The 230,686-nt window shown below is 34.4% G+C and carries 207 protein-coding genes and 5 tRNA genes (2 of these 212 only partly in view); 126 read left to right on the plus strand and 86 right to left on the minus strand.

Annotated features, from left to right (window positions below; all coding sequences use genetic code 11):
- The 47 genes from G3A47_RS08215 to G3A47_RS08440 form a co-directional block, all read left to right on the plus strand.
- A protein-coding gene (locus tag G3A47_RS08215; protein ID WP_166921683.1) for a lipopolysaccharide biosynthesis protein crosses the window boundary here: on the plus strand, positions 1 to 742 show its 3' portion. 659 nt of this gene lie to the left of the window's left edge; 742 of the gene's 1,401 nt are visible here — the last part of the coding sequence; its start codon lies off the left edge, out of view; its stop codon occupies positions 740 to 742.
- On the plus strand, positions 739 to 1,317 hold the full coding sequence (locus G3A47_RS08220; protein WP_166921684.1) for an acyltransferase: 579 nt from the start codon (positions 739 to 741) through the stop codon (positions 1,315 to 1,317). The genes G3A47_RS08215 and G3A47_RS08220 overlap by 4 nt, the downstream gene beginning before the upstream one ends.
- A gap of 83 nt (positions 1,318 to 1,400) precedes the next feature.
- Complete coding sequence (locus G3A47_RS08225; protein ID WP_208328348.1) at positions 1,401 to 3,062, plus strand: FAD-dependent oxidoreductase; 1,662 nt, start codon at positions 1,401 to 1,403, stop codon at positions 3,060 to 3,062.
- A 9-nt stretch (positions 3,063 to 3,071) separates the two neighbouring features.
- Positions 3,072 to 4,151: a polysaccharide pyruvyl transferase family protein gene (locus tag G3A47_RS08230; protein ID WP_166921685.1), complete on the plus strand. Its 1,080-nt coding sequence runs from the start codon at positions 3,072 to 3,074 to the stop codon at positions 4,149 to 4,151.
- Between the two features lie 141 nt (positions 4,152 to 4,292).
- A complete protein-coding gene (locus G3A47_RS08235) occupies positions 4,293 to 5,324 on the plus strand; it encodes a glycosyltransferase family 4 protein (protein WP_166921686.1) in 1,032 nt (343 codons plus the stop codon).
- A gap of 42 nt (positions 5,325 to 5,366) precedes the next feature.
- The gene (locus G3A47_RS08240) at positions 5,367 to 6,215 is read left to right on the plus strand and encodes a glycosyltransferase family 2 protein (protein ID WP_166921687.1); all 849 of its coding nucleotides are present in this window, start codon (positions 5,367 to 5,369) and stop codon (positions 6,213 to 6,215) included.
- Positions 6,202 to 7,272 carry an EpsG family protein gene (locus G3A47_RS08245; RefSeq protein WP_166921688.1) on the plus strand — a complete coding sequence of 357 codons (1,071 nt, stop codon included), beginning with the start codon at positions 6,202 to 6,204 and terminating at the stop codon, positions 7,270 to 7,272. The genes G3A47_RS08240 and G3A47_RS08245 overlap by 14 nt, the downstream gene beginning before the upstream one ends.
- A gap of 10 nt (positions 7,273 to 7,282) precedes the next feature.
- Positions 7,283 to 8,368, plus strand: a complete 1,086-nt coding sequence (locus tag G3A47_RS08250) for a right-handed parallel beta-helix repeat-containing protein (protein WP_166921689.1) — start codon at positions 7,283 to 7,285, stop codon at positions 8,366 to 8,368.
- Positions 8,369 to 8,502: 134 nt separating this feature from the next.
- Positions 8,503 to 9,654 (plus strand): glycosyltransferase family 4 protein, encoded by a 1,152-nt coding sequence (locus G3A47_RS08255; protein ID WP_166921690.1) that lies wholly within the window; start codon positions 8,503 to 8,505, stop codon positions 9,652 to 9,654.
- A complete protein-coding gene (locus G3A47_RS08260) occupies positions 9,647 to 10,249 on the plus strand; it encodes a sugar transferase (RefSeq protein WP_166921691.1) in 603 nt (200 codons plus the stop codon). Before G3A47_RS08255 ends, G3A47_RS08260 begins: the two co-directional genes overlap by 8 nt.
- A 2-nt stretch (positions 10,250 to 10,251) precedes the next feature.
- Complete coding sequence (locus G3A47_RS08265; RefSeq protein WP_166921692.1) at positions 10,252 to 10,896, plus strand: acetyltransferase; 645 nt, start codon at positions 10,252 to 10,254, stop codon at positions 10,894 to 10,896.
- Positions 10,889 to 12,028: a DegT/DnrJ/EryC1/StrS family aminotransferase gene (locus tag G3A47_RS08270; protein ID WP_166921693.1), complete on the plus strand. Its 1,140-nt coding sequence runs from the start codon at positions 10,889 to 10,891 to the stop codon at positions 12,026 to 12,028. Before G3A47_RS08265 ends, G3A47_RS08270 begins: the two co-directional genes overlap by 8 nt.
- Before the next feature lie 43 nt (positions 12,029 to 12,071).
- Positions 12,072 to 12,620, plus strand: a complete 549-nt coding sequence (gene rfbC / locus G3A47_RS08275) for a dTDP-4-dehydrorhamnose 3,5-epimerase (RefSeq protein WP_166921694.1) — start codon at positions 12,072 to 12,074, stop codon at positions 12,618 to 12,620.
- On the plus strand, positions 12,620 to 13,465 hold the full coding sequence (gene rfbD / locus G3A47_RS08280; protein ID WP_166921695.1) for a dTDP-4-dehydrorhamnose reductase: 846 nt from the start codon (positions 12,620 to 12,622) through the stop codon (positions 13,463 to 13,465). The genes rfbC and rfbD overlap by 1 nt, the downstream gene beginning before the upstream one ends.
- Before the next feature lie 70 nt (positions 13,466 to 13,535).
- Positions 13,536 to 14,411 carry a glucose-1-phosphate thymidylyltransferase RfbA gene (rfbA, locus tag G3A47_RS08285; protein WP_166921696.1) on the plus strand — a complete coding sequence of 292 codons (876 nt, stop codon included), beginning with the start codon at positions 13,536 to 13,538 and terminating at the stop codon, positions 14,409 to 14,411.
- Positions 14,412 to 14,502: 91 nt separating this feature from the next.
- Entirely contained in the window at positions 14,503 to 16,470 is a 1,968-nt protein-coding gene (locus tag G3A47_RS08290; protein WP_166921697.1) for a polysaccharide biosynthesis protein, read from the plus strand.
- Between the two features lie 180 nt (positions 16,471 to 16,650).
- The gene (locus tag G3A47_RS08295; protein WP_166921698.1) at positions 16,651 to 17,517 is read left to right on the plus strand and encodes an ABC transporter permease; all 867 of its coding nucleotides are present in this window, start codon (positions 16,651 to 16,653) and stop codon (positions 17,515 to 17,517) included.
- 35 nt (positions 17,518 to 17,552) lie between these two features.
- A complete protein-coding gene (locus tag G3A47_RS08300) occupies positions 17,553 to 18,827 on the plus strand; it encodes an ABC transporter ATP-binding protein (RefSeq protein WP_166921699.1) in 1,275 nt (424 codons plus the stop codon).
- A 3-nt stretch (positions 18,828 to 18,830) separates the two neighbouring features.
- On the plus strand, positions 18,831 to 19,523 hold the full coding sequence (locus tag G3A47_RS08305; protein ID WP_166921700.1) for a WbqC family protein: 693 nt from the start codon (positions 18,831 to 18,833) through the stop codon (positions 19,521 to 19,523).
- Positions 19,520 to 20,179 (plus strand): formyltransferase family protein, encoded by a 660-nt coding sequence (locus tag G3A47_RS08310; protein ID WP_166921701.1) that lies wholly within the window; start codon positions 19,520 to 19,522, stop codon positions 20,177 to 20,179. Before G3A47_RS08305 ends, G3A47_RS08310 begins: the two co-directional genes overlap by 4 nt.
- Position 20,180: 1 nt before the next feature.
- Positions 20,181 to 21,326, plus strand: coding sequence for a dTDP-4-amino-4,6-dideoxygalactose transaminase (gene rffA, locus G3A47_RS08315; RefSeq protein ID WP_166921702.1), 1,146 nt, complete (start codon positions 20,181 to 20,183; stop codon positions 21,324 to 21,326).
- Complete coding sequence (locus tag G3A47_RS08320) at positions 21,319 to 22,473, plus strand: TDP-N-acetylfucosamine:lipid II N-acetylfucosaminyltransferase family protein (protein WP_166921703.1); 1,155 nt, start codon at positions 21,319 to 21,321, stop codon at positions 22,471 to 22,473. Before rffA ends, G3A47_RS08320 begins: the two co-directional genes overlap by 8 nt.
- On the plus strand, positions 22,466 to 22,615 hold the full coding sequence (locus tag G3A47_RS24005; protein WP_350339436.1) for a glycosyltransferase: 150 nt from the start codon (positions 22,466 to 22,468) through the stop codon (positions 22,613 to 22,615). Before G3A47_RS08320 ends, G3A47_RS24005 begins: the two co-directional genes overlap by 8 nt.
- A 1-nt stretch (position 22,616) precedes the next feature.
- Entirely contained in the window at positions 22,617 to 23,582 is a 966-nt protein-coding gene (locus tag G3A47_RS08325) for a glycosyltransferase family 2 protein (protein WP_166921704.1), read from the plus strand.
- A complete protein-coding gene (locus G3A47_RS08330; RefSeq protein ID WP_166921705.1) occupies positions 23,579 to 24,517 on the plus strand; it encodes a glycosyltransferase family 2 protein in 939 nt (312 codons plus the stop codon). The genes G3A47_RS08325 and G3A47_RS08330 overlap by 4 nt, the downstream gene beginning before the upstream one ends.
- 2 nt (positions 24,518 to 24,519) lie before the next feature.
- Complete coding sequence (locus G3A47_RS08335) at positions 24,520 to 25,329, plus strand: glycosyltransferase (protein ID WP_166921706.1); 810 nt, start codon at positions 24,520 to 24,522, stop codon at positions 25,327 to 25,329.
- 136 nt (positions 25,330 to 25,465) lie between these two features.
- Positions 25,466 to 26,620, plus strand: a complete 1,155-nt coding sequence (locus tag G3A47_RS08340; protein ID WP_208328349.1) for a glycosyltransferase family 4 protein — start codon at positions 25,466 to 25,468, stop codon at positions 26,618 to 26,620.
- Between the two features lie 17 nt (positions 26,621 to 26,637).
- Positions 26,638 to 27,558, plus strand: a complete 921-nt coding sequence (locus tag G3A47_RS08345) for a glycosyltransferase family 2 protein (RefSeq protein ID WP_166921708.1) — start codon at positions 26,638 to 26,640, stop codon at positions 27,556 to 27,558.
- 33 nt (positions 27,559 to 27,591) lie between these two features.
- The gene (locus G3A47_RS08350) at positions 27,592 to 28,452 is read left to right on the plus strand and encodes a glycosyltransferase (RefSeq protein ID WP_166921709.1); all 861 of its coding nucleotides are present in this window, start codon (positions 27,592 to 27,594) and stop codon (positions 28,450 to 28,452) included.
- Complete coding sequence (locus tag G3A47_RS08355; RefSeq protein ID WP_166921710.1) at positions 28,445 to 29,368, plus strand: glycosyltransferase family 2 protein; 924 nt, start codon at positions 28,445 to 28,447, stop codon at positions 29,366 to 29,368. The genes G3A47_RS08350 and G3A47_RS08355 overlap by 8 nt, the downstream gene beginning before the upstream one ends.
- Positions 29,365 to 30,234: a glycosyltransferase family 2 protein gene (locus tag G3A47_RS08360; protein ID WP_166921711.1), complete on the plus strand. Its 870-nt coding sequence runs from the start codon at positions 29,365 to 29,367 to the stop codon at positions 30,232 to 30,234. The genes G3A47_RS08355 and G3A47_RS08360 overlap by 4 nt, the downstream gene beginning before the upstream one ends.
- Complete coding sequence (locus tag G3A47_RS08365) at positions 30,225 to 31,259, plus strand: glycosyltransferase family A protein (protein WP_166921712.1); 1,035 nt, start codon at positions 30,225 to 30,227, stop codon at positions 31,257 to 31,259. Before G3A47_RS08360 ends, G3A47_RS08365 begins: the two co-directional genes overlap by 10 nt.
- Positions 31,252 to 32,370 (plus strand): glycosyltransferase family 4 protein, encoded by a 1,119-nt coding sequence (locus G3A47_RS08370; protein ID WP_166921713.1) that lies wholly within the window; start codon positions 31,252 to 31,254, stop codon positions 32,368 to 32,370. Before G3A47_RS08365 ends, G3A47_RS08370 begins: the two co-directional genes overlap by 8 nt.
- Entirely contained in the window at positions 32,367 to 33,434 is a 1,068-nt protein-coding gene (locus G3A47_RS08375; RefSeq protein ID WP_166921714.1) for an acyltransferase family protein, read from the plus strand. Before G3A47_RS08370 ends, G3A47_RS08375 begins: the two co-directional genes overlap by 4 nt.
- Positions 33,435 to 33,450: 16 nt before the next feature.
- On the plus strand, positions 33,451 to 34,119 hold the full coding sequence (locus G3A47_RS08380) for an acylneuraminate cytidylyltransferase family protein (RefSeq protein ID WP_166921715.1): 669 nt from the start codon (positions 33,451 to 33,453) through the stop codon (positions 34,117 to 34,119).
- A gap of 18 nt (positions 34,120 to 34,137) precedes the next feature.
- Complete coding sequence (locus G3A47_RS08385) at positions 34,138 to 35,178, plus strand: N-acetylneuraminate synthase family protein (RefSeq protein WP_166921716.1); 1,041 nt, start codon at positions 34,138 to 34,140, stop codon at positions 35,176 to 35,178.
- Positions 35,179 to 35,182: 4 nt separating this feature from the next.
- Positions 35,183 to 36,304 (plus strand): UDP-N-acetylglucosamine 2-epimerase, encoded by a 1,122-nt coding sequence (neuC, locus tag G3A47_RS08390; protein ID WP_166921717.1) that lies wholly within the window; start codon positions 35,183 to 35,185, stop codon positions 36,302 to 36,304.
- Positions 36,305 to 36,467: 163 nt separating this feature from the next.
- On the plus strand, positions 36,468 to 37,109 hold the full coding sequence (locus tag G3A47_RS23985) for a CatB-related O-acetyltransferase (RefSeq protein WP_166921718.1): 642 nt from the start codon (positions 36,468 to 36,470) through the stop codon (positions 37,107 to 37,109).
- A gap of 31 nt (positions 37,110 to 37,140) precedes the next feature.
- On the plus strand, positions 37,141 to 38,574 hold the full coding sequence (locus G3A47_RS08400; RefSeq protein ID WP_166921719.1) for an MBOAT family O-acyltransferase: 1,434 nt from the start codon (positions 37,141 to 37,143) through the stop codon (positions 38,572 to 38,574).
- Positions 38,574 to 39,476 (plus strand): hypothetical protein, encoded by a 903-nt coding sequence (locus G3A47_RS08405; protein ID WP_166921720.1) that lies wholly within the window; start codon positions 38,574 to 38,576, stop codon positions 39,474 to 39,476. The genes G3A47_RS08400 and G3A47_RS08405 overlap by 1 nt, the downstream gene beginning before the upstream one ends.
- A gap of 50 nt (positions 39,477 to 39,526) precedes the next feature.
- Entirely contained in the window at positions 39,527 to 40,906 is a 1,380-nt protein-coding gene (locus G3A47_RS08410; protein WP_166921721.1) for a UDP-glycosyltransferase, read from the plus strand.
- Between the two features lies 1 nt (position 40,907).
- Positions 40,908 to 42,062 carry a glycosyltransferase family 4 protein gene (locus G3A47_RS08415; protein WP_166921722.1) on the plus strand — a complete coding sequence of 385 codons (1,155 nt, stop codon included), beginning with the start codon at positions 40,908 to 40,910 and terminating at the stop codon, positions 42,060 to 42,062.
- Position 42,063: 1 nt separating this feature from the next.
- Entirely contained in the window at positions 42,064 to 43,167 is a 1,104-nt protein-coding gene (locus tag G3A47_RS08420; protein ID WP_166921723.1) for a glycosyltransferase family 4 protein, read from the plus strand.
- Between the two features lie 50 nt (positions 43,168 to 43,217).
- On the plus strand, positions 43,218 to 44,348 hold the full coding sequence (locus tag G3A47_RS08425; RefSeq protein WP_306783633.1) for a glycosyltransferase: 1,131 nt from the start codon (positions 43,218 to 43,220) through the stop codon (positions 44,346 to 44,348).
- A complete protein-coding gene (locus tag G3A47_RS08430; protein ID WP_166921724.1) occupies positions 44,345 to 45,415 on the plus strand; it encodes a glycosyltransferase in 1,071 nt (356 codons plus the stop codon). Before G3A47_RS08425 ends, G3A47_RS08430 begins: the two co-directional genes overlap by 4 nt.
- Positions 45,416 to 45,419: 4 nt before the next feature.
- On the plus strand, positions 45,420 to 46,769 hold the full coding sequence (locus G3A47_RS08435; RefSeq protein WP_166921725.1) for an O-antigen ligase family protein: 1,350 nt from the start codon (positions 45,420 to 45,422) through the stop codon (positions 46,767 to 46,769).
- A gap of 65 nt (positions 46,770 to 46,834) precedes the next feature.
- The gene (locus tag G3A47_RS08440) at positions 46,835 to 48,229 is read left to right on the plus strand and encodes an exopolysaccharide biosynthesis polyprenyl glycosylphosphotransferase (protein ID WP_166921726.1); all 1,395 of its coding nucleotides are present in this window, start codon (positions 46,835 to 46,837) and stop codon (positions 48,227 to 48,229) included.
- Between the two features lies 1 nt (position 48,230).
- Here the strand turns inward: G3A47_RS08440 and G3A47_RS08445 are convergent, their stop codons facing one another.
- Positions 48,231 to 49,367 carry a lipoprotein N-acyltransferase Lnb domain-containing protein gene (locus G3A47_RS08445; protein ID WP_166921727.1) on the minus strand — a complete coding sequence of 379 codons (1,137 nt, stop codon included), beginning with the start codon at positions 49,365 to 49,367 and terminating at the stop codon, positions 48,231 to 48,233.
- A gap of 37 nt (positions 49,368 to 49,404) precedes the next feature.
- Positions 49,405 to 50,472 (minus strand): putative type IX sorting system protein PorV2, encoded by a 1,068-nt coding sequence (locus tag G3A47_RS08450; RefSeq protein WP_458294224.1) that lies wholly within the window; start codon positions 50,470 to 50,472, stop codon positions 49,405 to 49,407.
- Between the two features lie 192 nt (positions 50,473 to 50,664).
- Between G3A47_RS08450 and G3A47_RS08455 the strand changes: the two genes are divergently transcribed.
- Positions 50,665 to 51,375, plus strand: coding sequence for a CDP-alcohol phosphatidyltransferase family protein (locus tag G3A47_RS08455; protein WP_166921728.1), 711 nt, complete (start codon positions 50,665 to 50,667; stop codon positions 51,373 to 51,375).
- 14 nt (positions 51,376 to 51,389) lie between these two features.
- Positions 51,390 to 52,244, plus strand: coding sequence for a glycoside hydrolase family 25 protein (locus tag G3A47_RS08460; protein WP_166921729.1), 855 nt, complete (start codon positions 51,390 to 51,392; stop codon positions 52,242 to 52,244).
- Between the two features lie 96 nt (positions 52,245 to 52,340).
- Here G3A47_RS08460 and lptB read toward each other — a convergent pair whose 3' ends face one another.
- The 4 genes from lptB to G3A47_RS08480 all read right to left on the minus strand — a co-directional run bounded on the left by lptB (position 52,341) and on the right by G3A47_RS08480 (position 55,381).
- Positions 52,341 to 53,081: an LPS export ABC transporter ATP-binding protein gene (lptB, locus tag G3A47_RS08465; RefSeq protein ID WP_026982881.1), complete on the minus strand. Its 741-nt coding sequence runs from the start codon at positions 53,079 to 53,081 to the stop codon at positions 52,341 to 52,343.
- Between the two features lie 173 nt (positions 53,082 to 53,254).
- A complete protein-coding gene (locus tag G3A47_RS08470) occupies positions 53,255 to 53,608 on the minus strand; it encodes a carboxymuconolactone decarboxylase family protein (protein ID WP_166921730.1) in 354 nt (117 codons plus the stop codon).
- On the minus strand, positions 53,601 to 54,416 hold the full coding sequence (gene tatC, locus G3A47_RS08475) for a twin-arginine translocase subunit TatC (protein WP_166921731.1): 816 nt from the start codon (positions 54,414 to 54,416) through the stop codon (positions 53,601 to 53,603). Before tatC ends, G3A47_RS08470 begins: the two co-directional genes overlap by 8 nt.
- Positions 54,416 to 55,381 (minus strand): KpsF/GutQ family sugar-phosphate isomerase, encoded by a 966-nt coding sequence (locus G3A47_RS08480; RefSeq protein ID WP_166921732.1) that lies wholly within the window; start codon positions 55,379 to 55,381, stop codon positions 54,416 to 54,418. The genes tatC and G3A47_RS08480 overlap by 1 nt, the downstream gene beginning before the upstream one ends.
- Positions 55,382 to 55,467: 86 nt before the next feature.
- Between G3A47_RS08480 and recQ the strand changes: the two genes are divergently transcribed.
- Positions 55,468 to 57,663 carry a DNA helicase RecQ gene (recQ, locus tag G3A47_RS08485; protein WP_166921733.1) on the plus strand — a complete coding sequence of 732 codons (2,196 nt, stop codon included), beginning with the start codon at positions 55,468 to 55,470 and terminating at the stop codon, positions 57,661 to 57,663.
- Between the two features lie 166 nt (positions 57,664 to 57,829).
- Here recQ and G3A47_RS08490 read toward each other — a convergent pair whose 3' ends face one another.
- Positions 57,830 to 58,069 (minus strand): hypothetical protein, encoded by a 240-nt coding sequence (locus tag G3A47_RS08490; protein WP_166921734.1) that lies wholly within the window; start codon positions 58,067 to 58,069, stop codon positions 57,830 to 57,832.
- Positions 58,070 to 58,467: 398 nt separating this feature from the next.
- Here G3A47_RS08490 and G3A47_RS08495 point away from each other — a divergent pair, with 398 nt between their 5' ends.
- Positions 58,468 to 60,027 carry an NAD(P)/FAD-dependent oxidoreductase gene (locus G3A47_RS08495; RefSeq protein WP_166921735.1) on the plus strand — a complete coding sequence of 520 codons (1,560 nt, stop codon included), beginning with the start codon at positions 58,468 to 58,470 and terminating at the stop codon, positions 60,025 to 60,027.
- A 139-nt stretch (positions 60,028 to 60,166) separates the two neighbouring features.
- Positions 60,167 to 61,246: a DUF6630 family protein gene (locus G3A47_RS08500; RefSeq protein WP_166921736.1), complete on the plus strand. Its 1,080-nt coding sequence runs from the start codon at positions 60,167 to 60,169 to the stop codon at positions 61,244 to 61,246.
- A gap of 92 nt (positions 61,247 to 61,338) precedes the next feature.
- On the opposite strand, the gene G3A47_RS08505 is transcribed toward G3A47_RS08500, so the two are convergent.
- The 4 genes from G3A47_RS08505 to msrB all read right to left on the minus strand — a co-directional run bounded on the left by G3A47_RS08505 (position 61,339) and on the right by msrB (position 65,188).
- Positions 61,339 to 62,298, minus strand: a complete 960-nt coding sequence (locus tag G3A47_RS08505) for a quinone oxidoreductase family protein (protein ID WP_166921737.1) — start codon at positions 62,296 to 62,298, stop codon at positions 61,339 to 61,341.
- Between the two features lie 131 nt (positions 62,299 to 62,429).
- On the minus strand, positions 62,430 to 63,845 hold the full coding sequence (locus tag G3A47_RS08510) for an aminopeptidase P N-terminal domain-containing protein (RefSeq protein WP_166921738.1): 1,416 nt from the start codon (positions 63,843 to 63,845) through the stop codon (positions 62,430 to 62,432).
- Positions 63,846 to 64,114: 269 nt separating this feature from the next.
- Entirely contained in the window at positions 64,115 to 64,732 is a 618-nt protein-coding gene (gene msrA / locus G3A47_RS08515) for a peptide-methionine (S)-S-oxide reductase MsrA (protein ID WP_166921739.1), read from the minus strand.
- A gap of 6 nt (positions 64,733 to 64,738) precedes the next feature.
- Positions 64,739 to 65,188 (minus strand): peptide-methionine (R)-S-oxide reductase MsrB, encoded by a 450-nt coding sequence (gene msrB / locus G3A47_RS08520; RefSeq protein WP_243860402.1) that lies wholly within the window; start codon positions 65,186 to 65,188, stop codon positions 64,739 to 64,741.
- Positions 65,189 to 65,589: 401 nt separating this feature from the next.
- Here msrB and idi point away from each other — a divergent pair, with 401 nt between their 5' ends.
- The 8 genes from idi (at position 65,590) to G3A47_RS08560 (ending at position 70,977) form a co-directional block, all read left to right on the plus strand.
- Positions 65,590 to 66,117, plus strand: coding sequence for an isopentenyl-diphosphate Delta-isomerase (idi, locus tag G3A47_RS08525; protein WP_166921741.1), 528 nt, complete (start codon positions 65,590 to 65,592; stop codon positions 66,115 to 66,117).
- A 22-nt stretch (positions 66,118 to 66,139) separates the two neighbouring features.
- Positions 66,140 to 66,553 carry a 6-carboxytetrahydropterin synthase gene (locus G3A47_RS08530; RefSeq protein WP_047774169.1) on the plus strand — a complete coding sequence of 138 codons (414 nt, stop codon included), beginning with the start codon at positions 66,140 to 66,142 and terminating at the stop codon, positions 66,551 to 66,553.
- A gap of 1 nt (position 66,554) precedes the next feature.
- Positions 66,555 to 67,013: a peroxiredoxin gene (locus tag G3A47_RS08535; protein WP_166921742.1), complete on the plus strand. Its 459-nt coding sequence runs from the start codon at positions 66,555 to 66,557 to the stop codon at positions 67,011 to 67,013.
- A gap of 44 nt (positions 67,014 to 67,057) precedes the next feature.
- Complete coding sequence (locus G3A47_RS08540) at positions 67,058 to 68,026, plus strand: type I phosphomannose isomerase catalytic subunit (protein ID WP_166921743.1); 969 nt, start codon at positions 67,058 to 67,060, stop codon at positions 68,024 to 68,026.
- Between the two features lie 56 nt (positions 68,027 to 68,082).
- Positions 68,083 to 68,349: a hypothetical protein gene (locus G3A47_RS08545; protein WP_166921744.1), complete on the plus strand. Its 267-nt coding sequence runs from the start codon at positions 68,083 to 68,085 to the stop codon at positions 68,347 to 68,349.
- A 76-nt stretch (positions 68,350 to 68,425) separates the two neighbouring features.
- Positions 68,426 to 68,499: transfer RNA gene (locus G3A47_RS08550), tRNA-Thr, on the plus strand.
- Between the two features lie 692 nt (positions 68,500 to 69,191).
- Positions 69,192 to 69,265 (plus strand) — tRNA-Thr (locus tag G3A47_RS08555).
- Between the two features lie 779 nt (positions 69,266 to 70,044).
- Entirely contained in the window at positions 70,045 to 70,977 is a 933-nt protein-coding gene (locus G3A47_RS08560) for an alpha/beta fold hydrolase (protein ID WP_166921745.1), read from the plus strand.
- Between the two features lie 212 nt (positions 70,978 to 71,189).
- On the opposite strand, the gene G3A47_RS08565 is transcribed toward G3A47_RS08560, so the two are convergent.
- The 3 genes from G3A47_RS08565 to htpG form a co-directional block, all read right to left on the minus strand.
- Entirely contained in the window at positions 71,190 to 71,906 is a 717-nt protein-coding gene (locus tag G3A47_RS08565; protein WP_166921746.1) for a DUF4369 domain-containing protein, read from the minus strand.
- Positions 71,907 to 72,040: 134 nt separating this feature from the next.
- Positions 72,041 to 72,862 (minus strand): hypothetical protein, encoded by an 822-nt coding sequence (locus tag G3A47_RS08570; RefSeq protein ID WP_166921747.1) that lies wholly within the window; start codon positions 72,860 to 72,862, stop codon positions 72,041 to 72,043.
- Between the two features lie 604 nt (positions 72,863 to 73,466).
- Complete coding sequence (gene htpG, locus G3A47_RS08575; RefSeq protein ID WP_166921748.1) at positions 73,467 to 75,350, minus strand: molecular chaperone HtpG; 1,884 nt, start codon at positions 75,348 to 75,350, stop codon at positions 73,467 to 73,469.
- A 204-nt stretch (positions 75,351 to 75,554) separates the two neighbouring features.
- Here htpG and G3A47_RS08580 point away from each other — a divergent pair, with 204 nt between their 5' ends.
- From G3A47_RS08580 to G3A47_RS08590, 3 genes are all read left to right on the plus strand, one after another.
- On the plus strand, positions 75,555 to 76,058 hold the full coding sequence (locus tag G3A47_RS08580; protein WP_166921749.1) for a lipocalin family protein: 504 nt from the start codon (positions 75,555 to 75,557) through the stop codon (positions 76,056 to 76,058).
- A 17-nt stretch (positions 76,059 to 76,075) separates the two neighbouring features.
- On the plus strand, positions 76,076 to 76,771 hold the full coding sequence (locus tag G3A47_RS08585; protein WP_166921750.1) for an OmpA family protein: 696 nt from the start codon (positions 76,076 to 76,078) through the stop codon (positions 76,769 to 76,771).
- Positions 76,772 to 76,873: 102 nt separating this feature from the next.
- A complete protein-coding gene (locus G3A47_RS08590; RefSeq protein ID WP_166921751.1) occupies positions 76,874 to 77,824 on the plus strand; it encodes an ABC transporter ATP-binding protein in 951 nt (316 codons plus the stop codon).
- Between the two features lie 316 nt (positions 77,825 to 78,140).
- On the opposite strand, the gene G3A47_RS08595 is transcribed toward G3A47_RS08590, so the two are convergent.
- Positions 78,141 to 80,552 (minus strand): alpha/beta hydrolase family protein, encoded by a 2,412-nt coding sequence (locus G3A47_RS08595; protein ID WP_166921752.1) that lies wholly within the window; start codon positions 80,550 to 80,552, stop codon positions 78,141 to 78,143.
- Positions 80,553 to 80,828: 276 nt separating this feature from the next.
- On the opposite strand from G3A47_RS08595, the gene G3A47_RS08600 reads away from it, so the two are divergent.
- Positions 80,829 to 81,836: a 3-oxoacyl-ACP synthase III family protein gene (locus G3A47_RS08600; RefSeq protein WP_166921753.1), complete on the plus strand. Its 1,008-nt coding sequence runs from the start codon at positions 80,829 to 80,831 to the stop codon at positions 81,834 to 81,836.
- Between the two features lie 200 nt (positions 81,837 to 82,036).
- A complete protein-coding gene (locus G3A47_RS08605; protein WP_166921754.1) occupies positions 82,037 to 82,723 on the plus strand; it encodes a copper homeostasis protein CutC in 687 nt (228 codons plus the stop codon).
- Positions 82,724 to 82,822: 99 nt separating this feature from the next.
- Here G3A47_RS08605 and G3A47_RS08610 read toward each other — a convergent pair whose 3' ends face one another.
- Positions 82,823 to 85,243 (minus strand): TonB-dependent receptor domain-containing protein, encoded by a 2,421-nt coding sequence (locus tag G3A47_RS08610; protein WP_166921937.1) that lies wholly within the window; start codon positions 85,241 to 85,243, stop codon positions 82,823 to 82,825.
- 424 nt (positions 85,244 to 85,667) lie between these two features.
- Here G3A47_RS08610 and argS point away from each other — a divergent pair, with 424 nt between their 5' ends.
- From argS to G3A47_RS08625, 3 genes are all read left to right on the plus strand, one after another.
- Positions 85,668 to 87,449 carry an arginine--tRNA ligase gene (gene argS, locus G3A47_RS08615; RefSeq protein WP_166921755.1) on the plus strand — a complete coding sequence of 594 codons (1,782 nt, stop codon included), beginning with the start codon at positions 85,668 to 85,670 and terminating at the stop codon, positions 87,447 to 87,449.
- A 321-nt stretch (positions 87,450 to 87,770) separates the two neighbouring features.
- Positions 87,771 to 90,968 carry a SusC/RagA family TonB-linked outer membrane protein gene (locus G3A47_RS08620; protein WP_166921756.1) on the plus strand — a complete coding sequence of 1,066 codons (3,198 nt, stop codon included), beginning with the start codon at positions 87,771 to 87,773 and terminating at the stop codon, positions 90,966 to 90,968.
- A gap of 11 nt (positions 90,969 to 90,979) precedes the next feature.
- The gene (locus G3A47_RS08625) at positions 90,980 to 92,434 is read left to right on the plus strand and encodes a SusD/RagB family nutrient-binding outer membrane lipoprotein (protein WP_166921757.1); all 1,455 of its coding nucleotides are present in this window, start codon (positions 90,980 to 90,982) and stop codon (positions 92,432 to 92,434) included.
- A gap of 405 nt (positions 92,435 to 92,839) precedes the next feature.
- On the opposite strand, the gene G3A47_RS08630 is transcribed toward G3A47_RS08625, so the two are convergent.
- On the minus strand, positions 92,840 to 93,745 hold the full coding sequence (locus tag G3A47_RS08630; protein ID WP_166921758.1) for a DUF6607 family protein: 906 nt from the start codon (positions 93,743 to 93,745) through the stop codon (positions 92,840 to 92,842).
- Positions 93,746 to 93,851: 106 nt separating this feature from the next.
- On the opposite strand from G3A47_RS08630, the gene G3A47_RS08635 reads away from it, so the two are divergent.
- The 15 genes from G3A47_RS08635 to G3A47_RS08705 all read left to right on the plus strand — a co-directional run bounded on the left by G3A47_RS08635 (position 93,852) and on the right by G3A47_RS08705 (position 113,044).
- Positions 93,852 to 95,972, plus strand: coding sequence for a TonB-dependent receptor plug domain-containing protein (locus tag G3A47_RS08635; protein WP_166921759.1), 2,121 nt, complete (start codon positions 93,852 to 93,854; stop codon positions 95,970 to 95,972).
- A 19-nt stretch (positions 95,973 to 95,991) separates the two neighbouring features.
- Positions 95,992 to 97,077 carry an HmuY family protein gene (locus G3A47_RS08640; protein WP_166921760.1) on the plus strand — a complete coding sequence of 362 codons (1,086 nt, stop codon included), beginning with the start codon at positions 95,992 to 95,994 and terminating at the stop codon, positions 97,075 to 97,077.
- 9 nt (positions 97,078 to 97,086) lie between these two features.
- A complete protein-coding gene (locus G3A47_RS08645; RefSeq protein WP_166921761.1) occupies positions 97,087 to 97,551 on the plus strand; it encodes a DoxX family membrane protein in 465 nt (154 codons plus the stop codon).
- 202 nt (positions 97,552 to 97,753) lie between these two features.
- Complete coding sequence (locus G3A47_RS08650) at positions 97,754 to 99,235, plus strand: SGNH/GDSL hydrolase family protein (protein WP_166921762.1); 1,482 nt, start codon at positions 97,754 to 97,756, stop codon at positions 99,233 to 99,235.
- Complete coding sequence (locus G3A47_RS08655) at positions 99,228 to 100,649, plus strand: GDSL-type esterase/lipase family protein (RefSeq protein ID WP_166921763.1); 1,422 nt, start codon at positions 99,228 to 99,230, stop codon at positions 100,647 to 100,649. The genes G3A47_RS08650 and G3A47_RS08655 overlap by 8 nt, the downstream gene beginning before the upstream one ends.
- A gap of 1 nt (position 100,650) precedes the next feature.
- Positions 100,651 to 102,333: an MBOAT family O-acyltransferase gene (locus G3A47_RS08660; protein WP_166921764.1), complete on the plus strand. Its 1,683-nt coding sequence runs from the start codon at positions 100,651 to 100,653 to the stop codon at positions 102,331 to 102,333.
- Positions 102,334 to 102,732: 399 nt separating this feature from the next.
- Positions 102,733 to 104,085 (plus strand): signal recognition particle protein, encoded by a 1,353-nt coding sequence (gene ffh, locus G3A47_RS08665; RefSeq protein ID WP_166921765.1) that lies wholly within the window; start codon positions 102,733 to 102,735, stop codon positions 104,083 to 104,085.
- A gap of 130 nt (positions 104,086 to 104,215) precedes the next feature.
- Complete coding sequence (locus tag G3A47_RS08670; RefSeq protein ID WP_166921766.1) at positions 104,216 to 105,097, plus strand: bifunctional 5,10-methylenetetrahydrofolate dehydrogenase/5,10-methenyltetrahydrofolate cyclohydrolase; 882 nt, start codon at positions 104,216 to 104,218, stop codon at positions 105,095 to 105,097.
- Between the two features lie 570 nt (positions 105,098 to 105,667).
- Positions 105,668 to 106,594, plus strand: a complete 927-nt coding sequence (locus tag G3A47_RS08675; protein WP_166921767.1) for a magnesium transporter CorA family protein — start codon at positions 105,668 to 105,670, stop codon at positions 106,592 to 106,594.
- A 529-nt stretch (positions 106,595 to 107,123) separates the two neighbouring features.
- On the plus strand, positions 107,124 to 107,738 hold the full coding sequence (locus G3A47_RS08680) for a hypothetical protein (RefSeq protein ID WP_166921768.1): 615 nt from the start codon (positions 107,124 to 107,126) through the stop codon (positions 107,736 to 107,738).
- Positions 107,739 to 107,742: 4 nt separating this feature from the next.
- Positions 107,743 to 108,033, plus strand: a complete 291-nt coding sequence (locus tag G3A47_RS08685; protein WP_166921769.1) for a winged helix-turn-helix domain-containing protein — start codon at positions 107,743 to 107,745, stop codon at positions 108,031 to 108,033.
- A gap of 59 nt (positions 108,034 to 108,092) precedes the next feature.
- On the plus strand, positions 108,093 to 109,481 hold the full coding sequence (locus G3A47_RS08690; RefSeq protein ID WP_166921770.1) for a DUF4153 domain-containing protein: 1,389 nt from the start codon (positions 108,093 to 108,095) through the stop codon (positions 109,479 to 109,481).
- A 490-nt stretch (positions 109,482 to 109,971) separates the two neighbouring features.
- Positions 109,972 to 110,442 carry a hypothetical protein gene (locus G3A47_RS08695; RefSeq protein WP_166921771.1) on the plus strand — a complete coding sequence of 157 codons (471 nt, stop codon included), beginning with the start codon at positions 109,972 to 109,974 and terminating at the stop codon, positions 110,440 to 110,442.
- A 120-nt stretch (positions 110,443 to 110,562) separates the two neighbouring features.
- Positions 110,563 to 112,305, plus strand: a complete 1,743-nt coding sequence (locus tag G3A47_RS08700) for a tetratricopeptide repeat-containing sensor histidine kinase (protein ID WP_166921772.1) — start codon at positions 110,563 to 110,565, stop codon at positions 112,303 to 112,305.
- Positions 112,298 to 113,044: a LytR/AlgR family response regulator transcription factor gene (locus tag G3A47_RS08705; RefSeq protein WP_166921773.1), complete on the plus strand. Its 747-nt coding sequence runs from the start codon at positions 112,298 to 112,300 to the stop codon at positions 113,042 to 113,044. Before G3A47_RS08700 ends, G3A47_RS08705 begins: the two co-directional genes overlap by 8 nt.
- A 345-nt stretch (positions 113,045 to 113,389) precedes the next feature.
- Here G3A47_RS08705 and rluF read toward each other — a convergent pair whose 3' ends face one another.
- The 3 genes from rluF to G3A47_RS08720 all read right to left on the minus strand — a co-directional run bounded on the left by rluF (position 113,390) and on the right by G3A47_RS08720 (position 115,785).
- Positions 113,390 to 114,202 (minus strand): 23S rRNA pseudouridine(2604) synthase RluF, encoded by an 813-nt coding sequence (gene rluF, locus G3A47_RS08710; RefSeq protein ID WP_166921774.1) that lies wholly within the window; start codon positions 114,200 to 114,202, stop codon positions 113,390 to 113,392.
- Positions 114,203 to 114,267: 65 nt separating this feature from the next.
- Positions 114,268 to 114,615 (minus strand): antibiotic biosynthesis monooxygenase family protein, encoded by a 348-nt coding sequence (locus tag G3A47_RS08715; RefSeq protein ID WP_166921775.1) that lies wholly within the window; start codon positions 114,613 to 114,615, stop codon positions 114,268 to 114,270.
- Positions 114,616 to 114,630: 15 nt separating this feature from the next.
- Complete coding sequence (locus tag G3A47_RS08720) at positions 114,631 to 115,785, minus strand: cytochrome P450 (RefSeq protein WP_166921776.1); 1,155 nt, start codon at positions 115,783 to 115,785, stop codon at positions 114,631 to 114,633.
- 77 nt (positions 115,786 to 115,862) lie between these two features.
- Here G3A47_RS08720 and G3A47_RS08725 point away from each other — a divergent pair, with 77 nt between their 5' ends.
- Entirely contained in the window at positions 115,863 to 116,540 is a 678-nt protein-coding gene (locus G3A47_RS08725; protein ID WP_166921777.1) for an ArsR/SmtB family transcription factor, read from the plus strand.
- A 102-nt stretch (positions 116,541 to 116,642) separates the two neighbouring features.
- Here the strand turns inward: G3A47_RS08725 and G3A47_RS08730 are convergent, their stop codons facing one another.
- From G3A47_RS08730 to G3A47_RS08740, 3 genes are all read right to left on the minus strand, one after another.
- A complete protein-coding gene (locus tag G3A47_RS08730) occupies positions 116,643 to 117,503 on the minus strand; it encodes an alpha/beta fold hydrolase (RefSeq protein ID WP_166921778.1) in 861 nt (286 codons plus the stop codon).
- Between the two features lie 282 nt (positions 117,504 to 117,785).
- Entirely contained in the window at positions 117,786 to 118,565 is a 780-nt protein-coding gene (locus G3A47_RS08735; RefSeq protein ID WP_166921779.1) for a zinc ribbon domain-containing protein, read from the minus strand.
- A 3-nt stretch (positions 118,566 to 118,568) separates the two neighbouring features.
- Entirely contained in the window at positions 118,569 to 119,663 is a 1,095-nt protein-coding gene (locus tag G3A47_RS08740) for a Nif3-like dinuclear metal center hexameric protein (RefSeq protein WP_166921780.1), read from the minus strand.
- Positions 119,664 to 119,855: 192 nt separating this feature from the next.
- On the opposite strand from G3A47_RS08740, the gene lpxK reads away from it, so the two are divergent.
- On the plus strand, positions 119,856 to 120,872 hold the full coding sequence (lpxK, locus tag G3A47_RS08745) for a tetraacyldisaccharide 4'-kinase (RefSeq protein WP_166921781.1): 1,017 nt from the start codon (positions 119,856 to 119,858) through the stop codon (positions 120,870 to 120,872).
- A 43-nt stretch (positions 120,873 to 120,915) separates the two neighbouring features.
- On the opposite strand, the gene G3A47_RS08750 is transcribed toward lpxK, so the two are convergent.
- The 3 genes from G3A47_RS08750 to lipA all read right to left on the minus strand — a co-directional run bounded on the left by G3A47_RS08750 (position 120,916) and on the right by lipA (position 125,045).
- Entirely contained in the window at positions 120,916 to 123,087 is a 2,172-nt protein-coding gene (locus G3A47_RS08750) for a tetratricopeptide repeat-containing hybrid sensor histidine kinase/response regulator (RefSeq protein ID WP_166921782.1), read from the minus strand.
- A 27-nt stretch (positions 123,088 to 123,114) separates the two neighbouring features.
- Positions 123,115 to 124,113 (minus strand): type I glyceraldehyde-3-phosphate dehydrogenase, encoded by a 999-nt coding sequence (gene gap, locus G3A47_RS08755; protein WP_166921783.1) that lies wholly within the window; start codon positions 124,111 to 124,113, stop codon positions 123,115 to 123,117.
- 65 nt (positions 124,114 to 124,178) lie between these two features.
- Positions 124,179 to 125,045 (minus strand): lipoyl synthase, encoded by an 867-nt coding sequence (lipA, locus tag G3A47_RS08760; protein ID WP_166921784.1) that lies wholly within the window; start codon positions 125,043 to 125,045, stop codon positions 124,179 to 124,181.
- Positions 125,046 to 125,375: 330 nt separating this feature from the next.
- On the opposite strand from lipA, the gene G3A47_RS08765 reads away from it, so the two are divergent.
- A complete protein-coding gene (locus tag G3A47_RS08765) occupies positions 125,376 to 126,236 on the plus strand; it encodes a M48 family metalloprotease (protein WP_166921785.1) in 861 nt (286 codons plus the stop codon).
- A 69-nt stretch (positions 126,237 to 126,305) separates the two neighbouring features.
- Here G3A47_RS08765 and G3A47_RS08770 read toward each other — a convergent pair whose 3' ends face one another.
- The 12 genes from G3A47_RS08770 to recF all read right to left on the minus strand — a co-directional run bounded on the left by G3A47_RS08770 (position 126,306) and on the right by recF (position 137,340).
- The gene (locus G3A47_RS08770; RefSeq protein ID WP_166921786.1) at positions 126,306 to 126,686 is read right to left on the minus strand and encodes a PH domain-containing protein; all 381 of its coding nucleotides are present in this window, start codon (positions 126,684 to 126,686) and stop codon (positions 126,306 to 126,308) included.
- Positions 126,687 to 127,135: 449 nt separating this feature from the next.
- A complete protein-coding gene (locus tag G3A47_RS08775) occupies positions 127,136 to 127,963 on the minus strand; it encodes an energy transducer TonB (protein ID WP_166921787.1) in 828 nt (275 codons plus the stop codon).
- A 163-nt stretch (positions 127,964 to 128,126) separates the two neighbouring features.
- On the minus strand, positions 128,127 to 128,678 hold the full coding sequence (locus G3A47_RS08780; RefSeq protein WP_166921788.1) for an RNA polymerase sigma factor: 552 nt from the start codon (positions 128,676 to 128,678) through the stop codon (positions 128,127 to 128,129).
- On the minus strand, positions 128,669 to 129,775 hold the full coding sequence (locus tag G3A47_RS08785; protein ID WP_166921789.1) for a glycosyltransferase: 1,107 nt from the start codon (positions 129,773 to 129,775) through the stop codon (positions 128,669 to 128,671). Before G3A47_RS08785 ends, G3A47_RS08780 begins: the two co-directional genes overlap by 10 nt.
- 83 nt (positions 129,776 to 129,858) lie before the next feature.
- Positions 129,859 to 130,473 carry an FMN-binding negative transcriptional regulator gene (locus G3A47_RS08790; protein WP_166921790.1) on the minus strand — a complete coding sequence of 205 codons (615 nt, stop codon included), beginning with the start codon at positions 130,471 to 130,473 and terminating at the stop codon, positions 129,859 to 129,861.
- Between the two features lie 320 nt (positions 130,474 to 130,793).
- Positions 130,794 to 131,303 carry a hypothetical protein gene (locus G3A47_RS08795; protein ID WP_166921791.1) on the minus strand — a complete coding sequence of 170 codons (510 nt, stop codon included), beginning with the start codon at positions 131,301 to 131,303 and terminating at the stop codon, positions 130,794 to 130,796.
- A 27-nt stretch (positions 131,304 to 131,330) separates the two neighbouring features.
- Positions 131,331 to 132,344: a UDP-N-acetylmuramate dehydrogenase gene (murB, locus tag G3A47_RS08800; protein ID WP_166921792.1), complete on the minus strand. Its 1,014-nt coding sequence runs from the start codon at positions 132,342 to 132,344 to the stop codon at positions 131,331 to 131,333.
- A 324-nt stretch (positions 132,345 to 132,668) separates the two neighbouring features.
- Positions 132,669 to 133,100, minus strand: a complete 432-nt coding sequence (locus tag G3A47_RS08805) for a hypothetical protein (protein ID WP_166921793.1) — start codon at positions 133,098 to 133,100, stop codon at positions 132,669 to 132,671.
- 2 nt (positions 133,101 to 133,102) lie between these two features.
- Positions 133,103 to 134,161, minus strand: coding sequence for a glycosyltransferase (locus tag G3A47_RS08810; RefSeq protein WP_166921794.1), 1,059 nt, complete (start codon positions 134,159 to 134,161; stop codon positions 133,103 to 133,105).
- A gap of 647 nt (positions 134,162 to 134,808) precedes the next feature.
- Positions 134,809 to 135,486: a DUF2461 domain-containing protein gene (locus tag G3A47_RS08815; RefSeq protein ID WP_166921795.1), complete on the minus strand. Its 678-nt coding sequence runs from the start codon at positions 135,484 to 135,486 to the stop codon at positions 134,809 to 134,811.
- Between the two features lie 10 nt (positions 135,487 to 135,496).
- Positions 135,497 to 136,195 (minus strand): thioredoxin domain-containing protein, encoded by a 699-nt coding sequence (locus tag G3A47_RS08820; protein ID WP_166921796.1) that lies wholly within the window; start codon positions 136,193 to 136,195, stop codon positions 135,497 to 135,499.
- Between the two features lie 65 nt (positions 136,196 to 136,260).
- A complete protein-coding gene (gene recF / locus G3A47_RS08825; protein ID WP_166921797.1) occupies positions 136,261 to 137,340 on the minus strand; it encodes a DNA replication/repair protein RecF in 1,080 nt (359 codons plus the stop codon).
- Positions 137,341 to 137,744: 404 nt separating this feature from the next.
- Here recF and G3A47_RS08830 point away from each other — a divergent pair, with 404 nt between their 5' ends.
- From G3A47_RS08830 to G3A47_RS08855, 6 genes are all read left to right on the plus strand, one after another.
- Positions 137,745 to 138,524, plus strand: coding sequence for a tetratricopeptide repeat protein (locus G3A47_RS08830; RefSeq protein WP_166921798.1), 780 nt, complete (start codon positions 137,745 to 137,747; stop codon positions 138,522 to 138,524).
- Between the two features lie 95 nt (positions 138,525 to 138,619).
- Positions 138,620 to 139,192: a 6,7-dimethyl-8-ribityllumazine synthase gene (gene ribH / locus G3A47_RS08835; RefSeq protein ID WP_166921799.1), complete on the plus strand. Its 573-nt coding sequence runs from the start codon at positions 138,620 to 138,622 to the stop codon at positions 139,190 to 139,192.
- 211 nt (positions 139,193 to 139,403) lie between these two features.
- Positions 139,404 to 141,356: a DNA mismatch repair endonuclease MutL gene (gene mutL, locus G3A47_RS08840; protein WP_166921800.1), complete on the plus strand. Its 1,953-nt coding sequence runs from the start codon at positions 139,404 to 139,406 to the stop codon at positions 141,354 to 141,356.
- Positions 141,353 to 142,165, plus strand: a complete 813-nt coding sequence (locus tag G3A47_RS08845) for a rhomboid family intramembrane serine protease (protein WP_166921801.1) — start codon at positions 141,353 to 141,355, stop codon at positions 142,163 to 142,165. Before mutL ends, G3A47_RS08845 begins: the two co-directional genes overlap by 4 nt.
- A gap of 46 nt (positions 142,166 to 142,211) precedes the next feature.
- Complete coding sequence (locus G3A47_RS08850; RefSeq protein ID WP_166921802.1) at positions 142,212 to 143,075, plus strand: rhomboid family intramembrane serine protease; 864 nt, start codon at positions 142,212 to 142,214, stop codon at positions 143,073 to 143,075.
- A 49-nt stretch (positions 143,076 to 143,124) separates the two neighbouring features.
- Positions 143,125 to 144,138: an endonuclease/exonuclease/phosphatase family protein gene (locus tag G3A47_RS08855; protein ID WP_243860409.1), complete on the plus strand. Its 1,014-nt coding sequence runs from the start codon at positions 143,125 to 143,127 to the stop codon at positions 144,136 to 144,138.
- A 5-nt stretch (positions 144,139 to 144,143) separates the two neighbouring features.
- Here the strand turns inward: G3A47_RS08855 and G3A47_RS08860 are convergent, their stop codons facing one another.
- From G3A47_RS08860 to G3A47_RS08885, 6 genes are all read right to left on the minus strand, one after another.
- On the minus strand, positions 144,144 to 144,758 hold the full coding sequence (locus G3A47_RS08860) for a WbqC family protein (RefSeq protein ID WP_166921804.1): 615 nt from the start codon (positions 144,756 to 144,758) through the stop codon (positions 144,144 to 144,146).
- A gap of 107 nt (positions 144,759 to 144,865) precedes the next feature.
- Positions 144,866 to 146,419, minus strand: a complete 1,554-nt coding sequence (lepB, locus tag G3A47_RS08865) for a signal peptidase I (RefSeq protein WP_166921805.1) — start codon at positions 146,417 to 146,419, stop codon at positions 144,866 to 144,868.
- A gap of 68 nt (positions 146,420 to 146,487) precedes the next feature.
- A complete protein-coding gene (gene dapB, locus G3A47_RS08870) occupies positions 146,488 to 147,189 on the minus strand; it encodes a 4-hydroxy-tetrahydrodipicolinate reductase (RefSeq protein WP_166921806.1) in 702 nt (233 codons plus the stop codon).
- Positions 147,190 to 147,227: 38 nt separating this feature from the next.
- Positions 147,228 to 147,785: a DUF5683 domain-containing protein gene (locus G3A47_RS08875; protein WP_166921807.1), complete on the minus strand. Its 558-nt coding sequence runs from the start codon at positions 147,783 to 147,785 to the stop codon at positions 147,228 to 147,230.
- Positions 147,785 to 148,687 carry a ParB/RepB/Spo0J family partition protein gene (locus G3A47_RS08880; protein ID WP_166921808.1) on the minus strand — a complete coding sequence of 301 codons (903 nt, stop codon included), beginning with the start codon at positions 148,685 to 148,687 and terminating at the stop codon, positions 147,785 to 147,787. Before G3A47_RS08880 ends, G3A47_RS08875 begins: the two co-directional genes overlap by 1 nt.
- A gap of 5 nt (positions 148,688 to 148,692) precedes the next feature.
- Positions 148,693 to 149,460, minus strand: a complete 768-nt coding sequence (locus G3A47_RS08885) for a ParA family protein (protein WP_166921809.1) — start codon at positions 149,458 to 149,460, stop codon at positions 148,693 to 148,695.
- Between the two features lie 753 nt (positions 149,461 to 150,213).
- Between G3A47_RS08885 and G3A47_RS08890 the strand changes: the two genes are divergently transcribed.
- On the plus strand, positions 150,214 to 150,621 hold the full coding sequence (locus tag G3A47_RS08890) for a hypothetical protein (protein WP_166921810.1): 408 nt from the start codon (positions 150,214 to 150,216) through the stop codon (positions 150,619 to 150,621).
- A gap of 199 nt (positions 150,622 to 150,820) precedes the next feature.
- Here the strand turns inward: G3A47_RS08890 and G3A47_RS08895 are convergent.
- Positions 150,821 to 150,895 (minus strand) — tRNA-Pro (locus G3A47_RS08895).
- Between the two features lie 781 nt (positions 150,896 to 151,676).
- On the opposite strand from G3A47_RS08895, the gene G3A47_RS08900 reads away from it, so the two are divergent.
- Genes G3A47_RS08900 through G3A47_RS08935 form a run of 8 tightly spaced genes read left to right on the plus strand, consistent with a single transcriptional unit; the run spans position 151,677 to position 169,432 of the window.
- On the plus strand, positions 151,677 to 158,645 hold the full coding sequence (locus tag G3A47_RS08900) for a type I polyketide synthase (RefSeq protein ID WP_166921811.1): 6,969 nt from the start codon (positions 151,677 to 151,679) through the stop codon (positions 158,643 to 158,645).
- Positions 158,646 to 158,666: 21 nt separating this feature from the next.
- On the plus strand, positions 158,667 to 162,905 hold the full coding sequence (locus G3A47_RS08905) for a type I polyketide synthase (RefSeq protein ID WP_166921812.1): 4,239 nt from the start codon (positions 158,667 to 158,669) through the stop codon (positions 162,903 to 162,905).
- Positions 162,893 to 163,192: an acyl carrier protein gene (locus G3A47_RS08910; protein WP_166921813.1), complete on the plus strand. Its 300-nt coding sequence runs from the start codon at positions 162,893 to 162,895 to the stop codon at positions 163,190 to 163,192. Before G3A47_RS08905 ends, G3A47_RS08910 begins: the two co-directional genes overlap by 13 nt.
- Positions 163,183 to 163,965, plus strand: coding sequence for an alpha/beta fold hydrolase (locus G3A47_RS08915; RefSeq protein ID WP_166921814.1), 783 nt, complete (start codon positions 163,183 to 163,185; stop codon positions 163,963 to 163,965). Before G3A47_RS08910 ends, G3A47_RS08915 begins: the two co-directional genes overlap by 10 nt.
- A complete protein-coding gene (locus G3A47_RS08920) occupies positions 163,958 to 166,363 on the plus strand; it encodes a glycosyltransferase (protein WP_166921815.1) in 2,406 nt (801 codons plus the stop codon). Before G3A47_RS08915 ends, G3A47_RS08920 begins: the two co-directional genes overlap by 8 nt.
- Positions 166,364 to 166,366: 3 nt before the next feature.
- Positions 166,367 to 167,638: a condensation domain-containing protein gene (locus G3A47_RS08925; RefSeq protein WP_166921816.1), complete on the plus strand. Its 1,272-nt coding sequence runs from the start codon at positions 166,367 to 166,369 to the stop codon at positions 167,636 to 167,638.
- On the plus strand, positions 167,635 to 168,888 hold the full coding sequence (locus tag G3A47_RS08930; protein ID WP_166921817.1) for a condensation domain-containing protein: 1,254 nt from the start codon (positions 167,635 to 167,637) through the stop codon (positions 168,886 to 168,888). The genes G3A47_RS08925 and G3A47_RS08930 overlap by 4 nt, the downstream gene beginning before the upstream one ends.
- A 7-nt stretch (positions 168,889 to 168,895) precedes the next feature.
- Positions 168,896 to 169,432: a hypothetical protein gene (locus G3A47_RS08935; protein WP_166921818.1), complete on the plus strand. Its 537-nt coding sequence runs from the start codon at positions 168,896 to 168,898 to the stop codon at positions 169,430 to 169,432.
- Positions 169,433 to 170,064: 632 nt separating this feature from the next.
- Here G3A47_RS08935 and G3A47_RS08940 read toward each other — a convergent pair.
- Together G3A47_RS08940 and G3A47_RS08945 are read right to left on the minus strand one after the other, a co-directional pair.
- Positions 170,065 to 170,139: transfer RNA gene (locus G3A47_RS08940), tRNA-Pro, on the minus strand.
- A 276-nt stretch (positions 170,140 to 170,415) separates the two neighbouring features.
- Complete coding sequence (locus G3A47_RS08945) at positions 170,416 to 171,330, minus strand: DUF6694 family lipoprotein (protein WP_166921819.1); 915 nt, start codon at positions 171,328 to 171,330, stop codon at positions 170,416 to 170,418.
- Between the two features lie 280 nt (positions 171,331 to 171,610).
- On the opposite strand from G3A47_RS08945, the gene G3A47_RS08950 reads away from it, so the two are divergent.
- The 10 genes from G3A47_RS08950 (at position 171,611) to trxB (ending at position 182,414) form a co-directional block, all read left to right on the plus strand.
- The gene (locus G3A47_RS08950) at positions 171,611 to 172,060 is read left to right on the plus strand and encodes a hypothetical protein (protein WP_166921820.1); all 450 of its coding nucleotides are present in this window, start codon (positions 171,611 to 171,613) and stop codon (positions 172,058 to 172,060) included.
- Between the two features lie 47 nt (positions 172,061 to 172,107).
- The gene (locus tag G3A47_RS08955) at positions 172,108 to 172,857 is read left to right on the plus strand and encodes a LytR/AlgR family response regulator transcription factor (protein WP_166921821.1); all 750 of its coding nucleotides are present in this window, start codon (positions 172,108 to 172,110) and stop codon (positions 172,855 to 172,857) included.
- On the plus strand, positions 172,857 to 174,779 hold the full coding sequence (locus G3A47_RS08960) for a histidine kinase (RefSeq protein ID WP_166921822.1): 1,923 nt from the start codon (positions 172,857 to 172,859) through the stop codon (positions 174,777 to 174,779). The genes G3A47_RS08955 and G3A47_RS08960 overlap by 1 nt, the downstream gene beginning before the upstream one ends.
- A 254-nt stretch (positions 174,780 to 175,033) precedes the next feature.
- Positions 175,034 to 175,645 carry a WG repeat-containing protein gene (locus tag G3A47_RS08965; protein ID WP_166921823.1) on the plus strand — a complete coding sequence of 204 codons (612 nt, stop codon included), beginning with the start codon at positions 175,034 to 175,036 and terminating at the stop codon, positions 175,643 to 175,645.
- Between the two features lie 10 nt (positions 175,646 to 175,655).
- Positions 175,656 to 176,918, plus strand: coding sequence for a hypothetical protein (locus G3A47_RS08970; protein WP_243860403.1), 1,263 nt, complete (start codon positions 175,656 to 175,658; stop codon positions 176,916 to 176,918).
- Positions 176,919 to 176,974: 56 nt separating this feature from the next.
- Complete coding sequence (locus tag G3A47_RS08975; protein ID WP_166921825.1) at positions 176,975 to 178,414, plus strand: tetratricopeptide repeat protein; 1,440 nt, start codon at positions 176,975 to 176,977, stop codon at positions 178,412 to 178,414.
- A gap of 34 nt (positions 178,415 to 178,448) precedes the next feature.
- Positions 178,449 to 178,964, plus strand: a complete 516-nt coding sequence (locus tag G3A47_RS08980; RefSeq protein ID WP_208328350.1) for a hypothetical protein — start codon at positions 178,449 to 178,451, stop codon at positions 178,962 to 178,964.
- A gap of 297 nt (positions 178,965 to 179,261) precedes the next feature.
- Positions 179,262 to 180,074 (plus strand): hypothetical protein, encoded by an 813-nt coding sequence (locus G3A47_RS08985; protein WP_166921827.1) that lies wholly within the window; start codon positions 179,262 to 179,264, stop codon positions 180,072 to 180,074.
- 60 nt (positions 180,075 to 180,134) lie between these two features.
- Positions 180,135 to 181,301, plus strand: coding sequence for a hypothetical protein (locus G3A47_RS08990; RefSeq protein ID WP_166921828.1), 1,167 nt, complete (start codon positions 180,135 to 180,137; stop codon positions 181,299 to 181,301).
- Positions 181,302 to 181,466: 165 nt separating this feature from the next.
- The gene (gene trxB / locus G3A47_RS08995; RefSeq protein WP_166921829.1) at positions 181,467 to 182,414 is read left to right on the plus strand and encodes a thioredoxin-disulfide reductase; all 948 of its coding nucleotides are present in this window, start codon (positions 181,467 to 181,469) and stop codon (positions 182,412 to 182,414) included.
- 129 nt (positions 182,415 to 182,543) lie between these two features.
- On the opposite strand, the gene G3A47_RS09000 is transcribed toward trxB, so the two are convergent.
- From G3A47_RS09000 to G3A47_RS09020, 5 genes are all read right to left on the minus strand, one after another.
- Positions 182,544 to 183,377 (minus strand): GIN domain-containing protein, encoded by an 834-nt coding sequence (locus tag G3A47_RS09000; RefSeq protein WP_166921830.1) that lies wholly within the window; start codon positions 183,375 to 183,377, stop codon positions 182,544 to 182,546.
- An 88-nt stretch (positions 183,378 to 183,465) separates the two neighbouring features.
- Positions 183,466 to 184,197, minus strand: coding sequence for a head GIN domain-containing protein (locus tag G3A47_RS09005; protein WP_166921831.1), 732 nt, complete (start codon positions 184,195 to 184,197; stop codon positions 183,466 to 183,468).
- A 3-nt stretch (positions 184,198 to 184,200) separates the two neighbouring features.
- On the minus strand, positions 184,201 to 185,925 hold the full coding sequence (locus G3A47_RS09010) for a PspC domain-containing protein (protein WP_166921832.1): 1,725 nt from the start codon (positions 185,923 to 185,925) through the stop codon (positions 184,201 to 184,203).
- A gap of 2 nt (positions 185,926 to 185,927) precedes the next feature.
- Entirely contained in the window at positions 185,928 to 186,260 is a 333-nt protein-coding gene (locus G3A47_RS09015; protein WP_047774036.1) for a PadR family transcriptional regulator, read from the minus strand.
- 128 nt (positions 186,261 to 186,388) lie between these two features.
- On the minus strand, positions 186,389 to 186,868 hold the full coding sequence (locus G3A47_RS09020; RefSeq protein ID WP_243860404.1) for a DUF4870 domain-containing protein: 480 nt from the start codon (positions 186,866 to 186,868) through the stop codon (positions 186,389 to 186,391).
- Between the two features lie 231 nt (positions 186,869 to 187,099).
- On the opposite strand from G3A47_RS09020, the gene G3A47_RS09025 reads away from it, so the two are divergent.
- Positions 187,100 to 187,552 carry a DUF4442 domain-containing protein gene (locus G3A47_RS09025; RefSeq protein WP_166921834.1) on the plus strand — a complete coding sequence of 151 codons (453 nt, stop codon included), beginning with the start codon at positions 187,100 to 187,102 and terminating at the stop codon, positions 187,550 to 187,552.
- 457 nt (positions 187,553 to 188,009) lie between these two features.
- Here the strand turns inward: G3A47_RS09025 and G3A47_RS09030 are convergent, their stop codons facing one another.
- The 8 genes from G3A47_RS09030 to G3A47_RS09065 all read right to left on the minus strand — a co-directional run bounded on the left by G3A47_RS09030 (position 188,010) and on the right by G3A47_RS09065 (position 194,168).
- Complete coding sequence (locus tag G3A47_RS09030) at positions 188,010 to 188,198, minus strand: hypothetical protein (protein ID WP_166921835.1); 189 nt, start codon at positions 188,196 to 188,198, stop codon at positions 188,010 to 188,012.
- 158 nt (positions 188,199 to 188,356) lie between these two features.
- Positions 188,357 to 188,668: a hypothetical protein gene (locus G3A47_RS09035; protein WP_166921836.1), complete on the minus strand. Its 312-nt coding sequence runs from the start codon at positions 188,666 to 188,668 to the stop codon at positions 188,357 to 188,359.
- A 183-nt stretch (positions 188,669 to 188,851) separates the two neighbouring features.
- Entirely contained in the window at positions 188,852 to 191,086 is a 2,235-nt protein-coding gene (locus G3A47_RS09040) for a multicopper oxidase family protein (RefSeq protein ID WP_166921837.1), read from the minus strand.
- A 79-nt stretch (positions 191,087 to 191,165) separates the two neighbouring features.
- A complete protein-coding gene (locus G3A47_RS09045) occupies positions 191,166 to 191,336 on the minus strand; it encodes a hypothetical protein (protein WP_166921838.1) in 171 nt (56 codons plus the stop codon).
- A gap of 85 nt (positions 191,337 to 191,421) precedes the next feature.
- A complete protein-coding gene (locus G3A47_RS09050; protein WP_166921839.1) occupies positions 191,422 to 191,982 on the minus strand; it encodes a helix-turn-helix domain-containing protein in 561 nt (186 codons plus the stop codon).
- Positions 191,983 to 191,984: 2 nt separating this feature from the next.
- A complete protein-coding gene (locus G3A47_RS09055) occupies positions 191,985 to 192,515 on the minus strand; it encodes a DUF3347 domain-containing protein (protein WP_166921840.1) in 531 nt (176 codons plus the stop codon).
- Positions 192,516 to 192,878: 363 nt separating this feature from the next.
- Entirely contained in the window at positions 192,879 to 193,265 is a 387-nt protein-coding gene (locus G3A47_RS09060) for a hypothetical protein (RefSeq protein ID WP_166921841.1), read from the minus strand.
- Between the two features lie 69 nt (positions 193,266 to 193,334).
- Complete coding sequence (locus G3A47_RS09065) at positions 193,335 to 194,168, minus strand: AraC family transcriptional regulator (protein ID WP_166921842.1); 834 nt, start codon at positions 194,166 to 194,168, stop codon at positions 193,335 to 193,337.
- Positions 194,169 to 194,270: 102 nt separating this feature from the next.
- On the opposite strand from G3A47_RS09065, the gene G3A47_RS09070 reads away from it, so the two are divergent.
- Positions 194,271 to 195,446, plus strand: a complete 1,176-nt coding sequence (locus G3A47_RS09070) for an MFS transporter (RefSeq protein ID WP_166921843.1) — start codon at positions 194,271 to 194,273, stop codon at positions 195,444 to 195,446.
- Between the two features lie 339 nt (positions 195,447 to 195,785).
- Here the strand turns inward: G3A47_RS09070 and metQ are convergent, their stop codons facing one another.
- The 4 genes from metQ to G3A47_RS09090 form a co-directional block, all read right to left on the minus strand.
- A complete protein-coding gene (gene metQ / locus G3A47_RS09075; RefSeq protein WP_166921844.1) occupies positions 195,786 to 196,604 on the minus strand; it encodes a methionine ABC transporter substrate-binding lipoprotein MetQ in 819 nt (272 codons plus the stop codon).
- A 29-nt stretch (positions 196,605 to 196,633) separates the two neighbouring features.
- A complete protein-coding gene (gene metI, locus G3A47_RS09080; RefSeq protein WP_166921845.1) occupies positions 196,634 to 197,287 on the minus strand; it encodes a methionine ABC transporter permease MetI in 654 nt (217 codons plus the stop codon).
- Entirely contained in the window at positions 197,280 to 198,311 is a 1,032-nt protein-coding gene (gene metN / locus G3A47_RS09085) for a methionine ABC transporter ATP-binding protein MetN (RefSeq protein ID WP_166921846.1), read from the minus strand. The genes metI and metN overlap by 8 nt, the downstream gene beginning before the upstream one ends.
- A gap of 277 nt (positions 198,312 to 198,588) precedes the next feature.
- On the minus strand, positions 198,589 to 199,152 hold the full coding sequence (locus tag G3A47_RS09090) for a DUF6642 family protein (protein ID WP_166921847.1): 564 nt from the start codon (positions 199,150 to 199,152) through the stop codon (positions 198,589 to 198,591).
- A 291-nt stretch (positions 199,153 to 199,443) separates the two neighbouring features.
- Between G3A47_RS09090 and G3A47_RS09095 the strand changes: the two genes are divergently transcribed.
- A complete protein-coding gene (locus tag G3A47_RS09095) occupies positions 199,444 to 200,637 on the plus strand; it encodes a carboxypeptidase-like regulatory domain-containing protein (protein ID WP_166921848.1) in 1,194 nt (397 codons plus the stop codon).
- An 11-nt stretch (positions 200,638 to 200,648) separates the two neighbouring features.
- Here the strand turns inward: G3A47_RS09095 and G3A47_RS09100 are convergent, their stop codons facing one another.
- The 6 genes from G3A47_RS09100 to G3A47_RS09125 all read right to left on the minus strand — a co-directional run bounded on the left by G3A47_RS09100 (position 200,649) and on the right by G3A47_RS09125 (position 204,298).
- Positions 200,649 to 201,029: a hypothetical protein gene (locus G3A47_RS09100; RefSeq protein WP_208328351.1), complete on the minus strand. Its 381-nt coding sequence runs from the start codon at positions 201,027 to 201,029 to the stop codon at positions 200,649 to 200,651.
- A 380-nt stretch (positions 201,030 to 201,409) separates the two neighbouring features.
- The gene (locus G3A47_RS09105) at positions 201,410 to 201,823 is read right to left on the minus strand and encodes a hypothetical protein (RefSeq protein WP_166921849.1); all 414 of its coding nucleotides are present in this window, start codon (positions 201,821 to 201,823) and stop codon (positions 201,410 to 201,412) included.
- Positions 201,824 to 201,862: 39 nt separating this feature from the next.
- Positions 201,863 to 202,213 carry a DUF2200 domain-containing protein gene (locus tag G3A47_RS09110; protein WP_166921850.1) on the minus strand — a complete coding sequence of 117 codons (351 nt, stop codon included), beginning with the start codon at positions 202,211 to 202,213 and terminating at the stop codon, positions 201,863 to 201,865.
- 31 nt (positions 202,214 to 202,244) lie between these two features.
- A complete protein-coding gene (locus G3A47_RS09115) occupies positions 202,245 to 202,622 on the minus strand; it encodes a VOC family protein (RefSeq protein WP_166921851.1) in 378 nt (125 codons plus the stop codon).
- A 152-nt stretch (positions 202,623 to 202,774) separates the two neighbouring features.
- Positions 202,775 to 203,158, minus strand: coding sequence for a VOC family protein (locus G3A47_RS09120; protein WP_166921852.1), 384 nt, complete (start codon positions 203,156 to 203,158; stop codon positions 202,775 to 202,777).
- Positions 203,159 to 203,395: 237 nt separating this feature from the next.
- Positions 203,396 to 204,298, minus strand: a complete 903-nt coding sequence (locus G3A47_RS09125) for a helix-turn-helix domain-containing protein (RefSeq protein ID WP_166921853.1) — start codon at positions 204,296 to 204,298, stop codon at positions 203,396 to 203,398.
- A gap of 293 nt (positions 204,299 to 204,591) precedes the next feature.
- On the opposite strand from G3A47_RS09125, the gene G3A47_RS09130 reads away from it, so the two are divergent.
- Positions 204,592 to 205,134: an SRPBCC family protein gene (locus G3A47_RS09130; RefSeq protein WP_166921854.1), complete on the plus strand. Its 543-nt coding sequence runs from the start codon at positions 204,592 to 204,594 to the stop codon at positions 205,132 to 205,134.
- Positions 205,135 to 205,137: 3 nt separating this feature from the next.
- Positions 205,138 to 205,356 carry a DUF4287 domain-containing protein gene (locus tag G3A47_RS09135; protein WP_166921855.1) on the plus strand — a complete coding sequence of 73 codons (219 nt, stop codon included), beginning with the start codon at positions 205,138 to 205,140 and terminating at the stop codon, positions 205,354 to 205,356.
- Between the two features lie 281 nt (positions 205,357 to 205,637).
- Here the strand turns inward: G3A47_RS09135 and G3A47_RS09140 are convergent, their stop codons facing one another.
- The 6 genes from G3A47_RS09140 to G3A47_RS09165 form a co-directional block, all read right to left on the minus strand.
- A complete protein-coding gene (locus G3A47_RS09140) occupies positions 205,638 to 207,380 on the minus strand; it encodes a S41 family peptidase (protein ID WP_166921856.1) in 1,743 nt (580 codons plus the stop codon).
- A gap of 35 nt (positions 207,381 to 207,415) precedes the next feature.
- The gene (locus G3A47_RS09145) at positions 207,416 to 208,138 is read right to left on the minus strand and encodes an outer membrane beta-barrel protein (RefSeq protein WP_166921857.1); all 723 of its coding nucleotides are present in this window, start codon (positions 208,136 to 208,138) and stop codon (positions 207,416 to 207,418) included.
- Between the two features lie 1,010 nt (positions 208,139 to 209,148).
- Complete coding sequence (locus G3A47_RS09150) at positions 209,149 to 210,360, minus strand: MFS transporter (RefSeq protein WP_166921858.1); 1,212 nt, start codon at positions 210,358 to 210,360, stop codon at positions 209,149 to 209,151.
- Between the two features lie 58 nt (positions 210,361 to 210,418).
- Positions 210,419 to 211,288, minus strand: coding sequence for a helix-turn-helix domain-containing protein (locus G3A47_RS09155; protein WP_166921859.1), 870 nt, complete (start codon positions 211,286 to 211,288; stop codon positions 210,419 to 210,421).
- A gap of 398 nt (positions 211,289 to 211,686) precedes the next feature.
- A complete protein-coding gene (locus tag G3A47_RS09160; RefSeq protein WP_166921860.1) occupies positions 211,687 to 211,944 on the minus strand; it encodes a hypothetical protein in 258 nt (85 codons plus the stop codon).
- 117 nt (positions 211,945 to 212,061) lie between these two features.
- A tRNA-Met gene (locus G3A47_RS09165) sits at positions 212,062 to 212,135 on the minus strand.
- Positions 212,136 to 212,290: 155 nt separating this feature from the next.
- Here G3A47_RS09165 and G3A47_RS09170 point away from each other — a divergent pair.
- Both G3A47_RS09170 and G3A47_RS09175 read left to right on the plus strand, forming a co-directional pair.
- Positions 212,291 to 212,683 carry an START-like domain-containing protein gene (locus G3A47_RS09170; protein ID WP_047773995.1) on the plus strand — a complete coding sequence of 131 codons (393 nt, stop codon included), beginning with the start codon at positions 212,291 to 212,293 and terminating at the stop codon, positions 212,681 to 212,683.
- A 54-nt stretch (positions 212,684 to 212,737) separates the two neighbouring features.
- Positions 212,738 to 213,577, plus strand: coding sequence for an aminotransferase class IV (locus G3A47_RS09175; protein WP_166921861.1), 840 nt, complete (start codon positions 212,738 to 212,740; stop codon positions 213,575 to 213,577).
- Here the strand turns inward: G3A47_RS09175 and G3A47_RS09180 are convergent.
- From G3A47_RS09180 to G3A47_RS09210, 7 genes are all read right to left on the minus strand, one after another.
- Positions 213,574 to 214,134, minus strand: coding sequence for a YqgE/AlgH family protein (locus G3A47_RS09180; protein ID WP_166921862.1), 561 nt, complete (start codon positions 214,132 to 214,134; stop codon positions 213,574 to 213,576). The genes G3A47_RS09175 and G3A47_RS09180 overlap by 4 nt on opposite strands.
- Before the next feature lie 128 nt (positions 214,135 to 214,262).
- Complete coding sequence (locus tag G3A47_RS09185) at positions 214,263 to 214,535, minus strand: HU family DNA-binding protein (protein WP_012022249.1); 273 nt, start codon at positions 214,533 to 214,535, stop codon at positions 214,263 to 214,265.
- Positions 214,536 to 214,716: 181 nt separating this feature from the next.
- Positions 214,717 to 215,664, minus strand: coding sequence for a methionyl-tRNA formyltransferase (gene fmt / locus G3A47_RS09190; protein WP_166921863.1), 948 nt, complete (start codon positions 215,662 to 215,664; stop codon positions 214,717 to 214,719).
- On the minus strand, positions 215,664 to 217,559 hold the full coding sequence (locus G3A47_RS09195; protein ID WP_166921864.1) for a RecQ family ATP-dependent DNA helicase: 1,896 nt from the start codon (positions 217,557 to 217,559) through the stop codon (positions 215,664 to 215,666). The genes fmt and G3A47_RS09195 overlap by 1 nt, the downstream gene beginning before the upstream one ends.
- A gap of 64 nt (positions 217,560 to 217,623) precedes the next feature.
- Positions 217,624 to 218,157: an AAA family ATPase gene (locus G3A47_RS09200; protein ID WP_166921865.1), complete on the minus strand. Its 534-nt coding sequence runs from the start codon at positions 218,155 to 218,157 to the stop codon at positions 217,624 to 217,626.
- Between the two features lie 233 nt (positions 218,158 to 218,390).
- Entirely contained in the window at positions 218,391 to 218,822 is a 432-nt protein-coding gene (locus G3A47_RS09205) for a hypothetical protein (RefSeq protein ID WP_166921866.1), read from the minus strand.
- Positions 218,823 to 218,898: 76 nt separating this feature from the next.
- Positions 218,899 to 219,240 (minus strand): hypothetical protein, encoded by a 342-nt coding sequence (locus tag G3A47_RS09210; RefSeq protein WP_166921867.1) that lies wholly within the window; start codon positions 219,238 to 219,240, stop codon positions 218,899 to 218,901.
- 411 nt (positions 219,241 to 219,651) lie between these two features.
- Here G3A47_RS09210 and G3A47_RS09215 point away from each other — a divergent pair, with 411 nt between their 5' ends.
- The 4 genes from G3A47_RS09215 (at position 219,652) to G3A47_RS09230 (ending at position 222,977) form a co-directional block, all read left to right on the plus strand.
- Positions 219,652 to 219,948, plus strand: a complete 297-nt coding sequence (locus tag G3A47_RS09215; protein ID WP_166921868.1) for a DUF493 family protein — start codon at positions 219,652 to 219,654, stop codon at positions 219,946 to 219,948.
- 3 nt (positions 219,949 to 219,951) lie between these two features.
- Entirely contained in the window at positions 219,952 to 220,680 is a 729-nt protein-coding gene (locus G3A47_RS09220; RefSeq protein WP_166921869.1) for a DUF4290 domain-containing protein, read from the plus strand.
- Between the two features lie 94 nt (positions 220,681 to 220,774).
- Positions 220,775 to 222,088 (plus strand): UDP-N-acetylglucosamine 1-carboxyvinyltransferase, encoded by a 1,314-nt coding sequence (gene murA, locus G3A47_RS09225; RefSeq protein WP_166921870.1) that lies wholly within the window; start codon positions 220,775 to 220,777, stop codon positions 222,086 to 222,088.
- 13 nt (positions 222,089 to 222,101) lie between these two features.
- On the plus strand, positions 222,102 to 222,977 hold the full coding sequence (locus tag G3A47_RS09230) for a cation diffusion facilitator family transporter (RefSeq protein ID WP_166921871.1): 876 nt from the start codon (positions 222,102 to 222,104) through the stop codon (positions 222,975 to 222,977).
- A 729-nt stretch (positions 222,978 to 223,706) separates the two neighbouring features.
- On the opposite strand, the gene G3A47_RS09235 is transcribed toward G3A47_RS09230, so the two are convergent.
- From G3A47_RS09235 to G3A47_RS09245, 3 genes are all read right to left on the minus strand, one after another.
- Positions 223,707 to 226,190 (minus strand): DUF5686 and carboxypeptidase regulatory-like domain-containing protein, encoded by a 2,484-nt coding sequence (locus G3A47_RS09235; protein WP_166921872.1) that lies wholly within the window; start codon positions 226,188 to 226,190, stop codon positions 223,707 to 223,709.
- A gap of 71 nt (positions 226,191 to 226,261) precedes the next feature.
- On the minus strand, positions 226,262 to 226,675 hold the full coding sequence (gene aroQ, locus G3A47_RS09240) for a type II 3-dehydroquinate dehydratase (RefSeq protein ID WP_166921873.1): 414 nt from the start codon (positions 226,673 to 226,675) through the stop codon (positions 226,262 to 226,264).
- Between the two features lie 125 nt (positions 226,676 to 226,800).
- On the minus strand, positions 226,801 to 227,364 hold the full coding sequence (locus G3A47_RS09245; RefSeq protein WP_166921874.1) for a porin family protein: 564 nt from the start codon (positions 227,362 to 227,364) through the stop codon (positions 226,801 to 226,803).
- A gap of 455 nt (positions 227,365 to 227,819) precedes the next feature.
- Between G3A47_RS09245 and G3A47_RS09250 the strand changes: the two genes are divergently transcribed.
- The 4 genes from G3A47_RS09250 to G3A47_RS09265 all read left to right on the plus strand — a co-directional run.
- Complete coding sequence (locus G3A47_RS09250) at positions 227,820 to 228,434, plus strand: porin family protein (RefSeq protein WP_166921875.1); 615 nt, start codon at positions 227,820 to 227,822, stop codon at positions 228,432 to 228,434.
- Between the two features lie 318 nt (positions 228,435 to 228,752).
- Positions 228,753 to 229,376 carry a porin family protein gene (locus G3A47_RS09255; RefSeq protein ID WP_166921876.1) on the plus strand — a complete coding sequence of 208 codons (624 nt, stop codon included), beginning with the start codon at positions 228,753 to 228,755 and terminating at the stop codon, positions 229,374 to 229,376.
- 114 nt (positions 229,377 to 229,490) lie between these two features.
- Entirely contained in the window at positions 229,491 to 230,114 is a 624-nt protein-coding gene (locus G3A47_RS09260) for a porin family protein (protein ID WP_166921877.1), read from the plus strand.
- Positions 230,115 to 230,393: 279 nt separating this feature from the next.
- Positions 230,394 to 230,686: the 5' portion of a porin family protein gene (locus G3A47_RS09265; protein ID WP_166921878.1), read on the plus strand. The gene runs 286 nt beyond the window's last position; only the first 293 of its 579 coding nucleotides appear in the window; it begins with the start codon at positions 230,394 to 230,396; its stop codon lies beyond the right edge, outside the window.

Here is a 230,686-nt window from a genome sequence, read left to right on the forward strand (position 1 = left end):
TTATTCACTTCCACTTATCCCTAATTTAATGAGTTGGTGGGTAATTGGATCTGCAAGCAAATTTATTATTTTGCATTATTTAGGAGCAGAAGCAAACGGTATTTACGCAATATCTTCAAGATTCCCATCGATCATAGTAATCATAAATTCGATTTTTGTTTTACCCATACAAGATGCTTTCCTTAAGAAAGATACTAAAATGGAAGATTTTAGTAAATTGTTGGTTTACTTTATGAAAATAGAATTTAGTATAATTGCTGTTCTTATTGCAGGCGCACCTATTTATACCAAATACGTTGTTAACAGTGAATTTTATGAATCTTGGAAATACATGTCTTTTTTGTATTTAGGAGTTGGTTTTAATACTATTGCTGCATTAATCAGTCTTATTTATCAAAAAAGCAGAAGTACTATAAAGATAACAGTTACTACTGTAATTGGTGGATTAGCCTCTGTTGGTTTAGGTTTTTTATTAGTTGAAAGATGGGGTTTGTACGGTATATCAGTATCCTATTTTTTTGGTTTTTTTATTATATATTTATTGCGATATTTTGATTTAAAAAAGGAATTAAATCTTAGGATAAAGGAGTTTTATTATATATTATCTCTGGTTGCTATAGTTGCTTTGAGTATTTTGATGAATCTTTTGGAATTTCGATTTCAGTTGCTGTTGTTTGTTATGGTACTAATTTTAATCTTGTTTATTAATAAAAGTCTAATATTAAAATTTTTAAAAAGATGATAATTAAAAAAGTTTATGAATTTTATCAGAATATTAGATTAAAGCGGTTGTTAAATTCTTTGCAAAAACTTGGTGATAATAATAAAATTAGTTCTTCCACATTAATTTTTTATCCCGATCGAGTATCGTTGGGGAGTTATATCTATATAGGGCCTAATGCAGAGATTAATGGTTTAGGCGGGTTAGAAATAAAGGATGGTGTGATTGTCGGACCCAATTTAGTAGTGCACACTGCAAATCATAGTTTTAAAAATTCAAAGTATATTCCTTATGATGAAACTTTTGATTTTAGAAAAGTAACAATCGGAGAGAATGTATGGATAGGAGGAAACGTAATAATTACTCCCGGGAGTACTATTGGTGAAGGATGTATAATTGGAGCCGGAGCCGTTGTATCAGGAACAATTCCTGCGCTTTCAATTGTTGTTGGGAATCCTTGTAAGGTTATTAAAAGTAGAGATTCGGGACATTATTATCGATTAAAGAGTGAGAATAAAATTTATCTTAAAGAAAAAATAGAAAAGAATCTAAAACCAGATATAAATTTTAATTATACAAATAATGAATCATTATAGAATTAATATAGGAAAACATTATATTTCGCTATATTAATTATTAGTTTCTATTATTTAAGTTTAACTTTTTTACCGCTATTAAAATGAATTTTATAAAATTACGTTTTCTTTTGTTTTTGATGTTCGGTTTTCTTTTTTGTTTTTCTTGTTCACAAGATGATTTTCGAGATGCAAAGCCTATTTTTAATTTTGAAACTACTACCGGTGTCAAAAATATTGATGTAGCTAAGGAATATGATGTAGTGGTTTATGGAGGAACAGCTTCGGGTATTTTGGCAGCCGCTGAAGTTGCAAAATCTGGAAAAACAGTTCTTTTGATTAAACCATTAAATACGGCTCTTGGAGGTATGACTACGAATGGACTTGGAATTACAGATGTAGTAAATACAAACATATTAGGAGGTCTAACAAGAGATTTTTACAAGTCAATAAAAGAATATTATAGTAATGGGCAGAACTGGTTTTTTGGCAATAATGGCAATTATGCCAGATACTCGTACGATGGAGAAGTGATGATTTGGTTTGAACCAAAAGCAGCTAAATATGTTTTGCGAGATTTTATTGTTAATAATGCGGTTCCAGTTTTACATAGCGAGAGACTTGATTTAAACGACGGTGTTAAGAAAAATGCCCAAAATGCAATAGTTTCAATTAAAATGGAGTCAGGTTTAGTGATAAAAGGTAAAATGTTTATTGATGCAACTTATGAAGGGGATTTAATGGCTAAATCAGGGGTTTCTTATACTTATGGTAGAGAAAGTAATAGTCAATATAATGAAATAAATAATGGGGTGCAGAGAGTTCCTCATCATGATCGCAACCAATTACCGGATGGAATAAAAAAACATAGTTTTACAGGTCATCTCAGCTTACCGGGTAATGGAACAGGGGATAAAAAAATTCAAGCTTACTGTTATAGAATGTGCCTTACCAATGTTAGAGATAACCGCATCGCTATAGAAAAGCCAATCGATTATAATGAAGATGATTATAGTTTATTATATGATTATCTTAAGACTTATGACGGGAATACCTTTTTTGATCTGATGCCGTTGCCTAATGGTAAAACAGATTCAAATAATTTCGGTCCGGTTTCAACGGATTACGTTGGTAAAAATTATAATTATCCGGAAGGAAATTATGAGGAAAGAGAAAGTATTATAGCAAACCATAAACGTTATCAGATTGGGCTTTTGTGGACCTTAGCAAATAGCCCTAATGTGCCGGAGAGAATTCGCAGTTTTTATAGGGAATGGGGACTGGCAAAAGATGAGTTCGTTGAGAGTAATAATTGGCCAAACCAACTTTATATTAGAGAAGGCAGAAGGATGATTGGGGAGTATGTGATGACAGAAAGAAATTGTAGTGGTCAGATAAAAGCTGAGAGAGGGGTTTCATTAGGAGATTATCCAATGGATTCACATATTGTACAACGTTATATTGATAATAACGGAAATGTTAAAAATGAAGGTCAGTTGATGGCAAGAACTCCTAGGCCGTACCCTATTGACTATCGCTCTATTGTTCCAAAAAGAACAGAATGTACTAATTTATTTGTTCCCGTTTGTTTATCAGCTACACATATTGCATTTGGTTCTATTAGAATGGAGCCGGTTTATATGTCGTTAGGACAAGCTTCTGCGGTAGCTGCTGTATTGGCATTAAATAAAGGTACAACGGTACAAAATTTACCGTACGAGAGTTTAAGAAATGAGTTACTGGACAAGAAACTCATATTGCAATAATATATTTGAATGATGAAAATTAATATAAGAGGAGCTTACGGAGAAACTAATTTTGGAGATGATCTCTTAATGTGCGTATTTGAAAACTATTTTTTAAAAGAGTTCGATAATGTACAATTAAATTTCGTTGGTGATGAAAATAATTATGTTGGGAAACTTCTAAACGATAGTACCTATTTGAAACCAGATTTTGTGCCAGATTGGGAAGTATATGGAGGAGGAACACAGTTTTTTGCTTTTCAGAACAATTATGATACATCTTTGTTGCAAAAAATTAATATTGCGATTAAGAATCCGGCACTAATTAAAAGAAAAATAAAGAGTTTTTTTAGTAAATCTGATGTAAACAATTCTAAAATTGCGTTTATAGGATTTGGTATCGGACCATTTTATGAAAATCAGCAAGCAATAAGTAATGCTAAAGCAAGGGTTTCAGAAGCTGATTTTGTTGGCGTAAGAGATGAAGTCTCAAGCCAATATTGTGCTGATTGGGATATTTCAGCAACCTTAGGTGCAGATGTAGTTTTTTCTTCCTATTTCATGAAAATTGCTTTAGAAAAAGCAATTGATACCAAACCAAAAAAGAAAATAGGAATTATTGTTAGGGATTGGGATTGGGAAGAATCAGGAAGAAATTATATTGATAATTTAATGAGGTTCTATAAATCTTACTCAGATGCTGAACTGCAATTTATCGTTTTTGCACCTTCAAAAGATAAAGAATGGATTACAAAATTAAAAGAGGAAAATGCTTTGATTTGGGATCCTCAAAAATATTCAATCGATTTGTTTTTAGAAGAATTAAACGTATTTGACGGCTTTATTAGTGCGCGATATCATGGTGCAATTATTGGAGCTTTATTGCAGAAGCCTGTAATTTGTGTGGAGATAGAGCCAAAATTAAAAATCTTGACCGAGCAGGTAAAGGAAATAAAACTATGGGAAAAACCTTTTGATATAGAGCAATTGGTTAAATTGGTTCATCAGTTCAACTACGATATTGATTATGGAAATTCTTTAGAAGAAAGAAAAGTAAAAGCAGATCATATGTTGTTGGAATTCAAGAAAAGATATAACGAATTATACTAACTGTTAGACTATAGATTTTTCTTCGCAATAAAAATTTTGTACCAACGTTAAAATTATAACAAAAATTTAATTTGTAAAAATAGTAACAACTATCAGAAACATATAGTTGTTAGTTACTGATAAGCTATTAAAAAGAGATTAATGAGAGCATTTTTTTATCTGCCTAAAAGTGCCATGAATGAGGCAACAGAATATTACACTAATTTAATAATAAAAGCTTTTAATACTTGCGAGGTAATAATTTCTGAGAAACCATTTGTAATTGAAAATGTTGATATTGTTGTAACGATAAGAGTGGCAGATCAAAATCAATTGAAATTCCAGAATAAGCATAAAAAATACTTTTTTGTAAACTGGTTTCAAGGAATTGGACCTGAAGAGTATGAACTCTTGCATAACTATACACTAAGATCTAAACTGGGGAAAGCTTATTTAAGTTATTTTGAAAAAAAGTGTCTTAAAAAAACAGATTTATGCCTATTTGTATCTAAAGAGATGGAACGTTTTTACGAGCAGAAATACGATGTAAAGTTTGGAAATAGATCGCTTATTATTCCTTGTTATAATAAGCCATTGGATGAAACCTCATTTTGGGTTGAGAAAAAATATGAAAACCTTAGTTTTGTATACGCTGGAGCCTTATATGGCTGGCAGTGTATAGAAGAAAGTGTACAAGTTTTTAAAAAAGTTTACGATTATGATCAAACGGCGAAGTTAACCTTATTGACAGGACAAAGAAACGAAGCTGAAGAATTGATTAAGAAATATGATTTAAAAAATGTTACAGTTGGTTTTGTAAAACTGGAAAAATTGCAAGATGAACTAGTGAAGTATAAGTATGGTTTTCTGTTACGAAAGGATGATCCCATAAATAATGTCGCAACACCTACTAAAATGAATTCTTATCTTGCAGCAGGGATTGTTCCGATATATACAAATGTTGTAAAAGATTTTGAAGATAATATCAATTTAGGAGATTATTCGCTTAAATGCAGGATAGAAGAGGATACTTTGGAAGAGATTGCAAATAAGATTATCGCTTTTAATTCAAAGAGTATCAATGTAGCTGAAATAGAGAAGGTATATAAACAAAACTTTGATACCTATTACTCAGATGATAAATACATTAAGTTAATCCAGGATAAATTAATGACTTTATCCAATAAACTATAGGTTGTTTATTCTGCTCTTGTAAAATTCTCAATAAAATAAAAAATGTTAGTTTCAATCGGTATCCCAATATATAATGCAGAACAATATCTTAAATTAGCTATTGATTCTGTACTACAGCAAACTTTTAAGGACTTCGAATTACTATTAGTTAATGATGGTTCTACAGATAAGTCTTTAGATATTATGAATTCATTTCATGATTCCAGAATCAAAATTATTAATGATGGCATTAATAAAGGTTTAATCTATAGATTAAATGAGATGATTGGGCTTTCAGAAGGACAATATTTTGTAAGAATGGATGCTGATGATGTAATGTTTCCAAATAGAATAGAAAAACAATTAGAGTTGTTGAGGGGTAATCCGGAAATCGACATTGTTCACGGTGACGCTGTGAGCATTGATAAGGATAATAACATTTTAGGATATAAAAAATCTGTTGTAATAAAGGATAAAAACGATATTCTTAAGGGTTTTTTTCCTATACATCCGACCGTAATGGTAAAAAGGGAGTTGTTGTTGAAAAACCCTTACAAAGAGGGGTTTATACAAATGGAAGATATGGAGTTATGGTACCGACTTGTCGATAAGTATCGTTTTAAAAACTTGAGTCATCCTTTATTATTTTATCGAGAAGATAGCAGTAATAATTCCCGAAAACATCTAAAAATGATTAAAGGTAAGTTGAAATTTGCTGAAACTTACCGAACATCAACATTAAATAGAATAAAAATAGTATTAGAATCTTACGTAAAATACACTATATATATTGTTCTTGAAAAACTTAAAAAGGAGCATGTTTTACTTAATAAAAGATTTCAACAATTAACGCAAACTGCAAAAATAGATTTTAAAAAACAGTTAGACTCGATTATAAGTGGCGCTATATAAAATTTTATTTTACATCATTTATTCGATAGCTGCATTTTTTGCTGTTTTTACAGCTATTAATATTGACTTCAAAAAAAGAAATTATCAAGGGGTAGCTAGTTATATTGTTCTCGTCTTAATGTTTGCGTATGTTTTTTTATTTGGTCTGCGAGCAATTGATGTTGGTACAGATACAGAAATGTATCATTGGCAGTATACTCATCATGACGAAATAACCTACGGTACCGATGCACCTGTCGGATATATGTTTAAGTTCTTAAACATTTTTAGTGAAAATCCACAGATTTTTCTTTTTATAATGAGCTTTTTATACGTGACTTTGAATTTTTATGCTCTAAAAAAATATACAAAATTTTATAAATCAAATTTTTTCCTTTCAGTATTTTCATTAATTAGTCTTTTTTTCTTTGAGTCGTTAGGGATAAATGTTATACGGCAAGGATTGTCTTTGGCTTTTTTTGTGTTAGCAATTATTTATAGGGATTTTTCGCCGAAGAAAAAATTTAAATGGATTTCATTTTTAGTATTAGCTGTTTGCTTTCACTTTACAAGCCTTATCCCCGTTGTTATATATTTGTCGGTTGCTTACTTCAAGAAAATACGGATGAATTATTATTATTGTATCTATATCGCATCAGTGTTTCTGTCTGCAGCAAGTATCAGTATCTTATCTTTTAAAGAGTATTTTATTGGTTTTTTATTAATAGATGAGAGAAGAAGCGGTTATTTAGATGCAGATGATTCTTCTTATTTAGTAGGGTTCAAACCTCAGTTTGTTGCATTTAACACTATATTTTTAATTTTATTTGTCTATTTGAATAAAATTGAAAAGAATGATTTCTATACCAATTTATTGAAATATTATATTGTGATAAGTTCTATATTTTATATGATGTTTCAAATTCCATATTCTGATAGATGGGGTGTTATGTCGTGGTGTGTTATTCCAATTTTGTTTTCGCCGATGTTTAAAGTTTATCAAAGTAAGAAAAGTATAAAAGCTTTATTTTCTATATTGTTCTTAATATTTATCTTTGTTTTTTTTCAATCTAGATAATCTCGAACCTATGAAAATTACTCTTTTTTTTAAAACATTATTTTTCTGTTTCGCTATTTCTCACGTAGCAAATGCACAAGATTATGTTTATTCAAATCCGTCAAAGCTACTTGTAAAAAAATATTATAAAGGTTACCAAAAGTATGTCTTTCCAAAAAATGCTTATTATCTTGACAAAAGTCTTCCAACAAATCCGAATAAAAAAGGAATTGTAGACTATACTGATAAACTTCAGAATGCAATTAATAAATATTCAGTAGTAGTGATGCCCAATTTTCCGGTTTTAATAAACAACAAAGGGCTGTTCATTCCTTCAAATCGAATAGTGTATTTTAATCAAAATTCAATTATACAATTTAAGGGCCCAGCAACAGGAAGACTAAATGACATTGTAAAAGTTTACAACGCCTCTAATGTCAAAATTTATAATGCAAATATTATTGGAAGCAGAAATGAGAAAAGTGAGCAGAAAGGAGAATGGAGTGCAGGTATTTGTGTTTTGAATAGTTCGAATGTAGAGATTAATAATTTTCAAATAAAGAATACTTGGGGTGATGGCATTTTTGTAGGATCGGAAAATGGAAAAGTAAGCTCTGATGTGGTAGTTAAAAATGGATTTATTGATCGTGCACGAAGAGACGGTATTTCTATTACTTCAGCAAATAACTTACTTATTGATTCTGTGTTTATAGCTAATACATTTGGAACTCTGCCTATGTCCGGTATACAAATCGAACCAAGTCTTTATAATGAAACTATAAATAATGTCAACTTAAATAATATTTATACCTACAATAATCCGGGAGGAATAGCGGTTAATCTGCAATCTTTTTCAATTAAAAATAATCCGCAAAAAAAAGTAAATATAAAGGTGCTAAATTATACCGATGAAGGTTCTAATTATTCTTTCGGAACATCAATTAATGACGATGAATCGATCCAGAATCCAATTGGTACAATAACAGTAACTAATGCAGTTTTAAAAAATCCGAAAAAAGATTTTTATTGGAAAAATTCAAAAAAATATGATGTAAAAGTTATTTTTGATAAAGTAAAAAAATATAAAAATAACGAGTTAGTTAATACGAAAGACTAGTCAGCCAATATAAAAATATCCAATATTTCTGTAGTTTCTACTCGTTAAAGTTATTGTTTAAATATTATTAGGTATATAATTAAACGAATGGTAAAAACAAAATTAAGTAAACAGACTAGTGATTAATACATAAAATGAATAAAATTATTCGATTATCGACTGTTCCGATCTCATTAAATGTTTTATTAAAAGGACAGTTAAAGTTTTTAAGTAATTATTTTAATGTTGTAGCAGTTTCTGGTAAGGGGGTTGATTTAGAAGAGGTTGCTCAAAGGGAAGAGGTTAGAGTTCATTCTGTTGAGATGGAAAGAAAAGTAGCTCCGGTAAAAGATTTTATTTCTTTAGTAAGATTGTATTTTTATTTTCGAAAAGAGCGCCCAGTTATAGTGCATTCAATTACACCCAAAGCCGGTTTGTTAAGTATGATCGCAGCAAAATTAGCTGGCGTTCCGATTCGTATGCATACTTTTACGGGACTAATATTTCCTTCAAAATCAGGGTTGTTTCAGAAAATTCTAATTGCAATGGACAAGTTGTTGTGCTTATGTGCAACAAATGTTTATCCTGAAGGACAAGGAGTTAGTGATGATTTAAAAAGTTATGGAATTACCAGAAAACCACTGAAAGTAATTGGGAATGGAAATGTTAATGGAATTGATACAAAATATTTTGATCCTGAGTTATATACCACTGAAGATAAAATCAGAACACGAAAGCAATTAGAGATTTTTGAAAATGATTTTGTTTTCGTTTTTGTAGGACGTTTGGTTAAGGATAAGGGGATTAATGAACTTATTAGTGCTTTTTCTAAACTTGAAGCGAACTATAAAGAGGTGAAATTAGTATTAGTAGGTCCTTTTGAAGATGATTTTGATCCTTTAGATAGAGAAACAATAAATGCGATTCAGGAATCTAAGGCTATTGTAACAGTTGGTTTTCAACAGGACGTTCGACCTTATTTTGCATTGGCAGATAGTTTGGTTTTTCCGAGCTATCGAGAAGGTTTTCCAAATGTAGTAATGCAGGCAGGTGCCATGAATTTACCAAGTATCGTTACAGATATTAATGGTTGCAATGAGATTATCAGAGAGAATGTAAATGGGATAATTATTCCTGTAAAAGATTCTAATGCGATTTACGACGCAATGATTAAAATATTAACAAATACGGAGTATAGAAATAAACTTAGGTCGAATGCCCGTCTCCATATTATTTCTAGATATGAGCAACAATTAGTTTGGGGTGCCCTTCTGGAAGAATATAAAAAATTAGAAAAAAATGTATAATATCTATTTGAAAAGAACAATTGATTTTATTTGTGCCTTGTTTGGTATACTGTTATTCAGTCCAGTATTAATATTTGTAACAATTGGTCTTTTTATTACCAATCAGGGGAAACCTTTTTTTGTTCAAAGGCGACCTGGCAAAAATGGGAAAATATTCCGAATCTTAAAGTTTAAGACTATGAATGATAGGAAAGATTCAGATGGAAATCTTTTGCCAGACGCTGATAGATTAACAAAAATTGGAAGTTTTGTACGTAAGACTTCATTAGATGAAATTCCTCAACTTTTAAATGTATTAAAAGGAGAAATGAGTCTTATTGGACCAAGGCCTTTATTGCCAGAGTATTTACCCTTGTATAGTGATTTTCAGAAACAACGTCATAATGTTAAGCCAGGTATTACCGGGTGGGCACAAGTAAACGGGCGTAATGCTATAAGCTGGCAACATAAATTTGAGTTGGACGTATGGTACGTGAATAATATATCATTGAAGACTGATTTAAGAATATTTTTTAAAACTATAAAAAAAGTTTTCGTTTCTGAAGGCATTAATGCAGCTAATTCCGCAACGACAGAAGCGTTTAAAGGAAATTAATTATGAAAAAAATTGCTATTGTAGGCGCAGGTGGATTTGGTAGAGAAGTAAAGATGCTAATCGACCAGATTAATTTAGTAAATAATCAATATGAGTTTATAGGTTACTATGACGATGGTATTGAAAAGGGTAAAATTATTAATGGATATCCGATTCTGGGAGGGGTAAATGACATCAATTTTTTGAAAGAAGAGACCGCTATTGTCTTGGCTATTGCAGATCCTAAAACTAAAAAGTTGATTATCGGTTCGATAAAAAATGAGCTGATCGTTTTTCCTACTCTAATTCATCCAAATGTATATATTGGAACAGATAAAGTAAATATTGGAAAAGGGTGTATAATTTGTGCTTCTAATATTATAACGGTAAACATTAATATAGGAGATTTTGTTATTTTAAATCTAATGTGTACCGTAGGGCACGATACTACTATTGAAAGTTATTGCTCATTTATGCCATCCGTAAATATTTCTGGAGAAGTTTTAATTGAAGAAGGTGTTTATGTCGGTACGGGAGCAAAAATTATAAATCAGTTAGAAATTGGAGAATATACAATTGTGGGGGCTGGAGCAGTAGTCTCAAAATCATTACCGAAAAAATGTACAGCAGTAGGAATTCCAGCAAAACCAATTAAATACCATGAATAATTCAAAAATATGGCTTTCTTCACCACATATGGGAGGAAGCGAACAAAATTTTGTTAAAGAAGCTTTTGATACTAACTGGGTAGCTCCATTAGGTCCTAATGTAAATGGCTTTGAAGCTGATTTAGAAAATTACCTGGGGAATGATTCTTTTATTGGCGCCTTAAGTTCCGGAACCGCAGCAATTCATTTAGGGCTTATACTTTTAGATATAAAACCAGGTGATGAAGTAATTTGTCAAAGTATGACTTTTTCGGCATCGGCAAACCCAATAATGTATCTTGGAGCAACTCCAATCTTTGTTGACAGTGAAATTGAAACATGGAATCTTTGTCCAGTTGCTTTAGAAAAAGCAATTGTTGATAGGATCTCTAATGGAAAAAAGCCTAAAGCGATAATTGCAGTACATCTTTATGGAATGCCTTATAAAGTTGAAGAAATAAATGCAATTGCAACTAAATATGATATTCCCGTTTTAGAAGATAGTGCTGAAGCATTGGGAAGTCATTTTAAGAATCAGAAATGTGGGACTTTTGGAGAAATCGGAGTTTTATCTTTCAACGGAAATAAAATAATCACAACTTCCGGAGGTGGTGCAATAGTTGCAAAAAGTAAAGAATTAAAAGATAAAGCTGTTTTTCTTTCTACTCAGGCGCGAGATAATGCCCCTCATTATCAACATAGCGAAGTGGGATATAATTACAGAATGAGTAATATTTGTGCAGGAGTAGGTCGTGGACAGATGGAAGTTTTGGATGCCCATATTCAATTAAGGCGAGAAATGAACGATTTTTACAGAAACTATTTTAAAGATATAGAAGGAGTAACAGTTTTAACAGAACCTAATGAAAGTTATTATTCAAACCACTGGCTTTCAGCAATAACGATTGACCCTGAAAAAACTGGAGGAAAAACAAGAGAAGATTTAAGACTAGCCTTTGAAAAAGCAAATATAGAAAGTCGTCCTCTTTGGAAACCAATGCATTTACAGCCAATATTTGAAAAATATTCTTATTATGGAGGAAAAATAGCTGAAAATCTATTTGAAAATGGATTGTGTCTTCCTTCTGGATCAAATCTGACCGATGAAGATAGAGATAGAATAAAAGAAGCAATGGTCACTTTTTTTGAATAAATTAAATTTATGTCAATGAATTAAAAATCATTTGTGATTTGATATGGATATAGAAAAAACATTTATTGAGGGGTTAATAATTTTAACTCCATCAGTTTTTAAGGACAATAGAGGTTCTTTCTTTGAGTCTTTTAATACTAATACATTTAGAGATTTAGGTATAGATTTTGAATTTGTTCAAGATAACGAGTCTCATTCCAGAAAAGGAACAATAAGAGGGTTGCATTATCAAAACCCTCCTTTTGCTCAGACAAAATTAGTACGTGTTCTACAAGGCGAAATTATGGATGTTGCCGTAGATTTACGGAAAGACTCACCTACATATGGTAAATCATTTACTGTTTTTTTATCAGATAAAAATAAAAAGCAGTTATTGATACCACAAGGCTTTGCACACGGTTTTTCTGTTTTAAGCGATACTGCTTCAGTGCTTTATAAATGCGATCAGTTTTATAACAAAACAGCTGAAGGAGGAATTAAATTCGATGATCCGGGTTTGCATATTGACTGGGGGGTAGATTTGGAAAAAGCAATTGTTTCTGAAAAAGATCAAATTCTTCCTTTTATTGAAAATTGTAACAGTCAGTTTTAATGGAAAAAATTCTGGTAACGGGAGCAAAAGGACAGTTAGGTTCTGAACTTTATAAATTGTCTCCAAAATATTTACAGTATGAGTGGATTTTTGCAGATAGAAATAAAGTTTCTCTTGATGATTTAGAGTTGCTGGAAAGTCAATTGTCTCGAATTCAACCCGCAATAATTTTAAATTGTGGTGCATATACAGCGGTTGATAAAGCCGAAACAGAAAAAGATTTGGCTTTTACGATTAATCATTTAGCAATTGAGTTAATTGCAAGATATGCTAAAAAAAATGGAGCTAAACTAATTCATATTTCAACTGATTATGTTTTTGACGGAAGTTCTTCAATTGCTTTAGATGAGCAAGCCGTAACGAATCCTATTAATGTTTATGGTGCAAGTAAAAGAGAAGGAGAAATTGCTTGTCTTAGAGAATGCGAAGATGCAATTGTAATAAGAACTTCCTGGGTGTATAGCAATTTTGGTAATAATTTTGTAAAAACTATGCAAAGGTTAATGCAGGAAAAAGTGTCAATAAATGTTGTCAATGATCAAGTAGGATCACCAACTTATGCTGCCGATTTAGCTGAAACCATGATGACAATCCTCAGATCTGGAAAATGGTTCTCAGGAATCTACAATTATTCAAATGAGGGTGAAGTAAGTTGGTATGAGTTTGCATTAAGTATAAAAGAACTTGGAAAATATAGTTGTGAAATAGTGGGAGTTTCTTCCTCAGCTTACCCTTCTTTAGCAAAACGACCTGTCTTTTCGCTATTGGATAAAACAAAGATAAAATCTGTTTATGGAATTGAAATTCCAAATTATAAAGATAGTTTAAAAAAAATGTTTACCTAAAAGATCTCTTTAGTAAGAAAACAAAATTTTAAAAATTAATTTTAGCAATAGAATCTAAAATTGTAATGATATGAAAGGAATTATTTTAGCAGGAGGATCTGGTACTCGTTTGCATCCTCTGACACTTGCAGTGAGTAAGCAAATGATGCCTGTGTATGATAAACCAATGATTTATTATCCACTATCAACGTTGATGATGGCGGGAATAAGTGAAATATTAATCATTTCAACTCCTTATGATTTGCCTAATTTTAAGAAATTGCTTGGAGATGGAGTAGCTTTGGGTTGCAAATTTGCATATGCTGAACAAGCTGTTCCTAATGGTTTAGCTCAAGCATTTGTTATTGGTGAAGAATTTATAGGAGATGATGATGTTGCTTTGATATTAGGAGACAATATATTCTTTGGTTCAAATATGCAAGAGCTTTTGAAATCTAATACAAAACCAAACGGAGGTGTAGTTTTTGCTTATCATGTTTCTGATCCAAATCGATATGGAGTGGTTGAATTTGACAAAAATCTAAAAGCGATTTCAATTGAAGAAAAACCTGAAAAACCTAAATCAAGTTATGCTGTTCCAGGTTTATATTTTTATGACAATTCGGTAGTTGAAATTGCTAAGAATATAAAACCAAGTGCTCGTGGTGAATATGAAATAACAGATGTAAATAAGGTATACCTTGAACAAGATAAATTAAAGGTTGGAATTTTAAGTAGAGGTACAGCCTGGTTAGATACAGGTACATTTAGCAGTTTAATGCAGGCAGGACAATTTGTACAGGTACTGGAAGAACGCCAAGGATTGAAAGTGGGTTGTATTGAAGAAATCGCATGGAGGCAAGGTTTTATCACTTCAAACCAATTAAGAACGCTGGCGGAGTCGTTACACAAGTCAGGTTATGGAGAATATTTGTTAAATCTTTTAAATTCAGATGTAGAATACTAAAATCGTTATTTTTAATTGAAATGAATTTTTAGTATCTTTAAATTTGTATTTTTGTAAAAAATACCCATATATATTTTCAAAGCAAACCAAATTGAATACAGATAAACCAACCAAAATCACGGATTTCTTGCATAGTTATTTTTCGCCAAGAAATCTAAGAGCCAATATTAATAACTTAAGTTACTTACCTAGGTGGATTATTGTTGGTATAGATGTAATGGTATTAGCCTTTTCTTTTACTTTTACTTATATGCTGTTTGAAGGGACAGCACTGGGATACATTATTACTTCACATCATTTTTATTTTGTAAGCAGCCTAATTTTAGTCAATGTGTTCTTTTTCTGGCTATTTAGGACCTATTCGGGAATTATTCGACACTCATCTTATATTGATGCTATAAAACTGCTGTTTTCACAAATGTCAGTTTTGGTGTTTTTCTTGTTTTTTAATTTGATATTTGAGCTGTATTTTGGACATAAAGCGTTCTTAAATACGGCATTGTTTATAAATTTAGTTTTATCTTTTTGCGGTTTGTTTTTATATCGTGTAATTGTAAAGCAAACTTTTGAATTGTATTTTTCTGAGAAAGCGGGTTCTAAGTTAATCAGAACCGTTATTTACGGAACAGATGCAAATGCTATTTCGGTAGCCAATGCATTAAAATTTGAATCTCCTTCCAGATTTAAAATTGTTGGTTTTGTAGATAAAAACAATCAAAATGCATCTAAACGAATGTTAGATCTACCTATTTTGATTTTAAGAAAAAAATTACCGGCCCTAATGCGTTCTGTTGCTGCAGAAGGTGTAATTATTGCTGATAAAAGTTTATCAAAAGAGGAGCAATTAATTATCGTTGATCAGTGTTTAGAATTTAATTACCGGGTCTATACCGTGCCTCTTATTTCTGACTGGGAAAACCAAAAAGAGATTTCTCAGAAAGTAAAAAATATTCAAATTGAAGATTTATTAGAGCGTAAACCTATAGTTCTGGATAGTAAATCAATTTCAAAACAGCTAAAAGACAAAACCATTCTTATTAGTGGTGCAGCAGGCTCAATAGGAAGTGAGATCGTAAGACAGGTATTAGGGTTTAACCCTAAAAGAATCGTTATTTTAGATAATGCAGAGACTCCGCTTCATAATTTATGCTTAGAGACTTTAAGTATGAACAGTGAAACAAAAATCGTTGCGGTAGTGGGTGATGTGAGAAGTAAAAAAGCACTTGAAAAAGTTTTTAAAACCTACAATCCGCATGTCGTTTATCATGCTGCAGCCTATAAACATGTTCCTTTAATGGAAGAAAATCCGTCCCAGGCAATTCTGACAAATATTAAGGGAACTAAGAATCTGGCTGATTTATCCTGTAAATATAACATCAAAAAATTTGTTATGGTTTCTACGGATAAAGCGGTTAATCCTAGTAACGTAATGGGAGCCAGTAAGAGAATCGCAGAGAAATATGTACAGTCTTTATTTTTAAAAAACCAAAGAGAAGAGAATCAAACCGCTACAAAGTTTATAACGACTCGTTTTGGGAATGTTCTAGGATCAAACGGATCAGTTGTGCCTTTGTTTACCAAACAAATTGCCGAAGGTGGGCCTGTTACGATAACGCATCAGGATATCATTCGTTATTTTATGACTATTCCTGAAGCCTGTCAGTTGGTACTGGAAGCCGGAGCAATGGGTAATGGGGGAGAGATTTATATCTTTGACATGGGTAAGCCGGTAAAAATTATTGATTTAGCTAAAAAAATGATTAAGTTGGCAGGTTTTATTCCGGACAAAGAGATAAAAATAAAAATTGTTGGATTAAGACCGGGAGAAAAACTATATGAAGAATTACTAAATGATACTTCTAAAACGTTACCGACTTATCACAACAAGATCATGATCGCCCAGGAAATACAGGATGAGTATGAAAATTTGCATACAGAAATAGAAGAGCTTATCGGTATTGCAGATTTTTATGACAATGAAGATATTGTTGCTAAAATGAAAAAAATAGTGCCGGAATTTAAAAGTATGAATTCGACTTTTGAAGTTTTGGATAACTAGTTTTTGGTGAATTGAATTTTGATTATAACAGGTATATAAAAAGGTGTTTTTTTAAAAAACGCCTTTTTGCTTTTTAAATAATTTTTAAGGAAGCAAAAATCTTGTTAATTGTATATAGTAATAAAAGAGTGCCCCAGTTTTAAATAATACTATCGCAATTTTATTGTGATACAAGTAAAAATGAACAATACAAATACTACTAATGACTGGCTGTTTGAAATAACACCAAAAAATAAATTCTTCTCACTAAATCTTAAAGAGATTTGGCAATATCGGGATTTACTATTTCTTTTTGTAAAACGAGATGTTATAACTGTTTATAAACAGACTGTTTTAGGACCGCTTTGGTACCTGATTCAACCGCTGTTTACGTCAATAACTTTTACTATAATATTTAATAATGTTGCCGGAATCCATACAGGTAATGTTCCTCCGTTTTTATTTAATTTGGCCGGAATAACAGTTTGGAATTATTTTACGGCTTGTCTTAACGGAACATCAGATACTTTTAAAGCAAATGCCGGAATCTTTGGCAAAGTCTATTTTCCCAGAATCATAACGCCGCTTTCGGTTGTCATTTCCAATTTAATTAAGTTAGGGATACAATTTTTTATTTTCATTGCTTTCTATTGTTATTACTTAATTCAGGGAAAAGATTTAAGCTTTAACGGCCTTGTATTGTTCTTTCCTGTTCTCATTCTCGTTATGGGAATTTTAGGATTAGGACTGGGAATGTTGATTTCATCGATGGTAACTAAATATCGTGATTTTAGCTACCTCATTGGTTTTGGTATACAACTGCTAATGTATTTGTCTGCAGTAATGTATCCAATGGAATTGATTAAACAAAAACTGCCGGATTACGGTTGGATTGTAGCATATAATCCGCTGGCATATATTATAGAAACCTCCCGATATATGCTTTTAGATGTTGGAGAAATATCCATTTTAGGCTTATGTTACACTATTACCATCACTACTGTAGTATTTTTTATTGGACTTTTAGTTTTTAATAAAACCGAAAAAAGTTTTATTGATACGGTTTAATTTAAAAATTTAGAAACACAACATATCATTTGCAATTGGAAAAAGATATAATATTAAAAGCTCAGAATATTTCTAAACAATACCGTTTAGGAGAAGTTGGTACCGGAACTTTGGCTCATGATCTGAACAGATGGTGGCATCAAATGCTTGGTAAAGAAAACCCGTATTTAAAAATAGGGGAGACTAACGATCGTTCTACAAAAGGAACTTCTGATTATGTTTGGGCTTTGCAGGATATTAATTTCGAAGTAGAACGTGGAGAAGTTTTAGGGATCATCGGAAAAAATGGTGCGGGAAAGTCGACACTTTTAAAAATACTTTCAAAAGTTACGGCACCTACAACGGGAAGTATTAAATCGCGTGGTCGTATTGCTTCACTTCTTGAAGTTGGAACAGGTTTTCACGGAGAAATGACCGGTCGCGAGAATATTTTCTTAAACGGGGCCATTTTGGGCATGACCAAAAAAGAAATTGCTTCAAAACTCGATGAAATTATAGAATTCTCAGGTTGCGAACGTTATATTGATACTCCTGTAAAAAGATACAGTTCCGGAATGACGGTTCGTTTGGCATTTGCGGTAGCCGCATTTCTTGAGCCGGAAATCTTGGTGATTGATGAGGTTTTGGCAGTTGGCGATGCTGATTTTCAAAAGAAGGCAATCGGTAAAATGCAAGACATATCAAAAGGAGAGGGACGGACCGTTTTGTTTGTGAGTCATAATATGGCTGCAGTTGAAACTCTTTGTACTCGTGTTATAAGTATGAATAACGGAACTATTTTTGGAAATGGTAATCCCACAAAAATTATATCAGAATATTTGCAAAGTACTTCTTTTTCGGAACGCGAATTATCTTTTGACTCTATAGATCATGCTAAAGGAAATGAGAATGTAAAAATAATGTACGCGGCGATCGAAAATGCCTCTTCTGAAAATAAAAATGACATTTTAGATGTAACATCAGCGATCGATTTTAGATTAAAAATTGTTAATCAAACTGATAAAGAGAAAATTTCTTTAGGGTTCGATTTAAAAACAATTAAAGGTGATATTGTTTTTGGCTCGGGAAATAAATTTGAATGTCGAATAAATGAAGTTACGAATATCAGCTGTAGGATTCCGGCTAATTTTTTAAATGATGACGTTTATCAAATCCATTTTTATTTTCATACAAATGAAATGCGTCTATTATTTAGTGATGAAGAATTATTGACATTTGAAATAAAAGATGTAAAAAGAGATTCCGGTTATTTAGGAAAAATAAATGGAATTATAAGGCCTTCACTTATTTGGGATCAAAAGATCCAGTAGTTTATGAAAAAAATAGCTGTTTTACAGTCTAATTACATTCCGTGGAAAGGATATTTTGATTTGATACATCAAGTAGATGAATTTATCATTTATGATAGAATGCAGTATACAAAAAACGATTGGAGAAATAGAAATAAAATTAAAACAAGTAAGGGGACTGAGTGGTTAACAATTCCTGTGAGGGTAGAAAGTTTACATCAAAAGATAAACGAAATTAAAATAATTGATTTTAAATGGACCAAAAAACATAGGGCAACTTTGCAAACCAATTATGGCAAAGCAAAATGTTTTACAGAAACAAAAGATTTTATTTTTGATTTATATGATCATGCTTCAAGCTTGAAATTTCTATCTGAAATAAATTATTTCTTTATAAAATCGATTTGTGATTATCTTAAAATTAATACCAAGATTAGTCTTTCTACAGATTATAATTTAATTGAAGGAAAAACGGAAAGGCTGGTAGATTTATGTATGCAGGCAAATGCTTCTCATTATATTTCCGGACCCTCTGCAAAGAATTATATTGATGAAAAGTTATTTGTTAATAATGGTATTGATTTGCAGTGGATGGATTATTCTAATTATAAGGAATATCAACAAATGAACCCGCCATTTGATCATGCAGTCTCGATCTTAGATCTGATTTTTAACGAAGGACTTCAATCAATGGAATATATAAACTTAAATCGATGAAGAAAATTGTTTTTTTAGTTTCTGGAGATGGTGGGACATTGAAATTTTTATATCATGCCATAAATTTTTTAAATCTTAACTTTCAAATCGTAGGAGTTATAGCAGATAGAGAATGCCAGTCCTTGCAATTTGCAGAAAAGGAAAATATTTTTTCGTTAAAAATAAAATATACGAAGGAAAATACAGAAGAATTGCAAAAGCAGCTGTTTTTTTTGAATCCAGATCTTATTATTACAAACATTCATAAGATAATTGATGAAAAAACATTAGGTATTTGGGAAAATAAATTTATCAATGTTCACTATTCCTTGCTACCTGGTTTTGCAGGATTAATAGGAATGGATACAGTTAAGAAAGCTAAAGATCAAAATGTGAAATTTATTGGTAGTACATGCCATCTTGTTAATAAAGAGGTAGATTCCGGAATGATTCTTCAGCAAGGTTGTTTTAGTGTAGATTGGGAAAATGATAATTTTGTAATTGATACTGTCTTTAAAACTGCTTGTATCTGTCTTTTGGAGGCCATTGATCAATCTCAAAACAAATCGAACGAATTTGTTGTTCTGAATAATTTTAAAGTTCAATTTTCACCCCCAATTTCGAGTAATACAGATGTGTTTACTAATGAATTTTGGAATTTAATAAGAAATAGTTAAGATGCTTCCTTTTAATAAACCATATTTAACCGGCAGCGAAACTAAGTATATAGAAGATGCCGTAGCTTCAGGTAAAATTTCGGGGAATGGAAAATATACCCAATTATGCCAAAAATTCTTTGAACAAAAGTATAGTTTCAATAAATGTTTATTGACAACATCCTGTACAGATGCTTTGGAAATGGCAGCGATTTTGATCAACATAGAGGCCGGAGATGAAGTTATTATCCCTTCCTATACATTTGTCTCTACTGCAAATGCATTCGTGCTGAGGGGAGCAAAGATTATTTTTGCTGATTCAAATGCCGAAAATCCTAATATTGATGAACAGAAACTGGAGTCTTTAATAACATCAAAAACGAAAGCAATTGTCCTTGTTCACTATGCTGGAATAGCTTGCAATATGGACAGTATAATGGAAATAGCAAATCGTTATAATTTATTTGTTATAGAAGATGCAGCACAAGCTGTTGACAGTTTTTATACCGGCAAAGATGGTATCAGAAAAGCATTAGGATCTATAGGCCATCTGGCAGCTTTTTCTTTTCATGAAACAAAAAATATAATTTCGGGAGAAGGTGGAATGTTGGTGATTAATGATGAACAGTTTGCTCATCGTGCAGAGATTATTTGGGAGAAAGGAACTAATCGTTCAGCCTTTTTTAGAGGCGAAGTAAATAAGTATGGTTGGGTAGACATTGGTTCTTCATTTTTGCCATCTGAAGTTATTGCTGCTTTTCTTTGGGCTCAGATAGAACATCTTGAGCAGATCCAGATAAAAAGAAAAGAAATTTGGAATAGATACTATATTGGTTTGCAGGATATAGTGGGTAAGGGGATAGTTAAGCTGCCAATTGTACCGGATTACGCAACAAATAATGCGCATATGTTTTATGTGGTTTTTGAATCCATGGAAAAAAGAAATGAATGTATTGATTGTTTGAAAAGGAGTGGTTTTCATTCTGTTTTCCATTATTTGAGTCTACACAAAAGCCCATATTATATAGAAAAATATGAAGGTGAAGATTTGATGTTTAGTAATTATTACTCAGATAATTTACTTCGATTGCCTTTCTACTACGAATTAGATGAAACAGATCAAGTAAAAATTATAGAAGTTATAAAAGAATTCGTTTCTAATGTCTAGAATTATTCATATTTGTGAAGACGAAAAGTTTATCAATTCTGCAATAGAGCAGTTTGAGAATTGCTTTCCGGATAGAAACGTTTTTCACGTAGTTAGTTATCAGGCTGTTTCTGATTTTTTACATGTTAAATCCCAACCATGTGTTCAGAAATGTTTAGCAAATGAATTAGTCTCAATTGGGCGTTATATCCAAAAAACAGATATAATAATATTGCATAGTTTATCAGTCTCTTTTTATGAGTTTGTTTTGCAATTGCCAAAAGAAAATCCTGTTGTTTGGTTTTGTTTCGGTTTTGAGGTGTATAATGATACTAACTACTATAAAGCGCATAAATTATTTGATTCCATAACAAGAAGCAGATTTTCTAAGCCTAATTTGTCGCCAAAGAAAAAGATTAAAGAGTTTATCAGACCATATTACAGAGTCTTTAATAAAAACTTCCCTTTATCTCAAATAGAATATAAAAGGAAAGTCATGAAGAGAATTGATTTTTTAGGCAGTTCTTTTGAAGAAGAATTTCAGATAATTTGCGGACTAATCAAACAAAAAAAATGCTTTTTTGCCTTTTGGTATTACCCATTAGAGCAGATATTAGATATTTCAAAAGAGGTAAATGAGAATAAAAAAACAATTTTAATTGGAAATTCAGGAAGTATTACCGGAAACCATTTGGATGTTTTTGATAAAATAAAAGAGTATAATCTGACAGCGGAAAAAATTATTGCACCATTAAATTATGGAGATTCAGAATATATTAATATTGTGACTGATAAAGGCTATGAAGACTTCCCGGATAAGTTTTGGCCTTTGTTGGAGTTCATTTCTTTAGACCAATATAATACTATTTTGCAAGACGTAGGAGTCGCAATTTTTAATAATAGAAGGCAGCAAGCTCTTGGCAACATAATTGCCTTATTATGGATGGGAGCAAAAGTTTTTTTGAGTAAGCTAAATACTTTTTATACTTTTTTAAAAAGAACTGGAATACATATATATTGTTATGAAACAGATTTGAATGAAGAAAGCTGTAATGAATTTTTATCATTGGAAAAAGCAGAGCATAACAGAGCAATTTTGTTTAGCTTTTTAAATAAAAAGCAATTAGAAGAAGAATTAAAAGAACAAATAGCGGTTATAAATGTCTAATCCTTTATTCTCCATTTTAATAGCGAATTATAATAGCGGGCATTTTTTTAAAGACTGTTATGAAAGCATTTTGAACCAGAAATATCAAAATTGGGAAGCAATTATCTGTATGAAATTATGTAAAAAAAACAAAATTTATTAAAATGAACCAGCCTTTAATTTCTGTAATTATTCCTACTTTCAATCGTGGTTATTTAATTGGTGAAACTCTTGATAGTGTATTAACTCAAACTTATGAGAACTGGGAATGTATAATTGTTGATGACGGTTCTACAGACAATACACTTGAAGTCATTGAAGAGTATTTAAAAAAAGACTTAAGATTTAAATATTTTGAAAGACCTAAGAACATACAAAAGGGAGCAAATGCTTGTAGAAATTATGGTTTTAAAATAAGTAAAGGTGAATTTGTTAATTGGTTTGATGATGATGATATAATGTTAAATAATTTTCTCGAGAAGAAAATTGAATTATTCCATCCAGAAATCGACTTAGTGATTTGTTCAGGGACTTATGTAACTGAAAAATTAGAAAAATTACAAGTTATAGATCTGATCTTGAACTCTTATTTATTTAAAGATTATGCTTTATGGAAATTACCAGTTCTTACACCTTCAATTTTATTTAGAAAAAAATACCTTGAAAATAAAGAACTCTTTAGTCTTACCATTTCAAGAGGACAGGAAACCGAACTTTTTTCCAGATTGTTTTATAGATTAGATACCCAAAAATTTGTAATTATAAACATATCACTGTTCTTATATCGACAACATGTATCTACAGTAACGTATAAAAATAATGAATACGTAAAATCTTTTAAAGAATCTCAAATGATAATCGCAATTGAAAACTTTAAAAAAAGTATTCAATTAGAGGACTTCGAATTAATAAGACATTATTATTTTATTATAATTGATTTCTTCTACAGAGGTTTGGAACAAAAACATGTAAAGATTTGCTCTCATATAGTAAAAAAAGCTACTTTTCAGATGTATAAAATAAACAAATCGTTAGGTTTAAAATTTTGTATAAGTAGTTATTTATTGATTTTAATTAAAAGAGGGAGTTATAGAATTGAAAAACATTTTAGAAAAGCTTATTTTTCATGAAACCATTAATTTCAATTATAATTCCAACCTATAATAGGGCAGATTTAATAGGTGAAACATTAGATTCTATATTGTCGCAAACATATCAAAATTGGGAATGTATTATTGTAGATGATGATTCAACCGACAACACTGAAGAAGTTGTAGCAAGATTTATTAAAAAGGATTTTCGATTTAGTTTTCATAAAAAACCAAAAAACAGCGTAAAAGGACCTGGTTTTTCCAGGAATTATGGTTTTAAGATTAGTAAAGGTGAGTTTATATATTGGTTTGATAGTGATGATATTTTATTGAAGGAAGCTTTGGAAAGAAGGATGAGTTGTTTTCAAGATGATGTTGATGTCGTAATAGGGAAATCTGAGTTTTTTGATTCAGTTTCTAAAGAGATATTATTTAGGAATTCTATAGTAAGCCGAGATTTAATTCATGATTATTACACAGGGAAGGTCACTTTTTATGTTTCAGGACCTTTATGGAGAAAAGCTTTTCTATTAAAAAAACAATTATTCTTTGACGAAAGAATTACATATTTAGATGATTGGGATTTTAATTTGAGAGCAATTTACAAAGTTCCCAATATGGTAATCTTAGATGAGGTTTTGTTTCTTTATAGATCGCATGCACATTCATTATCCAAGCAAGTAAATTTTTTTAATATTCAGGAATTAATATCCGAATGTTATGCAAGAAATAAACATTATGTTTTACTAAAAAAAAGTAAGATGTTGGATGAAAGGATTCATGCTTTTTTATTAAATAGATCAAGAAGAATTTTGCTGGACATTTTAATAAATAATGAAAAAGGGAGTTTTTTCTTTTGCTTTAATTTGGTAAAATTAAATTTAAAAAGTATGAAAATTCAGAATGCTTTGAAAACTACATTAGGATTCACAACTTATAAAATTTTTAAAAGAGGTTCTGCCCTAATAAAATAAAATTGTACACAGACAAACAAAAAATACCACGGATCATTCATTATTGCTGGTTTGGAGGCATGTCAAAACCAAAGTTAGTTCGAGACTGTATAGCTTCTTGGAAAAGATTTATGCCTGATTATGAGATAATAGAATGGAATGAGAAGAATACAGATTTAACCCATCATTTTGTTGAAAAAGCTTATAATTTAAAAAAATGGGCATTTGTGGCTGATTACATTCGTCTGGATGTACTCAATAAAAAAGGAGGAATATATCTAGATACTGATATGATGGTCCTGAAAAGTTTTGATAATCTTCTGGATAGTTATTGCTTTTTTGGAGCTGAGGACTTTTTTCATATCAATGCTGCGATAATAGGGACTATTCCAAAAAATGAGTTTATTAGAGAATGTCTTCAGATGTATGATGGATTAGATTTAAATGCTGGTAGCCATCTTGGAGAAATTACCATTCCCAAAATGATTACAGCAAAGTACAATGGACTTTCACAAAATGCTCAGTATTTCAATAAAATTATATCTTGTCACGATATTGTCATTTATCCTCCAGAATATTTTTACCCATTTCCTTTTGAGAATAAAAAAGATCTGAAAAATTATAAAAATTATATTCATACTGAATCATACACAGTTCACTTATGGCATTCATCCTGGATAGAATTTTCAGAATTTCATTATTTTAGAAATTCAGAATATTCATTGGGATTCAGAAAAGTATTTAATAAAATAATTAAAGAAAAGAGAATAGATTTAAAATATATACGAAAAATAGCATCTGCGATAAAAGAATCCTTAAATAAACGAAGATAATTTTATAATGCAGATAATAACTTGTTAAGGTAGATGGTATTTATAAGGGAAAAGAGGCTAATTGTCAGAAAAAGATATAATTGAAAATGGAGATGACTAAATAATGGATAATAAGTATAAAATCAGATTATTTTTTTTGAAAGTAAAAGCATTGCTTAAACTAATCTCTTTTATGGTTTATGAGCTGAATAAAATTAAAAATGCAAAAGTTATTTTTTTCTTCCCTTATTATCATACAGGTGGGGCAGAGAAGGTGCATCTAAATATTGTGAAAGCAATTAAAGATGTTGAAAATTATGTCTTTTTTACTGATGAATCTTACTCAGATGGTTTTAAAAATCAATTTTATAAATGTGCCAGTGTTTATGAAGTATATGATTTTTTAAATAGAAACTACTTTGTAAAAAAACTTTTTATAAAGGTTTTAGTATCTAAAATTAATGGTTCTAAAAAAATAAAATCTGTTTTCGGATGTCATTCAGTATTTTATTATGAATTATTACCTCATATCTCAAAGAAGGTAAGAAAATACGATCTTACACATGCATTTATCAAACCAGATAAAGGAGGAATCGAAATTTTTAGTTTACCATATGTTAAAAATTTAGATAAAAGAATCGTTATTAATTCAAAAACAAAACAGGATTACATTGATTTGTACAATTTGCAAGGCTTATCTGAATTTAATGAGAAAATCGAAGTTATTCCAAATGGGATCGAAATTTTGCAAAAAAGCAATAATATCAAAAATGATGATTTTTTTTACGTTGGCTTTGTTGGTCGGTGGGCTAAAGAAAAAAGACCTGAGATGTATTTAAAAATTGCAAATCAAGTTAGAAAAGATTACCCTGATATTCGTTTTGTCATGGCTGGGCCTAATTTTGAAGAAAATGAGCAAGCAATTAAAGATTCAGGAATTATTAATTTGGGAGAAATTAAAGATGAGAATATTTTAAGGGAATGGTATGATAGAATGAATGTGATTTTAATAACGTCATACAGAGAAGGATTTCCAATGGTAATTATGGAGTCGATGATGTTTGGGGTAATTCCTATTTCTTCTAATGTAGGAAGTATTAGCGAACATTTAATTGATAATGTTAATGGCTTTTTGGTTGAAAATGAATTGCACATTACAGATATCGAAAATAAATTTAGTGAAAAAATAATTTATCTGTATAAAAATAAAGAGGTACAAATACAGCTTTCAAAAAATGCAAAACAATATGGAGTAAGTAAGTTTGGAATTGATAGTTTTAGAGAAAAATATAGATCATTATTACTTAATTAAATTCAAAATATAGGAAGATGTCTCTACAAGACCCCAAAGTATCCATTATAGTACCAAGTTACAATCAAGGTCAATTTATAAATGAAACCCTTTTGTCTGTTTATAACCAGATTTATGTTAATTGGGAATGTATAATTGTTAATGACGGAAGTACCGATAATACAGAAGAAATTGCAAGATTATGGCAAGTTAAAGACAGCAGATTCAAATACTTTTATAAAGAGAATAGCGGTGTAAGCAGTACGAGAAATTTTGGCATTTCTAAAGCTACGGGAATTTATCTTCAATTTTTAGATTCAGATGATCTCTTGGATGAGAAAAAAATACAATTATCGGTTGATCAAATACAAAAAACGGTTGGGAGAAAACCTCAGGTAGTTATATCAAATTTTAAGATGATATCTTCTGATTCTAAAGAGATTCTGCCAGCTTTTTGCGAGGTGAATGAAAAATCATTTACGTTTGAAAATTTTTTGTATAATTTGTTTTCGATTCAATTGCAATGCGGTTTTTTTGATATAAAATTATTTGAGAATATAAAATTTCCGGAAAAATTGTCAGCTCAGGAAGATTGGATTGTCTGGATTAACATTTTTAAAAACAATCCTAATTATAGTTTTATAGATTTGCCATTAGCTTATTACAGAATTAATCCGTCCGGTAGGATGAATACAATTGGTGCTGATGATAATCAAATTAAAATTTTAGACTCATTAAAGGAAATATTGACTTATGATCAGTATCATAAATTTTCTGTTGATTTAATATCGAGACATTTTAATTCAGCAAAATTATTTAAAAATAATTTGAACGAAGTTAAGAAGTCTAATACTTACCAGTTTGGATTATTAATTAAAAAAGTACTTGAAAAAATGAGATTGCTGGGATTGGGTAAACAAATTTTTAAACATGTTCTAAAATTTAAAAGTAAAAATTAGCGCTCTGTAAATCTACCGTAACAGAAAAAGAATATGATTTCGATAATAATATGTTCCAGAGATATACATCTTTATAATAAAGTATCAAAAAGTATTGAAGAAACAATTGGAATAATCGACTATGAAATTATAAGGATCGATAATTCTAATGAGAATTTATCAATTACAAAAGCCTATAATAAAGGAATTCAAAAAGCAAAATATGAGTATATGCTCTTTGTTCATGAAGATGTTCTTTTTCATACTAAAAATTGGGCTCCTATTCTTATAAATACATTTGATCTGAACTTAGAATGTGGATTGATTGGGGTTGCAGGTGCAAAATATAAAAGTAAATATCCTAGTGCATTTTGGCATACAAAAGAAGAATTCTTATGTATAAACCTGATTCAACATTATCCAAATAAACCCGCAAGTCATGTTAAACTTGGTTTTCGAGAAAGTCACAACGAAGAAATGGCAGTAATTGATGGGGTTTTTATAGCTTTAAAAAAAAGTATAGGAGTTCAATTTAATGAAGAAATTTACGGCTTTCATTGTTATGATTTAGGAATTAGTATTGATGTGTTAGAAAAAGGGCATAAGATTTTGGTTTCAGATCAAATTTTAATAGAACATTTTTCTAACGGGAATACAAATTTAGATTTTATAAAAGGAGTTCTTAAATTTCATGACTTATATAAAAGTAAACTCCTCAAAAGTAGTAATAAGAAGGATAGGCATTTGGAATCGTTAGCATTAAAAAAATTCTTAGAACTCTGTTTCTATTATAGAACTGTACCTTTTAAATTGTGGATGTTTAATATATTAAATAAACCTTTTGATAGATTGAATTACAAGATACTGAAGCTGAAAATATATGAATTAAGAACTAAAATAAGATTTGATGTCTAAAGTTTCCATAATAGTACCCAGTTATAACCATGGGGAATTTTTATTTGACAGATTATATAGTATACTTAATCAAACATACAAAGATTGGGAAGTGATTATAATTGATGATCAATCTACAGATAATAGTGTATGGATAATTTCAGATTTTTTGGCAAAAAACGCTGATTTTAGAGTAAAATATTTTATTATAAATGATAAAAATTCTGGCACTGGTTATTCTTCATGGCAAAAAGGAATCAGTTTGGCTGAAACAGAGTATATTTGGATTGCAGAAACCGATGATTATTCGGAACCAACTTTTTTGGAGGAATTAGTAAATATCTTAAATGTGAATCAAGAAACCTCACTTGCCTTTTCAGGTAGTCATTATGTTGAAAATGGGGTAATTATTTACGATTCTGCAAATAGAACAAAAGATCTGAATACCTCAATAGGGGAATATAAAATTATAGATAAGGAGCTTTTCTTTGAAAAAATGCCCTTTGATACCTATATCACTAATGGAAGTTCTGTGGTTTTTAGGAAGCCTAAATTCGAAATCCCATCTGAGCTTTTTACTAATAGATTATGTTCGGATCTTTTTCTTTGGTCTTATTTGCTGGAAAACAGTTCTTTTGCATTTCTAAATAAAAATCTAAATTTTTTCAGAAGACATGAAGGTTCAACCTCATCTTATCTGCAAAAGAATAAATTGGAAACCGTTTATCATGAAAAAGCAAATTATTTAAATTATTTTACGCAAACTACCAAATATGATCAATTTATAGAGCACTATATAAAAAATTATATATGGATTAATAAAAAAGATTTTTTAAATACTTCAAGTATCCAAAAGATTCAATCAGATAAAAAATTGAAAACACTATATTTTTACAAATTGCTTCAGTTTATAATATCAAAAATTTTAAAAAAATGAATCCCCTAGTTAGTGTTATTATACCAACATACAATCGCAGTAAATATCTTATGAATGCGATTCAGTCGGTAAGTAATCAATCCTACAATAATATTGAGATAGTTGTTGTTGATGATGGATCTTCAAATAATTATGCTGAAGCGATTTGTAATCAGTTTCCTAATTGCACTTATTTTTTCAAAAAAAACGGAGGGTTGTCATCAGCTAGAAATTTTGGAATTAATAAAGCAAATGGCGAGTTTATAGCTTTTTTAGATGATGATGATTTCTGGGGAAATTCTAAAATCGAAAAGCAAATTAAAGTTTTTCAGGAAAATCCTAAAGTAGATTGTGTACATTCCGCAGCAGCGGTTGTTAATGAAAAAGGACAATTAACGGGTGACATCATAGGTGCTAATAAAGATAAAGTTCACAAACGTTCTGGTTATGTTTTTTGGAATGCTCTAGGTACTTGGGTAGTCAAATCTCCAACTCCTTTAATTAGGAAAAGTGTTTTTAAAAGCGATATGATGTTTGATGAAAACATAAAAGTAGGAGAAGATGTTGACTTTTATCAGAGAATGTTTTATCGGCATAAAATTTTCTATATTCAAGAACCCTTAGCTTTTTATAGAGAATATTTAGATGAAGACAGACTGTCAAAAAAGCTTGAAAAATATATAGGTCTCGAATATAATATGCTGATAAACTTTAAACAAATGGGAGTTATTAATCCATTTGTTTTATATAGAATAAAATTGCGTCTAGCGAAACGTGCAATATTAAAATGGGAACAATTATATAGTAACAAAAAAGTAAAGATTAGTTTCTTGTATTTAATTTTTAATCCAACTAGTTGTATAATTAAGTTTTCCAGATGCGAGTAGGTTTTAATCCAAATAAAGATAAATCACAGGAATCAAATGATTTTTTTCATCATGTTGTAATTCCTGTTTATATTCCCGATCAGGAAGGATATTTTAAAGACGCTTTTAAAATTTTGCAATATTGTCTTGAATCTGTATTTAAGACTATTCATTCAAAGACTTATATTTCAATCGTAAATAACGGGAGTCATCAAATGATTACTGCATATTTAAATGATCTTTTCGAAAAGGGAAAAATACACGAAATAATTAATACTTCAAACATTGGAAAACTCAATGCAATATTGAAAGGCATCTCAGGACATAGTTTTGCATTTGTAACCGTTACTGATTGTGATGTAATGTTCTTAAAAGACTGGCAAAAAGAGACATATACTGTTTTTGAGAAGTTTCCGAAAACCGGAGCGGTTTGTCCAACACCATCTTCAAGAGCCCTAAAAAGCTATACTTTTAATATTTGGTTTGAACTGCTGTTTTCGAAATCACTTCGATTTGCAAAAGTTAAAAACCCGGAGGCGTTAAAAGCCTTTGCAGCGAGTGTCGGAAAACTTAATATGTATAATAGTGTGCATTTGGAAAAATACCTTACGGTGACGAATGGCTATTTTAGAGCGGTTACTGGTGCGGGTCATTTTGTAACAACATTTAGAAAAGAAGTTTTCGAAAAAACGGAGATTAAATACTCTAATTTTATGCTTGGAGGAGATAGTGAGGATAAATTACTGGATTTTCCGGTAGTTAAAAAGGGAATGTGGCGACTTTCAACTGAGGATAATTTTGCTTACCATTTAGGAAATGTAGAAGAAAAATGGATGCAGGAAACTTTGGAACAAATAAAACCGAATGATTTTTTTCCTGTTGAAGCTATTGCTTTACGAAAAATAAAATCGTCAAAAATGGCATTTTTATTAAAATATAAAATATTCTCAAGGATAATTGCAAAAAAGCAGATATGGCATTATTGTCTTAGGAAAAAAGGACTTACTAGAGAAGAAGTACTGCTATATACCCAGAAATATGAATAATCCGATACGAGTAATTCTGATTTCTCAGATCGCTCTTCCATATAGTAAAATTGGGAGCTGGTCGACGCTATATAAAAATTATCTCGAGAATACACATAGAATCGATTATATTATATGCCCGAAACCACAAAAGCTGTTTGAAGGAATACAGTATCATTTTGCAAAGCTTACATTTTGGCACAAATTGCAACGTAAATTTCTGAGGCGTAAAAATCTGGAATATTTTCGGGCTTTTGATAAAATAATTGACCCCAGTCAGAAATATATTATTCAGATTGTCGATAACTATGGAATGGTTAAATCACTAAAAAAGCACCTTGTTGCGAAAGGAATTGCAGAACAATGTTATATTCAGTTTTTTTACCATGGCTTTTCGCCCTATGTGAAATCAGGTTCAGGCGATGAATTTTATGAGATTATTGATGAAATGGTCGTATTAACGATGGACAGCTACAAAGCTCACAAAAAAAGTATTAGTGTATTGCCAAGTCATTTTTCAATATTAAATAACGGAATTGATACAAAGAGGTTTAAGAAAGTTTCAGAATTTGAAAAAAATATACTAAAAAAAGAATTAGGTTTTGGTGATAAAATAACCTTCGTTTGGTGTTCGCAAGACCGTCCAAAGAAGGGATTAGATTTAATTTTAGAGGTTTGGAGAAAAACCTATTCTGTTGAAAAAAAGATGCAATTGCTTGTGATTGGTTGTGATCCGAGACCAAAAATGGAGGGAGTTGTTTTTTTGGGAAAAATTGCAAACGAAGAACTTCCGAAATATTATCAGGCCTCAGATTGTTATCTTTTCCCTACTTTATGGCAGGAAGGTTTTGGGCTTAGTTTGATAGAAGCTTTACACTGTGGGAATTATTGTATTGCATCCGCCTTTGGTGGCGTTCCCGAAGTTTTACAATATGGGAAACTCGGAAAGTTAATCGAAAATCCTCATTTTGTTTCGGAATGGGAAATGGCAATAAATGAGTTTTTAGAGGGAAATAGTAGACTTCCTGAATTCTCAGATGATTTGTACGCTATGGAAAATTGGAACAAAGGAATGAATGAAATTATTGAAAAAGCTAAAAGTAGATTAATAAACAGAGAAATTATAGCGTGAGATTAGAACAATTAACTTTTACCAGATTTCTGGCTGCTGCTTCAATTTTTATCTTCCATTATGGGGGAGGAAGTGTCTTTATCGAGAACGAGAACTTATCATTCATTTTTCAAAATGCCAATATAGGGGTAAGTTATTTTTTTATACTGTCTGGTTTTGTAATGATTATCGCATATGGAAAAAAAACTTCGGTTTCATTTATTGAATATTACAGAAGTAGGTTTGCAAGAATTTACCCGCTTTATTTCTTTGCGCTATTTTTGGTGATTTTTGTACAGCTGATAGAACGAAAATTTGACTTTTTTGGCTTTCTTTTAAATATCCTTATGTTACAGGCCTGGATTCCCGGAAAAGCGCTTTCGTTTAATTTTCCAGCTTGGTCATTGTCGGTCGAAGTTTTGTTTTACCTGATTTTTCCTTTTGTTTTTAATAGGATGTATAAAAAGATATCTCTCAAGCGACTTTCAGTTTATATTGTTCTATTTTGGGTTTTAACTCAGATAGTCACTAATATACTATACTTGTATTTTGGGGAAAGTAATTCTGCACATGTAAAGGATTTTATATTTTACTACCCATTATTACATCTTCACCAGTTTTTAGTTGGGAATTTGGCTGGATTATTTTTTATAAAATACTTACATAATAGAAGAAGAAATTATGATTTGCTAATTCTTGTAGTTGTAGGTTTAGTTATTTTGGCGTTAAAATTCCCATTAGGATTTAATTTGCAGAGTGCTTCAGCATTACTTTTTGTACCACTAATAATTTTAATTTCGCTTAATGCCGGACTGATTACACAATTATTTCAAAAGAGAATTTTTGTGTTTTTAGGAGAGATTAGTTTTGGGGTTTACATCCTTCAATACCCGGTTTGTTTTTTCGTAAGTAATTATAGAATTAAAAAGTACCTTCATATTGAGGATTTGACAATTGTACTTCTAATCAGATTAAGCATATTGATTTTGGTTTCGTCAATGACCTATATTTACCTTGAAAAACCAATTTTAAACAAACTAAAAGTAAAGAAAAAAACATTGGCACTTTCTGAAAATCCAACTTGATAAAAATAAAGGAACAATGAAAACTATAGCTATTATTCCGGCTCGGGGAGGATCAAAAAGGATTCCTGAAAAAAATATTCAATTTTTGGGAGGATTACCTTTAATTGCTCATTCGATACTATATGCCCAACAAAACAGCACTATAATCGATGAGGTTTATGTTTCAACAGATGATGCTGAAATTAAAAAGATAGCATTACAATTTGGAGCCAAAGTAATTGACAGGCCGGCAGCGCTTTCAGGTGATCTGGAACCCACGGTCTCTGCGTTAAGGCATGTTTTAGAATCTATTGAAAGTAATACTGTTGAAAACATAATTTTGCTGCAAGCTACTAATCCGCTGCGACCGGACAGCTTGTTACAGGAAACTTTCGAAGTTTATCAAAAGGAAAATATTGACAGTTTATTTACAGTGACAAGAAATCATCAAAAATTAGGGAAAATTGCAAGCAAAAAATTTATTCCGTTTAATTATTCTATTGGTCAGAGAAGTCAGGATTTAGAGCCTCTTTTTTTTGAAAATGGATTGTTATACATCACAAAAGCATCCTTAATTTTGAATGATATTATTATTTCGGAAAATGCATTTCCGTTCGAAGTAAATCATATTTTTGCACAAGTTGATATTGATACTCCTGAAGATTTAGATTATGCGGAATATCTGTTTCAAAAACAACTATACTAACAAAATACAGTTCATTTTATGAATCCATATATAGAAATTGCCGGTAGAAAAATTGGACCGGATTTTCCACCTTTAGTTATCGCCGAAATCGGAATTAACCACGAAGGTTCTCTTGAGGTTGCCAAAGAAATGGTTGATGCAGCACATAGAGCAGGGGTTGAGGTTGTAAAACATCAGACCCATATAGTAGCAGACGAAATGAGTGGTGCTGCAAAAAAGGTGATTCCGGGAAATGCAGATGTTTCTATTTATGAAATTATGGAGCGTTGTTCCCTAAATGAGAAGGATGAACTGGAACTTAAAAATTATGTTGAAAGTAAAGGTATGATCTTTATTTCGACTCCTTTCTCTCGTGCAGCAGCAGAACGATTAAAGAAATTTGACATACCTGCCTATAAAATTGGTTCAGGAGAATGTAACAATTATCCGTTGTTAGAACATATTGCCTCTTTTGGGAAACCGGTTATCTTAAGTACAGGGATGAATACGATTGAAAGTATTCAAAAAGCAGTTGCAATTTTTGACAAGTATAGTATTCCGGTTGCTTTGTTGCACACTACTAATCTATATCCAACGCCAATTCATTTGGTTCGTTATGGAGCCATGACAGAAGTACATGAAGCTTTTCCCGATAAAGTTTTCGGATTAAGTGATCATACTTTAAATAATAATGCCTGTTTGGGAGCTGTTGCTCTTGGAGCCAGTATTTTAGAGCGTCATTTTACAGACCATATGCAACGCACAGGCCCGGACATTGTTTGCAGCATGGATGAAAAAGCTTGTGGAGAATTAATTGTTTCGAGTGCAGAAATTGCTTTAATGCGTGGGGGAACAAAAAAACCGGCATTAGAGGAGCAAGTAACTATAGACTTCGCTTTTGCAACCGTTTGTGCAATCGCACCAATTAAAAAAGGAGAAAAATTATCAAAAGAAAATATCTGGGTTAAACGTCCTGGTACGGGAAAAATTCTGGCAGAACATTTTAATGATCTAATTGGAAAAGTAGCCGCAAGAGATATTGAAGATGACGAGCAATTAGATTTTAGCGATTTTGATTAATTCAATGAAAAAAATCCTTTTCCTAACCGGAACTCGTGCTGACTTCGGAAAAATAAAGTCATTAATTCAAATTCTTGAAGAAAAGCCGGAATTTGAAGTTTATGTATTTGTAACCGGCATGCATTTACAAGAAATTTATGGTTATACCTTAATTGAAATTGAGCGTTGTAATTTTAAGAATGTATTTACGTTCGAAAACCACACGCACGAAACCACAATGGATTTGACTTTGGCAAAAACAATCGAAGGGTTGTCTAATTACTGCAAAGATATTAATCCCGATATGATCGTTGTTCACGGTGATCGGGTTGAAACGCTTGCAGGAGCCATTGTTGGATCTTTAAATAATATATTGGTTGCACATATTGAAGGAGGCGAAGTTTCAGGAACCGTTGATGAATTAATTCGTCATAGCGTAAGTAAGTTAAGCCATATTCATTTTGTGTCAAATAAAGAAGCTAAGAAAAGATTGATTCAGATGGGAGAAATAAAGGAATCGGTATTTACGATAGGCTCTCCTGATATCGATATTATGTTCTCTGATAAGCTCCCTGATTTAGAGATTGTGAAGAAATATTACCAAATTCCGTTTCGGGAATTTGCTATTGTAATGTTCCATCCGGTTACTACCGAATTTCAATCCATGAAGGAATATGCTGATAATTTTGTCGATTGTTTATTAGAAGATAACCATAATTATATTGTTATTTTTCCAAATAATGATTTAGGGAGTCAGTTCGTTTTGGATTCCTATGAAAAGTTAAAACAAAATCCGAGATTCAGAATTTTCCCATCTCTTCGTTTAGAATACTTTTTGACCTTGTTAAAAAACAGTCAATTTATTATTGGGAACAGCAGTGCCGGAATTCGCGAAGCACCTTACTACGGAATCCCAATCATTAATATCGGGACCCGTCAACAAAATAGGGCTGTTCATGCCGATATCATCAACACAGATTACACTTCGGAAAGTATAAAAGAAGCACTTTCCCTTATAGATTCCCACGAAGTTCAGGCTTCTTTTACTGATTTTGGCGAGGGAAATAGCAGCGATTTGTTTTTGGATTCACTAAAGAAAAACGATATTTGGCAGCTGAATCACCAAAAGCAGTTTAAAGATTTTTAATGAAAAAGAATAAGACATTTATTTTATCATGCGATGGTATTGGCTTACGAAATTTGGCAGCTGTCATTTTTTGTAAATCCGATCTTGAAAATAATGGTGTTGTTTCCTTTTTGAATACTAGTGTCTTTCAATTCAATGAACTAATAAGCTAAGGAAGAGTAAAATGAAACATTTTTTTCGAAAAATAGCGTGGACAATTCTGGGGAAAGGCTATTTGGATTTTTTAAAAGGTCAAAATAAAATCTATTTGCATAAGGCAAAAAATGTAGTTATAGGTTATAAAACATATCATAATGGCGCATTTGTCTGGCAGTGGCATCAAAATTCAAGATTAGAAATTGGTAAATACTGTTCTATTGCCAATGATGTAAACTTTATATTAGATTCAGGACATCATATGATGAGTGAGGTCACGACCTATCCGCATTTCAATTATCTTGTTAATAAAGAGTTGCCTATCGGTAACAGTACCCAATCTGATTTTAAAAAAAACATTAACACAGAGGAAAGTAAAACGATAGTGGGCAATGATGTTTGGATTGGAATGAATGCCATAATTTTGCCTAATGTAAAAATTGGAGATGGTGTTACCATTTTGGCCGGTACAGTTGTCACAAAAGATGTTCCGGACTATGCAATTGTTGGAGGAATCCCCGGAGCAATCGTAAAAATGAAATATGATTTGGATACCATCGACAAAATGAAAAAAATACAATGGTGGAATTGGAGCCCCGAGAAAGTGGAAGAAAATGTGGGAGATTTTTATATCCCAATTCATGATTTCATTGCCAAGTGGTTTAACTGATTCATTTGTACTTTAATAATTAATTTAATTTATGTTTTTTAACTCCTTAGCGTTTGCTATTTTTTTACCAATCGTCTTTTTTCTATATTGGTTTGTTTTTAATAAAACCAAGAGTACACAAAATGCTTTACTTATTGTAGCGAGTTATTATTTCTATTCCTGTTGGGATTGGAGATTTTTGTTTTTATTGGTTTTTTCTACATTTTTGGACTATTACACCGGTATTCAGATCGAAAAAGGAAAGTCTGAAAAAAGCCGAAAATTTTGGTTTTGGCTTAGTATTTTAGTCAATTTAGGATTTCTGGGTATTTTTAAATATTACAATTTTTTTGCTGCTTCATTCGCAGAATTATTAAGTTCGGCCGGAGTTAAGGCGAGTCCAATTTTATTGAATGTTATTCTTCCGGTTGGAATTTCATTTTATACTTTTCACGGACTGTCTTATGTGATTGATATTTATTACAAAAGGATAAAAGCAGAATATAACTTTATAGATTATTCTCTTTTTGTAAGCTATTTTCCGCTTTTAGTGGCAGGACCAATAGAGAGAGCCACACACTTATTACCACAAGTAAAAGTAAAACGAGAATTTAATTTTCAATTTGCAAAAGAAGGAATTTATCAAATCATCTGGGGGCTGGTAAAAAAAGTAGTTATCGCAGATACCTGTGCGACCTATGCCAATGCTATTTTTGATAATTATCCTTCAATGAATACGTTCTCTCTTATTTTGGGAGCCGTGTATTTTGCCTTTCAGATTTATGGCGATTTTTCAGGTTATTCAGATATTGCCCTGGGAGTTTCAAAATTGTTTGGTTTAGACTTGTTGAGGAATTTCAATTATCCTTATTTTTCCAGAGATATTGCCGAGTTCTGGCGTCGCTGGCATATTTCGTTATCGTCCTGGTTTCGCGATTATTTATACATTCCGTTAGGAGGTAGCAAAGGCGGTCTTTGGATGAAAATCAGAAATACATTCATCATTTTTGTTGTCAGTGGATTTTGGCATGGAGCCAATTGGACTTACGTGGTCTGGGGATTTATAAATGCTGTGTATTTCCTTCCTTTACTTTTATCAAACAGCAACCGCAACAATATGGATGCGATTGAGTTGAAATTTAATTTCGATTCCGTAAAAATACTAATGAGTATTCTCTATACCTTTTTGCTTACCTGTGTGGCTTGGGTATTTTTTAGAGCTAAATCTATAACAGATGCGTTTGCCTATTTAAAACGTATTATTACTAATAGAGATTTTAGTTTTCAATATTTAGACAATGAGCGTTACAACTACGAACTGATATTATTGATTGGTTTGTTTGTACTGGTTGAATGGAATAGCAGAAATAAAATTGAACCCCTTTCCGGGAAAAGAAGTATGCTGAAATTGGCTTTGGCGATAATGGCGATAATGGCTTTCGGAACGTATTCAGATTATAAAGAATTTATATATTTTCAGTTTTAATGAAGAATTTTTTAATTTATACAGTCAAAATTGTACTCGTAACAGCTCTTGTAGCAGTTTTACTGGACGGATTGTATACCGCCGTTTTTATGCAATCGAAGAACCGTGGTAAGGTCGAAACGGTAGTGAACTCTGAAGCTAAAAATTATGATGTAGTCATCCTGGGTTCGTCTCGTGCCAATAACCATTTTGTAGCACAAATGTTTGAAGATAAAGGAATAAAAACGTTTAATTACGGAATGAGTGGAGGGCATTTGTTTGAAGCTTCACTGATGTTGAAATTGATGATCGAAAGGAAATATACTATTAAGAATGTTATTTTAGAAGCCGATTTAAATCTTTCAGGAGAAGAGAGAGCTGAAGGGATTTCAGCCTTGTTTCTACCCTATATTCATAATTCTGAAACGATAAAGAAACATTTTGAAAATGACAAAGATTTCAATGAGTTATACTATCTGCCTTTTTATCGTTATATAAAGTATGATGGTAAAATTGGGTTTAGAGAAACCTTTTTTACTGCAATTCGTAAAAAGACATCCATGTTAGATAATTTAGGGTACTATCCGTTGTTAAAAACAAAAAGCGGAAATATGAAAAACAATATTGTTAATCTGAATCCGTTGCCTCACAATAAATACTACGAAGAAATTAAAAATATTTGCAAAGTCAATAATATTAATTTTATAGCGGTAATGACGCCGATGTGCGAGAATGTTAAAGGCATGAACTATTTTGACAAAGTAAAAAAGGCTTATCCGGAAATTCATAATTACGAGAATGTAGTGATCGAAGACAAGTATTTTTCGTCCTGTGGGCATATGAACGATACTGGTGCGAAGATTTTTACGGCGAGAATTATAAATGACTTTTTTGGTAAAAAAGAACCAAATGCGGCTTTTTAAGAACTATAAAGCAAGGATTGAAATGGTATTATTTTGTATTGAATTTCTGAATGGAAAAGGATAAAATTTTATTGCTCTTTCCGGACGGTGTCGGGATTAGAAATTATCTGTATTCTAATGTCTTTAAAGATATGGAAGAAGATCTCGTGCTGTTTCATAATTTTGATCCAGAAACCGTAAAGGCAATTAAAGATAATGTTGTGATTGATGATGAGATTGCAATTCCGGCGTACAAAGAGTCCGTTAAAGAAAAATTTTTAAGAGAGTTAATTTGTCTTTCAAGACTCTATTATAATACTGAAAAAGTAAAAAATACCTCTTTACTGACCAATTGGAATTGGAAGCAAAAGACATTTTCGAAAAAAGTTTTTTATAAATTAATTGAGATAGCAGCTCCATTTTTCAATAGATATGCTACTATTTTGAGATTAGAAGAAAAATATCGAAAAGCGATCCGTCAGAATGTTTTTTATGATGAGGTAAAAAATATTTTGAAAGAAGTACAGCCGAAAGTTGTTTTTTGTTCACACCAACGAGCGTTGAAAGGAGCTACTATATTTGCAGCTGCGACCGATTTAGGAATTAAAACGGCAACAGTAATTTATTCCTGGGATAATTTGCCAAAGGCAAGAATGGCGTTAAGGGCTGACCACTATTTGGTATGGTCCGCTTATATGAAAAAAGAATTAGCACTCTATTATCCTGAAATCGGAGCAGAGAAGATTCATATTACAGGAACTTCTCAGTTTGAGTTTTATGATGATGAGAAAAATAGCATCGACAAAGAAACTTTTTACAAGAGCTATAATTTAGACCCTGCTAAAAAAATCATTTGTTTCTCCGGAGACGATGCCAAAACATCTCCCGATGATCCGGATTATTTGAAGGATATTGCCGAAGAATTGACAAAAGCCAATTTGCAGGGAGAATATCAAATTCTGTTCAGAAGATGTCCGGTGGATTTTTCGGGTAGATATGAATCTGTGGTAAATAAGTATAAAGATCTTATAAAGGAAGCCGCCCCGTTGTGGTATTTCAATACTACAGGCGAGTGGAATACCGTTTATCCGTCAGTTGATGATGTGAAGTTATTGGTGAGCACTGCCTTTTATTCGGATATTGTAGTCAATGTCGGGTCAACAATGGCTTTTGATTTTGCGATGTTTGATAAACCATGTGTATTTATTAATTACGATCAGCAAGTTAAAAAGGTGACTGATTGGTCGGTAAAAACGATTTATCAGTTTCAGCATTTCAAAAGTATGCCTAATGAAGAGGCCGTTGTTTGGCTGAACAACAAAGCAGAAATTGTCGAAAAGTTAACGTCTCAGAAAAAATGCACCTCGCATATGATCGAATGGAAAGATATCGTGTTGGAAGATTATAAAAATGCCTCTATGAAAATAAGAGAAATCATTAAAGCGAATTAAAATGCATATTTGCTTCTTAACAAACGAATATCCGAAAGAAGGCTTTCCACATGGTGGGCTAGGAAGTTTCGTGAAGACTTTAGCCGTAGCATTGGTCAAGAGAGGAATTCGCGTTTCGGTAATTGGGATCAATTATACTTTAAATGAGGAAAGCGAAATCGCAGATGGTGTACATATTTATCGTTTGAAACGAAGCACGGTAAAAATGGTTTCCTGGTATTTTAATTTTAAAGCAATTAACGAAAAAATAAAAGAAATTCATCAGATCAACCCTATCAGTATTGTTGAATCTTCTGAGTTGGGTCTTGCTTTTATCAGTAAAATAAAAGCTATAAAATATATTATTCGACTTCACGGAGGCCATCATTTTTTTGCTGAAAGTGAAAACAGAAAAATTAATAAATGGAAGGGATTTCAAGAGAAACGATCGTTTAAAAACAGCGATGCTTTTATTGCCGTTTCTCAATATGTAAAAAACCACACCGAAAAATATTTAAGCTATACTAATAAGCCTGTTGGGTATATTTATAATCCAATAAACACAGCATTATTTCAGCCTATTGTAAAAGAAGTTCCCGAATCTAAAATTGTTTTTGTAGGGACGGTCTGTGAGAAAAAGGGAATTCGCCAATTAATACAAGCTTTTCCATTGGTAAAAAAAGAATATCCGGAGGCAACATTGGAAATATATGGAAGAGACTGGTTTTTTCCTGATGGTAGTTCGTACATACAGTTACTAAAAGAAAAAGAATTACCGCAATTAGGAGATGTTGTAAAGGATATCCGTTTTCATGGAGCAATTCCATATACCAGTGTACCACAGGTATATGCGGGAGCTACCGTTTGTGTATTCCCGTCTCATATGGAAACGCAGGGTTTAGTCGCACCGGAAGCGATGGCTATGGAAAAAGCTGTTGTCTTTACCAAGTTAGGTCCCGGACCCGAGACAATAGAGAATTATAAAACAGGATTGTTATGCGATCCACACGATCCTAAGGATATTGCCGAAAAGATTATTTGGTTTTTTTCTAATAAGAAAAAAGCAATTATAATGGGCAAGACGGCAAGAGAAGTGGTACTTGAAAAACATAGTTTAGAGACTATTGCTCTTCTGAATATTGACTTTTATAGGATGAAAATTTTTGGTAAGGAATAAAATGAGAACAATTCTAATTGCGCATAATTACACAGAAAGTTCATTCGCATTTATGAGTTATTATTTAGCTCACCATTTAGCATTCGAAGGGAATAAGGTCATCTTTATTTCGCATAGACCCTTTTTTAGGGATCCTTTTGAAGAAAATATAGAGAATGGACAATTGTTAATTTATTCCTGGCCAACTGAAAGCAGACCAGTTAGGATTAAGGATGCATTCTGGTTTGCAAAATTGTATCTAAAGTATAAACCGACGGTTGTAATAAGTCATTTTGTAAATGTCAATATTACCACGATAGTATCCAAAATACTTTCTTTGGGGAAAGTTAAAACATTTCCCTATTATCATACATTATCAACTCAGATTCAGCAGGATGTTTCGAGTTCCACTTTAAAAAGGAATTTTAAAAAATACAGAAAAAAACTGATTTATAAATGGTTTGCAGATCAAGTTATTTGCCCTTCAGATTTAGCTAGAGAAGATTTTAAGAATCATTTTAATTGCTCAAATGCGATAAAAGTGATAAACCCAATGCGAGATAGATTTAAAGAGAAAAGTAAAATAGAATCAGATTTTATTATAGTATCGTATTTAGGAAGGTTGGAATCGTCTAAGGGTGTTATAGATTTAATTAACGCTTTTCTGGAGTATAAAAAGAAGTTTTTAATGTCAAAAATTGTTTTAAATATTGCAGGAAGTGGTAGTCAATACGATCAGATTAGTAGATTAGCGATTGATAACCCCATAGTTAATTTTCTGGGAGCGTTACCCTATAACGAAATTGATGAATATCTGCATAAGAGTCATTATACAATTATACCATCAAAATTTGATGCTTTAAATATGGTAGGGATAGAAGCAATGATGAATCAGACACCTTTATTGATTTCAAATAATACAGGGTTGGCTTCAGAACTAAAAGATGGAGCAGAGTGTTATAAATTTGATCCGATGATAGAAGAAATGGTAATGCTCTTTGAAAGAGTAGAAAATAATTTTGAAAAGCAAAATGAAATGGGGATTAAGGCGAGAGAAACATTTTTAAAAAAATTTAAGGTGGAAAACTATTGCAAAGTAATTCAGAAAATTATCGAAATAAATTAGATAAAAGGTTGTGTAATAAGAAAACAAATTATAACAAAATAATAAGGTTAGTGCCAAAATCAATACACTTTGCGATAATTACTCATGTTCTTCATAACAAGGAAGAGTCTCATTTGTCCGGTTATGCTCCCTATATCCGTGAAATGAATATTTGGTTTAAATATGTTGATGAAGTAAGCATTGTTGCGCCATTATTGAAAACAGGACCAACAGCAATTAATAGTGTTTATGAACATGAAAAAATAAACTTTGTAAAGATTCCGACTTTAAATTTTACTAGTTTTAAAAAGATTTGCAGTTCATTATTTAAATTGCCTATTCTCCTTTGTAGAATCTTTTGGACAATGAAAAAAGCAGATCATATTCATTTGCGTTGCCCGGGTAATATTGGTTTACTAGGTTGTTTGGTTCAAATTTTTTTTCCTAATAAAATAAAGACAGCTAAGTATGCAGGAAACTGGGACCCCAAAAGTAAACAACCATGGTCATATCGTTTGCAAAAATATATTTTAAATAATACTTTTTTGACGAGAAATATGCAAGTATTAGTCTATGGTAATTGGGAGAAACAATCTAAGAATATTAGGCCTTTTTTTACTGCGACCTATTCAGAAGCAGAGAAAGAAATTGTTGAGAAACCAGGGTTTGACACTGTTCTAGAATTTATCTTTGTGGGAAGTTTAGTTTCAGGTAAAAATCCTATGTATGCAGTCCAATTGGTTGAGCAATTGATTAAAAAGGGAAGAAAAGCTGTTTTGAATTTATATGGTGAAGGAATTGAAAGAAATGTTTTAGTAGATTACATTAAAAAAAATAAATTAGGAGAATATATAATATTACAGGGTAATCAAAGTAAAGAAGTTGTAACGGAAGCTTATAAAAAAAGTCACTTTGTAGTACTGCCCTCTAAAAGCGAGGGCTGGCCTAAAGCTATTGCTGAGGGAATGTTTTGGGGATGTGTGCCTGTTGCTACTAAAGTTTCTTGTCTACCTTTTATGCTTGATTTTGGAAATAGAGGTATTTTGCTCGAAATGGATTTAGAGGAAGATATAGCAAAAATCGAAGGAATCATTACAAAGGAGGATGTTTTTTTTGCGATAAGTAAGTTAGCAGCTGACTGGTCACAACAATATACAACTTCACTTTTCGAAACGGAAATTGCAAAGTTATTAGTAAAATGAGGATTGTTCAGATCATAGATTCGTTAGAGGCTGGTGGGGCAGAGCGTATGGCTATTAATTTTGCCAATATTTTGGTAAATAAGATTGAGTTTTCCGGTTTGATTTCTACCCGAAAAGAAGGGCAATTGTTGAATCAAATTGATGAAAAGGTTTCTTATCTCTTTTTAAGAAAAGAGAAAAAAATAGATTTTATGGCGGTTTTTAGACTGAGAAAATATTTGAAAAGTAATAAAATTGATATTATTCATGCACATAGTTCTTCCTTTTTTATAGCGGTTTTAACAAAATTTACTTTGCCATCAATTAAAATAATCTGGCATGATCACTACGGTTCTCGAGTCAAAGAGTCAAAGAAACGGAATAGAGTTTTGATTTTTGCTTCCTTTTTTTTTAGTTCAATTTTTGCTGTTAACCTTCAGTTAGAACAATGGAGCAAGAAAAATATGAACTGTAAAAATGTGATTTTTGTCCCTAATTTTGTTTTTGGATATTCTGAAGTTAATGGAATTACAAAATTAAAAGGAACAGTAGGTAAGCGGATGGTTTTTTTGGCGAATTTAAAAAAACCGAAGAATCATATTCTTGTTTTAAAAGCTTTTTTCGATTTAAGATTAGATAAATTAGATTGGAGCCTGCATCTGATTGGCAAAGACTATTTAGACGCTTATTCAGAAGAATTAAAAAGCTTTATAAAATCTAATTCACTGGAAAATCACATACATTTGTACGGAGAAAAGAATGATGTTAAGACTATTTTGTTACAAGCTTCTGTAGGTATTTTGGCGTCGACAGAGGAAGGATTTCCGGTAACATTGTTGGAATATGCTCTTGCAGAATTGGCGATAGTTTCAACAAATGTAGGTTATTGTTCAGAGCTTGTTCAGAATGAAGTTAACGGTTTGTTATTTAGTCCTGTAAATCAGATGGAAATAAAGATGCAGATGGAAAAAATAGCCAAAAATGAAAAACTAAGGGCAGATTTGGCAAAAAATATAAAAGTTAAAGTAGAGCGGGACTATTCTGAAAAAACTATAGTTGAAATGCTTTTGCAGGCCTATAAAAAATAATCTGATGGGGAAATCTTCATTGCCATATATTTATTTGATTCTCTTTCATGCTTTTATTGGAGGATTTGTTTTTGTTCTGCCTCTTGTTTCAAAAGTATGTACTTTGTTGATTTTTATCTGTGGACTTTACTATATTATAAAAAATAAAAATAAGAACAACGAAGTACTTATAATGTCGGCATATGTTATAAGTGTTGAGGTGTTTTTAAGGATGACGGATGGCGCTATTTTAAATGAATTTGGTAAGTATACTGTCATAATCTTTATGTTTATTGGGATTATTTATTCAGGTTTTTCAAATAAAGCATTTATCTATTGGGGCTTTTTGATTTTGCTTATCCCAAGTGTGATTTTGTCTGTTTTCTCTTTAAATTTTGATACTAATATTAGGAAAGCAATAGCTTTCAATATTTCAGGACCAGTTTGTTTAGGAATTTCTTCTGTTTATTGTTATCAAAGAAAAATAACTTTTGATCGATTAAAAATAGTGATAACAGCTTTGTCTTTACCATTAATATCTATCGCAGTTTATCTGTTTTTGTATTCTCCAAGTATTAAAGATGTTGTTACAGGAACAGAATCTAATTTTGCAACTTCAGGAGGATTTGGACCAAACCAGGTATCGACTATTTTAGGTTTAGGAATCTTTGTTTTTTTTGTGCAATTGTTGTTAAATTCTAAAAGCAGGGTACTGGTATTAGTTAATGGTTTGCTTGTTCTTGTTTTTGCTTTTCGCGGAATTGTTACTTTTTCAAGAGGAGGAGTAATGACAGGTATTGTTATGATTGTTTTACTTTTAATTGTCTTGTATAAACAAGGAAGCGCTAGGGCTAAGGCGAAAGTTGGTCTGGTGATTATTTTTACCTTTTTAGCAGGTGTTGGAGTCTGGGGGTATTCGTCAATGCAAACCAGTGGGTTGATTAATAAAAGATATTCTAATCAGGATGCTGCAGGAAGAGAGAAAAAAAGTAAATTGTCAGGTCGCGAAGCTCTTATGGAAACCGAGCTTGGGATGTTTCTCGATAATCCCATCTTAGGAGTAGGAGTAGGGAAAAACAAAGAAATTAGGGAGGAAGAAACAGGAATTGAGGCAGCATCACACAATGAGATAACACGAATGATGGCAGAGCATGGGACATTAGGTGTAATTGATTTGATGATTCTATTATTCACGCCACTTTTGTTATTTGTTAATAATCGACAGAATGTATTTGCACTTTCGTTTTGGGCCTTTTGGCTATTGACCATTAATCATGCGGCTATGCGATTGGCAGCACCTGCTTTTATATACGCTTTAGCATTACTTTCTGTTCAGATTAACATTCCTGAAAAAGCGGAAAATTCGCTCGATTAAATTCTTTTTTTTGTAATACATTTGCTTCGAGTTAATTACCGCCCCCAAATTAAACTGTAGAATAAATGTTTTTAAATAAAAAAATCCATTTCGAAATATCGGAACGGAAAGTACTACTTCATATTTTTGATGCCATTTTTGTCTTAGGTGCACTGTTTTTGTTGAGTGTTACTTTTGATTTTAAGTATTTCTCATTCTCAAGCGCAAATTATTATTGGGAAATCGTATTGGTATTTTACATCTTCATGTTCGGATCGATATTCGAAATGTATAATTTACAGGTGGCAAGCAACCAATTTCAGATTCTTAAAAGTACCATTTTTACGGCAAGCACGACTGTTATTGTTTATTTGCTGACTCCCGTTTTATCACCTGAATTACCCAAACACAGAATTGCAATAGTTGTGTTTTATTTTGCCGTTCTTTTTTCATTATTGGCATGGAGATATCTTTATGTTTATTTCTTGGCTTCCCATAGATTTGTTCAGAATGTGCTCTTAATATGTGATCAAAATCAGGTCGAAGAGTTGGTTTTGGGACTTGAAAATGTGGACCCTCACTATAAAATCGTTGGATTTGTAAATTCAGATTCGGTAGTTCAGGAGGACTTAGGTTTTCATTATGTGAAAAAGATTAAAAGAGAAGATTTAGAAGATTTTGTTTCTAAAAATAATATCTCAGAAATTGTAATAGCCTCTCAGAACACTGACGGAATAACAACTGAATTGTATCAGAAACTATTACATTTATTAGAGAACGGAAACATAATTAGGGAGTATACACAAGTGTACGAAAGTAAAACACAACGTATTCCGGTACATTATATTTCAAGAGATTTCTATCGGTTCTTCCCCTTTAGTCGTAGTAACAACAATAAGTTGTATTTGTTTCAGGTTCGTTTTTTTGAATTCTTTTTTTCATTTCTTGGACTCATAGCCTGTTTCCTTTTTATTCCGTTTATTTTTATTGGAAATTTAATTGGGAATAAGGGAGCTTTGTTTTATACGCAGGAAAGGGTGGGGAAAAACGGAGTGGTCTTCAAAATATATAAGTTTAGAACAATGGTAGAAAATTCAGAATCTAACGGAGTGGCTTTTGCAATTTCAGGAGATAAACGAGTTACTCCATTTGGGAAATTTATGCGTAAATCAAGAATAGACGAATTACCACAGTTTTTTAATGTTCTTATAGGAGATATGGCCGTTATTGGGCCAAGACCCGAACGTCCGTTTTTTGTGGATGAAATTGCCCAAAGAATGCCTTTTTATGAAACAAGGCATGTTATAAAACCGGGCCTTACCGGATGGGCACAAGTTAATTATTCTTATGGCGAATCGATAGAGGAAAGTCTGATAAAATTACAATACGACTTGTATTACATCAAACATAGAAGTGTTTTTCTGGATTTGAGCATTACTTTTAAAACCATTACAACTATCGTATTTTATCGTGGACAATAATTTAGATGATAATAGGAATTCGTTTTTTGTTTCGGATTGCTACTCGTACTAAGACAAAACCACTGGTTAGGATCATTGGCAGAACAATAAAGAAATGCGCTTTATTGATCATAAAGATGGTATAAACGATTAGAAACAGCAAATGTAAAACCGCAAATCGATAAGTCCATTTTTTATTTTGAGCAATGGAAAGAAAAATCAAAATCAATAAAAGCGGACTGAATAAAAGTACATTGTAATTCATTGACAGTTCCTGATGGAAAGAATAAAATCCAACAGAGACAAAAAAGATGCCCATTAACGACAAAATCAAAAGAAAGATTTTGTCTACCAGTTTGGTACGTGCTAAGAAAACAAGGGCAAGTACAAAGAGGTAAGTGTAGATGTTATTCCACCATGATGAAGGCGTTTCTTTTTCGAAACTCAAAAGTGTTTTGCTTTTATCGGCCAAAGGATAATTTTGAAAGGTAGTTTTTTCTAAACTGTTTTTCAATTCAAAAGGCAAAAATATGCGTGTCCCTAATTGATCTACTTTGGTCCCGAAAATAATGCTTGTGCCTAATTTTTCATAAAAGTGCCCATCAAAATATGGATACAGTATGGATCTGTAAGTGATGTCTGTATCGCCTTTTTTGGTAATCGTATTTTTTCCTAAAGTACTATTGATAATATCAACAACCATCGAAGTACAGTTTTTGTCAATAAATTTATAGGTATAAAAACGGTCTTCAGAAAGTAGGGTTGTATTTAGCTTGTCAAAAAGTTTTTGTTTTAAATCTGGTGTTATAAGCAATTCCTGCTCATAGACACTTCGTTTTTCATAGGTATAGTTGTCAATAAATTCGGAGTACGAATGGGCTACAACAAAATATTGCAAATCTCCTTTTGTAAACTTTGCGACAAAATTGGGAGTGCTAAAATCAAAAGCACCATAATTATAAACAACGTCAATATTGGTTGAAGGATCAGCAACGCGAATGGCTGTGTGTCCAAAATAAGAATACGTTTCATTGCCAAGACCGCAGGTAATAACACTAACTTTAGCTTCTTTTGATAAGGGTACATTTTGGCTAAAACCAATAATGGAACTTAATAATAATAAAGTAAAAAGTGTTATTTTAAAAATGACTTTCTTCATGATTTAAAATTTTAAGAAGTTTAAAGGTTTGTAATTATTATCTAAAGATACCTAAATCTACTTTTATCGAAAAAATATTGGAGTACAATGCTGTACTTTGGTTGCCTAAATCGGTCAAAGCATAATCTACCTGAATGCCTTTATATTTAAATCCTAATCCAATATTGGGTTGAAAACTTAGTTTTTCGGTGTTGTCCAGTTGTGTTACATTCTGAAAATTTCCCGCTCCGGCTCTCAGGAAAACCAAGTCAGTATAGCCAAATTCAAAACCTGCTGCCGGATCTATACTTACAATTTTTGATGAAATAATATCATTGGTCTGTTCAAAACGCATATTAAGATTGGTAGCAATCAAAAGACTGTAGTCGTAATGAAAATCTATTTTTCTGGACACGCCAATTTGTGCTTTTGGCAAAGTGATTTCAGTACTTTCCGGTAAAGTATTATTCTCTCCCGGAATGGCATCAGAGATTTTTTTATATTCTTCCTCATCAATATTCCACACATTATAAGTAGTGGTAATATCCCGAAGCATCACGCCAAACTTCCAGTCATTTTTTTCGAATTGAAGTCCAAAATCAAAACCAAATCCCCAGGAGTTAGCAAATTTTCCAATAATACGACGAATCACTTTTGCATTAACCCCATATTGAAATCCTTCTATCGGCAATTTACGGGCATACGAGAATGTAAAGCCATAATCTGCGGTTGAGAATAAACGAATTCGGTTGTAGTCTATATTTCCCTGATTGTCGATTAATTCTGTAGTGTCCATAATATCATCAACACCAAAGCGAATCATCGAAATTCCCCAGGCACTTCGTTCATCAATCGGGCTTGCATAACCGATATAATCGTATTGGGCAATGTTGGCAAAATAATTGGCGTGCATTAAGGAAATCTGGTGATCTTCAAGGTGCGTCAGTCCGGCAGGGTTCCAGTAAACAGAGTTTACATCATTTGTAGAGGCAACAACAGCACTAGACATTCCCAGTGCGGCAGCGTCAACACCAATATTCATGAACTCATTCGAGTATTTTCGAATAGTTTGTGCGTATTGTGTAGCAAAACTCCAAAATAGTAAAAGCACGAAAAGTTTTTTCAACGGATATTTTTTTTGTAAACCGGGGTCTGTTTTAAATTTTATCAAAAATATAATATTTTAATCATCTAATTTGTTGATTTTGATAAATATTGCGAAACTCAAAAATTTAGACAAAAAACTGCTTAAAAAACGTGTTTCGGATGCAGTTATTGTACTAAATTTGTTGCTCACGATTATCAAAATTTAACAAAGATGAATATTAAAAAACACATTCCTAATTTAATTACATTAATCAATCTTTTTTGCGGTTGCATTGCAGTTGTTTATGTTTCAGAAGCCAATTATTTAATGGCTTTTTACATGGTTTGTTTGGGTATCTTTTTTGATTTTTTCGATGGTTTTTTTGCCAGATTATTCAAAGTTTCCAGCCCGCTTGGACTGCAATTAGATTCTTTGGCAGATATGGTAACCAGTGGTGTTGTGCCGGGTTATGTAATGTTTAGTTTGTTTACCGATAGTGCACACGATATAGGAACAAATGCTTTTATTCCATTCCTCGGGTTTATAGTGACTTTGGGTTCTTGTTACCGTTTGGCTAATTTTAATATTGATACGCGTCAGACGGATTCTTTTATTGGTTTGCCAACACCAGCCAATGCCTTATTTATTTTGAGTTTGCCTTTGGTATTAAAGTTTTCAGATTCTTTACTAGTGCTGGAAATCCTGACCAATCAATGGATTTTATTGGTGATTGCTTTGTGTAGTGCTTATATTATGAATGCTGAAATCCCATTATTTTCTTTAAAAATAAAAAAAATGAGTGTAAAAGGGAATGCACTTCAAATAGCATTTTTGTTGATTTCCCTTATTTTACTGTTCGTACTTCAGTATATGGCAATTCCGGTAATCATTGTTTTTTATGTGTTATTATCAGTAGTAAATAATATCTTTTTAAAAAAGTAGTTAGTTTTTATTGAATGAAAAGAAAACCGGCTAAAAAGAAAAATTACAATCAAAAATCAAACTCAGGTTCTTTGATTGGTAAATTATTTCGCTACATATCCATTTTTGCTTTTATTGGACTTTTTCTGGCAGCGGCCTATCACTATCGCAGAGGGTTGGCCTATTATTTTGGTTTTAAATCACATAAGGTTTCAGAAAAAGAGGTTGAAGACAAACGACTTTCAGATGTTCGGAACTTTCAGGTTCTGGCCAAACATCAAGGAAAATCCGTTGGTATTGATGTATCCGAATATCAAGAAAAAATCAGTTGGTCCTATGTCGATACTTTAGAACAAAAATATCCGATAGATTTTGTGTTTATCAGAGCAACTGTAGGTAGAGACAGAAAAGATTTCCAATTCAAACGAAATTGGATCGGCGCCAAAGAAAACAAGATGATCAGAGGGGCCTATCATTATTACCGTCCCAATGAGAATTCTATAGAACAGGCAGATCTGTTTATTAAAACCGTAAAATTAGAGAAGGGTGACCTGCCTCCGGTTTTAGATATCGAAAAGCTTCCCAAAAACCAATCCCTGGACAGTCTTAAAAAAGGCCTGAGACGTTGGTTGCTTAAAGTGGAAGATCATTATAAAGTACGTCCGATTATTTATAGCGGTGAACGATATTATGCTGATTTTCTGAAAGACGAATTCGGAGAGTATTTGTTTTGGATTGCCAATTATAATTTCTACCGCGAAAGAATAGAGGAGGACTGGCTTTTCTGGCAATTTACAGAGAAAGCAACTGTACCGGGTATAAAAACAACAGTTGATGTAAATATCTATAATGGAGATTTACAGCAGTTGCAGTTTATAACGGTTGATTGATTTTTGTGAAATGTGAAATGTAAGATGTGAGTGTGAAAAGAAAAATGGTAAAAAGAAAAACAAACATTTTACTTTTTACCATTCATATATAACTTTTTAGAATTCCAGCTTCTTTTTACGTAACTCGAAGTTTTGTCCGAGATACACACGGCGAACCATTTCGTCTTCTACCAGTTCTTCCGGTATTCCGGCTTTTAGAATTCCTCCTTCAAACATTAGGTATGTTTTATCGGTGATGGCTAAAGTTTCCTGTACGTTGTGGTCGGTGATTAGGATTCCGATATTTTTGTTTTTTAATTGGGCTACAATTCGCTGGATATCCTCAACGGCAACGGGGTCAACTCCGGCAAAAGGTTCGTCCAGCAGAATAAATTTAGGATCTGTTGCCAGTGCACGGGCAATTTCAGTACGACGACGCTCACCACCCGAAAGTAAGTCACCTCGGTTGGTACGAATGTGTTCCAGACTAAATTCTTCAATTAAACTTTCCATTTTTGCAATTTGCTCTTCTTTAGAAAGTTTAGTCAATTGCAAAACACTTAGAATGTTATCCTCAATACTCAATTTTCTAAAAACAGAGGCTTCCTGCGCCAAATAACCAATTCCTTGTTGTGCACGTTTGTACATCGGATAATCGGTAATGTTCAGATCATCAAGATAGATATTCCCCTGATTTGGTTTTACCAATCCCACAATCATGTAAAAAGAGGTCGTTTTTCCGGCACCATTTGGTCCCAAAAGCCCAACAATTTCCCCTTGATTAACTTCAACAGAAATTCCTTTTACAACACTACGTCCTTTGTAGGTTTTGATTAAATTATCGGCTCTTAGCTTCATTTTTTTTAATTAGATAGTCAATTTGATCATTTGATAATTTTAGTAATGTGTCAATTAGATAATTAAAACTTACCGGGTTATCTTTAAAAGGCAAAATAAAATAAAATAAATTAATCAATTAAACGAATTAACATATCGTATGAAATTTTCTAATTGACTAATTATCAGATTATCTAATTTGCAGCGTTTTCTTCCAGAGCCTCCCAGAATTCATAAGCTCTTCTTAAATGCGGAATTACAATTGTTCCTCCCACTAAAGTAGCAATTCCCATTGCTTCCATCATTTCTTCTTTTGTAACGCCTTCTCTGTGGCTGGTTTCCAAGTGATACTTTACGCAGTCATCACAACGTAAAACTGCTGAAGCAACTAATCCTAAAAGTTCTTTTGTTTTTACATCAAGTACTCCGGGAGCGTATGCGTTTGTATCAAGGTTAAAAATTCGCTTTACAATTTTGTTGTTATCAGCAAGTAGTTTCTCGTTCATTTTAGAACGGTAATCGTTGAATTCTTGAACAATATCAGACATTTTCTTTTATTTTATTTCGATAAACAATTTTAGAGATAAGGATACTTACTTCGTAAATAATCAACATTGGGATGGCAACAATCGTTTGACTTACCACATCCGGCGGAGTCACAATTGCGGCAACAATCAAAATGATTATTACAGCGTATTTCCAATATTTTCTTAAAAAATCAGGGGTTACTAAACCTAATTTCGTCAGGAAATAAATCAGGATTGGCAGTTCAAAAAACAATCCGCTCGCAAGTATACTTGTTTTAACCATTCCCATATAAGAATCTAGGGTAAATTGATTTTTTACGACGTCACTCACAGAGAAAGTGGCAACGAAATTAACAGACATCGGGATGACCACATAATAACCAAATAAAACCCCTAAAAAGAACAGCAAAGAAGAAGTGAAAATAAAAACTTTAGCATTTTTTCTTTCTTTTTCATACAATGCCGGACTGATAAATTTCCAAACTTCCCATAAGATATAAGGGAAACTTAGCACAAAACCGGCCAGTAGACACATCCATACGAAGATATTTACCTGACCTTCCATTTCGGTATTCTGAATAATGAAATTCAACTCCGTAATACAAATGTTGTCAGCAAAACCCAATTGATGTGATAACTGACAAAAATATTGATACGTAAAAAACGTCGGACGTGTTGGTCCTAAAAGAACACTGTCGAATAAATAGTCACTCACAAAGTAAGTCACAATTCCCATTACGACTACTGCGATCGTACTTCTTACTAATAACCATCTTAGTTCTTCAAGATGATCTAAAAACGACATTTCGTTAAGATTTTTCTTTGCCATTATACGATTCCTTCTTTTAAAATGTCATGTAAATGTAAAACGCCTTTATAGGTCCCGTTATCCGAAACAATCAATTGAGTTATTGAAAAATCTTCTAAAATATTTAAGGCATCCACTGCCATCGTATCAGAGGATACTAATTTAGGATTTTTAGTCATAATATCTTTAGCGGTTAATTCGGCAAATGTATCGCGGTCATTCAGCATTCTTCTGATATCTCCATCGGTAATAATTCCGACTATTTTATCGTTTTCTATTACTGCTGTTACACCTAATCTCTTTTCGGATATTTCAAATATAACTTTTTTAACTGAGGTGTCAGGTGAGACCATTGGTTTTAGTGAATTCTCAATCATATCTTTTACGCGAAGCAATAGTTTTTTTCCTAGAGCTCCACCAGGATGATATACTGCAAAATCTTCCGGTTTAAAGTCGCGCATTTCCATCAGGCAAACTGCAAGAGCATCTCCCATTACAAGCTGTGCCGTGGTGCTGTTTGTTGGAGCCAGATTTATAGGGCAGGCTTCCATATCAACCGTAGTGTTTAGAACGTAATCAGAACCTTTTGCTAAAAAGGAAGTTGTGTTTCCGGTAATTCCGATTAAAATGTTTCCAAAACGTTTTAATAACGGAACTAAAACTTTTATTTCAGGACTATTTCCGCTTTTCGAAATACAGATAATAATGTCTTCTTTCTGGATCATTCCCAAGTCGCCATGAATCGCTTCAGAGGCGTGCAAGAACATTGATGGCGTTCCGGTAGAGTTAAAAGTGGCAACCATTTTTTGTGCAATGATGGCGCTTTTTCCGATGCCGGTAACGATTAATCGGCCTTTAGTTTCGTATATGCGTTGGGTTGCTTCGTAGAAATTTTCATCGAGAAAATCAATTAGTTTTGTAATTGCTTGGCTTTCAGAGAGTATTGTTTTTTTTGCTATCGCTAATATATTTTCTTTTGTGATCAAAACAGAATATTTAAAATTTGTATGTGTAAAAGAAAGTTGTATCTTTATGTGTTGCAAATTTATACAAAATACCATTAATATAAAGAATGAATTCAAACGAAATTGAAATACACAAGGAATTAAAGAAGTATTTCGGCTTTAGCCAATTTAAAGGCTTGCAGGAGCAAGTCATTACGAGTATCCTGGATAAAAAGAATACTTTTGTGATAATGCCTACGGGCGGTGGAAAGTCTCTTTGTTATCAATTACCCGCTTTAATTCAAGAGGGAACAGCTATTGTTGTTTCTCCTTTAATTGCTCTGATGAAAAATCAGGTCGATGCGATTCGAAGCCTTTCCTCGGAAAACGGAATTGCGCATGTATTGAACTCTTCCCTTACCAAAACTGAAATCGCGCAGGTTAAAAAAGACATTACTTCGGGCTTAACCAAGTTATTGTACGTGGCCCCCGAATCTTTGACAAAAGAAGAGTATGTGGCGTTTTTACAAAGTGTGCCGATTTCATTTGTTGCTATTGATGAAGCGCATTGTATTTCAGAATGGGGTCATGATTTCAGACCGGAATACAGAAATCTGAAAAATATTATCAAACAATTAGGTAAAGTATCTATTATAGGTCTTACGGCTACTGCAACGCCAAAAGTTCAGGAAGATATCCTGAAGAATCTGGATATGTCTGATGCCAGAACCTTTAAGGCGTCATTCAACAGACCTAATCTATACTACGAAGTTCGTACTAAAACAAAAAATATAGAATCTGATATTATTCGGTTTATCAGACAGCATAAAGGGAAGTCAGGAATTATTTATTGCCTGAGCCGCAAAAAAGTAGAATCCGTAGCCGAAGTTTTACAAGTAAATGGCATCAGTGCCGTACCGTATCACGCAGGTTTAGATGCTAAAACAAGAGCCAAACATCAGGATATGTTTTTGATGGAAGATGTAGATGTAGTGGTAGCAACAATCGCATTCGGAATGGGAATCGACAAACCGGACGTTCGTTTTGTAATTCACCATGATATTCCAAAATCATTAGAAAGTTATTATCAGGAAACCGGACGTGCCGGACGTGATGGCGGAGAAGGACATTGTTTAGCATACTACTCCTATAAAGATGTAGAAAAGCTGGAGAAATTTATGTCCGGAAAACCGGTTGCAGAACAGGAAATAGGTTTTGCTTTATTACAGGAAGTAGTAGCATACGCTGAAACTTCGATGTCGCGGAGAAAATTTCTGTTGCATTATTTTGGTGAAGAATTTGATAGCGAGAATGGGGAAGGCGCAGATATGGACGATAATGTTCGTAATCCTAAAACCCGTGTTGAAGCAAAGGAACAAGTTGTCAAATTGTTGGAAATTGTCCGGGATACCAAACATATTTATAAATCAAAAGAAATTGTTTTTACCTTAATTGGTCGTGTTAATGCGGTAATTAAAGCACATAAAACAGATACGCAATCTTTCTTTGGATCAGGAGCTGATCATGATGAGAAATATTGGATGGCACTGCTAAGACAAGTTCTGGTAATGGGCTATTTGTCGAAAGACATTGAAACCTACGGAATTATAAAAATTACCAAAAGCGGATTGGATTTTATTAAAAAACCGGTTTCGTTTATGATGTCCGAAGATCATGAGTATAGTGAGTCTGAAGACGATGCAATAGTAACAGCTTCTAAGTCATCCGGTACTGCCGATGAAGTTTTGATGGGAATGTTGCGTGAACTGCGAAAAAAAGTAGCCAAAAAACTGGGAGTTCCTCCTTTCGTTGTTTTCCAGGATCCTTCTCTGGAAGATATGGCTTTAAAATACCCGATCAGCTTAACAGAATTATACAACATCCACGGAGTTGGTGAAGGGAAAGCAAAAAAATACGGTGGAGATTTTATTACCCTCATCAATCGTTATGTAGAAGATAATGATATCATTCGCCCGGATGATTTAGTGGTAAAATCTACCGGAGTAAACTCTGCCAATAAGTTGTATATCATTCAGAATATTGACCGAAAATTATCTTTAAACGATATTGCTTCTGCAAAAGGCCTGACCATGGATGCTTTGATTAAAGAAATGGAACAAATTGTATATTCAGGAACAAAGCTGAATATCAAATATTGGCTGGACGATATGCTTGATGACGATCAGCAGGAAGAAATTCACGATTATTTCATGGAATCAGAATCGGATAAAATCGAAGACGCGCTAAAAGAATTTGACGGAGACTACGATATCGATGAATTGCGTTTGATGAGAATAAAATTTATTAGCGAAGTAGCGAACTAGGGGGGGAAATTCCAAGTTTTAAAATAAAAAAAATCCAAATTCCAACTGAGAAGTCATGGAATTTGGATTTTTCATTTTTAGAAATTTTTCCAACATTGTAATTTGGGTTCAAGCGATAACAAAAGCGTGAAATAGTTTGGAATTTGGAATTTCAAATATTGGAATTTTATTCCTCATGTATTTCCCCACGATGCGGTTTCAAAGCATCTCTTACAGCAATCATGTTTTCTTCAACAACTACCATAAATGCGGTAGCATGCATATCGTTTACAATTTTATAACCTGTAATATTCAATGGGAGCTTTTCTATTGTAATATATTCTTTTAAATGAATTTCGTGATGTTCGGCTGTTTTTGCAGCTGCAGGGCCACGAAAATCCCAAATCAGTTTTATTTTTCTGGACATTGTTTTTAGGGTGCAAAGGTTCTGAGAGGCAAAGGTACAAAGACTGTTTTTAAAATAGATTAAACTTAGAGATAATCAGTCTAATCGATTTAATCTGTGGCAAAAGAACTAGCCACAGATTTCACAGATTACAGGGATTTTTCTTTAATTTTATTATTAATCGGAGCTTGACTATTTATACTACAATTTAATAATCGAGCCCAAAGTAATTTGTGTTAATTAGTGAAATTAGTGGCAAAAAAACTAGCCACAGATTTCTCGGATTTAAAGGATTTTTTCTTGTGGCTTAAAATTACTATTCAACAATCGGGTTCAGGGTTTAAACAAATTCAGTTCAAAATAGTACTTTTGCATGTTCTTTTCATAGAAAGAAAAGCTAATAGAATAAATAAAATACAATGCCAAGAGAACTTTTACTTCAGGTAACACCGGAAATTGCAGCAAATGACTTGTTGCTTCGTGACTATTTGTCTAAACAAATAAAGGTTTCACCTAAAGAAATTCAACATGTTTCTATTCTGAAGCGATCAATAGACGCACGTCAGAAAGCGATTAAAATCAATTTAAAAGTGCTGATTTATTTAGTAGGTGAGCCTTTTCAGGAAACAAAAATAGAATTACCTGTCTATAAGGATGTTTCAAAAGCTCAGGAAGTAATTGTGGTTGGAGCAGGACCGGCAGGACTTTTTGCGGCATTGCAATTAATTGAATTAGGATTAAAACCAATTCTAATCGAACGAGGAAAAGACGTTCGTGGTCGCCGACGTGACTTAAAAGCGATAAACGTGGATCATTTGGTTAATGAAGATTCCAATTATTGTTTTGGCGAGGGTGGCGCAGGAACCTATTCGGACGGGAAATTGTATACTCGTTCTAAAAAACGTGGTGATGTGACCAGAATATTAGAATTATTAGTTGCTTTTGGAGCTTCTGAAGATATATTGGTAGAAGCACACCCACATATCGGGACCAATAAATTACCAAAAATCATCGAAGACATTCGAAAGAAAATTATCGAATTTGGTGGTCAGGTTTTGTTTGATACGCGAGTAACTGATATTTTGGTAAAAAATAATGAAGTAGAGGGAATTGTGACTCAAAACGGAGATACTATTCACGCCAATAAATTAATCTTAGCAACCGGTCATTCGGCACGGGATATTTTTGAATTATTGGACCGAAAGAAGATTTTTATCGAAGCAAAACCTTTTGCTTTGGGAGTTCGTGCTGAGCATTCACAAGAATTAATAGATAGTATTCAGTATAGTTGTGATTATCGCGGCGAGCATTTGCCTCCGGCACCTTATTCTATTGTGAAACAGGTTAACGGACGTGGAATGTATTCGTTCTGTATGTGTCCCGGTGGTGTAATTGCGCCTTGTGCAACGAGTCCCGGAGAAGTAGTTACAAACGGTTGGTCGCCTTCTAAAAGAGATCAGGTGACTGCCAATTCAGGAATTGTGATCGAATTGAAAATTGAAGATTTTAAGCCTTTTGCAAAATACGGTGCTTTGGCCGGAATGGAGTTTCAAAAGAGTATCGAGCAAAAAGCATGGCGTTTGGCGGGAGAAACCCAAAAAGTGCCCGCACAACGTATGGTTGATTTTACACAGAATAAAGTATCGTTAGATATTCCGAAAACATCTTATGTTCCGGGAACGACTTCGGTAGAAATGGGGCAGGTCTTTCCGGGATTTTTATCACAGATTTTGCGCGAAGGATTTAAAGAATTCGGAAAATCAATGCGTGGTTATTTGACCAACGAAGCGATTTTGCACGCTCCCGAAAGCAGAACGTCATCTCCGGTTCGTATTCCGAGAAATCCCGAAACTTACGAACATTTGCAAATAAAAGGTTTGTATCCGTGTGGAGAAGGAGCTGGTTATGCCGGTGGAATTATTTCTGCTGCAATTGACGGAGAAAAATGTGCTTTGATGATTGCCGAAGCCCTGAAATAAGTTTTATAGAAAAGGTCGGCGCGACCCGAGCAATAGTGAACAGGCGAAACTATTGCACAAATTTTTACGAATTACAATTTTGATATTTGAAATACGCACACTTAGGTGATTGTACAAATTTTATAATAAATTGGTTTTTATGACTAACTTTTTTTCAAATCTTTTCGGAAGAAATAACAATCCTAAATCTATAGTAAGTTTTGATGTCTTAGATAAGATTTATGCGTATCTGTATGATGAACAAAATCGTTTTGATTTTAGAATGAAAGGTGTTAGCGATAACGTATTTGTTAACTTGTATTCTTTTCCGGATTCTTTTGCTCATGAGGCGGGAAGAAATGAAATTAGTAATAGCGGTTTTAAAAATGTTTATGAAGTCTTAAATGAATTAAATAAAAGAGTTGGTATTACGGAAGTTTCGGAAGAGGATAGTCAAGAAGCTTTGGACTACGATTATATTCATATTCAGTTTTTCTCAAAACCAACTCCCGAAATGAAAGAGGGCTTGAATTATATTCCACAAAATTTTATTATCTTCTTCTGCTGTACAAATAGTTCTGAAGCGAATGATTTTAAAATATTGTATACAAACAGTTATTTTGACGACTATGTGAAAGGGCTTTTAGAAACAGAATATGTTGATCTAAGTAAACCTAAAAATGATCTTGAAAAAATAGGTTTTAAAGATTTTGAAAATGTATTGCAGGGAATATGTGAGTATTTGCAAATTGAATTGCCTGAAAGTCTTGTTCTGCCTTCTTCTGAAAGCCTGATGTTTGACGAAGTCACTATTGAGGATTTTGAAGAGTTTTTACAGCTAATTTCCAGAGGAGATCTGGAAGGGGAATTGTTGAAAAATCAAGCTCAGGTTCTTTTTGAAAATTATGGAAGAGAAGAAGACGAGGAGGAGTATGAGGAAGATTTTGATTTCTTTGAAGGGGTAAATTGCTGGTACAGTGACTGGAAATTTGATCCTGAAGATGCAGAGTGGTTTGTTTCTGAAATGCTTGGAGAAACGTTTAGCTTTGAATACCCCGAAGAAACATACAGTCATGATTTGTTTCCTTACATTCAAGCAGAATTAACAAAGCAAAATTTGGAGTTAATGAATTACGATACCAAAGGAGACAGTTATCTGTTCTTTATTGTAAAAAAAGAAGAAGTGAACAGAATTGTTGAATTATCTGAATTAACTAAGATGGAAATTCATCAATTATAGAAAAAGTCTTGCCGCGAATTACGCGAATTTTCACGAATTGAAATATTTAGAAAAAAAATTAGCGAAAATTAGTGTAATTAGCGGCAAAAAAATTACGGAATCAGAATTATCTTCCCGGTACTTTTACGGCTTTCAAGGTAATCATGAGCCAGTTTTCCTTCTGACAATCGGAAAGAAGTTGGCGTTGAAAGTGTAACTTTCCCTTCAATAATCCAATTAAATAATTGATCGGCTCTTCTGATTCTTTCTTCTTTAGAATTTAAATAGCTCCATAAATCACCACCGGTCAACGTTTTTGAAGTATCCATCAGCATTCTCGGATTTACGGGTTCAGGGTCACCACCCGCCATTCCGAAGAAAACTACCTGTCCACATTCTTTAGTGACTTCAAAACTTTCGGTCAATGTGCTGCCGATACTGTCGTAAACAACATCAACACCGTTCGGAACAACTTTAAAAAGTTCCGATTTCCAGTCTTGATTATATAGAAATACATGGTCTGCGCCTTGTTCAATTGCTACTTTTGCTTTTTCTGCAGAAGACGTTAAACCGATAACATTTGCGCCTAAAAGTTTACTGATCTGCGTTAAAAACTGACCAACACCACCGGCAACTGCATGAATTAAAACGGTTTCGCCTTTTGCTGTTTTATGACTGTCTATAGCTAAATAGTGAGCCGTCAGACCTTGTAACAATATTGAAGCGGCGGTTTCAAATGAAATAGCTTCCGGTAAAGGAAGTACATGGTTGATATTTACGGCTACCAATTCGGCATTGGCGAATGGAACATCAGCAAAGGCAACACGATCTCCAACTTTATAGTCAGAGTTATTGTTGGCATCAACAACTATTCCCGCTCCTTCGTAACCTGCAATAAAAGGAGGGTTTCCCTTTAAATGATAATTTCCTTTTCGTCTGTAAACATCGGCGAAGTTTAAGCCGATAGCTTTCATTTCTACTAAAATTTCATCACTTTTTAATTGTGGATTTGGGATCTCAATATAATCTAAAACAGCTGAATCTCCGAAAGATGAAAAGGTAAGTGCTTTCATTTATAATTGTTTTTTAAGAATACAAAGAAAGGAAAAAATCCATTTGAAGATCAAAAAGCTTTTCATAAAACTTCATAAAAAAACCTCGTTTATTTTTTAAACGAGGTTGCTGTTTTATATGTCAAGTGAAATTAGATTTTAGGAAAAACCATTTCATTAAAAGTGCTTTTTTGCTTAGCCAAAGCTTCAATTTCGTCCCATTTTCTTGGTGAATCAATAGATAGATTTTCGTACGTATTTTTTTTGATTAAGATGTCGTCTTCGATACGAACACCGATATTCCACCATTTTTTGTCGCAGTTGCTATTTGGTGAGATATAGATTCCCGGTTCAACGGTAAGAATCATGTTTTCTTTTAAAAGGGTTTCGGGACCTTTAAAATTTCCTTTGTCATGCACATCTAAACCAAGGAAATGTGAGCATCCATGAGGGTAGTAAAGATTTACGTCTTTAAGGTTTTTTATGATTCCCAGTTTTAGTAATCCATTTGCAAGTACTTCTTTGGCTTTCTCGTTTAGTGCCACTAGAGGTGTACCTTCTTTGCAAATTGCAAAAACAGCTTCCTGAGCATCATAAACCAATTGGTAAATTGCTTTTTGCTCTGCTGTAAATTTCCCGTTTGCAGGAATTGTTCTGGTAACATCGGCAGAATAGCCATGGTACTCCGATCCAACATCCATTAACAGTAGTTGATTGTCTATTTTAGTACTGTTGTTTTCTGAGTAATGTAAGATACATCCATTTGCTCCGGCACCCACAATTGGAGAGTAACCTTCGGCTTCTGCGCCATATCTTCTGTGGATGTAGGTGTGAATTCCTTCTGCTTCGTTTTCACTCATGTCAGGCCCAACCGCTTTCATTACTTCGTTATGTGCAACGCAGGAAAGTTTAACCGATTTGCGCATCAATACCAATTCTTCCGGTGTTTTTATTTCTCGAAGTGTACTTGTAATAGTTCTGAAAAGATCTAAAGAAGCGACATCTTCTGTTGTGATTCCGGCTTTGGTTTTAAAAGTCTCCAATAAGCCGAACAGGTCAGCCCCGCTTTTGTTATTGCTAATGTCGGTGGGGATTTTATCGTAGATTATGGTTTTGAATTTTTTAAAATCTATAGGAAAATCTTTAAAATCTTTTCCGTTAAAAGCAGTCGCAATCCCCAATTGAGATTTTGTAGCGTCAACACCTAAACGTCTTCCTGTCCACATTTCTTTTGTCGCATTTTTTTCTCTGACAAAAATGGCTTCATTGTAGGTTTCGTTAGTGCCTTGAGGCTCTTTAAAAATCAATAAAACAGCATCTGGTTCTTTGTAACCGGACAGATAATACATATCGGGATTCTGATGAAAAATGTAATTGATATCTCGGGAAAAAACTCTTTCAGGGTAAGAGAAAATCAAAGCTACAGAATTTGCAGGCATCAAAGCTCTAAAGGCTTCACGACGTCCTTTGTGAAATTCTTTAGTGAGGTAATCGGTTGGTAAATTTTCCTGAGAACAAACCTGGATGGTTGTAAAAAGGGATAAAAAAAACAAAATTAAATGTTTCATTTGTAGTGATTTTGGTTGATAATGTTAGTTTTTTGATCAACGCAAATTACAAAAAAAATGATTTGATTTTGAAAAAGAAGTTTACCGCGAATTGCACGAATTAGCACGAATTACTTTTGTATAAAAAAACAGCGTTTTTTCAACGAACTTATTTTTCAACGCCACTGATCAAAATTAAAATTGGAGATAAAGAATTCGTGCTAATTCGTGCAATTAGTGGCAAAAAAAATAGCCGCTCTTTAACGAACAGCTACTTTCTGAATTAATAATTATTTCTTTTTGAGTTGGTTTTTGAAGACTTTTTCAAATTTCTCTATCTTAGGCTGAATTACCATTTTGCAATACGGTTGGTTTTTGTTGTTTGCATAATAATTCTGATGATAATCTTCGGCTTTGTAGAACTTGGTAAAAGGTTCAATTTTTGTGACTATTGGACTGTCGTACACTTTTGCTTTGTTTAACTGTGCAATAATACTTTCTGCTGCTGCTTTCTGTTGCGGATTATTGTAAAAAATTACAGAGCGATATTGAGTGCCAACATCGGCTCCCTGTCTGTTTAATGTTGTCGGATCATGAACGGTAAAGAAAACTTTAAAAATTTCGTTGATATCCGTTATCGTTTTGTCGTAAGTAATCTGAACCACTTCGGCATGGCCGGTTGTTCCGCTGCATACCTCTTCGTAGGTCGGATTTGAAACTTTTCCTCCCGCGAAACCCGAAACAACAGATTTTACTCCGTTTAAATTCTCGTAAACCGCCTCAACACACCAGTAGCAACCACCACCAAGAGTAATGGTTTCGAGGTTTGAAGTTTTTTTTGTTGTGGTATTCTGGGCAAAGCTATTTAATGATAACGCGAAGACGCATGTTAAAAATATATTTTTCATAGTTTTTTATTTAGAGTCCGGGATAAAATCAAGTGCGATGGAATTCATGCAATAGCGTTTTCCGGTTGGTTCCGGACCGTCATCAAACAGGTGGCCTAAGTGTCCGCCGCATCTGCCGCAAAGCGCTTCGATTCTTTCCATCCCGAGAGAATTATCTTTTTTATAAACAACGCTTTTTTTGTTGTCCTGTTCAAAAAAACTCGGCCATCCGCAACTGCTCGAAAATTTAGCGGTAGATTTGAAAAGCTTATTTCCGCAGGAGGTACAATAATAAGTTCCTTTTTCGTCGCTTTTCCAGTATTTTCCGGTAAAAGGTCGCTCGGTATCAGCTTCTCGCATCACGGCATATACATCTTCGGGAAGTACTTTTTTCCATTCGGCGTTGCTTACATTCAGTTTAGTGGTGTCTGTGTTCGAATAATAAGGATTCCCCGGTTTGTTGATTTTATTTTCCATGCTAACCGTTTTTGGATTTGTTTTTTTTGTGTTTTGCCCGCATGCCTGAAAAATGAACAGCGGAATTAAAAAGCAAAGGCTGAAAAATTGGGTTTTTGTTTTTGTAGCTTTCATGTTACTTTATTTTTGTGCTTCAAAGTTACGACGAGAGAAGGTTTTGAAATGTCGTACACTTTACAATTGCATTTTTTTTAAGTATGATTTAACGTTTTAGTATTTACGTAAACCGATTGTTTTTAGTTTTAAGGCTTGTTTTTAAAGGTTTTTTATAAAATTAGTAAATGCAATGTTTTGAAAATTAACAGGTTGTAAATGTTTTGGCTCGTTAAACTTTTCACAATCTTCTCTGAGATTTTCAAGCCATTTCTTTTTTCGTATTTTTGTTTGGTACAAAACGCCTTATGATAGAAGAAAACGTAATATTAGTCAATCAAAATGATGAGCAAATTGGCTTAATGCCAAAATTAGAAGCACATGAAAAGGCTCTTTTGCATCGTGCTTTCTCTGTTTTTATTTTAAATAATAAGAATGAAATAATGTTACAGCAACGTGCGCATCAAAAATATCACTCACCTTTGTTATGGACCAATACATGTTGCAGTCACCAACGTGAAGGAGAGACCAATGTGGAGGCTGGAAGCCGAAGATTGTTTGAAGAAATGGGGTTTAAAGCAGAGCTGAAAGAACTGTTCCATTTTATTTACAAGGCTCCTTTTGACAATGGTTTGACAGAGCATGAATTAGATCATGTTATGATTGGCTATTACGATGAGACTCCTGTGATTAATCCGGACGAAGTGGAAGATTGGAAATGGATGAAGATAGAAGATATAAAAGAAGATATTGAAAAACATCCGGAAGTGTATACCGTATGGTTTAAGATAATTTTTGATGAATTTTATCATTATTTAGAAGACCATAAGATTTAATGATGCTTAACCAAAAACCTAAATGAGAGTAACCATATCAAGAAAAGCACATTTTAATGCTGCACATCGATTGCACAGGAAAGATTGGACATTAGAAAAGAACAATGCTGTTTTTGGAAAATGTAACAATCCTAATTTTCATGGTCATAATTATGGTTTAACAGTAAGTGTAACAGGAAAAATTGACCCGGAAACCGGTTTTGTTATAGATGTGAAAGTATTAGCGGATATCATACTTGAAGAAGTAGAGATTCCGTTTGATCACAAAAACCTGAATCTGGATGTTCCTGAATTTCAGGATTTGAATCCAACTGCTGAAAATATTGCTGTTGTGATATGGAATAAAATCAGAAAAAGAATTCAGCCCGATTTTGATCTCGAAATCGTTTTGAATGAAACAGAACGTAATTTTGTAACCTATAAAGGAGAAAAATAAAATGTCATTAAAAATAGGAGATATAGTTCCGAATTTTACTGCAAAGGATAATCATGGAGAGGTTTTTGAAAGCCAAAGTGTTTTGGGTCGAAAGCCACTGGTGATTTATTTTTACCCAAAAGACAATACACCAGGTTGTACCACCGAAGCTTGTAGTTTTAGAGATCAGTACGAAGATTTCAAAGATCTCGGAGCCGAGGTTATCGGAATAAGCAGTGATAGTGTCAAATCACATCATAAATTCGCCAATAAACATCAATTACCGTTTATACTGTTGTCAGACCAAGATAAAAAATTAAGACATCTTTTTGGTGTTCGCGATAATTTATTTGGTCTTTTACCGGGAAGAGTAACTTATATTATAGATCGGAATGGAGTAGTTATTCTGATTTTTGATAGCATGAATGCTTCCAAACATATTCCTAAAGCCTTAGTAACCATTAAAGAATTAGTACTATAAATAAAATATAGTACATTAACAAAGATAATCGCCTCTTAAAAAACATGAATCCAAAAATGTACCCTTTACAATTTGCCCCTATTTTAAAAGAAAGAATCTGGGGAGGAGAAAAATTAAAAACGATCCTTAACAAACCAATTGTTTCCAAAATTACTGGCGAGAGCTGGGAATTGTCTACTGTAGAAGGAGATGTGAGTGTGGTTGTGAATGGGACTTTGAAAGGAAAATCATTAATGGAACTTATTGATGAGATGCCAAACGAAATTTTAGGAACTAAAGTGTATGAGCGTTTTGGAAAACAATTTCCATTGTTGTTTAAATATTTAGATGCTCGTGAGGATCTCTCGATACAAGTGCATCCTAATGATGTTTTAGCAAAAGAACGTCATAATTCCTTTGGTAAAACCGAAATGTGGTATGTATTGCAGGCCGATACAGATGCTAGAATTATTGTAGGTTTTAAAGAAGATTCAGGAAAAGAAGAGTATTTGAAACACCTGAACGATAAAACCTTAGTTTCGATTTTAGATGATGTAAAAGCAAAAACTGGAGATGTTTTCTTTTTAGAAACCGGAACTGTGCATGCAATAGGAGCCGGTTTGGTTGTAGCCGAAATTCAGCAGACTTCAGATATCACGTATCGTTTGTATGATTTTGATCGAAAAGATGCAGAAGGAAATACAAGAGAACTCCACGTAGATTTGGCGCTTGATGCGATCAACTATAATAAGGTAGATACACAAAAGAAATACAACAGTGAAATAAATACTTCTAACGTAGTAGTAGATTGTCCTTATTTTACAACCAATTTTATTCCGTTAGAAGATAAAATGGCTGTATCTAAATCGGGAGAAACTTTTACCGTATATATGTGTGTGGAAGGAAGCTTCGAAATCGAGTTTGATGGTTTTAAACAGTCTTATATAAAAGGAGATACCGTTTTGGTTCCTGCTTCGATAAATGCATTTGAGGTGACCGGAAAAGCTTCAATTTTAGAAATTTACATTTCATAGCTCGTAATAAAAAGATTATATGTACTTTTGCAGACGCAAATTAAAATTAAAATAAAATGGCAAACGTTAAAAATTTAAAGAAAGACATCAATTACGTATTAGGTGATATTATTGAAGCAATTTACTTATTCGAAATGTCTACGACAGGAAATCCAACTCCGGAAACGAATGCTTTGATCGACGAAGCTATTGCTGCTTTCGATACTTTGATCACTAAAGTGAATGCAAAAGATGTTGAAAATAAAAAAGCACACTTCAAACAAATCAATGTTGAATTGGAACAAACTGCTAATCAATTGATTGCTAAAATCAACGAATTGTAGGCAAAAAAAAGTATAAAAAAGTGCAATTTTATTTTGGAAAAACGAAAATCCACCTTATCTTTGCACCCGTAATGAGGCCGATGTAGCTCAGCTGGCTAGAGCAGCTGATTTGTAATCAGCAGGTCGTGGGTTCGAGTCCCTCTATCGGCTCAACGTAGAATTAACCATCACTTTTGTGATGGTTTTTTTTTGCGCTAAAATTCTAAATTCCAAGAGGATCAATATAAAAAAAAAACTTTGTGTCTTCGCGACTTTGCGAGAAATTTTCTCACGCAGATTTAGCAGATTGCTTCTATCTAATTGCAAAACCAAAATATCAGCCTGATCTGCTAAATCTGCGTGCAAAAAAAACTTGGCGGCTTTGCGGGTTCAGAAGAAAATTCTAAATTCCAAGAGGATCAATAAAAAAAACTTTGTGCCTTCGTGACTTTGCGAGAAATTTTCTCACGCAGATTTAGCAGATTGCTTCTATCTAATTGCAAAACCAAAATATCAGTCTGATCTGCTAAATCTGCGTGCAAAAAAACTTGGCGGCTTTGCGGTTAAACAAATTGTGCATTTTGACAGAAGAACATTGTGTCGAAATTCCGACGAGACCCCGTAACAGAAAGAAAAATGATGCAAAATAAGAAGATCAGTTGCCATAAACGAAGTCGAAAAAGAGGTAAAGGTCTTTGTTGTTTTAGCTTATTTTGGGAAAATTCAGTATAAAGGAAAACTTTTTTAATTTTTAAAAATCTCATTTCCAATTGAATGTTAGAATTGTCAAAAAAAATAAGGGTAAAAGCTAAAATTTATTTTGGAAAACCGAAAAACCATCCTATATTTGCACCCGTAATGAGGCCGATGTAGCTCAGCTGGCTAGAGCAGCTGATTTGTAATCAGCAGGTCGTGGGTTCGAGTCCCTCTATCGGCTCAACATAAAATAACCATTTGTATTAGCAAATGGTTTTTTTTTTGCTCTAAAGTGAAAGTCGTGATTTCGATTTTTTTGGGATCAGTTGCAAAACTTGGGGATTACGCAAAGTGGTTTGGAATTCTGTTGATTTGATATTTGCTCGCAAAGGCGCAAAGTTTCTTTTAATACACACCGATTTATTGAGATTGCTTTTATAGTAATCACAGAGCAAAAATAGTAGTCTAATCTACATGTATAAAAACAATCTCCTAAATCTGCGTGCAAAAAAACTTAGCGGCTTAGTGTGAGAATTCAACTGCAAAGTGCGCAAAACCTTTGCGAACCTTGCAGTTAAATAGATGTAAAGCTCGTAAAGGTTTTTATCTTCCCGGAACTAAAAATCCACATCTTTTGGATTTGATCCGAAAATATCCGTCTGATGTTACCTTGTGCGTTTTAGCAATCTGTTGAGATAAACAATTCTCTTTATAAAATACCATAAATTTTATACTTAATCACTTAAATAATCTTTTACGACTTGGGGGTACAAGTTATTTTGATGAGAAGTTTATCTGAGAATAACTAAATTGAATTTTATTTATGCTTTTATAAATTTAAAACTTACGATTATGAACTTGTTGGTTTTGTCTATTGCAACTTTTTTTAGGTTTGATATTAACTTTTATACTTTCTAAAAGTATATAAATGTATGATGGAAGTTTTTTGCTTCAAACAATTGCGTCCAAAATAGCAAAGTATTATCAAACAAAAAGAGTAGTAGTAAAAAAATGAAAACAATGAAAAAAAGAAAATTAGAAAGAGTTGTATTTACAAGTTTTGTTGTGTTTATCTCGTTAGTTTCGTTAGTTTTTTTTGTATCATGTAGCAAAGAGGACAATAATAAGATTAAACCAATTAATGAGGATGTTCCGGAAGAAGGGTTTCCAATATTAAAAGAGGTGCCATATGTTAGTATGCCTGTACCTGACGAGCTACAAAAATTGGTTTATAATAAAGATAATAGTGACGTTTCCCTTTCCAAAATTAAAGATACGGTTGTTGTTTACGTTGGAGGTGGACCGATACATATAGTAGATCATGAAGATTATGATTTATTAGGTAAAGTGGAAGACGGACTAAAAGCGGAAGGGTTTTTAAATCATTCAGTTTTGGGTATGAGACAGGCTCATGATATTAATTCGACCGTTTTTGCAAGTGGAATGTTATTTACAGAGGCCAATGCGCAGGAAGTAAATGATAAGACCGTTAACATAATCGAAAAAGTGATTACCTGGTTAAAATCGAACCATAAGATAGTCTATTTACATGGTCATTCGTATGGTGGATTTGTAAGTCAGCATTATATGTCAGCAAATAAAATACATCCTGATGGGTATGTATTTTCAGGAACGAGAATGAAGAGTGTTCAGGTATTTTTTGATAACCTACCTAAAAACAATCATGTTGCTTTTAAAGACGGAATAGTGCCTATTATCGAAAAGCTTAAGTCTTATGAGATACCTTACTTTAATGTTGTGTCAAAATTAAAGTTAAACGAAATGAAAAATTATACTGTTCTTTTAGATGGTAACCCCATGTTGGCTAAGACGTTATATTCTTTAGGTGGAAAAGATGAAGCTGTAGGGAAAATAGAAAAGGATGAGAAAGATTTTTTAGTTAAAAATAAAGTTGCCCTACTATACTTGATGAAGGAGATCATGGAGATGTAGCTGGTGGCATAGGACCAGGCTTACAGTTTTTTAGAAATAAAAAGTAATCGTTATTGTATTATTTGAAGTAATCTTATTTTAATTCGTGAAATCAGTTTTTATCGTTTGATTTTCCGAAGAGGAACTTTTTTAGACTTTTCAGAACGATAGAATTGCTTCAAAATAAAAATGCTCTGTAAAATTTTACAGAGCATTTTTTATAGAATGAAAAATTACTTTTGTTCCTGCTTTTTAATTTCACTAACATATTTTGTTAGTTTTTTACCATATAGTGATTGCGCTACTTTTGGAGTCATTGATTTTTGTATCGTGTCCAAAAACTTAACGTTGATGTCGTAAATCTCAGCTAACGCAATATAAGGTGCTATTTCGTGATCTTTGTGATTGATGGCAAAGTTGGTAGCGTATAAGTATTTTCTTTTGATATTTGACTGTTGTTTGGCGTCAATGCTGTCAACTGCTTTCTGGTCTTGTCTTTTTAAAGCTTTAAATTTGGATTCTACCATCGAAAGGTTTTCATCAATAAAGCGAGAGTTTATTTTTTTATACTCTTCGTACAATTCCTGATTTTTAGATCCGGTAATTTTAGCTGCAGCTATAAAATTATCTAAGTTGGTTTCGATATTTAGATTTCCGGGTTCAGCAAAGAATAAAATGTTGTTGTCCAGTGAATTGGTTACACCGCGATCCAAAAATAAATAAAGCATTTCCGGAGAGTCCAGTTTTATGTCTTTTTCAAAAGTTGAATTCCCGTCAATTTTAATCGAGTCAATGGCAACAAGTGAAGTGTCAGCAACTCTTTGAATATATAAAGTCCCGTTTTTTAATCCTTTTATGTTTCCGGTAAGATGTAAGCCGTCAGTAGTTTCTTTTTTGTCGCAAGATGCCAATAGGGCAAGAGTAACAAAGGCAATAATTGATTTTTTCATTGGTTTTTTAGATTTTGCTGCAAAATAAAGAAAATAGTTTGAATGTGGAGAAGTAAGGGTTTAATTTTTATGAAAAATAAAATCCCAATCTATTTCTAAATTGGGATGAGTTTATTTTTGTAAAAATGAATGAGTTACATTGTTAAATTATAAGTACTGCCGTTCTCCTGAGTATAGGTATAAGCGTTATCGCAATCATTGTTTCCATAGTCTATAACTCCGTTCAAAAATCCGCCCTGAATTTCTAATTTTCCTTTTGAGATAAACTCACAAGAGTATTTTTTGATTAGAGTTTGTAAAATAGTTAAGGTTAATGTAGTGCCCTTGTCTGAAATCACGGTATGAGTACCATTGGTGATTTCATAAACATTGTCGTCTAATGTTGGTGTTGCTACACCTGCAGTTTGTCTTGTAGTGTAAGTTCCTTCATTTAAGAATATTCGTCCGTCAGAAGTTGTAATTTTTCCATTGCTTACTTTTCTGGTCCACTTTGGGACTGTTTGCTCTGTTGTGGAGTTGGTGTATTCGATAGTTCCTTCTAGCTTAAATTGGTTAACAGCATAATCAATTCTTTCAATTGTCATCTTGCTTCCTGCAGCAGTAATCGGTCCGGTAAGGGTGATTTTTAGTTTTCCTTTTTTTGTGATTTTATCAACGGTACAACCTGTGCCATAATCTACAGTAAAAATTCTTGGGTAATTTTCGGCAGTAGTTTTTTCGAGAGCGATTAAAGGGCAAGTGTCAGGTGCTACTTGAGTCGGTTTTGATGTGCTGTTGTCAGAGGCTAGCTTTAATCCGGTTTTGAGGTCCATTTCATTGATGGCATCAATTAACATAGAAGCTCTAACGGAAGAAGTATCTGTCTGGGTAACGATTTCGTTTTTGTCACTTGAGCAAGAAACATAGATTAGTGCTGTTGCGCAAAATGTTAAAAGTAAAATAAAACTTTTTTTCATAGTGGTATTAGTTTATAGTTAGATAAAAGTGGGCGGTCAAAATTAGTAAAAAAAGGTTTCGTTTGTCAGAAATTTTTAAAATTAGAACTGGTGTTAAATTTAGTGGAATGTAAAGTTTTTTTTCGCTCGCAGATTTTGCAGATTTTTTGTTTTGTGTTTTCAATGAAAGCAATTTGAATAAATCTGCATGCGGAAATTTCTCGCAAAGGACGCAAAGTTTTTTATTCACGCAGATTCTGCAGATTTTGCAGATATTTTTATTTTTGACTCGGATAAAAACAATCCGAATAAATCTGCCAAATCTGCGTGAAAAATTTCTACGTAAACATAGGAGACGCCAAGACGCCAAGTTTTTACGTACGCATAGTTTGTGGATTTTTTTGTTTTGCGTTTTCAATAAAAACAATCTGAATAAATCTGCCGGATCTGCGTGAAAAAATTTCCCGGCAAACATAAGAGAACCGTGAAGTTTTTTTTAAGCTGTAGCTGTAAAATGTAAACTTTTGGTTGAGACTGTAAACTGAAAACCAAGGGCTTTTTTAAAAATAGAAAGCCCACAAGCGTAAAACTTGCGGGCTTTCGGACCAATTAAAATAGAATTGGATTATTTGATCATTTCAAAACTTCTTTTTACAAAAGCAGTTAAGGCTTCACCTTTTAAAAGGTTTTGCGATAATTTAGCTAAATCTAAAGCTTGTTTTACCAAATGTTCCTGATGTGTTTTGTCTTCCGTATTCAAAATATTTGTAGCCAAATCAGAATTGGTATTTACAACCAGATTGTACATTTCTGGCATATTCCCCATTCCGAACATTCCGCCACCACCGGATTGACTCATTTCTTTCATTCTACGCATAAATTCAGGTTGCGTGATGATAAATGGAGCCGACTGGCTGTCCATAGCTTCCAATTGTACAGAATAAGCTTTTGGAATATAAGCTTCTAAAGAAGCTTTTAGTGTTTCTTTTTCTTCGTCAGATAATTTAGAAATCGCAGTTTCCTCTTTTTTGATCAAGTTGTCGATATGATCCGAATCTACACGAACAAAAGTTAAACCGTTATTATCTCCTTCAATTTTCTGAATTAAATGCGAGATAATAGGAGAGTCTAATAGCAATACTTCGTATCCTTTTGCTTTTGCAGTTTCGATATAAGAGTGTTGCGCATCTTTGTTTCCGGCATATAAAATTACCAATTTTCCGTCTTTATCGGTTTGGTTGTCTTTTAGCTTTTCTTTTAATTCTTCAATAGTAAAGTAAGTATCGTCAACTGTTGGGTACAATACAAACGCACCTGCTTTTTCGTAGAATTTATCATCAGAAAGCATTCCGTATTCTAAAACGATTTTAATATCGTTCCATTTTTGTTCAAAATCAGCACGATTTTCGTTAAATAAAGCTTTTAGTTTGTCTGCTACTTTACGAGTGATGTAGTTAGAGATTTTCTTAACGGCACCATCAGCTTGTAAGCCCGAACGAGAAACGTTCAATGGAATGTCCGGAGAATCAATAACACCTTTTAGCATAGTCAAAAATTCAGGTACAATTCCTTCTACGTTATCAGTAACGTAAACCTGGTTTTGGTACAATTGAATTTTGTCTTTCTGGATCTGCATGTCAGAACCTAATTTCGGGAAATATAAAATTCCTGTCAGGTTAAACGGATAGTCAACATTTAAATGAATGTGAAACAATGGATCCTCGAATTGCATTGGATACAATTCTCTGTAGAAGTTTTTGTAATCTTCGTCAGTTAATTCCGTTGGTTGTTTGGTCCAGGCCGGATTTGGATTGTTGATGATGTTGTCCGTTTCAACAGTCTCGTTGATGTAATCTTCAGGAGCATCTTCCGGTTTTGGAAGTGTTTCTGTTCTTGTTCCGAATTTAATCGGAATAGGCATAAATTTATTGTATTTGTTCAATAAACCGCTGATTTTTGAATCTTCTAAGAATTCAAGAGAATCTTCCGCTACATGCAGAATGATTTCAGTTCCGCGTGAAGTTTTGTCAGATGGTTCTAAAGTAAATTCAGGACTTCCGTCACATGTCCAATGTGCAGCCGGTTCGTCTTTGTATGATTTTGTAAGGATTTCTACTTTTTCAGCAACCATAAAGGCAGAATAGAAACCAAGACCAAAGTGACCAATAATTCCCGAATCTTTAGCAGAATCTTTGTATTTGTCAAGGAATTCTTCGGCACCTGAAAAAGCAACCTGATTAATGTACTTTTCTACTTCATCAGCAGTCATACCTAATCCCTGGTCAATGATGTGGATTTTTTTACCTTCTTTATCTACTTTGATTTCGATAACCGGATTTCCGTATTCTACTTTAGCCTCACCAATACTAATAAGGTGTTTTAATTTTAATGTAGCGTCAGTTCCGTTTGAAATCAGCTCACGTAAAAAGATTTCATGATCGCTGTATAAGAACTTTTTGATTAAGGGAAAGATGTTCTCTACTGAAACATTAATTTTACCTGTTGTCATATTTTTTAATTTTATTAGTTTAATGTAATGCCTTACATTTATTCAAATAGAATACCAATTGCTTTTTGCGTGACAAAATGTCGGATGTGTTAATTATGAAAGAAAAAAAAAAGATTCTAAAACAAAAGATATTTCAATGAATCGTATCTTTGCGGTACAATAATTGCTTATGTGTGTAAGTATTAACTTAAATAAATGTACAAAATGAAGAAAATTATTTTTATTTGCATGATTGCCACGATGGTGTTTGCGTGTAAATCAGCTTCGTCTTCAACAGCTTCAACAGAAGCTACAACACTTTCAACTAAACTTGACAGACCTACTCAAGTAGCTATTAAAGGAAATTGGGTACTTACCAATGTATCTTATCCGGGTTCTGACTATATCAAAGTAAGTTCGTTTGATCTTGCTGATTCTAAATGTTTTATCGGAAGTACCTGGAAATTTATCTCCAATAACAATAAAGGAACAATGGCGTTAACAGCTCCAAGTTGTACCGGATTTACTTCTCCAATTGTTTGGAGTATCAACAATCAGGGGCTTTTTGTGCTTAAAATTGTTGAGCCGGGAATCAAATCAAAAAATGTTAAATCAGGATACTTACTAAAAGTTGCAGGTTTGACAGATAATTCATTTCAGCTGATAGATAATATTAATGTTGGCGGACAAACAAAAGAGGTAACATACCAATTTCAAAGAACTAATTAATATAAAAAAGAGATAACATGAGAAAGATAACAGTATTTGGTTTAAGTAGTTTACTTGTTTTAACTAGTTTTTTTGCAAGTTGTGATTCTGTAAAAAACGCAAATAATACTCAAAAAGGAGCCGGAATCGGAGCCGTTGCGGGTGGAATTATCGGAGGTATTTTAGGGAACAATTTAGGACGTGGTGGAAATGCTGCACTAGGAGCTGCTATTGGAGCTGCTGTTGGTGGCGGAACCGGAGCTCTAATTGGAAATAAAATGGATAAACAAGCTCGTGAAATCGATCAGGCGTTGCCGGGTGCAGATGTAGAAAGAGTAGGGGAAGGAATTCACTTAACTTTAAACGAAAATGCAGTTCGTTTTGATACTAATAAGTCAACATTGACAGCTCAGGCAAAAACAAATTTAGATAAATTGGTTCCTGTATTTAAAGAGTATGGAGAAACGAATATTGAAATCTTTGGTTATACAGACAGTACAGGAAGAGCAGAGTACAACTTGACACTTTCAGGACAAAGAGCAGCATCTGTTCAGGCTTATTTGGTTTCTAAAGGATTAAAAGCAAGTCGTTTCAAAACTTCAGGTTTGGGTATTGCCGATCCTATTGCAACAAACGATACTCCTGAAGGAAGATCTCAAAACCGTCGTGTTGAATTTGCTATTACCGCAAACGATAAAATGGTAAATGATGCTAAGACTGAAGCAGGAAAATAATTTCTATACAATATAATTTGAAAAAAGCTGTTCGTAATGAATAGCTTTTTTTTTGACTTTCGGTTTTAAAGATTGTAAATTTGCCCCCTCAATTATAACGCAATGCTTGACATAAAAAATATCTCCTTTTCGTATACGGATACACCGGTTATTAAGAACGTGACTTTTTCAATAGAAAAAGGACAGAATATTGCGATCATAGGAGAAAGTGGTTGTGGAAAAAGTACGCTGCTTAAATTGATGTACGGATTGTATAATCTGGATGAGGGAGAAATGTTGTACAATGAAAAACCTATCCTGGGACCTAAATATAATCTGATTCCCGGAATGCCTTTTATGAAATACCTGGCTCAGGATTTTGATTTGTCTCCTTATGAAACAGTAGCAGAGAATGTTGGGAAGTTTCTTTCGAATGGTTTTGCCAACATGAAAAAATTGCGTGTTCAGGAACTGCTCGAAATGGTAGAAATGGATCAGTTTTCTAATGTGAAAGCTAAATTTTTAAGTGGAGGACAGCAGCAAAGAGTAGCTTTGGTTCGGGTTTTGGCCTTAGAACCGGAAGTAATTTTGCTGGACGAGCCCTTTAGTCAGATTGACGCATTTCGTAAGAATGCCTTGAGACGAAATTTATTTCGTTACTTAAAACAAAAAGGAATTACCTGTATTATAGCAACGCATGACAGCACAGATGCTTTGTCGTTTGCAGACGAGGCAATCGTAATGCGAAACGGTGAAATCATCATAAAAGATAATCCGACAACAATCTATGAAGATCCACAAACTAAATATGTAGCCTCCCTTTTTGGAGAAGTAAATGAAATACCAACACATTTGTTGGTTCCTTACGAAGATGAAGCACATAAAACGCTGGTATATCCACATCAGTTTAAAATGGTAACGGAGTCTAGTCTACCTGTAAAAATCAGAAGAACTTATTTTAGAGGGAATCATTACCTGATAGAATCGGTTTATAAACGACAATTGGTTTTCTTTGAAAGCGAAATCGATCTGCCGCTTGAAGAAAATGTTTTCCTGAGTTTGAATTATTTATAGAAAGAGATTTTTAGCGTTTAAGTTTTTAACCGCAAAGTACGCAGGATTTGTTGAAAAAATAATCTTAGCGAGCATTGCGTAAACCTTTGCGAACCTTGCGTTTAAACTTTTAACCGTAAAGTTTTTTTGCTCGCTAAGTCGCAGAGCCGCCAAGTGATTAAGGAACAGGACAAATAAACAGTTTAAGTTCTGCAACCTGAAACTTGAAACAAAATAACCTCAGATGCTTAGCCACTAAGAACCTAAGTATCTTTAAAAGAAAAAGCCGGCTCTATAAATTAGAACCGGCTTCTTCTTTTGAAATCAGATGAGTTGATTAGTTTTTTAGATTTTTTTCTAAAAACTGATCCTCTTCCCAAAGTAAGTGTAAGATGTTTTCTTTAGCAACATATCCATGAGACTCTTTAGGTAAAATTACCATTCTTGCAGGAGCTCCTAAACCTTTTAAAGCTTGGAAATAACGCTCTGTTTGTAAAGTAAAAGTTCCCGGGTTATTATCTGCTTCACCGTGAACTAATAAAAGAGGTGTTTTCATTTTATCAGCGTTCATAAAAGGAGACATAGTGTTGTAAACAACCGGAACTTCCCAGTAATTACGTTGCTCTGATTGGAATCCGAATGGAGTTAAAGTTCTGTTGTAAGCACCACTTCGTGCAATTCCACAAGCAAAAAGGTTAGAATGCGTCAATAAGTTAGCAGTCATAAAAGCACCGTAAGAATGTCCTCCAACAGCTACTTTCTTTCTGTTTATATAACCTAATGCATCTACAGCGTTAATTGCAGCCTCAGCATTGTCTACTAATTGAGAAATAAAATTGTCGTTAGGCTCTGTAGTTCCTTCACCAATAATAGGGAAAGAAGCATCGTCTAATACTACATAACCTTTGGTAACCCAGTATACAAATGATCCGTAAGAAGGAAAAGTGAACTCATTTGGATTCTGAGTCGATTGTCCTGCACTGTTTTTGTCTTTATATTCAGCCGGGTATGCCCAGATTAATAAAGGCATTTTTTCTTTTTTAGCTTTGTCGTAACCAACAGGTAAGTATAAAGTTCCTGAAAGTTCAACACCATCTTTACGTTTGTATTTGATTACTTCTTTGCTGACATTTTTAATGCTTTCAAAAGGATTTTTGAAAGAAGTGATTGGTGTCAGACTATTTTGTTTCTTGATATTTCTGAAGTAATAATTTGGATAGTCATTTTTTGATTGGATCATTACTAAAACTTTTCCGGTTTTAAAATCTTCGATCTCAATTAAATCTTCTTTTTTGTCTTTGTACGCAGAAGTGTAAAGACGTTTGCTTTTTAGCGTTTTAAAATCGAACTCATCAATAAAAGGAAACTGACCTTCTTTTGTAAATCCTTCTCCAATAAGGAAAGCATTATTGTTTTCAATAGCAAGAATATTTTTGTTGTACTCATTTTTTCTGGTTTCAAAAGAACCCGGGTCTGAGTAAACATCTTGATAATTTCTGTCATTAAGTAATTTTGGCTGTTGACTTGGATTAGACGGGTTAATTAAATACGTTTTTAAATTACGGGTGTCGTACCAGTTGTCAGTAAGGATTGCAATTGCATCATTCCCCCAAGTAATTCCTCCAAAACGTTGTGGTGTTTTTACTAATGAGGTAGCTTCACTTGTAAATGGAGCATTCCAAAGGAAAACTTCATCTCTGAAATCTACTTTGTTGGCAGGATTACCTTCATCTAAAGCAGAAACGTATACCAAAGTAGCCGGTTTGTCATTTCTCCAGGTCATTTCTCTTTTTCCTTTTTGTACAGCCATAAATCCTTTAGGAATCACTTCGTTTAAAGGAACCTCATTAACCACTTTAATTTCTTTTCCTCTGCTATCGTAAACTACAGTTTTAGAAGGGAATCTGTACAATGGTACAACATATGAGAAAGGTTTTTGAATAGTCGTCAACATGATGTAATTCCCGTCAGGTGAAATTCTTTCTCCTGCAAACATCGCAGCTTCTTTAAAAAGAGTAGCCGTTCCGTTAAGCGTTACTTTATACAATTCTGAAGTGATAACATTTTCAAAATTAGCTTCGTCATTTTTGTTTTTCAACATATCAGGATACGTTCTGTTTTGAGATTTCTCTCCAGAAGTAGTAGAAACAATTGGTCCTGTTGGTAAATCTTTTTTAGAATCCAGTAAAGGCTGTCTGTTTTTAGGAAGCATTTTTACTAAGATCGTCTCATTGTCTAAAAACCAGCTAAACGGATTGCCAAGATTTGCATTTACATTTGCTTCGGTAAGTTTTGTAGCCTTTGCAGAGGCAACATCTAAAACCCAAAGTTCAACCCCTGTACTTGTAGTATGAGAGAACAGGATTTTCTTGTCGTTTGGAGACCAAAGTAGGTTACTTATCCTTGGATTAGCAGGTAATCCGGTAACTTGTACTTCTTCTGCACCACTTATTTTTCGTACTTTTAAGTTGTTGATGTAAGTTACAGTACTTGAGATGTTAGTTACAGGATTTATCCTTATACCGGCCAAACGAAGTTCTTCCTGGTTTAAATCATCTAATGTTTTATAAGTGTTTCTGTAAGAAAGAAGCATGTATTCTTTTTTTGTATCCATTGATACTGAAGGAGCTCTTTCGTAATCGGCTAAATCCAGGATGGATTTGGAGGGTTTTTGATAGGTCAAATTTTCTTGCGCAAAAGCAGAAAAACCTAAGGTTAAAAATAAAAAGAGAGTAACCTTTAATTTCATAATTTGAATTTTAATGAGTTAAATTAAGTAGTATTATTAATAAGTTTGTCTAAAGTAGTGCAGACTTGTTACATTTTAGTGGTTGATTTTATTTTTTTAAGATTTTTTTAAGTTTTTAATGTATTAATTGCTTTTTCAGAATTTAAAACGATTCTATATGTTGTATTATTGAAGGATATTAAATTGCCAATTAGTAAAAAAATAGTAATTTGTACCGTTATATTTTAAAGTATACTTAGATTTGCAATCCAATTTTTTAACAAATAATAAAAGAATATGTATCATTCAAAAATAGCGGGCTTAGGATATTATGTTCCTTCTAATGTTGTGACTAACGATGATTTGTCTAAAATTATTGATACCAATGACGAATGGATTCAGGAAAGAACTGGAATTCAAGAACGCCGACATATTATTCGTGGAGAAGATACCACAACCTCTATGGGGGTAAAAGCAGCTAAAATTGCAATAGAACGTTCCGGTGTAGCCAAAGAAGATATTGATTTTGTGGTTTTTGCAACCTTAAGCCCAGATTACTATTTTCCAGGACCGGGGGTTTTAGTGCAACGTGATTTAGGATTAAGAACCGTTGGAGCTTTAGACGTTAGAAATCAATGTTCAGGTTTTATTTACGGAATCTCAGTTGCGGATCAATATATCAAAACCGGAATGTATAAAAATATCCTAGTAATTGGGTCTGAAGTGCATTCAACAGGATTGGATATGACTACTCGTGGACGTGGTGTTTCTGTTATTTTTGGAGATGGAGCAGGAGCGGCTGTTTTAAGTCGTGAAGAAGATCTGACAAAAGGAATATTATCAACACATTTACATTCAGAAGGGCAACATGCTGAAGAGTTAGCACTACAGGCACCGGGAATGGGAGCACGTTGGGTAACGGATATTATAGCAGATAATGACCCGAATGACGAAAGTTACTACCCTTATATGAACGGACAATTTGTGTTTAAAAACGCAGTAGTTCGTTTTGCTGAGGTAATCAATGAAGGTTTGGAAGCAAATGGCTTACAGGTTTCAGATATTAATATGTTGATCCCGCATCAGGCTAACCTGAGAATTTCACAGTTCATCCAGAACAAATTTAAATTGTCTGATGATCAGGTGTACAATAACATTCAGAAATACGGAAATACAACAGCAGCATCTATTCCGATTGCTTTAACTGAAGCATGGGAACAAGGAAAAATAAAAACAGGAGATACAGTTGTTTTAGCAGCTTTCGGAAGTGGATTCACTTGGGGAAGTGCTATTATTAAATGGTAATATTTTTTGTTTTACTAGTATGTTAAAACCTGTTCAGTTACTGAGCAGGTTTTTTTATTTTTGGGAACAATTAAAACTTTAATCCTGTCTTTTTCGACGAAGGAGAAATCACACCAGTAATTCGATAAAGATTGGCGACATGCTGGTCGGAGCTTCTAGTGTGATTTCTCCTTCGTCGAAATTGACAAAAAAATACTAAAATGAATAAAAACCAACTTGAAATAGCCTGTTTCAATTTTGAATCGGCTTTGATTGCTCAGAAAAATGGAGCAGACCGAATTGAATTGTGTGAAAATATGCCACTCGGCGGAACTACACCAAATTATATTTTAGGTGCGAAAGTCCGTGAGAAATTGTCAATTAAAATGCATGTTATTATCAGACCTCGGGGAGGTGATTTTATTTATACGGATCAAGAGCTGACAGAAATGAAACAGGACATTAAACAATTCAAAAAGTTAGGAGTTGATGGTTTTGTTTTCGGAATTTTAGAAGAAGATGAGGCTTCGACTTCGCTCAGGCTCAATAAAGAAAGAAATAAAGAATTGGTTGCTTTAGCCGCACCGCTTTCCTGTACTTTTCACAGAGCTTTTGATGTGGTGACCGATGTGGAGCAATCTCTTGAAGATGTAATTGATTGCGGTTTTAATGCTATTCTAACTTCCGGACAAGGAGCGAATGTTCCCGAAGGGATTTCGGTTTTGGAGAAAATTCAAAAATTGGCAGCGGATCGAATTGTGATTATGCCCGGAGGAGGTTTGCGATCGTCGAATATTCAATTAGTACAGGAAAAATTGAATCCTACTTTTTATCATTCTTCTGCTATTACAACTACCGGAGAAATGGCAGATCCTCTGGAAATAAAAAAAATACTAGCCACTTTTTAGTTGGCTTGTTACAGATTACAAATAAGAAAGGCCCGGAGTTGGCAAACTCCGGGCCTTTTTCTACAAGAAAATATTAAAAATTACTAATTAAGATCAGGACTAAAACATTCCGCCACCACCTTTATTAGTGTTGTCATCTCTTTGTTTACGTTGCAGGTTTTTGATTTTTGCTCCTCCAAAGTTGTAAGTTAAACCTAAATACACTGTTTGGCTTTCCCAGGTAAACTGTCCTTCGTGTGGGTAAGGATATTGTGCATCAAAAGCATATTTCATAGTGTTGAACACATCATTAAAACGAACGCTGATATTCATTTTGTTGTTTAATAAGGTATAACGTGAACCCATGTCGATTTTGTACATTTCATGGCTGTTATTTTGCAGACCGTCTGTAGGACCTTTGTAGAATCCGAATAATAGGAAGCTTAAACGTTTGTTGGCTTTAAAATTAGAATTCATACGGGCATTGAATGCAGAAACTGTAATTTTTCTTTCAAGTGGACTACTTGTTTTGGTAGCAGCGTCATATACAAATACTACCCCTTGTTGATTGATGCTTGAGAAATCTATAGATGGTGAAATATCCCACCATTTTGCAATTTTATAATTGAAAGAAGCTTCAAATCCATAAGCGGTGTTTCTATCAAAGTTGGTATAAGATAAAATTACTTTGTTCCCCTGGTCATTATTAACATTGTCAGGGTATAAAACTCTGCTGATCTGATCATTAATGCTTCTTACAAAAACACCCGCAGTAAAACTTCCTTTTTCTAAAGTTTTGGTATAATTAGCTTCGATAGAGTTGGTAAACTGAGGTCTTAATTCCTGATTACCTAATGAAGTTACCAATGGTGTAGAAAATTCACGGATCGGTTTTGTTTGCTCTAAACTTGGACGGTCTACACGACGACTATAACTAAGTTGCAAAGTGTTTTTTTCGTTTAAGCTATAGGTTAAGTAAGCAGATGGGTATAGCGTGATATAATCATCATTAAATTTGATTTGATCATGATTTAAATTAGCGATTACTTTGTAGCTTTCAAAACGAGCACCTAATTGGTAGCTGAATTTTTTGTATTTCTGACCAAAGGTTACATAAGCAGAATAAATATCAGTATCATAAGTGTAGTTTGATATTTGATTCAGCATAGGGTCAGTTGTGCTTGCTCTGGTATAATCACTTCCTGTTCTGGTGATTCTGGCTTCGGCACCGGCTTCAAGTGTTGTTTTATCGTTTAGCGGATTAACATAATCTACGTTAAGAGTACTTAGTTTTCGGTCACCTTTAATCAAATCATTATAAATTGAATTTTTAACCGTATTGTTTAGCTCTGTGTTTTTAGTGTCAAAATAAGCATTTTGAGTTTCTTTACTGTCACTATAGTTTCCTTCAAAATCTAAGGTATGCCCTTCTTTTTTGAAGATGTGTTTGTACGCTAAATTGTAAGTTCCTGTTTTTTCCGGCCCTGAATATTTAGATCTTTGGTACGAGTTTTTTAATTCCAGATCAGTATTGTTATAGTCAATATAGGTGTTTACGAATCCTTCTCCGGTTGATTTGTTCTGGTTGGTATAGAAAGACAAAGTGTTATGATCGTCTATTAAAAAGTCCATACCAATTTTGTACAAATAAGAATCATTATCATTTTTGACGTCTATAGTCTGCATAACATTCTGATCGAATCTTTGAATAAAACCGTCATTAAAATAAGCTCCGAAATTTTGTCCCACATTTCCAAAAAAGTTCACTTTTCCGGTTTTGTAGTTCAAGTCAAGCGATTGATTATGTTTGGCTGTTTCACCAAAAGTAATTCCTCCGCTGTAACTTCCGTTAAAACCTGTATTTGTGTTTTTATGCAAAATAATGTTGATGATTCCCGACATTCCTTCCGGATTGTATTTGGCACTTGGATTCGTAATCAATTCAATTTTTTTGATAGAAGTCGACGGAATTTGTTTTAACAGCTGTGCCGGATCAATATTACTTGGTCTTCCGTCAATTAATACACGTACATTGTCATTTCCACGAAGAGAAAGTTTTCCGTCCTGATCTACGTTTACAGATGGAATATTGTTCATGATGTCTGATGCTGAAGCTCCGGCAGTAGTAAGGTCTTTTCCAACAGTCACTACTTTACGGTCAATTTTTTGTTCAATTGTCGAACGCTCGCTCACAATATTTACACCTTTAAGTTGTGTCGCTTCTTCTTCAAGTGCAACTTTAACAATCGCTTCTTTTTTGTTTTCACTTAAAATAATAGAACCGATATATTTTCTAAATCCAATGTATTGAATTTCGATGGTATAATTTTTTAAGGCTAAATTTTTAATGGTAAAGGCACCATTATCATCGGTGTTTATTCCGGAAACTACTTTTCCGTTGTCTTTTATCGAAACAGTAGCATACGAAATGGGAGCATTGTTGGATTTTTCGGTAATTGTTCCTGATACGGTTCCGGAATTCTGAGCTTGTGCTGTTGCCATTACACCCAGTAATGCGAACAGTAGAAATTTTAATTTCATAATTGGGGAATTGATTTGATCTGACTGATGATGTTTTTTTATTTTTTTTATTTTTCTCATTTGAAATAAATTCAAAGTCCCTATTAAGACTCTATTGCCAGCGTTATGTTACAGAAAAAAGGAAAGAAAAATGAATGTTTTCTTTTAACGCTTGTTTTATAGCTGGTTAGGCTTTTTACTTTGGGATAATTTAAATAAGAATTGTATTATTTTTTAGGTAAAACGATATTGATGATCTCGAAGATTCCTTTAGGATTGTATTTGGTACTTAGATTGGTAATGAGCTTAGATTTTTGCTAATTTTTACAATTTCACTTCTGTTGCTTTGGCGATATTCTAAGGTTTTTTCGGAATTTTATATGTTTTTGATTTTCTCTAATTGATGAATAAGCAGTATCTTTGCTCTCTTTAAAAATAAGTTTACATGTCATTATCACAAATTCTTACACCCTCTATACAAAAAGCAATACAGGTATTATTTGATGTTACTGTTGAAAAAATCGAGTTTCAGACGACCAGAAAAGAGTTTGAAGGCGATATTACAATGGTTATTTTTCCTTTGTTAAAAGTGATTAAAAGCAACCCTGCCGAATTGGGTTCTAAAATTGGAAATTATCTGGTAGAAAATGTTGCTGAAGTAGCACGGTTTAATGTGGTTTCAGGTTTCCTGAATATTGTAATTGCAGATCGTTATTATTTGGATTTCTTTAATGAAATAAAAAACAATACAAAATTTGGTTATGTAACACCAAATCCGGAAGATAAAGCTATTATGGTCGAGTATTCTTCACCAAATACAAACAAACCTTTGCACTTAGGGCATGTACGTAATAATTTGTTGGGGTATTCTGTAGCCGAAATTATTAAGGCTTCTGGTAAAAAAGTATATAAAACGCAGATCATCAACGATCGTGGTATTCATATTTGTAAATCGATGTTGGCCTGGGAGAAATTCGGAAACGGAGAGACCCCGGTTACCTCCGGTTTAAAAGGAGATAAATTAGTCGGTAAATATTATGTTGAGTTTGATAAAGCCTATAAAGCCGAAATCTCTCAATTAATGGAATCCGGTAAAACGGAAGAAGAGGCTAAAAAACAAGCTCCGATTATTGTGGAAGCTCAGGATATGCTTAAAAAATGGGAAGCGGCGGATGAAAAAGTGATTGCACTTTGGAAGATGATGAACCAATGGGTTTATGACGGTTTTGCTACTACTTATACCAATCTTGGAGTTAATTTTGACCGTTATTATTATGAAAGTAATACCTACTTATTAGGAAAAGATGTGGTTCAGGTTGGATTGGATAAAGGTGTTTTTGAAAAAGATCCTGATGGTTCAGTTTGGATTGATTTAACCGACGAAGGTTTAGATCGTAAAATCGTACTTCGTTCAGACGGAACTGCTGTTTATATGACACAGGATATAGGAACCGCTATTCAGCGTGTAAAAGATATGCCCGATGTAGGCGGAATGGTTTATACAGTTGGAAATGAGCAGGATTATCACTTCAAAGTATTATTTTTAATTCTGAAAAAATTAGGTTTTGATTGGGCTTCAAGTCTGTATCATTTATCATACGGAATGGTTGATTTGCCTTCCGGAAAAATGAAAAGCCGTGAAGGTACCGTTGTAGATGCTGATGATTTGATGCAGGATATGACAGATACAGCCAAACAAATTTCTGAGGATTTAGGAAAATTGGATAGTTATTCTGATGTTGAAAAAGCCCAATTGTACAAAACAATTGGTCTTGGAGCACTTAAATATTACATCTTAAAAGTAGATCCTAAAAAACGTATTTTGTTTAATCCCGAAGAATCTGTTGATTTTGCCGGAAATACAGGGCCATTTATACAATATACGTATGCAAGAATCCAATCGATTATTCGCAAAGCCGATTTTGATTATAATGTAACGCTGGATGGAGTTGAAGTTCTTCACGAAAAAGAAAAAGAATTGGTAAAACAAATCGAACTTTTTCCTGAGGTAATCCAAAATGCCGCCCAAAATCACAGTCCGGCATTAATTGCAAACTATACTTATGATTTGGTAAAAGAATACAATTCGTTCTACCAGTCCGTACATATTTTAGGAGAAGTTGATCTGACAAAAAAAATATTCAGAGTGCAACTTTCTCAGAAGGTAGCAGAAGTTATAAAATCTGCTTTTAGTTTGTTGGGAATTGAAGTTCCTGAACGAATGTAAATTTTTAAGAATGCAAAAAAAAGAAGAAGCCATCTCAGTCGAGGTGGCTTCTTTTTTTGCTGTGTACTTCTTTCTTGCAAATCTGTTTTTTTATGAGAAATAATGTATGAATAGAAAAAAATGCCATACTACTGATATGGTTCTTTTTTAAGGTTGTTTTTGTTTAACTATCACTATTTTAATAAGTTGTGAGTTTTGTTTGTTTTTAGTTTTGTTAAAAAGTAATATTAGGATTACTTTTTTAATGTTAAATAAGTGATATTTCTTGTTAAAATTATATTAATTAAGTAAGTTGCGCCAAATTATTTAAAAGTTTGAGCAATGAAACAAGAAATTAGAGGATTGGTAATACTGCTTTTTGTGCTTAGTTCACAATTGTTTTATGGACAGGAAAGGGTTGTTTCAGGTATTGTTTCTGACAATATGGGTATGCCATTACCCGGTGTAAGTGTAGTACTAAAAGGAAGTAAGTCCGGGACACAAACAGATTTTGACGGTAAGTTTTCTCTTTCGGTTAAATCCGGTCAGGTTTTGGTGTTTAGTTATATCGGAATGAAAACTCAGGAAGTTGTAGCGAACACATCGGTAGTTACTATTAAATTAATCGGGGCCGCACAAGAATTGGAAGGAGTTGTGGTGACTACCGCATTGGGAATTAAGAGAGACCGGAAATCACTTGGTTATGCGACACAAGAAGTTAATGGTGATGATTTAACAAAAGTGAACACCGGAAACGTTTCCAATTCAATCGCCGGTAAAGTAGCCGGTATTGAAATTAAAAGAAGTGGTAATATTGGAGGATCAACAAATGTTGTAATTCGGGGGTCTAAATCAATTACCGGAAACAATCAGGCGCTTTGGGTAGTGGACGGTATTCCACTAAATAATGACAACTCCAATACATCTGGTCAGAAAACGGGTCGTTCAGGTTTTGATTATGGAAATGCTGCTTCTGACATTAATCCGGATGATATTGAAACCATCAATGTACTAAAAGGAGCTGCCGCATCTGCTTTGTACGGTTCAAGAGCCGGTAATGGTGTAATTATTGTCACGACCAAAAAAGGAAAAAAGACTAAAGGTTTGGGAGTTGTTGTTAGTTCAGGTATCACAGTTGGTACAGTCGACAAAAAGACGCTTCCCGAATATCAAAAGCAATATGGTGGTGGAGACAGTTCTATATTCAGTTCTAAAGTGGACTTAGGTCAAGGCTCATTTCCTACAATAGTAGCTGAGGATGCGTCTTGGGGACCGACATTCAATTCATCTCAAAAGGTTTATAACTGGAATGCTTATTATCCCGAATTAGCTACTTACGGACAGACTTCGCCTTGGGCAGTAGCTAAAAATGGTCCGCTTTCTTTTTTTAATCACTCTACTACTTATACAAATAATATAGCTGTAAGTAATGGAAACGAAAACGGAACTTTTAGATTTGGCTATACTCATTTTGATCAAAGAGGTGTCCTACCCAATAGCTCTATAAAGAAAAATAACTTTAATTTTTCAGGAAGTTATAAAGTGAGCGGAAAAACAGAAATCGCAGCTACAGCAAATTATATTACTTCCGGCGGAACCGGATTAAACGATACAGGATATTCAGATAATATTTTAGGTAGTTTTAGACAGTGGTGGCATACAGATGTAGACATAAGAGAACAAGAACGCGCCTATAAGTTAACAGGTAAAAATATAACATGGAATCCCAGATCAGCTACAGATACAACTCCTTTATATTGGGACAATCCTTATTTTGGACGTTATGAAAATTACAATAGTTTTAATAGAGACCGTTTCTTTGGAAACTTTACTATTACTACCGAAGTTACCAAGTGGTTTTCTGTAACGGGAAGGGGAGCTGTAGATACCTATGCGGAAATTCAGGAAGAAAGAATTGCCATAGGATCAAGTGCTGATAGTAATACTCCGGGTTATGTAAGATTTGATAAAAGATTCAGAGAAATTAATCTTGATTTGTTGCTGAACTTTAAAACTGAAATTACTGAAGGTTTTAACTTTAGAGGCTTGCTTGGTGCATCAAGCAGAAGAAGCCGACTTAGTTCTATTATTTCCGCAACAAACGGTGGTTTGTTAATTCCAAAAATGTACGCCCTTTCTAATTCCGTTAATAGTATTGAAAATCCTGTAGAATCCTTAGATGAATTAGGCGTTAACAGTGCTTACGCCAGCGCTTCTTTTGATTACAAAGAGACTTTTTTTATCGAAGGAACTTTTAGGATTGATGAATCCTCTACTTTGCCAGCAAAAGAGGCAAAGTATAGCTATCCTTCTGTTACGGCAACTTATATATTCAGTAAACATCTGGATTTGCCTTGGTTGGAATTTGGTAAAGTTAGAGTCAATTTTGCTCAGACCGGAAATGATGCTGCGGTGCATGTAATCAATCCTGTCTATGTCAAGGATACGAATTTTAATAATAATCCTCTATTTTCTAATGAAAATGTCCGTAAAAATCCAAACTTAAAATCCGAAACTATTTATGGACAGGAAGCCGGAATTGAGTTGCAGTTTCTTAAACGAAGAATTGGTCTTGAGGCTTCTGTGTATAAGAGCACCACAAAGGATTTAATTATGAATATCACTACCGGTGCTGAAATAGGATACAGTGGAACCACTGTTAATGCAGGAGAACTTACAAATAAAGGAGTTGAATTTACACTTACTTTGGTTCCCGTAAAAACAAAAAATTTCTCCTGGACTTCAAAAATCAACTGGAACAAAAACGAGAGTAGAGTGGTGTCGTTGGCAGATGGTCTTCCGCAGGTTGTTATTGGTACATTTAATCAGGGAACAAGTTTAACAGCAGTCCCGGGACAGCCTCTGGGCGAAATTAAAGGATCGGGGTATAAGTATCTGAATGGAGAAAGAGTAGTAGCTCCAAATGGGAATTATGAGAAAGTCAATAATGTTAGTATTGGTAATGTAACTCCGGATTGGACGGGAGGGATTAACACTATTTTGAGTTATAAAAAACTGACTTTCAGTTTCCTGATAGATGTGAAAAAAGGCGGAGATGTTTTCTCCTTAGATCAGGCCTATGGGCAGGCAAGTGGTCTTTATCAAAATACAGTTGGAACAAATCATCTTGGGAATCCGATTCGAAATAAACTTACTGATGCAAGACCGGGCGGGCAAATTTTGCCGGGAGTTCAGGCCGACGGTAAACCAAATACTGTAAGTGCTGCAGTCACAACTGCTAGTGGAGAATCCAATTTGGGGTATAAGTCTTTCCCGAATCAGGCTTTTGTTTATGATGCCTCTTATGTGAAATTGCGGGAGGTTTCTATTGCTTATCAATTGCCGGCAAAACTATTGGAAGGAACATTTATGAAGAATGTTACCATGGCAGCAAATGGTAGTAATTTATTGATTATTCATAAAAAGCTGCCGTATGCAGATCCTGAATCCGGTTTTAGTTCCGGAAATTTTCAGGGATTTCAGACCGGTGTAATGCCTTCAGTTAGAGAAATTAGTTTTAATGTGAAAGTTCAATTCTAAAAGTCAGAAAAATGAAAAACTTAAAAGATACCGTACTTTTTATAATCTTAGCGTTGAATTTGAATTCCTGCGACAATCTTGAGGGTTTAAATGAGGACACCAAAGCTTATCTAACTCCAGTTCCGGAAGCTCTTATGACTTCTGCACAGGAAAAATATGCCGTTTTTTTAAACAGTGCCTCAGTAAATAGTAACAACTTTAGATTGTATGTGCAACAATGGTCAGAAATTGCCTATCCCGAAGAATCCAGATATGAAATGGCTGCCCGTTCGTTAGGAAATGCAAATTGGGTAGCTTTGTATCGTGATGTACTAAAAGATTTAGTCGATGCAAAGAATAAAATTGCCAACATACCCACTATCGATGTAAAGGCTACTGCTGAGAAACAAAACAAAATTGCAATTATTGAGATCCAGATTGTTCAGGCTTATCAAGCCTTGGTTGACCTTTACGGTAATGTGCCATATTTTGAAGCATTAAATCCAAATGTTTTATTGCCAAAATACGATGACGGATTAACTATTTATAAAGATTTGGGAACGCGTCTCACTACTGCGATAGGCAAATTAGACCCCACGAATAAAAGTTTTGGCAAAGCCGATTTAATTTATGGTGGTGATGTTTCAAAATGGAAGAAATACGGAAATTCAATTCAGATTAGATTGGGGATGCAACTTTCAGATGTAGATGCGGTTCTGGCTAAAAATTTGGTTGAATCGGCTTACAATTCGGGGGCAATGACAAGCAATGAAGATAACGCTATTTTTGAATACACCTCCGCTGAGCCACATTTTAACCCAAACTTTGAAAGTTTTAAGAGTAGAACAGATTTTGCAATATCAGATGTATTCGTAGAGGCTCTGGAAAAACTGAATGATCCAAGAAGAGATTTCTATTTTGACCCTGCTTCTAAAAAAGGAGGGATATATGTTGGTGCGGCTTATGGTTTTAAAGTTGATGTTGCAACGGTTTCTTTATTCAATCCGGCCTTAAAAGAAATAAACTTTAAAGGAGATCTTTTTGATTATGCCGAAACATCCTTTTTACTGGCCGATGCTGCCAACAGAGGTTGGGCAGTGGGTACCGCTAGTACACATTATAATAATGGTATAACGGCAAGTATGAAATATTGGGGGGTGCCTGATGCAGCTATCGCTTCTTATTTGGCACAGCCTAATGTAGCTTTTGCTACTGCAACAGGAAGTAATGCAAAAGAACGAATCGCCTATCAAATGTGGATTGCCTACTACAACAGAGGATTTGAAGCCTGGACCGCATACAGAAGGCTTGATTTTCCAAAACTTATAGCACCCTCTACGGCGGTACCCGATGCGCAGAATAAAGTTCCGGTACGAATGATCTATTCCCATTTGGCTCCTTCTACAAACGGAGCTAATTACGCAGCTGCCTCTGCTGCAATTGGAGGAGATAAAATGACAACTAAATTATTTTGGGATAAGTTTTAGAATGTACAGAAAATTTTGGTTAAGCCATAATTATACAATAAAAACCTTTATTCGTTTTGATCTATTTTGAATTAGTAAGCTTTTAGAAGAACTGAAAAAGGTAAAAAACCGTTTAAATTAATTTTTAAGCGGTTTTTGTTTGTGAAAAAACTTTGCGTTTCTGCGACTTCGCGAGCAAAAATACATAGTGCTAGTTGTATTTTAATCAATAACTTATCGCTTAAATTTTCTCGCCAAGTCGCCAAGCCGCAAAGAAGTTTAAATTACTCTGAAATCGGAGAGTTAAAAAACTTTGCGTTTCTGCGCCTTTGCGAGCAAAAACACATAGTACCACTTACGTTTACTAAATAAAAAAAGCCGGTAATTCAAAAACTACCGACTTTTTTATAACTAAGACAATTATTTTTATTTTACGAACTTCTGGATGATTGCATCACTTTCTGCTTTTGTAGCAGTTGGTTTTAAATCAAACAACAAAGAGTAAAGTGCTTTTCTTTCTACTTTAGCTTCTAAGTTTAAGTCTTTGTTTCTTTCAAAAAGAGTTTGCCATTTGTCACGAACGTTTTTCCAAAGAGCATTGTTTTCTTTCCACCATTTTTGAGCGGCGATACATTTAATGTCCGGAACTTTTGTGTACGTATCGAATCCTTTTTCCTGTGCTAAAACATAATCTTTTCCGGAATCATCTCTTACTACTTTATCATTATCTTGTTCGTGATTCCATCCTGTAGCAGTAATTTCGTGGATGTTTCTTCTTTTTAGAACATTGTAATCATTACGTTTTGTTTGCTCTCTTCTTGGTAACGGTGCATCAGCAACATTTTCCCAGTAATCTTTACCATCTACATGTACCCAAGTTGAAGAACCTTCGTATCTAGGACTGTCATCTACCTGAAAAACTTTTTGTGTCCATTGTCCTTTTACAGCTTTTTTATCCAGTTTTTTATATTTCCATGAAGTTCCTTTATCAAAAGTGTAAAGATCTGTGTTTTCGTACAACCAATCTTGTCTCCAGTGTTTGATGATCATATCATCACTTACAATTAACAAGTGTTGCATTACAATCTTGTTAGGAGTGTCTTCTAAAAGTTCAACCCATTCTAATGCAGATTCGTGTTTAGTTTCAGACGGTTTGTATGTAAGAGTATCCTTGGCATATTGAAAAGTTTCAGCAAAATTAAATTTTACTTCATAGCACCCACACATTGATTTTATTGACTTGATGTCTTGTTGCTTTTTCGCATCCTGACTGAATCCAAGGCTGCATGTTAAAGCCATAACGGCTGAAAAATAGAGGCTTTTTGTAATCATAACTTCAAAATTTTGTTTTAAATTTTTTTGCAAATATAGATAATTTATTTAGAACAATTAAAAATAATCATATATTTGCACCGATTATTAAGATTCAATAAAAATAATGAAAATAAAATTTACCCTTTTTGCAGTACTTGCATTTGTGATACATCTTTCAGCGCAGGAGAAGCAAAAAGATACCGTTAGTTCGAAGGAGGAGTTGTCGGAGGTTGTTGTAACGGGACAGTTTGAGCCACAATCGATTAAGAAGTCGGTTTTTAATGTTCGAGTAATTTCGAGTAAGGATATTCAAAATTTAGCAGCGACTAACTTAGCAGACGTATTGAACCAATATTTGAACATTAATGTTGTACCAAGCGGAACCAGCGGGCGCTCCACAGTATCTTTATTTGGGCTAGATGCTCAGTATTTTAAGATTTTGGTTGATAACGTACCTTTAATAAGTGAATCCGGTTTAGGGAATAATACGGATTTATCTCAGATCAATTTAAATGACGTAGAGCGAATTGAAATTGTTGAAGGGTCAATGGGAGTTTTATACGGTGCTAATGCGGTAAGTGGTGTTTTAAATATCATTACCAAAAAAACATCAGGTTACAAGTGGAGTTTGACTGCTTCTGTACAGGAAGAAACAGTTAAAGATGAATATAAGCTTTTTGATGAGGGACGTCATATACAATCACTAAAGGCAACTCATACATTTAATGAGAATTGGTTTGTAAGCGCTGGTATAAATCGAAATGATTTTCAAGGTTTTTTGGATAATAAAAAAGGAAAAGATTATCCTGAGAATGATGAAAATCGAGGATATAGATGGCTTCCGAAAGAGCAACTTAACGGAACAGCATTAATATCTTATCATAAAGGAAATTTCAGGGTTTTCTACAAATTTGAATTTTTAGATGAAGATGTTGATTATTATAATGCTACTGTACAGTCAAATTTTGATCCGGTATTGGGAGCTTACAGACGTTCTGATGATCAGAGATATTTTAGCAATAGATATTTTCATAACTTGAATGCTACAGGTAAAGTTTTTTCGAAATTAAATTATAATGTTTCTCTTTCTCACCAAAAACAACAGCGAGATGTAGAAAATTTCAGGTATTATTTTAAAACGAAGCAAGAAGAAGATAATGTTACTGTAAAGGATCAGTCTATGGAAGTTTTGTATTCAACGGGAACTTTGAGCAATTTTTTCTCGAACGAAAAAGTTGATTTGCAACTAGGATATGAGTTTGTAAACAATCGTGGGTATTCGCTTGTTCGGGAAGCAAGTAGTAAATATGCTTCGGTTCGTGGAACATTGGAGAATTATGACTTTTTTGCTTCTTCTGAAATACAGGTAGCTCAAAGGTTTTCTATTCGTCCGGGAGCGCGATATTCTTTTCAGTCTAAATTTAAAGATCAATCTGCATTATCCCTTGCTTTGAAATATTTGTTCGATAGTGGTTTTGAGCTTAGAGGTTCTTTAGGAACTTCATTCAGGACTCCAAATTTTGATGAGTTGTATTCAAAAAACATTTTTGACGGACACTTTTTCGTTGGCAATGAAAACCTTATTCCTGAGACTAGCGCTTCTTATGAAATTAGTTTAAAAAAATCATTTCTTTCTGAGACCGGATTTCAAATCTCGAGCACATTTGCTGGAAGTTTTCTTGATGTGGATGATAGAATTGATATGGCTTTTATCGGAGATAATCCTGATACAGGCACACCACAGTACCAATTTGTAAACATTAGCAAGTACAAAATGTGGAATTTCTCTACCATGAACCAATTCAGAAAGGGTGATTTGACTTTTAATTTTGGAGCGGCTATTGTTGGAATATCTCAAAAAATAGAAAATCAGGTTTTTTCTTCAGATGATAAATATCTGTATTCATTTAATATAAATAGTAGTGCTTCTTATACGATTCCAAAATGGGGTACTGTTTTTTCTGCTTATTATAAATACAATGGAAAAACACAGCGATTTATTGAGACTACTTCTCAATATGTAATATCTGACGTATCTCCAAGTAATTGGTTAGATGCTACTGTTCGAAAAACTTTTTTCAAAAATCAGTTTGAAGTAACTGCAGGGGTGAGGAATATTTGTAATGTGACTAATGTCAGACAAACCAATACAAATCAAACAGCAGGACATGGCGGGGCATCTGAAGTTATGCTTGCTTATGGGCGTTCCTATTTCTTAAAATTGACATATAATCTTAATCTATAAATACAAAATCTAAATTACAATGAAAAAAACAATCTTATTTTTATCTTTTGCTTTAGTGACACTTGCTTCTTGTTCAAGTGACGACGATAATGCATATAAACCTGAAGAGGTAACATCTACTTTAGCTGTGTCTGTGGGAGGACCAAATCAGCCAAATCAACTTTATGTAGATTTAAGTACCAGAGCATCTAAGTCAGTAAATAGAGCAACTTGGGATTTTGGATTCTCAGGAGGAGCAGATTTTAGAGTAGTAATAAACGGATCTCTAAAAATGGCAGTAAAAAAATTAGAGACTTCAGATATTACTTTACCACAAGTAAGTGATGCTAACGTTTCTGTTGGAGCAGGAGAAACTGCTGCATCAAACGGTTATGTAGATAATCCGACAGGAGTTTTAGCTGGTGCTGGTGCGGGAATAGGAACTGCAATTGCAGAAGTGTCGGCTACAGATGCTGACAATAAAGTATATTTAGTAAATCTTGGTTCTGCAGTTTCAACAGTTACACCTGGTGTAGGTTCAGTAGAGGTTGACGGAGCGTCAAGAGGATGGAAAAAAGTTAGAATCTTGAGAAGTGGTAATGGGTATAAAATTCAATACGCAGATTTAAATTCAGCGACTTTTACAGAAAAAACAATTGCTAAAGAAGCAGCTTACAATTTTACATTTTTTAGTTTGACTTCAGGAAATACTGTTTCAGTTGAACCGGAAAAAGCAAAATGGGATTTGAACTTCACCGTTTTCACAAATTACTTAAATATGGGTAAAGGAGATGTGACTTATGGGTACTCAGATTTTATTACTACTAACATGAAAGGTGGAACTAAAGTGTACCAGGTTTTAGTTGCTGACGGAGTGAGCTACGCAGATTTTACAAAAGCTAAAGTTGTTGAAGATAAATTTAAAGCTTCAGAGGCAGATCAAAGAATTATCGGTGCTAACTGGAGAGCTGGTGGAGGACCAACTACATTGCCAAGTATTAGAACAGATCGTTTTTATGTAGTAAAAGATGCTGCTGGTGACTACTATAAACTTAGATTCCTTGGGCTGACAGATGCTGCAGGAGTAAGAGGGCATGCTACAGCAGAGTTTGTTATTCTAAAATAATATTTTAGAATGCAAAAAACACTAAAAATCACAAGAATAATTTTTACACTAATCCTAGGAGCAATGATGATTTTAGGAGGTATTCATAAATTTGAATCTCCAAGTCCCGCTCCGACAGAAATAGTGGAAACCATAAAGAAAGGGGAAGAAGTAGCGCCAAATACCGAAGTTCTGAAAATCAAGAATTATATTTTCGGGATGCAACAGACCAATTATTTTTGGCAGTTTCTGGGATTTGTTGAACTCTTGGCGGGCGTATTGCTGATCAGTCAGCTGTTCTCGCTTATGGGAGCTATCATCGCCTTACCGGTAACGATTAACATTTTTTTGTTCCATCTATTCTTAGAACCCGATGAGGTTGGAGAATTGATTCAGATGTCCGTATTATTGCTGATCAACTTGGCTATAATTGGTTTTAGTTTTAAACTTTGGAAACCAATGTTGTACAATAAAACGGCTTTAAAATTTAGTTAATCATTAGCTTTGTTTTTTTTATTTTTTTTTGAGAGAGGTTGGATTTATCTGGCCTCTTTTTTTGTTTTTTATTTTAATCGTTAAAAAGAATTATAAATTAACGTTTAATCCTATCTTTGCAGCGGTTTTTTTAAACAGAATTAACAGGAATTTTAAAGACGCCAGTTTTTAGAAAACCAATCTTCAAATTTATAAGTACTAAGTGAATACAAAATCTTATTTTTTTCAGTCTTTTGCCATTGTAGCATTAGCATTCCTAGCATTCATTGGATTTAAACAAATCTTACCGGACAAAATTTTTTCCGAAAGTAAGACAGATTCCAAGAACATACTTATCGACAGCCTTCTCTTAGAATCGGTGGCGAATGATTCGCTGTCTGCTGAAGAAGATACCCTTTCTGAGGATGAGAGAAGAGATGCAGGAGAAAATATTGTTTTTGATGAATCAGAAGGGATCGAATTCCCATCAGAAACTTTTGATAATTATAAAGGGTATCAATACCTGATTTCTTTTTACGAGAAATTATACCAGTTAGAGAAAAATCCGCAAGCCAAAGTGCGAATCGCTTATTATGGCGATTCTATGACCGATGGTGATTTAATTGTACAAGACGTGCGAATGAATTATCAGGAACGTTTTGGAGGAACAGGAGTTGGTTTTGTTTCGATTATTTCAGAGTCATCTGCATCCAGAGGTTCTGTAAAAACACTGTTTTCTAAAAATTGGAAAACACAATCGTACTTAAATGTAAAAAGACCTATAAGTCCGTTTGGAGTAAACGGACACGTATTCTTTGCAAACGACAGAGCCAATACCACCTGGGTACAATACGAAGCAGGATTAAATAAACATGCAACGGCTTTAGATAATCCGACTTTGTTTTACGGGAAAGCATCCAAAAAAGGAAATGTTAATTTTATTATTGGGAAAGATACCTTGCGAAAAAGCCTTGTTCCGAATAATTTAGTTAATACTTTAAAAGTAACTTCGGGTAGTATAAAATCATTTAAGGCTAATTTCATAAAAGCGGACTCAATTCCTGTTTATGGTTTTAATTTTGATAATGGTAGCGGAGTTCACGTAGACAATTTCTCGCAAAGAGGAAATTCAGGATTGCCAATTTCAACGTTTAATGCCGGTGTGATGCAGGCATTCAACAATAATCTGAAATACGATCTGATTGTACTACACTATGGAACGAATGTGTTGAACTATGGAACCAAAAATTATTCGTGGTACCAAAGAGGAATGACCAAAACCGTAAATAAGATCAAAGAATCGTTTCCGGGAGTTTCTATTCTGATTGTTTCAACAGCCGATAAATCGACTAAATACGATCTTGAAATGAAAACAGATTCGGCCGTAGTTCCTTTAATGAGAGCACAGAAAAGATATGCTTTGGATACAGAATCCGGATTTGTCAATCTGTACACTTTAATGGGAGGCGACGGATCGATGGTGAAATGGGTTGACGAGTCACCAGCAAAAGCCAATAAAGACTACACACACTTTAATCAGCGTGGAGCAAAAGCAATCGGTAATTTATTGTATAGCCAGTTAAACAAAGGATACGAAGAATATAAAATATTGCGTCAAAAGCGAGAAAGTGGCGAGGGATCAAGACCCGTCAGAAAAACGAAAACAGATTCCGTATCTGTTAAAAAAGACAGTATAAATGAATAGACTTATTATTTTCTTTTGTTGTTTCTTTTTCTCTACGAATGACAAACCTCAAAAGACAGCAGCACTTCCAATAAAAAAAAGTATGACTCATAAAGTGGATACAACAGCGATTGATTCTTTTTCTGATGATCGAATTTATAATGCGAAAGTGTTAGAAAGCTTTTTTAAGAAGGTAAAGGATAACGAGAGTCGGAAAAATCAGAAGATAAATATTGTTCATATCGGTGACTCACATATTCAGAGTGATCTAATGACCAATGAAATCAGAAAGAGACTTCAGCAGGAATTTGGTAATGGAGGTCGTGGCTTTGTTTTTCCATATCAGTTGGCCAGAACAAATGGTTCGTACAACGAGCGTTTTAAGTCCAGTAGAGGTTGGGAAAGTTATCGAAATATACTCCCTACAAGAAATGCTCCTGTTGGTTTAAGTGGTATTGCACTTTGGAGGGATAGCGGAGGTTTTGTGGTAGAATTAAAAGTGAAGGACGAAGCTTATAAATTCAACTCAATCCGAATCATAACGCCAAAAAATCAGGACATGTTTGATTTGGCCGTTTCATCTAAAATCAATACAATTCAGACAACGGAGCCAAAAATCATTACCCACAAAATAAAAAAGGGAGAAGCACTTTCGACTATTGCAGATAAGTACAATGTTTCGGTTTCAGAAATAAAGAGAAACAATCACTTAAAGTCAAATGCAATTCGTGCCGGCAGAACATTGAAAATTGCCACAAACGAAAAGAGAACAAAAAATGTTTCTGTTTCAGAATTTGTTCCCTTGCAGTTGGAATCGGATTCGTTTTCTCATTATTATAATTCTGATAAAGCACTGGATAAAATTTTTCTGATTCCAAATAAAAGCGCTTCAAAATACGAACTGAGTGGACTTGTTTTAGAAAAGGAAACACCGGGACTAGTGTACAGCAGTATTGGGGTAAATGGAGCCAAGTTTTCAGATTACAATAAATATCCGTTGTTTTTTGAGCAATTAAAAGCGCTTCGTCCGGACATGGTGGTTTTTTCACTTGGGACAAACGAAAGCTATGACAAAATGGATGCTTCGGCCTATATCCAGCAGTTACGAGAGTTTATTAGTAACCTGAAAGCGCAAAATATAAACGTTCCTATTATTGTGGCAACACCGCCTCCGTCTTTTCTTAAAGGCAGAAGACCCAATACGTATGTTGCCGATTATACCAAACATATTATTGGAATCGCCAAAACAGATGATTTTGCCGTTTGGGATTTATTCGATGAATTTGGAGGTTTGAATGGGGTTCGGAGATTGAGAACAGAGGGATTAATAGGACCGGATTGGGTTCACTACTCTAAAAACGGATACGAAAAACAAGGAAAGTTGTTTGCAGAAGCATTTTTAAAAGCATACGATAATTTTAAATTAAAAAAATAAGTTGATAACAGTTAATAGCATAAATGATTGGTTTGTTCATAATTTTGGTGAAATAACCATCGAACAAGTTAAAGGTTGGTTTATATATAATCCCGAAGAAAAGTTACTGTTTAATACCGGTTTGTTTCTCGGATTGTTTTTGGTTTTTTATTTCGTGTACGCCTTTTTGCGTAAGACATTCTATTTGCGTCTGACCTACGTAATCTTGTTTTCGCTTTTCTTTTATTACAAGTCTAGCGGAATTTACTTTTTACTGCTGCTGCTTTCTTCCGTAGTCGACTATGGACTGAGCCAGATTATTTACAGGCAAAAGAAAGACAGCATAAAGAAAATTTATCTGGTAATAAGTGTTATTCTGAACTTAGGATTGCTGGGGTATTTTAAATACATGAACTTTATGATTGTGACCTACAATGATATGTTCAATGGTAATTTTCAGCTTCATGATGTTTTCCTTCCGGTGGGAATTTCGTTTTATACCTTTCAGTCGATGAGTTATATTATCGAAATTTATCGTGAAGAAATCAAACCAACAAAGAATTACATCGAATATTTATTCTTCGTTTCCTTCTTCCCGCAATTAGTGGCAGGACCAATTGTACGCGCTAAAGATTTTCTTCCACAGATTTATCAAAAGCTGAATCTGACTAGAGAAGATGTAAATAATGCCTTATTCCTTATTATTGGCGGATTAATCAAGAAAACAGTTATCTCAAATTACATATCGGTAAACTTCGTAGACCGTGTTTTTGATACTCCGATGACGTATACCTCATTTGAGAATTTAATGGCGTCTTACGGATATGCGATTCAGATCTACTGTGACTTTTCAGGATATTCAGATATGGCAATTGGTATCGCTTTGTTGTTAGGATTTAAATTACCTGCCAACTTTAGAACCCCATATAAATCAACGTCAATTACCGATTTCTGGAGAAGATGGCACATTTCGTTGTCGACCTGGTTAAAAGACTTTTTGTATATTTCGATTGGAGGAAACCGTGAGGGATCTTTCGCAGGATATTTATTCCCGAGTTTATTTTTCTTCGGATTATTGCTTTGGGGAATTACAAACATCAATGTTAGTGTAATCCCGTTAGTTATTGCCGGAAGCTCTATTGTTGTTTTTGCACTGACCTTTTTGCTTTCCAGTAAAAAAAGCCAAACTGCTGTAACCAACTTTAACTTGTTTACCACAATGCTTTTGGGCGGATTGTGGCACGGGGCAGGGGCACAGTTTATTATCTGGGGAGCCTTACACGGATTAGCATTGGCTGTACACAAAATATTTTTGGAATTTTTCCCAGCCAAAAAAGATAGCAAAAGACCGGCTATATGGACTTTTATCTCCATTGTAATTACATTTCATTTCGTGGTCTTCTGCTGGATCTTTTTCCGTGCAAGAGATTTTGATACGGCATTGCAGGTAATTAATAATATCGGTCAGTTAACATTCGAACCGGAACAATGGAAAGTGATTGTTTTAGGATATAAAAATGTATTCCTGTTAATGTTGTTCGGTTACGTTTGGCATTTCTTACCGGAATTGTTTACCACAAAATTAAAATGGACTTTTGACAGGACGCCGTTACTTTTAAAAGCGGTAGTCTTAGGTTTTGTTTACTGGATTGTTTATGCAACCGCAGTAGCAGGATCACAACCGTTTATCTACTTCCAGTTTTAAGGGGGTAGGTTTAAAGGTTCAGAGGTACAAAGGTGCAAAGTTTATTCTTTGTGCCTTTTTTTTAGCTTAACCGCAGAGTGCACAATGGGTTACGCAAAGTTCGCAAAGATTTTTTTATATAAAGCTTTGCAAATTTTGCTTCAAGAGAAACAAAAATCTTTACATGCTATTATGTTCGCAATAAAAAACTTTCACGCAGATTTAGCAGATAGTTTTTATCGAAATAACAAAACAAAAATATCCGCTTAATCTGCGTGAAAAGACTTTGCTGCCTTTGCGGTTAAATCCATCGCAATGCATCTGAAACTTAAAGCAAAATCTCCCCAACTTTCCCATTAAATAAAAATTGCCTAAAATATCTAATTAGATTATCTTTGCAGCTCAAATAAAGAAAATAGTATGTTTGATAATTTAAGTGATAAGTTAGATAAAGCGTTCCATATATTAAAAGGACACGGGAAAATTACAGAAGTAAACGTTGCCGATACCTTAAAAGAAGTTCGTCGTGCCTTGTTAGATGCCGATGTTAACTTTAAAATTGCTAAAGATTTTACAACCAAAGTAAAAGAAAAAGCAATAGGTCAGGACGTTTTAACGACACTTCAGCCAGGTCAGTTATTAGTAAAGTTAGTCAAAGACGAACTAACCGAATTAATGGGTGGAGATGTTGCAGGAGTTAATCTTTCCGGTAACCCAAGCATTATTTTAATGTCTGGATTACAAGGTTCAGGTAAAACTACTTTCTCTGGAAAATTAGCGAACTTTTTAAAAACTAAGAAAAACAAAAAGCCACTTTTAGTAGCTTGTGATATCTACCGTCCTGCGGCGATCAATCAGTTGCATGTAGTAGGGGATCAAATAGGTGTTGAGGTATACTCTGAACCGGAAAATAAAAATCCTGTGGAGATTGCTCAAAATGCAATCAAACACGCAAAAGCAAACGGTTTTAATGTCGTAATTGTCGATACAGCCGGACGTTTAGCGGTAGATCAGGAAATGATGGATGAAATTGCTCGTGTTCACAAAGCAATTCAGCCTCAGGAAACTTTGTTTGTGGTTGATGCTATGACAGGACAAGATGCTGTAAACACGGCAAAAGCCTTCAATGACATCTTAAACTTTGACGGAGTTATTTTAACGAAATTAGACGGTGATACTCGTGGTGGAGCTGCAATCTCGATTAAATCGGTTGTTAACAAACCAATCAAATTTGTAGGTACTGGCGAGAAGATGGAAGCAATTGATGTTTTCTATCCGGATCGTATGGCAGAGCGTATCTTAGGTATGGGAGATGTTGTGTCTCTTGTTGAAAGAGCGCAGGAACAATTTGATGAAGAAGAAGCCAGAAAACTTCAAAAGAAAATCGCTAAAAACGAATTTGGTTTTGACGACTTCCTGACGCAGATTCAACAAGTGAAAAAAATGGGTAATATGAAAGACCTGGTTGGAATGATTCCGGGAGCTTCAAAAGCCATGAAAGATGTTGAAATCGAAGATGATGCTTTCAAACATATAGAAGCCATCATTCATTCGATGACGCCAATTGAACGAAGCAAACCTTCCATAATCGACGTAAAAAGAAAAGCCAGAATTGCTAAAGGTTCCGGAACGAAAGTCGAGCAGGTAAATCAGTTAATGAAGCAGTTTGACCAAATGAGTAAGATGATGAAAATGATGCAGGGTCCGGGCGGAAAAAATCTGATGAAAATGATGGGAGGCATGAAAGGAATGCCAGGCGGAATGCCGAGATAAAATAAAAAGAGTTTCAAGTTTTAGGTTTCAGGTTTTTGAGACTAAAATTTGAAACTTTTTTGATTAACACAAATATCAGTTTCTACTTCTCGAAACTTGAAAACAGTAAACTTGAAACTTTAAATATAAAATGCAACTACTAGACGGTAAAAAAACAGCTGAAGACATTAAAAACGAAATCGCAGCCGAAGTTCAATCGATAAAAGAAGCCGGAGGAAAAGTACCTCATTTGGCAGCAGTAATCGTGGGGACCGACGGAGCAAGCTTAACTTACGTGGGAAGTAAAGTAAGATCTTGCCAGCAAATTGGCTTTGATTCAACTTTGGTAAGTTTACCGGAAGATATTACGGAAGAAGCACTGTTGGCAAAAATCAAAGAGTTAAATGAAGATAATGACCTTGACGGATATATCGTTCAGTTGCCTTTGCCAAAACATATTGACGAACAGAAGATCTTAATGGCAATTGATCCAATTAAAGATGTTGATGGTTTTCATCCGACCAATTTTGGGAAAATGGCTTTAGAAATGGACACATTCATTCCGGCCACTCCATTTGGAATTATGCAACTATTAGAGCGTTATAATATTGACACTAATGGGAAACATACTGTTGTAATTGGAAGAAGCCACATCGTGGGACGCCCAATGAGTATTTTGATGAGCCGTAAAGGAAATCCGGGAGATTCAACCGTAACCTTAACACACAGCAGAACTAAAAACATAGAAGAGTTTACCAGAAAAGCTGATATTATTATCACTGCTTTAGGAGTTCCAAATTACCTGAAAGCAGATATGGTAAAAGATGGAGTAGTAGTTATTGACGTTGGAATTACAAGAGTTGATGATGCTTCACACCCAAAAGGATATATCATTACAGGTGATGTTGATTTTGACGGAGTAAGTAAAAAAGCTTCATACATTACACCGGTACCGGGCGGAGTGGGCCCTATGACCATTGCCATGTTACTTAAAAATACACTTTTGGCACGCCAAATGCGAAGTGCAAAATAAATATAAAGCACAAAAATATTAGTACACAAAGCTCATCCTTGGATGGGCTTTGTTGTTTTTAATCCTTTTAGGTGTATTTATTTTGGCATATTCAGAATAAAAGAAAATCAATGATAATTTAGGTTTTGAGCTATTGCTTCTGATTTTATTCCCTTTTTTTTGGCAAAAAAGACTAAGAACAAGGTTTGGTTTTTCTAAGACAATAATCAAATCAACTTTACCTGATAATAACCACGATGTCACCCTGAGCGGAGTCGAAGACCCCATCGTTTGACTATGTGATAGCAATGTGTTTCTTTTTTTTATTCTGCTTGATAAGTAAAATCCATGTTTCTATGTGTTAAATATAATTTTGCGACCCGGGTAAAGCGAATTGTTAAAGTAATGGCAGCCAAAGGCAGTTTTTAATATATTATTAATACTTTAAAGTTTTGGGTTTTAAAAATAAAGGATACTTTTGCAGCACTTTAAAAAAAACTTCTCCAATGGACGATTATTATTCGTTAGTGTTAAATTGAAAATAGCTTTTGAATCCTTTCAAAATGCTATTATAAAACCCTGTATTTTGAAATGAAAGCCTTTTACAAAAACAACAATGGATTAATTGAAATCAAAGAATGGATTCCAAATTGCTGGATTAGCATAGAATCTCCAACCGCAGCAGAAAAAAAATACTTATTAGAAGAACTGCAAATCCCTGAAGCATTTTACAATGATATTGAGGATATTGATGAAAGACCTCGTATGGAAGCGGAAGATGGGTGGACTTTGTTTATTCTTCGTGTTCCCATAAAAAGCAATGATGTAAAATTACCTTTTCAGACCGTTCCGGTCGGACTGATTTTTAAAGACGATATTTGCGTTACCATCAGTTTTTATGAAACAGAAATTATGTCTGATTTTGTAGTCTATAGTCAAAGAAAAAATATTGAGATAAAAGACAATTTTGACCTGGTACTGAGATTATTATTGTCATCCAGTATCTGGTATTTAAAATACCTGAAACAAATCAATCAAAAAATAAAACTGGCAGAGGACAATTTAGAAAAATCTATTAAAAATGAGGAATTACAAGCCTTGCTTCAGATAGAAAAGTGTCTGGTATTCTTTATTACCTCTTTAAAAGGCAATGATGTTTTGTTTCACCGAATCAGAAATTTAAAAGCTCAGAAAGCCAATTATGATCCGGATTTGTTGGAAGATGTTGAAATCGAGTTGAGTCAGGCGCAGGACACCGCAAATATTTACAGCAACATTCTCACGGGAATGATGGATGCTTATGCCTCGGTAATTTCGAATAATATGAACAATATTATGAAACAAATGACTTCAATCTCGATTATCCTGATGATTCCCACATTGATTGCCAGTTTGTATGGTATGAATGTGCCGAATGGTTTGGAGGAAAGTAAATTTGGTATCTGGATCGTTCTTTTTGTTTCGATTGTTTTATCTGTTTTTGGTGTCTTTTTGTTTAAAAGAAGAAGATGGTTTTAAAAATAAAATAAAGTCATTCATTATAATGTAAATAAACAAGCCTGTTCTACGGAATAGGCTTTGTTGTTTTTTAAGTAGAAAGAGATAAAGTTTCTAAGTTTCTAAGATTCTAAGTTTTTGGATTGTAAATGTGATAAGAACCTAACCCGATTGCTAATTGAAAGCCATCTGTCAGGCTGAGCGAAGTCGAAGTTCTTTTAAGGTAGAGAGCCCTTCGACTTCGCTCAGGGGGACACTTTTTGATTAGAAAGAGGTAAAGGCTCTGAGATGCTAAGTTTCTAAGTTTTTGGAGTGTTGGATAACTCGGACCTAGTTCGACTACTAGTTTTCCTGCAGTAGTAAAATAATTATCGGGCTTATGGGGCAGATTTGCTTGCTAAAAAAAGAAAACTTAGAATCTCAGAACCTTAGAATCTCAGTAACTCCTGACCAGTACATGATTTTAGACACAATTGAGACAAAAAAAAATGAAATTAGTAATGGTTAATTCAAAATAAAATATAACTTTGCATTACAAAGTACTTTAATTATGAATCAGAAGCACCAAGAAGATTTATCACATATTCGTTCCATGATGGAGCGTTCTTCAAGATTTATATCCTTAAGCGGACTCTCAGGGGTTTTTGCAGGGCTTTCAGCTTTAATTGGAGGATTGTATGTTTATCAATTGCTTAAGTCCAACGGACTGGAATCTTTTGATGATGCCGATAGATTGTATTCTTTTAATCTGGTTTCTGAATTAATTTTTATTGGTGTGGCTATATTGATGGCTGCTCTGACTTTTGGATTGTTTTTTACGCTTCGTAAGAGCAAAAAACACAATTTACCAATGTGGACAACTGCCAGTAAGAATTTGTTGTTTAATCTGTCTTTTCCGCTGTTGGCAGGAGGTATTTTTTGTCTGGCATTAATTTATCATGAAATATATGTGCTGATTGCACCAAGTACTTTAATTTTCTACGGTCTTGCACTTGTTAATGCTGAAAAATATACTTTTTCAGATGTGAAATATTTAGGCTACTGTGAATTAGCTTTAGGTTTTGCTTCTTTATTTTGCCTGGGTTATGGTTTGATCTTTTGGATTTTAGGGTTTGGTATTTTGCATATAGTGTACGGATTAGTTATGTTCAAAAAGTACAAATAAACCAATGGGAATCATTGATAAATTAAATAAAGATTTCGAAAGCCGTGTCAGATTAGGTATAATGTCTATTCTGATCGTAAACGAGTGGATTGATTTCACCGAAATGAAGTCGCTTTTGAATATCACTGATGGTAATTTAGCAAGTCATTCCGCTGCTCTTGAGAAAGCACAATACATTGAAATTAAAAAAGAATTCGTAGGCAAAAAGCCTAAAACATCCTATAGTGTGACCGATCTTGGGCGTGCTGCCTTCAAAGAACATTTGAATAGCCTTGAAAAATTAATGAAATTCTAATAACTCTATTTTTTTATCTAAAAACTTTGAAATACAAAGTACTTTTAAATTAAATAATCATGAAAAAAATCCATTTTATCTTAGTCAGCAGTATTCTTTTTACACTGCTTTTTTACAACGAGTCGGTAGGAGTTAATCTCGCTATTTTTGGACTGATCCTGACGGGTCTGATTTCGTATTGCTTTCAGGATCGGTTTGTAGACCGTTCTCATTTGGTTCTGGTAATTACATCGGTGCTTTCCTGCATTGCTTTTGCGTGGTACGGAGATTTTGTTTCTTTTTTGGCATTGATACTTTCTGTTCTCTTTCTGCAATTTAAAACGCAGGAAACCGAACTGAAAATGATTCAGATCTTTCCGTTGATCTTTCTCAATGGTTTTGCTTCATTAGGAAGAGTCTTTATGTTTAGTCAATGGCTGCCACAGCGTAAAGTCAATAATAATTTTGCTAAAAAGTTAATTGCATACGTTCTCATTCCGGCCATTTTCCTGATTTTGTTCTTTGTAGTGTACTCTTTCGGAAGTGATCATTTTTCGGCTTTGTTTACAGATTATAAGTTAGACATCGATATTTTACATCTTATTGTGATAAGTTGTTTTGGATTTTATATTTCTTTTTCTTTCTGGAATTATTGGGTGCCGGAGGTATGTTATGAAAAGAATTCCATGCTGAATAATGATTTTGATACGACAATCGACATTCAAAATCAAAATACATTTTCCTTTCTGGATTTGGAGTTTGAAAGAAAAAGTGGAGAAATCACTTTATTTCTTTTAAATGCACTACTGCTGATTTTTATAGGAACGTACAATTACGAGCAGTTTTTCGAAGTAGTAAAAACAACGCAACTAAGTGCCGATACACATGAGCGTGTCAATGCCGTTATATTTTCCAGTCTGATGGCTTTAGGTGTGATCTTATTTTATTTTAAAGGCGGATTTAATTTTGATGAGAAAGCAACAAACCTGAAGCGTTTAGCTAAAGTATGGATTGTTTTAAATGGAGTTTTGATCATTAGTACCATTATTAAAAACTCAGAATATGTTTCCTTTTTCGGATTGACCTATAAAAGATTAGGGGTTTATGCTTTTCTGATTCTGGCAATTATTGGGTTAGTTTTTGCTTTTTTGAAAATAACAAAGCAAAAAACGAATGCCTACCTTTTTAATCAGATGGTTTGGTGTTTTTATGGCATCGTTCTTTTATGCAGTTTTGTCAATTGGGGGAATCTGATTACAACCTACAATATTTCGGTAAACAAAGGAGTGGAACCAAAATTTCTGAGTGGTTTAAATTTTAACGATGAGGCTCGTAGAGCCTATTTTTTACAGAACAATCTAAATGTACTTTTTGTACATGATCCAAGAGAAGGCCAAATTCAAAGCCACCAAAGAGATTCTTTTTTGTCAAAAGCATTGTATTATGAGTTTTTGAATGAGAGGAAATAATGGGTGTAATCGGTTTGTTGGTTTTTTTTAGAAGTTGATAAGATGCTAAGTTGCTGAGGTTCTGAGTTTTTTTGTTTGCTAAGTAGTCTTGGAACTGAGATAACAATCCACTGTGATCAATAACCTCCAGTTTTGGTTGGAGGTTTCTTTTTTTAGTTGTTAGGTTCTAACGTTTGAAGGTCTTGATTTTTGGAATTTGGACTCGAGCGATAGCGAACTGATGAAGCAATTTCAAAATTTTGGAATTTCAAAACGCAGTGTGACTAAGTTTATAATGAGATTGCTTAAATCATCATTTAGAACGACATATTTACAAAAAATGAAGAAAAGAGTATTAATTTATTGCACTTATTGCAGTCAATAAAACTTATTAAGAATATCTTTGTTATATTTGATTCCTGAAAATCCCCTTTTTATTTCTTACTGAAACAATGTATTTCTAAAAAGAATGCAAACAATTAGTAATAAATTTAACCCAAAAACAAAAACCATGGAACAAATCAAGTACAAATCCCCTACGGATAAAATCTATCCTCCGGGAAAATCTTTAGGACCTAAAGTAAAATTGGAAAAACTTACTTCAATAACTTTTCCTGACAATCAAACCAATGCACTTTTATCACCTGTTGTTCAGGCAAACTTGATAGACGGAAGAAAACTTAAAGTAAAAGCAGTTGTTTTTATCGCTCCTGATGACCAGAACGGATTGGATTTTGATATTTATCAAAATTGTTATGTTAATATCGAAGGAAAACCGAAGCTACAGTTTTTTGTATGTTATGATTTAAAAGATGTAGTTGGAAAGGTTTTCGATATTTATGAAGTTAGTTTTGAAGCCAAACAGATACCTTTCCCAGGCGGACTTTCAGAAATCAAAACTATTGAAACTTTTCTTTGGGATATAGATCCGATAACTTCCAGAGGAACTGAAACGACAGTTCAACCCGGAACTGGATTTTAATATTGAAATATAATTTTTATCTGATTAAGTCCTATAAATGTTTTTCATAACATTTATAGGATTTAATCAGATATATACTTGTTGGGATTTAAACTTTGAAAACATAATTATTTAGATATAATGATTAAAACTAAATCATGTATTGCTTCGATATTGTTTCTAATTCCTTTTTTTCTTTTTCCTCAAGATAAATACCCTGCTGATGATCTTTTTAATATTGAAGTAAAAGCAAAAGCTAAGGAATTTAAAGAAGATATTAACTTTAATAAGGCTACGACGTTTCTTATAGAAAGAAATTGGGACTCCACTTTAGTTTATTCGATGAAAGTTCTGGGGCTTAATAAAAATAAAGAGTTAGTAGATTACTGTTATTATTTTAGAGGGGTAAGCTTTAAACAAAAAAAGCTCTTTAAAGAAGCAAAAAAAGAATTTAATAAGGTATCTAGTGCCTTTCGGTTTTACTATAAAGTTAAGATTATTTTAGGTGAAATTGCTTTAGAACAAAGTGAATTTAAGATTGCACTTCAATATTTTGAGGAAGCAGAAAAACTTCCGGTTACTGTTTCTTATAATGTCTACAGAAGCAATATTTTGCATAATATAGGATTATGTTATTTGCATCTCGAAAAATTTGATAAAGCCGAAGAATATTTATTCAAAGGAGCTAAATTACAAGAAACAGAGAAGGATACTGTATTGCTCATAGGGTCTTATATGGATATTGCTAATCTATATTATACGCAGTACAAAGACAATCAGGCGATTCCTTATTTTGAAAAGGCGTATCAATTATCAAAAAAAGTAAAACCATTCGATTTAAAGAGGCGGGCTGCTATGAACATGGCAGTGGTTGAGGAAAATAGAAAAGATTTTCCCAAAGCATTAGCCTACAGAAAAGAATACGAAACCTGGAAAGATTCCTTAAACGATCAGAATAAAGTTTGGGCCATTGCAGATTTGGAGAAAAAATTTGCTGTCAAACAAAAGCAAAAAGAAGTAAACATACTCGAAGCAGAGAATAAAGTAAAAAGAGCCGAAAGAAATGGGTTTCTTATTTCCTCGATTTTATTGTTGGTTTTGTTAGGTGCCGGAGTTTATTTCTACAGGCAAAAGATCAAAAGCAGCAAAATTATCTTAGCGCAGAAAAACGAACTGGATGAATTGAATGCTACAAAAGATAAACTGTTTTCTATTGTCAGCCATGATTTACGCTCTTCGGTAAATGCTTTAAAAGTAAGTAACAGTAAATTAATCGAGAATCTGGAAAATAAGAAGTATACAGAACTTGATGTTTTACTGCACAACAACAGTACCATTGCCAGTGGTGCTTACAATTTGTTGGATAACCTGCTCAATTGGGCGTTGTTGCAAACGCAACAAGCTTATTTTTACCAGGAATCCTTGCATTTGGTATCGATTGTACGACATGTAGAGTACAACTATAAGCCTTTAATGCTGGATAAAAAGTTAAGTTATAAAAATGAAGTAGTGGCTTCAGATTATGTATTTGCCGATCTGGATTCGCTCAAGATTATTATTCGGAACTTTTTAGACAATGCTATTAAATTTTCTAAAGAAAACGGAACGATTTCAATATACTCTCGCCCTTCCTCAGAAGACTTTTGCTATTTAGTGATCGAAGACACAGGATTAGGAATGAGTAATGCGGCAAGAGAAGAATTACTAAAAGAAACCGTTTTGCTTTCTAAAAAGAAAAACGACGATATCATAGGGACCGGTTTAGGAATGCAGTTGTGTAAAAGTCTGATTCGTAAAAATGGTGGAAAACTGGATATCGAAAGCGAAGAAAACGTAGGGACAAAAATAATTATTGCCTTGCAAAAGTTTAAAGATCATGGATAATATTAATGTACTTATTATCGAGGACACTCCTGCGGAAAGTGATGCACTTGTAAAAGTGCTTACCGAAAATAATTACAATATTGTTGGAATCGCTCCTACTTACAGCGAAGCTCTGACACTATTTTATAATAATAATGTTGATATTGTAGTGATTGATGTTTTTCTAAACGGGAATCCGGATGGGATTACTTTTGCTGAGACGATTACCATTGTTCCGAATGGTCTAAAGCCATTTGTTTTTTTAACCAGTTCTAAGGATCGTCAGATTTTTGAAAGAGCGAAGCTGACCAAACCGTTTAGTTTTTTATTAAAACCATTCAATGAGCTCGAAATTTTGTACGCACTGGAAATGGCTGTGGAGAAATTCTACGGACAGGCCAATGTGTTTCATAGCGAAGATCAGGATACCGTGATCAGTAATGATTCTCTTTTTATCAAAAAAAACAAGGCTTTAAAAAAAGTGCGTATTGAAGATATCGTGTACATTGAAGTAGAAGACCGATATTGCAACATCATAACTGATGCTGAAAAATTTGTCATCCTAATTTCATTGACTAAAATTATTCAGTTGTTAGACGTAACGAAGTTTTTTCAAACACACCGAAACTACATTGTAAACGCAACCAAGATCGAAGAGATAATCGTAAACGACAATCTGGTTATTTTAAAAGGAAATCATAGAGTCACGCTTAGCGATAAATACAAGGACTTCGTAAAGAACTTCCGCATCTTGAAGTAAGAAGTTTCAGGTTTCAGGTTTCAGGTTGAATTGCTTTGCGACTTCCCGAGAAAAAAAAGCGCCCTTACGCAAAACCTTTGCGAGCATATCGTTTAAATTTCTACGCAAAGTGGTAGAATTGCAAAGTTTTTTATTTTAAGTTTTAATTTAAGGCTGAGACTCGAGACGGAAAACCACCAGAAGTCAGCTGATCGATTTCTATTATCTTTGTGCGCCGACCTAGTCATAAGAAATTACCTGTCGATAGAATAAATTGTTAAAGAAAAAGCCCTGAAAAAAAATCAGGGCTTTTTTGATTGTCTGAAAATTGGAATTTGGAATTTCAAAAGTTTGGAATTTAAATTCTTAATAATCTCCTTTTTTCTTAAATCGGGGGTCATGTTTTGAGATGAATTCTGTTCTTCGTTTTGGGGCTTCTGCTTTTGGTAAACTTGCTTCTTCGGTTTTACTGGATGGTTCGATTAAGCGATTTAGTTCTTTAATCTCATCATCTGTAAGATCGCGATAACGACCAAGGGGAATATCCAACGAAATATTGATTATACGAATACGCTTTAGCGCTGTTACATCATAACCTAAATACTCCGTCATTCTACGAATCTGACGGTTTAAACCTTGTGTTAGTATAATTTTGAAGGTATACTTGCTAATTTGCTCTACTTTACATTTTCGGGTAACAGTGTCTAAAATCGGAACACCATTTCCCATTCGTTGTATGAAACGATCGGTAATCGGTTTGTTTACGGTTACCGTATATTCTTTTTCGTGATTGTTTCGGGCGCGTAAAATTTTATTTACGATGTCACCGTCATTCGTCATGAAGATTAACCCTTCACTGGCTTTGTCCAATCTTCCGATAGGAAAAATACGTTTCGGGTAATTGATATAATCAACAATATTATTTCTAACTTCTAAATTAGTGGTACATTCAATTCCAACCGGTTTGTTGAAAGCCAAATAAACCATTTTTTCGTGTTTCTCAACGATTAATTTTCCATCGATGCGTACTTCGTCCTCTGGAGAAACTTTTGTTCCCATTTCGGGTACAGCTCCATTTATGGTTACGCGTCCTTCTTCGATAAGTTTATCAGCTTCACGACGGGAACAATAACCGGTTTCTCCAATAAATTTATTAAGACGTTTTAAATTCTCTTCCATACTGCAAAAGTAGTCAAAATTAATAAAACTTTGAACCTTTGTTCCTTTGCTCCTTTGAACCTTACTTATCGATCATGAAATTTAAAACTGTCTTTTGGAGCTTCTTTGCGGTCAAACATTCCGTAATCGCGATTCACATTGGCAATTCGTAAATGATAATCCCTGAAGATTTCTTCGCGTCCTTTGGTTTGTGCAAAGCGATGCAGTTCAAGATTTCTCCATTGTAAAATACTTTCCTCGTCTTTCCAAAAAGATAAAGAGAGCACTTTTTCAGGATCATTAAAACTCTGAAATCTTTCTATAGAAATAAAACCTTCTATAGTATCCAGCACCAGTCTTAATTTTGCTGCAATATCAAGATATTCTTCTTTTTTCCCCTCGTTAGGGATGACTTCAAAAATTACTGCTATCATATTGTTTTGTTTAAATTATAAAAGGGATATCCAGATTGCTTTCGGTAATCTGGCATTACTCATGGGTTCGTATTCTATTTTATTTGTTAAAAGTGAAATGTTTTTATAGTTGTCGAATATATAATACAAAGTCTCAGTTGCAATGGTAATGGAGAAATGTTTCGCGAGGCACATATGTCCACCGGCTCCAAAAGTCAAATGGTCGTGATTGTTGTTTCTTTCGATATCAAAATTCATAGCATTTGTAAATTGATTAGAGTCACGGTTTGCTGCAGCAAGAACAATCAATAGAGAATCGTTCTTTTTGATGTTGATTTTATTTAACGGAATGTCTTTAGAAGCAATTCGCCTGGTGTTGTGAATGGGCGGATCAAAACGTACTGTTTCCAAAACCATTTTTTGAATCCAAATTTTATCTGCTTCATGTTGAGGTGAATTTTCTTTTGAAAGTACTTGTAATAAGGAGTTGCTTAAAAGTCCTCTTCCGGCATCATAACTTTGAATACATAACCCGATCAGATTACTGACGCAGATTGAAATGATTTCTGATGGTGAAATAGAGTAAGCTACAGCAATTTTAGCGATTAAAGTGTCATAAAAAGGAAGTGTCGCCAAATGTTTTCCTGTGATAGAATAGATTTCTTCTGCAACTGTATTGATTTCTTCAACCGTTTCATCTGTTTTGGTTGGTTGCATTATTTTTACAAGCTGCGCTATTTTTTTACAGATCAAATCGGAATCTTTTTTATTTAAATCAAAACCTTTTAAAATAGTTAAGACAGGTAGTTTTTTGCAGACCAAATCAACCCAGTTTATTTCGTTTTGAATTGATCTTCCTGAAAGTAATTCTTCTAAAATCGTATTTATTCCTATAGTTTTCAGGTACGAAAAAAGAATAACGGCAGTTTCTTTTGCTATTTCGTGCTCAACCCCGTTTGTTAATCGCGCCAGATTCTTAAGGATTAAGCGGGCATGTTTATTAAGTTTATCATTTGGAGGAAAACCCGGAATATGAGCGTCTGTATTATTTAATAGTTCAAGACAGGCAGCATAAGAATAAACGGCCCAGATTTTATTGGTTTCATCCCAGTAAACGGGATGATCTTCTATCATTTTCTGATAAAAAGGATACGGATTTTCGATTTCGGATTGTAGAAATAAGGAGACCATGTTGTATTTGTTTTTAGCAAAGTTATTTAACTTTACAAAGCAATACTTCAGTGTATATTTAACTATGATTACATGAAATGGAAGAGCAATTCATAAAAATAGCTTCATTAATTGGAGATCCAACCAGAGCAGCCATCATGTGGAGTTTGCTTGATGGCAAAGCATTTACGGCAACGGAATTGTCTATTACGGCTAATACATCGCCTCAGAACATAAGTATGCATTTGGCCAAACTTTTGGATGCAGGACTACTTTATGTCGAAAAACAAGGACGTCATAAGTATTATAGATTTTCAAATAAGGAAGTTGCTTATGCGATTGAAGCTATGGCTAGCTTGGTTCCGCCGGTAACGGTGCAAAAGAAAAACTCTGAAAAACATTCACCGATTAAACATTGTCGGACTTGTTACGACCATTTAGCAGGTAAAATTGGGGTTGCAGTTGCCGAAAGTTTATTGGAACAAAATATTATCTTGAATTCTGATGCTAAATTGGAAGTAAGTTCGAAAGGAGTAAAGTGGTTTTCTGATTTCGGAATTGATATTGATGAGGTAAAAAAACAGCGGCGAATATTTCTGAAACCATGTCTGGACTGGAGTGAAAGAAAAAATCATATCGCCGGTTCGCTTGGGGCATTGTTATTAGATAAAATGCTTGCCGATGACTGGTTAAGAAGAACAAAGGATTCCAGAGCCATACAAATTACCGGAAAAGGGGAAAAGGAGCTTTTGAGATATTTTAAGATTGTGGTTTGAGTTATGAGTTATGAGTTGTGAGTTGTGAGTTGTAAAATGTGAGAAGATGATTTTTGTTTCGGTGAAATACCTTTGTCCCTTTGTCTCTTTGTGCCAATGAACCTATGAACTCTGCTCAGAAAACAAAAACGCAATCACTTTCTGATACAACTCATCATCGTGCATGGCATGTCCAAGGCCTTTGGTTTCTATAAACTGACTGTTTTTCCAGCTGTTGGCGATTTTCTTCCCTTCTTCAAAGGCGATTACACTATCTGTTGTGTCGTGGGCAACTAAGCCGGGGATGTTAAATACAGAAGCAAATTTCTGTCCTGAAAAATCATCTATTTTAAAATTGAATCGCTCTATAAATCGACTTTCTAAAAGTGAAAACATTTTAGTGTTTAAACTTAACATTGAAATATAATTGTCGATCAAAATCTTTAAATCTGATGGTGCTCCCAGAATCACCATTTTATTGATGCTGGTATTCGGAAACAAATACTGATGATAAATGCAGGAGGCTCCACCAATAGAGTGGCCAATAATAATAGTAGGCTGATATTTTTCTACCGCTTTGTTAATGAATTCGGCATAAAGCGGAATGTTAAATTCTTTACCGCTGCTTTGCCCATGAGCAGGAGCATCGATAGCAATAATTGTACTTCCGGATTTCTGCAGATGAGGTAAGGTTTTTTTCCAGCGTGAAGCATTGCTTTCCCAGCCGTGAACGAGAAGAATTTTAGTTTCATTTCCTTTCCAGATATAGGTTTGGAAATGATGCTCGTTATGATGAAACGTTTCTGTTTCTGTTTTTCTTAATATTTTGGGTAGGCTGTCTTTTTGTAATCTTCCAACTCTGGGTTGACTAAAGAGTGCATAAGAAAGTGCTACGGCCTTTTGCGGGCGGACATAACTAAGGAAGTTAATATATTGTCCAACTGATTTTAATGTAATAAAACGAATTCCTTTTTTAATGCCCAAAATAAATATTTTAATGATAGAAAAATAATCGCGCGAAACCGGATCTAAAATTAATCCGTCACGACCCGAGCGATAGTGAACGGGTGAAGTAATTGCACAAATTTAGCAGGATTTTTTGTTTTTAGGATATAATCGGATTGTAAATAAACCATTAAAAAAATATTCGAAGGAATAGAAATCTAATTTTTGCCAGTTAAAAAAGAAAGGAATCCAAATTAACTCACAAATAAAATTAGTGTAATTAGTGGCAAAAAAAAGTCCCGATCAGATCGGGACTAGTATTTAGAATTTAGAGAACAATTGTTCCATTTTTTCTTTTTCTTCTTCAGCTAATGCGCTGTCAACCAAAATTCTTCCTGAATGCTCATCAGTGATAATTTTCTTTCTGGAAGCAATTTCTACCTGAGTTTGTGGCGGAATCGTAAAGAATGATCCTGCAGATGCTCCTCTTTCGATAGATACAACGGCTAAACCATTACGAACACTAGTTCTGATTCTGGTGTAAGCTGCTAATAATCTTTCTTCAATTTGAGAAGCATACTCAGCAGATTTCTCTGTTAAGTAGATTTCTTCTTTTTGAGTTTCTGCCATAATAGCATCCAGTTCTGATTTTTTATGTTTTAAATGAGAACTTTTTGCGTCAAGTTTTTCTTTTAAATTAGAAATAACTTCTTTTTTATGTTCGATAGAAGCTTTCATTTCTTTGATTTGCTTTTCAGCCAATTGAATTTCTAATTCCTGAAATTCAACCTCTTTAGTCAAAGAATTAAACTCTCTGTTATTACGAACTGATTCTTGTTGTTTTGTGTATTTTTTGATAACCTCTTTGTGCTCATCAATGGCAATTTTTTTTCCTTTGATTTGCTCCTCAACCACTTCAAGTTCTCCTTTCAGTTTCTCTGAACGAGTGCTCAAACCTGCAACTTCATCTTCTAAATCTTCCACTTCTAAAGGAAGTTCTCCTCTTACGTTTCTGATTTCGTCAATTCTAGAGTCAATAAGCTGTAAATCGTATATTGCTCTTAACTTGTCCTCAACACTTAATTCTTTCGTATTCGCCATATTCTATAAGTACTTAACTGGATTTGTATTTTCTTCCGATAAAATGATGGCAAAATTAAGAATTTTTTTTCGAAGATAATCAACAATATAGTTTTTTGTATAGCGCTCGCTCTCAAAATGACCGATATCAGCCAAAACTAATCGATTTTCGGCTTCGTAAAATTGATGATATTTTAAATCGGCAGTCAAAAAAGCATCTGCTCCGGCCGAAATAGCATTTTTTATGGCAAAACTACCCGAGCCTCCTAAAACGGCTACTTTCTTTATTTTTTTTCCTAAAAAAGCAGAATGACGAATACCATCAGCAACCATTTTGTCTTTTACGAAATGTAAAAAATCATCTTCGTTCATTTCTGTCTCCAGTTCACCAATCATCCCCAATCCAATATTCTGATGTGAATTTTGTAAATCATAAATTTCATAAGCCACCTCTTCATAGATATGATTTGCAAAAAGGGTTTTAATAATTTTAGATTGTAAATATTTTTCAAAGGTAACCTCGATTTTTACTTCTTCTGTTTCAGTGTGTTCGTGACGTACTCCAATTACGGGATTACTGTCCTCGTTTCCTTTATATGTTCCTGTTCCGTTGGAGTTAAAACTACAGTTGTCATAATTGCCAATTCTTCCGGCACCGGCTTCAAATAGGGCTGTTCGTACTTTATCGGCATTAGAAGGAATGGTGTAGGTTACTAATTTCTGAATGAAATTTTGCTTCGGAATCAAAACTTTGGTATGCTGTAATCCTAAAGCGTCACAGAAAATTTTATTAACACCTTGCGAATGATTGTCAAGTGCAGTATGAACAGCATAAATGGCGATGTCATTTTTAATTGCTTTTAAAATAGCACGCTCCACATAATTTTTACCTGTAATTTTTTTGATTCCTGAGAATAGTATAGGGTGAAAACAAACTACCAAATTGCATTTTTTTGCAAGAGCTTCGTCAATAACTGCTTCTAAAGCATCATGGCAAACCAATACTCCTGTACTTTCAGCCTCAGAATCACCCACCAGGAGTCCAACATTATCAAAATCTTCAGCATAGGCTAAGGGAGCCATTTCTTCAAGGATCGCAATTATTTCTTTTAGTTTCATTTTTTTTGTTTAAAGTTTTGGGGTTGAGTCTCAAGTTTCAAGTTCCAAGTTTCAAGTTCCAAGTTCCAAGTTTCAAGTTTCAAGTTTCAAGTTTCAAGTTTCAAGTTTCAGTCTGCAACTCACATTTTACAGATCACATTTTACATCTCACACTATGCCACAAATTAACGAAAAAAATTATACTTTCGTAAAATGAATGTACTTCGAAAACTACTTTTTCCGTTTGCGATTTTATACGGATGGATTACTGCAATTCGTAATTTTCTTTTTGATAAAGGGATTCTGAAATCCACTTCGTTTGATCTGCCCGTTATAGCTGTTGGGAATTTGAGTGTTGGTGGAACCGGGAAGACACCCCAGATCGAATATCTTATTCGATTGCTGTCAGGTACTTATAAAGTAGCTACTCTAAGTCGTGGATACAAAAGGCAATCGGAAGGTTTTGTTTTGGCAGATGCTACTTCAAATGCCGCCGTTTTAGGAGATGAACCTTTTCAGTTTTTTCAGAAGTTTCCCGATGTTCAGGTAGCGGTTGATGCAAACAGAACCAACGGAATTACTCAATTGCTTTCGCAGACAACAAAACCGGAGGTTATTTTGTTGGACGATGCTTATCAACACCGTAAAGTAAAAGCCGGGTTTTATATTTTGCTAACGGCTTTTGATGATTTGTATGCCGATGATTTTATGCTGCCAACCGGAAATCTCAGAGAAAGCAGAAGTGGTGCAAATCGTGCGAATATTGTAATTGTAACAAAATGCCCGAAAGATTTATCTGTTGAAAAACAAAACGAAATTCAGGCGAAATTAAAACTAGCCGCCTTTCAGCAATTGTATTTTACTTTTATAGCATATGATGATTGTATTTATAGTAACGAGGCGAAAATTGCTGTAAAAGATATTAAAGACGAATCAAAATTACTTTTAGCTGGAATCGCAAAACCGACGTCATTTTTTAATTATTTGAAAAATGGGAAAGAAGAATGTCTGACTTTTCCCGATCACCATCATTTTTCTGATGCTGATTTAGAAATGATCCAAAACAAAGCGCAAGGGAAAAAAATCATTACCACAGAAAAGGATTATGTTCGTCTGAAAGATTCCAAATTAGTTTCGCAGTTGTACTATTTACCAATAAAAAGTACATTTATCAATAATCATCAAAATTTTGATGCCTCGATTTTAGAGTATGTAAAAAAGATGGTTTAACGGAACAACTAATAATCTCAGAACCTTAGCCTTTAGGGAAAAATCAATCAAAAAATCGGGCAATTATACTGTAAAACTCATCCGGTACAAAGGGTTTTGTAATAACATCATTCATGCCGTAGGACAATAACATGTCTCTGTTTTCGTCAAGCGAAATAGCAGTTAAGGCGATAATCGGGGTTATTTTGTCAAATTCTCTAATTTGTTTTGTGGCAGTGGTTCCGTTGATTCCCGGTAAGTGAACGTCCATCAAAATCATATCGAATCGTTTTACTTTTAAAAGTTCAACAGCATCTTCGCCATTGTCGACTATTTCGCAAATGATTGCTTTATTCTCCAGCATTTTTCGGGTTATCATCTGATTGATTTTGTTGTCTTCAATCAATAAAATCGATTTGTGTTTCAATTGTTTGTCGTTGTATGGTTTTGCCTCTTCTTTGGCTTCGAGAGGTTCTCTGTTGATTTTAAATTTTAATTTGAATGTAAAAGTAGAGCCTTTGCCAACCTCGCTTTTTAATTTGATCTCACCGCCCAATAGTTCAATTAATTTTTTAACAATGGTTAGTCCCAGACCGGTTCCGCCATATTTTCGGTTTACTTCTACAGATGCCTGAGAGAAACTTTCAAAAACAGTTTGCAGTTTGTCTTCGGGGATTCCAATTCCGGTGTCCACAATTTCAAAATAAACAGTTGCATTGTCATCCTCAATAGCATATAATTTGGCAATTACATTTACCTGTCCGTTTTGCGTGAATTTTAGCGCATTGTTTATTAGGTTGAGTATAATCTGAGATAATTTGGTAGGATCACCAATTAAATTATCCGGAATTGCTTCGTCCATTTCGAGGTTGAAGTAGTTTTTGTTTGCGGTTGCAAGTTCTTTTAAAGAGCCTTGAATGTTGAATAACAACTCTTTTAGATGAAAAGAAATATATTCAACCTCTACTTTTGTGGAATCGATTTTATTGATTTCGAGAATTTCGTTGATAAAAGTAGTGAGGTAATTTCCGGAGAATTTTAAGGACTCCAGGTATTTTAGCTGCGTTTTTTTAGGACTGTCTTCGAGTAATAAATGTGTAATACCATTAATTGCATTCAAAGGAGTCCGGAGTTCATGGCTTACCGTTGACAAAAATTCTGATCTGGCTTTTGATGCTTTTTCAGCTTTGTTTTTGGCCAGAATGAGTTCTTTGTTTTTCTCTCTTAAAAGTAAATTATTCTGATTTCGAATAATGTTATTTTTATACAAAGCCAGACTCAAAAGAGATAAAATCGAAATCAGGGCAATTGCTAAAATACTTACGAGTTTGGAGTAGCGATAGGTTTTTAATTGAATTTTCTCTTCGTTTTCTCGTTTTAGATTAGAGCTAATGGACTCGTTTTGTTTGAGTTTCTCAAACTGATTTGAATCTAGTTTAGCATTTTTTATTTTTAGAATAGAGTTCTCGATCTGATAGTATTCGTCAAGATAGGAGTAGGCAAGGTCAAAATGTTTGTTTTTTTTGTAATACTGACTAATGGCCAGAATTATTTTTGATTTTTGAGCCAGATCGTCGGTTTTGTTATTTATTTCTAAAGCTTTGTCGAAATGAATAATGGCAGAATCATTTTTTTTCAGTTGGGTTTCAATTAATCCCAGTTGATAATAAGCATCGATTTTTGTTTTTAAGTTGGGCTTGGTATCCGGTTTTTTGACTATTTTCTGAAAAGTTTCTGCTGCCAAAGGAAAGTTGTTGCTGGCCTTAAATGCCATTGCTTTCTCGTAGTGTAAAATTTCAGCATTGTCAATAACGTGTAATTTCTTTAAAAGAGAATCGGCTTTTTTATAATAAACTTCAGCGACCGCATAGTTACCCATTGCCACATTGGTTATACCGATATAATGCAGCGCCAGAGCTTTGGTGCAGGTCGGTTCTTCTTTATCAAACAAAGCAATGCTTTTGTAAAAGGTTTTTAAAGCATTGTTATAGTTTCTTTGGTTGTAGTAAATTTTACCAAGTTTATAAGTCTGATTGGCTAAATTATCCTGAAAGCTATTGGTAATACAAAAATCTATTGATTTTTGTGTAAAAAAAGCAGCCTGATTGTTTTTTCTGTTATGAAAATTGTGGCTTTCTAACTTGTTATAATAGAAAATGCTATCTGTATTCTGATCTACTTGAGAATACAAAAACAGACTAAAAAAACTAATAAGAATTAAAAGATAATGTTTCATGTATCGCAATGCTTCTTACAATGAATCTTATGTTTTCTTCATCAGCAAAATCAAATCAATTAATCTTGATGAATAGCCAATTTCATTATCATACCAACCCACAACTTTTACCATTTTATCAATAACGGAGGTCAGTTGTGCATCAAACAGACAAGAATTTGTGTTACCAATTACGTCAACAGATACAATTGGATCTTCTGTGTAATCTAATATTCCTTTTAAATTTGTATTTGAGGCTTTTTCAAAAGCGGCGTTGATTTCTTCGATCGTCACAGCACGTTGTACATTAAATGTAATATCTGTTAATGAACCATCCGGAACGGGTACTCGAATTCCACAACCTCCTATTTTTTCATGCAATTTAGGGAAAATTTTTGTTAAAGCTTTAGCTGCACCTGTAGTTGTTGGAACAATTGACTGACTGGCACCTCTCGCACGGCGCAAATCCTTATGTGGCTGGTCGTGAAGACTTTGGTCTGTAGTGTAAGAATGTATTGTTGTAATATATGCCTGCTCAATTCCACATAGTTCTTCAATGATTTTGATCATCGGAGCAGCATTGTTTGTTGTACAACTTGCATTCGAAACTATAGTTTCATTTCCATCCAGAATATGTTCATTTACTCCAAGTACAACGGTCTTTATTGTGTCAACTTCAGAAGGGGCAGAAAGAATTACCTTTTTGGCTCCAGCTTCAATATGTTTATTTAAATCTTCATGTAACTTGTGTTTTCCTGTTGATTCTATTACAAAATCAATAGCATTACTCTTCCAGTCTAAATTTGAAATATTTTTTTCGTGAAAAAATAAAAAGTGCTTTCCGTCAACAATAATCCCGTTTTCATCGTGACTTACTTTAAAAGGCAAGACACCGTGGATACTATCGTATTTTATCAGATGTGACATTGTTTTGTTATCAGCAATGTCATTTATAGCAACGACTTCAATTTCTGAATGGTTTAAAAGTAAACGAAATAAATTTCTTCCAATTCTTCCAAAACCATTAATCGCAATTCTTGTTTTCAAGCGCTTTAGTATTCAGTTAGTCCTTTTATCGGATTAGAATAAGTAATCGAATAGAAGGTCAAAATTTATAAAATATGTTTTTGTGCTTTGTATGAAGAACGAACTAAAGGACCACTCTCCACATGACGGAAACCTAATTCAAGACCAAACTTTTCATATCTGGCAAATTGATCAGGTGTTATGAATTCTTTTACGGGCAAATGTTTTTTGCTTGGTTGCAGGTATTGACCAATAGTCACTACATCTACATTTGCATTTCGTAAATCTGTCATAGTTTGAAATACTTCTTCTTCCGTTTCGCCAAGGCCCAGCATGATTCCGGATTTGGTTCTGTTGATTCCTTTTTCTTTCAGGTAGCGCAATACTTCAAGACTACGGTCGTATTTAGCCTGAATACGTACTTCACGGGTTAAGCGACGCACGGTTTCCACATTGTGTGAAACGACTTCAGGATTTGCTTCTACAATTCGGTCAATGTTTCTTTCAATTCCTTGAAAATCCGGAATTAAGGTTTCAAGAGTAGTGTTTGGGTTCATTCTGCGAATTGCTTTTACGGTTTCAATCCAGATGATAGAACCACCATCTTTTAAATCATCACGGTCTACACTTGTAATTACGGCATGTTTGATGTTCATGATTTTTATAGATCGGGCTACTTTTTCAGGCTCATCCCAATCTACAGTTTCCGGTCTTCCCGTTTTTACACCACAAAATCCACAAGAACGCGTACAAACATTTCCGAGTATCATAAAAGTTGCTGTTCCTTCACCCCAACATTCTCCCATATTTGGGCAGCTTCCTGAGGTACAAATCGTATTTAAACTGTATTTGTCTACCAAACCACGAAGCTCTGTATATTTTTGTCCAATTGGAAGTTTTACTTTTAACCATTTCGGTTTTCCGGTTGGTACATTTTCAATGACTGTTTCCATAAATCAAAATTCAAAGCACAAAGATACGGAATGTAGTTTATTTGGAGATTCGTTTAGCGGTTATTTTGCTGTTGGTTTGTATTAACTGATGGTATGGCTTTTGTGTATACGATCTAATTATTGTTAAAATTTTGGTTTACTACAGTAGTTTTGAATTATTTATTTGATTTTTGATTTGTTTATGGAGTAATGATGAAGAATTATGATATCTGGTTGATTTTTACCGATATAAAATTAATATCTTTATTTGTTAAAAAATTAACCGAAAACAAATAAAATAATATTTCGTTAGTAGTACATTTGATGTTAAATTGTAATAGTATAAAAAACATGAAAAAGAAATTTATTGTATTGGGAGTTTTGTTTGCCACTTTTGGTTTTACTAGAATGAATGCGCAAATTAGTTTTGGAGATAAAGCCATTGGAGCTGTTCAAAAAGGAATCGCAAGTTTTACTTTGAGTAATGCAGATGCTGCTAAGTTGTCTAAAGAAGCGGTAGTTAAATTAGATGCCGAAAATGTTATTGCCGGTCCAACGGATGGTTACACCTTGAGATTAAATCGTGTTTTCGGAAAACATACTTCCGGTGAAGGGTATACTTTAAATTATAAAGTATATAAAGTTAAAGAAGTAAATGCTTTTGCAACGGCAGACGGAAGTGTTCGTGTGTATTCAGGTTTAATGGACATCATGGATGATAATGAATTGCTTGCTGTAATTGGACATGAAATCGGGCACGTTGCCAACAATGATTCGAGAGATGCAATGAGAGCGGCTTATCAAAAAGAGGCTTTAATTGACGGAGCTTCATCACAATCGGCAACGATAACGTCTGTTACAGATAGTCAGCTTGGGAAAATCGGAAGTGCCTTGATTGATAGCAAGCACAGCAGAAAACAGGAGACCGAAGCCGATTTGTTTTCGTATAACTTCATGAAGAAAAACGGATACAATGTGAATGCTGAAGAATCTGCATTCCGTATTCTGGCAAAAATGAGCGAAGGATCTGAATCTTCTTTTATCGATAAGATGATGAGTTCGCACCCGGATTCTAAAAAGAGAGCCGATGATGCTAAAGCCAGAGCAGAAAAAGATGGTTTGTATAAACCTTATGTGCAGCAAAAAATTGTAAACACTGCAACGACTAAAAAAGCAACAACTACAAAAAAAACAACCAAAAAGAAAAAATAATCTCCGATTGGATTGTATAAATAAACCCGACAGCTTTCAAAAAACCTGTCGGGTTTTGTTTTTTTTATATTAACCTAAAACGTGATGTGCCAACACTTTTTGAACTTCGTACACATTTACCGATTTGTTAAATTGTTTTACGATGCTTGGTTGCAATTCGCTGGAAACCCAGATTTTTAATTCAGCGTCAAGGTCAAAAGTGCCTGCTGTTTCGATACTAAATCTTGAAATGCTCTTGTAAGCAATTGATTTGTATTCAGTTTTGCTTCCTGTTATTCCTTGTTTGTCTACAAGAATTAATCTTTTGTTTGTGAAGATGAAAGTGTCTCTGATAAGTTTAAAACCCATTTCGATTTCTTCACGGTCTGTTAGAAGCTGACCGAAATTCTTAACTAAATCCTCCTGACTAACGGTGCCCGCGTTACCAAGTAGAGCTGAAAATATTCCCATTTTTATTGTTTTTGGTTTTTATACAATTCTTTTTATCAGCTGTAAATGTAGTTGATTTTATGAATTGGTTTTTAATTTTGTAAAAAGGGATAAGTTTTTTTTTGTCATGACTGAGGCTTTGCGTTTTTGTGTCTTTGCGCAAGGGGTGTTGTTTTTGCTCGCAAAGTCGCAAAGTTTTTGTACAAAGAGGGGCGAAAAGTTACAAAGCTGCAAATTTTCTCACGCAGATTTAGCAGATTATGCTGATCTTTTTATTTTGCAGTCGTAATAAAATAATTTGATTAAATCTGCTAAATCTGCATGAGAAATATTCGGTAAACATAGGAGCGGTAGAATTTTTTTTAAGCTTTCGGGAAGACTGAAATGATATAGTGAGACTGAAAATGGGGCCGTTTCTGATGGATAAAAAAAAAACAGCTGCTAAATCTAGACAGCTGTTTCTCTTTTTGTTATTCAACTTCCGTTTTTATTGTTATCGGAAGGTTATATGCGGTGCGGACTGCTTTTCCGTTTAGTATTCCCGGAGTCCATTTTGTTTTTAATGATTTTAGAACGCGAACAGCCTCTTTGCCCATTCCGTATCCCGGATCATTTTTTACCATGATATCGGTTAAAGAACCGTCTTTTTCAACTACAAAAGACACATACACTCTTAACGTTTTTTCAGCATCTAATTCCGGTCTTTGGAAATTATTACCAACGAAAGTATAGAACTTGGCCATTCCTCCAGGGAATTCCGGCATTTTGTCTAAGACAGCAGCAAGTACAGGTCCCTCCGGAGCAGGAACTTCGGCAACGATCGTTCCGTTGCCATTACCATTTGATGGTAAGACATTGGTTGCATTTCCATTTCCGGTAGCATGATCTACTACAGGAGCATTTATTGTGTTAGGAGCAATTTCGTCAACAGCCTGACTGGTTGCGACTACAACCGGATTTGTTAACTGAACCGCCTCTGTTACTTGTGTTGCAGCAGTTTGTTGTGCCGGGGGTGGTGGAGGAGGAGTTACCTCATGAGTCAGATCTACTTTAGTAACAATGATTGGGTCCTCGAGAGGGATGTCAATGGTTGGTGCCGCGTCTATGGTTCCCGTTTTAAATTTACTGACTAACATAGAAGCAGTTCCTAACGAAGCTATGAGCAATAGACCTCCGAACAACGCGGTTACTGAATTTTTGGCACTTTCCTGACGTAATTGATACGCTCCGTATTCTTTGTTTTTGTTTTCGAAAACAAGATCGTTCCACTTGGTTTCATAGATGCTTAGTTTTGACATGTTTAATTGGATTTTAAGGTTAAGTAAAATTTACATCATAAGCAACAAAAATTTAATTTGGCTGACATTTAAAAAAACAAAGAAATTTTAGGGGTTAATTAATAGATTTAATTTTTTAAGAGAAAATACATGGATATTTCATTCTTTACCGAAAGATAGTGAATTATCTGTTGCGTTCAATGATTTCTGCTAATAATTTTTTAGCACGAAGTAGTTTTACTTTTACATTGCTTAAAGGCTCATTAATTTTGAGTGCAATTTCCTGATAACTCATTTCCTGAAAATAACGGAGCTGAATCACCTCCTGATAGTGGGGTTTTAGTTCTTTGATGCATTGTAGTAAGCGGGACAGGTTTTGCTCTTTAATTAAAGCATCTTCGGCAGACGGAGTGGTGTCGGCGATATTGTAGGCCTGTTGGTCCTCGGCATCAGTAATTTCTATAAAAAGATTGGTTTTCTTTTTACGTAACAGATCGATATAAACATTTTTTGCAATTGCAATTAACCAGGTGTTGAATTGAAATTCCGGGTTGTAAGAAGCAATCTTGTCAAAAGCTTTTGAGAAGGTCTCTATGGTAATATCTTCGGCGGTGGTTTCGTTTTCTGTACGTTTTAGCATAAATCCGTACACTTCATTCCAATAAAAATCTAACAAAAAAGTAAAGGCGATCTGATCGCCTTTTTTTGCTTTTTCTATTTTAGAATTTATTTCCAATGTACAGGTTTTGAAAAAATATTAGTTATAAAGATATTAATTTGCGTGAATATAAGCATGATTTCTACAATAGGAAACCAGGCTCTAAGGTCTTTTTCTTTCAGTTTTGATGCTGAAAAACCAATTACAATCCAGGCAATGGTGTAACGTGTCGCCAGCAAAGCCAATACTGCAATCCATTGAAATTGAAAAGCAAGTAACAGTATAACTGATATAAAGAAAAATAATTGTGAGGTATAAAAAAGACCTAACTGAATTTTATCAAAAACTTTGTAGTAATTTGCTGTAGCAACATGTCTTCTTTTTTGAGAAAACCATTCCCTGTAAGTTTCTTTTGGTTTTGAATAGGTGAAACTGTCCGGTGTAAAAGCTATTGTTGTGTTGTTTTTGTTTGCGGCCTGATTTACAAACAAATCATCATCGCCGGAGCGAATCTGAATGTGTTCGATAAAACCATTCACATTAAAAAACTCTTCTTTTTTGTAAGCAAGATTACGTCCGACTCCCATGTAGGGCGCTCCAACTTTTGCCCATGAAAAATATTGTATAGCCGTAAGTACGGTTTCAAATCGAATTACTTTATTCAATAAGGAACGCTCGATTTTTTCATAACCTCCATATCCTAAAACAATAGTTCTGTTCATGGTAAATTGCGAAGTCATAGCCGTGATCCATTCTTTGGATGTTGGATAACAATCAGCGTCAGTAAATAGTAAATACTCTTTTTTCGAAGCTTTGATTCCTAATGTCAGCGCATATTTTTTATTGCCCCAAAAAGCTTCATTGTTTTCTACTTTTACCAAACGAATGTTGGGATATTGTTTCTCAAACTCTTCAAAAACTTCCAGTGTTTCGTCACTTGAAGCATCGTCTATTAAAACAATTTCAAAATCCGGATAATTTTGCTCTGCTAATAATGGAATGTATTTTTTTACGTTTTCTTCTTCATTCTTTGCACAAACAATTACAGAAACCGGAATATTTTTTGGAGTGATGCTTTGCGGTTTGCCAAAAGCAAATTTTCCAAAAATACCCAGATAATAAGAAAGTTGGATGACAACAATAGCAATAAAAAAGTAAAAAATGAATGTAAGCATCTGATTTTAATGTCTTTTGATTTTTGAATCTTGCGAGTGCAAATGTACTTATGAATTCCTAATTTTCAATGGTTAAAACCAATTTACTTTCGGCATTTTGACATTTCATTTGCAACAGCAATAGCCTGAGGGTTTTCGGTTTTTTCTAATTCCGAAATTATGTTTTTGTAATTGTGATCATCCCTGTTTTGAGATAGTTTTTTCGTAGCCTGAATTTCATCAATTTCAATTTCAAAACCAAATATGCCTCTGGCTTCACGCATCGTTTTGGGAGATAGATTTTCGATACGAACGGGATTTTCTGAGTTAGCTTCGTATTTATCGACTAATTTTTTAAGTCCGTCGAGAGTTGCAGCTTCGTCTGTAATTTTAATACGGCCATAAACATGTACGGCTATATAATTCCATGTTGGTACATTTTCGTGATCGTACCAGGACGGTGAAATGTAACTGTGTGGCCCGGAAAACACAGCCAAAACCTGATCGTTTTCTGCAAAACCTTCCGCCTGTGGATTTAATTTTGAGATATGTCCCATTAAAACTTCTTTTCCGTCAGCATTAATTTCGAGCTCTATCGGAATATGCGTAGCACATAATTTTCCGTTTGTCTGATTGATTAGAATGCCAAAACTATTCTCTTTCAAAAAAGCTTTGATTGATTCCGGGTCTTCGTTTTTAAATAGCTGCGGTGTGTACATCTTAATTGGTATTGTTGAGTTTGAAAAAAATACCGAAGTAAATTGTTTCAGGTTAGTTTATGTATTTAGTGTAACTTAGAATGATTGATTCAAAACGATTAAAAAAATATGTCGTTTTTTTGTCTTTGGCTATAGTTCTTAAACTAGTGCTGTACAGTCATAATTCTTTGTCTTTTTTTTCTAAAAGCAGTAAATATTCAGTTATTTTTTTATAATCAATCAAACAAATATAGGTGTTTTCTTATTTATTCAGATGTTAGTATTGTTAATTTTTATTACTTTGAATTTAAGGTTTTACGGGAAATAAAATAACAATATTTCTAATCTTGAACTGTAGCTTCCTTAGATTTAAACAGATTCGGATTAATACTTGCATATAAAATAAGGGTGCCAATTAACGTAAAAGTAGTTCCTTCGATTAAACATTGTATGGCAAAATCATCTGAAAATACAGTTCTGAAAGGATTAAAGAAATGAGATATTACTTCTCTTCTGAAAAATTTCAATCTTAAAAGAACGTACATAACCATTGCCACTATAATAGTGTTTAGGGCAGAAAGTTTGTTTTTCCAGTTGAGATAAGAAATAATTAAAATTCCGCATATCAGACCGTAAAAGATCCATATATATACATTGGGCCAAAAATTAAAACTATCTTCTTTTGTCGGGAAAAATCGAATCCAATCTTCCAGTTTCTGATAATGAAAGTGGTTTTTTGCGAAAAAAATCTCATCGGCCACAGTATAAAATCGGAGTTGCATAATGCCATTAACGAAGAATATCATTCCTATTAATTGAATTAAAACAATTCGTATGTTAAGTTTTTTCATGTAGAAATTAAATTCGTAGACTATTTTTTAAATTACATTTACTTCAGCTTCAATTTGAATGCCGAATTTTTCGAAAACGGTATTCTGAACATCTTTGGAAACAGTTAAAATTTCCTGTCCCGTTGCATTTCCGTAATTCACCAAAACCAAAGCCTGATTTTTATGAACTCCGGCGTCGCCAAAACGTTTTCCTTTAAAACCTGCTTGTTCGATCAACCAGCCTGCCGGAACTTTTACTTCTGTTTCTGAAACTTCGTAGAACTTCATTTCAGGGAATTTTTGATGAATCTTTTCGAAGTCAGATTTTAATAAAATCGGATTTTTAAAGAAACTTCCACTGTTGCCTAATTCTTTTGGATCCGGCAATTTGCTTTGACGGATTGCAATTACGGCATTACTCACGTCTTTTAAAGTTGGGGTAGTAATGTTATTTTTAGTCAATTCAGCCTGAATGTCACCGTAGGAAGTATTGATTTTGTGATTGCGTTTGGTTAGTTTATAAATTACGGACGTAATAATGTATTGGTCTTTAATTTCATTTTTGAAAATACTTTCTCTATAGCCAAAATTACAATCGGCATTGGAGAAGGTTTTCATTTCCTGAGATTCAATATTTATGGCTTCGCAGGAAACAAAAGTATCTTTGATTTCCGTTCCGTAGGCACCGATATTTTGAACAGGGGTTGTGCCAACATTTCCGGGGATTAGCGACATGTTTTCTAAACCTCCAAAATCATTCCCGATCGTCCAAAGAACAAAATCATGCCAAGTCTCACCCGCCTGACTTTTTACCCATACAAAATCATCATTTTCGTCAATGATTTCTTTGCCTTTTAAATCAATATGAATGACCAAAGCATCAATGTCCTGAGTCAGAAGCATATTACTTCCGCCACCCAGAATAAATTTTGTCTGATCTTTGTTTTCTTTTAAAACGGTTTTCAATTCTGCTATAGAATGTACAGCGACAAATTGTTTTGCTTTAGCTTCAATGCCAAATGTATTGTGTTTTTTTAAAGAAAAATTGTATTGAATTTCCATAAATAAAAAAAGGCTTTTTAGGGTATTAATTCTGAGGTCAAAAGTAAGGATTATAATTAATTTGAGATGTTTTTTGGATAGGTTTTACCGCAAGGTGCGCAAAGAGATACGATAAGTGCGTAAAGTTGAAAGTAAAATCTTAGCGTTCCTTGCGTAACCCTTTGCGCACCTTGCGGTTAAATTTATTGCAGCTCTGTCAGATCCAATAACTCATGATACTTATCGGCAATAACTTTCATATTTATAGTGTAGTTCGCATTTTCCTCAACAAATTTTCTGTTTTGAAGAATAGCCAGGTAGTTTGATTTTGAATTAACATTGTCACTATTTTAGTAAAAGAGTTATGATACTAGGAGCGGTTATGGAAATTACGACAATTACACATCCAAGAACTCTGTCTAGAATTTTTATTCCGTTTTTTCCTTTTGGAGGCCTGTCTCCTCTTAGTGCAATAATGATATTTCGATTGTAAAAAGCTGAAAAAGGATAATTTAAGATTTTGATTGTGAGAATAAATAATAAAGGGGTGAAATAATAAGCTTCTAATGGCATAACATTTAATGGTATAACATTGAATCTAAATATTCCAAGTATAGAAAAACAAATAGCAATTAGTAAATGTTTTTTTAGTGTGTTGTTTTTAAAAAGTTCATTGTATCTAAAAGTTGTCGGATTTGAGTTGCGTCCGGATAACATGTAAAATATTATATAGACCAAAGCAAAGGCTACAGGTATTATTGATATTATGTTCTGCATTTTTAATTGTTTAGTTGGTTCAACAACTCATGATACTTATCCGCAATAACTTTCATATTGATAGTGTAGTTCGCATTTTCCTCAACAAATTTTCTGTTTTGAAGAATCGCCAGATTCCGCAATTCCGGATTTTCAAAAGACCAAATGAGTTCTTCGGCCAGTTTTTCGATATGGTCAATTTCTATTAACTGTCCGTTTTTTCGATGCGTGATCCAACTCTGATTCCCGGGAATGTCAGAAACAACAGGATAACAATTGCAAGCCATAGCCTCAAATAAAGAAGCCGAAACACCTTCGGTAATTGGCATGCTGATGTAGGTGTTTGCCTGTTGTAATAATTTGGGAAGTGCTGTATTTGGAATCCTTCCGGTAAAAATCACTTTGTTTTCGATTCCTAAGGTTACAGCTAAATCTTTTAAATAAGCCAAACGTGTACCATCACCAACAATAGTCAGTGAGAAGTCAAAGCCTTTTTGATTTAAGATGGAGAAGGCTTTAAGAATCGAATCATGGCGGTATTCCGGTTGTAAAGAACGGGTTACTATGGCTTTAATTCGGGTAGAATTTGAAGTTGAGGGAGTAAAAAGAGACAAATCAATTCCTTTTGGTAAAACCAGTACTTTATTCATCTCAACACCAATTTCCTTCATGGAGATGGTCATTACCGGTCCCCAGGCGTGAATTAAATGTGCTTTTTTGAAAGCGTATTTTTGAATGAATTTCTTAAAAGGTAATAAAATAGAACCTTCAGGCCATAAATCAGTTCTTCCTTGTTGGGCAATGGCAATGGTTTTAGCACCCGATAATGCTGCCAAAAAACCATAACTTGTCGTTCTTTCGGCAATTACCATATCGGGTTTTTCTCTTTTGATAATTTTGCGAATGGAAAGGGGAGCGAATAAATATTCTGTAATACGTTTAAAGCGATTCAGTTTGGTGTTATTTGGAGTTTTGAGCTCCCAGGTACAAATTTCAAAATCGCCAAATTCTTTCAGGCCTTTCATCCACGTGATGGCATCAGCGCGGTAGGATTCACCTAGAAAAAGTATTTTCCTTTTCATTCAAAGTTTTTTTTGCCGCGAATTTCACGAATTATTTTTGTTCTTTTAATCTGTGCAAAATAAAAGAAAAGTAGCCACAGATTTCATTGATTTAAAGGATTTTTTTCTGATTCAATAACGCTATTAAACAATCGGGTTCAGGTTGATAGTAAAAGTTTTTTTGGCGGTAATTATTTCTCTCATAAATTTTTATGGGAATGATTGTTAAGTTGTAAAATTCGTTAAACACTATTGGTATATATTTAATAGGCTTGATGAAATTTGGTTTAACAGGTTCTTACATAAGATTGGAATATGAATTATTTGAAAATTATAAGACTTTTTTTTGAATTTTTAACTAGTCTGTATCAATTGCCCCCAGTTTTAACTGGAGATAAAGAATTGATTAATAATACAAAGGCTTTAGCCAAACTCTGAAGGTTCGGCTAAAGCCTTTGTATCTTTCTTATATAACCTCCAGTTAAAAACTGGAGGCAATTCAAATTAGACTTTTATTATTTGCATTCGAATTGCAATTAAACAAAAACGAATCAGATTTTTATTTGAACACTTACTGATCCCATTTTGCATCTCACATCTCACATCTCACAACTCAAAACCCACATCCAATTAATTCGTGCAAATTCGTGCAAATTCGTGGCAAACATTTAAAACTCGTCGGTGTCTAATGCACGATTGATGAATTCGTTGAAAGGTTTTAAAGCAATCAGTTTTTGACTCATTTTAGCAACGAAGTCTTTTTGTGTTACTTCTTTTATATCGTATTTCTGACTAACGGTAAAACTTTTTAATTTTAAAAATTCAATAGCAGGATGGTCTTTTTCATAACCGCGCGGTGGATTTTTAAGCGAATTGTTTTCGTTGACGTCCAAACTTTCGAATTCTTTTTTAAAGTTTTTGTTGTTTAGAATTTCTTCTAAATCCTCATGAAAAAAAGCAATCTCTTTGCGGACTTTTTTCAGATCATCTGCTTCGGGAGAATAAAATCCTCCGGCAATAAAACTCGCGCCTTTTTCTATATGTACATAATATCCGGCCCGGTTTAAGCCTTTGGTTCCACCGGATATCCATATCCCAAGATGTGCTTTGTAAGGAGATTTGTCCTTAGAGAATCGGATGTCTCGATTGATCCTGAACGTACAGTTTTTAACTTCAAGTAACTCTAAAGAAGGGTCAAGAGGTTTCATGACATCCAGAAAATCACTCACCAGTTGATGGTAGTCTTTTTTGAAAACTTCGTATCTCTTTTTGTTGTCCTGAAACCAATCTCTGTTGTTGTTGGCTTTCAGATCGTCTAAAAATTGCAATGATTCTTTCGTTAGCATATTCGGGAGGTTATTGCAGTTGTTTTTTTAAGTCTTGTTCGCTGATGAAACCAACGTTTCTCCATTTGATTTCTTTGTTCTCGTATAGAAAGATAGTGGGAAGCTGGTCTATTTTCATCTCAGTAGTCAATGTTTTGTTTTTGTCAACATCAATGCGGATAATGGTAATCTTATCGCCCATTTCTTTTTGCATTTTCAATAGATATGGCTCCATTTGTTTGCAGGGGCCACACCATTCGGCATAAAAGTCTACTAAAACTTTTTTATCTGTATTTAGTAATTTGTTGAAATCATCAGTTGTCATTCCGATTTGAGCTGTTGAGGGGCTGGACAATCCTTCTGCGTTCCAGCTCATAATTCCGCCCTCTAATTCGTAAACGTTAGTAAATCCTAACTCGTTTAGTTTTGCAGCTGCCTTTTTGCTTCTTCCGCCACTTAAGCAATAAACAAAAACTGGTTTAGATTTGTCGTATGCTGCCGCTTTTGTTGCGAAATCTTCGTCATTCCAATTCACATTTACGGCCTTGTCAATATGTTCAGAAGCAAATTCATCGGGAGTTCTGACATCTAAAATCTGCGGATTTTCGGTCGTTTTTATTTTTTCTGCAAATGCTTTTGGACTGATTTCTTCAAAAGAACTTGTTTGTTTTTGATTGCAGGAAGTAATTGTTAATACGGTTAGTAGGAGTAAAACTGAAAAGAATTTCATAAGTGTAGGTTTTTAAAATAGTACCGCTAAATTAATGATTTTTCAATTTTGTACTCTGAATGAAATCATAAATTAAAGATCTTGTAGCTCTGATGTGTCGATTTTACAATCGTTTCAGTGCGCTCCGGATGGGTGTCAGAAATAAAAAGCTGGCCGAATGTTTCACTGTTTACCATTTCGATGATTTTGGCAACGCGGCTTTCGTCTAGTTTGTCAAAAATGTCATCAAAGAGCAAAAGAGGTTTTACACCGCTCTGCTTTTTAAGAAATTCAAACTGCGCCAATTTTAAAGCAATCAAAAATGATTTTTGCTGCCCCTGCGAACCGAATTTTTTTATCGGATGAGAATCAATTTCAAAAGACAGATCGTCTTTATGAGTACCGGCACTTGTATATTGTAATGCACGATCTTTGTTAATAGTTTCTTGTAAAAGAGTCAATAAGTCTTTTTCAAACAAATGACTTTCATAAACCAGCTGTACCGTTTCTTCAGAGCCGGTTATCGACTGATGGTGTTTGTTGAATATAGGTATAAATTGTTCGAGGAAATCTTTTCGTTTTTCAAAAATAGATTTTCCAAAAACACTTAATTGCTCATTATATATAGATAAGGTATCCTTTTCAAAAACGTGATTCAATGCAAAATACTTTAACAGTGCATTTCGCTGTACAATTATTTTTTGATATTGTATAAGTTCATGCAGATAAGTGCTGTCTAATTGCGAGATTACACTGTCCATAAATTTACGACGTGTTTCACTTCCTTCCACAATTAAATCGCGATCGGCAGGAGAAATAATAACCAAAGGAATAAATCCGATATGGTCAGAGAATTTATCGTAAGCCTTACCGTTTCTTTTTAAGATTTTTTTCTGCCCTTTTTTTAAGCTACAGACAATTTGCTCTGTTCGGTCGTTTTTTTCTAATTCCGCATCAATTACGAAAAACTCTTCACCATGTTTGATGTTTTGTACCGCAAGCGGATTAAAGTAACTTTTTCCGTAAGCCAAATGATAAATTGCATCGAGTACATTCGTTTTTCCAATTCCGTTTTTTCCAACAAAACAATTGATCTTGTCGTCGAAATCAAAACTGACTTCGGAGAAATTTTTATAATTGAATAAAGAAATTTTGTTTAAATGCATTTTTAGGGAACTCTATAGGATGAAATTTGTTGTTTTGTGGCGAAACTTTTTCTTTCAGATTATTTTTCAGATCTCTATCTTACAAAAGATACTGAAGTGTTTTTTTAAACTAAAAGCGGTTTTTGACCATTTCAATTGGTGTTAATTTGTGAAATTCGTGTTTAAAACGATAGTCAGTGCCGTGATAAGTCAGGTTTGGAAACAATAAAATTTGAGGGTGCAAATTATCGAAAAATATCGATATAAAAGACTTTTAGTGCTTTTCAGGATGAATTATTTTGTTGCTGAAGTGGAAGGAGTTAGGATTGTTGAAATTATTTTTTCTAAAATAGTGATAAAATTGATTTTTTTTACGTCGGTTTCAATAAAAATTTTATTTTTGCCGTTCACTAAATTAATTTTAAATGGCTACTTACAATAAAAGAGGATATAAAGCACCAAAAGAGAAAGAAGTTAAAGAAGTAAATGAGGAACAACAAGTAATCATTGACGAAAAAGACAGCACTACAGCTGGTGTTTTCTCAAAATTAGATGAGACGGCTTCTAAAACTGAGGACTGGGTTGCTAAAAATCAAAAAATCATTATTGGTTTAGTTGCTGGTATTGCGGTAGCAACAATTGGATATTTGGCTTACCAAAAATTTATTGAAGCTCCTAAGCAAGATGAGGCTGCAAACGAAATGTTTGTTGCTCAACAAAATTTTCAAAAAGCTACTGACGGTGTAGCAAGTGATTCTTTATACAAATTAGCATTGAACGGTTCTGAAGGTAAATTCGGATTTGTGAAAATTGCTGATGAGTATTCTGGAACTGATGCCGGAAACTTAGCGAACTACTATGCAGGTATGGCTTATTTGAATACAGGTAAATTTGATGACGCTATTAAATACTTAGGAGAATTTAAATCAGAAGATTTGATCTTAAGTGCTTTGGCTAAAGGAGCAATCGGAGACGCTTACTCTCAGAAAAATAATCAAAAAGAAGCTTTAAGCTATTATGTAAAAGCGGCTGAATCTAACAAAAACGATTTTACAACACCTCGTTTCTTGTTAAAAGCTGGTAAAACTGCTTTGGCTTTAGGTCAAAAAGAAGATGCTTTAAAGTATTTTACAGACATTAAAGAAAACTTCGATACAACTCCGGAAGCTGCTTCTGTTGATGTATTGATTGGATTAGCGCAATAAAGATTTTAGATTGTAGATTTTAGATTGTAGATTTGTATTTTAGAATCCATAATCTAAAATCTAAAATCAAAATTCTACAATCTTAAATTTAAAAGATGGCTACCGAAAATAAAAATTTATCAGAATACGATAAAAACACAATCCCAAATGCGAAAAATTTTCGATTTGGGATTGTTGTTTCTGAGTGGAATGAAAGTATTACAGAAGGACTTTACAATGGTGCATTTGAGGCATTAGTTGACAATGAAGTTCCTGCACAACAAATTATCCGTTGGAATGTTCCGGGGAGTTTTGAGCTGATTTACGGCGCAAAGAAAATGCTGCAAACACAGAATGTAGATGCTGTTATCGTGATTGGATGTGTAATCCAGGGACAAACAAAACATTTTGATTTTGTATGTGAAGGGGTAACGCAAGGAATTAAAGACCTGAATGTTCAAACCGATATTCCGGTTATTTTCTGTGTTTTGACAGATAATAACATACAACAATCTATTGACAGAAGCGGAGGGATTCACGGAAACAAAGGAACTGAAGCGGCAATTGCAGCTATAAAAATGGCGTATATTCGTCAACAGGCTTCTATGTCACATCCGTTCAATCAGCCTTTGTTGTCTTCAGGTGCCATTCAAATTGAAGAAACACCAAAAAAGATAGAAAAAGAATAAAACACAATCGTTTTAAAAAACTAAAACCTGTACTGTGTAAAAATAGTACGGGTTTTTTGTTTTTTTTATGACTTTTGATGCTCTGAATCACCATCAAAATTCATTAAATTTGTACACTTTGGTTTTTAAAACCAGATAGAATTAACATTAGCAATCCGAGATTTTGCAGTTGGCTGAAATCGAGGACAAAACCTTAAACCCAAATTTCTTAATGTCGAGTATTATTCAATTACTTCCTGATCACGTTGCTAATCAAATTGCTGCTGGAGAGGTGGTTCAAAGACCCGCCTCTGTTGTAAAAGAGCTATTAGAAAATGCCGTTGATGCTAAAGCAACCGACATTAAGTTGATTATTAAAGAAGCCGGAAAAACACTGGTTCAGGTTATTGATAATGGTGTGGGAATGAGTGTGACCGATGCACGTTTGTGTTTTGCGCGTCATGCGACTTCAAAAATCCGTCAGGCAGAAGATTTGTTTTCCCTAAATACCAAAGGTTTTCGTGGAGAGGCATTAGCTTCGATTGCGGCGATTGCGCACATGGAAATGAAAACCAAGCAAGATCAGGAGGAGCTTGGGACGCATATTGTTATCGAAGGGAGTAAGTTTGTTTCGCAGGAAATGTCAGTTCTGCCAAAAGGAACCTCGTTTGCTGTTAAAAATTTATTTTTTAATATTCCTGCCCGACGTAATTTCTTAAAGTCAGATACGGTTGAATTTCGTCATGTTATGGATGAGTTTCAAAGGGTAGCTCTGGCGCATCCCAATATTCATTTTACTTTTTATCATAACGGAAGTGAGTTGTATAATTTACCCGCCGCCGGATACCGCCAACGAATTGTGGGTATGATGTCTGGTAAAACCAACGAAAAATTGGTTCCGGTGAATGAAGATACAGATATCATAAACGTTCAGGGGTTTGTTTGTAAACCCGAATTTGCCAAGAAAAACAGGGGAGAGCAGTTCTTTTTTGTAAACGATCGTTTTATTAAAAGCGGTTATTTGCATCACGCTGTCATGGCAGCTTATGACGGACTTTTGAAAGATGGTTCGCAACCCAGTTATTTCTTGTACTTAGAAGTTCCGCCAAATACAATTGATATCAACATTCATCCGACCAAAACAGAAATTAAGTTTGACGATGAACAAGCGTTGTATGCTATTTTAAGAGCTTCAATCAAACACAGTTTAGGGCAATTTAATGTGGCTCCTGTACTTGATTTTGATCGTGATGCCAATTTAGATACTCCGTACCATTATAAAGATTTAGAGGGTGAAACTCCAACTATTCAGGTTGATGGCACCTTTAATCCGTTTACAGACGACAAAACAAATCAGCATTATTCTAAATCAAGTTCAGGATCTGGTTTTTCCGGTAGTTCAGTATCGGGATCTGGTTCAGGATCTGGCTCGTATTCGGGCTCAGGATCAGGTTCGGGATCAGTATCCTACTCCGGATATTCTAAAAGAGTAGAACCTACCGCTAGTTGGGAAAGTTTGTATGTGGGCTTAGATACAGAAAGTATAGAGAGTTCTCCTTTTACATTCGAAAATGAGGAAGTTACCTCGTCTTTGTTTAATGATGAAGAGGTGGAACAAGCTATTCAGAAAACCTATCAGATTCATAAAAAGTATATCGTTTCTCCGATAAAATCCGGAATGGTGATTGTAGATCAGCAACGAGCACATCAACGTATTTTATACGAACAATTTTTGTTGAATATGACCGTAAATCAAGCGTCCAGTCAGCAATTGTTGTTTCCGTTGGATTTGTTTTACTCATCGGCAGAAATGGAGTTGATAGAAGAATTGAAACCTTCTTTAGCAACAACCGGTTTTGTTTTTGATGAGGGAACGACAGATCATATTGTGATTTCCGGGATTCCCGTGAACATTACAGAAAGCGAAGTTTCGTTGGTAATTGAACAATTGTTAAGTGATTTACAAGACGGAATTCCGGCAAGTAGTTACAGTCAGAATGATACCATCGCCAAGTCGATGGCCAAAAGTTTAGCGGTTAAAACCGGGTCTTATTTAACCGAGAAAGAGCAGGATAATCTAGTAAACGGTTTGTTTGCTTGTAAAGACCCTAATATTTCACCTTTTCAAAAACCTACCTTCATTACCATGCGTGTTGAAGATATAGATAAAAAGTTTGCCTTATGATGAACATGACTCCCGTAGTAAAACAGTTATTGATAATTAATATTATCTTCTTTCTAGGATCTCAATTGGTGCCGATTTCTTATGATTATCTGTCCCTTTTTTACCCGGAGAGTACTAATTTCAGAGCTTGGCAGTTAGTGACGCATATGTTTATGCATGCTCCTCTACCTAATTTTATGCATATTTTGTTTAATATGTTTGCCTTGTATTCTTTCGGATCGGCATTGGAACATTTTTGGGGAGGAAAGAAATTTTTGTTTTTTTATATTTCGTGTGGTTTAGGTGCGGCGTTGTTGCATACTGCCGTAAATTATGTGCAATTGCATTCTCTCTTAGATTCGGTTGCGAGTTTAAATTTATCTAAAGCGGAGTTAGATCTGATCTTAAATACGGATCCAAGATCTTTATTTGATGCTAGCGGACGTATGAATCCCGGAGAAATTTCAACTATTTTAAATAGGGTGCATTGTACTCAGGAGCAGTTTAATGCTTTGGCTCAGGCTAGCGGAGTTACGCAATCTAGTGTTATAGGGGCTTCCGGTGCAATTTACGGATTGTTGACTGCTTTTGCTTTTATGTTCCCTAATGCAGAGTTGGCATTGATGTTTATTCCAATTCCTATAAAAGCAAAATATTTCGTTCCCGGGATTTTAGCTATTGATTTGTTTTTAGGATTTAAAGGAAACTCTTTATTTAGCAGCGGAGGTACCAGTATTGCGCATTTTGCTCATATTGGGGGTGCAATTACCGGTTTTCTGATGATGTTGTATTGGAAAAAAACACAGTTTAATAACAATCGTTGGAATTAATTTTTAATTTTAATATCAAAAAAAATAGAAACTTAAAAAAGCTTTTATGAATATTCTGGACGATTTAAAATTGCAGTATAAATTAGGAGGCATTGCAATGCGTGTTATTTATTGGAACATTGCTTGTTTTTTGATTTCCTTAGTGTTCTTTTACCAATTTTCGATCGGCCAATTCGCTTATCCGGGTTGGTTGGCTTTATCGTCAGACCCTCAGGTTTTTTTATTTAAGCCGTGGACATTTCTGACGTATGCCTTTTTTCACGATGGATTTTTCCATTTGCTGTTCAATATGATGGTGCTTAATTTTGCCAGCAACTTGTTTTTAACTTTTTTTACGCAAAAGCAATATTTGGGATTGTATATTTTAGGGGCTGTTTTTGCAGGAGTTGTTTTTGCTTTGAGTTATTATTTCTTGAATAGTGTGGGATCTATGGTTGGAGCTTCGGCAGCAATTATGGCCATTTTGGTGGCTACTACGACCTATCAACCTTTAATGAATATTCGCTTGCTGCTGATTGGTAATGTGAAACTTTGGCACATTACGGCGGTCATTTTAATTTTAGATTTAATGCAATTCCGCCTTGGGAATATGGGTGGACATATTTCGCACTTAGCAGGTGCTGTTTTTGGTTTTATTTTTATTAAATTGCTTCAAAATGGTACCGACCTGAGTAAAGTGGTTTCCAGAACAATAGATTTCTTTTCTAATTTGTTCAGAAAATCACCTACGACCCCTTTCAGGACAGTACATAAGAATTATAAAAAACCTACAGAAAGACCAATTTCGAAGATTGTTACGAAAGATAAAACGCAACAACAAATTGACGAAATTTTGGATAAAATCAGCCAGTCCGGCTATGATTGTCTGACCAAAGAAGAAAAAGAATTTTTATTTAAAGCAGGAAAATAATCCTTGTAATAAAGAAAGCATGCAAAACCTGTCTTGGTTTAATAAATTGATGTTTTTTTTGAATATAGTGCTTACTGTAGTAACATTCAGCATCTATATTTTACCCTTTTTGGCACCCAAGAGTTTTCCGCTTTTATCGGTTTTAACGCTCTTTATGCCGGCTTTTTTTGTGTTGAATGGCTTGTTTTTCCTGTATTGGGCTATTCAGTTTAAAAAACGCCTTATTTTATCCGGTCTGGTATTGCTAACCGGAATCACATTTATCAGTAAATTTTATAAGTTCTCTGCCAAAGAGTATGTGAAAGGCGAAAAGGATTTCTCTGTTATGAGTTATAATGTGCGTCTTTTTAATGTTTTTAAGTGGTTGGATCGTGATGATATTCCTTCAAATATTAAAGCTTTTATAGACGAAAAAGATCCGGATATTCTGTGTATTCAGGAATATTCCAATTCGGCTCATATTGATCTTAAAGTATATCCGCATCGTTATATTTTTATCGATGGCAATCAGATCAAAACAGGGCAGGCTATTTTTTCTAAATTCCCGATTTTGTATCAGGGTAATATTGTTTTTCCTAAGTCAGACAACAATGTCATCTATGCTGATATAAAACGCGGTAAAGATGTGATTCGGGTGTACAATATGCACTTACAATCGATTAAGATTTCGCCGGACGTTAACGAAATCTCTAATAATATCGATAATGTGAATCAGGAAAAATCACAGCTAATTTATACCCGAATCAGTAAAGGATTCAGGCAACAGCAGGAGCAGGCCGAGATTTTTAAGGAGAATATCAAACAATGCAAAAACCCGATTATTATTTGTGGAGACATGAATAACAGTCCATTTTCTTATGTGTACAGAAGCATAAAAGGTAAATTGAAAGATACCTTTGAAGAAGCGGGTGAAGGTTTTGGTGCTACCTACAAATTTCGCTATTACCCGGCTCGAATCGATTATATTTTTACGGATAGTAAAATAAAAGTAAAAGAATTCGAAAGTTTTTCTGATTTCGAAAATTCAGACCATTATCCTATTATGACAAGGCTTTCGATGTAGAGTTGTTATAGTATCTTTTGTGTTTTTAAATAATCCATCGCAAATTTACCTTCGTTAAAAAGCAAGTCTAATACGCTTAGATTGTTTATAAAACCGTGTTTGTCATCAAATACCTGAGGGTATTTTTCGAAGGAATTAGCGTCTTTTTTTCCGTTTGCCAAATATCTGAAGTCAGAGATGTTTTCTGTCACGTGAAAGTACTCTGTTGTCTTGCTGAATTCTATTTTCATGCGAAGACATTTGGTTACGATATCAAAGACCTCCAGATTTAAATCCATCAAAAAAGTGTGTTTCTTTTCAAAAACAGGCAGTAAGTCGTCTTCAAAAAACTCAAAAAAAGGAGAGCTTCTGTAGGCGGCTTCTAAAGATTTAAAGTGTTGTTTCTGCCAGTCAAATTCATTTTCAATCAAAACATCTTTGGTTTTTTGATGCGTTGCTTTTGAATGTTTGATAGGGATATTTAATAATTGTATCCCGTTTGGACTATAGATATAGGTGCGATTTCTGTTGGTTTGTTTCTGAAAATTATCTTCCATCTCAAAAGTTATATTTTCAGATTGAGCCATAACTGCAAAGTGGCTGATAGACGGAAAATAGGTAGGAAGTAATAAGGAATTCATAGAATGAAAGGTATTTTGAGTTTTTGTTTCAGGTTTCTTTTGTTTCAAGTTTCAAGTTGTATTTGATGACTTGAAACTTGAAACCTGAAACAAAAAAATTTTTTTTGTTATGCTTTGTTTTCTTTTCTTTTTCTCCAGAAAAACTCTCCAACAAAATATGCTGCGAGTATAATTAAGAAGTACTTAAAGTAAGATTGCGGTTGTCCTTCACCATCTACGGTTGTGAAAACCCTGTCCCAACGAATTTTATTGATTCCTTTTCCATTAGTGTCCCAACTCATCCAGATGAAAACCGGTTTTCCAACAATATGATTTTCCGGAACATAACCCCAGTAACGACTGTCTTCAGAGTTGTGACGGTTGTCTCCCATCATCCAGTAATAGTTTTGTTTGAAGGTGTAACTTGTCGCTGGTTTTCCGTTGATTAGATACTGAGAACCTTTTATCTCTAATGTGTTTCCTTCGTAATTTGTTATGATTTCTTTGTAAAAAGGTAAAGATACGTTGTTTAGCGCCACTGTTTTTCCTGCTTCCGGAATGTAAATCGGGCCAAAATTGTCCTGACTCCATTTGTTGATATGAGGGAAAATAGCATTGTCGTTTCCTCTGTCGATTTCTCTTTTTACAGCAGTAACTCCGGGGATGTTTTTTATTCTTTCAGCACTTGCTTCAGTTAGAGCGGCAAAATAAAGAGTGTCTCTTTTTTCGGTTTTGAAACCTGCGCGGTCGGTAATGTCTAATTCTCTTAGTAGTGTTTCAAAGTCAATAGGTGTTTTTCCATCCAGAGCAACTGCATAAGAATACTGAGGTTTAGCTCTTTCCGGTAAAACTAATTTTTTGCCGTTAATAAAAACATAACCGTCTTTAATAGACAGGCTGTCTCCGGGAATACCAACGCATCTTTTTACATAATTTGACTTTTTGTCAATTGGTTTGATTACACCGGGTCTTCCTTTTGGCTCATAGAAATAATGTACGGTATCAACAGGCCAGTTAAAAACAACGATATCACATCGTTTTATTTTTTCTAAAGCTGGTAGTCTGAAGTACGGTAGTTGTGGCCATTTCAAATAGGACTTTTGTTTGGTTAATGGTATAGAATCATGAACCATTGGCAAGGCTACGGTTGTCATAGGTACCCTTGGTCCGTAATTTACTTTACTCACAAACAAAAAGTCACCAATTAACAATGATTTTTCTAAAGAAGAAGTTGGAATCGTATAAGGTTGTACAATATAAGTATGTACTAATGTAGCTACTATGATGGCAAAAAGTAAAGAGCTAACAGTATCTGCCGCTTTGTTTTCGGGAGTTAGTTTTCTGTCTTTAACATATACTAATTTCTGAGTGTGGCTTACATAATAGATGTAAAAACCTAAAGTAAAGATTCCTAAAACAGTATCTGTAGTAGTATTTTTTCCAAATGATCTTAGTGTTTCTACCCAAACAACCGGAAACATTATCAGGTTGATAATAGGTATAAAAAGCAATAAAGTCCACCAGGTTGGACGGCCGATTATTTTCATTAAAACAATAGCGTTGTATACCGGAATTGCAGCTTCCCAACTTTTTCTTCCGGCTGACTGATACATTTTCCATGTTCCCAGAAAATGGATTATTTGCACGGCCAGGAAAAAAACAAACCAAAGATATAGTGTCATAATATTTTGTTTTAAGTTTTAGATTTAAGGGTTGAAAAAAATGTTATGCCTTAAATGTTGTAAGTAGTTTATTTTAGATTTAATACATCTTTCATACTGTAAATACCCTTTTTGCCAGCTAGCCATTCAGCAGCTATAACAGCTCCAAGAGCAAAACCTTCACGGTTATGCGCAGTATGTTTTAATTCGATGCTGTCAATAGCAGAGTCATAAGTTACGGTATGTGTACCCGGAACATCTCCAATTCTTTTTGCTTCAATGTGAATTTCATTTGCTTTTGGCTCTTCTAAAGTCCAATTGGCATAGGCACTGTTTTCAATAACTCCTTTGGCTAATGAAATGGCAGTTCCGCTTGGAGCATCCAGTTTTTGAGTGTGATGAATTTCTTCCATCGTCACTTTATAAGAATCAAATTGAGCCATTATTTTGGCTAAGTATTCGTTCAGTTCGAAGAAGATGTTTACACCTAAACTAAAGTTAGAGCTAGAGATAAAACCACCTTGTTTTTCTTTGCAAAGGGCTTCCATTTTGTCGTAATGTTCCAGCCAGCCGGTGGTTCCTGATACTACGGGAACATTAGAGTGAAAACAGTTTGAAATATTATCAACGGCAGCAGCGGGAACGCTAAAATCGATCGCCACATCAGCAGTCGAAAGTCCGTCGTAAGTATTGTTTTCGTCTTTCTTTAAAACAATCTCATGACCTCTTTCCAGAGCAATTCGTTCGATTACTTTACCCATTTTTCCGTATCCTAAAAGCGCAATTTTCATTTGTGTATATTTTGAATTTTAAATAGAAGTAAAATCTATTAAAAGTTGTAATTAAAGGTTAGTCCTACATTTGGTCTGAAAGTTACAGTGTCAGGATAGATTTGTGGTCGCATTGATAATCTTTCGTTTACGTTAAACTGAATCAAAGCGGCATCAACGTTAGCGTCTATAATGTTCAAGACATAAAAACCCACTACAAACAGGGCAGACAGGTCTCGGTTACGCTGATAAAATTTTTGTCCGGCAACAAGCCTGCTGTCGTCCAGGTATTTGTAGTCGTCCTCCTTGCCTTCTAAACGTTGCTTGTAGGCATCACGATAGGAGTTGTACTTCTTGTTGCTGTCGAGGTAGAAATATAAACTGGTACCAATTGCTCCGTAAACCAACGGAATTTTCCAGTATTTTTTATTGTACGCCTGACCTAAACCCGGTAGAATTGCAGAATAGAATGCTGCTTTTGCAGGGGTAAGAGGATCAATTTCCTGTAACTTGGTTGTGTCTTTAATGACCAAAACCGTGTCTTCTTTTGCCTGAGCAAAAAGAGATACGGTTCCTGTGAGAAAGAACAATAAACCTATGGGGACAATTTTATTCACTATCCGTTTATTAATTTTATAATTCTGTTAAAGTCGGCCTCGGAATTAAAAGGAATTGTGATTTTTCCTTTTCCGTTGTTGGCAACTTTTATATCAACTTTTGAACCAAAATAATCGTTGAAAGTATTTTTTTGTGTTTCTCTAACTACAAATGATGACTCGGCTTTTGGTTTTCCTTCTGCTTTTGGCTTTAAGCCTTCGTGATAATTTTTTACCAGGGTTTCTGTTTCACGAACAGATAAGTTCTGACTTACTATGGTTTGGTAAAGATCTGCCTGAGCATCTAAATCTTCAATGTTGATGATGGCTCTACCGTGTCCCATACTGATAAAACCGTCACGAATACCGGTCTGAATAATCGGATCTAATTTTAAAAGACGCAAATAGTTCGCAATTGTAGAACGTTTTTTTCCTACGCGTTCACTCATTTGTTCCTGAGTCAACTGAATTTCATCCATTAAACGTTGGTACGAAAGCGCGATCTCAATAGGGTCTAAGTCATGACGTTGAATGTTTTCAACCAAAGCCATTACCAGCGATTCGTTGTCGTTTGCGATACGAATATAGGCAGGAACTGTATTTAAACCTACTAAAGTGGAAGCACGTAAACGACGCTCTCCGGAGATTAATTGGTATTTGTTAAAATCTAATTTTCGAACAGTAATAGGTTGAATCACGCCCAGTTCTTTAATAGAAGTGGCTAATTCACGTAAGGATTCTTCGTTGAAATTACTTCTTGGCTGAAATGGATTTATTTCGATAGCACTTATTTCAAGCTCTATTATATTTCCAACAACTTTGTCAGCATTTTTGTCTTCTACTGAGGTAATGTCGTTTTCCGGATCTTTTAATAAGGCTGATAATCCTCTTCCTAAGGCTTGTTTTTTAATTGCTTTTGTCATAAAAACTATTTACTGTTTTTCTTTATAATTTCCTGAGCCAGATTAATGTAATTAACTGCTCCTTTACTGGTTGCGTCATAATTAATGATGCTTTCTCCAAAACTTGGTGCTTCGCTTAATTTTACATTACGCTGAATAACGGTATCAAAAACCATATCGTTAAAGTGTTTTTGCACTTCCTCTACAACCTGATTAGATAAACGTAATCTGGAGTCGTACATGGTTAATAATAATCCTTCAATGTCAAGATCCGGGTTGTGTATTTTTTGAATACTTTTTATAGTGTTCAGTAATTTTCCTAATCCTTCAAGTGCGAAATATTCACATTGAATCGGAATAACTACAGAATCAGAGGCTGTTAAAGCATTTAAGGTTAATAAACCTAATGAAGGTGCACAGTCGATAATGATATAATCATATTCGTCTTTAACACTTTCTAATGCTGTTTTAAGCATATACTCTCTGTTTTCTTTATCAACCAATTCGATTTCGATGGCAACAAGGTCGATATGAGCAGGAATCACGTCAACATTTGGAGCTGTACATTTAATAACAGTTTCTTTTGGGGTGTGACTATGTTCAAGTATTTGATAGGTGCCAACTTCTACAGTTTCTACATCAATCCCAAGACCGGACGTAGCATTTGCCTGAGGATCAGCGTCTATCAGTAATACTTTTTTTTCTAAAACACCTAATGAGGCTGCAAGATTTACAGATGTAGTAGTCTTTCCAACGCCTCCTTTTTGATTAGCAATCGCAATGATTTTGCCCATTTATTTTCTGAATTTTGAACCGTAAAAATACAATTATTTATGGTTTTTGAAAATCTATTTTGTTAACATTTAAGAAACTTCGGTTAAGCGTTGTGTGTCGCTTGTTTTTGGAGTGAAAAGAGGAAAAGTAATTTTGGTTTTTAGACCTGAATTGACAGGGTCAAGAGGCCTTTAGTGATAGATTCTGTCTGCAGAATGGCAAAGTTGGCAAGTGTCATAAGGTTGTTTCCAATTTTTAGAGCAGTTTGGGCATGAGTTGTAATATTAATTAAAAGGGTAGAAAGGAGTAAAATTGTTGTTTTTATTTGTTAAAGATATTTTTGAATATTAAGCATCTAATAAAAAAGAAAAATATGTTAAATAAAAGAATAGTTTTACGAGCGTAATGTTTTAAGTTATATGCGCATTGATGCTACTTAAAATAAATTTGTTAATTAAAGTATGGGATTGGTATGCGATTTCTATTTGTCATATTGTTCGGTAACTTTTTTTGGTAAAAAAAAACACATATCGTTTTTCAGTATAATAATCAATTTACAGTCGAAGTATAGGAATTCCTGAATTAGGACATTGTTGATGCTTTAAGTTAGTTAATGATTAAAAAACGTATAAACACCTGTTGCTAGGTATGTTTATTAGTCGTTTATTTGGAAATAATGGTTTGTTAATTTGAGGTTTGTGTTTTGGCTGCCATTTGTACAATATAGTTGTATAAATAAGTTAGTAGTAAGATTAGAATAAAATGGAAAGAATATGGCAGAGTTTAAATTAGGTTTATTGACAGATCTTCTCGATATGTATGAGAGATTAGAATCTTATGTATTTCTTACTGTGGAGGAAAAACGCGAAATTATAGAATCGGTAAGTGATGCTATTCAAATTACCGAAGAAGAATTTGGAGAAAGAATTGATGGTTCGCGAAATATCGGACATAATACTAATGTTGGTGATGCCTGGCATAAAGCAAGTAAGACAATTGAAAAATATCTTCAAGGCGAAAAGTTAGCGAAGTCATTAAGTATGAAAGGGGAAGCTTGGGTTAATATGCATAAATGGTCTTCAGAGCAATTGGAAAATGAAGATATAGAAATTGAGCAGATTAAAGAGCGATTAGAAAAAATGACATCAATCAGAAGGAAATTTCGACGCCCGAAAGATTAAGTTTAACTGCTGTAAAACAGGTGGTTTAGAGTAATACAGCTACCCAAACGATAGCAAAAAGAAGAAGCAAATCGGTGTGAAAAACTTTGCGTTTTTGATGTGAACAAACAAAAATTCTTGTATGTTCTAAGTTTGTCTCAGATTAATTTTATTGAAAGGCAAAAAAAAAAGTCTTTTCAAATTGATGAAAAGACTTTTGTCGGGGTGGCAGGATTCGAACCTGCGGCCTCCTGCTCCCAAAGCAGGCGCGATAACCGGGCTACGCTACACCCCGTAGAAAATATTACTATTGACTAGCGGGATGCAAATATAGGTTTATTACTTATTTCCCACAAGGAAAAATATAAAATAGATGTAACTGACTCTATTTCATGTTGAAAAACGAAAAATGCAGTATACTATAAGGTAATATTACCTTTATATTAAAAAATGGGTTGAGTCACTTTTCGTGTAAAAACGTTTTAGATTTTTGCAAATACAAAAAAACGGAACTCAATTCATAATCACCCTAATTTGTCAGGCTGATCGAAGTCGAAGCTCTTTTTAATTGCAAAGCTCTGTGACTTCGATCAGGTAGATACTCTTAAATCTGACAAACGAGACAGTACATGAATAGTTTTTAGACTAAAAATAAACCATTCTGCCAACCTTCTTCAAGGTTAGCAAAAAAATAAGTAAATCCATTATACAATTGAGTTCTGGTAAGAAGTTAATTTAAAACTTAATTAGTTGTAATTGAATTGAAAAGCAATATTGTAAGAGCAAAATTACCTCTTTAGTTACCTAAAAAAAGAAATAAATAAGTTGGTAATAATATAAAAGAATCAGGAACAATTATATAAATGATAAAAAAAGAAGTTATTTTTTACCAACAACCTAAAAAAAGTCTGCATTTAAAGTTTTTGTAAAAAAATCATTATAAAATTTACTTAATTGTTTAAAATTTAGAAGAAATTAGTTACTTTTATTCCACTATACCATACTAACGAATATTACTGAAAAGGTCTCGATTATAATTTTTTGATCTCCAATTATCATTTAAATATTATCAACGTATGAAAGATTTAACCCTTATAGGAGTAACGCCTTTTGAAAAGCCTGACGTCCACCTGATGTCTCAATTATTTCAGGCCGGAGCATTCCCCGTATTAAGTTTAGGACATGATATCGCAATCGCTCAGGAAGCATTAAATCAACTTGAGCAGATAAAAAGTATACCTTCGTATGGTATATGTATAACAAATGATACCCTGACAGCACTTCAACTGTCCGATCAGGTAAGTTTTGCTATCCTTCCATTTGGGATCTCAATAAACATTTATCCTGACGTATCACGGATCTATCAGGTAACTAGCCTTGAGCAAGCCAGAAAAGCCGAACAACTCGGAGCTATTGGAATTATTGTGAAAGGAAACGAAGCTTCAGGATTAGTGGGTTATGAATCTACATTTGTTCTGTTTCAACGTGTCATACAAGAGATCAACACTATACCGGTATGGGTACAAGGCGGAATAGGTCTTCATACGGCCGCTGCTGCAAAAGCACTTGGAGCAGAAGGGGTGGTATTAGACAGTCAATTGGCACTATATCCGGAAAGTAACATTCCGCAAGATCTCAAAAAATTATGCTCAAAATTAAATGGAACAGAAACCAGGATCATCGCCAATCATCGCGTATTGGTTAGACCCAATTCACCTGTATTATCTGAAAATGTCGACATTGAAGAGTTAGCGCATTATTTTAAAGATCTTGACCCTGGTAAAAGTTACATTCCTATGGGGCAGGATATTGCTTTAGCAGCAGACCTTTATGAAAATTTCAAAACGCTGAAAAAATTGATTTTCGGATTTAAAGAAGCGATGTATGGCCATTTGAAACAAGCCAAAGCTTCTCAGATTATTGATCAAAACAATCCTTTGGCCAAACAACTCGGCCTGCGTTACCCCATTGCTCAGGGGCCAATGACCCGTGTGAGTGATGTTCCGGCATTTGCCCAAGCTGTAGCAGAAACTGGAGCTTTACCTTTTATAGCGCTTTCCTTAATCAAAGGGGAACAAGCAAGAGCATTAATCGTGGAAACTCAAAAATTGGTCGGAGATAAAACCTGGGGTGTAGGGATATTAGGTTTTGCACCGCAGGAATTGCGGGAAGAACAGACAGCCTATATCCTTGAAGCTAAACCGCCGGTAGTACTAATCGCCGGAGGTCGGCCTGCACAGGCTAAAGTATTTGAAAAAGCCGGTATCACAACATTTTTGCATGTCCCATCACCTGCTTTATTGGATATTTTCCTAAAAGAAGGAGCCAAAAATTTCATATTTGAAGGTCGCGAATGTGGTGGACATGTTGGACCGCTTTCCAGCACCGTACTTTGGGAAAAACAAATCGAACGTATTCTAAAAGAAGAACATCCGGAAAATATAAGTGTATTTTTTGCCGGTGGAATTCATAATGCTTTTTCCACAGCCTTTGTATCTGTCATGGCCGCTCCTCTCGCTGCCCGAGGTGTAAAAGTCGGCGTATTGATGGGAACAGCCTATTTGTATACACAGGAAGCTGTAAGTACTGGTGCTATTCAGCAAGAGTTTCAGGAACAAGCGATGCAAGCCAAAGATACCGTGCTGTTGGAAACCGCACCGGGTCATGAAACACGTTGCCTGAATACAGCATTCGCTTTACATTTCGAGAAAGAGAAGAAAAAACTGTTAGCGAATGGAACGGACAAAAAGCAAATTTGGGAACAGCTAGAGAAACTCAATGTAGGACGTCTCCGAATTGCAGCAAAAGGCATTGACCGTCAAGGTGAAGCACTTGTCACTATACCTAAAAACCAACAGCTCGATTTAGGCATGTACATGATCGGACAAGTCGCCACTATGCACAATCAAGTGATTACACTTGAATCACTCCATCATGATGTTGCTATCGAGAATCAAAAATATATTGAACAGGCAACGCTACCGGAAAAACCTACATCAACTGAAAAAGGGTTGGACGTAGCTATTATAGGTATGGAATGTGTGTTTCCGGGTGCAAAAAATTTAGCAGAATACTGGCGCAATATCATTCTTGGAAAAGATTGTGTCACCGAAGTGCCGGAGGAACGATGGAATAAAGAGATTTATTATCAGCCCGATTCTAATGGTTCAGATGTATCGCATTCAAAATGGGGCGGTTTTATTCCAAAAATAGATTTTGACCCATTAGATTTTGGAATTCCACCACAATCACTTGCAGCGATAGAGCCCACTCAGCTTTTAACCTTACTCGTAGCTAAACGTGCTATGGAAGATGCCGGTTATGGTGAAAAACAAATCAACAGAGAAAATATATCGGTTATAATTGGCGCTGAAGGCGGGAATGATCTTGCCAACAGTTACAGTTTCAGAGGGTACTATAAACAAGTTTTTGGAACGCTTCATGAAGAAGTGGAAAAAGCATTCCCACACACCACCGAGGATTCGTTCCCGGGTATATTAGCCAATGTTATTGCTGGCAGAATCACAAATCGTTTGGATCTGGGGGGAAGAAATTTTACTGTAGATGCTGCCTGTGCCTCATCAATGGCTGCTATTGATTTAGCCTGTCAGGAATTGATATTGGGTAAATCGGATATGGTACTTGCCGGAGGAGCAGATTTGCATAATGGGATCAACGATTATCTGATGTTTTCCAGCACACATGCGCTTTCTCGAAAAGGGCGCTGCGCCACATTTGACAATGCTGCCGATGGTATTGCTCTTGGTGAAGGGGTAGCTATTTTGGTTTTAAAACGATATGAAGATGCTCTACGTGATGGTGATCGTATTTATTCTGTTATTAAAGGTGTCGGTGGATCCAGCGACGGTAAGGCTCTTGGTCTTACAGCACCGCGAAAAATTGGTCAGGTACGCGCATTAGAACGTGCCTATGATCAGGCAGGTATTAGTGCCGCAGCAGTTGGTTTAGTTGAGGCTCATGGTACCGGAACGGTAGTCGGAGATAAAACGGAACTTAGCGCGCTCACCAATTTATTTAGCAGATCCGGAGCTTTGCCGGCTCAGACCCATCTCGGTTCTGTAAAAACTCAAATTGGGCACACCAAATGTGCTGCCGGTTTGGCGGGACTTATCAAAGCGGCTATGGCGGTATTTCATGGAGTAAAACCTCCAACTCTTCATCTGCAACAGCCTAATGCTTACTTCAATGCAGCTACAAGTCCTTTTGCATTTCACGCAGAAACAGGATTATGGTCCGAAGAAAAACGGTATGCCGGTATCAGCGCCTTTGGTTTTGGGGGCACCAATTTTCATATGGTAATCGAAAATCATCCACAAAAAGAAGAAGCTGCCATTTTACAATCGTGGCCATCCGAATTGTTTGTCTTCCGTGGAGACGATTATGATCAGGCCAAAATTCAATTAGAGCAGGTCAAAACTTTATTGGAAATCAATGATAGTTTATCTTTAAAAGACATTGCCTATAGCTTGGTCGCCGGTTCCGAAAAACCGATCCAACTAAGTATTGTAGCCGATACAGCCGAAGATTTGATGATGAAAATCGAACTCCTGTTAACGGGTATTGAAAGTAAAGATATTTTTATGGTCAACAAACGAGCAGGTAAAACGGCATTTTTGTTCCCGGGTCAGGGCAGTCAACGCACTCATATGGCACGAGATCTATTTGTTCTGTTTCCGGCGATGCGTAAACTTATAGCGCAATATCCTGATCTGGAAAAAGTGGTCTTCCCTGCAGCGACATTTGACACTGCGACATTAAAAAAACAAAAAGAAACTATTAAGGATACACGTCTGGCACAACCTCTTTTAGGTATTGTAGATCTTGTCTTAGCGCAATTGCTACAGTCATTCGGTATTATACCTGATATGGTGGCAGGACATAGTTATGGAGAATTACCGGCATTATGTTTTGCCGGTGTATTTGACGAACAACAATTAGTTGAACTCAGCAGTAAACGGGCACAAGCCATTTTAGATGCTGTCGAAGAAGGGGATCCTGGTACTATGATAGCCGTAAATAGTGATGCAGATCGCCTGAAAACGATTCTTGATCAACATCAGGATTGCTATCCTGTTAACTATAATTCACCAACTCAATGCGTTGTTGCCGGAAGTACTGCAGCGATTGATAAATTGATGGAACGACTTAAAAAAGAAAGTATCTCAGCTAAAAAACTGGAAGTGGCTTGTGCTTTTCACAGTCCACTGGTGATCAAATCCAAAGAATTGTATGCGAATGTCTTGAAAGAAGTTCCTTTCCAGGAAATGCAGATTCCGGTTTGGTCCAACACCACAGCAGCCTTGTATCCTGACTTGGTATCTGATATCAAAGTACAATTGACCGATCACTTGGTGCAACCTGTACATTTTGTTGACGAAATCCAGGCCATGTATGCCGATGGAGCGAGGATATTTATTGAAGTAGGTCCCGGAAGAGTATTGAGCGCATTAACAAAAGCTTCCCTGAATCAAGAGGAGCTGACATTACACGTCGAGGATAACAATCACAATAGTCTCGTCCATCTCCTTCGTCTGTTTGCACAATACCTTGGAACGGGTCGTGCCTTAAATTTAGATAAACTTTTTGAAGACAGACACGCGAGTTTAATCCAGATCGATCAACCCGATCTTTACCGGAAAAGTCCAACGATTTGGCGCATAAATGGACAAGCCGCTCATCCGACAACAGGTACATTACCTGCTCACGGTGCCTTACCTATAGTAACTCCGATTCAAATGACAAACACTACAATAATCCAGACACCAACGACACAACCTGCCGCAGAACATGTCCTGCAAGAATATTTGAATAATATGAACATGTTGGTTCAGGCGCAACGAGATGTCATGCTTTCTTTCTTAGGACAACAGGAACACATGCGTCCTATTCCGGTTTATGCTACAGCGGCAGAAAATACAACCAAGGATCAAGTAGTGCCAACACTAATGACCAAGGATAAACCGATACCTACAGTAGACATACAAACACCATCAATAGACATCAAATCCTTGTTGTTAAAAGTAGTGTGCGAAAAAACAGGTTATCCGCATGAAATGTTAGGAATGGAGATGGATCTGGAAGCTGATCTCAGTATCGATTCTATTAAAAGAGTTGAAATCATAGGAACAGTCCGCAGTGAGCTTGGCATACTCAACATTGCTCATGAAAATGAAGATACAGTGATGGAGCAACTGGCGGCAATAAAAACTTTAAATGCACTTGTAAGCTGGCTTACTGCATATACGGGTACTGTTGATTCTCCTGCAACAAAAGTTGAATTAGCACCCGAACCATCTGTAACAGCAGATAAAACCACCATTACATTGGCAGAACTGCAAATTGCCATTTTAGATATCGTTAGTGAAAAGACAGGCTATCCAAAAGAAATGTTAGGGCTGGATCTGGATCTGGAAGCAGATTTAAGTATAGATTCCATTAAACGAATGGAAATTATCGGCGATCTAAAAATCAAAATCGGATTTGGTGATGATAAGGAGCAAGCTGAGGATTTGATGGAAAAATTAGCAGCCATAAAAACGCTAAATGGTCTAGCGACCTGGATAAGTCAAATGAGCACAACGGAACCCGTGCAAAGTTTAGTAACCCGTCTGCGATTTGATTTGATACCAACCGCTAGTTCCGAAGCACAAAATACTGAAATTCTAAAAGGAAAGCGATTCGCAATAGCCCCGGACAATGGAAAACAAACGAGGGCAATTAAAACAATATTGGAACAACAGGGCGCCATTGCACAATTGGTTCGTGCAGAAGAAGATCTGACCCTCTTTGATGGATTGATTATTGCCGATATAGGCGTTGCGGATGTTAAGCATAGTATTATCGATCACGTTGGTCTTATTAAAAAGATGGATCTTGAAAAAGCGCAATGGATTTATTTGATCTCCGATATCCCGGCACATGTTGAAGAACTAAAAGAAGCTCGTGCACTACGTCATTATCAAGGTCATCCGGGTTTATTTAAAAGTTTAGCCCGTGAGTTCGAACAAACCAACTGCAGGCTGATCAGTCTCCATACCCCACAGGAAACAGATCAAATAGCAGCAATTGCATTACGCGAGATTCTAACACAAGACCAATCCGCTGAGGTCATTTACAAACACGATCAACGGCATAAAGTCGACTTGATACCTTCGCCCATGTTAACAGCTCTTGACGAGGCACACATCCAACTGGATCAAAAATCTATTGTTTTAGTCCTCGGAGGAGGACAGGGTATTACTTCTGAACTGGTAAAACATATGTCTGAAGCTTATCCGTGTACCTATATTCTTGTTGGCAGATCAACAGATCCAAGAGAAGTTAGTACCGATTCAAAAGAAGTAGAGTTGATGACATCAAAAGAAGAAATCAGAAGTTACCTAATCAAGACCGGTCATTTTAACACTCCGCCTCAAATTGAAAAAGAGACTTTGCGAATTTTCAAAAACAATCAAATCCTGCGTACCATTCGTCATATGGAACAGTTGGGAAATAAAGTAGTATATCAGTCCTTAGATGTTTGTGATGAAGAAGGGTTGACTCAGCTTCTCCATGATATTTATGAACAATATGGACAATTAGATGGTGTTATTCATGGGGCTGGTCTTTTGGAGGACAAACTTTTCAAACAGAAAACAACCAGTTCTTTTGAACGTGTTTTTGACACCAAAGTAAAACCTTTACGTGTACTGGCGGAACAATTGCGTTCAGATTGTCAATTTGTAGTGCTGTTTTCAAGCATTGCTTCGGTCTATGGTAACAAAGGACAGACTGATTATGCAGCAGCAAACAGTGTGTTGGATGATTATGCCAATGCATTAAACAAAAGGTTAAAAGGAAAAGTAATCTCGATCAATTGGGGACCATGGAAAGGTGCAGGAATGGTTTCGGCATCATTGGAAAATGAGTATGAACGTCGTGGAATTTCGTTGATCCCATTAGAGGAAGGAAAAGAGCTATTTCTTAACGAAATCAAGTATGGAACAGAAAGTCAGGTATTAATCATGTCCGGTAAGAATTGGTAAAAACGGCTGTATTCATCTCTTATGAAAAAAACAGATATTGCAATTATAGGTTTATCTTGCCTGTTTCCCGGAGCAAAAGACGCCGAGGCATTCTGGCAGAATATCATTAATAAAGTCGACTCTACCCAAGTAGTTCCGGTGGAGCGCATCGATCCTATCCATTTTAGCGATAGCAAGGAAGCTATAGACCGCTTTTATTGTAATCGTGGCGGGTTTATTCCGGATTATGAATTTGATCCTACTGCATTTGGTATTTTGCCTCTTGCTGTTGAAGGCACTGAACCCGATCACCTGTTAACACTTGATCTCGTTCAAAAAGCGTTAGAAGATGCAGGCGTATTCCAGAAAAAAGTTTCATTGGAACGAACAGGGATTATCATCGGAAAAGGAAATTATACAGGTCCCGGAGCTACACGTGCCATTGAAATTGTACGTACAGGCGAGCAGATCAGTTCGATTTTGCAGGAGCTATTGCCTGAGGTTTCTTCAGCAGCTATTGAAAAAGTAAAACAAGCATTTCAGGAACGCAAAGGGCGGTTTTCTGCCGATACAGTCATGGGGTTAATACCCAATCTTGTAGCCTCATTAGTCTCCAACCGATTCAATCTTGGAGGTGTTGCTTTCACGGTAGACGCAGCATGTGCAAGCGCTCTTTTAGCCGTTGACCATGCTGTGCAAGAGTTGCAACGTGGCCGCAGTGATATGATGATTGCGGGTGGGGTGCATACAGGTCAAAATGCTGCATTCTGGAGTATCTTTAGCCAATTGGGAGCCTTATCGTATCAGCAACAAATTAAACCTTTTAGCGAAGAGGCAGACGGACTGCTTATCGGGGAAGGCTGTGGTTTTGTTGTCTTAAAGCGGTTGGAAGAAGCGGTACGCGATCAGGATAAAATTTATGCGGTCATTAAAGGAGTAGGTGTAAGCAGTGATGGTAATGGAGCAAGTGTTATGAGCCCCTCCGTGAAAGGTCAGTTAAAAGCATTAGAAGAAGCATGGGCAAATGCCAATTTAGATAAAGAACAAATCGGTTATCTGGAAGCTCATGGCACAGGAACGCCGTTGGGAGATAAAACAGAACTACAAACGCTGGCTCAATTTTTTGGTAAAGAAGAAGCAGTTGCACGTGCCGGTATAGGATCTGTTAAATCCAATATTGGTCATGCTATGCCTGCTGCAGGAATAGCAGGTTTAATAAAGACCTGTCTGGCGTTGCATCACGACATATTGCCGCCTACGTTATATTGTGAAAAACCAACTGCGGCTCTACAGCTCACCAGATTTACACCGATACAAGAAGCCAAAAACTGGTCACAAACTGGTTTGCCAAAGATTGCGGCAGTAAATGCATTTGGATTTGGAGGGATCAACGCTCACGTAGTCCTGAAAGGGTATGATGTGCCCAAAAAAGACAAAGTATTGTTACTTGCCAGATCAACACGTGAAGCATTGCTTGCGGCACTGCGGGATAACGATACTTCTTTGGGAGATGGCGATTACCGAATTGCGTTATTTGATCCAACCCCTGAACGTATCCAGAAAGCAATCAAAATTGTGTCGAAAAATAATGCGTGGCGCAATAGACAAGATATATGGTATACCTCAACTCCTCTTTTACAGGCCGGTGGCAAAGTAGCCTTTGTATTCCCGGGACTGGATGGTTTAGCAAAAGGCGAAGTTGAAACTGTCAGTCAATATTTTGGATTGACAGCACCAATAGCAACAGAAGGTGAAGGACTTTTAAACGAGGCATTGGGCATTTTTAACAATTGCGGCATACTGGACAGTGCTTTGAAAAAATTGGGAATCTATCCGGATATGAATGCCGGACATAGTATGGGGGAATGGTTAGCGGGATATGCTTCAGATTTGGCTGAAGCAAGTTCCGTTAAGGATTTGATCGATGCTCTTGATCCCAAAACATTTGAACTAAAAGACTCTAAATTTATTGCTATTGGAGCAGGTCTTGAGCAGGTAGCGCCATTGATTGAACAAATTCCTAACCTTTATGTTTCAAATGATAATTGCCCACAGCAGGTAATTCTCTGTGGTACCCATGTTGCCCTACAGGAATTGACCCCTTTGCTAAAATCAAAACAGATATTCCACCAGATTTTACCATTTCAATCCGGTTTTCATTCTCCTTTTGTTGCAGATAAACTGCCTGTGATTTTAGCCGGTATGGAAAAAGTTCATTTCCAAAAAACAAAAATCCCATTGTGGTCTGCCACCACACTTATGCCTTATCCGGCAGATCAGCAGTCCATTCGTAAACTAAGCGCCGAACATCTTGTACAGCCTGTAAGATTCCGCGAACTGACGGAGAAGCTTTATGATGAAGGAGTCCGTTTTTTTATCCAGGTAGGTACGGGAGGATTAATCGGTTTTATTGATGATACGTTAAAAGGGAGAGCATTCAGTACACTGGCTTCAAGTGTAGCCACCCGAACTGCACTTGCTCAGTTACAACGGGTAGTAGCAGCCTTATTTGTAGAAGGCAAAGTTTTGGCACTCGATTTTTTAGACATACAAAATCACAGAAAAAAAGTGCCAGGCAAAGGCATAAAATTACAATTGGGATCACCCATTGTTCGTGATTTTGAACCCATAAAAAACTTGCGAAAATCGATCGATATAATACGACCAAAAGAGGCTTTTCCTAAAGCAGCGGCAAAAATAAGTCATCCACTGGTTCAGGCATTTCAGGACAGTATAACCGATATGATCCGAATGCAGGAAGAGGTATTGAACGTCTTTGAAAATCATACGCAGACGGCTATCTCCACACCCGTATTAACGAAAAAACAATTGGTCAACAGTAGTTTTTCTAAAGCACTACAAGTCAATTTAGGAACACATCCCTATCTGATTGATCACAGTCTTTTGCGACAACCCAAAGGCTGGTCCAATGTTGCAGATATGGAACCTGTGATTCCGATGACTATGATTTTTGAATTATTAGCAGAAACAGCACAAGCAGAACAACCGGAAACAAAAATTCACAAGATCATGCACGTTAGTGTTTTTCAATGGATGAATGTTGCCAAGCCTTTTGAAAAAACAATAAAAGGCGTTTGGCGTTCCAACAATCACGCTTATTTGGATATCGAGAATTTTGCGAATGCGGAAGTCTTTTTAGCAACAACACATCCGCAACAACCTACTTTTGATCTGTCTATAGGAGAGCGATTGCCTATTGATCGAACTCCTGAAGAAATCTACGAGAAACATATGTTCCATGGAGAAGCTTATCAAGGGATTACAGCGATATCAGCTGTTGGAAAGAAAGGGATTATTGGACAAATAAAAGGGAATGGGGGTAAGGGTTCTCTATTGGACAATGCCGGGCAATTATTTGGATTATGGTTGCAACTTACTTTAACCAAAGATCGCATTGCTTTCCCGGTCAAAATCAAACAAATTGAATTTTTTGAAGATATGCACGATCAGGATGGTGTATTTGAATGTACCTGTGTACAGACCGAATTAAACGATGAGTTTGCAATCGCCAATATAGTACTTCAAAGAAACGGAAAAGTTTGGTGCGATATAAAAGGATGGCAAAACCGAAGATTAGAAATTGACGAAGCTTTATGGAATGTTTCCATGTCGCCATTACATAACCGGCTTTCAGAAGAAATCGCTCCACAGGTCTTTTTCTTTCATCAGGCCTATTCCCGTGTAAGTTCCTGGGATTTTATACTGAAACGGTATTTCAATCAAAAGGAAAAGCAATACTATCAGGATCTGTTACCCAATCGCAGAAAAAATTGGATGGTAAGTCGTGTAGCGGTAAAAGATGCCGTCCGACAGCTATTGAGTGAACAGAAAAAGCAACCCAGTTACCCCATAACCTTTGAAATTTGTTCCGATGAGGTTGGCAAACCTTATCTTAAAGGGAATGCCACAGAACAGATCCAAATCTCATTGGCACATAAAGGTAAAGAGGCAGTAGCAATTGCACGGCAGGACAAACCAGTTGGAATAGACATGGAAACCATTGCTGAACGCAGCCCTGAATTTTATCAATTGGTATTCACCGATGCAGAAGTAGCATTATTAAAAGAACGAGACCAAGCCGAATGGACCACCCGATTTTGGGTAGCAAAAGAAGCTTACGGGAAATTATTGGGAACGGGGTTAAAAGGAAACCCCAAAAGATATGAAGTAGCACGCATACAAGGAGATCATTTATGGATCGATCAAATAGAAATCAAAACAATCAAACGCCAAAATTATATAATCGGATGGACACTTTAAACACGACATTAAAAAGGAATCATGAGGAGTTATTCAACCTGTTAAAGGGGTTTATTACGGAAATTATCGGTGAAGAATTTGTAGAAGAGATGGATATCAGTCCGGAAAGTTCGTTTACTAAAGATTTGGAAATGGACAGTATAGAGATTGTTTCCTTTTCAGAAAAAATCAAAGAACACTTTGGAGATCAAATTGATTTCACGGGTTGGTTGTCTGCTATGGATCTTGATGAACTGATCAATCTTGATCTGAATAAGATCATCAATTATATCTACGAATGCCAATAATTACTGTCAATAATAAAAAAGTTCACATACAAGAACTAAATAAAGAGGCCGAAGATACCGTGGTATTAATCCACGGTATGTTCAGCAATCTTTCTATTTATTATTTTACTATTGCTCCTATTTTGGCAGAGCACTTTCACGTGGTTCTATATGATCTGAAAAGTCATGGCAGGAGTGAGCGTGTAGCAGAAGGATATGATTTAGAAAATATGTCAGCCGATTTAATCGCAATGATGGATTACCTCCAAATCAAAAAAGCACAACTTGTTGGCTATAGTTTTGGAGGGCTTATTGCACTCCAAACCGCATTGATAGTCCCAGAACGTTTAGATCAATTGGTTATCATTGAAGCACCGGATCCGCAAGATGAAAAAGCGAGAGATGTAATTGAAGCATACAGCAAGGAATTTCTCGAACATTATGTAGCCAATTTTACAGACACCACAAAAGTGAAAATGGGGAAAAGGCAGTTGGAGAAAAACCATCGGTTATACGAGTTTTTATTTAATCAGACCAGTATCAAAGCAGATATGGTTAAAGAAAAGCATTTTTTACATCAGGTTCCTATCTCGGAATTGCGTCTATCTACTTTGTTATTATATGGATCGGATTCCAATTGTAAACCGACAGGAGAATGGTTGCAATCTCAAATTGATACGGCCGAGCTAAAGCTCATCGATGGAGATCACAATATTCCCATTCAAGAACCCATTCGGATTGCAGAAACTATTGTTCAATTTTTAACTAACCCTTTATTACAAAACCATGGCTAAATTTGTATTTGTTGTTCCCCCGCTGACAGGTCATGTCAATCCTACGTTGAGCATTGGTGCCGAACTCTTAGAAAGAGGACATCAAGTAGCCTGGATCAGTCTTGACCAAAACTTAGAGTCCAAACTTCCTGTAGGCGGAGAGCTATTGCTTATTCAGTACGATCAGACAGACGAAGAAAAAAGAGAGAGTGAACATTATCTGGACATCATTTCAAAAAAAGTTGTTTACGGTATCGATAGTATCAAGTTTTTATATGAAGACGTATTGATTCCTTTAAATAGACATTGTTATAAAGGAATCGTTAAGCTGTTGGAAGTTTATAAGCCGGATTTGGTAATCGGTGATCATCAATTATTTGCAGCGGCAATTGCGGCAAAAAAGGTTAATCGTCCTTGTGCGACCTCGGTAACGGCTCCGGCAGCAATTAAAATTGTCAGTGAACTACCGAAAGTACATGAATGGGAAGTCAAGCAGATTATGGCGTTACAAGTAGAACTCGGTGTCAAAGAAAAACAATCGTTGGCTTGTTCGGATCTTCTTACTTTAGTGTTAACCTCTCCGTATTTCTTTGGAGAAATGGATCTCACCTCCAATTATCAATTTACAGGCCCGGTACTAACAGAACGCCGTTTATCCTGTGCTTTCGATTGGGAGCAACTGAAAAGTAATTCAAGGAAAAAAATTTTAGTCAGCATAGGTACAACATTCGACCATGAGCATAAGAAAGCGTTTTTTCAAAAGGTAATCGATGCATTTCAGGAGGAAGATTTGACGGTTGTAGTGGTTTCAGATTCAAGTCTGTTTGATAAGTGGCCTGAAAATTTCATGGTCTATTCGCAAATTCCACAATTGGATTTGTTACCACATTTAGATGCTGTTGTGTGCCATGGCGGACACAATACGGTCTCAGAAACTCTTTCGCATGGTCTGCCGCTTGTTGTTATTCCGATCGCCTATGATCAATCACATGTTGCCGGGCGTGTCGTACGTACCGGTGCAGGCGAACGTCTTAATTTTAACCGATTTAAAGCCAATCACCTGAGAGATCGTGTTCATGATATCCTGAATCAGGCACACTATCGGGAAGCCGCTCTCAAAGTTCGTCAATCTTTTATAGATACAGGCGGAACGAAGACCGCAGCAGATTTGCTTGAACGTGCGATAGCTCCTGCGCAGTCAGCTCTCGAATCTCAGGCAAAATTCCTTATTGTTGTTCCTCCATTTTTTGGGCATATCAGTCCTACATTAAGTTTGGGCGCCAGTTTACTTGCTCGCGGTCATGAAGTAAGATGGTTTGGTATTACACCATTGGCGGAGGAACATATTCCAAAAGGAGGAACCTATATTTATCCCGAAGAGGAGCTTATACCTTTTCAGGATGAACTCAAACAGATATTAAAAAGGCAAGATGATGGCCCTTCTTGTTCCGGACCTGAAGTCATGAAATTAGCATTGGAAGAAACCTATGTTCCTTTTGCTAAAATGATGATGCCGGGATTAGAAACACTACTCCGTCATTGGCAACCTGATGTAATCATCAATGATTGTATCACCTTTGGTGGGGCTTTATTCGCACATAAGAATCGTATACCTTCTGTAACGACAACCCCTGTGCCACCGGATGTCATGGGCGACACAGAGAAAAGCGCTCCTAAAATATTCGAATGGCAACAAAATTTAATCAAAGAGCTACAAAAAGAGGTTGGTATTTTGGATGAGGGTATCTTTATACATTCTCATCAATTAAATCTGGTCTTTACCTCACAAGCATTTGCCGGTTTTGAAACCGTACCTTCGCACATGAAATTTGTAGGTCCGGTTAAAGGTCGCCCTAATAATAGTCCATTTGACTGGGAACGATTGGCAGCCAGCACAACACCAAAAATATTTGTATCATTGGGTACCTTATTAGTTGATATTCGAAAAGCGTTTTTCGGTAAACTCATTGAAGCATTTGCAGACCAACCCGTTACTATTATTGCAGCAACACCGCCCGAAATATTTGACGAATGGCCTGCTAATTTCATCGTAAACGGTTTTGTGCCACAATCTACATTGATGCCTCATATGGATATGGTGATCTGTCACGGTGGTTTCAATACTGTGAACGATACCTTTACCAATGGTCTGCCGATGTTGATTACACCAATCGCTTACGATCACTTCCATACGGCAAAGTTGATTGAACAGGCGGGCTGCGGCATCAGTATCCGATACAAACGACTCCGAATTGATGATTTGAGAGAGACTGTCTTTGAACTCTTAGAGAATCCTAAATACAGAAATGCAGCCAAAGAAGTTCAGGCAGCTTTTCTCGCAGCAGGCGGTAATGATCAGGCGGTTGCATTATTGGAAGATTTTGTAAGACAAGAACGTTCGTTATTAGCTGCAATTTAAAGTATGAAAAGAAGATTGTTATTTGGAGAGCGCATGTTATTGGGTGAAGGAAAAGAACCATTCAATGTTGTTATTCCTTTTCGCCTGCGTGGTGTATTTGAGGAAAAAGAAATTGAGGATGCTTTAGGCAGACTTCAGAAAAAACATCCCTGGTTACGGGCACTCGTTCGTCTTGATGAGAAGAATGTTCCATGGTTTGAAGTGTCTAAACAAACGAATCCCGTTCCTATTCGCATTGTGGAGCAAAAAAGTGAAGAAGACTGGCGACAAGAAGCTATGCAAGAATTGCATACTCTCTTTGATTACAAAAACAAACCTTTGATTCGTTGGGTGTGGATCAAAGGAAACGATAGCTCAGATATGTTGCTGGTATTTCATCATTGCCTGTGTGATGGCGGCTCTGCAATGAATTTACTTTATGAATTTTTAAAAGTATTGGATGATCCGACAGCTGATATAGGCATAGAGAATCCTATTTTAGGAATTCAGGATGTTGTTCCTGCACCTATTTTAAAAAATAAGAAACAAAGGTTTAAGGCAAAAATGGTGGGTCGGTTAGCAACATTAGCGATCAAATGTATTCCCGTGAGCAGAAAAGCAATTGATCGACAAACGGACTATTTGATTCATTGGAAATTAGATCAAACCACGAGTCAAGAGCTGATCTCGCACTGCAAATCACTAGACATTACGGTCAATACTTTTTTAAGTGCTACTGTACTGGACACCTTTAAAAAAGTCCGTAGAAACAAAGCTTTTAATAAGGTTTCTTGTCCGGTAGATATCAGGCGATTTGCTCCTCAGATAAAAGAAGATCATATTTTTGCTTTTGGTTTGATGATTGTGGTATCATCAAATCCCAAACTCGGTTTCTTAAACAATTTACGTTTAATGCAGCATGATGTAGATCGCAAAACAGCCAAACTTAATCCCTACATCACCATGATGGTTATGGAATCTGCCCATAGTGCGTTAAACAATTTTACAAAACTTCTAAAACGAGGAAAGTCATCTAATGATTGTATGTTTTCTAACTTGGGACGTATTCAGATACCACATCAATACCAATCCTTTGCGTTGGAAACTATTTTTAGTCCATCAGTCCTTGGGCCACTGGGCAATACAACTACGATGATCACCTCTACGTATCAAGGTGTTATGGACTTCACATTTATGGGAAGTGAAGGTTATTTGCCTTACAACGAAGCCTTAGCCATTCGCGATGAAATAATTGATTCTATTAAACGCCGATTAAATTATCAAGCAGCCTCATGATCAAACGAAAACTCTTATTAGTGGAACGAATCATGTATATTGATGCCACTACGCCTTTAAACTGTGTATTTACGGCAAAAATAAAAGGTGAAATTCCAAAAGAAAACATTGAAATTGCTTTAGCAAAAATCCAAAGTAAGCACCCTCTGCTTCGCGCTGAAGTTGATTTACAGGATAAGCGACATCCTGTTTACGTTGTCAGGGAAAATATCAAACCTATTCCGCTTCGTATCGTAAAACGTCAAACAGATACAGATTGGTTAATAGAATCCGAACAGGAATGGTATCGACAGTTTAAAGAAGAAGGCTCTCCTTTGGCTCAATTGGTATGGATTAAAGGAGAGGAGTTATCTGAATTGTTATTAGTATTACCACATTGTATCTGCGATGGAACCGGCTTTGTAACTTTGATGCAGGAATTACTTGCTTTAATAGATGATCCGACCCTTGAGTTGGAACCTTATCCACTATTTCAATCGGTAAATAATTTTTTATCGCCACAGTTTGATATTCAAAAAAATACACACAAAGCAAAGTTTTATTTGCTTTTGGGAAAATGCTTCTTTTTGGTGCAACGGAAAAATAAAAAAAGAAATCTTGGAAAAAATTATGCCATTCATTGGAAATTAGATCCAACAAACTCAGCAGGTATAACGCAGCAATGTAAAGAGAGTGGTATTTCTGTACATGCGCTTCTTTGTACAGCGTTTATGCAAGCTTTTCAGGACGTACAAGGTAAATTGGCTAAAAATAAGGTAATTAGTCCAATTGATATTCGCCGGTTTATTCCCGAAATCAAAAAGGATCATATGTTTGCCTTTGCCCCGACGGTAGAACTATCCTTAAAAAAGGAAACTTCTCAGGTACTCGACCAAGCCAAACATATCAAAAAGGAGCTTACTCAAAAAATAGAAAAAATGAACGCTCGGGAACTGTTATGGATGGGAGAGCAGATGCACCCTCTGGTCAATCGCATGATTGCGCTGCTAAAAACAAGCCGGGGCGGACACGATCTGACGCTTTCTAATATGGGTAACCTTCCAATCCCGAATGCTTACAAAAATTTTATTCTGGAAGATATTTTTAGTCCAACAGTAGCATTTCCGTGGTTAAATTCAAACACTTTAGTGACAACAACCTATCAGGATCAAATGGACTTTGCGCTGATGTCTAATGAAGATTTTTTGCCTAAAGAAGAAGCTTTAAAAATTAAAGACAAGGCCATTGCGTTGTTGACTTTACCTTTATAAAATGTATATGACAAAAGCAGCTCAGTCCAAAAAAACAACCCTTAAACGCTTTTTAAGGAAACGTGCAATTTATTATATTCTTCCCAATGTAGGGTTCAATTTTATTATTGCCTATGCCAGTTTTCAGGAATTGGGCTATACGCATTTTTTTGCCGGACCTCAAAGCTTAGCACGTTTAACATTGCCAATGGCTATATTTTTACCTGTAATCCTGACCATGGATATTATTAATCGGGTTATTATTGCCGCCGAAAAAGAATCAATCGAAGTGGTGATAGATCATAATCTAAATAAAAACAGATTTATAACAAAATTATGTTTGTTACATGGTATCATAACCGGTTTACTGGTATTAACTGTATTGCTCGTTGCACAGCAAAGCCTAACGGTAAACCATAAATTGGATCCTACTACTATGGCCATTCTGGATGCCGTTCTTGCAGGCCTACTTTCGATATTGTTTACTTATCTTCCAATATATAGGTTGAAAAAACATTTGCAGAAACCTGTATCAAAGGTTCAAATAGAGAAGGATGGGCATTAATTTGTTCCTATAGAGCATCAATAAAGTATAAAATAGGATTGAAAAATTCATCAACAACAGTCAGAAACAAAAGCCAGAAAAGACAAATCAAATCCTAAGCACATCCTGAGCGAAGTCGAAGGCTTTTTAGGTAGATAGGGTCTTCGGCTTCGCTCAGACTGACAATTGTAATTTTATTAAAATTTCGGTGCAAATAGATTTTTATTTTTCCAGCGCTTCTTGTGTTGAGGTTTAAATTTTCTTATTTGTTGAAAGGTAGAGTTTATTTTATGTCATAGAGAACATAAGGATTTTTGTTTGTCTTACAAAAGTTTGCAAAGTTTCATGAAAAAAATCTTAGCGAACTCCTAATGTTTGCGGTGAAATTTTTTCACGCAGATTTTTTCAGATTGTTTTTATCTGAGCACAAAACAAATATCGGCTTAATCTGCAACCCGAGCGATAGCGAATTGGCGAAGCAAATCTGCGTGCAAAAGACTTTGCTTTGTGTAAATACTTTGCGGGCTCTTTGCGTAAAACCTTTGCGCTCTTAGCGGTTAAATAAACGCAAAGTTGTGATCCTCTTTTTCAGTGAATTTAACGAATCTCTAAAACAAAAAAAAAGTCTTTTCAAATGGATGAAAAGACTTTTGTCGGGGTGGCAGGATTCGAACCTGCGGCCTCCTGCTCCCAAAGCAGGCGCGATAACCGGGCTACGCTACACCCCGAAAGCGGATGCAAAGATAGTAATAAATTCTATTTACAAAAGGAAAAGGTCAAAATAAATTGAAAAATAAACAGGAGGGTGTAGTTGATTTTGCAAAATAAAAGAACCGAACAATGATCAAGGCATTGGCATTTAGTGTCTTGAATCTGAAAATAAAAAAACAATATCTATCTAAAAGTTGACCAGAAAAATAGCTTGAAAGGTACTTTTAATAGGTGCTTTGACAAATCTTATGGTGCAGACTGTCATAAAAAACAATTAGTCGCAGTCATTTTTGTTATTTTTCATCTGTCAATTCTAACTCGTCAAGCGTTCCTTTGACAGATTTTAGATCTTTTAGCTTTGTTTGGTTATTTTCAATTTCCTTATTTACTTGTTGTATACTTATTTTAGGCAGCTCGATTTTTTTTCCGTTAAGCTGTAATCCCAATACATTAACTTTTAAAACTAAATCATAATCGGAAAGATTTGGATTTTGAATAGGATATTTTTGAATACGCCATAATTTAGGATTGGTTTCTTTGGTTTGCCCCAGTAAAATATGCTCGGTCAGTATTTCTCCATTGTTCATGATGCTTTGATCGTCTCCATTAATAATGATTTCTGATTTAAGAACTTCATTATTGGATTTTTTTACGACTTCCAATTGAATTGTTTTTGGGCCTACAAGTTTGTTTCTACCAATATATTGATAATCGATTTCTAATTCGGGAATCATTTCGTCAAAAAAATCAGTCTGATTTATTTTTACGGCACTAATTTTAAACAGATCCAGTGCTTTTTTAGCAGTTGCAATTTTGTTTTTAGAAAGCGTTAAACTATCAATTTCCTTTGTTAGTTTTTCAATCTCCTTTTTGTTTCGATCTTTTAAAATGTCTTCCGCTAAAGTAATGACCGAAGAAAAGGATCGGCCGTCAACCATTTCTAAAGAAATTTTGTTGAAAGATTTGTTGTCGTACTTTTTCGGGTCTTCCCACTTTAATCGCATAGCTTCAATTGCAATAACTCGCATAGCTTTTTCTAAATCAGTTTTTTCGTCTTGATTCAGATTTGTTTCTATTTTCTCCCTGGAAGTTTTAAAATTTTGCTCATTTTTTCCATCAAATTTATCCTGGCATGAAACCAAAATAAGAGAAGAAAACAACAATATGATAAGGTATTTTAGGGACAAAAGAGCGGGTTTATTATTCATTACTATTGAGTTGTAAAAGGATTAGTATGGGGATTATCTTCAGGAAGTACAGAAGATGATTTTTAGACAAAGAACGACAATAATTTAGAATGCAAATTAAGAAAAAATGTTTTGTTAATTCAGGGAGATATAAATTCGCAAGAAGATAAAGTCGATTCGGAGTATTCTTTTTTAAATCCGTAACGGAGTTTTGTTTTTTTGGAGTTCTAATAGTGAAATACTACTTCTTTTAACACTTTGAAATAAAAAATGATATATTCGTGTCATAAATTTTACTTTAATGAAGAATCAATTTTTGCGCAATATACTACTAATAGTAATTATCTTAATTCTTATAGGTATTGCTACTGTAGTGCAAGGATATTGGGCTTTATGGGATTATAAGTCGAGTCCGTCTTCTTCCTGTCTGGATTGTGATATTTTTACAGATTTAGTCATTTCGTCTTTATTGCCTGCATTTTTTATTGGGATCGTAAACTTCTTATCGTTTAAGTTTCTTTGGAAAAAGAAGATCAAGGTATTAGGTACTGCATTTGTTCTTTTTGTTTCCTGGTTTATAATAGACACAGAAATATTTATAGAAAGAGAAGCCTCATGGAGTACGTACACGAATGTTTGGGAAATCAGTTTTCTGTTAGCAGCGATTCCAATTTTAACAATAGGGATATTGTTTATTATGCTCTTTAATTATGTAACGGGAAAAATTTCATTTGCCCGAAATAGGAAGTAAAAGGAGAAACGATTAAAATTTCAATTTGTTAAACTGTCATTTCATATATGAACAAAATTCGAACATTAATTATAGAAGACGAGCCGGCGATACGAAAAGAACTGCAATGGTTAGTTGCACAGGAGGAGTCTCTAAAGTTAGAAGCAATTGCGGGTTCGGTAAAAGAATCATTGCAAATTATAAACAATACCGGGCTTGATTTATTATTAATGGATATTCAGCTGGCAGATGGTACTGCTTTCGATATATTGAATCAATTAGAGCAGCCGTCTTTTCATATCATTTTTATCACTGCCTACAATCATTTCGCTATAAAAGCGATTAAATATGGTGCCTTAGATTATCTTCTTAAACCCATTGACAGCGAGGAGTTCTCAGTTGCGATACAAAAGGTGAAGAACGTAAAACAGGCTGATTACCTTAGTCAGCTTGCCGTTTTGAAAGCGTACAGCTCCGCGAAAACTATTGAAATGAGTTCCAGTATTTGTATAACCTCTTTGGACTGCATGCAAATAGTCCGGCTTAATGAAATTGTATATTTGTCGGGCGAGGGATCCTATACCCAAATTCATCTGGAAAATAAGAAAGTAGTTACGGCTTCTAAACCCTTAAAGTACTACGAAGATATTTTACCTGCCGATTTCTTCATCAAAACACACCAATCTTATATAGTAAATAAAAATTATATTGATAAGTACATGAAAACGGGCTTAATCGTTATGAAAAACGGGGCCGAGATTCCTGTGGCAACCCGCAGAAAAGAGTTTGTTATGGATCATTTAAACCCTTTGCGATAATGAACAAACTAATGTTTCTTTTGCTGCTGTTTGTAATTTCCTGTCAGCAGAAATCCGAAAAAGTGTCGGCTCATCCGGAGAAAATGGTAGAGGAATTGCAAATAATTAGCGACAGTTTGGATAAAAATCCTCAAATCGATAAACTTGCGTTTTGGTCAGATCAACTTAAACAAAAAGAGTTCTCAAAAACAGGTCCGACCTTAGCTTACATTCATTACAATCTTGCTAAAAATTTAGCAAAAACCAATATCGACAGTTCCAAAAAACAGATCAATTTTGCTTTAAATCTGATTGAAAAAGAGAAGGGATTTAATGCGCTTAAATTTACTATTTACAACGGGGCAGGATTAATTTCAGAACACGAAGGCAAGTTTTACCAATCCGTATATTATTTTAATAAATCGGCTGCCATCATTATGAATGACGATTCGCTTCAATGCAAACCATTGGCAAAAGTGATCTGTTTGCTTAATGCGGCTCAGGACAATACCAAAATTAGCCAATACCCAAAATCTGTTGAGCAAAATCAGCTTGCTTTAAAAATCTTGAAAAAGTTACCTGATGATAATTTCAAATACAATTTCAGGGCTTATTCGCAGTTGTTTACCGCTTGCGAAGAAAGTGAAGCATACAAATCAGATTCGCTCCTTTTTTATATTAACAAACTGAAACAGATTGCTGCGAGAACTAATGACCTGATGCAAATTAGATTTACTAATGAGCATATGGCGCATTATTATTTATTAAACAATCAGTATGACAAGGCTATACAGCAGTATCATTTAGTGAGACAATATGATGAGGAAAGTGTACGGACTGATCCTGAAAGACCGGTCGCCATAAAAAATGGCTACACGACTTTAGCCAATCTGATTGACTTGTATGTTAAAACCGGACAATTTACTCAGGCAGAAGAGTTAATGAAACAGGCTGATAAAATAGAAGAGCTGCATCCGGCTCTTTTATCTTATTATGAAAAGAGCCTTAACAAAAAGGCAAAAATGCACTATTATTTTGCCAAAGGCGATAATCACCGGGCTCAGAACGAAGCAAATCAGATATTGGAATTAAAAGATAATATTCTGAGAAATTCAGGTATTCAGGCCACAGAAGAAATGGCAACTATTTACGAGTTGCAGGCAAAGGATAAGTCTATTTATGGACTTAATAAAACCATCGATCATGCCACAAATCGTCTTGAGCGTAATAAATTATTTTTGCTGATTGTTATTTTATTGGCCCTCTTGGCAGTTTCATGGGCATTTTTGCTTTATTTTTTCCAAAGACAAAAACAGGAAAAAGAGAAAATTTTATTGCAACAGCAATTGCTGAGAACCCAAATGGAGCCTCATTTTATCTTTAATACTTTGTCGGCACTGCAAAGTTTTATCAGGTTTGATGAAAAGGAAAAATCAATAAAGTATTTAAGTCAATTTAGTAAACTGTTAAGAAGCAGTTTAGAATTAAGTCGAAAAAATTATGTTTCACTGGATCAGGAGCTTGAAGCAATAGAAAATTATCTGAGTTTGCAGCAAATGCGTTTTGAATATACGTTTAGCTACAAAATCATAATTCCGGATATGGATGCTTCTGCCATACTAATTCCGCCTATGTTGATCCAGCCTTTTGTTGAAAACGCAATAATTCATGGTATCGGGAATAATGCTGAAAAAGGGATTATAGTACTGGAAATAGTATTGCAGGAAAATCAACTGCTGGTAAAAATTACGGATAACGGAAAAGGTTTTGAAAACAAATCCAACACAGGTCTTAATCACCAGTCTTTATCAGGAACTATAGCCAGAGAACGTTTAGAGATTTTGGCTAAAGAAAATAAAATTAAGACCAATATAGAAATCAGTTTTAATGACAGTGGAACGATTGTTTTTTTAACGCTTCCGATCAAAAATCAAAGACATTAATTCGCATTTATATAGAATGTTAGCGAATCTTTAATTACAGCAGGCAGATTTATATTGGCTCAGATTCATATGTGTTTATTTTTCAATTTTGTATTGAAAACGGGAGTAGAAAAATTGATCTTTTAGTTTTTTTTGCTTCCATTTCTGATGTAAACTGTTAATCAACCATTATGAAATATTTTTTTATATTCTTAGTTACTTGTATTATTTCCTGTAATCAGCAAAATAAAGGCAGTCAACAAAAAACAGCTGCCATGAAAGAGAAGTTAAAAGGATTCTTTAACGAAAAGCAAAATAGGTGGGTTTGTGAAGACACACAATATTCAACCGAGTCTTTTGGAGATGATGGTCTTAGCGAGTACGCCTCCGTAATGAAAATGGATGTCAACGGAAACTCCCTTGGTATGGGATTAATAAACAGAAAAGGAGAGATCATGGTTCCCATTATTTACGATGGATTAAGTATTGGCTTTACCGATAGTCTCTGTAAGGTTATCAAGAATGATAAATTAGGGCTTGTAAATTTTGAAGGAAAAGAAATTGTATCCCCTGTTTATCAATACATAGCTGAGGAGGCCGAAGATGGTCTTTTACGTGTGGGCAGGAACGATCTTTATGGTATGATTAATTTACAAGGCAAAATCGTAATTCCGGTAGTTTATCAGGACCTTACAATTGCAAATGAAGGAATGATAGCTTTTATGGCTGAGCCGCAAAGATGGGGATTCCTAAACCATAAGAACGAAATTGTGGTAAAACCTGAATTCACTTATGTGGATAAATTCAAAGATGGAAAAGTAATTTTACAAAAAGCAGATGCCGAAGAGTATATTGTTTACAGAAACGGAAAGGTTGAAAAAAAATAATAGTTTGAAAATGAAAAGAAATTTAATCGGTATTGCGTTGTGTTTGCTGGTATTGTCTGGCTGTTCTAAAAAGCTGTTGACCAATAACCCGGAACCCGAAACAGCGCTTTATGAGATTAACCATAAGGAAGATGTCAGTTTAGTTTTTTTCGACCATGATCAGATTGATGGCTTAGAAAAACATTTGGCTGTTTATAAAAGATTTCAGGAAGCTTTTGATACTATTCAGGAAGTGCATGTATTTCGTATTACTGACAACTGTATTATAGAATTTAAGAATTACGGCTACTATTATTTTAATAACAATGGCAGTAAGCCTGAATCCGGAATGCTGTTGTCTAACGGTGTCGATAAACCAATTCTTGTAACCAATCCCGAGAAGTATATCGAAACATACGAATCATATTTTAATGTTCCGTTTCATGATAAAGTGTACTACGGTAAATTGAGAAGAGCCGAAATAGCAGATCGTCAGAAAGAATCAGAAAAAAAATTAAAAGCAAAATTTAAAATCGATCAAAACTATGCTGATCATCTGATAAAGAACTCTAATATTTCATACTATCCGAGAAAACAGGCTTCTTTAAACTGCTCTGACGGAAAGGTAATCGCTAAGATTTTTAATGATACTACCAAAACTAAAAAGAGTATTATGCAGGAAGAGAGCCTGTATGACCAAAAAGGCTTAATAAAAAAATATAGCGCTTTTATAAACGAAGCATTATTCTCGGAAGACATATACTATAGAAATCCAAGTGGTTTAATTGATAGTATTGTGCGAACAGATAAAAACGGACTTACAAGCAAAAATGTTTTTAAGTATGCAAAAGACCATCTTAATGTCATCACTGTAGATAAAAAAAATACAATGGTTTCAATTGTTTATCATTTAAACGACAAATTTCAGTGTACAAGCATAGAAACTTTAAACGGGAGCGGAGATGTAGTTCTCACTTCTCATTTAAAATATGATGACTTCGGACGAGTTATCGAGGAAACTTCCCGAAATCAAATGATAAAATATGAGTATAAAAATCAACAAGAAGAGTTTTATTCCGCAATGAAAATCTACAACATTACAGATACTAAATTGGTCAGCGAAAACGTAAGGTACGAAGAAGGAAATAAAACCATTTTTATATCCAAAAACAAGGATCAGATTTTGTCAAAAACCATATCCTTTAATGATGCTGCTGGTTGTACTCAAAAAGTATGCAATTACGGCATGGATAATAAATTAATTAATGTCTACGAGTATTTTTATAAAAAGTAAAAAAAAGAAGTTTTGAGACGCAATAGCGGCAGTTGCAAAAAATAAGATTCATAAAAATGGTAGTAAGTACAAGGTTTTTAACTTTTCTGTTGATGCTGTTTATCTCATTGCAAGGGATAGGGCAGGAGAAAAATCAAATAGAGATAAATTATATCCGTAGCATTAGCAGTGAACCGGATAAAATGATAGTCGAATTAGGTAATAACCCGAGATTATGTTACGTAGGAGTAGCAAACAATGCCGATTATGCTAAAATTGCTGCCGTACTAAAGCAGTATGAACAAAATGATTCTTCTTATAGCAAAAGTTTATTCGAGATAGAAATAGAAAAGACAAACAATACTATAAAATCAATAAGGGCTCTGACTAAAAGTGAAGCAGGAAAATATAAAGATCTTGAGCCACATCTTGACGTCGCTGTTGCAGCTGTTTCAACAAGTAAATTACCGGAGAAATTTTATAATAATGCTTTGGAGCTTTTTAATAAAAAACAATACGAAACGGCAATTTCAGTACTCAATAAAGCCATCGCTATAAATACTCAAAATCCGGATTATCATAATTTAAAAGCACTCTGTTTAGCCAATTTGATGCATTACAAGCAGTCTTCAGACGAAGCGAAGTTTGCCCTTAAGCTGGATGGAGCCAATGCGAAATTGTACGAGATAATAGCAAACAATTGTTATTTTTTAAAAGAGTATACCAGTGCGGTTCAATATTTTGAAAAAGCAATTCAATATGAAAATGAAAAAATCACTCGGATTTACCACAATTATATACGATGTCTGATTGAACTGCCAAACCCGGAAAGAGCTATAGAAATTTACAAACTGTATCAATACCGTACAGACAATCTGACTCTGTATACAGATGATACAGGGAATTTTGATAGTGACTTAGAATTTTACGCCGGACAAGCTTACCAACAGTTAAATGACTGGCAGAATGCGCTTGATATTTATGACAGACTGATCGTTATGTATCCTGATGTTTATGGTTATGTTGCTCAAAGAGGAAGGCTTTTTCAGCAGAAAGGTGATTATTCGGCAGCAGTTAAGGATTTTGAATTAGCATTAAAACTGGACACTAGAGAAAGTATTTTATTGATAAATCTGGCTGACGTATTTCAGGAAACTCATGACTATAAAAAGGCAGAAGCAGCATATCGGGAATATTTGGATAAAAATAATCTCGATAGCGTACAAATGACTAACTATGGATATCTTTTACTGAATCAGGAACGTTATAAAGAAGCACAAGCAAGGTTTGAAGTATCCTTTAAAATAGATGGCAAAAGTATAGATACCCATATTGGGCGAATTCTATCGGCTTATCTGCTGGGAAATAGTAAGGAAAAGAATTTATTTATTGCTAATGCAAAATCACAGTTTCCGGAAATTTCAATGGACAGAGCAACGTTAAATGTGTTAATAAAAACGGGTGCTTATTACTATTCCGATAAAATTATAAGCCTTTGGGAAGATGCGATTAAATAAGTTTATTGTTTTACTGAAACACATATTTGTGTTTATGGTTTTCTCTAATGCATGTTATGCCGGAGGGATCTCTGCATGGGAAGATGTTACGCCAAATGGAAACAAACTTTATTATGATGGAGGAAGTGATGGACTGGTGAAATTATCGATAAGAGGTTCTGATATTTGGGTTAAAGAATTTTATTTTTACAAGAATCATATAGTTGCAAAAACAGCTACTGCATTTTATATCGTTAACGAAAAAGGAAATAAAATAGAAATTTTCCATTCTAAATTGGCTTTTGATAAAGCGGTAGAAGAGAAAAAACTAGATCCCATATTTATAGTCCGATGGTTTGATGAAAATTATGGAAGCGATAGATTTTGGATTCCTTTTTCATTGGTCTTGTTTCCGCTGCCCTTTTTTATGCCAATTGTTTGGATAATCTGCATGGTAAGTTTACTTCGTCAATCAGATAAAATGCTTTTTTTAAAAAGAGGAATTGTCATAGGTTATCCGGTAATTTCCTTTTTTGTGTGGATTATTTCTTTTGTTCCTCAGAGCTTTTAGCAGCAGTAAAATGTTTCAACTATTATATTTATAAACCATTAAAACCAAAACTATTATGAAATCAACATCATTATTTACATCCTTGTTTATATTCCTGAGTTCTTGCGGAGTAGGTTATTGTCTTGTTAATCAATATGTTTTTAATAAGCCCAATACGAGTCTTCTATTTATTATGCTCTGCCTGCTGGTTGCTGCTATTGCTTCCTGGCAAAGGAAAAAGCTACAGAAATAACATAACTGTAATTCAACTGGAAGAGGTAAATTTGACATTGCTTTTCAAAATAAGTAATTTGCATTATGAATTTTAACTATTTTATTTTCACAGTAGTATTGTTTGTTTCCTGCAATGAACCTGCAAAGAATACACTTTCATCATTAAAAACGACTACAATTAAAAGTTCGAATGTGGTGACTAATTTAGATCGTATCGATGAACCAAAAACAGAAAATGATACTAAAATTATTGAAGTTGGATACCATGAAAATTTAAAACGGATTCCTCACTTCGAACTGGACAGCATTCAAGAAGCAGAGTATAATACAATAGAAGCGGGTAAAAGTTTTAAAGTAACAAAACTCGAACAACGGAATGACTTTTTTTATATCCAGGGAGCAAAGCAAAAGTTTGAATTCAAAAAATACAAAGATTATAAAGGAGATTTAAGCTGGAGCGGGTACAAGTATTTCGGATTCAATACCGTTTTAAATTTAGCTGCCTTGCAGGAATTAAGTACCGCCGATTATATGGGTTTTTCGGAAATGCAATTATTAGATACTTCAAACGATTTTCTTTTTAAAATCATTTCTTTGGGAGATTCAAGTGTTTCAGTTCCTGAACTTTCACCGGATAATAAGCACATGGTTTATTTTCAAAATCCGGAATACGAATCAAAAGACCTGACGATTGTGGTTTTAAAAGTCAATGATAAAAAAAATCCCGCCAAGTTTTTGACAGAATATAAATGTTGTTTTTTACAAAGTGATAACAAAATTGAAGAATTGAAGTGGAAAAGCAATAATGTAATTTATATAAAAGGGTATCAATCATCCGGTTTTGACCAGTATGGAAAGGAGTTAAGAAATTACTATTATTATAAAGCGAAAATTTAAGAAATATAATCTCGGGAGCGTAAAGCAATCAGTTAACAATTAATACCAGACGTAACTATTATGAAAAGAACAACTATTATGCTTGTTATACTAGTCATTTTTATTGTAATGTTTATCGAAAAATGCAGTTTGGTAAACCTTAGTACGGCAGATGTTTTTAGACCAAAAGCATATAAAAATTTCAAAGGTCTGTCAGACACCATACAATCGCCAGGATACGAAATTGTATCGGTACCCGGTGATTTTCCGATATTATTTGACAGCATAAAAAAAGAGTTTTATCTGTCTAATGATAAAGGCCTAATTAAAATAGATGCTCACGGGAATATCATGTTTTCTGAAGATTTGCAAAAAGAAAAGTATACCTCTGTTTTTGATTTTGCCAACTTTTCGCCCTATGTATTTGTTGAAAACGGTGTTTACGATTTCTCTGGAAACCAACTTAAATACTCTGTTTTTTCTGAAATACACAATGTTAAAAATGAAATTAGCGACAGCGATTTTAAATCTCTTTTTGAAAAATACTACCGGGATGCTGAAATTGTCATATACGAAACCTCCAGAAATGTTGATTCCGAGAGGGATTGTTTTCCAATGTATTTCAAAATAAAAAATCAATGGATTTTATTGTTCTCTCAAAAAGGAGATTATCGATTTACACACCAATTGTCATCTGACAATAATGATGTTATCGGACAGATTGATTTTGAGAACTTCCCTGCAAAATTTTCCGACAAAAGATTAATAGTACTAAAGGATTATAAAAATGGCATCTATTCCACGAAACAAGTAGGAACTAAAATTGATGATAAGTATTTAGATACCTATTATACTCAAATAGTAAAGGAGCGAAAATTAAACTATGAGACATCAAATAAATTTAAGTTGCTTTCGTATAAAAAAGAGAGTTATTATTATACAGGAGGCTATTGGGATTTACCGGATTGGGTAAGTCCTTCCTTTATCAATACAGCCTATTTTCAACTAACCTATAATAATGAAAAGCTGTTTTTTAAAGAAAAAGCAATAAAATATTACATAGATGCTAAATGTAAAAACGATTTGTATCTGTACGAATTGCCGGTGAACTTCAGAAAAAATACCAAAATAGCATTTATGGATTACAATCTGGATATAGGCGGTCATATAAATGACAGTACAGGAGTTGTAGAACCTATAATTAAAAACACCGGTTTATACATCATCAGGCCAAGAAATGCCCGTTAACGTGTTTGAGAAAAGAATGAACCCAAAATAAAAGAAGCTATTTCTTTTATTTTGGGTTTATTTGTAATTCTCTATTTTAGAATAGTTAAAACTAATGAAATGCGTTCTTTTTTATGGTAATAAAAACTTATTTTTGGCATCAATTATTAATACAATCATAAAATTATGTCAGATACAATCGAAAAAATTAAATGCCTTATTATTGGTTCTGGTCCGGCGGGTTACACTGCTGCTATTTATGCTGCCAGAGCTAATATGAATCCCGTTTTATATCAAGGAATGCAACCTGGTGGTCAGTTAACTACAACAAACGAAGTAGAGAACTTTCCGGGGTATGTTGATGGTGTTACCGGACCTGAAATGATGATTCAGTTACAAGAGCAGGCAAAACGTTTTGGTGCTGATATTCGTGATGGTTGGGCTACTAAAGTTGATTTTTCAGGAGACATTCATAAAGTTTGGATAAACGATACAATTGAATTGCACTGTGAAACTGTAATTATTTCGACAGGCGCTTCGGCTAAATATTTAGGATTACCATCTGAGCAACATTACCTTCAAATGGGTGGTGGTGTTTCTGCCTGTGCAGTTTGTGACGGATTTTTCTACCGCAATCAGGAAGTAGTTATTGTTGGAGCAGGAGATTCTGCTTGTGAAGAAGCACACTACTTGTCTAAACTTTGTAAAAAAGTAACCATGTTGGTAAGAAGCGAAAAATTCAGAGCTTCAAAAATTATGGAAGAACGTGTTCGTAAAACTGAGAATATTGAGATTTTAATGAATCATGATACCGTAGAAGTTTTAGGTGATGACAATGTAGTCCACGCGATTAAAGTTAAAAACAAAACAACAGGAGAGATCTTTGATATCCCGGCAACAGGATTTTTCGTTGCCATTGGACATAAACCCAACACAGATATCTTCAAAGACTATCTTACTTTAGACGAAACAGGATATATTATCAATACTCCGGGGACTTCTAATACAAACGTAGCCGGTGTGTTTGTAGCCGGTGATGCTGCAGATCATGTATACCGCCAGGCAATTACAGCCGCAGGTACCGGATGTATGGCTGCCCTGGATGCTGAGAGATATTTGGCTTCTAAAGAGTAAAGGAAAGTTTCAAGTTTCAAGTTTTCTTTGTTTCAAGTTAACAGAACGATGAATATAAAAAAATCCCTTCGAAAGAAGGGATTTTTTTATTTTGAAACTTGAAACTTGAAACTTGAAACAAAAAAAACGCTATTTAATCTTCTTAATCAACTTCGCCTCTTCAGAAAAACGGGTCAATTGTATGGTTGGGTTTCCGAGAAGCGAAAGTTCTGCATGGTCTCCAACGGCTATTGAAATCGCGGTTTCTGCCAAAATACTCGCTGTAGCATAATTTTCAACGGTAACATTAGATTCCTTTAAAGTAAATTTTGTTCCGGTGAAAACAGAATTATTGTCTAAACGAATGCTTGCTTTTTCGGCAATACCTTCAATCGCGGCAACTGCTTTTTGATATAAATCACATTTAAATTTTATGGCAGATACGAGTGTTTTGATTGAAGCGTTTTTGCTCAATTGTAAACTGGCATCTTCTGATTTTAAGTTGAGTTCTGTTTTTGATCTATCGTCGGCAATCAAAGTGAATTTTTTAGAATTTACATTCAGGAACAGTTTAGAATAATCCACACTATTAAATGTGATGTCGTCTAACTGAACTTCCTGAATCGCATAAATAACGGCTTCATTTTTAGCGATTACATTTTTAAGCGTGTTTGTATAGGTAACGCGAACGATCAGTTTTTTAAAAATGGTACTTTCTTTTGAAGTATACAAACGAAGTGTTCTGTCTCTCAGATCCATTCCGATAATATCGTGAAGGTTATCGTCGGCTTCAATTTTGATTTCATTTTTCTCTCCTTTTTCCAGATAAATTTCCAAATTGTCATCGGCCTCAATGCCATCAAATTCTCCTACTTCTTTTACCGAGGTGGTAACGATTTTAGATCCTTTTATTTTTTCTCGTTTTTGAGCAAAAGTTACTGTTGTAATTAACAATAATAGGAGTAAGGCTGTATTCTTTTTCATTAATTCTATAATTTGATTTAAGACAAATATAAAAAAATCATCCACTTTTGGTGAATGATTTTTTCTATATTTAACACATTTGTAAGATTTAACTCTTATTGATGTTTCCTCCTGAGCTAGCTCTTCTTTCGATAGTCTTAGGAGTACTGTCATAACTTATGTTTCCTCCGCTTGAAGCTTCCGCTTTTAGGTTTACAATTGGATGCACGCTTATCGTTCCTCCGCTGGAAGCATCAGCATGAACTTCATTTGCCAATAATTTCTGAGCGTCAATAGTGGCTCCGCTGGAAGCAGAAGTCGTAAGTTTTAATGCTTTTCCTTTGACACTGATATTACTTCCGCTTCCCGAATCGCAACTAATGTTATCTGATTCTATGTCAACATTCATGTTAGCAGCACTGGACGTTTCCAGATCTATATCTACTCCCTGAATTGTATTTTTGCTTTGTACTGAAGCAGCGCTTGAAGCTTCCAGTTTATCAATAACCGGCATTTTTACGGTTACTTTTTTCATTGTAACATTTCTGAAAGAATTGAATTTACAGCTAATTCTCAATGTTCCGTTTTCTACTTTTGTAACAATATCGTTTTGCAAATTATCATCGGCCTCAACAGTGATTTCAGTCGAGTCAGATTGTACGATAACCAGATCAATGGCATTGCTTACGGATACATTTTTGAAATCGCCCTGAACGGTTCTTTTTTCTTTAGTAACTTTTCCGCTTCCTTCAACACTGTTTATGTTGCCGCAAGAGGCGAACAATATTGCAGTGACAGTAGCAACAATGAATTTTGTAATATGAATGATTATTTTTATCATGGCTTAGTTAATTTTAATTATTACTCCGTTTTTGTCTGTGGTTAATCTTCCTGTATTTTTTTTACCGTTTAAAACTTCTTTACCATTTATTTTAATGGATACTTCTTTTACGGTGTCTGTATCAATATTGTTTTCTTCTTCTTCTATATCATTATAGTCGTTTTCGTCAGCCGGGCAATTCAAACATTTAATTTTAGAACCTTCTACTTTATAGTTGTAGTTACCACTGTAGTGTAAGTTGAAAAAATCATCGTCAGAATTATCATAATCTTGTATAGAAGCGTCCGGTTTAAATAACTGACCTTCCGGTAAGTACAAATATACATCAACTTCCTGTCCTCTGAATTTATTTTTAACCCCTGTTAAGAAATAATTGTCTAAAACTAATTTATTTCCGTTTAGTTGGATCTTATATTCAATTTTTTCAGCTCTTTGTTTAGCATTGTTGAAAGAATTTCCTCTGGCTGTTTTCTCTATTTGTAAATAGGCAGTTGCATTATCGGTACGCAAAACATGTAAACGTACATCTGTTGAATAGATTAAATCATTGTTTGCAGAATCCTGTACAAACTCTAAATCTCTGTGATCGTCTAGGTCCTTAGCATAATAATCACTGTATCTGAATTTTACATAAAGAGTGTCATTCGGATTGATATTGATTGTTTTTTTCTCTACCACTTTATTGTCGTACGAAAGTTCAGTAGCTTGTTTTATACCAACACTTATGGCAATGGCAACAGCAATAATCCAAACGGCCAACAATGTATATTTAGTAATGTTTCCAATAGATCTCAGGTTAGGAGATAACAATTTGAAACCTAACAGTGTCAGAAAGAAAAACGGAATTCCAACAGCAAAGAACATTAGTAATCCAAATACCCAGATCGGATAGTCAGTGAAATTTCCTGCGTCAACAAAATTTTGCCATGGAAACTCGATGAAAATATTAGAACCCAAAGTAAAAACGCCAATTAGCAATAAAACTAAGGTTGAGATTCCGGACATGATCAAAATAATTCCTAAAAATTTAGCAAATACTTTAAAAACCGTCATGATAAAGTCTCCAAATGAACTACTTATTCTCTCAGCTCCCGACTTTACCTGGTTTCCCATTTGATCATAATTAGCATTTTTAAATTTGTCTGATAAAGATTCAATCTCTTCACGAACTTTTTTTTCAATATTGCTAATCGTTACCGGTTCCCCTGTCATTTCCAGTTTTTCAGAGGTTGTAACGGCTTCCGGAGTTACAACCCAAAGAACGAAATAAGCTAAAATTCCGGTTCCAAAACCTGCGAAAACAAATACTAAGAATAGAATTTTTATCCAGACAGCGTCAATTCCAAAATAATGACCTAAACCGGTTGCAACACCACCCACCATGCCTTTTTCTTTGTCACGGTATAGTTTTTTGTGTTTTCTGCTACCGGACTCATTAAAAGATTGGTTTGTTTTTTCTTCGTCTTCAATGATGTAATCTTCGGGCTGACCCATAACGGCAATCACCTCATCAACGTCTTTCAATCCCACAACATGTTTCTCGCTTTTTTGTTTTTCTGTTAGTAATTCAGAAACACGCATTTCGATGTCTTTGATAATTTCATCCTGTCCGGAAGAATTATTTAAGGATCTTTTTATAGCGTCAAAATAGCGCGTTAGTTTTAAATATGCATCTTCATCGATGTGAAAAAACATACCTCCTAAGTTAATATTTACTGTTTTGTTCATGACTATTGTTTTTGATTGGTGATTAGTTTTACGGCGTCAGACAATTCTGTCCAGGTGCCGCTAAGTTCGTTTAAAAATGTTTGTCCTATCTCGGTTAATCCATAATATTTTCGTGGTGGTCCTGAAGTTGATTCTTCCCAACGATAATTTAGTAAGCCGTCGTTTTTCAATCTAGTTAAAAGCGGATAAACAGTTCCTTCAACAACTAGTAATTTAGCGTTTTTTAAAGTGTCTAATATTTCTGAAGTATATGCGTCTTTTTCTTTTAATACCGATAAGATGCAAAACTCAAGAACACCTTTGCGCATCTGTGCTTTTGTGTTTTCAATGTTCATAATTTCATTTTGTTTTTTTTAGATTGAACAATTCGTTTTTTGATTGATGATGATGATTGATGATTGATTCCGAATTTATTCTGTTTGAATTAGCTCGTATTTCAGGTATAACTTTTAATCTATTGTGATTATTTTATAAATGGAATTGTCATTGGGTATTTGTAATATTCTCCGTTTGATGTTTTTATAGAAGCATAAATGATCAAAAAGAACTCTACTATTTTTAACATTCCAAAGAGTAAAACTGCCGTTGCCCCAACACTCAATAATCCGATATGTCCATCAAAATTGAAATTTCTGATTACGTAGTTGTCGTCGTTAATAATAGCTTCCATCGGAATATTTTGTAACACTACACTAATGAAAATCGGAATGGCAATTAAGGCCAGAATCAAAGTGTAAAGCAATAAACTCAATTGAAAATTCAATACCTGTTTTCCGTGGTGATTTACAAATTCTGATTTGTCTTTGTAACTCGTCCAAATCAGGATTGGAAAAATATAATTTCCAAACGGAATAAAATATTGAGTTAAAGTACTTAAATGCGTGAACGTTGCAGTGTTCTTGTCTGATGTTGTTTCCATGATGAGTGGTGTTGGTGTTTCCATGATTAAAAGTATATAGTAATTTCTTATGCAAATATATATCCAAAAGACAGTATCTTGTTTTGCATAGTACCAAATATTAACAAAATTTTAACATATATTGGAATTTAAAGATGACTTAAAAAGGCTGAAAATCAATGTTAATACCTGTGTTTATAAGGCTTTCAGGAAAGTAATCGGAATTTATTGTGCGTGCATAGTTTTTTTGTATTTTTACATAAAAAAATAAAGGATATGGCAGTTTCAGTTTCCAAGCTCAACAAATTTGTATTATTCAAATTACCATCAGCATACATTTGTGGTGTTCGCGTAAAAGCAATCAGCAAAGACAGTTGTGTTGTAAGTGTAAAACACCGCTGGATTAATCAGAACCCGTTTAATTCGATGTATTTTGCCGTTCAGGCTATGGCAGCCGAGCTAACAACAGGAGCCTTGGTGATTTCTCAAATTCAGGAAAGCGGAAGAAAAATTTCTATGTTGGTAGCCAATAACAAAGGAAACTTTACTAAAAAAGCAACAGGCCGAATTACATTTGCCTGCAATGATGGACACTTAATAGCCGAGGCAATTCAGCAAACGATTGCAACCGGTGAAGGACAAACCTTCTGGATGAAATCTATAGGAACCAATGAAGAAGGCGTTCAGGTTTCAGAAATGGATTTTGAATGGAGTGTTCGACTGAAATAAATAATAAATACGAACTATTGTCATAATACTGTCATTTCGAAGCACGAGGAATCACACATGAAGCTCGATACTGTATGTTGCCAATCTTTGTCGAATTACTAGTTTGATTCCTCGTACCTGGGAATGACAAATGACTACTTACTTCGTTTACTATATCATTTACAGAAATGACAGTAAAACGTTTGTAATTCCTCATTCGGAATGACAAATGACTACTTACTTCGTTTACTGTATCATTTACAGGAATGACAGTAAAACGTTCGTGATTCCTCATTCGGAATGACAAAAGAACGATAGGTATGTTGTTGTAAATAAAAAGATTACGGTTTTAAAAAAAACTTTGTGTTCTTTGCGTAAATCTTTGCGAGCTTAGCGGTTAAATAATATTCACAACAGTAATGAAAAAAGCCGTTTCAAATCCAATTTGAAACGGCTTCGTTGTAACATTAAAAAAGGATTACTTCTTTTTTGAGCAACATTTTTTACTGTCTTTTTTAGACATGTCACAAGTTTTTCCTTCTGCTTTAGATTTTTCTTTGCTCGCCGTTTTTGAAGTAGCATCTTTTTTAGCTTCCGGTTTAGTTTCCTGAGCAGATACACCAATTGTAAATAAGGCAATGGCCAATACTGTAATTACTTTTGTCATTTTTTGTGTTTTTGAGGGTTGATGATTTAATTTTTGAACATATCAAATATAATAGGATTTATGATTCGTAAGAATAGGTGTACTGTTAATGTTTTGTAAAAAGTGAAGGATTAGATGTGAAAATTTATGCTGTAAGCATTTTTGAATCGATTTTCTCGCTATTCTTCCTCCTGATCGTATGATCTTTTAATAAAAAATTGAATTAGGATTACGACCAATAAAAGTATAAAAATTAAAAATTCCAATGCCATTAAACCCGCACCAGCTGCTCCACAACGTAATTGCCCATCCGATTGCGCCCCCAGATTGTTGGTAAAGTTTGTTAAAGCAAGAAAAGAGAATACAATTTGTAAAAGAATATTAAGCAGAGATATCGTAGAGAAAGTCAATTTAATGTCTTGCCCTATGGCTTTTCGTCCAAATATAATCTGGGAAATTAAAGGTAACATAAGAAGTAGAAGTGGGGACATGTAATTTATTTAAAGTGATTTTATAGATTGTTTTCACCTTTCAAAAGTAATGCCATTAAATTATACCATGCCTTTTTATTCTATCACTTACTTTCTACACTTAATTTAAGATAAAAAAGTAAGTGATGTAAGTTAAATCTTTTGATATGAACTTACATCACTTATATATTTTAAAACCAGGGATTAATAATTCAGATTAACACCAAACCCAACGCCCATATCACTATCATAATGTGTTGTGATTCCAAAGTTTCGGGCTACGATATACTTTAAGCCTGCCATATATTCCTTATCTGTATTCCACATTAAATTCATTCGTAAACGTCTGGACAAAGGAATGTCTTTTCGCTCGAATTGCACACGAACATTTCCATCAGTAAAGACTTCAACCTGTGCTTTTACCAGCATTGGTAAAGTGTATTCTAAACCTGCGCTAAAAACATGACGACTGTCTTTGGTGTTTTTTTGTCCGAAAAGATTTTGTTCCTGTTCGTCCATTCCCATTTTTCTGTAACGCCAGTCAAAACCAATAAAAGGCATCAATCGTTGATTTTTTCCTACGTAACGTCCGATATGTGTTTCGGTTTCGTAACCGTGACGATCATTATAACCCAATCTCCATTCGGTTCCAATGCTCCAACGGGTATTGCTGAACATTGCTTCACCATCATTTCCGTTGGTAGCAAAATCATTTTCTGCCATAAAATGAAACATTCTATCGTCCATTTTGAGCATTTTGTAAGCCATTTTCGGGTCTTTAATCAACGGGTTTGGTGCTGAGTTTTCGTAACTGAAAATACGTCCCATCCCGGCCATCATATGATATAAAATGTGACAGTGAAAAAACCAGTCGCCATCAGCATTTGCCTGAAATTCGATCGTATCCGTTTCCATTGGCATGATATCAATTACATTTTTTAGAGGGGAGTAATCGCCATGTTCGTTTAGAACTCTAAAATCGTGTCCGTGTAAGTGCATCGGGTGACGCATCATTGATCCGTTGTACATGACAATTCTAACAGTTTCTCTTTTTTTAATCAAGATTTTATCGGTTTCAGAAATTACTTTATTGTCCAAGCTCCAGACATAACGATTCATGTTTCCGGACAATTCAAAACGTAATTCTTTTACAGGTGCATCTTTTGGAAGTGTTGTTATGGTTGGCGATTTCAGCATTCCGTAATTTAGGGTCACAATTTCTGCGGTCTCTGTGCTGTCACTTGCCATTTGCATTCCTTCCATGTTATGTTGCGAATGATCCATTGGCTTTGCATTTTTGTCTTCGCCTGTAATCTCGGGATACATTACAGCATTCATGTCCATTTTATTTAAGGTCATTTTCATGCCCATATCATTCATGTCGCCATTCATTTTCATCATATCGTTCATCATTTTCATTCCTTCAAAATATTTTAATTTTGGAAGGTGAGCAATAGGCTGTTTAACACCATTACCTAAAAACAGAGAGGCAGAGCCTGTTCGATCTTCGGCTGTAGCCAAAAAAGCAAAGGATTTATGGTCTTCGGGAACAGTAACTACAATATCGTAGGTTTCAGAAACAGCAATAATCAAACGATCGACCTCTACAGGTTCAACATCGTTACCATCGCTGGCTACGACTGTTATTTTTCCGCCTCCGTACGTGAGCCAGAAATAACTTGATGCGCCTCCGTTGGCAATTCGAAGTCTGACTTTTTCTCCGGGTTTGAATTGCGAAAGCTGATCTTGATTTTTACCGTTAATCAGAAACTTTTCATAATACACATCGCTTACATCCATGGCATTCATTCGTTTTACCTCATTGATGATTTTGGTAGAAAAATGGCCTTGTTTAATGGCTTCTGCATAGCTTTGAGTTGTTCCTTTTTTTATGGCAAACCAATCATTGGCATTGTGCAGCATTCGTTGTACGTTTTCGGGTTTCAAATCGGTCCATTCGCTCAGAATAACCGGAACTGTTGGTAAATCGTCTATGCCTTTTCTGAAAGTTGGATCGTCTTTCTTTTTATTGATGATAAAAAGACCGTACAAACCCACTTGCTCCTGAAGTCCGGAATGACTATGGTACCAATACGTTCCATTTTGAATAATGGGGAAACTATACTTATGTGTCGTTTTTGGCGCAATTGGCATTTGGGTCAGATAAGGAACTCCGTCTTCTTTGTTCGGTAAAAATAAACCGTGCCAATGCAGAGCAGTATTTTCCTTTAATTCGTTATGAACATAGATTTCGGCAATATCTCCTTCAGTAAAAGTTAAAGTAGGCATTGGGATCTGACCGTTTACGGCAAAAGCATGTTTGTTTTTTCCTGAAAAATTGACGATGGTATCGCGTACGTACAAATCGTAACGTACAATTTTTTGAGCTTTCATTGTCACGGCAAGAAAAAAAGCTAAAATAATATAGTAGACTTTCATAAGATTTTAAAGTTTTAAATTTCGCAATCGCAACGCATTTACGATTGCAGATACAAAGCTAAGGTCATCGATAGAGGAACTAACAGTGATGAATTTTTTTTGTTGCAACATGTTTGTCCATTGCGATGTTTGCTGTTGGCGGCTCTAAACGCACGACGGCTTGAACGTCTTTAATTGTGTTTAAAACGCACTCTGCTTTGGTACGATAACCATTGCACGACATTTCTGAAATTACATATTGATGTGTCATTGCTTTGTTCTTTTACTATTACAATGCAAATTTCCGAAGTAACGCTTATTTCTTGTTGTATAATTTTGTGATTGATTTGTAAGATTTACAAATTCTCAATATGGATGCGTTTCTTGTCTTTCAGCTGTTTAAAATTGGTGGGTGTGAAACCTGTAACTTTCTTAAATTGATTGCTTAAATGTGCTACATTACTATAGTTTAGTAAATCGGCAATTTCGCTAAGTGAAAGTTCATTGTAAATCAATAATTCTTTTACTTTTTCTATTTTTTGGCTGATGAAATACTTTTCGATAGTTGTGTTTTCAATTTCCGAGAATGAATTACTGAGCATACTGTAATCCTGATTGAGGTTTTTGACCAAATAATCGGATAAGTTGATTTTGAGTTCATTGTTTTTACGATGAACCAGATCGATAATAAGTGTTTTTATTTTCTCGATCGTTTTGCTTTTTTTATCATCAATCAATTCAAAACCCAATGCGTTCAGATTTTGGATCAAAGTTTCTTTTTGACTCTCTGGGAGGGTATTCTGTAATTCAACTTCTCCCAATTCTACAGAAATAGTTGGAAGTCCGAGCTTTTCAAACTCAGACTTCACCACCATTTGACATCTGCTGCATACCATGTTTTTGATATAGAGCGTCATATTTATTTGATTGTTTCTACCACATTTCCACAAGTCAGCATTGATGCTCCGTAGTACGGATTTTTAACTGCTTTTTCTTTGCTTAACCAATTTGCATCTGCCATTGGGCAATATTGGTAATAAACAGGCTGAGACGGGTTGGATGCTTTAATCAGTTCGTAGGTGTTTTTAGACAACGATTTAAAAGTCTCACGTTGTTTTTTAAGATCCTGATTAGACGAAATTGCTTTAGCATCGGAAGTCATTTTTTTCATGACTTTCATCCAGGCATTGTGTTCGTTGTTTTTTAGTTTGTCCATTTTTACAGCGCCAATTGAAGCTAATAAAGTGGTCGCTTTCGCAGAAGATGTTTTTGCGTCGCTTTTGATTAAGGCGTCTTTCAAAGCAAAATAATTGTCAAAAACAGCTTGAAGCGGATTAGCATCCTGAACGTCTTCTGTTACTAATTGAGATTTTAGTTCGTTTGCTGCTACTGTATTTGCAGATAGGGCTATAGTGATTGCTGCTAAAACAGCTTTTATTGTATTTTTCATTTGATATGTTTTTTAAAGGATTTGAATATCCATGTTAAATTGTTTTTTTACGCCCTTGCGTGAAAATTTAACTGCAAAGACGAAAAGCTTTTTGCACGCAGATTGAGCAGATTAAGCCGATATTTTTGTTTTGTTATTTTGATAAAGACAATCTGAATAAATCCGCTAAATCTGCGTGAAAAATTTCACTGCGAACATAAGAGTTCGCAAGGTTCTGCGCAAAAGGGTGCTATTTATTGTTCGTAAAGCAAAGTGTTCTTATTCTGATTTTCAGGTTTTCCAAAGAAACTGAGACTGTAGGCTGAGATTGAAAACGGAAATTTTCATTCCGACAAAACCCACCTATGGCTGTTACGAATAGAATTATTTTATTTTAGGGGGCAACCAAATAGAGGTGAAACCATCAGAAATGTTGGCTTCGTTGTAATAGGAAATTGTTTTTTCTGTTGAGAAATTGAAAACATTATTCTGAAAATCAAAATCATTAGAAGATGGAATGCTAAAGGACAAAGAAGAGGTAGTACAATTGCTGTGACTGCATTTTCCATCACAATCATGTTTGTCTTTTTTTGAATGATCTTCTTTTTTGCAGCAGTCTTCTGTGCATTGGCTGTTTTCCTTTTCGGTTGAGGTGATTTCTTTTTTAGAATCGCTTTTTTCCGTTTTACTTTCACAAGCATAACCGGAACTTGGCATCAGGAAGAAACCAACGGTTAAGATGAAAAATAATATGTAGACTTTTTTCGTCAAGGAAAATTTATTTAGAATACAAATTTAGATAAAAATAGTGAGTTTCAACATATTTTAGTTTTTCCATAACTAAAGTCTTTTAAAATCGGTGGGATTCATATTTTTTCTTTTTCGGAAATAATGCGATAAATGACTTTCATCTGTAAAGCCAAATTCGTGCGCAATTTGTTTAACTGACAATTGATTGTTTTGAAATCGTTTTTCGATCAAAGTAGTTCGTAAATTGTGAATGTAATCCCGATAGCTAATCGAAAAAGTCCTTTTGAAATAGGCACTAAAATAGGTTTGGGCAATATTAAAATGAGTCGCGATTACTTTAATCTGAACCAATTTGGGCTGATAAATATGCTGATGAATATAGGACGTAATTTGCTCGTTGTCGATTGCATTTCCTTTAACAACAAGATGCATACCCCGCATGGTTTCCTTTATTAATCCAAAAATAGAAAGGATTTGATAAAATACTATTGGAGAATTGGAGATATCGGTTTCGCAATTGTAGGCTGCAATGTTTTCTATCGTATTTTTTAATATAGTTTTGCAGGGATCATCTAATTTCAGAACTGTCTCTTTTAATGTTTTATCGCGCATGAAGCTTTCCGGAGTATGAATTAAAAATTCATCGCAGGTCAGGTTTTGTTTCGAATTGAAATAGTGATCCGTAAACTTGATATAAAAAAAACGAGTGCTTTTTTTTATGTCAAAATAATGTTCGTCATCCGGAGAAATCACAAATAAATCACCTGCTTTATAAGGCAGAAAGTTGTGGTTTAAATGATGAATTCCGTTTCCTTTTTTGATGTAAATAATCTCATAATAGCTGTGTGTGTGCGGTGGAAGATGAAATTTTTCGTCTTCAAATTCATCTATTACAAGTGTTTTGAATTGATTTAATCTTGACATAACATAAATATACAAGTTTATATCGTAAATATACAATTATTTTTTAAAGCAACGGACTTAAATTTGCGTCATAGAAAATCTATCCCTTTCTTGTAAAAACAAATGAAAAAAAGTCTTATTGCGCTGTCATTAGGTGGTTTAACTATCGGTATTACGGAGTTTGTAATGATGGGTTTATTACCTGATATTGCTTCAGATATGAATGTTTCGATTCCGGTAGCCGGATATTTGATTTCGGCTTATGCTCTTGGAGTTGTTATTGGAGCTCCTTTATTAGTGATCCTTGGAAGAAATTATGCTCCCAAGAAAATGCTTTTGATTTTAGCTTTGATGCTGACTGTTTTTAACGCTCTTTCGATCATTGCACCGGATTACAATTTTTTATTCGCTTCGAGATTTTTATCCGGATTGCCGCATGGTGCATTTTTCGGAGTAGGAGCGGTAGTAGCGAGTCGTTTGGCAGATAAAGGCAAAGAAGCTCAGGCGATTGCCATTATGTTTTCGGGTTTGACATTGGCAAATCTTATCGGAGTACCGATTGGAACTTATATTGGACACCATTTTATCTGGCGCTATACGTTTATACTTATCGCAGCTGTCGGTCTACTTACTTTTTTGTTTCTCTATTTATGGATGCCTAATCTTGAGAAAAATCAAAATGTAAATATGAGAACACAATTAAAATTTTTCCAGCAGATTGATGCATGGCTAATAATAGGAATCACCGCTGTAGGTTTTGGCGGATTATTTGCCTGGATCAGTTATATCGCACCTTTATTGACGAATGTATCTAAATTTGCATCGGAAGATGTTTCGTATATTTTGATTCTGGCGGGCTTAGGAATGGTTGTTGGGAATTTCTTAGGAGGTAAACTGGCAGATAAATTTTCACCGGCACCGACCACATTAGCGTTATTGTTTGTAATGTCGGTAGATTTGATTTTAGTTTACTTTTTCTCTTTCAATCAATACGCTTCTTTGTTTTTTACTTTCTTGACAGGGGCTATTTCTTTTTCTGTAATTGCACCTATTCAAATGTTAATGATTCGTACGGCAAAAGATGCAGAAATGATTGCTTCTGCTTCTTTGCAGGGAAGTTTTAATATAGGAAATGCACTAGGCGCTTTCCTTGGTGGATTGCCTCTTGCCGCTGGCTATAGTTATGCTTCACCAAATCTTATCGGTGTTGGAATGTCTGTTGTTGGTATGATTATCACTTTTGTTCTTATTCAGAGAAGAAGCACTGCAGTAGAATTACAGGAAGTTAAGGTTGCTTAATTTTTTTTAATGCAGGAATATTGTTTTGCTAAAATGTAAAAATGCTTCGCTTTGTCTTTAAATTATGCCACAGATTAAAAGATTATAGGGATTAATGATTTGCATGAAATTGGTATACGAAGTAGAAGCTTGATTTGTGTGGGTCGGAAAAACATTTCAAGTCATAAGAGACCCGAGAAATAAAAACTTTCGTAATAAAAAAAGATCCGTTTTTACAAAGTAAATTTGTTTCATCCGCATAAAAATCCCGTTCCCTATAGTCTCAAAAGATAGAGTTTAACCCATAAAAAAAGGCTGAAATATTACTTTTCAGCCTTTTTCGTATTCGAAAAAATGATTTTACCAACCTTTTACTGCTCCACCTTTAAATTCTTTATCGGCAGCTTTTTCAACTTCTGCAGATTGGAAAGCTTTTAAGAATTTAAGCACTTTCGCATCATTTTTATTGTCTTCTCTTGAAACCACCAAATTTACATACGGTGAATCTTTATCTTCCACAAATAAAGCATCTCTTGACGGAACAAGTCCTGCTTGTGATGAGAATGTATTGTTGATAATGGCTATCGTTACATTTTGATCGTCTAATGTTCTTGGGATTTGTGGAGCTTCTAATTCTAAGATTTTTAAATTCTTCGGATTTTCAGCAATGTCAATTACTTTTGGTAAAAGACCAACATTGTCTTTAAGTTTTAAGAGACCATTTTTTTGAAGCAATAATAACGAACGTCCACCATTTGTTGGATCATTCGGAATCACAATAGTACTTCCCGGTTTTAGTTCAGCCAAACTTTTTATTTTTTTAGAATAAGCAGCGATTGGATAAATGAAAGTTTTACCAATGATGGCCAATTTGTAGCCCCTTTGTTTAGATTGAGCATCAAGATAAGGTTTGTGCTGAAAAGCGTTGGCGTCAATGTCACCTTGGTTTAAAGCTTCGTTTGGTACCACATAATCGTTAAAAGAAACCAATTCAACTTCTAAACCATATTTGTCTTTTGCTACTTTTTGTGCTACTTGCGCAACAGTATATTCAGGTCCTGTAGCAACGCCAATTTTGATGTGGTTGGGATCGTTTTTCTTGTCTTTTCCACAGTTTGCAAGTGTTAGCGTTAAGATTAGGATTCCTGAAAGTATCGAAAATTTATTTTTTGTATTCATGTTTTTACTTTAAAAATTAAAAGAGAAGTTTATCTGTGATCGAAATATTTGGAAAGTTTATCTCCTGTAAATTGTATGATAAACACAAGAGCAACAAGTAAAATTAAAACGGTATTCATAATGGTTGCATCGTAACCAATATAACCATATTGATACCCAATTTGTCCAAGTCCGCCAGCACCAACAGCTCCACCCATTGCAGAATATCCAACAAGGGTTATTAAGGTAATTGAGGCAGCATTTATAAGTGATGGAAGTGCTTCCGGCAATAAAACTTTATATACAATTTGAAAGGGTGTAGCACCTAATGCTCTTGCGGCTTCAATTAAACCCGATGGCAAACTCAGTAAACTGTTTTCTACCAATCTTGCAATAAACGGAGCAGCTCCAATGCTTAACGGAACCAAGGCTGCACTAACTCCAATCGAAGTCCCAACCAAAGCTCTCGTAAATGGAATCATCCAGACAATTAGAATAATAAACGGAATGGATCTAAAGATATTTATAAGTACCGAAAGAATTCGGTTGAATAAAACGTGCTCTAGAATCTGACCTTTTCGGGTAAGAAATAGCAATATTCCCGAAGGAAGGCCCAATAAAAAACCGAAGAAACCGGCTAAAAAGGTCATTACAATAGTTTCTAATGTACCTTGTAATAGTAGTGTTATAATAGATTCAGACATAGCCTAATATTTCTGTTTTTACGTGTTTGTCATTAAAAAATTGAATTGCTTCTTTTTGCTGTGTTTCATTACCTGATAATTCGACGATAAGAATTCCGAAATTGGTTTCGCCTGCATAAGCCGTTTGTGCCGTTATAATATTGGCATTCACACCAAACTGAATGGCAGCCTGAGTAAGAATGGGTTCATTTACCGATTTCCCGTTCAGCTCTAAGCGTAATAAAGGAAATAAACCTTCTTTATAAACCGATTCTAAACGGTCCTGATACAATTCCGGAATTTCAATATGCAGAGAGGAAGCTATAAATTCACGTGTCAGTTCATTTTTCGGATTGGCAAATATTTCGCCCACAGTTCCCTGCTCAATTAATCTTCCATTGCTGATTACGGCGACCTCATCACAAATTGCTTTTACGACCTCCATTTGGTGTGTAATCAGTAAAATGGTAATGTTCAGGCGTTTGTTGATGTCTTTTAATAAGTTTAAAATCGATCTTGTGGTTCCCGGATCTAATGCACTTGTTGCTTCATCACACAAAAGAACTTTGGGATTATTGGCTAAAGTTCTCGCAATAGCGACACGTTGTTTTTGCCCGCCGGAAAGACTTGCAGGATAATCATTGATTTTTTCAGCCAGTCCAACCAGTTCTACTAATTCCATCACACGCTCTTTGATCGTGCTTTTAGAAACGCCTGCCAGTTCTAATGGAAAAGCGACATTCTCAAAAACGGTTCTTGAAGATAAAAGATTAAAATGTTGAAAAATCATTCCGATTTGCCTTCTTTCCTGCGCTAATTGAGAATTATTTAATTGTAATAGTGATTTGCCATCGACAATTACATCGCCGGAAGTTGGTTTTTCAAGTAGATTAATACAACGGATCAGGGTGCTTTTTCCTGCTCCTGAGGTACCGATAACGCCAAAGACTTTACCTGCAGGAACGTGAAGTGATACATCCTGAAGGGCAGTAATTTCTCTTCCTGTTTTATAAAACTTTTTAGTAATATTTTTTAATTCTATCATATTCTGGTATTTCTAGTCGATTTGAAGAGTAAAAAGAAAAACATAATCTTTCTAAATTTCGCTGCAAATGTAAGTCACATTTTTTTTATAACAAAATCTATCGGCTAAGTAGAATATTAATTAGATGTTAATTATTGCCTTGAAAAGCTGCTTTTTATTCAGGAATCCTCAGAATCAGAGGGGTGATACTTGTAATTTTTAATTTTGTGGTTTGTTTAGCCTTGGTCTTCAGTTTCGGTTTTTTATTACAGTTTGTGACCGCAAAACGGAAATTTTCCTAGTAATAAAGTCTGAAATCGAGTAGTTTACAAAGATTGTAATGTTTCTGATACAGTTCTTCAACCACTTCGGTGAGGTCATCGTTCTCCTGATATAAAGAAAAGAAAGCCTTGTCGATGGTGCTGTAGCTGGCAATTTTGTTATAGGTAGATCCATAACCCGAAATGGCACGTGCTCCGGTGATGTCCAAAAAGTATTGTGCCTCCTCTTTGGTCAGGTCCAAGATTTTCCTGTTTGCAAAATGAATTACTTTTCCTTTCATCTTTCCTTCAAAGAGCTCGGCTATTTCTTCGAGACTATAATAATAATCGTGTAGGCAAATATTATTAGGCTCTCCGGGCATTACTAAATAAATGATTTCATAATCTTTAAAATTATGATCTTCGTAAAGTAATATGTTGAGACTTTCTTCTAATCCTTCGATAGTGTCGCAGGTTCTGTAAATACTGGCGATGCCTTGGTCAATTGCAATTTCTTCTAAATTTCTGATAACATCAGTAGCAGTATCTGTTTCTACGTCAGGAACGCCTTCTAAGCAGAAAATAAATTTATCATAATCCATTGCCATTGTGTTTTGCGGTTTTCAATAAGTAACAAAACAGTCACTTTGATTTCTTGTAACAAATGTATTTTTTATTACATAAAAATGATTACCAAAGTGGGACTTTAACGAAATTTTTATCTGAATGATGTTGGTCTCAACCTGGAATTGAGTGAAGAGTATAAGGATGACAAAAAAGCATGTATAAAATATTTAGGAACATATTTTTTTTGTAGTATAAATTATCTTTATTTGATAAAGATTTAAATCAGTGTCAGGAAGTACTATAGATCACTTAAAATAATACCACTTATGAGAATTTTAAAATGGAAGAAGCAATTAATTATAATTCTGCCCCTCCTTATGTTTCAGTTTGGACTTTCACAAAGCAGAGTTTTAGTTGTTTTCGATAAATTAACAGGTTTTGCTGTAGATAACGCAATGGTTACTTTTAGGAATCAAGACGAAAGAACATTTACAAATTCTGAAGGGAAAGCTTCCATTATTATTGGGAATGCTGGTTTGAAAATTTCGAAAATTGGTTTTGAGGATCTTGTTTTAGAGACGGAAAAAGAATTGAAGTCAGATACGGTTTTTATGATTCGTCAAGCTGTTGAACTTGATGAATTAGTTATAAAATCTTTCAATTTAAATAAAGCAATACAATATGTTTTAGATAACTATAAAGATTTATATGTTCATACTCCATTTGAAAAAGAATGCAATTTTAAAGAAACAGTGGTAGTAGATAACCAGTTAAAAAGGTTAATTGTGAGTAAAGTAAATTGGTGGGATCGAACCTATGAGTTTCAAAAAAACAGCAGGATAAAGTTAAGATTGGGGGCTATTGCTTATAATAAAAACATACCGCTTGATATCTATACTGATATGCCGGGAATTAATGAGAGCAACAGTGGTTATATAAAACCGAGTTCTTTGATTAATACAATTTATCTGAATTCGTGTCTTTCGGATTTTATCAAGTCTAAAGAGAACATAACGGGAGTTATCGAAGAATCTCCATCAGATCAGATTGTGGTGGGATTTGAGTCAGATTGGGAGATTACTAATGGAATCTCTAAAAGAACAAAGGGTAAAATTATTTTTGATAAAAAATCAAAGGCTATTTTAGAATTTTTAAACAGGATAGAATATAAGAATAAAGTAACTAAAGATATTGTAAAAGAAACCAAAAAGGAATCTGTAAAAGAAAGCACATTCATAGCTAAGAGATTGACTTTTTACAAAACAGAGAATAATTTATTTACATTAAAATCTTTTGAAGGTACTGCAGAGGTGTTAATCACTTATGATAGTAAAATTCATCCGGTTGTTTTTGAAAATTCTATTTATGTTTTAAAAGAAACAGCAATAGCAAAAGTAAATAATGAAGGTTTAATTAATCTTTCCAAACCAATTTATAAGAGTCTGCCAGCCGGAATCATTGCGAGTACGAATACGATACTTTTGAATAAACAGGAAAGTGACTTTATAAATAGTAAGTAAGACAAATTTCTTTATTCGCTATCTGAAACCAACAGCTTTTTCCACCACTTCTGTTCCGTTTTTTGAAAAATGGTGTTGATTTTTTGTGCTGGCTTTTTATGTCCGCAGGCGGCACAGAAAGAAGCTTTTGAAGTTCGATACGGTTTGTTGCAATTTTCACAAGACGAGCCATACAATACAATTCTATGGTGCATGATAACATTGGGGTCCTTTTCTTCATAACCGGAGAGTTCTTTGTAATAGTCGAGTAAATCCTTGAAGCGTTCCTGTCTGGTCATGGTACACTTTCCGGTTTCAAAACCATGGCGATACAGTTTAGTAGCCACCAAATACTCTTCTTCATTTAACATCGGAACTTCCATTTTACAACGCCAACACCAAAGATTCTTCATTGTTTTGTTTTTATTTATTCAACTTGTATGCAGTTTTGTGTAATAAACTCTCTTTAATACGGTAATAAGAAGGTTTTATTGCTAATTAGTTACATTTTTTTGCATTTGGTTACAAAAATCGTTTTTAATACAAATAAAAAAATGCGTAGAAATACCTGTTTTTTTGTGAAAAGTAAAAAGTTTGATGTTTGGGATGAGGTTCGAAGGTGCAAAGTTGCAAAGGCACAAAGGTTCAGAGGTGCAAAGTGATGTAACTGCTTGTATTTGTGATATTAAGGGTTTTAATGGGCTCCAGCTTTAGCTGGAGATAATAAGTTTACAGTGAAAAAGGCTTTAGTCAAATCTTTGCGTTTGCTATTTTGGCACAGCGGTACAAGAGGTTATGCTTGTTTAGTGGTTTTTAAAATCTTTAGTTCTACATAAATCAATCCGCAGATTATTAAGAGCTCTCCAATAAAGTAGAGTATTCCTAAAGCAGTAAGTCGGTTTATAAAAAAGAATACAAGTCCCAGTGTCGTAATGCAATAAATAGAATTGGCCAAAATGATTGGTTTTAATAATTTTTGCAGATTGGGTTTAGGTTGTATAAAGCAAAAAAAAGAATAGAAGGCAAAAAAGAATGCTGTTACCGACAGGACAGTAAGAATCTCTGTTGGCATACCAAAATAAAAATCAAAAGGCCTGAGAACAAATAGTAAAAGAGTCGCAGTTAGCAGCGCTCCTGAACCATCTATGAGGAAAATAGTTTTGGGGTTTGACCGTATTTTTTCGATTTGTTTCCCGAACAGATTCATTTGTTTTTTATTGGTTTAAAATGAGTTTTTCGATTTGGTTTAACTTCTTAAAATCTTCTCCATGGATTTTCCCTTTGCTAATTCATCAATCAATTTATCGAGATAACGAATCTTTTGCATGAGTTTATCTTCCATTTCTTCGACACGATAACCGCAGATTACACCTGTAATTTTTGAAACGTTTGCATTTATCTGTGGGGCTTCTGCGAAAAAGGTTTCAAAATCAGTTTTGTTTTCAATGAGCTGCTGTAATGTTTCATCATTGTATCCGGTGAGCCAGTAGATGATGGTATTTACTTCTTCTTTGGTACGTCCTTTTTTCTCCGCTTTATTGATATAATGCGGATAGACACTTGCAAAGGAGGTAGTAAAGATGTTGTGCTTTTTCATACTTTTTTAAAATCTTTTTCTGCTGTCTTGACTAATCATATGGTTCCCAAAGCTCGATTTTGTTTCCTTCCATATCAATAATATGAACAAACTTTCCGTAATCGTACGTTTCTATCGCATCTACAATGGTTACGCCTTCTTTTTTTAACTCTTCGACTAATGCTTCCAAGTCGGCTACTCTGTAATTAATCATAAAGTCTTTTGTTGAAGGTTCAAAATACTTTGTGTTTTCCGGAAACGGACTCCATTGTGTAGACCCATTTTTGCCGGAGTCGGATGCTTCTTTCCATTCAAAGGTGGCTCCATATTCGTTGGTATCTAAGCCTAGATGTTTTTTATACCATTCTCTCATTTTGCCGGGATCATTGCATTTAAAAAAAATGCCTCCAATGCCTGTTACTTTTTTCATTTTTGTGGTTTTAGGTTAAATCGAAACAAAATACTTTTAGGACAGGTATAAAATATTTTTTACAGCTTAGCTAAAGTATAGGGTAGTGTTGATTTATAGTTTTTTTGATCGCGAATTTTGTAGCAATTGGTTCCTTGCCGCTATCTGTAATTTTAGTCTTCTATTAACTGCTGTACGGCAATTCTGTTTCCTTCACTATCCTCAAATTCGGCTACTATAAAACCATATTTTTCATTTACGGTTTTGGGATACAAAATTATTCCGTTTTGCTCTTTTACTTTTTGTAATGTAGTATCAATATTATCGGTTCTGAAATAAATAATGACACCTTCTTTTGTAGGTTTGTAAACATCTCCTTTTGCCAGTGCTCCCGATATTCCGCTTTCAGTATCTTCAAAGGGGAAAAAGGTCATTTCATAATCGTCTATTACCTCTCTTTCAAAATTAAAACCAAATACATTTTTATAGAAACGCTCGGCACGATCCAGGTCATTTACAGGAATTTCAAAATAGATAACAGGATTTGTTTTGGTCATAGTGGTTTTGTTTTAATTAGGGCTCTCGCAGATTTTGCAGATCTAGCCGATTTAATTCAATGCAGGCAAAAAAAACATTCTTGTCTTCGAGCCATTTTTATATTGCTTTACATGCGCGATAGTTAAAATTAAAGATACTACTTATTTAGATAATTTTAATTTTTGTGTGCTGCTGTTTTTTAGATGAAAGGATTATCGCGATTATTTTGCAACTTGATAAAAAAGACAAGAAGTCAGTCAAATTTGTTCTTTTACATTGCTCCTGAAACTAAGCGGACTCACCCCGGTTTGTTTCCGGAAGAATTTTCCAAAATTTGAAGTGTCAGAAAAGTTTAAGCGGAAAGCGATCTCCGCCACGTTGAGGTCGGTGTGTTTGATCATTAGTTTTGCTTCTTTAATAATCCGGTCATTGATTAATGTGAGTACCGTTGATCCGGTTGTGGTTTTGACAGATTTGGACAAATGGCTGGCACTTACTGTGAGAAGGTCTGCATATTCTTCTACTGTTCTTTTGTTGAGATAATGCAGGTTGATCAATTGTATAAACTTTTTGGTAATTAACTGTTGTGCATTTGGCAGTTTGGTTACTTTTTGTTGTTCAATAATCTCAAATTCCTTTAACTGATAAAGCAGAGCAAAAAATTTATGTATTGCAATGTTATAAAAAGATTGAGAAGCTTCGTAGGCCAAAAACACTTCTTCGAACTGTGGCGCTATGTTTTCGTAATGGCTTTGAGTGAGTTGAAATAAATTGGTGTTTAAAGTGTCAAAGAATGGAAATTCCTGTACGAAATCTGGTTTGAAAAAATGGAAACAATCTTCCTTAAAGTAAATCAAATAGCCCTCGGTATTTTTGTCTCTGAAAAAACTATAGACCTGTCTTGGGGATTGAAAAACCAAAAAGGATTCTTTTATATTTTCTTGAGTATTGTTGTAACCCACCTGAGTGTTTCCGTTAGAAATAAGAAGAGCAACAAAATAGAAACCTCTGCGAAAGGGAGATTTGTAGATGTCTCCTTTATGTTCTGCCAGCCTCATGCAATAAAATAAAGGATTAGAAGTACGGTGCGCAACAGATACGGATTCTAAAAAGGAGTTGATACTATCGTAAAAGGGAATGTTTTCTTTCTCTTCAGGCATGTTGGTTTGTGGTGTTGGTCTAACAGAATAAAAGGTTGTTTCTAATTTATTACTTGTATTTGGCTGTATTGTACGTCAGAAATTTATACTGTTCTAGCACAGGTCTAATATCGAAAATCAAATTGAATTGTGCAATATTCAAACGATTAACTGTATTACTAAATCGAAAATGACGGAATTGACCATCATTGTCCTTTTTTGAACCATTTAAAGTTTTAAGGATCGGCTACCTTTGATCCTTGTCAGGAAATGATTATTAATCATTATAAAGCAAAACTTAAAAACGAATGAAAATGTTTCTATTAAAAATTTTGGTTGTAGTAGTTGTTCTAATAGCGGTACTATGTATAATTGCGGCGTTTGCTCCTAAAAAGTATACCATCAAACGCGAGATTACGATTAATAAACCTGCTGAAACGGTATATGAATATCTTCGGTTTCTCGGTCATCAAAAGGAATTTAATCAATGGCTAAAGTATGACCCGAATACTAAAATTGAATTAAAAGGAAATGCAGACGGACAAGAGGGGGCTATTCTCTCTTTTGAAAGCCAGCACCAAAAATGCGGAACAGGCGAATTTGAAAATGTTCGTCTCGTTAAAGACAAACAAATAGATTTTAAGATCCGATTTATGGCACCTTATGTTTTTACTGCCGACGGAACTTTATACACCAATACGGTTAATGAGAATCAAACGAATTTGGTATGGGAGTATAAAAGTGGTAAGGACTGGCCGCTGAATATTATTTTATTATTTATAAATATGGATAAAATTATTGGTGCCGATATCGAGAGTACCATGAGAAATATAAAAACTAACACTGAAAAACTATAAACTATGTCATTTGCAGCGTATCTAAAAAACATCGAAGAAAAAACAGGTAAAACACCTCAGGATTTTCAACTTCTTGCTGAAGAAAAAGGCTATACAGAAAATGGAAAACTTGGTCCGACTATTAAAGCCACCAATATTATCAATTGGTTAAAAGCCGATTTTGATCTGGGACATGGGCATGCGACCGCCATGTATGCCTATATTAACGGAAAACGGGAATGATAGTATCGCTTATTATGTTACTTCTGAATAAAATTTTGGGTAACAATGTCAGATGCTTTTATAAGGCTTATTAAAGCAATAACCCCCTTGATCATAAAGGTCTAAGGGGTTGTTGTTATGTTCGGAACAGTAGATGGTTTTTTATTATAAGGAAAAGATTTCTTAATACTCTTCTTTACAAATCACAATAAAGATGTTTTCTTTTTAAATGAATTTTTAGGAATGACAGTCGATAAAATTAATTATGTAAATAATTTTTGATTTGCCGTTCCTATTAAAAATCATTTTGAAGAAAGATATTTAATCGCTTCCTTCAAAGTTCTGTCAATATGAGTTTTCGGTGTGTTTTTCATTTGATTAACCTCTTCTTCTGAAGGTGGTGCAACATAAATATCAGGTTTTATGCCGATACCTTCGATAACATTTCCATTTACATCTTTTGTAGCCATAATCGGAATATAAAAAGAAAGTTTATACAAAGAATTTCCGTTTTCATCTTTATCAATAAAACCAATTTTATCCTGGCTGCCACCGTTAAATTGATCTGAATTATCGGTTAAACCTGAAGTTCCCCCGCTACTGTAATCTCCTATCGAAATGGCACCTTGGGTTTTCCAGATTAATGTGGAAATCTCAGACATACTAAGAACTCTCTTATCTGTCAATACAGTCATGGGAATATTTGTTGGAATATTGAACTGATGGGGACTTGTCTTTATGGGAACCCAAGGGGTATAATTAAATTTACCATTTCCTTCTTTGGTTCTTTGATATCCCCATACGGTATTTTTAGTAACAAAGCGATTTGTGAAATAATTGATATCTACCACCATTCCGCCACCATTGCCTCTTAAATCAATTATAATTTTTTTTATTTGTCCTTTATGCAACGGATCGAAAAAATTCTGATATACAGGTGCTTTGTTTATAAAGTCTTTTGTGTCTTTAATAAAAGTATCAAATTTATACGCATTTGTATATGAATTCATCTGCTCTATAAACCAGTCTATATAGGGATCGCTCTCTTTTGTTCTTAGAGTACTATATTCTTTTTCATCAAGATAATTAGGTACTAAAAGAAAATTTTCAAGTATTTTTTTTGCATTATCAACAAAAGCTGTAGTGACAACTTCGGTTTCGGTATTTTTAAATGCATTTACATTTTTATTAAATATTTTAATCTCAGCTTCATTTGAACGAATAAATGAATTATAGGCATTCAAAATATTCAGAGTTAAGTCTTTTAGTTCTTTTCTTAGTTTTTCGTTTTTAATGGCTGCCAATTGAGAATTATTTTCTATTTCTGTTGCAGTTAAAAGAGATTGATTAAAACCAGCATCTAAATTTAGATATTTGTTGGAAGAAAAATTAATTTTTGTACCTAAGTATAATGAAAATTCATTATAAGTAAAATAGTAAATATCCGGATTAGTTCTCAAACTTCCCATTTGATATATAAGATTTACTCCCATTTTTTCATCTTTATAATTGCCTTCAATATAATTGTCTCCAAGTAAATCCTTCATATAATTAAACCGATCATCAAATTCGTAAAAAAAAGCATTTTTGGTTTTCATGCCTCCCTCGTAGTAAAAAAACAACCAATATTTTCCGGCTAATCGATTGGGTAAACAATAAGAAAAGGTAAAATGACGGTCAATAATGGGGTCTATAATATCGGTAAAATACTGATTTGCTAATCTTGCATCAGTTACAATCTGTTCAACCGTAAACCCATCTGCGTTATACGATTTTAAAGCAGCAAACTTAGGGTAGTACTCTGTATAAATAGCATTCCAGTCCATTCTGTCTTTATTGTTTTTTTGCTCATAAAAATAATTATATCGCTGATTCATTACCGTCCAAAAGACCTTGAAAAGTTCCGCATAAGATGTTATATCTTCGCTAGTGTATCGGTTAGCTTCGGTTATCGAAACTTCGTCATCTTTTACGCAGGAATTAAGAGTTGTAGCTAAAAAAAGTACTAGGATCCAAGTAATATGTTTATTGAAAATTCTTTTCATTGGTAAAATTCTTTATCTTTTTGTATATGGATGTTTTAATTAAATAAGTAGTTGACTCCTATAGAAATCATATAAGAACGACTTGACATTTTTTGCTCTTTATTCTCAGTCTTATAAATATTAGATAATCCATATTGATGCGTATAGGATCCAAACACATCAATCTTTTTAAAAGAATATCCTAATTGAATCTGTCCTTGCAGGCCATATCCCAATCGACTCAACTGATTCTCATTTTTTTTAAAATCATATGTATCGGATACCTTTCTATATATGTCATAATAGCCGAAATCCGGAGGTATTTCACCAAAAACAGGATAATTCCCTTCGCGCTTCAGACTAAGCCAGTAATCGGTATAGACGCCACCTGACAACTTAAGCCAGACGCCGCTACTTTCATACGGGTTGTTTAAAACATAGGTTCCTATCATGAAGGGGACACTTAAAAAATTGCTGTTGTATTTGGTATACCAGCCAGATCGGGTTCCGGTTCGACTAAATTCATAGTTTTTCTGTAAGAGAGAAATACCGGTAGAAACAAAAAGCGTTTTCCAAATCATGTATTCTCCTGAAAGATTCACTCCTATACCGTAACGCCCTGTGTATTTTGAGTCTATTAAATTAGAAAGGTTAGCATGCATCACATTGTAGGTATATCCTACGTCTAAACCAACCTTGAATAGTTTTTTTTGAGCGAAAAGACCTTTGCTTACAAGGAACAGGCAAAGAAACAGTGCCCAGCATGTTTTTTTCTTCATAATTAGTATCGTTTTTTATTGATTAGTTATGGTTTAAAAAGCTACTATGTTAAAATTTCGATTTAAATAAAGGTTATGTTTTTAGTCAAAAAGCGAAATAATGTTTAGCTCAAGACAGCAATGTTTTTTTGTATTTTGGTAATTCAATACTTTAGAACTATTAAAATTTAAACATCATTAATCAAACATAAAAAGGGGTACAGAGAAAAAAAACAGTAAAATGATAATTGCAAGCTTTAAATTGATAAAAGTTAGGAATGAAATGGAATTTAATTTTTCTGAGCTAAAAAGTTGTCTCATGTTAGCTTTTGTTATTCCTCTCGATATAAAAGATTTTGCGGGTGTTCGATACTAGTATGAAGTTTATTTAAATTAATAAACCCTTAGATCGATATTGACTAAGGGTTGTTGTTGGAGTAGGAATCGGAGTTTGAAAAAAAAGAGCCCGGGATTCATAATTCTGAGCTTTATGGATTTTGCATCTGTCCTTTTTAGGGAGATAATTCTATAATTTTTTTGGTAATCTATATGTATATATCTTGTCAGAGAAGATTCCGATTTACTCGCTGAAATATGATTTTGCAAAATCCCGTGCAAAATCTTCTAATTTGACTTTCCTTAAAATGTTTTTTATAGTAGTCTTCATATAACAATCCGGTTCCTTGACTATCCTGCATTTCGATAAAACCGTGTGCGGTCAGTTCATTAAATTCAATTTCTAGCCAATTAGACAAGAGTTATTCGTTTGTTAAAACGACCTATTCCAATTCTTTTTTATTGATGGCTTTGCCAATAGCAGCGTCAATTTTATTTAGAGAAATTTCATCACTGGCTATATGCACTCTTGAGAAATTCAAGATCAAACATATTTGCAATAGCTGCTTTTCTTTGTGGGGTACTGTTAATGACCATCACATTATGTCCGTTTAGCAATAACTTTTTTACAAGTGGTTCTCCCAGATTGATGATAGAAACTGTTAAAGCAATTTTGTATCTGATTAGTTACTAATTTATTGAAGTTCCTTTTTCGATGATTGAAGAAGGCTAAGGATGGCCAGTAAGCAGCTAAACGCCCCAAATAGGTAAATGGACTGATAGCTAAACCAACCTGCGATTAAACCGGCAATTGGGCCTGCTAATCCTAGTGCGAGATCAAAAAAGGCTGCATAAGCTCCAAGAGCTGTTCCTCTCATTTGTGGAGGGACTTTTCGTATAGCCAAGACACCAAGAGCGGGAAAAACAAGAGAAAATCCGATGCCGGTTAAGGCGCATCCTAAAATTGCAATCCAGCCATTAGGAGAAAGACCGATACATAACTGGCCAATAATTTCAATTAAAATAGAAACGATCGCGACCTTAAACCCACCAAAACGATCCGGATAAGAAGAAAAAAGTATGCGGGTCAGTATGTAGCACCCTCCAAAAAGCAGAAATCCAAAAGAAGTACCGCCCCAGTTTTTTTGAGTAAACAATAAGGCAATAAAGGACGCGATACAGGCAAAAGCAATGGAAGAAAAGGCTAGTGCTAATCCTTGTGGGAACACTTTACTGATTACCTTGTAAAAAGGAGTTCTGATGTGTCCTTTATGTACAGGAACTGCAGGCAATTGTTTGGCAGCTGCCCAGCTGATCAGTGCTAATAGTAGAATGGTTGTGAAAGCAATTGTGGTACCCGATTGGACAATCCATAGACTCAATGGTGCGCCTATTGCAATTCCTGCGTACATAGCGATGCCGTTCCAGGTCATTACTTTACCTGAATTCTCCTGGCCCAGAAGCCCGATTCCCCAGGTCAGCATTCCGGTTACCAAAAAGCTTTCGGCTATTCCGTGTACTATTCGGGATGCGACTAACAAGCCAAGAGACAGTAAAGGATATGTTTTGCATACACTGGCCAGTATATAAAAAAGACCGGCCAGTAGAACTAATAAAATGCCGCGCTGAGCACTAATTTTTGAACCTAGAACATCTGTGGTTTTTCCGGCGTAGGCACGGGTAAGTAAAGTGGCGAATGCTTGCAGGCCAATGATAAGGCCAACAGTAAGATTGCCAAAGCCCAGTTCTTGTTTTACGAAGCCCGGTAGTATTCCTAAAGATACTCCAATCGTAATGTAGACACCTAATACGGTTACAACAATAAAAGTGAGGAGTTTTGTTGTAGCACCGGATTGAAAATTTTGTTTGTAATTGCCATTGTTTGTGATGGCGCTTTTTTCTGTCATAATTTTGCTTTATATTATTTGATAATTTTATAAGGCAAAATTAGTAGAGCAGTACGTCTTAAGGGGTGTTAATAGCAGGGTTGGTATTGGACAAATTATGGTTTTGTAATCTAAATTCAGTTGCGGTTATGCCAATATTCTTTTTGAAGAACCGGGAAAAGTAAGTATGATCTTCGTAACCCAATTCAAAAGCAATCTGTTTAACATCTAGTTCTGTATAGTATAACAATCGTTTAGCTTCTAAAAGGATCGTCTGCTGAATCCAATAACTTACAGTAAAACCTGTAATCTGTTTTACGATTTCATTTAAGTATAAAGGAGTAATATTTAATAAAGAGGCATACACCTGTACTTGTTTGTATTCTTTATATCTGGCTTGTACCAGTTGTTTGAATTGATTAACGGTGTGGTTCTTTTGCCCGCTGATACTATTTTTAGAACTGTGCTCCTGAATTAGTGCTCCCGCAAGAAGACCGGCTATCGTATCGACCAGAGAGTATTCTATCTGATCTTGAAAAAACTCACTTTTCTGTTTTATCAGAGTTTCAATTATAGGAATTAGTGAAAACAATGAGTTGTCATCTGTTAGTTTGATTCCCTGATTCGTATTTAAATGGGTGTTAAAAATTTTGGTATATTTCTCTGAAATTAAAAGTGGATCCATAAAAAGAAACCACCCTTTGCATTTATGCTGGCTTAGATAACAGTGAACTTGTCCCGGTGCCACAAAATAGGCACAGGAACCGGACATGGTAATTTGTTTGAAATCCAGCTCCCAAAGAAAAGTTCCCTCTGTTTGTACAATAAACATATAATGGTCATCACGATGGGGTAATTGAGCATTTGCTGAAAGTTCACCAAATGGAGCAATGTGTATTCCTATGGTTTTCATTTCATCTCTGTGGATCTCAATGTAGGGTAGGCTCATAGTGCAATTCAGATTAAGAATTCGGCAGAGAATAAAATGTATGGGTCTCTTCTTTAAGTAAAGATACTATAATTGGCTGTTTCTTCTAATTTGATGACATCTTATTTAAGTGTCCGAAACCTAGGTTATGATTGACTTTGTCTTATTCTTAATATGCCTGTTTATGATGGAATGGCAGCCCTGGAGGGGCGTTGTATTTATAGATGGAATTTAAAATAATGATGTTAAGCTCCGGAGGAGCGGCATGTTCAATTTATTTTTTGCTTAATCCACAAGTTTTGCATCTGATCCGGATTTTCGTGTTGATCCGGAGAAAACGAATAAATGACCGGCTGCCTTTTGAGGTTTTGGCAGAAAAAAAAATGATATTTCTTTGTTAAAAAGAAATTAGTGAAAGTTTATTCCTCCTTTTCTAAATTATCGACCGCAGAAATCTGATCCAATATATTGGTTTGGTTAGGAGAAATGTAGTTTTTTACTTCGCTTGCGTTTTCTTTTTTGAAAAGAATGTCTAATGCATTGTACAATCTTAACAAAACTTCCTTGTCTTCTTTTTCAATTTCTAAGGCAGTATTAAAATTAAAAACGTAATTATTCGAATTGCGTACTTCTACTTTTATCGTTTTTGATGTGATTTTAAATTTGACTATATCCATTGTTTGTAAATTACTTAGTTGACAAAACGCTGTTTTATAGGGATTTATTGTTGTCGCTTTTGAAACAAAATCCCAATAAAAAACCCCTAATCAATTGATGATTAGGGGGTTATTTTGTAGCGAGGACGGGAGTTGAACCCGTGACCTCAGGGTTATGAATCCTGCGCTCTAACCAACTGAGCTACCTCGCCAAGACTGCTATCAGGAATCATTCCCTCATTGCGGGTGCAAAGATAGAAATAATATTAAAGCAAACAAGCATAAAATGAAGAAAAAAAAATATTTTTAAAAATGCATTGTTTTCGGACATATATTCTTATATTTCCAAAAAAAATAAAAGTAGCTCATGGATACAAAAATACGTTACGAAATCGAGTTTCCCATAAATTCTTCGCCGCAACTATTATATCAATATATATCAACTCCGTCTGGTTTATCAGAATGGTTTGCCGATAATGTAAACTCAAGAGGAGAATTTTTTACTTTTATCTGGAATGATTCGCAGGAAAAAGCACGTCTGGCTTCTAAGAAAACAGGTGAAAAAGTAAAGTTTAAATGGGTTGATGAGAGTAGTAAGGATACGGAGTACTTTTTTGAATTGCATATTTTAGTCGATGAATTGACTAAAGATGTATCATTAATGGTAGTCGATTTTGCTGAAAAAGAAGAAGTTAGCGAAGCTAAACAATTGTGGGAAAATCAAATCTCAGATTTGAAACATCTTATAGGATCTGTTTAGTAAAAGTCTATTTTAAGCCTTATATTTGCCCTGAACAAAATTCAGGGTTTTTTTATGATCAATTTTAATGGAAACATAGTAGCACAGGACGAGAATGTATTAACTCAAAATCGTGCTTTTTTGTATGGAGATGGTGTTTTTGAAACACTAAAAATAATCAACAACAAGATATTGTTTCTTGAAGATCATTATTTCAGACTGATGGCCTCCATGCGAGTGGTGAGAATGGAAATTCCAATGAATTTTACAATGGAGTATTTTGAAGAGCAGGTTTTAAAAGTAATCCGTGAAAATAAATTTTCGGCAGCTGCAAGAGCGCGAATTACCGTTTTTAGAAATGATGGAGGTTTGTATTTGCCAAAAACAAACGATGTTTCGTTTTTAATTCATGCAACTGCTCTGGAAAACGCTTTGTATAGCTTAAATAAGGCTTCTTATGAAGTTGATTTGTATAAAGATTTCTATGTGGCCAAACAATTGTTATCGTCCATTAAAACGACTAATAAGTTAATTAATGTTACGGGGAGTATATTTGCTCACGAAAATGGTTTGGACAATTGTATTCTGGTAAATGATTCTAAAAACGTGGTTGAGGTGCTACAAGGCAATCTGTTTATGGTTGTGGGTAAAAAACTAAGTACGCCACCCGTTTCTGAAGGTTGTCTGAACGGTGTAATGCGTAAGCAAATTTTAGCATTGGCTAAAAAAGTAGAAGGGATAGAGGTGGTTGAAGAAATAATCTCACCTTTTGATCTTCAAAAAGCAGACGAGTTGTTTTTGACAAATGTAATCACAGGAATACAACCGATAACTAAATACCGAAAAAAAGAGTTTACAAGTAATCTGGCTCATTTGTTAGTGCAGAAACTAAACGAGTCCATATCTGAAAATTAATTCAGATATGGATTTTCAGGTGCATTAGACCAAATAAGGTAATCTCCTCCCAACTCAATTATTTGCTCTTTCCAAAAATGAGTGGTGGATTTTCCAATAATTTTGTTTTTGTAATTGTTATCAGCAATAATCCACGAGTTTCCTTGCATTTCATTTTCGAGTTGATTTTCATCCCAACCGGTATAACCCAGGAAAAAACGAATATTATTTTTGTTAATAGATCCGTTGTTTATTAAGTCCTTAGTCGATTCAAAATCACCTCCCCAATAAATGCCATTAGAAATTTCAACACTATTCGGGATCAATTCCGGAATATTGTGAATGAAATAAAGGTTGTCCTGTTCTACAGGTCCTCCATTATATATCTTGAAAGAAGCTTCGATCTCAGGTATCAGGTCATTAATAGTGTACTTTAAAGGTTTATTAATGATAAAACCTATTGATCCTTCTTTGTTATGGTCTGCTAATAAAATTACCGATCTGTTAAAAGATAAATCTCCAATTATTGAAGGCTCGGCAATAAGCAGGTGTCCTTTTTTTAATTTTTCTGAAATCATACGGTTACAATTTTTATTAAATTTAGTTATAAAATTTCTAAAAACCCAAATAAAATCGTTAAAGCGTACAAAAAAACCCTCCATATGGAGGGTTTTGATTATATTATAAGTTTAGAGAACTTTCTTACTTAGTTCACTGCACCTTCTAATTCAGCACCAGCTTTAAATTTTACTACATTTTTAGCAGCAATTTTGATAGTTTTTCCAGTTTGTGGATTTCTACCGTCTCTTGCAGCTCTCGCAGATACTGACCATGATCCGAAACCTACTAATGAAATTCTTCCTCCTTTTTTCAAAGTAGTCCCTACATTACCTAAAAAAGACTCCAAAGCTAATTTAGCCGCAGCTTTAGTAATTCCTGCATCAGCAGCGATAGCATCGATTAATTCTGATTTGTTCATAATAATTAGTTATTAATTGTTGGTTAAAAAATAAATTGTTAATACACAAATTTAGTAGGAAATCCGTTCCTTGCAAGTGTTTTCCATAGATTTAGCAAAAATTGTTGATAACTTGCTTTTTTTGTTCATAAAGCGTGTTATTTGTCGACTAAAACAGGTAAAAACCCCTGTTTTATTGGACTTAATGAACCTTTGCTGCCTCAGAAAAAGTGATCCCATTTAGCAATTCTGCCACCTGCATTCTCTTTTTTCCGGGTAATTGCAAACTTAAAAGCTGAATAAAGCCTTCTTTAACTGCAATTTTGATCTCTTTTTTGCTGCTAATCAAGCTTCCGACTTCATAAGAATGGGGCTCGGAAACTAGTTTGGCTTCGTATATTTTGATGCTTAATTCCTCATTTTTATCATTCAGAAAACACCATGCTGCCGGATACGGACTCAAACCGCGAATCAGATTGTTGATCTCTTCGCCCGATTTTGTCCAGTCGATCTTGCAGTTTTCTTTGTTTAATTTGTAAGCTGTTTTTATGTCAGCATTGTCTTCCTGAATAGTTGTTGTGATATTTCCTTTTTCAATAACCTGTAAAGTGTCAATTACAGTCTGGCTTCCTAAGTGCATTAATCGATCGTGTAATTGTCCTGCATTTTCTGCTGGATCAATTGCGATTTCTGAATTAAGGATCATTGCCCCGGTATCTATTTTGTCATCGATAAAGAAGGTAGTAACCCCGGTTTTGGTTTCTCCGTTAATAATAGCCCAGTTGATCGGTGCTGCACCGCGGTAATTTGGCAATAAAGATGCGTGGAGGTTAAAAGTGCCTAAAGCCGGCATTTCCCAAACTACTTTTGGAAGCATTCTAAAAGCAACAACAATTTGTAAATTGGCATTTAGCGCTTTTAATTCTGTTAAAAAACCTTCGTCTTTTAGATTGGTAGGTTGTAATAAAGTCAGGTTGTTTTCGAGTGCGTATTCTTTTACTGCGGAATATTTTATCTTTTGTCCGCGTCCCGCTGGTTTATCGGCAGCAGTGATAACACCTACTACATCGTAATTGTTTTTGATAATGGTGTCCAGAATGCCAACCGCAAATTCCGGAGTTCCCATAAATATAATTCTTAATTTTTCCATTATGTTTTTAAAGTGTAAGTGTTGTTGGATTGTATGATAATGTGATTGTTTTCTAATAATTCCTGAAGCACCAAAATAACATCCTTACTGTCCAGTTTTATTTGGGACTGAATTTCTCTAGATGTCAAAGAAGCAGATTTTAATAAAAACAGAATTTTATCGGCTATAGAATCGGCTTCGGTTATTTTGTCTTTTTTTGTGATGCAATAGGAGCAAACCCCGCAATTTGATTCTGCTTTTTCTCCAAAATAATCCAGAATTAAACGGTTTTTACAGGTTTTGTCCTCTTTTATATAATGAAGAACAGACAAAAGTTGGTCTTTTTTAAGCTGATTTTGTTTTTCCAGATATTTTGATACTCTGTTTATGGTGCGATCATCTTCCCGAACTTCGTTAAATAATATAGTGGCGTCGTTGTTTTTAGATTTGTATTCGATGATTTCTTTGTCTCTTAATTTTTCTAAAACAAGCGTAACCTGCTCTTCGGTATGGTTTGATTTTTTTGCAATGAGTGAAAGATTAAAAGGAACTTTCATTTCGTGTATTCCCGGATAGGTTCTCAAAATAGCCAAAATGATTTCTTCGTCATTTCGATTCAGACTCATATAGCGAATCACTTCTTTCGACTCGATTAGAAACTGCATCGTTATTTTTTCTGAGAATTCCTGAGACATGGTAATAATACTTTGCTGGTTTAGAAACTGCAAAGCATTGTATGTTTTTAAAGTAGGGAAGTCGTATTTCTGACAGAAATGATTCAGTTTAAAAGAAAAAGAATCATCTAAACCTTCTCCATATGCGATCTGAAAATAATTGCAAAGTTTGATGTAAACGGCATTCAGGAATTTTTTGTCGGGCAAAATACTCAAGAATTGCTGTTCGGTCTGGTTGGTGTCTGATGGGCTGGTTAGTAATACAGCAAAAGATTTGCCTCCATTTCTTCCTGCTCTTCCGGATTCCTGGTAATAATTTTCTATGTTTTCCGGTAGCTGGGTGTGAATAACCGTTTTTACATTGTCTTTGTCAATTCCCATCCCAAATGCATTTGTTGCTACAATGACCTGTGCTTGTTCGGACATCCACAACTGCATGTTTTTGTCTTTTTCTTTAGACGAAAGACCACCGTGATAATAAGTGGCTCTAAAACCCAATGATTGTAATTGTGTTGAAATGTTCAAACACGATTTTCTATTGCGAACGTATATAATAGAAGGTTGCGGGTTTTTCTTTAAGATTTGTTCGACACGATACAGTTTGTCCTCCACTTCAAAAACCATGTAGGCAATATTTTCTCTTGCAAAAGACTGCTGGAAAAATTTAGTGTCTTTTAGATTGAGCTGTGTTTTGATGTCTTCTGCAACTCTGGGCGTTGCGGTAGCGGTCAAGGCTAAAAAAGGAATTTTGGGGAAGAATTTTTTAAGCTCAGAAATTTTCAGATAGGCCGGACGAAAATCGTGTCCCCATTGCGAAACACAATGCGCTTCGTCTATCGCGATTAGATTTATGGGGAGGTTTTTAATTCGTTCTAAAATCCAATCTGATTGTAGTCTTTCCGGAGAGAGGTATAAAAACTTGTAATTTCCGTATTGACAATTGTCCAGAAGATCAATGATTTCTTCGGTGTGAATTCCACCGGTAAGTGCAATCGCTTTGATTTCTCTTTTCTGTAAATTGGCAACCTGATCTTTCATTAGCGCGACCAAAGGCGAGATCACCAGGCAAATTCCTTCCTGCATCATAGCCGGAACCTGGAAACAAATAGACTTTCCACCACCCGTTGGCAACAGGGCAAAAGTATCCTGACCGTCTAAAACCGAATCAATAATTTCTTTTTGCAGCGGTCTGAAACTGTCATGTTTCCAATATTTTAATAGAATTTCCTGCGCTTCGGGCATTGGTCTTGTTTTAAAGTTAAAAAATTTAGAAATCAGTTTCTAGTTTTACAACTTTAAAACAGGCCTAAATTTTATCTAAGATATAAAGAATTCTGTTCTCAACCGTGTCTTTAGGGACTTCGATTAAGTCGTAGCCGTATTTCTTATAGGTCTCAACCAAGTGATTTTGAATTTTTACAGCCTGATCAAAATTCTCGTAACGCTCGGTGTCGCTTTCGTAGATTTCTTCCCAGGGTGGTAAAATAAAAATTTTAGAATATTTAATGTCCTCACAGGCTTTTACAAAATGCGCGGGATATTCATCGTTAATGTAATCCATATAAGCGACAACATCAGGAATTCCGCGATCTATAAAAACAACGTCGTCAGTTTCTTTAAGCGCATCTTCATATTGTTTAATACGTCCCTGAAGTAACATTTCGCTAAACAATAAAGGCTGCTCTAAAAACAATTGATCAATACCTCGTTGTTGTGCTTCGAGTGTAACTTGTCTTGAAATTTCAGGATAACAGCAGTAGCCACGAGCTACCAATTCGTTAATAAGAGTAGATTTTCCCGTTCCCGGGCCACCAATGAGAACTATGATTTCTTTTTGCACTTTCTAAAAATAAAGCGCAAATTTACCTAAACTTATTCGGAATTAAAAAGAATATTTCTCAGAAACGAACGATTTCGTAATTTCGGTTGAAAAGGGTGCTGTTTTTGGCTTTATCTGCGATGCTTTGCGATATATAATCGGGGCGGTAAAACGTTGGTGTGCTATTTGGTGTTAAAATGTAAGGATGTGCTTATTTTGGGGATTGTTTTAGCTGACTATTATAATAAGCATAGTTAATCAGATTTTTTGTTTTTTAATTGGTTCTCAAAAAGATAACTCAAAGTAAGTAAGATAGGAAGCGCAATCCATGCTGTAAATGCTAATTCTAATCCATTTTGCCCTCCGCTTCCATAACAAATTATTGATTCGTTTGTAAAGAAACGTGCTAAACAGATTTGAAGAGACATATATTCTATACTATTGAATAGGTTAAGTTTAAATAGTGTTGGTTTATTGGTTTTTTTAATATTTCTAATAAAAAGAAAAGGAGAAATTAACGCTGCTACTGTAGTTAGGATCCATAAATAATGCCAGAAAGTATCACAACGAACACCGCTTTTTTCGAACATAAGCTGAATACCAAAAAATAGGATTGCTGTAAAACCAGGGATAAAAAAGCCTACTGTGCAAAATTTTATTGTGGGGCTGGTAAAATCGTATTTCATAATTTGTATCAAAATATTTTTATTCGCAAGAAAGATATTTACTGAAATACAAAAATCATTAGTTAAAAAGATAATTTTAATTGTATCCGCCAAAAAAGTGAGTAACGAAAGCGGATATCAGAAAAAGAAAAGCAAAAAATAGCAGCAAAATTAAATTGGTATTTTTAAGTAAAACTTTCTTTTTAGTACTGAAGCGGCTGGTTTCTATTATCAAAAAAACAATATAAAGGAAAAGTAAAATAGTCGAAGTCCATACTAAGAACATTGCTTTTTCCTCACGGGCATTACTAATGCTTTCAATAATCGGAAAAAGAATAATAAAAGGGACACCTAATCTGATGGCTAAGTGCAACAATAAATTGGTCTCTTCTTTTGGGGTGCTTTTCAGATTGTTGTTGTTGTTTTCAATTGAATCCATTGGTTCGTTGTTCGTTTTTTTGCATTGTCTAAGGGTTTTAAGAGCTTGAAAAAGAAATAGGATTAGGGTGCTTTTTTTAAATATATTAAGGGAATAATACAAGTTTGTAAAGTTTTTCAAATGTAAAAAGTTCGATGCGAGTTTTAGAACTTTTTCAGCTTTAAATTAACTTTAGTTGTAGTATAATTTGTGAAATTTGTGACAAAAGGAAATAAGCGCATTTAGTATATTCTGTGTTGTGAAAAATCTAAAACCTAAAATCTGAAATCCAAAAACAATTGTGGAGTGAAATTTTAAGACAGTTGAAGTCAAGAGATGAATAATCAGGTTTAGGTTAAAATCTAAAATCTAAAATCTAAAATCTAAAATCTAAAATCAAAACCGTATATTTGCGTTTATTTTAAAGTACGCATGGAGAACGATAAAGAAAAAAACACCGCCGAATTTTACGAAAGATTAAAAGTTGAGTTGGATAACTCAAATACCTGGCCAGCTGAATACTTGTACAAATTTATAGTTCCTTCCGTTGCTGATAATGTTGAGAGAGTCGAAAAAGCTTTTGATCGTATGGGTGCGGTTATCAAAACAACAAAATCTAAAACAGGTAAATTCACCAGTGTTTCTGTAGATGTTACAATGAACAGCGCTGATCAGGTTATTGCTAAATACAAAGAAGTTTCTACAATAGAAGGTATAGTTTCATTATAACTTATGAACGAAAAATATAAAAAAGAAGCCGCAAAAGATGTTGTTTTCAATTTAGAATATAATTCTGAGAGACAACGTTTACTTATTCCCGAATATGGTCGTCATTTGCAAAAACTGATTGATCAGGCGACGGTTATTGAAGATGCTGAAACGCGCAATAAAGCGGCAAAGTATATCATTCAGGTAATGGGGAGTTTAAATCCGCATTTACGTGATGTGCCGGATTTTCAACATAAATTGTGGGATCAGCTTTTTATCATGTCTGATTTTAAATTAAATGTAGAATCTCCGTATCCAATTCCGTCTCGTGATGTATTGCAACTGAAACCGGATGTTTTACAATATCCGCAGAACTTTCCAAAATACAGATTTTATGGGAACAATATCAAATATATGATTGATGTTGCCAATAAATGGGAGGATGGCGAAATGAAAAATGCTTTGATTCTGGTGATTGCCAACCACATGAAAAAATCATATTTAAGCTGGAATAAAGACACCGTAAAAGACGATGTTATTTTTGAGCATTTGTATGAATTGTCAGGTGGAAAAATCAATTTACTGCAAAGTACAGAAGAACTATTGAATACTACTGATTTATTACGTACAAACAAACGTATTTCTAATAAAATCACACCAGCCGGACAACCAAAAATTCAAAGCAACAAAAACAACAATAAAGGCGGGAAGTCAAAATCTTTTCAGAAAAATAATAATCAAAAGAACGTATAAAAAAAGCGGCTAAGTTGCTAAGTGAATAAGTTTCTGAGTTTTCAGAGTCTTAGAATCTCAGAACCTTAGAAACTCAGAAACTCAAAAAAAGAATATGGGAATTTTTAAAATTGAAGGAGGAATACCTTTAAAAGGAGAAATCACTCCACAAGGAGCAAAAAATGAAGCGTTACAAATTTTATGTGCGGTGCTTCTAACAGGAGAAAAGGTAAGAATTAATAATATTCCTGATATTATCGATATCAATAAATTAATCACTTTGTTGGGTAATTTAGGGGTGAAGATTCAAAGAAATGAGCCGGGTTCTATTACATTCCAGGCTGATGAGGTAAACGTTGGTTATTTAGAAACTGAAGCTTTTAAAAAAGAAGGTGGAGCACTTCGTGGTTCTATCATGATTGTTGGACCGCTTTTGGCTCGTTTCGGAAGAGGATATATTCCAAAACCGGGAGGGGATAAAATTGGTCGTCGCAGATTAGATACACACTTTGAAGGTTTTATTAATCTTGGGGCAAAATTCAGATACAATAGAGAAGATCACTTTTATGGAGTAGAATCTCCTGAAGAAGGTCTTACAGGAACAGATATGTTGCTTGATGAGGCTTCTGTTACCGGAACTGCAAACATTGTAATGGCAGCAGTTTTGGCAAAAGGAATTACAACTGTTTATAATGCTGCCTGCGAGCCTTACTTGCAACAGTTATGTAAAATGTTGAACTCTATGGGAGCAAAAATTACCGGAGTTGGATCGAACTTGTTGACGATTGAAGGTGTTGAAAGCCTTGGTGGTTGTGAGCACAGAATTCTTCCGGATATGATTGAAATTGGTTCTTGGATTGGTCTTGCGGCTATGACAAAAAGTGAAATTACAATCAAAAATGTAAGCTGGGAAAATTTAGGTTTGATTCCGAATACATTCAGAAAATTAGGAATCACCATTGAAAAACGCAATGATGATATTTACATTCCTGCTCACACTAATGGGTATGAGGTAAAAACAGATATTGACGGTTCTATCTTAACTATTGCAGATGCGCCATGGCCAGGATTTACACCTGACTTATTGAGCATTGTTTTGGTTGTGGCAACACAGGCAAAAGGAGATGTTCTTATTCACCAAAAAATGTTTGAGAGCCGTTTGTTTTTCGTAGATAAATTAATTGATATGGGAGCAAAAATTATGTTATGTGATCCACACAGAGCGGTGGTTATGGGGCATAATTTCGAATCTCAACTAAAAGCTACCACAATGTCATCTCCGGATATCCGTGCGGGAATTTCATTGTTAATTGCTGCTTTATCAGCAAAAGGAACAAGCACAATTCAAAATATTGAACAAATCGACCGTGGATACGAGCGTATCGACGAGCGTTTAAGAGCTATTGGAGCAAAAATCGTGAGAGCGTAGATAAAAATCTCAAATGACGAATGAACAAAAAGCTATAAAAGCTACTTATTTTAGTATAGCTGGAAACACCTGCCTCGCCCTTGTAAAAGGACTGGCAGGTTTTTTTGGCAATTCTTATGCCTTGATTGCCGATGCGATTGAGTCCACAACAGACATATTTTCTTCCTGTCTGGTGTTATTCGGAATCAAGTATTCCAGTAAACCGCCAGATGAAAATCATCCTTACGGGCATGGTCGTGCCGAACCCTTAATTACCTTTCTGGTCGTTGGATTTCTAATTACTTCGGCTACAATTATTGGATATGAAAGCATTGCCAATATTCAGACACCTCACGATTTGCCAAAAACCTGGACATTATATGTTTTGGGTTTAATTATTCTGTGGAAGGAATATTCCTTTAGATTGGTAATGAAACGCAGTAAACAAACCAATAGTTCCTCGTTAGCAGCAGACGCCTGGCACCATCGCAGTGATGCGATAACTTCGGTTGCTGCATTTACCGGAATCTCAATTGCTCTGGTTATGGGGAAAGGCTACGAATCTGCAGATGACTGGGCAGCGCTTTTTGCCGCTTTATTCATATTGTACAACAGCTATAAAATTTTCAGACCAGCGCTTGGAGAAATCATGGATGAAAATCTAAACGATGATTTGGTCGAAGAAATACGCATAACTGCCTTAACTGTTGAGGGCATTTTAGGAACAGAAAAGTGTTTTATAAGAAAAGCAGGCATGCAATATCATGTTGATCTACATGCGATAGTGTCGGCAAAAATTTCAGTAAAAGAAGGCCACGAGTTGTCTCATAAATTACAGGATACCCTAAAAGAAGTAATTCCGCAATTAGGTAATGTTTTGATTCATATTGAGCCTGATGATTATCATTAGAGAAGTTGCTAAGTTGCTAAGGTTCTCGACTTCGCTCGAATTGATAAAATGAGTTTCTAAGTATAAAAAAATCGGCTTGTTCTTTAAAAGAATAAGCGGATTTTTTTTAGGGCATTGAACAGGTAAATTCAGAAGTAAGAGCCCAAAACCTGGATCATGATTGACTTTCTCTTATTTTTAATGTGTCTGTTTATGGTCAAATAACAGCCCCGGAGGGGCGTTATATTTATAGATAGAATTTGAAATAATGACGTTAAGCTCCGGAGGAGCGGCATATCTCAATTTATATGTCGCTCCTCCGGAGCTCCCGTTGTGTTGAAAATATCTGCTATAAACATGTCGCTTCTCTGAAGCTTAAGAAATGTAACAGTGAGTCATGTTGGTCTAAAAAGTATTTAAAATTTCTGTATTAGATTTATTTAAAAACGGGATTGCGAACCACAAAAATGTCATTAAAAAATAATGGAATCTCGTTTTTGTCTGTTTTACAGAAAAAGAAAATAAATTCAGAAGAAAGAGCCCAAAAAGCTAAGTTGTAATTGACGTTGTTTTATTCGGAATACGTTTAAACTTGCATTAAGGTTTTTAAAGAAAACCTTAATGTAAAGAATATCGTTTCTATTTTTAATTACTGTTGTCAGTTCGAGCGAAGCCGAGAACCGGTAAAGTACCTCAAAAACTCAGAATCTAAGTAACTCAGCACCTTAGTTACTTAGAACCTTTTTTCTCCTAATCTAAAACATTAAGAATTTTCAAGCCAAAAACAACCCCGTTTTGTTGGATGCCACCTTGGTAAGAATGTACATAATCTATTCTGAAAAGTTTAAATTTTCCGAATCCCAGATTGTCTAAACCGACTGTAAGTTCGGTGTAGGGCTTTCTGTCCGGAAGGGCTAATGAGTGAAAACCTAAGTTCAGGGTTGATTTTAATAAATTTAATAACGGAATTTTATTCATAATAAATCCGGTGTCATTGTATTCTAAGTGACTTTCAAAATAACTGTCGTTAGTACTGTTGGTATAATACGGCATTAAGTTGAAAACATTTAAGTAGCGATCACTTGTTCCGATATGAGTCTGATTCCCGTTAAAGTGTTTGTAATCTACAAAAGAGATGTTATCAGCATTAAAGAACTTTCCTGCTTTGAAACTGGTTCCCAGTAATCCTTTATTGGCTAAAGACAAATCATATTGTATTAAAGTTGTGATTTTGTCGAATTCATACTTTTTCTCATTTGCAGCAAAAGCTTTTTCATAGTTTAAATACAGCGTAGGGTATTTGTCGTTTTTGACATTAAATTTTCCATTAGGTCTTGAGATGTATTTGTTCCCGAAGTTAATTTTGGCACTTAGACCGGTTTTGAATAAATGGTGCTTATTGAAGGCAGGAGTCTCGTAATCATTAGGCGCCAGCGGATTATTGGAAGAGTAAATGTCGTCTTTTTTAAAGAAGGAATAATCGGTGGTGTTAAAAAGTGGTTTTCGTTGTTCGTACGCCATTTTAGCACTCAGGTTTATACCGTTTGCAACATCTTGTGAGTAGTTAATTTGGGCAAATTCCTGATTGTAGAGCTTCATGTAATTGTCTTTGAAAAACAACGAACTTAGAGAGTTTACAATTTTAGAAATAGGTTCCGCACCATTAAACTGTAAGGCTTTTGTTCCTCCCAACGCACTGATTGTTGCATGGTTTATGTTGTTGAATTTATGATAAAATTGTGCTGTAGCGCGGAAACGTTGATCTGAAAAACCATAATTAAAGGTGGTTTTGATCAACGTACTTTTTCCGTTTTCTTCATTCCATTTTCGAAAAGAAAAGCCCGAATCAAAATTAAATCCCTGAACGGTATTAAAACTTAAAGAAGCGATGTCTAACAAACCATCGTAAGTAAAAGAATGTTGTTTGTAGGTATTCTTGTAATCGTAGCCTGTTAAAATATCCAGTATTTTAAATTTGTTGTTTTTTGCATCGACAGAATCCGTGTATTTTTGAGATTTTCTAATAATTTGAAGACTGTCTTTTTTGGTGTAGTCGTTACTTTCTTCAATGGTTAGCGGAATAGGGCGAATCTCATTCCAGAAGGCATTGTCTTTTTTGTTGGCATTGGCCTCAAAAGCCACAATTTCATTGCCGAAAGTTTTCTTTGCAAAAGAGTCCGGGAAATCATAATTAGAATAAACATAATTAAAATGTGCCGAAAATTTGATTCCGAACAGACCGGCCTTGAATGATAAAGTTTGTGCGTTTTTGGACCAGATTTTATTTTTTGAGTTGTAGCTAAAGCTTTGTTTCAAGTTCATAACTTCAGTAAGTTCGTTTTTCATTCGATACCCTTTGATATCAAAATCTACGGCATACAAAGCAAAACTATCGTCAACTATATAAATGTAACCTTCAAAAACAGGTTCTTTATCGCGTTTTGGGATTACTTTTATTTTATTGATTTCCTGATTATTGGAATCGAAAAAGGTTCCTTCAAGTTTGTATTTGTAATAATTGAAAGCATTATCGGCTAAGGGAGAAATTAATTTCACATCAAAGTCTAATGTATTTTCATAAAAATCATAAGTAGATAAAGCGGCTGTATTGTAGCTGTATCCTCTGTTGTTTCCGGAGATTTTAGAGGCAATAATTTTCTCTTTTAGTTTGTTGGGTTTTTCAAAAGTAAGTTTCGAAACGGTTTCAGAGAGGTATAGAATTCCTGTTCCGGTCGAATCCAGATTGGAAGCCATATCGGCACCAAGATCTATTTTTTGCCCTAATATTTTCTTAGGCAAATCTTTGACTTTAAACATCCCCTTCGAATAAAAATCGGCTGTATATCGTGCTGTTTTTTGGGAGTTTTCTTTTTTATTGGCAATGGCACTTCTGATGATGGCATTGGCAGGATTGTTTTTAGGATCGATGACGACCTCATTTAAAACAAAATTTTCTTCCTGCATTTTCACATCCAATGTTTTGCTGTCAGGTGAAACGGTAATTTTTTGAGTTTTAAAACCTAAGTATTGAAAAGTAATTTTGTTTTTGCCAATTTCTTTTACAGTAAGTTGGTATTTGCCCTGTTCGTTGGAGGTGGTGCCGCTATAAGTGTTTTCTTCAAAAACAGAAACGAAGGGCAATGGATTTCCTTTTTCATCTGTAATGGTCCCTTTAATTTGGGCAAAGTTGCAAAGTGAAAAAAGAAAAAAAGTCAATAAAATATAGTTTCTCATAAAAAGTTGGTTATTCTACAAAAATAGAAGAACTTAACAGCGAGTCTATTAAAGATTTGTTAAATGAAGTATTACAAAAACGATTGAATTGCCAAATCATAACTTTTTAAACCAAAGCCCAGAATAACACCTTTGGCATTCCCGGACAAATAAGATTGATGCCTGAAAGACTCGCGGGCGTAAGTATTTGAGATGTGAACTTCAATAACCGGCGTGGTAACTGCTTTCATAGCATCGCCTAAACCAATAGAGGTATGGGTGTAAGCTCCGGCATTTAAAATAATCCCGTCAAAGGTAAAACCGTATTCCTGGATTTTACCAATCAGTTCTCCTTCAATATTGCTTTGGTAATAAGAAAGTTCAATGTTTGGATATTTTTCCTGCAAGGTTTTAAAATAATCTTCAAAAGTTTGACTTCCATAAACTTCCGGTTCTCTTTTTCCTAAAAGATTCAAATTGGGTCCGTTAACAATGCAGATTTTCATAAGTTGATTTTAATTTAATTAAGTTGCCTTTTACATTTTACAGGAAACATTTTACAAGAAATGTAAAAATAAAAAAACCGCTCCAATTAATAGAACGGTTTTAGTAAAAGTATGTGATATTATTTTTAGAATAACATAATTCCGGCTGAAATTTGGAATACAGAGTTTTTAAGGTCCGCTTTAGAAGAAACTTCTGTTAACCCAAAACCATAACGACCTTGAATAAAGATACCTTCTGTGATCTTTAAACCAAGTCCTGCATTAAGTGCAAAATCAAAAGTTTTAGGATCTTGAACATCAAACTCTTTCTTGTTGCTTAATAGGAATGATGCCTGTGGACCAACTTCTAAACTTAGAGATTTTGTTACATAAATTTTAGCCATTACCGGAATAGATAAATAACCTAATTCATTTTTAAATTCTTTTCCTGCATTTTTATATGAAGCTCCTTGAGTAGAATATAAAAGTTCAGGTTGAATAGAGAATTTTTCTAATAATTTAACTTCGGCAACTAAACCTGCGTGATAGCTTGTGATACCACTTTTGCTATAATCTATTCCGCTAAAACTAGCATCTCCGGTTTGATTTGCAAAGTTAGCTCCTGCTTTCACACCTATTTTTAATAATTGTGCCTGAATTGTTGCTGTTGTTGCAAGGAACAATGCAGCTGCTAAAAGTATCTTTTTCATAAAATTGTTTTAAAATTAAAGTTGTTTTATAAATCAAAACTACGGAATTAGTCTTTTATTGTGTTATGTTTTAGTTTAATTAATTAATAAAATTCGCATGTTTTTTTGGATTTTTCGATTTTTTTTGACTGTGAATTCTGTTCAATTATCTATTTATTAACGGTTTAGTTTTAATAAATTTTGTTTGTTTTTAGCACAAGCTATTTGCGCAATATTGTCTTTTTTGTAGTTTAATTCTTGTTTCTTACTCGCTATGTACTGTGTGAAACAGGGGTAAAAACTTACCAAATTTTATTTGTTGGAGTTTATGGCAATAATTGAGAAAGTGCTAATAATTGGCTTTTTTTAACATGACTTTTGTTACTATTAAAGCTTTATTTGTTAAAAAACAAATTATTTTTTAACAAGTATGCTTTTATATTTGCGCATTATAATTCAAAAAAACGTAAATTACAATGAAAAAAATGATGTTAACTGCTGTTGCAGTAATGGCTTTCGCATTCTCTAATGCACAAGAAGTTAAATTTGGTGTTAAAGGAGGTATCAACCTTCACACATTGACAGGAGATGTAGAAAATGAATCTCCAAAAGTAGGATTCCAGGTGGGTGGTTTTGCAGAAATTAAAATTTCTGATAAATTTTCTGTGCAACCGGAGATCTTGTTTTCAACTCAGGGAGCAAAGTTTGAAGAATCAAATAGTTTGGTAAGTACTAAAGATAACACTTGCTTAAGCTATTTAAATGTTCCGGTAATGGCAAAATTTTATGTTGTTGAGAAGTTTAGTTTAGAAGCTGGACCACAAATTGGATTTTTACTTGCTGCTAAATCAAAATATGAGACTAAATCTGAAGTATTTGGATCGGAATCAGGTGATGAAGATATCAAAAAGGATTTTGAATCAATTGACTTCGGAGTAAACTTTGGTGCTGGATACGATTTTACTGAAAACCTTTCTGTTGGACTACGTTACAACTTAGGTTTGTCTAACATTGCTAAAGTAGAAGCAGGAGACGAAAAGTTTAGTGTTAAGAACAGTGTTTTTGCTTTATCTGTAGGATACAAATTCTAATTTACAGTCTGACAAATAATAAAGACCTTCCTGATTCAGGGAGGTTTTTTTATGTTTTAAATGTTTTATTTAAGTTCAGCGTACAATTCTAAATAGATATTTTCAAAGGATAGAAAGCTTTTGATGTATTATTTGTACAGCATTGAATACAATGTGTATAAAGTTTGGTCATTTTGATTTTAAGGACTGTCTCAGAAATAAGGGAAGTGCTAAAAAGTATTTTTTAACACTATTAAGCTTATTTTATGATGTTAATTATCGTTTCTTTAACAAGTAATAATTTATATTTGTGATTTAAAATTCAAAAAGTAAATTGCAATGAAAAAAATGATGTTAACTGCCGTTGTAGTAATGACGTTCGCATTCTCTAATGCACAAGAAATTAAATTTGGTGTTAAAGGTGGTGCTAACCTTCACACAGTAACCGGAGATATAAAAAATGCATCTCCAAAAGTTGGATTCCAGGTGGGTGGTTTTGCAGAATTCAAAATTTCTGACAAATTTTCTATTCAGCCTGAGGTTTTGTATTCTACTCAAGGAGTTAAAATTAAGGAGTCAGAGCCAGAGCTTAATTACTCCTCTGAAGTAAAACTGAATTTAGCTTATTTGAATATTCCGGTTATGGCTAAATTTTATGTTGTTGAGAGATTTAGTCTTGAAGCAGGTCCACAAATTGGTTTTCTTTTAAGTGCCAGTGTTAAAGATAATTATAAAGAGAATGATAAGGTAGTAAGATTCTCCGGAAATGACAATGTTAAAAAATATATGGAGTCAATTGACTTTGGTGTAAATTTTGGTGCAGGGTATGATTTTACTGAAAACCTTTCTGTTGGGGCTCGTTACAACTTGGGTTTGTCTAAGCTTGATAAAACTGAAAAAGGAGAAGAAAAGATTAAACGTAATAATGGTGTTTTCTCATTATCTGTAGGATACAAATTCTAGGAAATATAGTTTAATAGTAAGAGCCTCCCTGATTCAGGGAGGTTTTTTTATGGTTTAAATTATTTTTTAAGAGAGATAATTTTATATTCGCGCTTTTAAATTTGAATAAATAAAATGAAAAAAATGATCCTGACTGCTGTTGCAGTAATGATTTTTGCATTCTCTAATGCACAAGAAACCAGATTTGGTATTAAAGGAGGGGGTAATCTTCACACTTTAACTGGAGATATGGTAAATAAAGATAATAAATTTTCAAAAATTGGATTCCAAGTGGGTGGTTTTGCGGAAATCAAAATTTCGGATAAATTTTCTGTTCAGCCAGAGGTTTTATTTTCGGTTCAAGGCGTAAAATTCAAAAGACCGAATAGTGTATTTAAGACTGAAGACAGATGGAAATTGAGTTATTTGAATATTCCTGTCATGGCAAAATTTTATATTGCTAAAAGATTAAGTTTAGAAGGCGGGCCACAAACTGGGTTTTTACTTGGTGCTAAAAATAAATATAAAGGTGTTTCGGGAACTATGGAAGGTTATAGGCCTATTTCAGGGAAGGAAGATATTAAGTATTTGTTTGATTCAATTGACTTTGGAGTGAATTTTGGAGCCGGATATGATTTTACAGATGACTTTTCTGTTGGATTTCGCTACAATCTGGGATTGGTCAACATTGCTAATGACAAATATGATTTTGAAACTATAAACAGTGTTTTGGCATTAAATGCAGCATACAAATTCTAACAGCTATTTTCAAAGAGTAGAAAAGCTTCCGCATTATGGAAGCTTTTTTATATAAAATAGTTTTGAAAGATTATAGTTGTTAAATCTTTTAACTCCATCTATTCTAAATTGCTTATTCATTTATTGAGATTAGTAAGAGTAATGTCTTTTAAATCAATACTGTTGAAGTGATTTTTGTTGGTTTTAGGGGAGTTTGGTTATTTGTATTTCAAGTTCTTTTATTAGGAATTTTAACATATGTTTTATACGTTTACGCTCTAAACTTTAACAAAATAAAAAATGAAAAAAATTGTTTTATCACTGGTTGCGATTTTGGCATTTGGATTTGTAAATGCACAGCAAACAAGATTTGGAGTAAAGGGAGGTCTTAATATCTCAACTGTAGTTGGAGGAGATGTGGAAGATACTAAGTCTTTGATAGGTTTCCATGTTGGGGGTTTTGCAGAAATTAAGGTTGTTGATAAATTTTTTATCCAACCGGAGCTTTTATTTTCAACTCAGGGAACTAAAGTTGATGGTCCTTTTGGAACAGACGCTGATATTAAATTAAATTATTTGAATATTCCCGTATT

Origin of the sequence: Flavobacterium poyangense (assembly GCF_011751075.1) — a bacterium.
Lineage (GTDB): Bacteria > Bacteroidota > Bacteroidia > Flavobacteriales > Flavobacteriaceae > Flavobacterium > Flavobacterium poyangense.

Excerpts from the sequence above, each read along its gene's own strand:
- G3A47_RS08530 (WP_047774169.1), top strand. The coding sequence starts at position 66,140 with ATGAGAGTAACCATATCAAGAAAAGCACATTTTAATGCTGCACATCGA.
- G3A47_RS09195 (WP_166921864.1), bottom strand. The coding sequence starts at position 217,559 with ATGCCCGAAGCGCAGGAAATTCTATTAAAATATTGGAAACATGACAGT.
- murA (WP_166921870.1), top strand. The coding sequence starts at position 220,775 with ATGGGAATTTTTAAAATTGAAGGAGGAATACCTTTAAAAGGAGAAATC.
- G3A47_RS08435 (WP_166921725.1), top strand. The coding sequence starts at position 45,420 with ATGGGGAAATCTTCATTGCCATATATTTATTTGATTCTCTTTCATGCT.
- G3A47_RS09005 (WP_166921831.1), bottom strand. The coding sequence starts at position 184,197 with ATGATAAAAATAATCATTCATATTACAAAATTCATTGTTGCTACTGTC.
- G3A47_RS08750 (WP_166921782.1), bottom strand. The coding sequence starts at position 123,087 with ATGAAACATTATCTTTTAATTCTTATTAGTTTTTTTAGTCTGTTTTTG.
- rluF (WP_166921774.1), bottom strand. The coding sequence starts at position 114,202 with ATGGAAGAGAATTTAAAACGTCTTAATAAATTTATTGGAGAAACCGGT.
- G3A47_RS08490 (WP_166921734.1), bottom strand. The coding sequence starts at position 58,069 with ATGTCCAGAAAAATAAAACTGATTTGGGATTTTCGTGGCCCTGCAGCT.
- G3A47_RS08830 (WP_166921798.1), top strand. The coding sequence starts at position 137,745 with ATGGCTACTTACAATAAAAGAGGATATAAAGCACCAAAAGAGAAAGAA.
- G3A47_RS09155 (WP_166921859.1), bottom strand. The coding sequence starts at position 211,288 with ATGAGCCTACCCTACATTGAGATCCACAGAGATGAAATGAAAACCATA.
- G3A47_RS08440 (WP_166921726.1), top strand. The coding sequence starts at position 46,835 with ATGTTTTTAAATAAAAAAATCCATTTCGAAATATCGGAACGGAAAGTA.
- G3A47_RS08955 (WP_166921821.1), top strand. The coding sequence starts at position 172,108 with ATGAACAAAATTCGAACATTAATTATAGAAGACGAGCCGGCGATACGA.
- G3A47_RS09235 (WP_166921872.1), bottom strand. The coding sequence starts at position 226,190 with ATGAGAAACTATATTTTATTGACTTTTTTTCTTTTTTCACTTTGCAAC.
- lepB (WP_166921805.1), bottom strand. The coding sequence starts at position 146,419 with ATGACACTATATCTTTGGTTTGTTTTTTTCCTGGCCGTGCAAATAATC.
- G3A47_RS08795 (WP_166921791.1), bottom strand. The coding sequence starts at position 131,303 with ATGAAAAAACTTAACATACGAATTGTTTTAATTCAATTAATAGGAATG.
- G3A47_RS08680 (WP_166921768.1), top strand. The coding sequence starts at position 107,124 with ATGAATCAGAAGCACCAAGAAGATTTATCACATATTCGTTCCATGATG.
- rffA (WP_166921702.1), top strand. The coding sequence starts at position 20,181 with ATGCTTCCTTTTAATAAACCATATTTAACCGGCAGCGAAACTAAGTAT.
- G3A47_RS09045 (WP_166921838.1), bottom strand. The coding sequence starts at position 191,336 with ATGACACATCAATATGTAATTTCAGAAATGTCGTGCAATGGTTATCGT.
- G3A47_RS09205 (WP_166921866.1), bottom strand. The coding sequence starts at position 218,822 with ATGAAATACGATTTTACCAGCCCCACAATAAAATTTTGCACAGTAGGC.
- G3A47_RS09160 (WP_166921860.1), bottom strand. The coding sequence starts at position 211,944 with ATGGATATAGTCAAATTTAAAATCACATCAAAAACGATAAAAGTAGAA.
- G3A47_RS08970 (WP_243860403.1), top strand. The coding sequence starts at position 175,656 with ATGAAAAGAAATTTAATCGGTATTGCGTTGTGTTTGCTGGTATTGTCT.
- G3A47_RS09180 (WP_166921862.1), bottom strand. The coding sequence starts at position 214,134 with ATGATTTCAGAAAAATTAAAAAAAGGACACCTGCTTATTGCCGAGCCT.
- tatC (WP_166921731.1), bottom strand. The coding sequence starts at position 54,416 with ATGGCAAAGAAAAATCTTAACGAAATGTCGTTTTTAGATCATCTTGAA.
- G3A47_RS08240 (WP_166921687.1), top strand. The coding sequence starts at position 5,367 with ATGTTAGTTTCAATCGGTATCCCAATATATAATGCAGAACAATATCTT.
- G3A47_RS08690 (WP_166921770.1), top strand. The coding sequence starts at position 108,093 with ATGAAAAAAATCCATTTTATCTTAGTCAGCAGTATTCTTTTTACACTG.
- argS (WP_166921755.1), top strand. The coding sequence starts at position 85,668 with ATGTCATTATCACAAATTCTTACACCCTCTATACAAAAAGCAATACAG.
- ffh (WP_166921765.1), top strand. The coding sequence starts at position 102,733 with ATGTTTGATAATTTAAGTGATAAGTTAGATAAAGCGTTCCATATATTA.
- G3A47_RS08765 (WP_166921785.1), top strand. The coding sequence starts at position 125,376 with ATGAAAAAGAAATTTATTGTATTGGGAGTTTTGTTTGCCACTTTTGGT.
- rfbD (WP_166921695.1), top strand. The coding sequence starts at position 12,620 with ATGGAAAAAATTCTGGTAACGGGAGCAAAAGGACAGTTAGGTTCTGAA.
- G3A47_RS08400 (WP_166921719.1), top strand. The coding sequence starts at position 37,141 with ATGTTTTTTAACTCCTTAGCGTTTGCTATTTTTTTACCAATCGTCTTT.
- G3A47_RS08430 (WP_166921724.1), top strand. The coding sequence starts at position 44,345 with ATGAGGATTGTTCAGATCATAGATTCGTTAGAGGCTGGTGGGGCAGAG.
- G3A47_RS09250 (WP_166921875.1), top strand. The coding sequence starts at position 227,820 with ATGAAAAAAATGATGTTAACTGCTGTTGCAGTAATGGCTTTCGCATTC.
- G3A47_RS08380 (WP_166921715.1), top strand. The coding sequence starts at position 33,451 with ATGAAAACTATAGCTATTATTCCGGCTCGGGGAGGATCAAAAAGGATT.
- G3A47_RS08220 (WP_166921684.1), top strand. The coding sequence starts at position 739 with ATGATAATTAAAAAAGTTTATGAATTTTATCAGAATATTAGATTAAAG.
- G3A47_RS09010 (WP_166921832.1), bottom strand. The coding sequence starts at position 185,925 with ATGAACAAAACAGTAAATATTAACTTAGGAGGTATGTTTTTTCACATC.
- recQ (WP_166921733.1), top strand. The coding sequence starts at position 55,468 with ATGAATTCAAACGAAATTGAAATACACAAGGAATTAAAGAAGTATTTC.
- G3A47_RS08635 (WP_166921759.1), top strand. The coding sequence starts at position 93,852 with ATGAAAATAAAATTTACCCTTTTTGCAGTACTTGCATTTGTGATACAT.
- G3A47_RS08415 (WP_166921722.1), top strand. The coding sequence starts at position 40,908 with ATGCATATTTGCTTCTTAACAAACGAATATCCGAAAGAAGGCTTTCCA.
- G3A47_RS09215 (WP_166921868.1), top strand. The coding sequence starts at position 219,652 with ATGGAGAACGATAAAGAAAAAAACACCGCCGAATTTTACGAAAGATTA.
- G3A47_RS09150 (WP_166921858.1), bottom strand. The coding sequence starts at position 210,360 with ATGACAGAAAAAAGCGCCATCACAAACAATGGCAATTACAAACAAAAT.
- G3A47_RS09055 (WP_166921840.1), bottom strand. The coding sequence starts at position 192,515 with ATGAAAAATACAATAAAAGCTGTTTTAGCAGCAATCACTATAGCCCTA.
- G3A47_RS08385 (WP_166921716.1), top strand. The coding sequence starts at position 34,138 with ATGAATCCATATATAGAAATTGCCGGTAGAAAAATTGGACCGGATTTT.
- G3A47_RS08585 (WP_166921750.1), top strand. The coding sequence starts at position 76,076 with ATGAGAAAGATAACAGTATTTGGTTTAAGTAGTTTACTTGTTTTAACT.
- G3A47_RS08565 (WP_166921746.1), bottom strand. The coding sequence starts at position 71,906 with ATGAAAAAATCAATTATTGCCTTTGTTACTCTTGCCCTATTGGCATCT.
- G3A47_RS09120 (WP_166921852.1), bottom strand. The coding sequence starts at position 203,158 with ATGACCAAAACAAATCCTGTTATCTATTTTGAAATTCCTGTAAATGAC.
- G3A47_RS08960 (WP_166921822.1), top strand. The coding sequence starts at position 172,857 with ATGAACAAACTAATGTTTCTTTTGCTGCTGTTTGTAATTTCCTGTCAG.
- G3A47_RS08230 (WP_166921685.1), top strand. The coding sequence starts at position 3,072 with ATGATGAAAATTAATATAAGAGGAGCTTACGGAGAAACTAATTTTGGA.
- G3A47_RS09260 (WP_166921877.1), top strand. The coding sequence starts at position 229,491 with ATGAAAAAAATGATCCTGACTGCTGTTGCAGTAATGATTTTTGCATTC.
- G3A47_RS08545 (WP_166921744.1), top strand. The coding sequence starts at position 68,083 with ATGGCAAACGTTAAAAATTTAAAGAAAGACATCAATTACGTATTAGGT.
- G3A47_RS24005 (WP_350339436.1), top strand. The coding sequence starts at position 22,466 with ATGTCTAATCCTTTATTCTCCATTTTAATAGCGAATTATAATAGCGGG.
- msrA (WP_166921739.1), bottom strand. The coding sequence starts at position 64,732 with ATGAAAAATATATTTTTAACATGCGTCTTCGCGTTATCATTAAATAGC.
- G3A47_RS08705 (WP_166921773.1), top strand. The coding sequence starts at position 112,298 with ATGGATAATATTAATGTACTTATTATCGAGGACACTCCTGCGGAAAGT.
- G3A47_RS09065 (WP_166921842.1), bottom strand. The coding sequence starts at position 194,168 with ATGTCAAGATTAAATCAATTCAAAACACTTGTAATAGATGAATTTGAA.
- G3A47_RS08715 (WP_166921775.1), bottom strand. The coding sequence starts at position 114,615 with ATGATAGCAGTAATTTTTGAAGTCATCCCTAACGAGGGGAAAAAAGAA.
- G3A47_RS09020 (WP_243860404.1), bottom strand. The coding sequence starts at position 186,868 with ATGGAAACACCAACACCACTCATCATGGAAACAACATCAGACAAGAAC.
- G3A47_RS08605 (WP_166921754.1), top strand. The coding sequence starts at position 82,037 with ATGAATAAAAACCAACTTGAAATAGCCTGTTTCAATTTTGAATCGGCT.
- G3A47_RS08250 (WP_166921689.1), top strand. The coding sequence starts at position 7,283 with ATGAAAATTACTCTTTTTTTTAAAACATTATTTTTCTGTTTCGCTATT.
- neuC (WP_166921717.1), top strand. The coding sequence starts at position 35,183 with ATGAAAAAAATCCTTTTCCTAACCGGAACTCGTGCTGACTTCGGAAAA.
- lipA (WP_166921784.1), bottom strand. The coding sequence starts at position 125,045 with ATGGAAACAGTCATTGAAAATGTACCAACCGGAAAACCGAAATGGTTA.
- G3A47_RS08915 (WP_166921814.1), top strand. The coding sequence starts at position 163,183 with ATGCCAATAATTACTGTCAATAATAAAAAAGTTCACATACAAGAACTA.
- ribH (WP_166921799.1), top strand. The coding sequence starts at position 138,620 with ATGGCTACCGAAAATAAAAATTTATCAGAATACGATAAAAACACAATC.
- G3A47_RS08935 (WP_166921818.1), top strand. The coding sequence starts at position 168,896 with ATGACAAAAGCAGCTCAGTCCAAAAAAACAACCCTTAAACGCTTTTTA.
- G3A47_RS09025 (WP_166921834.1), top strand. The coding sequence starts at position 187,100 with ATGGCAGTTTCAGTTTCCAAGCTCAACAAATTTGTATTATTCAAATTA.
- recF (WP_166921797.1), bottom strand. The coding sequence starts at position 137,340 with ATGCATTTAAACAAAATTTCTTTATTCAATTATAAAAATTTCTCCGAA.
- G3A47_RS08345 (WP_166921708.1), top strand. The coding sequence starts at position 26,638 with ATGTCTCTACAAGACCCCAAAGTATCCATTATAGTACCAAGTTACAAT.
- fmt (WP_166921863.1), bottom strand. The coding sequence starts at position 215,664 with ATGGAAAAATTAAGAATTATATTTATGGGAACTCCGGAATTTGCGGTT.
- G3A47_RS08855 (WP_243860409.1), top strand. The coding sequence starts at position 143,125 with ATGTTTTTTTTGAATATAGTGCTTACTGTAGTAACATTCAGCATCTAT.
- G3A47_RS09130 (WP_166921854.1), top strand. The coding sequence starts at position 204,592 with ATGTTTCTATTAAAAATTTTGGTTGTAGTAGTTGTTCTAATAGCGGTA.
- G3A47_RS08295 (WP_166921698.1), top strand. The coding sequence starts at position 16,651 with ATGAACAATACAAATACTACTAATGACTGGCTGTTTGAAATAACACCA.
- G3A47_RS09050 (WP_166921839.1), bottom strand. The coding sequence starts at position 191,982 with ATGACGCTCTATATCAAAAACATGGTATGCAGCAGATGTCAAATGGTG.
- G3A47_RS08265 (WP_166921692.1), top strand. The coding sequence starts at position 10,252 with ATGAAAAAAATTGCTATTGTAGGCGCAGGTGGATTTGGTAGAGAAGTA.
- G3A47_RS08655 (WP_166921763.1), top strand. The coding sequence starts at position 99,228 with ATGAATAGACTTATTATTTTCTTTTGTTGTTTCTTTTTCTCTACGAAT.
- G3A47_RS08735 (WP_166921779.1), bottom strand. The coding sequence starts at position 118,565 with ATGGCGAATACGAAAGAATTAAGTGTTGAGGACAAGTTAAGAGCAATA.
- G3A47_RS08905 (WP_166921812.1), top strand. The coding sequence starts at position 158,667 with ATGAAAAAAACAGATATTGCAATTATAGGTTTATCTTGCCTGTTTCCC.
- G3A47_RS09220 (WP_166921869.1), top strand. The coding sequence starts at position 219,952 with ATGAACGAAAAATATAAAAAAGAAGCCGCAAAAGATGTTGTTTTCAAT.
- G3A47_RS08580 (WP_166921749.1), top strand. The coding sequence starts at position 75,555 with ATGAAGAAAATTATTTTTATTTGCATGATTGCCACGATGGTGTTTGCG.
- G3A47_RS09015 (WP_047774036.1), bottom strand. The coding sequence starts at position 186,260 with ATGAACATTGAAAACACAAAAGCACAGATGCGCAAAGGTGTTCTTGAG.
- G3A47_RS08360 (WP_166921711.1), top strand. The coding sequence starts at position 29,365 with ATGAATCCCCTAGTTAGTGTTATTATACCAACATACAATCGCAGTAAA.
- G3A47_RS09030 (WP_166921835.1), bottom strand. The coding sequence starts at position 188,198 with ATGACAAAAGTAATTACAGTATTGGCCATTGCCTTATTTACAATTGGT.
- G3A47_RS08900 (WP_166921811.1), top strand. The coding sequence starts at position 151,677 with ATGAAAGATTTAACCCTTATAGGAGTAACGCCTTTTGAAAAGCCTGAC.
- G3A47_RS08920 (WP_166921815.1), top strand. The coding sequence starts at position 163,958 with ATGGCTAAATTTGTATTTGTTGTTCCCCCGCTGACAGGTCATGTCAAT.
- G3A47_RS09105 (WP_166921849.1), bottom strand. The coding sequence starts at position 201,823 with ATGAATCTGTTCGGGAAACAAATCGAAAAAATACGGTCAAACCCCAAA.
- G3A47_RS08310 (WP_166921701.1), top strand. The coding sequence starts at position 19,520 with ATGAAGAAAATTGTTTTTTTAGTTTCTGGAGATGGTGGGACATTGAAA.
- mutL (WP_166921800.1), top strand. The coding sequence starts at position 139,404 with ATGTCGAGTATTATTCAATTACTTCCTGATCACGTTGCTAATCAAATT.
- G3A47_RS08990 (WP_166921828.1), top strand. The coding sequence starts at position 180,135 with ATGAAAAGAACAACTATTATGCTTGTTATACTAGTCATTTTTATTGTA.
- G3A47_RS08410 (WP_166921721.1), top strand. The coding sequence starts at position 39,527 with ATGGAAAAGGATAAAATTTTATTGCTCTTTCCGGACGGTGTCGGGATT.
- G3A47_RS08270 (WP_166921693.1), top strand. The coding sequence starts at position 10,889 with ATGAATAATTCAAAAATATGGCTTTCTTCACCACATATGGGAGGAAGC.
- G3A47_RS08235 (WP_166921686.1), top strand. The coding sequence starts at position 4,293 with ATGAGAGCATTTTTTTATCTGCCTAAAAGTGCCATGAATGAGGCAACA.
- G3A47_RS08930 (WP_166921817.1), top strand. The coding sequence starts at position 167,635 with ATGATCAAACGAAAACTCTTATTAGTGGAACGAATCATGTATATTGAT.
- G3A47_RS09210 (WP_166921867.1), bottom strand. The coding sequence starts at position 219,240 with ATGGATTCAATTGAAAACAACAACAACAATCTGAAAAGCACCCCAAAA.
- G3A47_RS08985 (WP_166921827.1), top strand. The coding sequence starts at position 179,262 with ATGAATTTTAACTATTTTATTTTCACAGTAGTATTGTTTGTTTCCTGC.
- G3A47_RS08535 (WP_166921742.1), top strand. The coding sequence starts at position 66,555 with ATGTCATTAAAAATAGGAGATATAGTTCCGAATTTTACTGCAAAGGAT.
- G3A47_RS09070 (WP_166921843.1), top strand. The coding sequence starts at position 194,271 with ATGAAAAAAAGTCTTATTGCGCTGTCATTAGGTGGTTTAACTATCGGT.
- G3A47_RS08255 (WP_166921690.1), top strand. The coding sequence starts at position 8,503 with ATGAATAAAATTATTCGATTATCGACTGTTCCGATCTCATTAAATGTT.
- G3A47_RS08945 (WP_166921819.1), bottom strand. The coding sequence starts at position 171,330 with ATGAATAATAAACCCGCTCTTTTGTCCCTAAAATACCTTATCATATTG.
- G3A47_RS08770 (WP_166921786.1), bottom strand. The coding sequence starts at position 126,686 with ATGGGAATATTTTCAGCTCTACTTGGTAACGCGGGCACCGTTAGTCAG.
- G3A47_RS08640 (WP_166921760.1), top strand. The coding sequence starts at position 95,992 with ATGAAAAAAACAATCTTATTTTTATCTTTTGCTTTAGTGACACTTGCT.
- msrB (WP_243860402.1), bottom strand. The coding sequence starts at position 65,188 with ATGGAAAATAAAATCAACAAACCGGGGAATCCTTATTATTCGAACACA.
- G3A47_RS08595 (WP_166921752.1), bottom strand. The coding sequence starts at position 80,552 with ATGAAATTAAAGGTTACTCTCTTTTTATTTTTAACCTTAGGTTTTTCT.
- lptB (WP_026982881.1), bottom strand. The coding sequence starts at position 53,081 with ATGAAGCTAAGAGCCGATAATTTAATCAAAACCTACAAAGGACGTAGT.
- G3A47_RS08740 (WP_166921780.1), bottom strand. The coding sequence starts at position 119,663 with ATGAAACTAAAAGAAATAATTGCGATCCTTGAAGAAATGGCTCCCTTA.
- G3A47_RS08720 (WP_166921776.1), bottom strand. The coding sequence starts at position 115,785 with ATGGTCTCCTTATTTCTACAATCCGAAATCGAAAATCCGTATCCTTTT.
- G3A47_RS09145 (WP_166921857.1), bottom strand. The coding sequence starts at position 208,138 with ATGAAGAAAAAAACATGCTGGGCACTGTTTCTTTGCCTGTTCCTTGTA.
- G3A47_RS08700 (WP_166921772.1), top strand. The coding sequence starts at position 110,563 with ATGATTAAAACTAAATCATGTATTGCTTCGATATTGTTTCTAATTCCT.
- G3A47_RS08330 (WP_166921705.1), top strand. The coding sequence starts at position 23,579 with ATGAAACCATTAATTTCAATTATAATTCCAACCTATAATAGGGCAGAT.
- G3A47_RS08670 (WP_166921766.1), top strand. The coding sequence starts at position 104,216 with ATGCAACTACTAGACGGTAAAAAAACAGCTGAAGACATTAAAAACGAA.
- G3A47_RS09175 (WP_166921861.1), top strand. The coding sequence starts at position 212,738 with ATGATCAATTTTAATGGAAACATAGTAGCACAGGACGAGAATGTATTA.
- G3A47_RS08675 (WP_166921767.1), top strand. The coding sequence starts at position 105,668 with ATGAAAGCCTTTTACAAAAACAACAATGGATTAATTGAAATCAAAGAA.
- G3A47_RS08980 (WP_208328350.1), top strand. The coding sequence starts at position 178,449 with ATGGTTTTCTCTAATGCATGTTATGCCGGAGGGATCTCTGCATGGGAA.
- G3A47_RS08260 (WP_166921691.1), top strand. The coding sequence starts at position 9,647 with ATGTATAATATCTATTTGAAAAGAACAATTGATTTTATTTGTGCCTTG.
- G3A47_RS08225 (WP_208328348.1), top strand. The coding sequence starts at position 1,401 with ATGAATTTTATAAAATTACGTTTTCTTTTGTTTTTGATGTTCGGTTTT.
- G3A47_RS08890 (WP_166921810.1), top strand. The coding sequence starts at position 150,214 with ATGGCAGAGTTTAAATTAGGTTTATTGACAGATCTTCTCGATATGTAT.
- G3A47_RS08790 (WP_166921790.1), bottom strand. The coding sequence starts at position 130,473 with ATGTACACACCGCAGCTATTTAAAAACGAAGACCCGGAATCAATCAAA.
- G3A47_RS08350 (WP_166921709.1), top strand. The coding sequence starts at position 27,592 with ATGATTTCGATAATAATATGTTCCAGAGATATACATCTTTATAATAAA.
- G3A47_RS08405 (WP_166921720.1), top strand. The coding sequence starts at position 38,574 with ATGAAGAATTTTTTAATTTATACAGTCAAAATTGTACTCGTAACAGCT.
- G3A47_RS08455 (WP_166921728.1), top strand. The coding sequence starts at position 50,665 with ATGAATATTAAAAAACACATTCCTAATTTAATTACATTAATCAATCTT.
- G3A47_RS09255 (WP_166921876.1), top strand. The coding sequence starts at position 228,753 with ATGAAAAAAATGATGTTAACTGCCGTTGTAGTAATGACGTTCGCATTC.
- G3A47_RS08725 (WP_166921777.1), top strand. The coding sequence starts at position 115,863 with ATGGAAGAGCAATTCATAAAAATAGCTTCATTAATTGGAGATCCAACC.
- G3A47_RS09245 (WP_166921874.1), bottom strand. The coding sequence starts at position 227,364 with ATGAAAAAGATACTTTTAGCAGCTGCATTGTTCCTTGCAACAACAGCA.
- G3A47_RS08975 (WP_166921825.1), top strand. The coding sequence starts at position 176,975 with ATGGTAGTAAGTACAAGGTTTTTAACTTTTCTGTTGATGCTGTTTATC.
- rfbC (WP_166921694.1), top strand. The coding sequence starts at position 12,072 with ATGGATATAGAAAAAACATTTATTGAGGGGTTAATAATTTTAACTCCA.
- G3A47_RS09185 (WP_012022249.1), bottom strand. The coding sequence starts at position 214,535 with ATGAACAAATCAGAATTAATCGATGCTATCGCTGCTGATGCAGGAATT.
- metQ (WP_166921844.1), bottom strand. The coding sequence starts at position 196,604 with ATGAATACAAAAAATAAATTTTCGATACTTTCAGGAATCCTAATCTTA.
- G3A47_RS08610 (WP_166921937.1), bottom strand. The coding sequence starts at position 85,243 with ATGAAATTAAAATTTCTACTGTTCGCATTACTGGGTGTAATGGCAACA.
- G3A47_RS08845 (WP_166921801.1), top strand. The coding sequence starts at position 141,353 with ATGATGAACATGACTCCCGTAGTAAAACAGTTATTGATAATTAATATT.
- G3A47_RS08590 (WP_166921751.1), top strand. The coding sequence starts at position 76,874 with ATGCTTGACATAAAAAATATCTCCTTTTCGTATACGGATACACCGGTT.
- G3A47_RS08630 (WP_166921758.1), bottom strand. The coding sequence starts at position 93,745 with ATGATTACAAAAAGCCTCTATTTTTCAGCCGTTATGGCTTTAACATGC.
- G3A47_RS08325 (WP_166921704.1), top strand. The coding sequence starts at position 22,617 with ATGAACCAGCCTTTAATTTCTGTAATTATTCCTACTTTCAATCGTGGT.
- G3A47_RS08600 (WP_166921753.1), top strand. The coding sequence starts at position 80,829 with ATGTATCATTCAAAAATAGCGGGCTTAGGATATTATGTTCCTTCTAAT.
- G3A47_RS09035 (WP_166921836.1), bottom strand. The coding sequence starts at position 188,668 with ATGTCCCCACTTCTACTTCTTATGTTACCTTTAATTTCCCAGATTATA.
- G3A47_RS09090 (WP_166921847.1), bottom strand. The coding sequence starts at position 199,152 with ATGGATTATGATAAATTTATTTTCTGCTTAGAAGGCGTTCCTGACGTA.
- G3A47_RS08500 (WP_166921736.1), top strand. The coding sequence starts at position 60,167 with ATGACTAACTTTTTTTCAAATCTTTTCGGAAGAAATAACAATCCTAAA.
- G3A47_RS08925 (WP_166921816.1), top strand. The coding sequence starts at position 166,367 with ATGAAAAGAAGATTGTTATTTGGAGAGCGCATGTTATTGGGTGAAGGA.
- G3A47_RS09040 (WP_166921837.1), bottom strand. The coding sequence starts at position 191,086 with ATGAAAGTCTACTATATTATTTTAGCTTTTTTTCTTGCCGTGACAATG.
- G3A47_RS08805 (WP_166921793.1), bottom strand. The coding sequence starts at position 133,100 with ATGCAGAACATAATATCAATAATACCTGTAGCCTTTGCTTTGGTCTAT.
- G3A47_RS08880 (WP_166921808.1), bottom strand. The coding sequence starts at position 148,687 with ATGACAAAAGCAATTAAAAAACAAGCCTTAGGAAGAGGATTATCAGCC.
- G3A47_RS08950 (WP_166921820.1), top strand. The coding sequence starts at position 171,611 with ATGAAGAATCAATTTTTGCGCAATATACTACTAATAGTAATTATCTTA.
- metN (WP_166921846.1), bottom strand. The coding sequence starts at position 198,311 with ATGATAGAATTAAAAAATATTACTAAAAAGTTTTATAAAACAGGAAGA.
- G3A47_RS09135 (WP_166921855.1), top strand. The coding sequence starts at position 205,138 with ATGTCATTTGCAGCGTATCTAAAAAACATCGAAGAAAAAACAGGTAAA.
- G3A47_RS08625 (WP_166921757.1), top strand. The coding sequence starts at position 90,980 with ATGAAAAACTTAAAAGATACCGTACTTTTTATAATCTTAGCGTTGAAT.
- htpG (WP_166921748.1), bottom strand. The coding sequence starts at position 75,350 with ATGACAACAGGTAAAATTAATGTTTCAGTAGAGAACATCTTTCCCTTA.
- G3A47_RS09100 (WP_208328351.1), bottom strand. The coding sequence starts at position 201,029 with ATGAAGAATCTTTGGTGTTGGCGTTGTAAAATGGAAGTTCCGATGTTA.
- G3A47_RS08495 (WP_166921735.1), top strand. The coding sequence starts at position 58,468 with ATGCCAAGAGAACTTTTACTTCAGGTAACACCGGAAATTGCAGCAAAT.
- G3A47_RS08810 (WP_166921794.1), bottom strand. The coding sequence starts at position 134,161 with ATGAAAAGGAAAATACTTTTTCTAGGTGAATCCTACCGCGCTGATGCC.
- G3A47_RS08320 (WP_166921703.1), top strand. The coding sequence starts at position 21,319 with ATGTCTAGAATTATTCATATTTGTGAAGACGAAAAGTTTATCAATTCT.
- G3A47_RS08860 (WP_166921804.1), bottom strand. The coding sequence starts at position 144,758 with ATGAATTCCTTATTACTTCCTACCTATTTTCCGTCTATCAGCCACTTT.
- G3A47_RS08540 (WP_166921743.1), top strand. The coding sequence starts at position 67,058 with ATGAATCCAAAAATGTACCCTTTACAATTTGCCCCTATTTTAAAAGAA.
- G3A47_RS08505 (WP_166921737.1), bottom strand. The coding sequence starts at position 62,298 with ATGAAAGCACTTACCTTTTCATCTTTCGGAGATTCAGCTGTTTTAGAT.
- G3A47_RS08785 (WP_166921789.1), bottom strand. The coding sequence starts at position 129,775 with ATGCTTACATTCATTTTTTACTTTTTTATTGCTATTGTTGTCATCCAA.
- G3A47_RS09140 (WP_166921856.1), bottom strand. The coding sequence starts at position 207,380 with ATGAAAAGAATTTTCAATAAACATATTACTTGGATCCTAGTACTTTTT.
- lpxK (WP_166921781.1), top strand. The coding sequence starts at position 119,856 with ATGAATGTACTTCGAAAACTACTTTTTCCGTTTGCGATTTTATACGGA.
- G3A47_RS08820 (WP_166921796.1), bottom strand. The coding sequence starts at position 136,195 with ATGAAATTCTTTTCAGTTTTACTCCTACTAACCGTATTAACAATTACT.
- G3A47_RS08420 (WP_166921723.1), top strand. The coding sequence starts at position 42,064 with ATGAGAACAATTCTAATTGCGCATAATTACACAGAAAGTTCATTCGCA.
- G3A47_RS08365 (WP_166921712.1), top strand. The coding sequence starts at position 30,225 with ATGCGAGTAGGTTTTAATCCAAATAAAGATAAATCACAGGAATCAAAT.
- murB (WP_166921792.1), bottom strand. The coding sequence starts at position 132,344 with ATGGAAATTCAATACAATTTTTCTTTAAAAAAACACAATACATTTGGC.
- idi (WP_166921741.1), top strand. The coding sequence starts at position 65,590 with ATGATAGAAGAAAACGTAATATTAGTCAATCAAAATGATGAGCAAATT.
- G3A47_RS08570 (WP_166921747.1), bottom strand. The coding sequence starts at position 72,862 with ATGAAAAAAAGTTTTATTTTACTTTTAACATTTTGCGCAACAGCACTA.
- G3A47_RS08510 (WP_166921738.1), bottom strand. The coding sequence starts at position 63,845 with ATGAAACATTTAATTTTGTTTTTTTTATCCCTTTTTACAACCATCCAG.
- G3A47_RS08460 (WP_166921729.1), top strand. The coding sequence starts at position 51,390 with ATGAAAAGAAAACCGGCTAAAAAGAAAAATTACAATCAAAAATCAAAC.
- G3A47_RS09125 (WP_166921853.1), bottom strand. The coding sequence starts at position 204,298 with ATGCCTGAAGAGAAAGAAAACATTCCCTTTTACGATAGTATCAACTCC.
- G3A47_RS08910 (WP_166921813.1), top strand. The coding sequence starts at position 162,893 with ATGGACACTTTAAACACGACATTAAAAAGGAATCATGAGGAGTTATTC.
- G3A47_RS08620 (WP_166921756.1), top strand. The coding sequence starts at position 87,771 with ATGAAACAAGAAATTAGAGGATTGGTAATACTGCTTTTTGTGCTTAGT.
- G3A47_RS08685 (WP_166921769.1), top strand. The coding sequence starts at position 107,743 with ATGGGAATCATTGATAAATTAAATAAAGATTTCGAAAGCCGTGTCAGA.
- G3A47_RS23985 (WP_166921718.1), top strand. The coding sequence starts at position 36,468 with ATGAAACATTTTTTTCGAAAAATAGCGTGGACAATTCTGGGGAAAGGC.
- G3A47_RS08355 (WP_166921710.1), top strand. The coding sequence starts at position 28,445 with ATGTCTAAAGTTTCCATAATAGTACCCAGTTATAACCATGGGGAATTT.
- G3A47_RS08965 (WP_166921823.1), top strand. The coding sequence starts at position 175,034 with ATGAAAGAGAAGTTAAAAGGATTCTTTAACGAAAAGCAAAATAGGTGG.
- G3A47_RS08885 (WP_166921809.1), bottom strand. The coding sequence starts at position 149,460 with ATGGGCAAAATCATTGCGATTGCTAATCAAAAAGGAGGCGTTGGAAAG.
- G3A47_RS09095 (WP_166921848.1), top strand. The coding sequence starts at position 199,444 with ATGAGAATTTTAAAATGGAAGAAGCAATTAATTATAATTCTGCCCCTC.
- metI (WP_166921845.1), bottom strand. The coding sequence starts at position 197,287 with ATGTCTGAATCTATTATAACACTACTATTACAAGGTACATTAGAAACT.
- G3A47_RS08850 (WP_166921802.1), top strand. The coding sequence starts at position 142,212 with ATGAATATTCTGGACGATTTAAAATTGCAGTATAAATTAGGAGGCATT.
- G3A47_RS08305 (WP_166921700.1), top strand. The coding sequence starts at position 18,831 with ATGAAAAAAATAGCTGTTTTACAGTCTAATTACATTCCGTGGAAAGGA.
- G3A47_RS09170 (WP_047773995.1), top strand. The coding sequence starts at position 212,291 with ATGGATACAAAAATACGTTACGAAATCGAGTTTCCCATAAATTCTTCG.
- G3A47_RS09110 (WP_166921850.1), bottom strand. The coding sequence starts at position 202,213 with ATGAAAAAGCACAACATCTTTACTACCTCCTTTGCAAGTGTCTATCCG.
- G3A47_RS08560 (WP_166921745.1), top strand. The coding sequence starts at position 70,045 with ATGAAAAAAAGAAAATTAGAAAGAGTTGTATTTACAAGTTTTGTTGTG.
- G3A47_RS08815 (WP_166921795.1), bottom strand. The coding sequence starts at position 135,486 with ATGCTAACGAAAGAATCATTGCAATTTTTAGACGATCTGAAAGCCAAC.
- dapB (WP_166921806.1), bottom strand. The coding sequence starts at position 147,189 with ATGAAAATTGCGCTTTTAGGATACGGAAAAATGGGTAAAGTAATCGAA.
- G3A47_RS09230 (WP_166921871.1), top strand. The coding sequence starts at position 222,102 with ATGACGAATGAACAAAAAGCTATAAAAGCTACTTATTTTAGTATAGCT.
- G3A47_RS08445 (WP_166921727.1), bottom strand. The coding sequence starts at position 49,367 with ATGAAGAAAGTCATTTTTAAAATAACACTTTTTACTTTATTATTATTA.
- G3A47_RS09115 (WP_166921851.1), bottom strand. The coding sequence starts at position 202,622 with ATGAAAAAAGTAACAGGCATTGGAGGCATTTTTTTTAAATGCAATGAT.
- G3A47_RS09000 (WP_166921830.1), bottom strand. The coding sequence starts at position 183,377 with ATGAAAAAGAATACAGCCTTACTCCTATTATTGTTAATTACAACAGTA.
- G3A47_RS08775 (WP_166921787.1), bottom strand. The coding sequence starts at position 127,963 with ATGTCAAAACTAAGCATCTATGAAACCAAGTGGAACGATCTTGTTTTC.
- G3A47_RS08470 (WP_166921730.1), bottom strand. The coding sequence starts at position 53,608 with ATGTCTGATATTGTTCAAGAATTCAACGATTACCGTTCTAAAATGAAC.
- rfbA (WP_166921696.1), top strand. The coding sequence starts at position 13,536 with ATGAAAGGAATTATTTTAGCAGGAGGATCTGGTACTCGTTTGCATCCT.
- G3A47_RS08645 (WP_166921761.1), top strand. The coding sequence starts at position 97,087 with ATGCAAAAAACACTAAAAATCACAAGAATAATTTTTACACTAATCCTA.
- G3A47_RS08695 (WP_166921771.1), top strand. The coding sequence starts at position 109,972 with ATGGAACAAATCAAGTACAAATCCCCTACGGATAAAATCTATCCTCCG.
- G3A47_RS08370 (WP_166921713.1), top strand. The coding sequence starts at position 31,252 with ATGAATAATCCGATACGAGTAATTCTGATTTCTCAGATCGCTCTTCCA.
- aroQ (WP_166921873.1), bottom strand. The coding sequence starts at position 226,675 with ATGAAAATCTGCATTGTTAACGGACCCAATTTGAATCTTTTAGGAAAA.
- trxB (WP_166921829.1), top strand. The coding sequence starts at position 181,467 with ATGTCAGATACAATCGAAAAAATTAAATGCCTTATTATTGGTTCTGGT.